The organism is Arthrobacter koreensis, from assembly GCF_009193255.1.
Lineage (GTDB): Bacteria > Actinomycetota > Actinomycetes > Actinomycetales > Micrococcaceae > Arthrobacter_B > Arthrobacter_B koreensis.
In genome coordinates this window covers 1-230686 of sequence record NZ_WACG01000005.1, presented here as the reverse complement: position 1 = coordinate 230686, position 230686 = coordinate 1, and the positions used below count along the sequence as shown (strand labels likewise).

Below are 230686 nucleotides of genomic sequence, written 5' to 3'. Positions count from 1 at the left end.
CACCGCAGGTAACCCGTCCGAGCCCGTGGTCCTGATGGGGCAGGGAAGGGCTCCGGCAGCAGCCACGCGTGAGCACTTCCTGGCAGAAGGCCTTGAACTGGTTCCCGGGTCCGGGGCGCTCGCTGCTGCTGTTCCCGCCGCCGTCGACGCCTGGCTGCTGCTGCTGCGGGACCACGGAAGCTGGGAGCTGGCAGACGTGCTGGACTACGCTGCCGGCTACGCCCGCGACGGGCATCCGGTGCTGGCCCAGGTGGGACGGACCATCGGGCAGGTGTCCCGGCTGTTCCAGGAACACTGGCCCACCTCCGCCCAGCTGTGGATGCCCCAGGGCCGGCCACCGGCAGAAGGTGAGCTCATTAAAAACCCGGCCTACGCGGACGTCCTTCGGCGGCTCGCCGAAGCCGGGGAGGGCGCAGGCACGCGCGAGGAACGCATCGAAGCCGCCCGCCGCGAGTGGAGCACGGGGTTCGTGGCGACGGCGGCCGCAGACTTTGCCGCCAAACCGCACCGGCACTCCTCCGGAACGGACCACGCCGGGGTGATCGCGGAGTCGGACTTCGCTGCTTCCGAGGCCGGCTACGAGCCGGCGGTCACGTTCGACTTCCGCGGCTACACCATCGCAAAGACCGGCGCCTGGGGCCAGGGGCCGGCGCTGCTGCAGACGCTGGCGATTCTGGACGGGTTCCCCGACGAGTACCTTGACCCCTCCACCGAGCTGGGCGTCCACACCATCCTGGAGGCGCAGAAACTCGCCATCGCGGACCGGGAAGCCTATTACGGAGACAGCCACGTTCCGCTGGATTACCTGCTCAGCGAAGAGTACGCAGCTCGGCGCCGCGAAGCCATCACTCCGCTGGCCTCGCATGAATTCCGGCCCGGGCAGGTGCCCGGCCACTCGCCGTTCGTGCCGCCGCTGCGCACGGAGTACGTGCCGCCGGCGCTGGCCGGTGAGGACTCCGCGGGCGGTGACGGAACCGGAGAGCCAACCGTCTCGCCCACCGGCGAAACCCGTGGCGACACGTGCCATGTGGATGTTGTGGACCGCTGGGGCAACATGGTCTCGGTCACCCCGTCCGGCGGGTGGCTGCAGTCTTCGCCCACCATCCCGGAACTCGGTTTTTGCCTGGGCACGCGCCTGCAGATGACCTGGCTGGAAGACGGAGCGCCTTCCACCCTGCAGGCGGGAAAGCGTCCGCGGACCACCCTGACGCCCACTCTTGTCCTGAAGGACGGGCAACCGGTCGCCGCCCTCGGCTCGCCCGGCGGGGACCAGCAGGACCAGTGGCAGCTGCTGTACCTGCTGCGCACGATTGTGGGCGGCTACACGCCGCAGCAGGCCATCGACGCCCCGGCCTTCCACACCACGTCCCTGCCCGGATCGTTCTGGCCTCGGACCTGGACCCCGGGCGGCGCCGTGGTGGAAGACCGGTTGGGCGACGGGATCATCGAGGCCCTGGCAGAGCGCGGACACGTTATCACCCGGGCCGGGGACTGGGCACTGGGACGGCTTTCCGCCGTCGTTCGTGATCCGCGGACCGGCGTGCTCATGGCAGCCGCTAATCCGCGCGGGGCGCAGGGTTATGCCGCAGGCCGCTGAGCTCCCCGGGGAACCGGGGATACGGGATCGAATCCGGCAGGACATCATCCGCGGAGAACTGGCACCGGGGGCCAAGATCACCGAGGCAGCCCTGGCCGCCCGCTATGGATCCTCCCGCGTTCCGGTTCGCGAAGCGCTGCGGACGCTCGCCGCCGAAGGATTCGTTGAATCCCGCCCGTACGCCGGGTCCCGGGTCGCCCGGCTGGACCCGGGCGAAGCCGGGGACCTGTTCGACGTCCGGGAAGCAGTGGAAAGCGCGACGGCGCGGCGGGCCGCGGAGCGTGCGGCCCGGCAGGCAGCTGCGGGCATCCCGGATCCGGACTGGTGGGAAGCCCGGCGCCGGCTCGGGGAAACCCTGGCTGCCGGGGACGCCGCCGCAGCCGAGGGCCGGCTGGAGGTGCTGCCGGAGCTGAACCTTGGATTCCACCGCGGCATCGCCGAACTGGCGGGCAGCGCGTCCCTGCAGGCGTTGCTGGCCCAGCTGGCCGGGAAGATCGAGTGGCTCTACGCCTCCGACGTCGGGTTCCGCGGGCGGGATTCCTGGTCCGAACACCGTCCCATCCTGGCGGCGGTGGACGCCGGCGGTGCCGTCGAAGCGGAGGCACGAATGCGTGCCCACATCCAGTGGTCAAAGCAGTCCTTCCTGAGCCGTTTCGCGGCCTGAGGAAGTCTCCGCGCCGGAAGCCGTTCCGCCGCCGGAGAAGCGAACCTATAGTGCCATGTAGGGGGATCCTCCTACCGTGAGCGGGGCACAAAGCGATGGCCAACATCACCACCAGACCAGTTACCAAGCTTGGAATAGTCGGGGCGGGAAGCGTAGGCACCGCGCTGGCGTACGCGTCCCTGATCCGTGAGGCGGCGAGGGAAATCGTCATCTATGACATCGATGCCACCCGTGCCGAGGCGGAGGCACTGGACCTCTCCCACGGAACGCAGTTCACCGGGGCAAACACCGTAGCCGGGGGCGGCAGGATCGAAGCATTGGCCGGCTCGGACGTCATCGTCGTGACCGCCGGAGCGCGGCAGAAGCCCGGGCAGAGCAGGCTGGACCTCGCGGCCGCCAACGTCCGGATCATGGAGACCCTGATGCCTGCCCTGATGGAGCAGGCCCCGGAGGCCGTCTACATCCTGGTGACCAATCCGTGCGACGTCCTCACCGTCGCGGCCCAGAAGATCACCGGCCTGCCGCCGAACCGGATCTTCTCCTCCGGGACGGTGCTGGACACCTCGCGGCTGCGTCTGCTGGTGGCCCGGCAGGCGCACGTGCTGATGACCAGCGTGCATGCCACCATCATCGGCGAGCACGGGGACAGCGAATTCCCGGTCTGGTCCAGCGCCACCATTGGCCCCGTCCCCATCCGCGAATGGACCATCAGCGGGCGCCAGGTCTTCACTGATGAGGTGCTGGCATCCATTACGGACGACGTCGTCAACGCGGCCTACAAGGTGATCGAAGGCAAGGGTGCCACGAACTACGCGATCGGCCTGGCGGGAGTGCGGATCGTCGAAGCGGTCTTCCAGGCGGAGAACGCCGTCCTGCCAGTTTCAGCGCTGCTGCGCGGCGTCCACGGAATTTCCGGCGTCGCCCTGTCCCTGCCCTCGATCGTGGGCTCGGGCGGGGTGTACAAGATGCTGGAAATGCCCCTGGACGAGCGTGAACAGCAGCAGCTGCAGGACTCCGCGGAGACCCTCAAGCAGAACCTCGCCTCGCTGGGGATCTAGTAGCCCGCTCCGCCCCGGGCCGCCTGGAGCTGCGGACGGGCGTCCTCACCAGCGGAGTCCGGCGTCGGTACTTCGGCCAGCGCGCCGTAGGTGTCCGGGCGGCGGGATTCAAGGAACGGAAAGAGTCCGAGCCAATGCGAACGCTGCTCCAGTTCAAGATCCGCTACAAGGACGGCTGATTCGTCCCGCGGGGCCTGCACCAGGATCCGGCCGTACGGGTCGCAGATGAAGGAAGACCCGTAAAACGTCAGGTTTCCCTCGTTGCCCCACCGGTTCGGCACCACCATGAACAGGCCGTTGGCGATCGCGTTGCCTACAATCACCTTCTCCCACAGCGGCTGGGTGTCGAAGTCCGGGAAATCGGGTTCCGATCCAATCGCGGTGGGATACACCAGCACCTCGGTCCCGCGCAGGGAGTACAGCCGGGCGAGTTCCGGAAACCACTGGTCCCAGCACGTGGGCAGGCCCAGCCGGGCGCCGTCGAGCTCAGCCACGGCATGGACCGGATAAGGATCCCCGGTGGCCGGACCGGGCCGAAAATACCGGTCTTCGTGGTAGCCCTCGGAAGACGGGATGTGCAGCTTCCTGGTCCTGCCCAGCAGCTTCCCTTCGGGGGAGACCAGGATGGCGGTGTTCAGTCCGAGTCCGTCCGGGCCGTCGGCGCGTTCAAAGAGCGAAGCGTGGACGCACACATCGTGCCGGCGGGCGGCCTCGGCGGCGAAGGCGAAGGTTGGCCCGTCGAGCAGGTCCTCCGCGAGTTCCCCCGGCAGCCCGTCGGGGTGGGTGTCCGCCGGGTAGCGGGACAGCGTCAGCTCGGGCAGGAACACGGCTCCGGCCCCCTGGTCCGCTGCCCGGGCAATCCCGTCGTTGAGTTCGGCCCGCAGCGCCGCCGGGTCCGGCTGCCAGCGGTGCTGGACCACCCCCACCCTCAGCGAGGGCCGGGGCTGGTCCGGCACGGCGGCGGCCGGTGAGCGCAATGCACCGGTACGGGTGATTTCAATCATGGGAAACCTCCGGAAATGGGGTGCGGGTGGCGGCGCTTTGGGGTTTAGCGCTCCTTGAAGACCGTGTCCTGCCATTCCTTGTGGGCGGCAGCGTCGCGGCTCATCATCACGTGCTTGACGTTCGTGTACTCCTCGAAGGAGTACACGGACATGTCCTTACCGAATCCGGACGCCTTGTAGCCTCCGTGCGGCATCTCGGACACGATCGGAATGTGGTCGTTCACCCAGACGCAGCCTGCGGCGATTTCCTCGCTGGCCCGCAGGGACCGGTTCAGGTCCCGGGTCCAGGCGGAGGCCGCCAGCCCGTAGGGGGTGTCATTGGCCAGGGCAATGCCCTCGTCATCGGAGTCGAACGGCAGGACGGTGAGCACCGGACCGAAGATCTCGTCCTGCACAATTTCGGAGTCCTGCGCGGCACCGGTCACCAGCGTGGGGCGGTAGAACGCCCCCGCAGCGAGGTCGCCGCCGGGGGCGGCGCCGCCGGCCAGGATCCGGGCACCTGCCTCGCGGGCACGGTCCACGAAACCGGCCACCTTGTCCCGGTGTGCGTGACTGATCAGGGAGCCCAGGTCCGTGTCCGGATCCGTGGGGTCACCCACCACGACGGCGTCCATCAGTTCGGCGACCCGTGCCGTAAACGCTTCGAACAGCGGGGCCTGCACGTAGGCGCGGGTGGCGGCGGTGCAGTCCTGCCCGCCGTTGATGATCGCTCCGGCCACGGCACCGTGGGCCGCTGCCTCGACGTCGGCGTCGTCGAACACCAGGAACGGTGCCTTGCCGCCGAGCTCCAGGTGCACCCGCTTGGCGGTCTGCGCCGCCATGGCCATGATTTTGCGGCCGACGGCGGTGGAACCGGTAAAGGAGGTCATCACCACATCCGGGTGGGTCACCAGGGCCTCACCTGCCACCGGACCCGAACCGGTGACGACGTTAATGACGCCGTCGGGAATTCCCGCCGCGGCAGCGGCCTCGGCGAAAATGAGGGACGTGCCGGGGGTGAGCTCGGATGGCTTGAGCACAATGGTGTTGCCGGCGGCGATGGCGGGCAGGATCTTCCATCCGGCCATCTGCAGCGGGTAGTTCCACGGAGAGATGGACCCGATCACTCCGATCGGTTCACGGCGGATCATGGACGTCCCCCCGGCGCCGTACTCGCCCGCCGCGAGGCCATGCAGCTGGCGGGCAGCGCCGGCGAAGAAGGACACGTTGTCCACGGTTCCGGGTACATCGAATTCGGTGGACATGCGGATGGACTTACCGGTCTGCGCCGTCTCCAGTTCCGCGAGTTCGGCGGAGCGCTTGTCCAGCTCCGCGGCCAGCGCCAGCATGGCCTCGGAGCGCTCGCCCGGCGTGCGGCGGGACCAGCCCGCAAACGCCGCCTTGGCGGCAGCAACGGCGTCGTCCACGTCAGCGGCGTCCGCGTAACGCACCGTCTCGTCTGCGTTGCCGGTGGCAGGATTGATCCGCTTGGCTTCCTCGCCCCGGCCCTGCCGGTAGCTGCCGTTAATAAAGAGGTGTCCCTCGGAAAACTGGTGCATGTCTTACTCCGTGAATCTGGTGTGGGTGCTGGTCGCGGCCGGGAGATCCCTGCCGGACGCTAGGTGGTCAGGTAGACCTTGCGAAGGGTTTTGGTGACGGTCCACCTGGTCCGGGTGCCGGCCGCCAGGCGCATCAGGGTGTGCGGGCCCAGCGCGGCGGTTGCGGTGACGGTGCCGTCTTCGGCGAGGAAATCGACGGTTGCAGCGCCGGAGAGGACCAGGAAGATTTCGTCGGCTTCGGTGTCGAACATGCCGCCTTCGGTCATCTCCCAGACGCCCAGGCCAACTCCGCCGAAGCTCCCCAGCGGGTGCACGCCGGTGGCCGGGGCGCCGGATGCGATGGCCTCGGCGGGGACCGGCTCACGGACAAGTTCCAGGGCTTCGGGCTGTACGGGAACGCCGGCGGGCAGAGAGGTGAGGGTACTCATGAGTCGAACCCCATCCCTACTGCGTCCATGGCCTTCAGCCACGGGCCGCGGCGGCCCTGCCGGCGGTCGGCCCGGACCATAGCCGCGGTGGTGATCTTCACGCCCAGCCAGGCCACCGGTTCGGGCGGGAAGGGGAGCGGTTTGCGCTTGACCATCTGCAGCTCCGTTCGTTCGGTTTCCTTGCCGGAGAGCAGGTCCAGCATGACGTTGGCGCCGAAGCGCGTCGCACCCACTCCGAGGCCGGTGTAGCCGGCGGAGAAGGCGACTTTGCCGCCGAAGGCGGTGGTGAAGAAGGCGAAGAACCGGCTGCAGGTATCAATCGCCCCGCCCCAGGCATGGCTGAAGCTCACATCGGCGAGCTGGGGGAAGGTGGCAGCGAAGTGGGACGCCAGCCGTTCGTAGGTTTCCTCCCGGTGCTCGTACTCGGGCTTCATGCTCCGGCCGTAGTTGTACACGGCGTCGTAGCCGCCGAACAGGATGCGTGCCGCGCCGTCGCGGTCCGTGGTGAGCCGGTAGTAGTGGAACCGGTTGTTGAGGTCGCTCAGGCCCTGCCGGTTGTGCCAGCCAATGGCCGCCAGCTGGTCGGCGGAGAGCGGCTCGGTCATCAGCGCATAGTCATAGACGGGGACGGTGAAGAGCCGGGTGCGCTTGAGCAGGGACGGGAACACATTCGTGGCGAGGGCAACGCGGTCTGCGGTGACGGTCCCGCTGTCGGTCAGCAGCCGGACCTTCGCGCCCGCGTTCCGGATGTTGCGCACCGGGGTGTTCTCGTAGATTTCGACGCCGGCTTCCAACGCCGCCCGCTGCAGCCCCCAGGCGAGCCGGGCCGGGTTGAGCAGCGCCGTGCTGGTACGGTCCCACAGCCCGGCGAGGTACAACGGCGAATCGACTTCCTTCCGCACCTCGTCCCGGTCCAGGAACACCAGGTCCGGGTTGTCCGCGTCTGCTTCTTCCTCCAGCCACTGGACCTGATGGGCTTCGGTGGCCACGGACAGGCTTCCGGTGAGCTCAAAGCCGCAGTCGATTCCGTAGCGCTGAATGGTTTCGGCCATTTCGCGCAGGTTTTCCCGGCCCAGCCGGTCCAGCTGCTCAGCTTCGTCCGGGAGGTGCTTCAAGCCGTTGGACTCACCGTGGGTCAGCGATGCCTCACAGAAACCGCCGTTCCGGCCCGAAGCCGCCCAGGCAATGCGGGACGCCTCCAGCAGCATCACGCGGCGGCCGGGATTGCGCTCCTTGGCCATCAGCGCGGTCCACAGGCCCGTGTACCCGCCGCCGACGACGGCAAGATCCGTCTCCGCGTCTGTGTCCAGGGCGGGCAGGGCATCCGGCCGTTCCGGGTCATCCAGCCAGTAGGGCTCGCGGGCCGCTCCGGCGAGGGCCTTAGCTGCGCGCGGCCTGCCGTACTGGTTCTCGGCGAGGTCGTAGACGGTCATCATGGTGCGGTCCTTTGGAGTAATGCGTCGCCGGAATCGGCGGTGGAACGGATAAAGACGGGTTCGCCGCCCACCAGGACCATGTCGCTCTGCAGTGAGGACAAGCCTGCCGGGTCCAGGTCGAAGGGGTTGGCGGAGTGCACGGCGAGGTCCGCCGGTGCACCCGGGACCAGGGTCCCGCCGGGGGCGCGGTTGAGCCAGGCCGAGCCGGACGTGTAGGCAGCCAGGGCACTGGTGAGGGCCAGCGCCTGGTCCGGGACCAGCGGCGGTGCATCGGAATAATCCGGGTGGGCACGGTTGACGGCCACATGGATTGCCTGCCAGGGATCGGGGCTGGACACGGGCCAGTCGGAGCCCATGGCCAGCCTGGCACCGGCAGCTTCGAGGCCGGCGAACGGGTACTGCCAGCCGGAGCGCTCTCCGCCGAGCAAGGGGACGGTCAGCTCCGTCATCTGGTCATCGTTGCAGGCCCACAGCGCCTGGGCATTAACGGTGACATCCAGCTCGGCGAACCGGCCAATGTCCTGGGGATGGATGACCTGCAGGTGAGCCATGTGGTGCCGGCCGGCCGAACCGGGGTTGGCCGCGCGGGCGGCAGCGACGGCGTCGAGCCCGGTACGGACCGCACGGTCCCCGATCACGTGCAGATGCAGGTCAAACCCGGCACCGTCCAGGGCGATGGACACGGCGGTGAGGACCTCGGGGGAGAGGTAAAGCAGGCCCCGTTCATCCGCCGGGGCGTCGCCGGCGCAGGCACAGGGGCGCAGATAGGGGTCCAGCATGGCTGCGGTGTAGTTTTCCGGCACTCCGTCCACCATGATTTTCGCGCTGGTGGTCCGGAAACCGGCTGCGGCATTTGCCTCCCGGCGTTCCAGGAAAGACTCCACCAGGGCCGGAACTGACTCCACGGTGGTGTCCCGCGGCACCCACAGTGCCCCGGCGGCACGGCCCTTCAGCGCTCCGTCCGCCGCGAGGGAACGGTACGCGGCTGAGGCATCAGGGTAGCCGCCGTAGCTGCCGAGGATCGCTTCCTGCCAGCCGGTCACGCCCACCGAGAAGAGATGTTCCTGGGCATGGCGGATTCCGGCCGCGAGCACCTGGTCCGTCACCGGCGGCAGCACCCGGGCCACCAGGTCCATGGCGCCCTCGTGCAGGGTGCCGGAGGGGAATCCGTTCGAGTCCCGTTCAATGCGCCCGTCCGCGGGGTCCGGGGTGGAAGCGTCAATGCCGGCCAGCTCCAGGGCACGGGTGTTCACCCAGGCGCTGTGGTGGTCCCGGTTGATCAGGTAGACCGGGCGGTGGGGCGCGACGGCGTCGAGAGTGTGCCGGTCCGGATAACCGCCGGGGAAATCGCCTTTGTACCAGCCGCCGCCGGTGACCCAGCCCGCGGGGTTCTCCGGTCCGGCCGGCTGTCCCGCGTGCTCGGCGATGCGATCCAGGCAGGCCTGTGCGCCGCTCAGTTCAGCGAGGTCGCAGCACAGGCGTTCCACGCCCGCGTAGGCGGCGTGGACGTGGGCATCCGTGAACCCCGGGGTGATCAGCCTCCCGGCCAGATCCACCGTTCGGGTGGAAGGCCCGGCCAGGGCCCGGAGCTCTGCGTCCGTTCCGACTGCCGAGACGATTCCTCCGGATACGGCCACGGCACTGGCCCCGGGGACCAGGCGATGGCCGTCGAAGACCGCTCCGGAATGGAAAATCCATTCGAACTGTGGCACAAAAACCTCGTTATTCACTTCGGCCGTCATTTAGTCGTTATTCGGTCCAGCCCAGCACTATTCCGGCCTCCGGCATTTAAATGAATGCCATTCAGGTGGAACGGCTGCTCTTATAAAACGGGAGCCCTGCAGGCTTGTCAACGGTGGGAATGAAGTTGGCGAAACTGTTTACGGGCGTGAAACACCGCGCCTGCGCAGTCCGCCGGTGCGCGTGAATTCTGCATCCCTGCGGACGTCCCGGGCGCACCTGCGATCGTCCAGCGGCGGGACCCGGAAGGATCCCGCCGCTGGACGAATGCCGCGTACCGTTGGATTACTCGGTGTAACCGTCCGCAATCGCCATGACCTCATCGAGGATGCCCAGGCCGGTGCGGGCGTCCTCCTCGGTGATGTTCAGCGGCGGCACCACATGGATGCGGTTGAAGTTCGCGAACGGCAGGAGCCCGCGTTCCTTGCAGGCGGCAATGAGTTCGTTCATTGCGGGGCTGGAGCCGCCGTACGGTGCCAGCGGTTCACGGGTTTCGCGGTTCTTTACGAACTCGATGGCCCAGAACGCGCCCGTTCCGCGGACTTCGCCCACGGAAGCGTGCTTACGGGCGAGTTCCGCCAGGCCCGGCCCGAAGACCGTTTCGCCGAGGTTCGCAGCATTCTCCACCATGCCTTCGTCGCGCATCGCGTTGATGGTGGCTACCGCCGCTGCACAGGCGAGCGGGTGGCCGGAGTAGGTCAGGCCGCCGGGGTAGGGCGAGTTGGCGAAGGTGCCGGCGATCTCGTCGGAGATCGCGACGCCGCCCAGCGGGACGTAACCGGAGTTGACGCCCTTGGCGAAGGTGAGCAGATCCGGTCCCACGCCGTCGGCATGTTCAACCGCGAACCACTTGCCGGACCGTCCGAAGCCGGCCATGACCTCGTCGGCAATGAACACGATTCCGTACTTGCGGGTCAGTTCCCGGACGCCGGCGAGGTAGCCGGGCGGGGGAACCATGATGCCGGCGGTTCCCGGGGTGGACTCAAGGACCAGGGCGGCGAAGGCACCGGGACCTTCCAGGAGAATGAGCTGCTCCAGGTGCTCCAGTGCCCGCTGGACTTCCTCTTCCTGCGTGGCGGCGTGGAACTGGCTGCGGTACAGGAAGGGAATGTGGAAGTGGACGGTTCCGGACGTGCCGTAGTCGTTGGGGATTCGGCGCGGGTCGCCCGTGACGTTCACGGCCAGTGCCGTACCGCCATGGTAGGAGCGGTATGCGGAGAGAACCTTGTAGCGTCCGGTGTGCAGGCGGGCCATGCGGATGGCGTGCTCAATGGCGTCGGCGCCGCCGTTGGTGAAGAACACCGTGTCCAGGTTCCCCGGGGTCAGTTCGGAGACCAGGCGCGCTGCTTCGGACCGTGCGTCGTTGACGTACTGCGGAGCAATGGTGCAGAGCTTGCCTGCCTGCTCCTGGATGGCGGCCACCACCTTGGGGTGCTGGTGGCCAATGTTGGTGTTGACCAGCTGGGAGGAGAAGTCCAGTAGTTTCCGGCCTTCTCCGTCCCAGACGTAGGACCCCTCGGCCCGGGTGATGGTCATCGGGTTGATCTGCTTCTGGGCGGACCAGGAGTGGAACACGTGTTTGCGGTCCAGCTCGTAGGCGCGTCGTCCTGCGGCCAGTTCCTCTTCGGTAACTGCCGTCTCGGCGGTAGTGCTCATTCGCGAATCCTTCCGTGTGCCTAGGCGTTCTGGGGGAAGCCGAGGTTCAGGCCGCCGTGGCTCGGGTCGAGCCAGCGGGTGGTGACAACCTTGCCGCGGGTGAAGAAGTGCACGCCCTCGGTGCCATGTGCGTGGGAATCACCGAAGAGCGAGTTCTTCCAGCCGCCAAACGAGTAGTAGGCCATGGGAACCGGGATCGGCACGTTGATGCCGACCATACCCACCTGGACTTCGTTCTGGAAGCGGCGGGCGGCGCCGCCGTCGTTGGTGAAGATCGCGGTGCCGTTGCCGTACTGGTTGGCGTTGATCAGGGCGAGCGCCTCGTCGTAGCTTTCCGCGCGGACCACGGAGAGCACGGGGCCGAAGATCTCATCGGTGTAGATGGACATCTCGGGGGTGACGTGGTCGAACAGGGTCGGGCCGAGGAAGAAGCCTTCGCCCTCGGCATCGGCTTCCACCTTGCGTCCGTCCAGCACAACGGTGGCTCCGGCGGCTTCTCCCGCGTCGATGTAGCCTGCAACCTTGTCCCGGTGGGCGGAGGTGACCAGCGGGCCCATGTCGGTGCCGCGCAGGCCGTCGCCGATGCGCAGGGTACGGGTGCGCTCGGCGATCTTGGCAACGAGCTCGTCACCGACGGGTCCGACGGCGACGAGGGCGGAGATGGCCATGCAGCGCTCGCCGGCGGAACCGAAGCCGGCGTTGACGGCGGCGTCGGCTGCCAGGTCCAGGTCAGCATCCGGCAGGACGATCATGTGGTTCTTGGCGCCGCCGAGGGCCTGGACGCGCTTGCCGCTGGCAGTGCCCTCGCGGTAGACGTACTGGGCGATCGGGGTGGAGCCCACGAAGGAGACGGACTTGATGTCCGGGTGGTGCAGGAGTGTATCCACGGCAACCTTGTCGCCATGCACCACGTTGAAGACGCCTTCCGGCAGGCCGGCTTCCTTCCACAGTTCCGCGATCCAGTTGACCGCCGTCGGGTCCTTCTCGCTGGGCTTGACCACTACGGTGTTGCCGGTGGCGATGGCGACCGGGAAGAACCACATGGGAACCATGGCCGGGAAGTTGAACGGGCTGATGATGGCGGCGGGGCCAACCGGCTGGCGGATGGAGTGGACGTCAACCTTGGTGGAAGCGTTCTCGGTGAAGCCGCCCTTGAGCAGGTGGGGGATGCCGCAGGCGAATTCGACGACCTCCTGGCCGCGGCTGATTTCACCGAGCGCGTCATCGAGGACCTTGCCGTGTTCGGCGGTGATGATGGCGGCCAGCTCAGGCTTGCGGGCGTTGAGCAGCTCGCGGAAGTTGAAGAGGATCTGCACCCGGCGGGCCAGGGAGGTGTCGCGCCAGGCGGGGAAGGCGGCGGCAGCCGCTGCAACGGCTTCGTTGACGGTTTCCTCGCTGGCCAGGGCAACTTGGGAAGTGGTCTTGCCGGTGGCCGGGTTGGTTACGTCGGCGAGGCGGGTGTCTGCAGGTGCCGTGAAGGCGCCGTTGATCCAGTGCTGCGTGGTCTGCACGTTTGCTCCTTGAGGCGTAGAAAGTGGGGCTGGACACCATCTAAGCCGAGCTCTGCGGTGACGGACATTGCCAAGGTGTCAGGAAATAATCGGAAATCTTTACGCTTTGTCGGACACGGTGGGGGGTGGCGTGCCTAGACTCCCAGCATGAGCCTGCAGCTGAGTACGGTCCTGGACTTCGACGTCGTCCGGGCCGGGGAGCCGGAAGTTCTCGCCGGCCAGGACGCCCTGGACGTGCCGGTCCGCTGGGTGCATGTTGCCGAACTGCGGAGTCTTGCGGACCTCCTGGAGGGCGGGGAACTGGTGCTGACCACGGGCCTGGCCTTCGGGGAATCGGCGGACCAGGCCGCCGAGTACCTGACCGGGTTGCAGGCCGCGGGGGTTGCCGGCGTCGTCGTCGAGATTCCCGCGGACCGCCCGGAAGCTGCCGCGGCGCTGGCTTCCGGTGCCCGGCGGGTGCTGGCTGAAGGCCGGCAGGCCCTGCCGGTGATCCGCCTGCGCCGGACGGTGCGGTTCGTGGAGGTGACCGAGGTAGTGCACCGCAGGATCGTTGCCGGGCAGCTTGAGCAGGTTGAAAAGGCCCGGCAGGTTCATGAAGTCTTCACCATGCTGAGCCTTGAAAGCGCCGGAGTGCAGGAGATTGTGGACCGAACCGCGGAGCTGCTGGGGGCGCCGGTAGTGCTGGAGGACAGTTCGCACCTGGTGGTGGCGTTCGCCGCAGCCGGGCGGCCGGCCCAGGAACTCCTGCGGGACTGGCAGCGGCGCTCGCGGGCGGTCCATGCCTATCCGGAAACCAAGGTGGCCGGTGACGAGCACTGGCTGCAGACGCCCGTGGGGCTGGGCGGCTCGCAGTGGGGCAGGCTGGTCCTTCCCGGAGTCCCGGACGGACCGGCAGCTGCCTCCGAGGCGTCCATGGTCCTTGAGCGTGCGGGGCAGGCGCTGTCCATCAACCGCCTCGCCGAACGGGACCAGGCCGGGCTGGCCCAGCAGGCGCAGGCCGGACTCATCCACGAACTGCGCGGCACCCGGACCCAGGACGAGGAGGAGGCCCTCACCCGCGCTTCGGCACTGGGGCTGAAGCCTTCACCGGCCTACCTGCCGCTGGTGCTGCACCTCGACTCCGGATCCGGCAAGGATCCCATGTCGATGCAGCGCAAGGAACGCGCACTGCTGGAGATGCTGGAGGCCGTGCTGGCGGCCACACGGAACAGTGCGCTCGCCGCTGCCCTGCAGACCGGTCAGGTGGCGGTGCTGCTGGCGCTTCCGGCCCGGATGCTGGAAGACGGCCTGCTGGAGCGGATCTGCGGGGACCTCGCGGCGCGAACCTCCGCCGGCGCGGGTGAACTGCGCTGGACCGCCGGCGTGGGCAGGGCCAGGTCCCGGTTGTCCGACGCCGCTGCCGGCCTGGACGAGGCAGCGCACGTGGCGCAGACTGCAGGTACGCTCTCTGCCGGAGCCAACCGGTATTTCCGGTCAACCGACGTACGGCTCCGCGGACTCCTGGCACTGCTGCGGGAAGACCCAAGGGCTGTTTCCTTCGCCGAGGCGGAGCTGCGCGGGATCGATGCCCCGGACCTGGCGCTCCTGGAGCGCTTCCTTGAATGTGGGGGCAACAAGACGGCGCTGGCACGCAGCGGCTACCTCAGCCGCCCAACGCTATACGCCCGGCTGCAGAAGCTCGAGTCCAGGCTGGGGGTATCCCTCGACGACCCGGAGTCCCGGACCTCGCTGCACGTGGCGGTTTTGCTGCGCCAGCTGCAGTCGCTTTCACCCGCGGGCTGACGGACGGTAACAAACGCCCGCCTGGTCCGGGGAGCCGATCATGCCACGGTAGGTTCAACCCATGAACTCATCATCGCTTGACTACGGGCAGGCCGTTGTAGCCGTACAGATCGACAATGACCGGGTCCGGGTCACGGAATGGCGTTTCCCTCCCGGCACCCAGACCGGCTGGCACCGGCACGAGCTGGACTACGTGGTGGTTCCCACCGCGGCCGGGCACATGAGCTATGAGACGGCCGACGGCGGCCAGGCCACCCTGGACCTGGTGGTGGGGGAGTCCTACGCACGGGAAGCCGGCAGTGAGCACAACGTCATCAACAAGACGGACACCGAGTTCGCGTTCGTGGAGATCGAGCTCAAGACCACCCAGAACTCGTAGCCGTCCGGTCGGGCCTGCTGTGGTTTCGGGTGGCCCGGTTTCCCAGCCGTTGTTGCGGCTGTGACGGTTGGGACCTCAGGAGTGCACAGGTGTTACGGTGCTTGGGAATCCGCCGGCGCCCCTCCCGGCGACGGCCCGGCCCGGCGGCCCCTGCTGGCGACGGCCTGAGCGGCACGGTTTCCCAGCCGTCGTTGCCGCTGTGACGGCTGGGACCCGAGGAGTGCACAGGTGTCACGGTGCGTGGGAACGCCGGCGGCCAGCCCCGTCCGGCCCAAGCCCCGGCGGACCCCGCGCGGCGGACCTCTCGGCGGACATCCCCAGTCCGGGCGGCACAGTTTCCCCGCCGTTGTTGTGGCTGTGACGGATGGGACCCCAGGAGTGCACAGGTGTCACGGTGCGTGGGAATCCAGCCGGCGGCCCCCTGCCGGCCCAAGCCCCGGCGGACCCCGCGCGGCGGACCTCCCGGAGGACATCCCCCCGTCCGGGCGGCACGGTTTCCCAGCCGTCGTTGCGGCTGTGACGGTTGGGACCCCAGAAGCGCACAGGTGTCACAGCGCGTGGGAATCCCGCCGGCGGCCCGACCCGGCGGCCCCCTGCCGGCGACGCCCGGGCTGCACGGTTTCCCAGCCGTCGTTGCGGCTGTGACGGCTGGGACCCCAGAAGCGCACAGGTGTCACAGCGCGTGGGAATCCGGCCTGCGGACGCCTCCGGGCGACGCCCGGGCTGCACGGTTTCCCAGCCGTCGTTGCGGCTGTGACGGCTGGGACCCCAGAAGCGCACAGGTGTCACAGCGCGTGGGAACCCAGCCGACCTCAGCCCCGCCAGCCCAGCCCCGCCCGCCGGCCTCAGCCCGCCAGCCCAGCCCTAGCGCCCGCCCGGCTACCGCCCGGACACGAGGTTCGCGGCCTTGGCGATGGGCGACGTCGTGCTCCGGCCGTTGCGTTCGGCGCGGTCGGCGGCGTAGTACGCCGCATACATGGCCTTGACGGCAATCCAGCGCAGCGGCTCTGGTTCCCACCTCCGGACCTTCCGGTTCACCCAAGGCATCCGGGTGAGTTCGCTGCCGGGGTCCAGAATGAGGTCGCGCAGGGTACGGGCGGCAAGGTTGGTGGCGGTTACCCCGGTTCCCACGTAGCCGCCTGCCCAGCCCAGTCCGGTCTTCGGATCCAGGCCAACGGTGGCCTTCCAGTCCCGCGGAACCCCCAGGACGCCGGCCCAGGCATGCTCGATCCGCGCTTCCGCAGCCGCCGGGAACATGTCCTGCAGCAACGCCGTAAGGCTGGCGATCGTCTCCGGCTGCGTGGCGCCGTCGGTATCCGTGCGGGAGCCGAACCGGTACGGCACTCCGCGTCCGCCCAGCGCAATGCGTCCGTCGGCGGTGCGCTGCGCATACATATAGGCGTGGGCCATGTCCGCGACCGTCTCCCGGCCATGCCAGCCGATCTGCTGCCAGACGGATTCCGGGAGCGGTTCCGTGGCGATCATGGAGGAGTTCATGGGCAGCCATTCGCGGGAATGGCCGCGCAGGTTCGCGGTGAAGCCCTCGGTGGCGCGCAGGACGTACTTCGCGCTTACGGTGCCGCGGTCGGTTACGGCGCGGCCGGGCCGGATGTCAGTGACGGTAGTGCCCTCGTAAATGGGAACGCCAAGGCGCTCGACGGCGGCGGCCAGCCCGCGCACCAGCCGCGCCGGGTGGATGCGGGCACAGTGGGGGTGGTGGACGCTGCCCAGCGCACCGGCAACCTGGATTCGCTCGGCCGTTTCAGCGGCGTCGAGCAGGCGGGTTCCAGCCTCAGGCCAGGCAGCTTCGTCCTCGGCCCAGGCCAGCAGCCGGCCCAGCTGCGCCTCATTGCGGGCAACGTTGAGTTCTCCGCCCTTGGCCACTGCGGCGTCGATGCCCTCGGCACCGGCAACCGCAATGACCTCGTCCACGGTTTCGTTGAGCAGTTCCTGGAACCGTCCCACAACGGCGCGGCCGTGGGATTTCACGTACTGGCTGCGGCCCCCGGTGATCGAGTTGGTCAGCCAGCCGCCGTTGCGTCCGGAGGCGCCGAACCCGGCGAACCGGGATTCGAGCACTACAACGGACAGGTCCGGGCGGGCCTTCTTCAGGTAATAGGCAGTCCACAGCCCCGTATAACCGGCGCCGACGACGGCGACGTCCGCCTCGCGGTTTCCGTCCAGGCCGGGACGCTGATCCGGAAGGCCGGATTCCGCGTACCAGAAGGAGACGCTGCCGTTTACCGGGGCTGTGGAGATGCTCATCAGAGGTGGTTGAGTCCTTCCGTGAGAACGGACCGGAGGATCGACTCGATCTGGTCGAACTCGGGCTGGCCGATCGTCAGCGGCGGTGCGAGCTGGATGACGGGGTCGCCGCGGTCGTCGGCACGGCAGTACAGGCCGGCGTCGTACAGCGCGGTTGAAACGTAGCCGCGCAGCAGGCGTTCGGACTCGTCCGCGGAGAAGGTCTCCTTGGTGGCCTTGTCCTTCACCAGCTCGATTCCGTAGAAGTAACCCTCGCCGCGGACATCGCCCACGATCGGCAGGTCCTTCAGCTTCTCCAGCGTGGCGCGGAAGGCCGGGGCGTTGGTCTTCACCCGGTTGTTGAGGTCCTCGGCATCGAAAATGTCCAGGTTGGCCATGGCGACGGCGGCGGAGACAGGGTGCCCGCCGAAGGTGTAGCCGTGGTAGAACGTGGTGTCGCCCTTGGCGAACGGTTCGAACAGGCGGTCCGAGGCGATCATCGCGCCCAGGGGAGCGTAGCCGCTGGTGATGCCCTTGGCACAGGTGATGATGTCCGGAACGTAGTCGAAGTCGGTGGAGGCGAACATCGAACCGACCCGGCCAAAGGCGCAGATGGTTTCGTCCGAAACAAGCAGGACGTCGTACTGGTCGCAGATTTCACGCACCCGCTTGAAGTAGCCGGGAGGCGGCGGGAAGCAGCCGCCGGAGTTCTGCACCGGTTCGAGGAATACGGCCGCCACCGTGTCCGGACCTTCGAATTCGATCGCTTCGCCGATCCGGTCTGCGGCCCAGCGGCCGAAGGCCTCCGGATCCTCCAGCCCCTCAGGCGCACGGTACTGGTTGGTATTCGGTACGCGGAAGGCGCCGGGAACGAGCGGTTCGAAGGCGGACTTCATGTCCGGGATGCCGGTGATGGACAGGGCGCCCTGCGGTGTGCCGTGGTAGGCGACGGCACGGGAGATCACCTTGTGCTTGGTGGGCCTGCCGGTGAGCTTGAAGTACTGCTTCGCCAGCTTCCATGCCGACTCGACGGAGTCACCGCCGCCGGAAGTGAAGAACACCCGGTTCAGGTCGCCCGGCGCTCCGGCGGCGAGGCGCTCGGCCAGGTCGATGGCGGGCGGATGGGCGTAGGACCACAGCGGCATGAAGCTCAGTTCGCGCATCTGGCGGGCAGCGGCCTCGGCCAGTTCTTCGCGGCCGTGGCCAACCTGCACCGTGAAGAGCCCGGCCAGGCCGTCAATGAGTTCGTGGCCGCGGTCGTCGTAGATGTGGTGGCCCTGGCCGCGCGTAATAATCGGAACATTTCCACCGGCAACCGGTCCCGAGTGGCGGGCCATGTGCATCCACAGGTGGTCGCGTGCCGCCTGCTGGCGGTCCGTTCCGCGGGGTGTGGTTGAGGAAGGCTGGACAGTTGTTTCGGTCATCTGGTGCCCCAGTTGTAGGCCTGCTTGCGCAGGGAGAGGTACATAAAGGTTTCGGTGGACGAAACTCCGGGAATGCTGCGGAACCGGTTGACCAGGAGCATCAGGTCCTGGTCGTTTTCGCACACCACTTCGGCCAGCAGATCGAACGAGCCGGCCGTGACGACGCAATAGTCCACCTGGTCAATTGCCGAGATACGGTCGGCCACGGCCAGGACGTCGTCGTTGACCCGGATCCCCAGCATTGCCTGCCGGGGGAAGCCCAGCTGCAGGGGATCGGTTACGGCGACTATTTGGACGATTCCGCTGTCTGTCAGTTTCTGGACGCGCTGCCGGACAGCCGCTTCGGAGAGGCCAACGGCCTTTCCGATCGCAGCGTAGGAGCGGCGTCCGTCCTCCTGCAGCTGTTCGATGATCGCCTTGGAGATGTCGTCGACGGAGTGGTTTCCGGGCGCGGAATCCATGGTTAGCGCCACCTCCAGGTGCGGATTCGATTGCTGAGACTGCGTGAGTGGTAGCAATTGAATCTTTTATTTCATGCGAAATCAAGGCTTTTGAGAACCGAAAGCGTACTGACTTAGCTCATATTGATTTGGAAACCGTCGTGTAACAAAACTTTTACAACGAAAACCTTGTCGCGACGGAATTCGGTCTGGCACTATCAATCATCAACACCCGTCCGCAGTGCAGTAGTGCCAGCAAGGAGTTCCTATGTCGAAGCGCCCCGTGAACGATCCGATGCTACGGAGTATCGTCAACGCCCAGCTCTCCCGGCGGAAGCTGCTCATGGGAGCCGGAGGCCTTTCCCTGGCCGGCATGCTGGCAGCCTGCGGCACTGGCGGCGGCACCGGCGGCAGCGCTTCCTCCAAGCCCAGCCCCGCAACCGACGTGTCGGACACGGACAAGATCGTCAACTGGGCCAACTGGACCCTTTACCTGGACTACGACGACTCAACCCGCACCTACCCCTCACTGGAGGCGTTCTCCGAAGCCACCGGAATCACGGCAAATTACTCGGAGGATGTGGACGGCAACGACACGTACTTCGGCAAGGTCCAGGGCCAGCTTTCCTCCGGCCAGGACATTGGGCAGGACATCGTCACGCTGACCGACTGGATGGCGGCACGCCTGATCCGCCTGGGCTACACCCAGGAACTGGACCTGGCCAATATTCCCAATTCCAAGAACCTGCTCCAGTCCCTCCAGAATGTGGACTTCGACCCGGGGCGCAAGCACTCCCTCACCTGGCAGACCGGTTTCGCCGGAATCGCCTGGAACAAGGAAGCGTTCCCGCAGGGGCTCAAGACTGTTTCCGATCTCTGGCAGCCCGAACTCAAGGGACGCGTGGAAGTGCTGGACGAAATGCGGGACACCATGGGCCTGCTCATGCTGGATCAGGGTGTGGACATCACCGGCGAGTGGGGCGAGGACGAGTTCGAAAACGCCTTGGACATCCTGTCCAAGCAGATTGCCGACGGACAGATCCGCCAGGTCAAGGGCAACTCCTACAAGGAGGACCTCATCTCCGGCGACGCCCTGGCCGTCATCGGCTGGTCCGGCGACATCACCCAGCTGAACTTCGAGGAAGGGGACAAGTGGGAGTTTGCCATCCCGGACGCCGGCGGCACCCTCTGGTCCGACAACCTGCTGGTACCTATCGGCGCCACCCACAAGACCAACGCCGAGAAGCTCATGGACTACTACTACGACCCCGTGAATGCAGCCACGGTCGCCGCCTACGTGAACTACGTCTGCCCCGTTGAAGGGGCGCGGGAAGCGATGGAAGCCATCGATCCCGAACTCGTCGAGAACCCGCTGATCTTCCCGACCGATGAATTCCTCGCCAACACCCACGTGGTGCGGACCCTCACGCCGGACGAAGAGACCGACTTCAGCGACCGCTTCCAGACCGCGATCGGAAACTGATAGATGAGCACCACCGAACTTTCCCGGGAGCCCGGCGCAGCCACCGGGACGGGCGCAGACCTGGTCCTCTCCGGAATCACCAAGCGCTTCACCGAATTCACCGCCGTGGATAACCTGGACCTGGTTATTCCGTCCGGCTCCTTCTTCGCCCTGCTGGGACCTTCCGGCTGCGGCAAGACCACCACCCTGCGGATGATTGCCGGCCTGGAACAGCCCACGGCCGGAACCATTTCCATCGGCGGCAAGGACATCACCGGCACCAGCCCGTACCAGCGTCCGGTCAACACCGTGTTCCAGAACTACGCACTGTTCCCGCACATGAGCGTGCTGGACAACGTTGCCTTCGGGCTCAAGCGCCGCAAGATCCGCGACGCCGAAGCCCAGGCCAAGGCTGCGCTTGAACTGGTGGAACTGGCACATCTTGGCTCGCGCCGTCCGGCGCAGCTGTCCGGTGGGCAGCAGCAGCGCGTGGCCCTGGCCCGCGCCGTCGTCAACCGGCCCGCCGTGCTGCTCCTTGACGAGCCGCTCGGCGCGCTGGACATGAAACTTCGCCGCCAGATGCAGGTTGAGTTGAAGAAGATCCAGACCGAAGTCGGCCTGACCTTCGTCCACGTCACCCACGACCAGGAAGAGGCCATGACCATGGCGGACACCGTGGCCGTGATGAACCACGGCCAAGTTGAGCAGATGGGCCCGCCGCAGGAACTGTACGAACTTCCGCGAACAGCTTTTGTCGCGAACTTCCTGGGCAAGTCCAACCTCATGCCTGCCACGGTCACCGGGAACACGGGGGAGTACCTCCAGATCGACGTCGCCGGTAATTCCCTGACCCTGCTCAAGGAGCGGGCCACGGACCACGCCGGGAAGATCCTGGTGGGCATCCGCCCCGAGAAACTGCGGATGGAAGCAGACACCGCTGCCGCCGCACCCGGCTCGATCCGCGGAGTGGTGCTCGATGCCTCCTTTACGGGTGCCAGCACCGAGTACCTTGTCGACGCCGAGGGAATCGGCACCGTCGGTGTCTTCGCCCAGAACCATGGCGGGGCCCTGTTCAATGACGGGGACCGGGTGCGCCTGGCCTGGGACCCCGAACACGCCTTTGGCCTCAGCGGCAGCGAGGACCGGGAGGCCGGCGCCGGAGAGGACGGCCTCTAATGGCGCTCCTCACTGCAGGCAAGGCCGCCGGTACCGGGCCCAGTGCTGCGGAGGAGGAAGCCAGCAAGCGCCGCGGACGGATTGGCTACCTGCTGATCCTGCCCGGGTTCATCTTCCTGCTGCTCTTCTTTGCCATGCCGGTGCTCTCGCTGCTGGCGACCTCGCTGTACATCAAGCCTGAAGGCGCCGACGTCGGGCAGTTCGTTCCGGCCCTTGAGTTCAACAACTACGTGGTGGTGCTGCAGAACTACTGGCCTGCGGTGCTCCGTTCCTTCGGTTTCGCGCTGATCGCCACGGTTGCCGCGCTGGCCATCGGTTATCCCATGGCCTACCTGGTTGCGGTGCGGCTGCGGGACCGGAAGCTGCTCAAGGGCATCCTCTTGGTTCTGATCATCGCCCCGTTCTTTACCAGCTTCATCCTGCGTACCCAGGCCTGGAAGCAGATCCTGGCGGACGAGGGCCCGGTGGTCTCAGTGCTGCGGGCGGTGTCCCTGCTGCCGGAGGACGGCCGGCTTACTGCCACGGCCTTCGCCGTGATCTGCGGCCTGACGTACAACTTCCTGCCGTTCATGACACTGCCCATTTACGCCAACCTTGAACGTCTTGACACCCGGCTGATCGAGGCCGGCGGGGACCTGTACGCGAACGGTTTCACCACGTTCCGCAAGATCACGTTCCCGCTTTCGCTTCCGGGCGTCATGGCCGGGACCCTGCTGACGTTCATCCCCGCCACGGGCGACTACGTGAACGCGGCCCTGCTGGGCAACAACCAGAACACCACCATGATCGGCCAGGTCATCGACTCCCGGTTCTTCCGGGTGGTCGACTACCCGGGCGCTTCGGCGCTTTCCTTCCTGCTGATGCTGGCGATCCTGTTCCTGGTGATCCTGTACGTCCGGCGCTTCGGCACCAAAGAACTGATGTAAGGAACCAAACATGAAACAAAAACTAGGCCGCTGGCTCGTGCCTGTGTTCGGGGGACTGGCCTTCCTGTTCCTCCTGGTTCCGATCGTTTACGTTTTTGCCTTCTCCTTTAACGACGCCGGACGCACCAACCTTTCCTGGCGCGGCTTCACGCTGGACAACTGGAAGAACCCCTGCGGTGCGCCCGGGGTCTGCGAAGCGCTGGGCAACAGCCTGCAGGTGGGGCTGGCGGCAACGCTGATTTCGACGGCGCTGGGCACGGCGATCGCCGTCGGGCTTGTCCGCTACCGCTTCAAGTTCAATGCGACGGCGAACATGCTGATCTTCCTGCCGCTGGCCACTCCCGAGGTGGTGCTGGGAGCCTCGCTGCTGGCGCAGTTCCTGAACATCGGCGCTGAGCTCGGCATGGGTACCGTGATCATCGCCCACTCCATCTTCTGCATCTCCTTCGTGGTGGTAACAGTCAAGGCCCGCGTAGCGAGCCTCGACCCGAAGCTGGAGGAAGCCGCCGGGGATCTCTACGCCTCTCCGATCCAGGCGTTCTGGCGGGTTACGTTCCCGCTGCTGCTGCCGGGCATCGTGGCGGCCGCGCTGCTTGCCTTCGCTATGAGCTTCGATGACTTCATCATCACCAACTTCAACTCAGGAAACCTGGACACGTTCCCGAAGTTCATTTACGTGGCCGCGACCAGGGGCATCCCTGCGCAGGCTAACGTGATTGGCTCGGCTATGTTCATTATTTCGCTGCTCGTAGTGATCGGCGGACAGGTCCTGGCACACCGCCGGGCCAAGATGCTGGCGGCCCGCTAGCGTCCGGTACGTACGGAGCATCGAAAAGGCGCCGTGGACAGACCGCGGCGCCTTTTCGTTCGTGCCGGCAGCCGCTTAGGCCAGCAGCTCCCGAAGGCGCCGCGCGTTATCAACCGCGGCGCCTCCGCCGTCGTTATTGAAGTAGGCATAGACATCCCGGCCGCCTGCCTGCCAGTCACGGATCCGCTCCGCCCACCACTGGAGGTCCTGCTCCGGATAGGAACCTGCATAGAGCGTGTGCTGGTCCGGGCCGTGCAGGCGCACGTAGACAAAATCCGCGGTGGCTTCGAGGATGCACGGCAGCTGTGCGCCGCTCATCACGCAGTATGCCGCGTTGTGCCGGGCCAGCAGGGCATACACCTCGGGGCTGTTCCAGCTGGGATGCCGGAACTCGACGGACACCCGGATCGATTCCGGCAGGGCGGTCAGAACCGAGTCCAACCGGGTGTCGTCGCGTTCAAAATCAGGCGGCAGCTGGAACAGCAGCACACCGGCCCGGGAACCCAGCTGCTCCCAGCAGCGGTGTATCCGGCCAATCCAAACCTCCGGGTCCCGCAGTTTGCGGGCGCGCGTCAGCCCCCGCGGTGCCTTGACTGAAAACTCGAATCCCTCGGGCAGCCGGTCCCGGTAGCGAGCAAAGGCTCCCTCACGCGGCCACCGGTAGAAACTGCCGTTGAATTCCACGGTGCTGAACTGCCCGGCGTAGTACTCCAGCCACTTGGCGGCCGGCACGCCCCTGGGATACAGCACCCCGCGCCAGTCCCCGTACGTCCAGCCGGAGGTTCCAATCTGCACCTGCCCCATCGGTGATCCCTCCTGTCCGGTGCAACCAAGGTACTCCCACACCCGGCCAAAACTTCCCGGCGGCGTACCCACGGCAGTGCCTGAACGGCAGACTGGAAGAGGAGCCCCAGACGGACCGCGCTGCCCGGGAAAGGATCCGCCATGAATTCGCCGAAACAACCGGAGTACCCGGAACCGCCGGAAAGACCCGCCAGACGGGGGGTCTACCTGCAGATGGTCCGCGATCTTCGGGCACAGCCGGACGCCGTGTACGGCGCTTGGACAGACCTCACCCACGTCACGGACTGGTGGGGACCGGAAGGATTTATTGTCCCCGCCGACCGCGTGCACATGGAGAACAGGGAGGGCGGGACCTACCGGGCCTGCATGGTGAATACCATCACCGGGGATGAGTTGTGGTGGGGCGGCATTTTTGAACGGCTTGATCCGCCCGAACACCTGTCCATGACCCAGCGGTGGGAACAGCCGGACGGCACTCCGGCCAGCAGCACCACGCTGATGACCGTCGACCTGGAACCGCACGACGGCGGCACGCAGATGTCTTTCGCGCAGGGGCCGTTCCCCTCCGCGAAGGAGAGGGACAGCCATGAAACCGGCTGGAATTCATCCTTTTCCCGGCTGGCCGCGTTCCTGGCCCGACGGTCCTGAAATAACCGCGGGGGTCCTTCGGTTGTACTGCTAAGCCCATCAAGTGCAACGAAAGGCCAGCTGTCCCATGACGTACCCGCTTTCAATCCTCGACTTCGCCTCCATTGAAGAGGGCGGGACTGCAGCCGAATCCTTCCAGGACAGCCTTGCCCTGGCCCGGCATGCCGAAAAGCTTGGCTATCGCCGCGTCTGGTACGCCGAGCACCACAACATGCCCACCATTGCTTCCTCGGCAACGAGCGTGCTGATCTCCTTCATTGGTGCCAATACCTCCACCATCCGGCTCGGCGCCGGCGGCATCATGCTGCCCAACCATGCGCCGCTGACCATCGCAGAGCAGTTTGGTACCCTCGAGTCGCTCTATCCGGGACGGATCGATCTGGGCCTCGGCCGCGCCCCGGGCAGCGACCAAAAAACCATGCGCGCCCTCCGCCGGGATCCCATGTCCGCGGACAGTTTCCCCCGTGACGTCCAGGAGCTGCAGGGCTACCTCACCGGAAACAGCCTGATTCCCGGCATCGATGCCATCCCGGGCAAGGGCACCAACGTGCCGCTGTACATCCTCGGCTCCTCGTTGTTCGGCGCGCGCCTCGCCGCCGCGCTGGGTCTGCCGTACTCCTTCGCCTCCCACTTCGCTCCGCAGGCACTGCAGGACGCCGTCGCGCTGTACCGGAGGGAGTTCCAGCCCTCTGAACAGCTTGCCGAGCCGTACGTGATTGCTGGCGTCAACGCCCTCGCCGCGCCCACCACGGAAGAAGCGGAAGAGATCTTCAAGCAGTCCCAGCGGCGCCGGGTCACCCAGCTGCTCGGTAAGGACCGCACGTACACGGATGAGGAAGCTGACCTGGTGCTTGAATCCCCGGCCGGCCAGCACATCAAGATGATGGGCCACTACTCCGGCGTCGGCACCCCGTCCGAGGTCCGCTCCTACCTGGACTGGTTCGCCGAGCATGCCTCCGCTGACGAGCTCATCGTGGCCACGCACGCGCAGACCCTGGAGCAGCGCCTGCGTTCGTTCACCCTGCTGGCGGAAGCGGCGGAGCTCATCCCCGCCTAACCCACCTTCATCGAGATGGCAGAAACTGCCCGTTTGAAGCTTCAAACGGGCAGTTTCTGCCATCTCGTTATGGAGGCAGCGGTTCCCGACGGAAGGTACGACGGCGGCTGCCGGGCTGCGCGCTGTGCCAGAATCGAGGCATGGAAACATCCGCCCACGTCATCCGGGTACGAGTGCCCATGCGCTGGTCCGACATGGACGCCTACGGCCATATCAACAACGTTGAAGTCATCCGGATGCTTGAGGAAGCCAGGATCCTGGCTTTCGGCCCGCCCGGAGGCACCGGCGCTCCCGGGACGGAGCCTCCGGTTCCGCTTTTCAACACAGTTCCGCCCAACACACAGTCCCTCGTCTCAGAGCACAGGGTCAAGTACCTCGCCCCGCTTGAATACCGGAACGTACCGGCCGACGTCGACATCTGGTTCAGCTCCGTAAAGGGAGCCAGCCTGGCAATTTCGTACCTGGTATTGGACCCGGTGACGAACAAGCCCTGCGTCAAGGCTGAAACCACGCTCGCCTTCGTGGATGGCACCTCGGGAGCGCTGCAGCGGGTCTCTGCGGCGCAGCGGGAGCTGCTGGGACGGTACACGGGCCCGTCCGTCTTCGCCTGACGGGTCCCGGGAGCAGCCCCGGCGGTCTACCATCAAAAGACAGCTGCCTGCCTGAGGAACCGGGGAACCGTTCACTGCTGGAGGAGGCCCTGCCGTGTCCAACGATCCGTGGTACAGCCTTGGCATAACCCCCGTCGAAGCCCTCTGGGTAGTGGTCTCGGCCATCGGCATCTATGCCGTGTTCTTCCTGCTGATCAGGAGTTTCGGCCAGAGATCGCTGGCCAGCTGGTCCACCCTGGACAAGGCGATCGTCATTGCTCTCGGCGGCGTCGTAGGCCGGGTCATCCTTGGCTATACGCCCACCCTGGCCGCCGGGATCATCGGACTCCTGACCCTGTTCACCATGATGCGGCTGGAAGAGTACCTCCGCCGCACCAAACGGGGTGTCTATCTGAGCAGCAGGCCGGTACTGCTGATGGCCGGCCGCGAAATCCTGGCGGACAACCTCAGGAGAGCCCGCATCCAGAATGACGAGCTCTACTTCAAACTGCGCCAGGCCGGGATCCACAACTTCTCCGAGGTCTCGTTAGTGCTGCTTGAACCCACCGGGGACGTGAGCGTGCTGCGCAGGGGAGTGCCGGTGGAACGGGAGCTGCTGCGGCGCGTGGCTGACAAAGACCGGATCCCCCGTGAGCTGCTGCTGCCGGAGGACGGTTCCTAGCCCGGGATTCCGGGTGGCCGGTTCTACAAGGGGACGCGATTAGGAGTTCGGGGCGACCCCGTGTAGAGTCTTTCTCAGTTGTTGTGTTGCGCATTTTGTATTTCAAGCGGCGAAACCCAAACGGGCTAGCCGCTTTTCTGTAAAAGCGGTAAAGGAACACCGCGACTGAAACCTCCCGAAAGTCGGGAAGTGTTTCAATCCAGAAGGAATATTAAAATGGCTACAGGTACCGTGAAGTGGTTCAACTCCGAAAAGGGCTTCGGCTTCATTGAGCCGGACGACGGCAGCGCCGACGTCTTCGCTCACTACTCCGCTATCAACTCCAGCGGCTACAAGTCCCTCGAAGAGAACCAGAAGGTCTCCTTCGACACCGAGCAGGGCCCCAAGGGTCCGCAGGCTACGAACATTCAGGGCCTCTAATTTCAGAAGCCTAGACGCCGCCGCTGAGGCAGGCATCTAAAAAGAAGAGCAGGACGGGCAACCGTCCTGCTCTTCTTTTTTAACCGCTCCACCATCGAGAAGCCAGTTACGGCTCGTCTGAGCGCTCAGACGAGCCGTAACTGGCCTTTCGGTGGGGTTTCCGGGAGCGGACAGCCTAGTCCTGCACGCGCACAGCGGTTTCCCGCAGGTACTGCTCCACCCGGGTATAGGCATCCTGAGTCAGCGCACGCCAGAACTGCGTGGCCAGGCGCGGTTCGTTTTCCTCCAGGTCCGCAATCTCTTCTGCCGGAAGGCGCCAGACTTCCACCGCGCCGTCGGCCTTGACCGTGGTTTCCTGCCGCCTGTCCTCGCCCAGGGCCATCTCGCCGAAGGTCATGCCGGCACCCAGGCGGTTCAGTTTCACGCGGTGCCCGTCCGGTCCCGGCATCAGGGTCTGCACGTGCCCGGAGGCAATAAAGTACACACCGCTAAACCGCTGTCCGATGCGGCGGATCACCTCGCCGTCGTCATAGGTGAGCTTTTCCATCCGCGCAGCCAGGTTCTTTGCCAGCTCCTCACCCATGGGCGCGAGGGCGGGGGAGTCGTCCGGCAGGATGCGCGCGGGCTGGACCAGTCCGGCGGCATGGCGTTCAAGCAGCTCTTCCTCGCACCATTCCACGGCAGCCGAGCGGGTGGCGAAGGCCTGGACATCGTGGCCGTCCTCCATCAGGCTTTCGGCCACCGCGCCTTCCGCATCGACCACGGCGAGGCTCCGTCCAGCCTCGGTGAGCATGTGGGCGGCCTCGGCGAACATCCGCATCGCCACTCCGGAGACCTCGTCGACGCTGCGAAGGTCCAGGACCACCAGTTCGACGTCGTCATCCAGGGAGGCGAGCTCGCGCACCATGGCCTCAGCGCCCGCAAACAGCAGGTCGCCGTTCAGCTCCAGGATCCGTGCCCGGGCGAGGTTCGCTCGCAGGACGTTGGCGGCTTCCTCGCTGCGGCGGATGCCGGACGGTGTTGTTCCAATGTCGTAGGAGCCGCGGAGCGCCGAACGGCCGGTACGCCCGGCCCGGACGAAGTGCAGTTCGAGGTCGCTGGAAAGGCGCTGTGCGACGGCGACTCCGCGCACGCTGCTTCCATGCGCATCCAGCGGCGGAGAATAGACCGCCAGGCCGATCTGGCCGGGAAGCACGGCTATGGTGCCGCCCGCCACGCCGGACTTCGCCGGCATGCCGACGCTGCTCATCCAGGCTCCGGCGTCGTCATACATGCCGCAGGTGGCCATGACGGAGAGCACCCGTTCCACCGGGGCGATATCGAGCACCTGATCGTTGGTCAGGGGGTGCCGGCCGCTGTTGGCCAGTGTCGCAGCCATCATTGCCAGGTCCAGGGTGGTGACCATTACCGAACACTGCCGGAAGTAGTCCTCAATCACCGGAGTCGGATCCGATTCAATAATGTCGAAACTGCGCAGCAGGTAGGCCAGCGCGTGGTTGCGGTGGCCCGATTTGAGCTCGGACTGGTAGATCCGTTCGCTCACGGAAAGCTGGCGGCCCGCAAATGCCGAATAGATATTGAGGATCCGCTTGAACCTCGAATTGCCGCCGGACCCGCGGACCAGCGACGTAGCGGTGAGGGCACCCGCATTGATCATTGCGTTGGCCGGCCGTCCGGTCCCTTCGGCCAGTGAAATCTCGTTGAACGAATCTCCGGACGGTTCAACGTCCACCTTGGCGTCGACGTCGTCCATTCCCCGGTCCGCCAGCGCCAGGCCGTAGGTGAACGGCTTGGAAATCGACTGGATACTGAACTCTTCGCGCGTGTCCCCAATCTCGTAGACATACCCATCCGCGGTAGCCAGGACTATGCCGAAATTGTCCGGGTCCACGTTCGCCATCGCCGGAATCGAGCTGTACGGTTTGCCGTCTTTCAGGTCCGCAATTTCGGTGTGGATTCGCTGCAGGTAGTGATCGATGGGGGAGTCCATCCAACCAGCCTACGGGGCCTCGGAAACCCCGTGACCTGACCGTTACCTGTGTGTATACTGGCCGCAGTTGTTGTGTTGAGCGTTGGGACTTGAAGCGGCGAACCCCGAATCCTGGGACAGCCGCTTTTTTTGTCCACCGCTGCATGGGACACTTCAGCTGGAAACTCCTCGACGGTCGGGGATGTTTCGCCTCAGAAGGATGATTAAAAATGGCAACAGGCACCGTGAAATGGTTCAACTCCGAAAAGGGCTTCGGCTTCATCGAGCCCGATGACGGCAGCGCCGATGTTTTCGCCCACTACTCCGCCATCAACGCGAGCGGCTACCGCTCCCTCGAAGAGAACCAGAAGGTTAGCTTCGATACCGAACAGGGACCCAAGGGACCCCAGGCGGTAAACATCCAGGCTGTCTAACCACAGACTTCCGGCCCTTTCACGGGCCAGCTGGACACAGATGCAGGACGGTCCCCGTCCTGCATCTGTGTGTTTAAAGGGCCCTGTAGGTTTTGGGCCTTTTGCGCCTGGATTTGGAGTCCGGTGCTGTGTGGCCGGAGGCAGCGGGGGTAGTTTGAACGCCATGGCCAGCACGAAGATGACTCCCGGTGACCTTGGAATCGACCTGAGTTCCGGTGCGCCGGACCAGCTCTACCGCTGGCTCCTCGCGAGCATCCTGTTCGGCAAACGCATCCAGCAGGAGATCGCGGCCCGTACCTGGCACGTCTTGATCAACCACGGCCTTACCAGCCCGGAAAAGCTTGCCGCTGCCAGCAGGGATGAGCTGATGAGGCTGCTCACGGAGGGCGGCTACGTCCACTACCGCTGGAAGGAAGACGACGAGCTCCACGCCGTCATGGCACGGATCCTCAAGGACTACGGTTCAGTGGAGGAACTGGTTTCCGGCGCGGACTCGCCGCAGGAGCTTAGGCGCCGGTTGGAGGAGTTTCCCGGCATAGGTCCGGTCACGGCGGAGATCTTCCAGGAGTGGGTGCCGGTCCGGTTCAACGGAACCTATTCGGGCTAGGCGCCGCGGACATTCGGGTTCATCGGAGCGCCGGGCGCGTAATGCGGCACACAAATCCGGCGCCGTTCTGTCTATACTCCTAAACAGCTTCAAGAACTGCGGCCGCCAAGCTCCGACTTGGCCGCATACCAACCCCACGCTCGTTGGGTGGTTCGGATGAAGAAGCGGCCTGCACTCGCCCTCCGGGGCAACCGGTGCCAGGCAAGAGCACGCCGAAAGGACCGGCGCACGGCGCCGCACCCATGGACATTTCAGCATCCCCTTGTGACCGCGGCCTGAATGCCGTCAGCCTCCAGGACTATGAATCCCTGGTCAGTACCCGGGAAGCCTTCGTGGACTTCCTGCTGGGCGAACCGGCCGCCGCGGCATGAGCGGTCCCTCGGGGCTGCTTCTGGACACCCCAGTCGTCGCGGAGGTCCGCAGCGAATCCCCGAACCGCGCAGTCGTCGAGTTTCTCCGCAGGCGCAGCCACCTGCGCGTCTTCGTATCTGCGCTGACTATAGGAGAGCTTGAAGCCACCACGCCCGGCTGGCTGCGCGAACTGTCTTCCCGCTTCTCCGAGAACATTCTTCCGGTGGACCATGAGGTCGCCCTCCTGTGGCGCACGCTGCCGCCGCCTGCTCCGGAAGACGTCCGCGGCGGAGTGAAAACGTGGCTCGCTGCAACTGCCATGACGCGCAATCTCACGGTAGTAAGTCCTGAACCTGAGGCCTTCGTGGCCTGTGGTGCCCATGCGGTTAGCCCTTTCACGGAATTCGGCTGAGTGCAACCCCTTGTGAGAGAATTCATTGTCCCGGGTGAGGCCGGGCACACTTCCGCGTGCTGTCTTGGCGCCGCGGACACTCGCACGTAAGGAATTCCTGGCCGATGGCTGAAAACACTCCCCGGACGGATGCGGTTCCGCATTCGGAACGGATTGACGATGACGGCGGCAAGGCTGCCAAATGGAAAATTGTTGGCCCCGGACTCGTGGTCGCGGCCACGGGCGTTGGCGCAGCAGACATGGTGGCCACGCTGGTGGCCGGTTCCCGCTACGGCTACGGCCTGTTGTGGGCGGTCATCCTCGGCGTCATCCTGAAAATCATCCTGGTTGAAGGCGCAGGCCGCTTTACGCTTGCCACCGGCAAGACCATCTTCGAAGGCTGGCGCTCCCTGGGCCGGTGGACCACCTGGTACTTCGGTCCGTACATCATGATCTGGGGTTTCGTTTACGGAGCCACGGCCATGTCCTCGGCCGCCCTTCCACTGGCGGCAGTCTTCCCGTTCCTGCCGCTCTGGGCGTGGGCCATCCTCATGGGCCTGGCCGGCTTCGTCATGGTGTGGTTCGGCAAGTACGCCACCTTCGAGAAGATCACCGCCGTCCTGGTTGGCCTGATGTTCGTTACCGTGGTGGGCCTGGCCGTCATTGCGCTGCCAAATATCCCGGAGATGTTCAAGGGCCTGGTCCCGATGATTCCGGAAGGCGGAGTGGTTTACACCCTCGCCCTGGCAGGCGGCGTCGGCGGCACCATCACCTTGGCTGCCTACGGCTACTGGCTGCGTGAAAAGGGCTGGTACACGCCGAAGTGGATGAAGGTCATGCGCATCGACAACTCGATGGCCTACGTCATGACAGGCATCTTCGTCATCGCCATGCTCATTGTCGGTGCAGAGGTTGTACGCACCGCGGGCATCACCCTCAGCGCCGGGGACAAGGGTCTCCTGGACCTCTATGACGTTCTGAAGCTCGAATACGGCGACTTCGTCGGCACCGGTTTCCTCGTCGGATTCTGGGCCGCGTCCTTCTCCTCCATCATCGGCGTCTGGAACGGCGTCTCCCTGATGTTCGCCGATTTCTGGGGCAACATGCGCGGCAAGGAATCCGGACATCCGGATACCCGCGTGGGCGGCAAGTACTTCAAGTTCTACGTCCTGTGGCTGACCTTCCCGCCCATGATCCTGTTCGCACTGGGCCAGCCCATTGGACTAATCCTGGCCTACGGCGTGCTTGGCTCCCTGTTCATGCCGTTCCTCGCTGTAACCCTCCTGGGGCTGCTCAACGGCAAGCGGATTCCCAAGGAATGGGCCAACCGCCTGCACACGAACATCGCTCTGGGCATCACCGCCCTGCTGTTCATCATTCTTGGCCTGCAGCAGGCCTGGAAGGCCCTCGCGCCGGTCTTCGGCGGGGAGTAGGCGCGGGCCGGCTTCGCCGCCGGATCCGATGTGCCGGATCGATGCACCCCTGAACTGCCCTGCCGCGCGTCATCGCGGCAGGGCAGTTTAGCTTATTGCGCCGTCATCTTCGAGGGAAAAACACAGTTCGAAAATTTGTAGGCAGACCCCAGGTACGCGCTGAGAACCCTCCGTTACGCTGTAATGGCGAGAGAAGGTTGCAGCATGGAAATCAGCGCAGCGGGTGGCCTGAATCGTCTGATTGCGGGCCGATACCGACTCATCGAACCAATAGGCCACGGTGGCATGGCCACCGTCTATCGAGGACTGGACGAAGCTCTCGGCCGCGACATTGCCGTGAAGCTCTTCCGGGCCAGTGCTGTTGATCCCGACGACGTTGGGCGGCAGGAAACTGAGATGCGGCTTCTTGCATCCCTCTCCCATCCCGGGCTGGTCACCCTGTATGACGCAGGCAAGGACGATGCTGGCCGCGACGACGGTCCCGACGGCGAACCGCGGGCTTTCCTGGTCATGGAGCTGGTGGATGGTCCGGACCTGCGCAAGCGCCTGCGGGACAGTCCGGTACCCGCAGCCAACGTAGCCTACGTGGGGGCGGAACTCGCCGGCGCGCTGGCCTACATCCATACCCGGGGCGTCATCCACCGGGACGTGAAGCCGGCCAACATCCTTCTGCCTCCGCCTATCGCCGGCACGGCACCGCGCGCGAAGCTCACCGATTTCGGCATCGCCCGGATGATCGACGGCGCCCGGTACACCGCCACCGGAGCTACGCTGGGCACCGCTAACTACCTCAGCCCGGAACAGGCATCCGGGCAGTCCGCGTCCGCGGCATCTGACGTCTACTCCCTGGGCCTGGTGCTGCTTGAATGCCTGACCGGAAGAATCGAGTTTGGCGGCACCCCGCTGGAAGCCGCGGTCTCAAGATTGAGCCGGGATCCGGAGGTTCCTCCGTCCCTGGGCCCGGAGTGGTCTTCGCTGCTGACGGGCATGACTGACCGGGATCCGGACTGCCGGCCAACTGCGGCAGAGGTCTCGGCGGCCCTACTGGACTACCGCTGGGCGGCTCCGGCTGTTCCCTCAGAACGCGCACGGGGAATCCGGCCGGCCCCTGAGGCCGCCGCCACCGGCGACACAACGGCCGACGGCGATGCAGCAGTCCCTCCGCCGTCAGCCGGTCCGGACGAGGCCGCGATCAACCCGCCCGACGCCCGCACTCCGGCGATGGAACGGGCCGCGGCGGCCTACCTCGCCAGGGACGAATCCGACCACCCGGACATCCACACTCCTGCCGCACCTCCCACTCCGCCCTCGATCGGCAGGGTGGTCCCCGCCGGATCCGCGGGGACGGCGGAAGCCGGCAGCGGACACCGGAACGGTTCCAGGGCGGCCTTCGCCCCCGCAGCCGCTCTTCCACTGCAGCCGGGAAGGGCAGTGCTCGCTGGGCGAGCCCTGCTGGCAGTCCTGGCGATGACCGTCCTGACCGTCGCCGTCGTGCTGGCGGCAGGCAGGGTTGGCGCTGACGACTCGGTGAACCGGCAGCCGGTGCCCGGGCAGGTAGGCGGAACCAGCACCGGCGGTCCTCCGTAGGTCCCGGCTCCGGGAAACCAACGCACAGCGGGGTTAGGTTTGCCCGACTGTCTTCTCGCATACTGGAAAGATGAGTTTTCCGGCGTTATCCGAGACTGACCGCTGCCCGTGCCTGAGCGGTGAGACCTACCAGCATTGCTGCCGGCGCTTCCACGCGGGTACGTCCCCCGCACCCACCGCGGAGGCACTGATGCGTTCGCGCTACACGGCCTTCGTCACCGGGGATACGGACTACCTTGTCCGCACCTGGCATCCCAGCTCCCGGCCCGCACACGTGGACCTGGATCCGGAGACGAATTGGCGGCGCCTGGACATTGTGTCCAGTGTGGCCGGATCCCCGCTCGATTCCACCGGCACCGTCACGTTCGAGGCCCACTACCGCCAGGATGGAGCCCTTGGCATCCAGCGCGAACGCAGCACTTTTGTCCGCGAAGAAGGCAGATGGCTCTACGTGGCCGGCGAGTAGGAGCCGCCGCCTTCCCCCTGCCGGAGCGTGAGCCTAGGCTTAACTAGCGTCCGACGGTGGGCCCGGCATTCCGGGCCTCGACAGGGAAGTCTCCCGAACAGGCGAATGCGCCTGCCAGTGGTCGGACCCCAGCAGAACGAGGACACCATGAAAGCACTCGTTTACGAAGGACCCGGCCAGAAAGCCTGGAAGGACGTCCCGGATCCCACAATCCAGGACCCGCGGGACGTGATAGTCAAGATCGACACCACAACCATCTGCGGCACGGACCTGCACATCCTGAAGGGCGACGTTCCTGCCGTGACCCCGGGACGCATCCTGGGCCATGAAGGGGTAGGCACCGTGACCGAGACGGGATCCGGCGTCACGAACTTCAAGGCGGGAGACAAAGTGATCCTCGCCTGCGTTTCCGCGGACGGTTCCTGCAGCTTCTGCAAGGAGGGCCTGTACTCACACTGCACCGGCTCCGAGGGGCAGTCAGGGATCGGGTGGATCTTCGGGCATCTCATTGACGGCACCCAGGCCGAATATGTCCGGGTCCCGTATGCGGACACTTCCATGTACATCCTGCCGGAGGGCGTTAGCGCCGAACACGGCGTCCTGCTGAGCGACATCTTCCCCACCGGATTCGAGATGGGCGTGCAGTACGGCCGGACCAAGCCGGGCGACGTCGTTGCGGTCATCGGTGCGGGTCCTGTTGGCCTGGCGGTCATCTCCACCGCAGGCCTGTACGGCGCGGCCAAGATCATCGCGGTGGACCTGGACCAGAACCGGGTGGACCAGGCCCGGCGGTTCGGTGCCACCCACGGGGTCAACTCGGGAGACTCCGACTGGAAAGAGCAGATCATGTCCCAGACGGACGGCTGGGGCGTGGATGTCGCCGTGGAAGCCGTAGGCATTCCGCGGACCTTCGAAATGTGCACGGAGATTGTCCGTCCCGGCGGCAACGTGGCGAACGTAGGCGTCCACGGCAAGCCGGTCAGCCTGGCACTTGAGCGTCTTTGGATCGAGAACATCGACATCAGCATGGGCCTGGTCAATACGGACACCCTGTCCATGCTGCTGAAGCTCATGGCTGAGGGGAAGCTCCCGGCCGAGGAATTCATCAGCCACCGGTATCCGCTCGATGACGTGATGACGGCGTACGACACCTTCTCGCGTGCCGCGGAGACCAACGCGCTGAAGGTGATTCTTAGCGCCTCCTAGGCCCGCTTCGCAGGGTTTTGGCCGGCTGGCGCACGAGGAGAATACTGGGAAGTGCGGTGCTCGGCTGCGTACCGCACTTTTCTCAGTGCTGAGGTGGTAATCAATGTCCGAAGATTCGTCCCGCACCATGATCGCCGGCCGTCTGAATGTCGAGACCGGCACGTTTGCGCTCAAGGAAATTCCGGTTCCGGATCCCGGCCCCGGTTTCGTTCGCGTGAAAGTCGAAGCCGCCGGCGTCTGCCTCTCCGACGTGCACCTGATCCAGGGACTGCTGCGCCCCAAGTTCCTCACGGGGAACGAAGTCACGCTCGGGCACGAAGTTGCCGGCACCGTTGACCTCCCCGGTCCCGGCGTCGCCTCCCTGGCTCCCGGGGACCGTGTGGTGGTCCAGGCAGGGTATGAGCACAACGGCGTGACCCTCACCATGGGCGTTGACTACGACGGCGGATGGGCCGAATACCTGGTGGTGCCGGCAGGTGTCTGCGTGCCGCTGGGCGAGGATATCCCGTTTGACCAGGCAGCAATCATTCCAGACGCTGTTTCCACGCCCTGGGCCGCCATCGCCTCGACCGCCGAGGTGCGTCCCGGGGAAGCCGTGGGTGTGTGGGGGATCGGCGGCCTGGGTGCCCATGGAGTGCAGCTGCTGAGGATGGTGGGAGCTGCGCCGATCATCGCCGTCGACCCGATCCCGGAAGCACGTGCTCGGGCTCTTGAACTCGGCGCGGATGCAGCGCTGGATCCGCTGGCCGAGGATTTCGCTTCCGCGATGAAGGCCGCCACCGGCGGCCGCGGGCTCGACGCCGCCCTGGACTTTGCCGGCGTCGACGCCGTCCGGAACCAGGCGCTGGCCTCCCTGGGCCTGCGCGGCCGGCTCGTGCTGGTGGGGCTGAGCGGCAAGCCGGTGACTATTGGTGACAGCACCGGCTTCTCCTTCTCCCGTCAGCAGGTGCTGGGGCATTACGGTTCCGAGGCGCACCACGTTCCGCAGCTCGTTTCGCTGACCCGGCTGGGACGCCTGGACTTCGCCGGGTCCATCAGCGCCCGCCTGCCGCTCTCGGAAGCGGAGCGGGCGGTGAAATCCCTGGATGCCAAGGAGGGCAACCCCATCCGGATCGTGCTCATCCCGTAGCGGCCACTCCGGCGTCACCGGAGCCCTCCGCCAGCCCGGAGGGCTCCCGTGATGTGAGTTAGTCATGCCGGATGCGCAGGCGGCCTCCGAAGGAGCCCGGGAAAACCCGAAGAGACAGGCCCTGAGGAGGGACAGCCGGTCTCTGGCGCCGGCCGCCCCTGGCTCCTAGTCCTTCTTGTTCTTTGACTTGGAGTCCTTGGACTCCTTGAGGTCCTTCGCGGCCTTCACCGCAGCGGCTGCAGCAGTCGCCTTTACCGGCGTCGGCACTTTCACGACCTTGGTCTTTGTCTTCGTTTTGCTCTTGGTGTCCAGAATCAGGGCCGCGGCAATTCCCAGCATCCAGATGTCCTTGGCGAACGGCACGCCGTCCGCGCTGGGCCGGATGCCGTCGTCCTCGGTGAAATCCGGGGTCTTGAGGTACATCCTCATCATCCCTCCGGAGAAGGCACCGAGGACCAGGCCGGCGAGGCGGCTGGGCACGAACGGAGTCAGCAGCGTCAGCCCGACGCCGATCTCGGCGGCGCAGAGCAGTTTGCCGAAGCGTGCCGGTTCAAGGTCCAGTACCTGCGGGAACGCGTTGCCGGCCAGGTGCTGCAGCCCGGCGGCGGACTCGTCATCCAGATTGCGCTTGTTCAGGCCCGAATTCAGGATGTATGCGCCGGTGGTGAGCCGCAGCGGGATGTGGCTGAGTTTCATGGTGGGTCCTCACTCCAGTGGGCAGTTTCCACGCAAGAGCCTACGGCTGCACCCGAACGGGCGGAAGAGGCTGCGGGGTATGCGGACGGAAGAATTCCCATGCGGCCCCGGACGTGGGCTAACGGTCCAAGGCCGAAAGATGTACATTCGGCGCTGAGGATCAACATGCCGACGCAAACTGCCCCGGGAGGCACGATTTCTGCTTTTATTAAGGAGGTACTGGGAAACCCGTAATCGACACGAGAAGGTCACCAATGGATTACCTCCCGGCCGAGCACCCCCGGCCGCGACATTTCATCCTTCACCTGAGCGACACCCACCTCCTGGCCGGACCGGATCCGCTGTATGGAGCGGTGGACAGCCGAGCCAAGCTAATAGCCCTCTTCGAACGTCTGGCAGAGGCAGAGCGCAAACCCGAAGCCATCGTATTCACCGGCGACCTGACGGACAAAGGTGAGCCGGAAGCCTACGACGAACTCCGCTCAATCGTTGAGCCGGCTGCGGAACAGATGGGCGCCAAGGTCATCTGGGTCATGGGGAACCATGACAAGCGCCAGCACTTCAAGGAACGGCTCCTGGACGAAGCACCGGACATGGCACCCATGGACCGTGTCTATGAGGTCAACGGGCTGCGGATCGTGACCCTGGATTCGACGGTGCCGGGATACCACCACGGTGAACTCAGCGACGCTCAGCTTTCCTGGCTGCGCTCGGTCCTGAGCACTCCGGCGCCGGAGGGCACGATCCTTGCCCTGCACCACCCGCCCGTTCCCAGCGTCCAGGATCTGACGGTCCTGGTGGAGCTGCGCCACCAGCGTGACCTGGCGGCTGCCCTGGAAGGGTCCGACGTCCGTGCGGTGATCGCCGGGCACCTGCACTATTCAACCTTCACCACCTTTGCCGGAATTCCGGTCTCCGTGGCGTCGGCAACCTGTTACACGCAGGATCTGGCAACGCCCGGAACCCGGGGCCAAGACGCCGGCCAGGGCTTCAACATGATCCACGTGTATGAGGACTCGGTGGTCCACTCCGTGGTGCCGCTGGAGGAAAGCAGCACGGTGGGAGAACGGGTGGACGAAACGGAGACCCGCCGCCGGCTGGAAGCAGCGGGACGGCGGATCCTGGATGCCCGGACGCTCAGCAACGCCTAGCTACACCATCGAGATGACAGAAACTGCCCGTTTCAGCCTTCAAAAGAGCAGTTTCTGCCATCTCGATTAGAGTTCGTCAGGGTCCGGTTCCGGGCCGAGGTTGAAGAACCGTCCACTGATCGACGTCGGAGTCAGTTCCACGTACCGGTACTTGGGCGTACGGACCCACGGCTTCAGCGGAAGTTTCTCCGCCTCTTCGATCTCCGCGCTGTGGTCCAGTTCGCGGCAGGTTCCCTTGATGATGACGGACCAGGCTTCGTCGCTCAGAATTCCGTCGGTCTCGAACGCCACGTGGGAGTTGATGGTCACGCCCGCCAGCTTGGTGCCGGGCGCAGTGCGGAACAGCAGGACGCCGTCGTGCGCGTAGTAGTTGATGGGGAAAATGTCAGGCTGGTTGCCCACACTGAAGGCGAGTCGCCCGTGGAAGGTCTTCTCGACGTACTTCCAGGCTTCTTCTTCCGTCAGCTCAACAACCGGAGGCCGTTCGTCAGTAGTCATGGCACCAGTCTGCCAACCCGGGCCCCGGGCCGCCAGCCACCCGTTCCCGTAGCGCCTTGACTCTCCCAACCTGCGCCGGGACCGTGGAAACGGTAAGCTTACTGACCTAATCGGCACGACCTCGACTGAGAGAGAGCATGATGACGGACGACAAGCAGTATTCGCCCCAGGAACACCTGACCACCCGGCAGGGCCATCCGGTCTCGGACAACCAGAACACCCGCACCGTGGGTTCGCGCGGACCGGCGACCCTGGAGAACTACCAGTTCCTCGAGAAAATCAGCCACTTTGACCGGGAGCGGATCCCGGAGCGCGTGGTCCACGCCCGCGGGTTCGTGGCATACGGCGAGTTCGAGGCAACGGGCAAGTGGGGCGATGAACCCATTTCCAAATACACCCGTGCCAAGCTTTTCTCGGAGCCGGGCAAGAAGACCGACGTCGCTATCCGGTTCTCCACGGTGATCGGCGGACGCGACTCGTCCGAGGCCGCACGTGACCCGCGCGGGTTCGCGGTGAAGTTCTACACCGAAGACGGCAACTGGGACATGGTCGGCAACAACCTCGGCGTCTTCTTCATCCGTGATGCGATCAAGTTCCCGGACGTCATCCACTCCCTGAAGCCGGACCCCGTTACCTTCCGCCAGGAACCGGCGCGGATCTTCGACTTCATGTCCCAGACGCCGGAGTCCATGCACATGCTGGTGAACCTGTTCAGCCCGCGCGGCATCCCCGCGGACTACCGGCACATGCAGGGCTTCGGCGTGAACACCTACCGCTGGGTTAATGCCGACGGCGAGTCGAAGCTGGTGAAGTACCACTGGCAGCCGCGGCAGGGCGTGAAGTCCCTGACTGAAGAAGACGCCGCGAACATCCAGGCGGGGGACCTCGGCCACGCATCGAAGGACCTCTACGAGGCCATTGAGCGCGGCGACTACCCGCAGTGGGACCTGTACGTGCAGATGATGGATGACAACGACCATCCGGAACTGGACTTCGACCCGCTCGATGACACCAAGACGTGGCCTGAAGAGGTCTTCGTGCCGCAGCTGGTGGGCACCATGACACTGAACCGCAACGTGTCAGACCACCACAACGAGAACGAGCAGATTTCCTTCGGCACCGGTGTGCTGGTGGACGGCCTCGAGTTCTCCGATGACAAGATGCTGGTGGGACGCACGTTCAGCTACTCGGACACCCAACGCTACCGCGTGGGTCCGAACTACCTGCAGCTTCCGGTCAACTCTGCGAAGAACGCGAAGGTCGCCACGAACCAGCGCGGCGGGCAGATGTCCTACGGCACCGACCTGGCGCCGGGACAGAACCCGCATGTGAACTATGAGCCGAGCATCACCGGCGGCGTGCAGGAGGCTCCGAAGCAGGGGCCCTCCGCCGTGGGACCGGAGCTGGAGGGGCGCCTCACCCGGGAACGGATCGAGCGGACAAACGACTACCTGCAGGCCGGCCAGCGCTTCCAGCTGATGGAACAGTGGGAGAAGGATGACCTGGTCAAGAACTTCGTGGACAACATCTCTCAGGCCGCCCGCCCGGTACAGGAGCGCATGCTCTGGCACTTCTACATGTGCGACGACGAACTGGGCTCGCGCGTAGGCGAGGGCCTGGGCATCGGGCTGGCTGAGATCAAGGACCTCGGACCGCTTCCCACGCAGACCCTGACCGAAGAGGAACAGGAACGGGTCAAGAACCTGGGCAGCAACGGCCCGCGGAACGTGGAGGGCCTGACCATGACCCACTGTGTCCCGAACGAGCACGTGGTGGTATCCCGCTAGTTCCTGCGCAGCACCCGTTTTCCACCAGCGGCGGCCGGTCCAACCGGCCGCCGCTGGTGCGTCCAGCCCGTTTCGGGGTCCCGGGCAGTTCCTGCCACGAGGGCATTTTCCTCTTCGGCGGACGGGACGGCTGCGGTCACCGTTCCGAAGATCCGGCAGCGGCAACGAACCCCCGGAGCAGCCGGAGGTCTTCCGGGTTCTGCTCGGGATGGAACTGCACCCCGAGGACCCAGCTGCCGGCGTCGGGCAGTTCCACGGCCTCGATGGTTCCCTCCGGCGCCTCCGCCGTGACCACCAGGCCGTGGCCGAGTTCGCCGATGCCCTGGTGGTGGTAGCACGGGGCACTCGCCTGCGGGCCGAGCAGGGACCCGATCAGGGAGCCCGCAGTGGTGGTGAAGCCGACTTCCCCGAAGACTCCGGGGGACGGCTGGTAGCTGGCCTCCGGGCGGACGTCGGGCAGGTGCTGGATCAGCGTTCCGCCCAGGGCGACGTCCAGGATCTGGGCGCCCCGGCAGATGGCCAGCAGCGGCAGGCCCCGGTTCAGGGCGGCGCGGGTCAGCGTCAGATCATGCGTGTCCCGCTGTGGCTGGCTGACCGTGAGCTGGTGCCGTTCGTGCCCGTACAGTGCCGGATCCACGTCTGCGCCACCGGCCGTGATGAGTCCGTCCAACCGATCCAGGACGTGTTCGCCCGTCGCTGCCGGCGGCAGGAGCACCGGAACGCCGCCCGCAGCGGCCATCGCCTCGACGTAGGTGCCGGGGACCAGTGCTGCGGGTCCTTTCCAGACTCCCCACGCGGCTTCCTGGTAATAGGTGGTGATGCCGATCAGCGGCCGCATGCCGGGTAGCCGATCCCGGAATTCAGCCATGCCGGTTTCCCCCTCGCGTTCCCCGATCACCGCAAATGGCTGGTGGATGAGCAATCCATGTAAAGCCGAGCTGTTGGAGAAGTCTGCGGTTGCAGATGAAGGCGCGTCAAGGGCACCACGGTCCGGCGCTGCAAACAAACGCGGCTGCAAACAAACGACGGCGGCACCGGGGGTTCGCTCGAAAACCCGGGTGCCGCCGTCGTACTTTGTGCCCTAGTTTTCCCAGGGCGCCTTGATGGGGAAGTACTTCTCCAGGAAGTCCGTGACCCGGTTGGTGCGTTCTTCCGTGGAGACTTCGGGGAAGGACCCGTCGTTGAGGCAGAAGAGGTCCTTGTTCCGCTTCGCCAGGAGCCGGTCCATGTCCTTCAGTCCGCGGTAGGAGGTGGTGTCCACGTACTTCACCTTGGCGGTTTCCTGCGTGACGGCACGGCCGGTGAGCAGGGCGTAGTAGTGGTAGAGCGAGTTGGTGACGGAAATGTTGTCCTTCGCCCGAAACTTGCTCGCTGCCGTTGCCGCGAACTCCTCCGGGAACACCGCTTCCATTTCCACCAGCACGCTTTTGCGCAGCGGTGCCGCCGTGTGTTCAAGGTGGCGCGTGGTGATCCGCCCGAAGCGTTCCCAGAGCAGCCGGCGGTTCACGCGGGCGGCGTTCTCGAATCCGCTGCGTTCCGGATCATTGGCTCCGAGTCCGATGCGGGTGCTGGCTTCGATGAACTTGGTGATCCCGCCGGGGGAGAAGAACAGGTCCGGTCCGACGGGGCGGCCGAAGAACATGTCGTCATTGGAATAGAGGAAGTGCTCGGATAGTCCGGGGATGTGCTGCAGCTGGGATTCGACTGCCTGCGAGTTGAACGTCGGCAGCACGGACGGGTCGCGGAAGTGCTCCGTTGCCGGCACGAACGTGACGGACGGGTGGTCTGCCAGCCAGTCCGGGCGAGGGGAATCGGAGGCGATGAAGATGCGGCGGATCCAGGGCGCGAACATGTATACCGAGCGCAGGGCGTACTTCAGCTCATTGATCTGGCGGTAGCGGGCTTCGTGGTCGTCACCTTCGCCGACTACGGCGTCCTGCATCAGGGCGGCACGGCGGGCGCGGTATTCCGGTGAGCTTCCGTCCACCCAGGAGAAGACCAGGTCCACGTCGAACCGGATGTCCGTGGCGTGGTCTGCGAACATGTTCTCGATGGTGGGCCAGGTCAGGCCGTGCTTGTCAACGCTGCCGCGGACAACTTCGGAGGCCGGCAGGGTGCGGCGGGTCAGGGAGTTCTCGACGGGGAGGGTGATCTCCTTCTCTCCGAGTTCCCACAGCTCCACCTGGACGCCTGCGGAGGGGCCGAACACGAGGTTGGTTCCGCTGGTTCCGCGCGGGCGGAAGAGGCGGATGATGCGTGTGCGCTCATGCGGTGAGAGCTCGCCGTCGGCCACCAGGAGGGTGCGTGACTTTTCGGTGTCCACGCTGCGGGAGTAGAACGGTTCGTCGCTGCAGGCTTCCACGAAGGCGCGGCGGAGCTCTTCGCGCAGTTTGAGGTCTATTGCGATGACGGGGCGCTGGTCGTTGCCGCGGACCAGCAGGTAGTCGATTCCGGCGTCGTCCAGTACCCGGCGGACGAACAGCAGGTCTTCCACCATGGCCTGGTGCGGGGTCAGGCCGGTGTCCATGAGGGTCAGCCTGCCCTTGATTTTGCTGACGTTCGGGCGGTGTTCAACCCGTTCGACGACGGCCAGGGATGCCGTCTGGAGGTCTTCTGCCTCTGCGCCTTCTTCCGGTGTGCCGAAGTAGACGTCGTGTTCTGCAGTGATGTCGGTAATTGGAGCCTCCAAGGGGGTCGGGCCGGTTAGGGCATGTGACATGAGTGGGGAAGCGTGCGACGCTGCACGGTAGCTGGACCGCTGAAACTCACCTGTCGGTTTTTGGTGCCGTGCCGGTGCGTGGAAACCGCGGATGCTATGGGCGGCGCTGGCGGGGCTGCGTAGCATTGATGCTTAGCACGCGGAAACCTCCGGGAGCCGATGTGAGATACCGTAACACCCTGTTGTGTGCCGCCGTGACGGCGGGCCTTGCTGCGGCCTCGTGTGCTGCGCCACAGCCTTCCGATCCGGCAGGTCAGGCATGGTCTTCCTATGCGGTTTCGGAGAGCTCGCTGGAGTTTGAATACCGTTCTGACTGGCAGGTTGAGCAGGTTCCTGCGCTGGCCAATGATCCTTCCGGCGGTGTTTCCCTGCGGGTTCACGACGCCGACGGCGAGGTGATTGCCTGGCTGGACACCGGAATTATTACGGACCAGGTCTGCATGGGTATGCAGGAGCCGGTGGCCTATACCGAATACGATTCCCAGCCCATGCCGGAACTTGAGTCCGGGCAGGGCACTTCGCAGCGGTTTGTCTACCGTTCTGTAGCTCCGGCTTCCGGCGAGGCCCTGGTGACCTATGCGGTGGTCAGTGCTCCACCTCCGTCAAAGGAAGACGCGGCCTGCGGTCTTTTCGATTTCTTCACCCTGACTGAGTCCAGCGGGGCCCGGTTTGCCGGTGTTGTCCGTCCTGACAAGGGAATGGACTCTGCTGCCCACTTGGACAAGGCCTCAGCGTATGTGGATTCTGATGAGTACCGCGATGTGAGGCGCATGCTGGTTTCCCTGCACAATTCCGATTGAGTTTTCTGGGCTTCTTTGCACTTTTGCTGTGGCGTGCTGTGGATAAGTACGTATGCTATGCGGCAGTTTCAGTAGCATCTACCGCACGCTGCCTTCTCTATCACGGGGGTCTTAATGTCCAGTCTTGGTGTTCGACGCCAGTTTGCTGCGGTTTCCCTGGCTCTGGCTGGTGCTCTTGTCCTTGGGGCCTGTTCCGGTTCTGATGATCCCGATGCTGATGCGGCCCAGTCGCCGAGCAGTTCTGTTTCGCCCAGTACTTCTTCCACGCCCTCTCCTACGCCGACTGCGACGTACAAGCCTGCGTCTGCTGAGGGTCCTGCGGAGAATGTTCCGCTGCCTGAGATGCCGGAGGAAGCGAAGGTCGAGTCGAAGGAGGGGCTCGTTGCCTTTGCGCGGTATTGGTATGAGGCTGCTGCCTACGGATACGAAACCGGAGAAGTGGGTCCCTTGAAAGAAATCAGCGGCCCGGACTGTACCGCTTGCAACGGCGCCTATTCGACGCTCGCGACTTGGTTCGAAGACGGTGGGTGGACGGTTGGCGGTCAGATTGAGGTGACGTCCGCCGCCTCAGAATACGCACTAACCGAATCGGGAAATCGGCAGGCGTTGGTTATGTTCAAGCAGGTGCCTATCGATGTCTACGGCCCAGAGGGTCTCATTCGGACGGTGGGCCAAGGAGATGCGTATATCCAGCTAATAGACGCTAGTTTTCGGGACGGGTCCTGGATCGCAATGGACGTTGTAACCATGAAGCAAATGCCATGACGTTGTCTCCAATAGGCGGGCAAGTGATCAGTTTGTCCTTAATCCTCGGCATGTTGGCTGGAAGTGGGGAGGGGGCTGGAGACCTTGGTTCCGAAGGCACCGTGCAAGGCAACGCAACCTTCTACCAGGATCCAATCAGCGGCGCATGGGCGACATTCCAGGTTGGGCTCCCCGACGACCCTATGCAGTACAAATACGAAGCGGCCTGCTTCGACGAGAACAATGGGGATATCGATTGTTTTGTGCGGTATGGGCTTGAATGCAACGCGGGTCCGAACGGTCGACTTGTGTGGTGGTCGTCTGCCTTGAAAGGCGATGATAATCCGGTCTGGGAAAGGTTGAGTGAAGCCCCAACCTGCATCTATTCAGAAGACCCGGCTGCGTTCGAGGAGCGCTTGCGCGGAGAGATCCTCAGAGCCTTCCAGGAAGCCCCGATCGCTCCGGGCTCCGTAACCCTGCAGCCCAGCCCTCACACACTGATCGGCGCGCACACGAACGTCTATGTAGAAGCGCGGCCCCAGGTCTTCGAGATGGAGCTGCTTGGACAATCGATCCGCATTGAAGTGGAGCCCACGGAGTACACGTTCAACTACGGCGACGGAACCGTGTATGGGCCTGTTTCCACTCCGGGAGGTCCGGTGCCGGAGGCACGCTGGGGAGAGCAGACAGCCACCAGCCACGTGTATTCGCAGACCGGTGACGTTCCGGTAAGCACCACGACGTTCTTTTCAGGTCAATACTCTGTGAACGGCGGCCCGATGATTCCCATCGACGGGCGCGCCGAAATCGCCTCCCCCTCCCAGATACTGAGCGTGTGGCGGTCGGAGTCCCGCAACGTGGCGGACAACTGCCTGGTGAACCCCAGTGGGGTCGGCTGCTGATCGTCCGAAATCCGCCCTGTGGATAAGCCAAATCACCCGCAGAGATAGGCATAGCCTCGATCCACAACGTCCGGCGGACTTACGGAGATGGCCATGCAGAAGAAACGGATTCCCTCGGGACCAGGAAGACCCGAACGAGCCGTCTTCCGAGTGCTCGTGGCTGCCCTGCTCACCCTCCTGTTGAGTAGCTGCTCGATGGTCAGCTTCAAACCGGCGGTAAACACATCCCGGGAGGAACCCGCAGAGACGGGTTCCTCCGCCCCCGCATCTGTGGAACCGCCGACGCCGGCACCCACCCCTTCCTACAGCCAGGCTTCCGGCGCGGGGCCGGCTGCCAATGTGGAGCTGCCGGTACTGCCCGAGGCGGCACGCCAGGAGACAAGGGACGGACTGCTGGCATTCGCCGAGCATTGGTTTGAGCTTGTCGACTACACGTACCAAACCGGAGACACCGCACCGCTCAAAGCGGTGACAACGCCGGAGTGCGACGTCTGCGGAGGCATGTACGGGAGGATCCCGGAGACCTATGCGAATGGGGGATGGGTGGAAGGCGGACTGGTTGAGGTGGACAAGCTTGAGTCGGCTTTTGTCCTAACGCCGGAAAACCGGCGGCAGGCAACGATGTCGGTGAGGCAGAAAGTGATGGTCTTTCGAGACAACTCGGGCAAGTCAGTCGACGTGGTTGCCGGTAACCTCCACTCCAGTCACATGCTCCTGGAGGCAACGTTCACCGGAGACGGCTGGTACGTGGATACAGCAGTGCTTTCGGGATGGCCGGGCTAATGTCCCGGTCTAGCGGCCGGGTTTCGGCACTGAAAAGAGCACCCGGGGATCTTGCAGCAGGGCTGGGTAAGAAAACTCGGACCGGAGCACAGTGCCGGAGACCTGGACAGGACGGACGGCACTGTCATTCGTCAGGGTCACTTCCCCCACGGTGGCCAGCTGTAGAACAGCTCGGTCCGGTCCCAGCAGGACGACCTCGTCGCCGTCGTTCATTTCCTCCAGGAAGCGTTCCAGCTGGCGCGCTTTCTTTCCCGTCACGGGTGCACCGCGAGCGGACAGCTTCGGCAGTTCGATCACGGGCCTGTCGCCCCCGGGAACAGGCCGAGCAGCCCACAGCGAGTCCGGTCCGGGTTCCTCCGGCAGGACCAGCTTTTCCGGTTCCGGCCACACATAAGGCAGATCCGGGGGAGTGCCGGGGAACAGGTCCGCGTAGAACACGGGATCTTTGGCGAGCAGGTTCGACCGGTGGCTCTCGTGAACCTCCGCCTCGCCGAGCCACGGGGGCAGACGCACCTTCCCGCCGTCGGCCTCTGGCGCGAACTCGACCAGCTGTTCCCGCACCGTGTCGGCAAATCCCCGGCCGGTCCACCCATCGGTCATGGCCAGGCCGTAGGAAACCAATGCGGGCACGTAACCCATCCACATCCGGGTGGCGGGGTGATTTTGCCAGCCGTAGTCGGGAAGGACCAGCGCCCGCAGGATCTGCAGGGTTTCAACCCTTTGCTTCCCCAGACGCGGAGAGTCGAGCACCTCAGCGCTTTGCCGGAAGTCCTCGTAGGGAACGAATGTCTGCATGCCGGTCTCAGGACCTAGTACTCGGCATACAGTTCCCCTGCGAGCACGGGTTCCGCCACCCGGTTATCAGGCCCCGGCAGGGGGCAGGCCCAGCGCTCGTCGTAGGCGCACGACGGGTTGTAGAGGAAGTTGAAATCCAGAACCAGGGAATCGTCTGCCCCTTCGCCGAGGTGCGCACCCTTAATCGTGTCCAGCAGGTAGCGGCCGCCGCCGTACGTTCCGTTGGGCTTACCGGCCAATCCATCCCGCAGTGGGAGGAACAAACCGCCCCCGTACGTGGCCAGACGCCACAGTGCCAGCCTGCCAATCGGCGTCGTAACGGTTCCGAGCCGTTCGAAGTAGACGGTTCCGTCTGTTCCGGTGGGCACTTCGAGCTGTTGTCCGGCGCCGTCGTCGTCTATTGGCGCCTCGCAGCGCAGTTCGGGATTATAGGGCGCGACGGCGAGTCCCGTGAAGCACTGTTTGGCCCCCTCACTGAGGGGCGACGCAGGGTGGGACGCGAACAGCTCGTCCCGTTCGCGGCGCCACAGGTCGTGTGCGGACGACGGAGAACCGGCGCTCGCAGCGTGCCGCACCTGGGCGTATATGTCGAACATGCGACGGCGCCAGTCAGCCGTCCGGAGTGCCGAATCGGGAGAAACCATATCCCCAGCGTAGTGTGTTCGGGTGACTACGGGACTGTTGATTGTTGTGCTGGCTTCGATCTTTGTCGGGGCGCTGGCCCAGCGGATCGCCGGTCTGGGGTTTGCGCTGCTGATTTCGCCGTTCCTGGTGATTATCCTCGGCGCCCATGCCGGAGTGCTGATGGTGAATGTGTGCGGGCTGGTTTCCTCGCTCCTGATTATGTTCCGCGTCTGGAAGGACGTGGACTGGAGCATGTATCGGTGGCTGACACTTCCCGCCGTGATCGGAAGCATTCCCGCATCGATCGCTGCCGTGTACTTGCCGGCAGCTCCGATGGCCGTGATTGTGGGTGCGATCGTTCTCGTCGCCCTGGGCGCTTCCCTGATCCTGGCCCGGAACTCAGTCGTCGTGACCGGGAACCCGGCCAAGGCGGTCGCCGGTTTCGCCTCCGGAGTGACCAACGCTGTCGCCGGTGTTGGCGGTCCGGCCGTCAGTGCCTACGCCGTGATGGCCCGGTGGCCGCAACGCCCGTTTGCAGCGACCCTTCAGCCGTTTTTCGTCACCATCGCCATCGTGACGCTCAGCGTAAAGCTCTCGATGGATCCAGGGCAGATGCCTCCGTTCAGTGTCCTTGCCTGGGTGTTGATCGGTGTCATGATCATTGGCGGCATCTATGCGGGAGAGGTGCTGCAGAAGCACATCCGTGACGACCACGTGCGCTTCGCAGTCATCGTGATCGCCTTCCTCGGAGCCGGTACGGCCATGGCTAAGGGCATCGTCGACCTGATGGCGTAACCGCCGGTGGGGATCGACGTCACTGGCGGTTTCCGGTGCTGGCCTCAATGGTGCCGGGTACTCGGCGACGGACACGATTCCGGTGGTCGCGTCGACGGGCGCGTTGCCGGGGTTGGCGGTTGCGTGCGTGATGCCCGACGGCGAAGCCCGGTTCTGCGGTTTGGCCCGGTTCGGCGGGGCTTGGGGTAGCTTCCGTGGCGCTGATCGAGCTGCTTGAAGCAGTGCGGGTTGAAAGGCTGGCCGCAACGCCCGTGAGACGTCCGATTGCTGCGCCGATGCGCCCCCGATGCAGCTCACCGAGACCCGCACAACCTAGCCTTAAGTGATCGGCTGCTATTTTCGTTGGGTGCCCGTAGACCTAGCCTTGGTGCGGACGAAATGCGGGTAATTTACCGGTAATCCTGTGGTCTGCAAAGGGCCGATTTTGGCCTCGGAATGTCAGTGGCAGCTGAGAGCCTTGGGGTATGAACCGTTCCTCGGGCACCCCGTTTTCCCGGTCAGCTGACCGGGAGCAGGAGGGTGCCCCGGGTGCGGAACCAGGACGAGATTCTGCCGGTTCCTTTTCCCCTCCCTGTCCCGGACGTGCGGCTGGTCCCGGCGGCAAGGGTGACTCGGCTGGGTCGGGCGGTTCGGATGGGCCGTGCGGATCGGGCGGCCCTGCTGGTTCGGATGGTCCGTGCGGATCGGGCGGCTCGGGTGGCGGGGCCGGGCCGGGAGGCCCGGGCAGCTCCACCAGCCTGGGCGACGTCGGCAGCCCCGGAGGCCCGGGTGGCTCGGGAGGCCCTGCTGGAAGGGACTCTTCACAGCCGCACCGCGGCGCTGTGCTCCCCACGGTGGCTGTCTTCCATGCCGAGCCCGGGCAGGCAGACACAACCGATCCCGATCCGCTGCCTGAGGGATTCACCGGACAGCTATCCCTCCGCGGACCCGAAACCCTCGGCTATGACGAAACCGTGTCCACGCTGCAGCGCCTGGGCATACTCATCTCCTGGGCCCAGGCCCAGCAGGCCCGCGTAGCCGCCCGCCTGGAAGTACTCTTCGCCAGGGACATTACCGAGGCATCCGGACGCGAAGAACCAGCACTGGCCATGAGCCTCGCAGCGGCCGAAGCCTCCACCGCCCTGAACATCCCCCACATGACCGCTATGCAGCTCATCAGCGAATCCACCCGGCTCTGCACCGACGTACCCCAGACTCTCGCCCGTCTGGCCGAAGGGAAAATCGCCCTCCAGCACGCCCGCATCATCCTGGACGAAACCCACAACCTCCCCATCGATATCCTCGAAGAACCAGCCGCCGGCACCGCCCCCGGTCGCACAGCACCAGCAGCAGGCCCCGGCGCACCGGATGATGCGGAAGCCGGCCAACTGGACCTCGGACTCGAAAACCCTGATACGCAACCCGGACCTCCCAGCGACCACGGATCGAACGAACAGGCTGACGGGGACGGCCCCCGCGATCCCGCGCCCGGAGCCGGGCTCACCGTCCGGGGTGCGTTCGAACGCGACCTGCTCGCGGCAGCCGAGGGAAGGACCGCTGCCGGATTCGGCCGCCGTGCCCGGCGGCTGCGGGAATCACGGTTCCCGGACCTGATCCCCGTCCGGCACCGCCAGGCCAAAAACCAACGACGCGTCAGCTTCCAACCCCTGCCAGATGGCATGTCCTGCCTCAGCGCGATCATCGCCGCAGAAAAAGGCCAGGCCATGTTCGCCGCCCTGACCGGTGCAGCGAAAGCCGGCAAACATGCCGGGGACCCCCGCACCATGGACCAGCTCCGCGCGGACGTCCTCACCGAACTGCTCCTCGAAAACCAGCCACCAACCGGCATGCGGGAAGCCCAGGCCGCGACACCACCCACCGAGGTTTCAAGGACCGCGGCTCCGCCTGCCCAAGGAACACCCGGTGCCAAAGACATGAAAGGAGCACCACTCGTTCCCGGACCGGCAATGCCGGGCACCCGTCCCGGGTCGGATATCACCGCGAACGAACCAGATCCCGATCCCGTCCCGGCTCCCACCCCTACCGCCGCCCCGGCTCCCGGTGCGAACGGCAACCCGAACGGCAACCCGGACAACGGCACGGCGGGCGACCCGGACGGCAACCCTAGTAGCGGCCCAGCGGGCAACACCCAACCGGGCAGAAGACCCCGCCGCGCAGAGCGGCACCGCACCCAGAACCGGAACCGGTCAACGGTCCGCACCGAGGTCATGGTCCTCATCAACGCCGACACCCTCGCCGGACTCGACGAGAACCCCGCGGAGCTCAACGGCTACGGACCGATCAGTGCAGAAACAGCGCGGGCCATGATTCTCGACGCCCTGCACTGGACACCCCTGATCCAGGACCCCGCCACCGGGCACATCCTCACCGTCGGACGAACACGGCGGATCCCGTCAGGACTCAAACGCTGGCTCCAGGCACGGGACGGCACCTGCAGGTTCCCCGGCTGCTCCGTGAGCGTCACGCACGCGGAGATCGATCACACCAAGCCCTTCTCCCGCGGCGGGCCCACGGATCACGCGAACCTGGAACACCTCTGCCCTAAGCACCACCGGTTCAAAACCCTCGGCCACTGGACAGCACGCCAACCCGAACCCGGAACCATCGAATGGCACTCACCCACCGGACGAACCTACGCAACCGACCCAGCACTGGACTACCAGCCGAACCCGCCAACGCGCACGCTTCCGGAGCTGCCTCCCCGACCCGGGCCCCAGACCCAGCATTCGGACGATGAGCCCCCTCCGTTCTAGCCCCGTACATCCAGCCCTTCTGCGCGACCATAGAGCGGCACCTTTAAGTCCTCTACTTTGGAAAACCTGGTGCCACCCGCCCCCGCACTCCAATTCGCGGGCCACACAGTTGGGGGAGCCTCACACTCATAGAGACGCGCAACTGAGGCCCAGCCGCCGGGATGGATCAGGCGCCACCGCGATAACTGAGGCACGACTGACGACCCTCGGCCGAAGATCCGCTCCTGCCAGGGGGTACCCCCTGACGGGTCTCCCCCTGACGGGCACCCCCTTCGTCGGCTGCCCTCCGGCAAACACCCCTCCCAACGGACACCCCTCCGAGGGGCCCCTCCAACGTTCCTCCGACGGACACCCCCTCCAACACCCCCCCGGCAAACACCCCTCTGTCCGTGGGCTAACCGCATGCGTCGCCCCTCCACAACAAACCCAAACCTCGACTCACACCCGCACCCTCAACAGCTCGGACGCGTCAGAATGGCACGATAGAGAGCGATGAAACTCTTTAAACGCCCGAAGAAACCGGGTGTGTTGCCCATGCCACTCTGGCTGCAGGGAATGTTCGAACTCGGCCAGGCAGCCGTTCTGTCAGCCCTGGTCGTAATCCTGCCGTTGACCGGAGTGTGGGCAGCAAACGGGTTCTCAGACCGGGACTACGCCTCACTGGCACGGCTAAGCGGGCAAGCCTGGCTACTGCTGCACGGGGTGCCGCTCTCACTGACTTTCCCGGCAGGAACAGTGGGACCGGAAGAATCGGGAGGACTGCTGTCCCTGATTCCACTGGGCCTGACACTCATACCCTTCTTCCTCTGCTGGAGGGCAGGACGCAGGCTCGCACGGGCGTGCTACACAGACCAGCTCTGGCAGGCACTGCTCGGAGCACTTGGAACTTACGCCCTGCTGGGAACAGCAGCGGCATACTTCTCCGCAAACGAGGACGTAAGCATCTCGCTCGTGGCCGGAGGCCTGATACCCCTCATCCCCGCAGGACTCGGAGTCATCATCGGAGCGCGGATGGAAGCGGGCTCCTGGGTACGGCTCATAGGAGTGGACCTCACAGATTGGATAGCAAGAACCAGCCAGCACTCACGCTGGGCCGGTTCCTACCTGTGGGCAGCAATACGGGCCGGAGTCGTGGGAATCACGGCAGCAATCGGACTCGCAGCAGTCCTGCTGGTAGTGGCTCTGGCGCTGAGCTGGGCAGAGATAGCAACCGTCTACCAGAAGCTCGACGCCGGAATCATCGGAGGCATCGTTGTCACCGTTGCACAGCTGGGACTGCTACCCAACCTGGTGGTCTGGACCCTGGCCTGGGCATCCGGAGCAGGATTCAGCATCGGAACGGGAAGCATCATCAGCCCACTCGAAACGACAGTAGGCCCACTGCCTGCTGTCCCGATACTGGCGGCCCTGCCCAGCGGACAGTCCGAATACGCCTACGCAGCACTGCTAATCCCCGTCGCGGCAGGAGTGCTGGCAGGATGGTGGTTCCTGCGCGAGGGCGAGAACCACTTCGACGAGTGGATCTCCATCAAGATCAACGCCAGATGGTTCACAGCCTCCGTTTCGACAGTCTGCCTTGGCGCCGTCATTGGGCTGGTGTCAGGACTCCTGGCAGCCGCAGCTGCACTCATCGCACGCGGTTCACTGGGCATCGGCAGATTCGTCGAGATTGGACCAGACCCGCTCTGGACCGGAATCTGGATCGCCGCGGAAGTCGCCGTCGGCGTCGTTATTGGTTACGCAGCGGGCCCATGGCTCGAACGTGAACGCTCACGGCGCCCGGAAGCGGCCTCAAAGGTGTAGCTGCCCGCTGCGGAAATCCCAGGAAACCAGCTCAGCGACGAAAGACCGCTACGGCTGGGGAAGCATTCCGCCGAAAGTCAGGTAATCCTCGGTGCAGGCCTCAGTGGCCTGGACAGTCAGAGCGGACTGCATACAGGTCTCGTACTTGGCGGTAAGCGGCCAGAGAGCCACCTGGGCAGCCAGCCCGAGGGTCATGAAGGCAGTCGCGGCCAGGCCCATCGAGACCACAATCCGCATAAACGCGCCCAGACCGAACCGGATGACCTTCACCAGGGTGATGATCCCAACCACGACGGACGCAATACCCAGCATCAGCGGAAGCAGCTTCCAGGGCAGCATCAGGTCCGAGCTGAGCAGCATTCCCAACAGCAGGGCAATGAACACCCACATGTAGGAACGGGCTTCCTTCGACTGTGCCTCAGTGGGCTCCGGTTTGCGGGTAGCCGGCGGAAACGGCGGTCGCGGGCGTACGTCAGGGCCGTCGTTAGTCATGGTTTAAGCCTAGGTGACGCTTCGACCTAAGGTTGACACATGCGAATTGTTGCTCTGGTTTCCGGCACCGGCTCCAACCTCCAGGCGGTCCTTGACGCCGTCGCCGCGGGGGAGCTCGACGTCGAAATCGCCGCCGTCGGTGCCGACAGGACCGGAACCTACGGCGTGGAACGTGCTGCCGCCGCCGGACACGAAACGTTCGTGGTGAACTTCAAGGATTACCCGATCCGTGCGGACTGGAACCGTGCGCTGACGGAGAAAGTTGGATCCTACAATCCCGACGTCGTCCTTTCCTCCGGATTCATGCGCATTGTGGATGAGCACTTTATCGACACGTTCGAGGGACGCTACGTCAACACCCATCCGGCACTGCTTCCGTCTTTCCCCGGTGCGCACGGAGTGCGGGATGCACTCGCCTACGGAGTGAAGGTCACCGGCTGCACGGTCCACATCGCCGACGCCGGTGTGGACACGGGCCCGATCCTGGCGCAGGCAGCGGTGGAGGTGCTCGACGGCGATACCGAGGAGACGCTGCACGAGCGCATCAAGGTGCAGGAACGGCGGCTGCTGATCGAGACCCTCCGGAAGATCAGCAAAGAGGGACTCCCGGCGCTCTGAGCCAGCCGCACGCGAGGCTGGCGCACTGCGCGCTGCCCAGCCACCCGCCGGCGCCCCTGGTCACGGCAACCCTAGTCCAGCGCAGCGCCCCGGGTCTCGGGCGAGAACTTGGCCATCCACAGCACCGCAGCCAGCACGAGCAATCCGGCGACGGCGAAGGACAGCGGCAGCCCAAGGTACGGCCACAGCACGGAAACGAACAACAGGGGGCCAAACCCGGCACCAACCCGGGAGGCCGTGGACGCCCAGCCAAACCCGCTGGCACGCAGCCGGGTGGGGTAGAGCTCGGACACATAGGTGTAGAGCACCGGAATGGCCACCTGCACCACAAAGCCGTAGACGAGCAGCCAGGTTGTCGCAGCCGCAGGAACATCAACAACCAGGGCCACCACAACCAGTGAAGCTGCAGCCGCCGGACCAGTGATTCCGAGCAGCCACTTCCGGCCGACGCGCTCCACCAGCAGCGCGGCAGCCACTACACCCAGCAGACCCACCGCAGCCATGCCGGACGTCGTCAGGAACGCCTTGTACTCGGCATAACCCGCATCCACGAGGATCTTCGGCATCCACTGAAGCGCCAGGTAGTAGACCAGCAGGACCGTCACAAATAGGGACCACGCAGTCACCGTGGACTTCGGATTGCTCCTCCAAAGTTCGGCTAGCTGAGCGCCGGTGGTCTTCAGGGAGAACTTCTGCACAGGCTCCGGCTCCGGAAGCCTCCACTCGGTCTGGGTTCCTCCGGTACGCCTGATCAGGTCATTGATGACGGCGCTGGCTTCCTCGGTGCGGCCCTTGCGGACCAGGAACAGCGGAGACTCCGGCACTGAGCGGCGGACCCAAAAGACCAGCAGCGCGGGTATAACCATGATCAGCATGGTCCAGCGCCAGTCCGCAACGGTCGCCATGATGACGGCGGAAGTGACACCGCACAGCGCGGCACCCACCGGCCACCAGCCGTCCATGGCGGTAAGTACCCGGCCACGCTGCTTCCGCGGAGTGAACTCACCCACCAGGGCGTAGTCCACGGGAACGCAACCGCCAAGCCCCACTCCAGCGAGGAACCTAAACACACAGAACCAGGCGATGTCCGGTGCGAAAGCCCCTGCCACGGTAAAGATCGAGAAGATCAGCAGAGTGGCGGTGAAAGCCTGCTTGCGGCCAATCGCGTCTGCAATCGAACCCCACAGAAACGCACCTATGGCCATACCCAGGAGGTTCGCTGTCCCGATCCACGCGGCCTGCGCCGGTACAAGGTTCCATTCCTGCGAGAGCAGCGGAATCAGGACGCCGTTGAGCGTCACATCCCAGGCATCGAACATAAAGCCCAGCCCGCCGATCAGGAAGATCTTTCCCTGGACGCGCCAGCGCCAGGGCAGGTTCTGGACTACTTCGTCGCCCGCAGGCAGGGCGTGGGTGGTGGTCATGTGGGGGAGGGCCTTCCGCCGGCACTTATAGTCATTCATGCACTAACTGGGGAGAACTCTACAACGCCGGAGGCCGTAAGGCAGCCGACGCCCGTAACGTTCACGCTTCGTGTGCCGCGGACCCCGTAATGCGCCTGCGTCAAACGGGTGACGGCCGAGCCGGGAACTATTACCCCTTCGGCCTGCCCCAGAAGCGTCCAAGGCATAAACTCATCCTTGGGCCGCCCGCGGGCGGCGCGTGCATCGTTCGCCGATACCCAGTTGGAGTGACTTCCCCGTGAGCAACACCCCCCTTGACCGTGTACCCATCCGCCGGGCCCTCATCTCGGTCTACGACAAGACCGGCCTGACGGAACTGGCCCAGGGCCTCGCCGCAGCCGGGGTCAGCATCGTCTCCACCGGATCCACCGCCAAGCAGATCGCCGCAGCCGGCATCGAGGTCACCGAGGTTGCCGAGGTGACCGGTTTCTCCGAATGCCTGGATGGCCGCGTCAAGACCCTCCACCCGCGTGTGCACGCCGGCATCCTCGCCGACCGCCGGCGCCAGGACCACAGGGACCAGCTGGAGGAGCTGGGCATCGAGGCCTTCGACCTGGTGGTCGTGAACCTGTACCCGTTCGTTGAGACGGTGAAGTCCGGCGCCGCGCAGGACGACGTCGTCGAGCAGATCGACATCGGCGGGCCCTCGATGGTCCGTGCCGCTGCCAAGAACCACCCTTCCGTTGCAGTCGTGGTGGACCCGGCCAAGTACTCGGCTGTCACCGCAGCTGCCGCCGAAGGCGGCTTTGACCTGAACGCCCGACGCCGGCTGGCCGCCGAAGCGTTCGCCCACACCGCCGCCTATGACACGGCTGTGGCCAAGTGGACTGCCGCGCAGTTCGGCGACGGCACCGAGGAAGGGTCGGCCTGGCCTGCCTACACCGGCATGGCGCTGGAGCGCTCCGAGGTGCTGCGCTACGGCGAGAACCCGCACCAGGCAGCGGCACTCTACGCGGACCAGGATTCGCTGCCCGGGGTCGCACAGGCAGACCAGCTGCACGGCAAGGCGATGTCCTACAACAACTATGTCGACGCCGACGCCGCCCTGCGCGCCGCCTTCGACTTCGAGGAACCTGCAGTCGCCGTCGTCAAGCACGCCAACCCGTGCGGTGTGGCTGTTGCCTCGCCCGGTGCTGCGGACCCGATCGCCAATGCCCACCTGAAGGCGCACGCCTGCGATCCGGTCTCAGCCTATGGCGGAGTGATCGCCGCGAACCGTACGGTCACGGCCGGCATGGCGGAGACGGTCAAGGACATCTTCACCGAGGTTGTCATCGCGCCGGACTTTGAGCCCGAGGCAGTCGAGATCCTCTCCCGCAAGAAGAACATCCGCCTGCTCACCCTTCCGGACGGCTACGGCCGCAACCCGCTGGAGTTCCGCCAGGTCTCCGGCGGCGTCCTGATGCAGCAGCCGGACACCGTCGAAGCGGAAGGCGACAACCCCGACAACTGGACGCTCGCAGCCGGCGAACCCGCTGACGAGAAGACCCTCGCCGACCTCGTCTTCGCCTGGCGCGCAGTCCGCGCTGCCAAGTCGAACGCGATCCTGCTCGCCCGCGACGGCGCGTCCGTCGGTGTGGGCATGGGACAGGTGAACCGCGTTGACTCCTGCAAGCTCGCCGTCGAGCGCGCGAACACGCTGGCAGGCGACGATGACGAGCGCGCCCGCGGTGCCGTAGCGGCGTCGGACGCGTTCTTCCCTTTCGCCGACGGACTCGAAATCCTGCTGAACGCCGGCGTCCGCGCCGTTGTGCAGCCGGGCGGCTCCGTCCGCGACGAGGAGGTCATTGCTGCGGCGAACGCAGCAGGCGTGCCGATGTACTTCACCGGCGCCCGCCACTTCTTCCACTAGCAACGCTCCAGCCACGCCAGGCCGCGGGCCGCATGGATCATGTCCGCATGCGGCCCGCGGTTTAGGGGGCGCATCCGCGCTGTGGCATAGTTGGAGCAGAAACCAGACCCAAAAGCCGGGTCCCCGCATGTCTAAAGCCATGTCCGGACCCCCATTCCACAAGGAGACCGTGTGGCTGACAAAATCAAGGTTGTGGGCTCTGTCGTAGAGCTCGACGGCGACGAGATGACGCGGATCATCTGGCAGTTCATCAAGGACCGCCTGATCAACCCGTACCTGGACGTAGACCTGAAGTACTACGACCTCTCGATCCAGAACCGTGACGCCACGGATGACCAGGTCACCATCGACGCCGCCAACGCCATTAAGGAACACGGCGTGGGCGTCAAGTGCGCAACCATCACCCCTGATGAGGCACGCGTTGAAGAATTCGGTCTGAAGAAGATGTGGGTTTCCCCCAACGGAACCATCCGTAACATCCTTGGCGGCGTCGTCTTCCGCGAACCGATCATCATCTCCAACATCCCGCGCCTGGTCCCGGGCTGGAACAAGCCGATCATCATCGGCCGCCACGCACACGGCGACCAGTACAAGGCCACCAACTTCAAGGTTCCGGGTGCCGGCACCCTGACCCTGACCTACACCCCGGCTGACGGCGGCGAAGAGATCAAGACCCAGGTTGTCACCTACCCCGAAGAGGGCGGCGTGGCCATGGGTATGTACAACTTCAACGAGTCCATCAAGGACTTCGCCCGCGCATCCTTCGCCTACGGCCTGCAGCGCAACTACCCGGTGTACCTCTCCACCAAGAACACGATCCTGAAGGCCTACGACGGCCAGTTCAAGGACCTGTTCCAGGAAGTCTTCGACGCCGAGTTCAAGGACCAGTTCGAAGCAGCCGGCCTCACCTACGAGCACCGCCTGATCGATGACATGGTTGCCTCCGCTATGAAGTGGGAAGGCGGCTACGTCTGGGCCTGCAAGAACTACGACGGCGACGTCCAGTCGGACACGGTTGCCCAGGGCTTCGGCTCGCTGGGCCTCATGACCTCCGTGCTCATGACCCCGGACGGAAAGACCGTTGAGGCTGAAGCTGCACACGGCACCGTGACCCGTCACTACCGCCAGCACCAGCAGGGCAAGCCCACCTCCACCAACCCGATCGCTTCGATCTTCGCGTGGACCCGTGGCCTGATGCACCGCGGCAAGCTGGACAACACCCCGGAGGTCATCAACTTCGCCGAGACCCTTGAAGACGTAGTCGTCAAGACGGTCGAATCCGGCAAGATGACCAAGGACCTGGCACTGCTGGTCGGACCCGACCAGCCGTACCTGACCACCGAAGAGTTCCTCGCCGCACTGGACGAGAACCTCAAGGTGCGCCTGGGCTAAGACCCAAGCTTCACAGCACAAAACAGCCAGCCCCGGTCCGGAAGGACTGGGGCTGGCTGTTTGTTTTCGGGCTGTCCGGTTCGCCCGGGGGTCCGGTGGCCCGTTCGACCGGTTCGCCCGGTGGTCCGGTTCGCCCGCCGGGCGGGCCGGAACGGCGGCAACGAAACTCCGTCGCTCGCAGAGCTCGCTTTGGAGTATTAAAGCCGCCTAACCCGGCCCGTCCGGCGGGCTGGCCTGGCACCTTGCGGACTCGTGGCGGGCGTCGGAGAGGGCCGCTGCGAGAACGCATGTGCGCGGTGACCCGGAGCCCCGGTGCCACGAAGACTCGGTGCCCCGGTGACCCGGTGCCCCGGTGACCCGGCGACCCGGTGACCCGGTGACCCGGTGACCCGGTGGCCCGGTGGCCCGGTGGCCCGGTGCCCGGTGGCCCGGTGCCCGGTGCCACGAAGAGTTTGTGCCCCGAAGAGCCGTTTACCCGGTGCCCGGCGACCCGGAGCCACGAAGACCCGGTGCCCGGTGACCCGGTGCCCGGTGACCCGGTGGCCCGAAGAGCCGTTGAGCAACTTGAGGGCTTATGAGCCGGCGGAACCCGAGCCAGACCCGGAACCGAATCCGCCTGAGCTGCTGCCGCCGCTCCCGGAGCCGCTGGATCCGGAGCCCATGCCGCCCGAGGAGGCGCCGCCGGAGGAACCGGAGGAGCTGGAACCAGACGAGCCGCTGGAGCCGCTCGAACCGGAGACGGATGAGATCAGTGGTTCGGAACTGGATTCACCGCTGATCACGTCGCCGCTGCTGCCGCTGTACGAGGAGGAAACCTCGATCTTGCGCGGCTTGGCACGTTCGCTCACCGGAATGAAGACGCTCAGCACACCGTTCTCATACTTGGCTGAGATGCCCTCGATATTGATGCCCTGGCCGAGGTTCAGCTGACGCAGGAACGTGCCGGATTCGCGTTCACGGTTCAGCCAGGTGGCGCCCTCAGGCACGTGGATGGTTCGTTCAGCCCGGATGGTCAGCAGCTGGCCATCAACATCCACATCGACCGATCCCGGATCTATACCGGGCAGGTCTGCGTTCAAGATGTAATGGTCGCCCTCTCGGTACAGATCAATTGGCATCAGCCGCAGCCGCTGCCGGGGATCCAAAAGGGCACCTGCCATGCGGTCCAGTTCGCGGAAAGGATCGAATTTCATGGCCATTCTCATCAACTCCTTTCACCCGTCCCGATCAGACGGGTGGATGTGTTCTTCACTGACAGGAATAACGAAGGGTCGACTACTTGAGCGGCTGAATCAGGTTGAGTCAGGTCCACTCAAGAATGGAATTAGATTAGCACTCACCAATATCGAGTGCTAGGGGTCCGTGAAGAAATCAGTACCGGAGGAGTCAATTCAGCGGCCAGAGATGCACGGGTTCGTTGCTGTGCATGTGGTGCCAGTAGCGGCGGGTCATTTCCGCCAGAGCCGACGTCCGGTCGTAGCCCTCCGACTCCAGGTTCGACAGAACCGAAACCTGCCAGGACGCACCGTTCTGCTCCGTCCGCGCACGTTCCCGGATCACCGTCAGGTAGCGTTCGACCAGCTCGTCATCTACCCCCAGCTCGCGCAGCCCGTCCGCAGCCATGGGAATCAGGTGCCGGACCACCAGCTCGGTGACCGGTATGTCCCCAATGCCGGGCCAGTAGACCGTGGCGTCCAGTCCCAGCCGTGAGCAGGCCAGGAAATTATCCGCCGCCGTCTTGAACGCGGTACGGGTCCACAGGGGACGGTCCGCGGTACGCAGGGTCTGGACGAGGCCGTAGAAGAAGGCCGCGTTGGCGCTCACGTCCAGGACGGTGGGTCCGGCAGGCAGCACACGGTTTTCAAGCCGCAGATTGGGCGTGTGGGTACCCGGATCATAGATGGGCCTGTTCCACCGGTACACGGTGCCGTTGTGCAGCCGCAGCTCCGGCAGCAGGGGAGCGCCGGCATCCGTGGAACCGGAGCTGGTGGACGAGAGCTCGGGAAGCAGCGCGGGAAAATACCGCACGTTTTCTTCAAAGAGGTCAAAGATGGAGGTGATCCAGCGTTCGCCGAACCATACCCGGGGCCGCACACCCTGGTTGCGCATTTCCGGCGGCCGGGTGTCGATCGCCTGCTTGAAGAGTTCTATCCGGGTTTCCTGCCACAGCACATGTTCCAGGAAGATCGGCGAGTTCGCCGCCAGGGCAACCTGCGGTCCGGCAATCAGCTGGGCCGCGTTCCATGCCGGAGCGAAGTCTGCGGGGCTGACCTCGAGATGGAGCTGCAGGGAGGTGCAGGCTGCCTCCGGTGCAATGTTCTTCGCGTACCGGGTGAGGGATTCCGAACCGGTCAGTGAGAGGTATACGTCCTCGCCGCGCGCCTGGAGCACTGATGTGTTGAGCGCTTCATAGCGTGCTCCGGAACTGATCCAGGCATCGCCGTCGAGCACGTCATTGGTGAGCGTGGGGAGGATTCCCACCATCAGGATGTTCGCGTCAGCCTTGGCCGCAAGCTCGTCAGCACGGTTCAGCTGGCCGCGCAGGCTGTCCTCCAGGTCCTTCAGACCCTGTCCCTTGATGGACAGCGCGGGATGGTTCATCTCAATGTTGAAAGCGCCCATCTCCGTCTGGAACGCCGGATCAGCGATCTCCTCCAGCACGGACGAGTTCCGCAGCGCGGGAGTGAAGTCGTCATTGGTCAGATTCAATTCAAGTTCGACGCCGATGCTCGCGGTATCCGCGAACTGCGCTGTCCCGAGGAAGCCGGCAAACCGGTCCAGGTTCTCCAGCAGCCGGCGTCGGTAGCGGGTCCGCTCTTCGCGGCTGAAAGACCTGGCGTTGACCTCTGTTCCCATGGATGAACATAACCACGCCGGCGAAGCGATGTATAGCGTTGCACAGGGCCTCGTTTTGCCGTCTCCGGCAGCGGACGCGGAAGAGCCGTCCTCTCGGAACTTACGGTTTCCGGAAGGACGGCATGCGGCGGTCTTTACTCTTCCGTCAACGTCCCTCTGGCGAGGCGCAGCCTGCGGTCTGTCTTCGCCGCCAGCGCCTGGTCATGGGTCACGACGAGGATGGTGGTGTTCTCCTGCTGCGCGAGGTTCCGAAGCAGCTCAATAATGAGCTCGCCCGTTTCCTCATCCAGGTTGCCCGTTGGCTCATCGGCGAGGACGAGCCTTGGCCTGTTGGCCAGCGCACGGGCAATGGAGACCCGCTGCTGCTGGCCCCCGGAGAGCCGGTTGGCGGGGCGTTGGTGCAGTTCCTCCGTCAATTCCACCTCATTGAGCAGCGCAGCGGCACGTGCCATCCGCTCTGCTTTGCCGACGCCGGCGAACTCCATGGGAAGCATGACGTTCTCCATCGCACTGAGGTTCGGAATCAGGTTGTACTGCTGGAAGACGAAGCCGATGTCCCTGCGGCGGTATTCGGTGAGCCGTCCCGGCGGCAGCTGGGAAATGTTCGTTCCATCCATGACCACATCCCCGCTGGTGGCGGTATCCAGCGCCCCCAGAATGGAGAGAAGCGTGGACTTGCCGCTGCCGCTTCGGCCCAGAATGGCTGCGAATGTGCCCTGCGGCAGGGAAAACGTCACCCCATTGACTGGCCGGATCACGCCGTCGCCGGACGGGAACTCCTTCACTACGTTGCGGACTTCAAGCATTGTTACTCTCCTCGGAGGACTTCGATCGGACGGACGCGCGCGGTCATCAGGGCTGGTACCAGCGCACCGAAGGCCGCGATGAACAGCACGCCGCCGGCGCCCAGGGCAATGGTTCCGGGACCCACGGATGTTGTGACCGTGCCGATCAGTTCCGCGGTCTGGTCAAAGGAACCAAAGGGTCCGCCGGAACCAAAGGGCCCGCTGCCGGGGCCACCGGCCGGAGCACCGTCCGGCGCCGTGCCCTGAGCCTGGCCATCAGTGGATTGGCCGTCAGTGGACTGCCCGTCGGACGGCCCGTCGGACTGCCCGTCGGACGGTTGGCCGTCGGTGCCCGGTGGCGCCTGGAGGGCTTCGCCGCCCATGGCACCCGGACCCATGGAACCAGCCTCGATGCTGCTGCTGCTTCCGGTGCTGCTGTCCACCAGGGCACTGGCTATCGGACCACTCGCGCCCACAGCAATAACAGACCCCAAGACAGCGCCGATCGCCACCAGAACCACTGCCTCAAGCACGAACTGCAGGCCGATCGTGCGGTTCGAGGCACCGATGGCTTTGAGAACACCGATCTCCCGGCGCCGCTCACGAACCACCATGATCATGATCAGCAGCACGATGAGTGCCGCCGCTGCCAGCGCAGCGATGAAGCCGACGAGGGAAATGGACTGCACGCCAGCCAGAGAGTTGATGGCCTCACTGAGCCCTGCCGTCCCGGCAGAAACATCAGCCCTGTCGGATCCGAGAGCGTCGGTTAGCGCAGTCTGGGTTGAATCAACGTTCTCCATGCTGTCAACGGTCACCAGGATCGAGGAAAGCTCCCCGGTCTGGCCGCTGAGTTCCTGGGCTGCGGCGAGCGGCAGGTACAGGGCATTGTTGTCGAAGACAGTTCCTGCGTCGAACACTCCGGCGACGGTGAAGGTGCGGCCCAGGGCCTCGAATGTTGAGCCGGCGGCCAGACCGTTTTCCTCGGCGAGAGAGGCACCCAAAAGTACTTCGGTCGAGTTCGCCGAGTAATCGGTGATGGCCGTTCCGTCTGTCAGCGTCAGCTCGCTGCCATCAGCGGCTGCGGCCGTGCTGATGCCGGTCGCGGTGAGGGGCATCGCCGGCGGCGCCTGGGCTGCAGTGCTGCCGGAGGTGCCGTCCGAGGTGCCGCTGTTACGGGCACCGAGCGTCCCGGCGTCGACGGCGGACCGCAGGCTGGTGGATCCGGCCGTTGCCATGCTGCCGGGCCCGCGGGAGCCTGCCTGCGCGGGCTCGGACTGGGCGGTGCCGGACTGCGCGGGGTCTGACTGGGCGGTGTCGGACTGGGCAGCGCCGGAGTCGCCACCGCCGGAGCCCTCCTGCGCGGCCGAATCGTCAGACGCCGAATCGTCAGACCCCGAATCCTCAGCAGACGCCGCGTCAGACGTGCTGAGCCGCAGCGAGAGGCTTCCCTCCGCGGCGGACACGTGCTCCACGGACCGGACGGTGTCGAGGTCCGAATTGGTCAGGGGCTCGCCGCCGCCTTCGAAGCCGCGGGATCCGGCAGGGTTGACCGTCAGCTGCGTTCCAATCTGGCTTTTCAGCTCCGCCACCTTGGCGCCGACTGCCTGGTGGGCCACCAGCATTGACAGGGCAAGGCCTATAGCCACAGCCAGGATGAGGATGACGGCGCCGCTCCGCACTTTGTTGCGGAACGCGTTGCCCATGCTCCGGGCCAGAATATTCATCTTTCCTCCGTTGTTCAGTCACAGCGTTAAACCTGCGCGTTCCCAGCATCGGTGGTGATGCTGTGCGGCGCGCAGGCCTAACCTGTGACTGGACTAAGCGGAGTCGTGCAGTTTGCCGGCTCCCTGCAGAGACGCGGCCGGCCGCTCGTCGTTCGGGTACCGGACGCCGATCTGTGCGCGTACCTCATCAAAGAACTGCATTGTCTGCAGCGAGTCGGACAGCGGCATGGTCGGGCTCTCGGCCAGCCCTTCCTGGATGCAGCGCGTGACCTCCCGCAGTTCATAGGTGTAGCCGTTGCCAACCTGCTGGAAACGCTCCGTGCGGGACGGACCCATGTGCTGGTGGATGTGCAGTTCCACCGGGTTGTGCAGGGGAGCCCCGGTGCGGACCCACCCTTCGCTGCCGCAGATCGTTGCGGTGCGGGGACCGGATGCGAGCAGCGAGGAAGTTAGCTGAGCCTGCGCACCGGAGTCGTAGCTCAGGTTCAGCGCGTTCTGGGTGTCCACGCCGTCGGCGTTCAGCGTGCCGGAGGCCTGGACCCGCTGGGGGAAGCCAAGCGCACCTACCGCGAGGGTCAGCGGATAGACCGTGAGGTCCAGCAGCGCCCCGCCGCCGGCGGCAGGATCCCAGAGCCGGCTGGCCGGGTCGTACGGGGCAGGGAAGCCAAGGTCCGCCTGGACCCACTGGATCTCACCCAGCTCACCGCTGGAGATGATTTCCCACAGCCGGTTGATGCAGGGAAGGAACCGGGTCCACACAGCTTCCATCAGGAAGACGCCCCGGCGGCCGGCGATCTCGATCAGGTCTGCCAGCTCCGCGGCGTTGATGGTGATCGATTTTTCGCATAGTACGTGCTTGCCGGCCTCAAGTGCCTCGCGGGCCAGCTCATAGTGCTGGGCGTGCGGGGAAGCGATATAGACGACGTCGACTTCCGGGTCTGCGAACAGCTGGCGGTAGCCCTTGCCGCGCGCCTCGTCGTCGTAATAGCTCGATGCAAAACCGAAGCGGTCAGCGAAGTCGACGGCGGTGGCCTCGGAACGTGAACTCACTGCCTGCAGGACGGCGTCCTCGAGCCTGGCGATGTCTTCGGTGACCCGGCCGGCGATCCTGCCGGTGGCAACTACGCCCCATCGAAGGGTGCGGCCGGTGGCCTGCACCGGGCTGGGCGCCCCCTGGAGGACGCACGGCGGTGTGCGGATAAACTGCGGGGCGTTCATATTCCTCGGCTCTCAATCTGTGGCGTGGCTGGCTGGTGTCTCGGTATGAGGACTACCCTATGGTCCTCGGCCTGCGGCTGCCCAGTCCCGACGCCGGGACGGGGCAGCCGCAGGCCGGGACCGGTACTGAAAAAGCCCGGGCTGCCTCCCGCGAGGAAGGCAGCCCGGGCCGCATGTGTCAGCGCTGTGGACTACTTGACCAGTTCGGCCAGCGTCGGATCGTTGGCGTAAGCCTCTGCAGCGTTGTCCTTGGTGACGATCTGCGGTTCCAGCAGGTAAGCCGGAACAACCTTCACGCCGTTGTCGTAGGACTCGTCGTCGTTGATTTCCAGCTCTTCGCCGGCGCCGAGGCCCTTGACCATGTCAATGGTGTGGTTAACCAGGGCACGGGTGTCCTTGTTGATGGTGGAGTACTGGACGCCTTCCATGATGGACTTCACGGACTCAACTTCGGAATCCTGGCCGGTCACGACCGGAACCGGCTTGCCGGCAGCGGAGACGGAGGTCAGGATGGCGCGGGCCAGGGTGTCGTTGGGGGACAGGACGCCGTCCAGTTCCTCCGAACCGTAGGAACCCGAGAGCAGGGTATCCATGCGCTTCTGGGCGTTCTCGGCCTTCCAGCCCTGGGTGACAGCCTGGTTGAACTCGGTCTGGCCGGAAACAACGTTCAGGTTGCCGGCTTCGATTTCCGGCTTCAGGACGTCCATGGCGCCGTCGAAGAAGACCTGTGCGTTGGCATCATCGGGGGAGCCGGCGAACAGTTCGATGTTCCACGGGCCTTCGGGCTTGTTGGCCTTCATTCCGTCCAGCAGGGCCTGGCCCTGGAGCTGGCCGACCTGGAAGTTGTCATAGGCGACGTAGTAGTCGACGTTCTCGGTGTTGGTCAGGAGGCGGTCGTAGGCGATGACGGTGATGCCGGCATCCTTGGCTTCCTGCAGCTGCGAGCCGAGCTGGGCGCCGTCGATGGCACCGACAACCAGGACCTTGACACCGTTGGTGATCATGGAGCTGATCTGGTTCTGCTGCTCGGAGACGCCGCCGTTGGCGAACTGGACCTGCGGCTCGTAGCCGGCTTCCTTCAGGCCGTCGTTGAACAGGCCTTCTGCCAGGACCCAGTTTTCCGAGGTCTTCTGGGGCAGGGCTACGCCGATTGCCGATCCCTCTTCGAAGCCGGCAGCATCGCCGGTGGAAGCTTCGTCGGCACGGCCGCAGGCGGACAGCGACAGCGCTGCAACCGTGGCGACTACGGCAAATGACTTTGCGAACTTGCGCATGGTGTTCCTTTTCTTGATGGGTGGTGCGGTGGTTTTTTGTCGTGCGGATCGAGGGGCCCGGTGGGGCCTAGGCATCCGTTCCGATGGTGGACTTGGTGCCGGTGGGCATTTCAGGCTTCGGATTCACCGGGGCGGGGACAGTGAGCTTGTCCTTGGACCCGAAGTTCTTCATCATCAGGCCGATGATGGAGGGCCTGCCCTGGGTCTTGTTGTAGACATCCAGTGCAACGGCGATCAGCAGGACCAGGCCCTTGATGATGGAGGTCAGGTCCGCGCCGATGCCCAGCAGCTGCAGGCCGTTGTTCAGCACGGCCATGACCAGGCCGCCGACGATCGAGCCGACCACGGTGCCGACACCGCCGGAAACGGCCGCGCCGCCAATGAAGACTGCCGCAATGGCATCCAGCTCCCAGCCGGTGCCGTCGAACGGGCCGGAGGCAGTGGAGCGGGCAACGAAGATCATGCCGGCGAGGGACGCCAGGATGGACATGTTCATCATGACCAGGAAGTTGACCTTCTTGCTCCGAACGCCGGAGAGCTCGGCAGCGTGGAGATTGCCGCCCACGGCGTAGACGTGGCGGCCGACCACGGTCTTGGTGGAGATGAACACGTACAGGACCACCAGGGCAGCCAGGATAATGCCGGATACCGGGAAGGAGGTGCCCGGACGGCCCGTGGAGAAGAGGTACGTGGCGTACAGGATGGCAGCTACCAGCAGGCCGGTCTTCGTGGCGGAAACCCAGGCCGGGGGATTGACGGAACCAATCTTGACGGTCTTCGCACGGCGGCGCATTTCACCGATGATCACGACGGCGGCGAGAACCAGGCCCAGGAGCAGGGTGAGGTTGTTGTAGCCGGTGTCCGGGCCGATCTCCGGCAGGTAGCCTGCGCCGATGAACTGGAATTCCTGCGGTACTGGAACGGTGTTGGACTTGCCGATGTACTGGTTGGCACCGCGGAAGATCAGCATGCCGGCGAGCGTGACAATGAACGCCGGGATGCCGACGTACGCCACCCAGAGCCCCTGCCAGGCGCCGATGGCGGCACCGATCAGCAGGCCGAGCAGGATGCCTGCCCACCACGGAATGCCCCAGTCCCGCATGGCCATGGCCACGATGATTCCCGTGACGGCGGCGACGGAGCCAACCGAGAGGTCAATGTGCCCGGCAATGATCACAAAGACCATGCCGACGGCCAGGATCAGGATGTAGGAGTTGCCGTTGAACAGGTTGATCATGTTCGTGGGCGTGAGGGTCTTGCCTCCGGTCAGCCACTGGAAGAGGCCGATCAGGACGACGAGGGCAAAGATCATGCCGAACTGGCGGCCGTTGCCGCTCAGCAGCTGTTTGATGGCTTTCATGAAAGGGGTCCTTGGGTGGCGAGGTCGGGGGTGTGCTTGCCGGCGGAGGTCATGAGCCTCATGAGGTTTTCCTGGCTGGCATCAGCCTTGGAAACCTCACCGGTGATAGCGCCTTCGAAGATGGTGTAGATGCGGTCGGAGAGACCAAGGAGCTCGGGAAGCTCCGAGGAGATCACGATCACGCCCTTGCCCTGGTTGGCCAGCTGCTGGATGATCCCGTAGATCTCGTACTTGGCACCGACGTCGATGCCGCGGGTTGGCTCATCGAGGATCAGCAGGTCCGGGTCGGTGAACATCCACTTGGCCAGGACAACCTTCTGCTGGTTGCCGCCGGACAGCTTGGAGACACCTTCATCCACGGTGGGTGCCTTGGTCCGCAGGCTTTTGCGGTAGTCCTCCGCGTAGCGGTATTCCTCGTCTTTGTCGACGACCAGGCCCTTGGTGATCTTCTTCAGGTTCGAGGCCACGGTGGTGGCCTTGATGTCATCAAGCAGGTTCAGGCCGAGGGTCTTACGGTCCTCGGTGACGTAGGCGAGGCCATGGCTGATGGCCTGCGGAACGTTCCGGAAGCTGACTTCCCGGCCGTCCTTGATGATCGTGCCGCTGATGTAGTTGCCGTAGGAGCGTCCGAAGATGGACCGGGCCAATTCAGTGCGTCCGGCGCCCATCAGGCCGGCGAAGCCGACAATCTCGCCGCGGCGGACGTGGAAGTTCGATCCCTTGCAGACCATGCGGTCCGGCACGGTGGGGTGGCCAACGGTCCAGTCCCGGACTTCAAAGAACACTTCGCCGATGTTCGGGGTGTGGTCCGGGAAGCGTGACTCGAGCGATCGGCCCACCATGCCTTTGATGATGCGGTCTTCGTTCGCGCCGTCGACTGCGACGTCGATGGTTTCGATGGACTTGCCGTCACGGATGATGGTGATTGAATCGGCGATCTGCTCGATCTCATTGAGCTTGTGGGAGATCATGATGCAGCTGATGCCCTTGGAACGCAGTCCGGCCATCAGGTCCAGCAGGTGCTGGGAATCGGTTTCGTTCAGGGCCGCGGTGGGTTCGTCCAGGATCAGAAGCTTCACCCGCTTGCTCAGCGCCTTGGCGATTTCCACCAGCTGCTGCTTGCCGACGCCGATGTCCTTGATGGGCGTGGTGGGATCCTCTTCGAGTCCCACCCGGGCCATCAGCTCGGAGGCTTCGAGGTTCGCGCGGTCCCAGTCGATGAAACCGAAGCGGCGCGGCTCGTTGCCCAGGAAGATGTTCTCCGCGATGGAGAGTTCCGGGATCAGGGCGAGTTCCTGGTGGATGATGACGATTCCGGCCGCTTCGGAGGAACGGATGTCCTTGAACTGGACAACCTCTCCCTGGAAGACGATTTCGCCCGTGTAGGTCCCGTACGGGTAAACCCCGGAGAGAACCTTCATGAGGGTGGACTTTCCGGCTCCGTTTTCGCCGCAAATGGCGTGGATCTCACCGGCTTTTACGCTGATGGAGACGTCAGAAAGTGCCTTGACGCCGGGAAATTCCTTGGTGATGGAACGCATTTCCAGAATGGTGTGGTTATGCGGCATCTGCATGTTCCCCGCTGTAGGGGCACTGGACGCTGAGCGCTCCAGTTGCCCGAGCTGCAACTGCTGCTCGCATACGTGCCTCCCGTTGTGACTTCTTTGTCTAGCTACTGACCCGTAACAGTGGGTCGATAGAGAAGTAAACTCTTATTCCTTGCTTGTCGTCAAGTCTTGAACACAAGGTGGAAACAAGATGAAAAAACATAGATTCTAAATAAATGGATGTTCCGAAGAAACGGCTCAGGTCAGAGCACTGCGTCGGCCATGGCCAGAACCAGCGCGGCCGCGCCGAGCGCTTCGGCGCGGTCGCCCAGGGATGACATCGTAACGGTGGTGGTTTCCCCGATCAGCGGCACCGCGTGGCGCAGCAGCCCGCGCTCGATCGGATTCAGGAATGCGTCGCCCAGCTCGGTCAGGGAACCGCCGACGACGATCACCTCCGGATTCAGTGCGTTGGCAATGCCTGCCACGGCCCGTCCCACGGCCATACCGGCGTCGTCCACCACCCGCAGGGTTGCCGGGTCCCCTGCCGCTGCCTGGCGGATGATGTCCATTGTGGTCACCGGTTCGGCTGCTGCCCGGCTGAGCAGGTCGATCATCGTGGCCGTTGAAGCCACGGTTTCGAGGCAGCCGCGGTTGCCGCACCGGCAGATGAGCCCCTGGTCGGAAATGGTGGCGTGCCCTATTTCGCCGGTGATTCCCACATGCCCGTAGAACAGGGACCCGTTGATCACCAGCCCGGCACCGATGCCCGTGGCCACCTTGACGAAGATGAGGTTCTCGCAGCCGCCGTGCGGGCCCCAGGTGACCTGGGCCAGGGCACCCAGGTTCGCATCGTTGTCGATGTGGACCGGGACCCGGAGGCGAACGGCAAGGTCTTCGCGCATGTTGATCCCGACCCATTCGGGAAGGATGGCCCCGCGCACCACGGTGCCGCTGCGCCGGTCGATGGGGCCGGGGATGCCGACGCCGGCGCCCAGCACGCGGTCCCGGCCGACGTCCGCAGCGGCAAGGACGGAGTCGAACAGTTCCGCGGCGGCGTCCATGCCTTCGTCGGCGCTGTGGCCGGCGGGAAGGGAGATCGAGTCTTCTCCGATGATCCGGTAGCCAAGCGTGGCCAGCACTACCCGGACGTGGCGCCGGCCGATGTCGATGCCGGCTGCCACCGCGCCGGTGTCATTCAGCCGCACCGACAGGGCACGGCGGCCTGAACTGGTGGTGGGCTCCGTCTTGACCAGGCCCGATTCCGACATGTGCCGCACAATGTTTGACACGGTGGCGCTGGAAAGGCCCGTGGCCCGGGAGAGTTCGGCCTGGGTCTGGGGCCCGGCGGCAAGCAGCGCATCCTGGATGCGCTGCTGATTTCGGGCCCGCAGTGCGGTCTGGGAACCAGGTTTTGTTCGCCGGCCGGCGGCAGGAAGTGCCCTCATCGTCGAGGGTGATTCGGCAGACATAGAGTTCAGCGTCCTATACAGGGGGCTTGTCGTCAAGAATTGAACGCAACGTGTTTTGCACGGTGGGAAGTTACTTGTCCGGCCGGGAGCCGGGAAACCGGCGGAGGGCAGGGGAGCGGGAAGGCCGGGACCGGAGCGGGCCTAGCTTCCGGCCAGCGCCTCGCGGTGCTCCGCCGCCATCTCCAGGTAATGCGCCGCATTGCGCTGGACCGCCTCGAATTCCTCATCGCTCAGTGTGCGCCGGACCTTGGCCGGAACGCCGGCAACGAGCGACCGCGGCGGAACCTGGGTGCCCTCGAGTACCAGGGCTCCTGCAGCGACGAGCGAGCCGGCACCAATCACCGCTCCGTTCATGATGGTTGCGCTCATGCCCACCAGGCAGTCGTCCTCAACCGTGCATCCGTGGACGACGGCGCTGTGGCCCACGCTGACCCGGTCGCCTACCGTGGTGGGAAACCCGGGATCCGCGTGCAGCACCACGTTGTCCTGCAGGTTTGTTCCCGTGCCCACCCGGATCGAGCTGGAGTCTCCGCGCACGCAGACACCGTAGAAGGCGCTGGCACCCGGACCCAGTTCGACGTCGCCGATCACGGACGCCGTGGGTGCCAGGAAAACGGACGGGTCGATGACGGGAGTCTTGCCGCGGAGGGTAACGATGTGAGCCATGTGACAACTCTAGCGGGCGGCGGCCATGGGGATCGAGGCACCGCTGCCGCCGTCAGACGGCGAAGGCACGGGCCTAGTTGAAGACGATGGTCCGGCGGCCGTCAAGCAGAACGCGGTGTTCGGCGTGCCACTGCACGGCCTTCGAGAGGGTGCGGCCCTCCACTCCGGCGCCCAGGGCCGCGAGGCGCTGGGCGGTCCGGGAATGGTCCACCCGGATGACCTCCTGCTCGATGATCGGTCCCTCGTCCAGGTCCGACGTGACGTAGTGGGCAGTGGCTCCGATCAGCTTCACGCCGCGGGCATGCGCCTGGTGATACGGACGGGCGCCCTTGAAGGAGGGCAGGAAGGAGTGGTGGATGTTGATCGCCCGGCCGGAGAGTTCCTGGCAGAGTTCGTTGCTGAGGATCTGCATGTACCGGGCCAGCACTACCAGCTCGATGTCCAGCTCCGCCATGAGTGTACGGAGCTGGTCCTCCGCTTCCTGCTTGGTGTCCGCGGTGACCGGGATGTGGTGGAAGGGAATGCCGTAGAACTCGGCGAGGCCGGCGAGGTCACGGTGGTTGGAGACGATTGCGGGGATCTCGATGGGCAGGTTGCCGGCCCGCTGCTGGAAGAGCAGGTCATTGAGGCAGTGCCCGTCCTTGGACGCCATGATCAGCGTGCGCACCGGTACGCCTGCGCGGTGCAGTTCCCAGTCCATGCCGAACTGGCCTGCCACCGGGGCAAGAAGGGAGCGGACGCCGTCGTAGGTTCCCGGAGCTGTGAAGTCCACGCGCATGAAGAACGTGCCGGAGTCCGGGCTGCCGTACTGCTGAGACTCCGTGATGTTCCCGCCTGCCCCGGCCAGGGCGCCGGAGACGGCGTGGACGATTCCAGGCCGGTCGGCACAGGACAGCGTCAGGGTGTAGGCACCGGAGCCTGCAGCGGCGCCGTCGTCGAAGGACGGGGAAACGGGGGAAGCCGGCAGCCCGGCAGTGGCATCTTCTCTCACCTTCCCAAGGTTACCGCCCGGGGCGCCACGGCCTAGGCTGGGTGAATGGACGTTACTTTCGCCCCGCTCATGGATAAGGACGAAGAGGAGCTGGTCAGGTTCCTGACCACCAACAGTTTTCCGTTCCACCGCATTACCGCGCCCTCCGAGGAACTGGTGCGCCGGCTGCTGCTGGAGGGCAGGTTCGAGTCCGACGGCGTGTGCACCTTCTGGGTCTTCGGCGACAACCACCGGATGGGCCTGGTCATCCTCGAAAACCTCAACGAGGACACTGCGTATTTTGATCTGCGGCTGGTGGAGGAGCACCGGGGCGGGGGCAAGGGTGTCCCCGTGCTGAAGGCCCTGACGGACAAGGTATTCACGGACCACCCGCACCTGCGCCGTTTCGCGGGCAGGATGCGGGAAGACAACATTGCCATGCGCAAGACGCTGCTGCGCTCCGGTTTTGTGAAGGAAGGCCACCTGCGCCAGGAGTGGCCGCTGCCGGACGGGCAGCGGGTGGCGGAAGTTGCCTACGGCCGGCTGCGGTCTGACTGGGAAGCCGGAACCGTTACCGGTTTCGAGTGGGAGGATCTGGACGCACGGTAGGATGAAACCGTCGCGACTGGCGTTGGGTGGGTAACCACCAGGAAGCGGCACAGCAGGAAGATACCGCGGATCGCACGCCTGGGCCTTCGGTCAAGTTGTCATCTGTTTGTCATGCCCGGACCCCGGGGGTGCCCGGCAGGTAGCCTGACCTATAGAACACCCTTCCCCAGGAGATCCACGTGAGACTATCCACCCAGCCCGTCACCAACGCCCCTCTCTCCGAGGTTGACCCGGAGATCGCCGCAGTCCTGGACGGGGAACTGGCCCGCCAGCGCAACACGCTGGAAATGATCGCTTCCGAAAACTTCGCACCGCGTGCGGTCCTGGAAGCCCAGGGTTCCGTCCTGACCAACAAATATGCCGAGGGCTACCCCGGACGCCGCTACTACGGCGGCTGCGAGCAGGTGGACGTAGCCGAGAACCTCGCCATCGAGCGGGTCAAGGCCCTCTTCGGCGCCGAGTTCGCCAACGTGCAGCCGCACTCCGGCGCGCAGGCCAATGCAGCTGCCCTGGCAGCACTGATCAAGCCCGGAGACAAGATCATGGGCCTGAACCTGGCCCACGGCGGGCACCTGACCCACGGCATGAAGCTGAACTTCTCCGGCAAGCTCTACGAAGTTGCCGCCTACGGCGTGGACGAGAAAACCTGCCGCGTGGACATGGACAAGGTCCGGGAACAGGCGCTCGCCGAGAAGCCGCAGGTCATCATTGCCGGCTGGTCCGCCTACCCGCGCCAGCTTGACTTCGAGGCGTTCCGTTCCATTGCTGACGAAGTCGGTGCCTACCTCTGGACCGACATGGCGCACTTCGCGGGACTGGTGGCGGCGGGGCTGCACCCGAGCCCGGTGCCGTACTCCGACGTCGTGACCTCCACGGTGCACAAGACCCTCGCCGGTCCCCGCTCCGGCATGATCCTGGCCAGGGAAGAGTTCGGCAAGAAGATCAACTCCAGCGTTTTCCCGGGCCAGCAGGGCGGCCCGCTGATGCACGTCATCGCAGCCAAGGCCGTGGCCTTCAAGGTGGCCGGTTCGGAAGAGTTCCGCGAGCGGCAGGAACGCGTCCTGGAAGGCGCCCGCATCATCGCTGACCGGCTAACCGCGGCTGACGTGGCGGAACACGGCGTTTCGGTACTGACCGGCGGCACGGACGTGCACCTGATCCTGGTGGACCTGCGCAACTCCGAACTGGACGGCAAGCAGGCCGAAGACCTGCTGCACTCGGTGGGCATCACCGTGAACCGCAATTCGATTCCGTTCGATCCGCGCCCGCCGATGGTCACCTCCGGGCTGCGTATCGGCACCCCGGCCCTGGCCACGCGCGGCTTCGGAGCGAAGGAATTCACCGAGGTGGCTGAGATCATTGCCGCCGCGCTGAAGCCCGCCCCGGACACGGAGGCACTGCGCCGCCGGGTCACCGCACTCGCCGAGGACTTCCCGCTCTACCCGGGCCAGGAGGAATGGTAAACGTGGAAAAAGGCACGAACATGGAAGGCTCCGTGGAAACCGCAGAGGAAACCGCCCCCGCCACCGCCCAGCTGCTTGACGGCATCCAGGCGGCCAAGGACATCAAGGCAGAGCTCGCCGAGCGCATCCAGGTCCTCAAGGACGATCACGGCATCACTCCGGGCCTGGCCACCGTACTGGTAGGCGATGACCCGGCAAGCCACTCCTACGTGGGCGGCAAGCACAAGGACTGCGCCCAGGTTGGCATTAACTCCATCCGCCGCGACCTTCCTGCCGACATCAGCCAGGAGGAGCTGGAGAAGGTCATCGACGAGCTGAATGAGGACCCGGCTGTCACCGGCTACATCGTCCAGCTCCCGCTGCCCAAGCACCTGGACACCAACGCGATTCTGGAGCGGATTGCCCCGGAGAAGGACGCCGACGGCCTGCATCCGGTCAACCTGGGCCGCCTGGTGCTCAACGTCTCGGATCCGATGACCTCGCCGCTGCCGTGCACCCCGCACGGCATTGTGCAGCTGCTGGTGCGCAACGGGCTGGTCCTGACCGGCAAGAACGTCCTGGTGATCGGCCGCGGAGTCACCGTGGGCCGGCCGCTGGGACTGCTCCTGACCCGCCGGCAGATCAACGCCACGGTGACCCTGGCGCACACCGGCACGGTCAACCTGCCCGAACTGCTGGCTGAGGCCGACGTCGTTGTTGCGGCCGCAGGCTTCCCCGGCATGATCAAGGCCGCCGAGCTCAAGCCGGGCGCCATCGTCCTGGACGTGGGCGTCACCCGGGTTACCGACCCGGAGACCGGCAAGACAACCCTGAGCGGCGACGTCGATAAGGACGCGGCGTCCGTCGCGTCCTGGATGTCGCCGAACCCCGGCGGCGTGGGCCCGATGACCCGGGCCATGCTGCTGGCCAACGTGGTTGAAGCCGCGGAGCGCAGCGTGGGAATCCTCCCCGGCGCTTAGGCCACCGGTACAACAAACAGGCCCGTCCTCCACGCAGGAGGGCGGGCCTGCGTGTTTCCCCCGCGCCCTGCACTATGATTGCCGGGTGCCGCAGATCACAACTTCCAAGACTTCCGCTGTCAGCGGCTTCCAGGGCCCGGTTATCGCCGCGTCGAACCTCACCAAGTCCTACGGGGACTTCACTGCCGTAGACGGAATCAGCTTCGCGGTTCCGGCAGGGGAGGCCTTCGGGCTCCTTGGCCCGAACGGCGCCGGCAAATCCACCACCATGAAGATGATTGGCGGAGTCTCCCGCCGCACCTCCGGTGAGCTGGCGATCATGGGCCTTGATCCCAACACGAACGGACCGGAGGTCCGGGCCCACCTCGGCGTGGTTCCGCAGCAGGACAACCTGGATGAGGAACTGCGCGTCCGGGACAACCTGCTTGCCTACGGCCGCTACTTCGGACTGCCCAAAAGCTACCTGCAGCCCAAAGCGGACGAACTGCTGGAGTTCGCCCAGCTCACGGACAAGGCCAAGGCGCGGGTGGATGACCTCTCCGGCGGCATGAAGCGCCGGCTGACCATCGCGCGCTCACTCATCAACGATCCCAGGATCCTGCTGCTGGACGAGCCCACCACCGGGCTGGATCCGCAGGCCCGCCACATCCTCTGGGACCGGCTCTTCCGGCTGAAGGAAGCCGGCGTCACGCTGATCCTCACCACCCACTACATGGACGAAGCCGAGCAGCTCTGCGATCGGCTGATCGTGGTGGACAAGGGCACCATCATGGCTGAAGGATCTCCCGCAGCCCTGATCCGCACCCACTCCTCCCGAGAAGTGGTGGAGCTGCGCTTCGGATCCGAACGCAACACAACGGTTGCCGCGGAACTGGACGGAATCGGGGAACGGCTCGAGACGCTGCCGGACAGGGTGCTGATTTACGCGAACGACGGCGAGGCGGCGCTGGAGGCGGTCAGTGCCCGCGGCCTGCGGCCCATCACCTCGCTGGTCCGGCGTTCCTCGCTGGAGGACGTCTTCCTCCGCCTCACCGGCAGGAGCCTCGTTGACTGAGCAGCGCACCCACGCCGTCCTGGGACTCCGGTCCCCGCTTACTCCCGAGGAAACCGCCCGCAGGGCCAGGCGCTTCGGTGCCTTCTACTATGCGGAGCACTGGCTGCGCCGGATGCGCGGCTACGGAATTACCGTGCTGGTCACGGCCGTCGGAACTCCGCTCGTCTACCTCTTCGGCATGGGAATCGGACTCGCCTCGCTGGTGGACACCGGGACCAACGCGGCATTCGAAGCGGGAAACGGCAGCTCGGTCTCCTACCTGATGTTCGTGGCGCCGGCCCTGCTGGCGACGGCGGCGATCATGGTCTCCAGCGAGGAAAACACCTACACGGTGATGTCCGGCTTCAAATGGCGGCGGACCTACTACGGGCCGAACGCATCGCCGCTGTCCAGCGGTCAGCTGGTGGACGGGCACGTGCTGGGGCTCGGTGTGCGGCTGCTGATCACCTGTGGCGCCTACTTCGGGTTCCTCCTGTTGTTCGGCGCGGCCGGCCAGCCCGCCACAGCCTGGCTGATGATTTTCTCGGCCATCCTGGGCGGGCTCGCCTTTGGGCTGCCGCTGATGGCGTACAGCGCGTCGATCACCGAGGACCGCGGACAGTTCGCCATGGTGCAGCGGTTCATCGTCATGCCGCTGTTCCTGTTCTCCGGCACCTTCTTCCCGCTGGATACCCTGCCCCTGGTGATCCGCTGGATTGGCTGGATCTCCCCGCTGTGGCACGCCACCGAACTGGGCCGGCTGTTCAGCTACGGCCTGGCCGAGCCACTCCTGCTGACAGTTGTCCACGTTGCCTACCTCCTGGCACTTGCAACAGGCGGCTGGGTCCTGGCACGGCGCACTTTCACCCGGAGGCTTGGCAAATGAGTACTGGACCCCAGACCGGCGCAGCGGAGTTCCTTGCGCCCACGTCACCGGGAGTGGCAGGGAACCGCTTCCTGGGTTCCCTGTACGCCCGGAATATCCGCGCGGTGTTTGCCCGCGGGCTCAAGGCCACCTGGGGAACCAACTGGTCCATCATGATCAGCGGCTTCGTCGAACCCGTGCTGTATCTGCTCGCCATGGGAATCGGACTGGGCGCGCTCATTGGCACGGTCACGGGTCCGGGCGGGGAACAGATCAGCTACGCGGCGTACATCGCCCCGGCGCTGCTGGCCGTATCCGCCATGAACGGCGCGGTGTACGACTCCACCATGAACGTTTTCTTCAAGCTGAACTACGCCCGGCTCTATGAGGGCATGCTGGCCACGTCGCTGGGTCCGCTGGACGTAGCACTGGGGGAGATCCTGCTGGCGCTGCTCCGCGGAGCCATGTATGCCACCGGCTTCACCGCCGTCATGGCAGCGATGGGCCTGGTGACCTCACCAACCGCGCTGCTGATGATTCCGGCGGCGGTAGTCGTGGCTTTTGGATTCGCGTCCTTCGGGATGGCGATCACCAGCTACATGAAGACCTTCCAGCAGCTGGACTGGGTGAGCTTCGTGATGCTTCCGATGTTCCTGTTCTCAGCCACCTTCTATCCGCTGAGTGTCTACCCGCAGGCCGTGCAGTGGCTGATCCAGGCACTGCCCCTGTGGCACGGCGTGGAGATGCTGCGCCAGATCAGCGCCGGAGCGTTCAGCCTGGCAACGGCCGGCCACCTGCTCTATTTCGTAGTGATGATCGCGATCGGCCTGATGGTCACTACCCGCCGGCTCGAAGCACTGTTCCAGAAGTAGCGGCAGCGGAACCGGGCCGGGCACCCGCGGGTGCATCCCGCTGCCCGCGCGTGAATCCCCTGGATCCCGTCCGCGCCGCCCGCCCCTCGGATCCCGCCCGCGCCGCCCGCTCCTCGGCAGCGGATGCAGCTGGGTTAGGGCGTCCGGACCCGGGCGGCCAGGGCTGCCTGCAGACGGGATTCGACGCCGAGCTTGGCCAGCACCCTTGAAACGTGGGTTTTGACCGTGGTTTCGGAGATGCCCAGTTTGCGCGCGATGCGGACATTGCTCAGGCCCTCGGCCAGGCAGTGAAGGACTTCCTCCTCACGGGCCGTCAGCTCCGTCTCGGGAGCCGGCTGCGCGGATGCCGGGTTCCCGTCCGTGCCTGACGGCGTATCCGCGCTGGAGGCGGCGCGCCCGGAGACGAAAGCGTCCACCAGGCGTCCGGTGACTTCCGGCGCAATGACGGTGCCGCCGTCGTGAACCCGGCGCAGCGCCGCGGTAATTTCCGAGGGTTCGGCCGTCTTGAGCAGGAACCCGGACGCACCGGCGGAGAGCACCCCAAAAAGGTAGGAGTCGTGGTCGAAGGTGGTCAGTGCGACGACCTTCGCCAGACCGGCCGCAGCAATCTGGTCCGTGGCCTGAACGCCGTCCACCACGGGCATCCGCAGGTCCATCAGCACAACATCCGGACCCAGCGCACGGGCCATGCGCACCGCGGTGGCGCCGTCGGCAGCTTCGCCGACTACCTCGAACCCCGGCTCGGTCTCGAGAACCATGCGCATGCCCAGGCGGATGGCTGCGTGGTCGTCCGCCAGCAGCACCCGTATGTTCGTGCTCATCCTGCGGTTCCTCCTGCATTGATCGTTGCTGCGTCCGGACGCGGTGTAGTGCTGAAGGGCAGTTCGGCCTCGACTTTCCAGCCGCTGCCCGCAGGGTCCGGACCGGCCCACGCCCTGCCGCCCAGCTGCTCGGCGCGTGCCAGCATGCTGGGTATGCCGGTGCCCGTGCCCGACTGGGGGGAGGCTGCTGCGGCCGGCAAGCCGCCGTCGTCCTCCACCAGCAGCCGGAGCCCTGAAGCCGTCTGGTCCAGCAGCACGCGAACCCGCGCGCCGTTTGAGTGCCGGGCAGCGTTCACCAGCGCCTCCACGGCAATCCGGTAGACGGCTGCCTGCACCGGTGACGGGATGCCGCTGCCCGCCAGGTTCGTCCAGTCAATGCGCATTCCGGCCGCCCGGTGTCCGGCTACCACCGCATCGAGGTCCTGGATGCTGCCGGCAAGGGGACGCGGCACACCAGTGCTGAGGGTGCGGATCATCCCGTTCAGTTCCTCAAGTCCCTTCACGGACTCGTGGCGCACGTGCGCCAGTACCTCGGCAGGAAGGGTGCTGCCCTGCGGGCTGCGCAGGGCAGCACCTGACTGAAGGGCGATGGCGGAGAGCCTGGAAGAAAGCACGTCATGCAGTTCCCTGGCCATGTCCTGCCGTTCGGCTGCCAGGGCCAGTTCGTGTTCGCGCGCGGCCAGGCGTTCCTGGTCGCGGGCAGCGGCGCGGATGGCGGCTGCCCGTGCGGACTCGCTCTCCGCCAGCTGGCCGGCCTTGCGCAGGTTGGATGCCCACTCGGCCGGGAGCAGCAGCACCATGCCGGTCAGCAGGACCACCGTGACGCCGTCGCTCAGGTCTCCCGTCAGGGACCACACCGCCACGCCTGAAGCGCCGCACAGCACCAGGACGCTCACCTCCGCGACCCGGGCGGCGCGGGCAGAGCCGAAGAGCACCAGGGAGAACACCGCTTCGAACGCCAGGAAAAGTCCCACCGTGCTGTTTCCCAGCACCAGGAGTACGCCAGTGGTGAAGCAGGCAGTCACCATCACCGCCGTGTGCCGGCGGCGAAGCACGACGGCGACGCAGCCTACCAGCGTGAGGACCGGCCACCAGGGGGCCAGCGCCGGGAACGCGGCCCTGCCGGTGGCAGTGAGGTCCAGGGAGTGCAGCAGCCAGGCCAGGGCGGCGTACCCGAGCGCCAGCAGCGCGTCTTCGCGGCGGATCCGGCGGGCCGGCGGAGCCTGGTCCCCAAAGGAGTTCATGGTTCCATCCTGACGTGGGCGTTGCTTCCCGCCAAGCAGGTTCCACCGGCATTGCACTAAAGGATGATGCCCGCTACTTCCTAGGCCGGATTCCGGCAGGCAGGAACGGCGGAAAGGTAGGGGACATGACTCCGGAGACTTTTGTGCAGCTGGGCGTGCTTGCCCTGATCGACAGCACCAGCATCGGCACGCTGGTTATTCCCGTGTGGCTGCTGATGCGGCGGGACGCGGGACGGACTACGGGGAAGGTCGCCACGTACCTCGGTGCGGTGGGTGTGTTTTATTTCGCAATTGGGTTGCTGCTGCTCTCCGGTGCCGCAGGACTGGGCCGTGTCCTGGGCGGCGGAGCGGCCTCCGTGTTCGAGCTGCCGGCGGTCCAGGTGCTGATGGTTGCGGCCGGAGCCGGAATGCTCATCTGGTCCTTCAAGGACACCTCGCTTAAGGGCGGCAAGCCTGTTCCGGCACAATCCGGTCCGGCACAGGCAGGGGAGGACGCCGGAGTGGCTGGTGCTGCGGCGGCCGGCGCCGGCGCAACGGCGTCGGCTACCGGCGCCGGTGCTGGCGCTGGTGCTGGCGGCGCGGGGACGGCTACCGGCACCGGTGCAACGGCGTCGGTGCAGCGCTCGCAGGCCACCGAACACCGCTGGCAGCGCCGTATTGGCAAGGCACTGCACTCACGCGGGGGACTGCTGGGACTGGCACTGCTGGCAGGGGTCCTTGAGCTTCCCACGATGCTGCCCTACCTGGCTGCGGTGGGGCTGCTCACCTCGTCAGGGATCGGCTGGAGCGCTTCGGCAGGGATGCTGGTGCTTTACTGCCTGGTGATGCTGCTTCCCGCCGCGGTGCTGGTGCTTGCCCGCGGGCTGCTGGGCAAACGCCTTGACGGGCCGCTTGAACGGCTGCGGGCCTGGCTGACCAAGGCCTCGGGGGAGGCTGTGCTGTGGATCGTGGGAATTGTGGGGTTCCTGCTGCTCCGCGCCGGACTGGCCGGGCTGTTCCCGGACGCGTCCTGGAACCCGTTTGGGGGCTGACGGACACTCGCCCCCGGCCGGAGAGCCTTCTTTTTTGGGGGGTGGTGCTTAGTCGCCGGACTCGGCCAGCGCCGCCCGGAAAGCCTGGAGCACCCGTTCGCTGAAGAGCACGAATTCCACCCGTTCGATTCCGGTGCCCCGGTGGTCGCGGACTGCCTGCACAGCGGTACGGGCCACGTCCCCGGCGTCCCAGCCATAGACTCCGGCGCTGATCGCGGGGAATGCTACCGTCGCGGCTCCGAGTTCCTCCGCCACCGCCAGGCTGTTGGCAAAAGCACGGCGCAGCAGCTCAGGATCCGTCTGCCCGGCCGCCGCGTTGGGACCCACGGTGTGGATCACCCACTGCGCCGGAAGATTGAACGCCCCAGTCGCAACTGCTTCGCCTACCGGCAGCCCGTCCCGGTACTCGCCCTGCCTCAGGGCCCGGCACGCCTCCAGCAGCTCTCGGCCGGCAGCCCGGTGAATGGCGCCGTCCACTCCGCCGCCGCTCAGCAAAGACGAGTTCGCGGCATTGACCACCGCATCGACGTCGCGCGTTGTGATGTCTCCCTGCACCAGCTCAATCTCCATGGGCCCAGCCTTCCAGCCGCGGCAGCACACCGGCAACCCAAACCCCGTCCCTAACCCAACTCCCGTCATCGAGATGGCAGATAAGGCTCGTTTGGCGCCTCAAAAGAGCCGTATCTGCCATCTCGTTTCGCCGAGGGGGAAGTCGGAAGGAGCCACCCCGAAAATTTGAGAGAATAAGAATATGCAGTCCATCCGTAACGGCAAGACGCCGTCCGCAAGCAATCCCGGCCGGGGTATCAGCCGCCAGATGGCCACGATCGGCACCGCCGTCATGGTCTTCGTGTTCATCGTTGCCGTGCTCTTCGCCGCCAATGAGAACGACGTCGTTGGCTGGCTGGTGGTGATCATCTCCCTGGGCTGGCTGCTGCTCTTCGCCTTCGTGGTCTTCAGCATCCGCGGGGCAGCCCGGAAGGCCGGGGCAAAACTCGCCCAGGCCCAGGATTCACTGAACCGTGCCTCAGGTGCGGCGCCTTCCGTGGAAGTCATGGATGAGGCAACGCTCATCCGCGACCAGAAGCTGGACCACAGCTTCAAGATCATCCAGGTCCAGTCAAAGGTGATTCGCGACAACCTCGGCACCGACGCCGACCAGGTTGCCCGCGCCATCGAAACGATTGAGATCACGGCGCACAATGCCCGCGGAATGATGAAGAAGGACGACGGCGGACCGGTAGAAGGCACCGTAGTCGACTAGGCAGCAGGGAAGACGGCGCAACGTTACGCGCCCGCCGGCACCGCCGGAAACGAAAGCTACTGAGGGGTAAGGTATTTGGCGTGAGCATGGAATCGACTGGGGACTCCAGCCCTGAAAACGGATCCCCGGCACTGAGGATCGCAACCGTCAATGTGAACGGCATCCGCGCTGCGTACAAGCGGGGCATGGCAGACTGGCTCGCCGAGCGCGGCGTCGACATCCTGTGCCTCCAGGAAGTGCGTGCTCCCGACGCCATTGTCCGTGACCTGCTGGGCAGCGACTGGCACATCCTGCACGCCGAGGCGGAAGCCAAGGGCCGTGCCGGTGTGGCGATCGTGTCCCGCATGGAGCCGGTAGCCGTGCGCGAACACATTGGCGAAGACTACTTCGCCCTTTCCGGCCGCTGGGTCGAAGCAGACTTCAAGGTCCCGGTGGATGGAGAAGAAAAGCTGCTCACGGTGGTCAGCGCCTACGTGCACTCCGGTGAAGCAGGCACCCCCAAACAGGATGACAAATACCGTTTCCTGGACGTCATGGCAGCCAGGCTGCCGGTGCTCGCCGCCACCAGCGACTACGCCCTGATCGTAGGTGACCTGAACGTAGGCCACACCACCCTGGACATCAAGAACTGGAAGGGCAACGTGAAGCGGGCAGGGTTCCTGCCTGAAGAACGCGCCTACTTCGACCGCTTCTTCAGCGACGAGATCGGTTACGTGGATGTTGCCCGCAAGCTTGCCGGGGACGTGCCGGGTCCGTACACCTGGTGGTCCTGGCGCGGCCAGGCCTTCGACAACGACGCCGGCTGGCGCATCGATTACCACATGGCCACTCCCGCCCTCGCCGACCGCGCCGTCAGCGCCGTCGTCGACCGTGCAGCTACCTACGACGCCCGATTCTCCGACCACGCGCCCGTGGTTGTCGACTATAAGTTCTGAGGCAAAGACATGACGCAGACCCCCGCCCGCCAGCGCATCCTCTCCGGAATGCAGCCCTCCGCGGATTCACTCCACCTGGGCAACTACCTGGGTGCCCTGGTGAACTGGGTACGGCTGCAGGAGCAGTACGACGCGTATTTCTTCATCCCTGACCTGCACGCGATCACTGTCCCGCAGGACCCCGCGGACCTCCGGCAGCGCACCCGCGTCACGGCCGCGCAGTACATTGCCGGCGGCGTGGACGTGGACAACGCCACACTGTTCGTCCAGTCACAGGTTCCCGAACACGCGCAGCTGGCCTGGGTGCTGAACTGCCTGACCGGTTTCGGCGAAGCGTCCCGGATGACCCAGTTCAAGGATAAGCAGCAGCGTTTCGGCGCGGACGCCGCCAGCGTCGGCCTGTTCACCTACCCGATCCTGCAGGTGGCGGACATCCTGCTGTACCACCCCCACGGCGTCCCCGTGGGCGAGGACCAGCGCCAGCACGTTGAACTGAGCCGGGACCTCGCGAAGCGCTTCAACAGCCGCTATGGCGAGACGTTCACGGTTCCTGAAGCCTTCATCCAGAAGGAATCCGCGAAGATCTATGACCTCCAGAACCCGGCCGCCAAGATGTCGAAGTCAGCAGAATCACCGGCCGGCCTGATCAACCTCCTGGACCCGGACAAAGTCATTGCCAAGCGGATCAAATCAGCCGTGACGGATGACGGCACGGAGATCCGCTTCGACCGGGAAACCAAGCCAGGCATCTCCAACCTGCTCTCCATCTACTCCCTGATCACCGGCCGCAGCGTCGACACCCTGGTCAAGGAATACGAGGGAAAGATGTACGGACACCTGAAAGTGGACCTGGCGGAAACAGTCACGGAACACATCCGGCCGATCCGGGAGCGTGCACTGGCACTCCTGGACGATCCCGCCGAACTGGACCGGCTGCTGGCCAAGGGCGCAATGAAAGCCAGGGAAACGGCGTCGGCTACACTTGCCGATGTGTACGAGAAGATCGGTTTCCTCCCACTGGGTTCAACCGCCCGCTAAGCGCTCATGGGCTACACGAACTCCACCGTCCAGACCTCATCCGGCGCAGCACGCGGCGGCAGCGGCCGGATGCCCGAAAGCCCGTGCTGGGTGGGGATCGTGATCCCCGTGCCCGAGCCCATGGCCACCGAACTCCGGCGTGCGCGGGCCTCCTTCGGGGACCCGATGGCATCGGTCATCCCGGCTCACATCACCCTGGTGACCACGACGCCGGCACCGGACTGGGATTCGGCCCTCGAGCATGTGCGTGCCGTGACAGCCGCCCAGGCGCCCTTCACAGTGACCCTGCGCGGTGCGGCCTCCTTCCGCCCGGTCACCCCGGTGGTCTACGTACAGGTGGAAGACGGCTTCTCCGAATGCTCGCAGCTGCACAAGGAGCTGCAGTCGGGCCCGCTGGACCATGAAAACACGTACCCGTACCACCCGCATGTCACCGTTGCGCACGATGTATCCGAGGCCAGCATGGATAACGCCGTCGAGACGCTGAGCGACTACAGCGCGAGCTTCACCGTGGACCGGATCGGCGTGTTCGAACATGATCCGCACGGTCTGTGGGTCCTGCGCGAGGAAATGCGCCTGCGGGGTTAGGAACCCTCTGCCCGGGCCTGCTGCAGATAGATCCCTGCCCAGGCAGCAATGATGGCGGCCGCTCGCGTGGTCTGGTCCTTCTCCGGCATCAGGTGGCCGGACCCCTCGAGGGACACGAAGCTGCGCGGGTGCCGCGCCGCATTGAAGATTTCAGAGGCATTCTCGATCCCCACGGTCTCATCGGTGGGGGAGTGCATGATGAGCAGCGGCAGGTCCAGCGATTCGATGCAGTCCCGCAGGTCGTGGCTGTGCAGGTCCTCGACCAATTCCTGGCGGATGGTCAGCGTGCGTCCGCCGAGCTCGACGTCGGCCTGTCCCTGCGCGGCTATGGTCTCCAGCTCATCAGCGAACAGGTGGGCCACGTGGGAGGGCCGGAACGGCGCGCCGATGGTTACCAGGGCCGCCAGGGATTCCTCGCTCGCGGCAGCGGCCAGCGCGGCTGCCCCGCCGAGCGAGTGGCCAATCAGCAGGGTAGGGGGACGGCCTGAGGAGCGCAGGAAGCCAATCGCGTTGTGCAGGTCGGAAACCTTGGTAGTGAACGAACCATCCTCCCAGGAGCCGGTCGAACGTCCCAGCCCGGCGGCGTCGTAGCGGAGCACTCCGATGCCCTGCTCCGCCAGCGCCTTGGAGATGCGTGAGGCGGCGGCGCTGTTCTTCCCGAGGGCGAAGCCATGGCAGAAGACCGCCCAGCCGAGCGGATCACCGTCCGGAACATCCAGCGCCCCGGCCAGGGTGGTGCCGTTGACGCCGGGAAAGGAAACAGATTCAAACTCTGGCATACTCCCCACCCTATCCGGCAGCAGCGGGGCGGCCGGGTACGCAAAAGGCGGAGGAGCCGGATAGGGATCCGGTTCCTCCGCCTTTGAAAGCAGCGGGCCTGAACTAGATGGAGCGGTTCAGGATGGCCTGCTTGACCTCGGAGATGGCCTTGGTGACCTGGATGCCGCGGGGGCATGCTTCCGAGCAGTTGAAGGTGGTGCGGCAGCGCCACACGCCTTCCTTGTCGTTCAGGATCTCCAGGCGCATGTCTCCGGCGTCGTCACGCGAATCGAAGATGAAACGGTGTGCGTTGACGATGGCTGCCGGGCCGAAGTACTGTCCGTCGGTCCAGAAGACGGGGCAGGAGGACGTGCAGGCGGCGCAGAGGATGCACTTGGTGGTGTCGTCGAAACGCTCGCGGTCTTCGGCAGACTGCAGGCGTTCCTTGGTGGGCTCGTGGCCCTTGGACACCAGGAACGGCATGATCTCGCGGTAGGACTGGAAGAACGGTTCCATGTCCACGATCAGGTCCTTCTCCACGGGCAGGCCCTTGATGGGCTCCACGAGGATGGGCTTGGACGTGTCCAGGTCCTTCAGCAGGGTCTTGCACGCCAGGCGGTTGCGGCCGTTGATGCGCATTGCATCGGAACCGCAGACGCCGTGGGCGCAGGAACGGCGGAACGAAACGGTGCCGTCGTGCTCCCACTTGACCTTGTGAAGGGCATCCAGCACACGGTCCGTGCCGTACATGGTCAGGGTCCACTCGTCCCAGTGGGCCTCGTCAGAGATTTCCGGGTTGTAGCGGCGCACCTTCAGCGTGATGTCGAAGGAGGGGATTTCACTGGCCGAGGATTCGGCAAGGTCAATCTTCGAGGCCGGCTCAGCGACTTCCGTTGTCATTAGTACTTCCTCACCATCGGCTCGTAGCGCGTAAAGATAACCGGCTTGGTATCGAGCCGGATGCCGGCCGTGTGCTCGGCGTTGTCTGCTTCGTCAACCTTGTAGGCCATGGAGTGCAGCATGAACTTCTCGTCATCGCGGTCCGGGAAGTCCTCACGGAAGTGGCCGCCGCGCGATTCTTCGCGGTGCAGGGCTGCCACGGACATGACCTTGGCCAGTTCCAGGAGGAACCCGAGCTCCACGGCTTCCAGCAGGTCAAGGTTGAAGCGCTTGCCCTTGTCCTGGACGTTGATCTTCTTGTAGCGCTCTTCGAGGTCTGCGATGTCGGAGAGCGTCTTGTTGATCGTCTCGGCCGTACGGAACACCTGCATGTTGGCATCCATGGTGTTCTGCAGGTCGCGGCGGATCTCGGAAACACGCTCGGTGCCTTCGGAGTTGCGCACAACATCCAGCAGGGCGATCGTGTCTGCTTCCGGGTCTTCCGGCAGGTCAACGAAGTCGGCCTGCAGCGCGTATTCGGCAGCGTAGATGCCGGCGCGCTTACCGAAGACGTTGATGTCCAGCAGGGAGTTGGTGCCCAGGCGGTTTGACCCGTGGACGGATACGCAGGCAACCTCGCCGGCTGCGTAGAGGCCCGGAATCACGGTGTCGTTGTCCTGGAGGACCTCGGCCTTGATGTTGGTGGGGATGCCGCCCATGACGTAGTGCGCCGTCGGGAACACGGGAACCGGCTCGGTGTACGGCTCCACGCCCAGGTAGGTGCGTGCGAACTCGGTGATGTCCGGGAGCTTGGCGTCGATGTGCGCCGGCTCCAGGTGCGTCAGGTCCAGGAGGACGTAGTCCTTGTTGGGGCCGCAGCCGCGGCCCTCACGGACTTCGTTGGCCATTGAACGCGCAACGATGTCACGCGGGGCAAGGTCCTTGATGGTGGGGGCGTAGCGCTCCATGAAGCGCTCACCCTCGGAGTTGCGCAGGATGGCGCCTTCGCCGCGGGCTGCTTCGGAGAGCAGGATGCCCAGGCCGGCCAGGCCGGTCGGGTGGAACTGGATGAACTCCATGTCTTCCAGCGGGATGCCCTTGCGGAACGCGATGCCCATGCCGTCACCGGTCAGGGTGTGGGCGTTGGAGGTGGTCTTGAAGACCTTGCCCGCGCCGCCGGAGGCGAAGACCACGGACTTGGCCTGGAAGACGTGCAGTTCGCCGGTGGCGAGGTCATAGGAGACGACGCCGGCAACGCGCTTCTGGCCGAAGCTGTCCTCCACGGTCAGCAGGTCAAGGACGTAGTACTCGTTGTAGAACTCAACGTTGTGCTTGACGCAGTTTTGGTACAGGGTCTGCAGGATCATGTGTCCGGTGCGGTCTGCTGCGTAGCAGGCGCGGCGGACGGGAGCCTTGCCGTGGTCACGGGTGTGGCCGCCGAAACGGCGCTGGTCGATCCGGCCTTCAGGCGTGCGGTTGAACGGCAGGCCCATCTTTTCCAGGTCCAGCACGGCGTCGATGGCTTCCTTGGCCATGACCTCGGCGGCGTCCTGGTCTACCAGGTAGTCGCCGCCCTTGACCGTGTCAAAGGTGTGCCATTCCCAGTTGTCTTCTTCTACGTTTGCCAGTGCTGCGCACATGCCGCCCTGCGCCGCTCCGGTGTGGGAACGCGTGGGGTACAGCTTGGTCAGTACCGCCGTCCGAGCGCGCTGTCCGGATTCGATGGCGGCACGCATACCGGCGCCGCCGGCGCCGACAATGACGACGTCGTACTTGTGGACCTGCATACCAGATGCTCTTTCTGTTGAAACTGTGTGTAGCTCTAAGGGAGTTGCTGCGGTGCCTGCCGGGCTAGGGAGCGGGGCAGAAGGACGGCAGCTGGTCCAGGGTCGCGTTGGCGGGGCACGGATCGAAGGTGAAGATCACGAGGGTGCCAAGGACGATGATGACGACGGTCGCGGAGTACAGCACCGTCTTGAGCCACATGCGGGTGGAGTTCTTCTCGGCGTAGTCATTGATGATGGTGCGCACGCCGTTGGTGCCGTGCAGCATGGCGAGCCACAGCATGACCAGGTCCCAGATCTGCCAGAGCGGAGACGCCCACTTACCGGCTACGAAACCGAAGTCGATGGCCTTGATGCCGTCGCCGACCATCAGGTTGATGAAGAGGTGGGTGAAGATCAGGATGACGAGCAGTGCGCCGGAGATGCGCATGAACAGCCAGGCGATCATCTCGAAGTTGCCCTTGCCGGACCCGTTGCGGGTGTACCGCGGGGAGATGCGGCCGGCCCGGGGAGCGTCAATTGAAGGAGTGCTCATGGCTTAGTGACCCCCGAAAACGATGGGAAGGTGGCGGATGGAGAAGCCGATCATGGTCACGGCCCACAGACCGACGACCCCCCACAGCATCTGGCGCTGGTACTTGGGGCCCTTCTTCCAGAAGTCGATAAGAATCACCCGAAGGCCGTTGAAGGCGTGGAAAACGATGGCGGCAACGAGGCCGAGCTCACCGAGGCCCATGATGGGGTTCTTGTACGCTCCGATGACCACGTTGTAGGCCTCGGGCGACACGCGCACCAGCGAGGTATCCAGAACATGGACCAAAAGGAAGAAGAAGATCACCACGCCAGTAATTCGATGGGCCACCCATGACCACTGGCCTTCGCGGCCGCGGTAAAGCGTGCCTGCTGGTAACTTCGACACTGAATATTCCTCCCTGCATCGCAGCGGCGCTAGCGCGTCTTCCACGCAGTGATGACGCCGGTGCGAGAGCACTTATAAGCTCAAGCATAATCTAGGTCCCACTCGGAGCGGGATCAATTTAGGTTCCCCTTCCGTGTGACCTGGCTTACACTCCGCGCTGTGCCGGCTTCAGTGCCTGCTCGTGTCTGCGGACCTGGCCATGGGGACTCTCAGCTAACCTTGGCACTGATGAGTACTGAAATGACAAATGTGAACCCGGAATCGGCCGGCGCCGACGTCTTCGACCGCTTCTACGGCGTGATTCCGGCCGGGGGAGTAGGAACACGGCTGTGGCCGCTCTCCCGGGCTGCCGCACCGAAGTTCCTTCATGACCTCACCGGCTCCGGCTCCACCCTGATCCGGGCGACCTATGACCGCCTGGCACCCCTGAGCGATGACCGGGTGATGGTGGTCACCGGGCTGCTCCACCGCTCCGCCGTGCTGGCGCAGCTGCCGGAGATCCAGCAGGAGAACTTCGTGCTGGAAAACGAGCCCAAGGACTCAGCGGCAGCGATCGGGCTAGCCGCGGCAATCCTGTACCAGCGGGACCCGTCGATCATCATGGGATCCTTCGCTGCGGACCAGGTCATCACTCCGGTGGAGGTCTTCCAGGAGACGGTCCGGGAGGCCATCCACACAGCCGCGCAGGGTTACATCGTCACCATTGGCATCCATCCCACCCATCCCTCCACGGGATTCGGCTACATCAAGGCCGGTGAACCGCTGGAGATCGAGGGCGCACCGAGCGCCCACGCCGTCGTCGAGTTCGTCGAGAAGCCTTCCGAGGACACCGCCCGAAGCTACCTGCGCAGCGGAAACTACAGCTGGAACGCCGGAATGTTCGTGGCTCCGGTGGCACTGATGCTCAAGCACCTGCTGGAAAACGAACCCGAGCTGCATGCCGGGCTGATGGAAATTGCCGAGGCCTGGGACACCGAGAACCGCCGTGAAGTGGTGCTGCGGGTCTGGCCCACCCTGCCCAAGACGGCGATTGACTACGCCGTGGCCGAGCCCGCCGCCGCGGCAGGGGACGTAGCCATGATTCCGGGAATCTTCAGCTGGGACGACGTTGGGGATTTCGCCGCCATCGGGCGGCTGAACCCGGCCGCAGAGAACAGCGAACTGACCGTGATGGGCGACGGCGCGCGCGTCTATTCGGAGGATGCCTCCGGGATTGTCGTGTCCGACACCAAACGCGTTATTGCGCTGATTGGAATCGAGGACGTGGTGATCGTGGACACTCCGGATGCCCTGCTGGTCACCACCAAGGACCATGCGCAGGAAGTCAAGAAGGCAGTGGAGCACCTCAAGGCCAGCGGAGATACGGACGTCCTGTAGGCGGATCCCTGTATAAGGGTGAAGCGGGGAAAGGCTGGGTGGCGCTCCCACGTTCTGGCGCTGCGGGAAGTCTTAAAGTCATCCGGTTCCCGCAGACCAGCGCAGGTTGGCTAACCTTGAATACGTGCAGACAACCCCACTTAGCAGTTCACCCGTTCCGTCTATCCGGGGCAGTGTTGCCCCGATCCTGGGTGAGCTGATCGATTTCCGGCGGGACCTGCATTCGCATCCCGAGCTCTCGCACAAGGAGTTCCGGACCACTGACCGGATCGTCGAGACCCTGGAAGCGGCGGGACTGCAGCCCAAGCGGCTTGAAAACACCGGAGCCTACGTGGACATTGGCGACGGGCCGATCGGCCTGGCGCTGCGTGCGGACATCGACGCCCTGCCGGTCCTGGAGGAGACGTCCCTGCCATATGCCTCGGTGAACACCGGAATTGCGCACGCCTGCGGCCACGACATCCACACCACCGTCATGATGGGCGCGGTCCGGGTGCTGGCCAAGCTCGACGCCGAGGGGTCACTCGGCGGGCGGATCCGCGTGATCTTCCAGCCGGCCGAGGAGGTCATGCCCGGTGGTGCCCTGTCCGTCATTGAACAGGGAGTACTTTCCGGCGTGCCGCGGATCCTGGCGCTGCACTGCGATCCCCGGGTCGACGTCGGGCAGGTCGGCACGCGGATTGGTGCCATCACGTCCGCCTCTGACACCATCCGCATCGAGCTTTCCGGACAGGGCGGGCACACGTCGCGGCCGCACCTGACCCAGGACCTGGTCTTCGCGCTGAGCCAGATAGCCGTCAGCGTGCCGGCCATCCTTTCACGGCGGATCGATGTCCGCAGCGGAGTTTCCGTGGTGTGGGGCCAGATCCACGCGGGCTCGGCGCCGAACGCGATTCCCGGCCACGGCTTCATGGCCGGGACTATGCGCTGCCTCGACGCCGAGGCGTGGCACGCTGCCGGAGAGCTGCTGGACGACGTCGTGCGTGAAGTTGCGGCGCCCTACGGAGTCGAAGTGGCGCTGGAGCACACCCGCGGCGTTCCGCCGGTCATCAACTCTGAGGCGGAAACGGGCCTGATCGAGGCCTCGGCCCGGGCGGAGCTCGGAGAGGACTCAGTCGTCCTGACTCCGCAGTCCATGGGCGGCGAGGACTTCGCCTGGATGACCCAGGCGATCCCAGGAGCCATGATGCGCCTGGGCACCCGCACCCCGGGCGGGGAAACCTTCGACCTGCACCGCGGAGACTACAACCCGGACGAACTGGCGATCAGCTGCGGCGTCTCCGTCATGGCTGCCGCGGCAGTCCGCGCAGCCCGCGGCCTGCGGCACTGATTCGGCCGCCAAAGCCTTCGATTGATAACAACATGTAAACAATGTTGTCCAGACCACCGCTTCGCTTAGTGCTGCGGAACACATGCACTATGGTTAGGTCTTGCTGCGCTCCATGAGGGAAGGAGCGCGCACCACACGCCCCCTGCGAAGGCCCTTCCGTCCGTTGGTCCAGGCCGCAGGCAGGGCGGTGGAACACTTTTCTTTTCTGGAGGAACATTGAAGAATTTCCCGCGCGGCTTCAAGCGCAATGCCGGTGTATCCGCCGCCATGCTGGGCGCATCGGCGCTTCTGCTGGCCGGCTGCGGTGCCGCCCCGGAAGAAGACTCCGCATCCAGCGGTGAGGCAAGCGCCAACGGCGACTTCCTGGCCTGCATGGTTTCGGACTCCGGCGGTTTCGATGACCGCTCGTTCAACCAGTCCGGCTACGAAGGCCTGAAGGCTGCCGAGACGGACCTGGGCATCGAGATCAAGACTGCTGAGTCGCAGTCAGAGACCGACTTCGGCCCGAACCTGGATTCAATGGTGGTCCAGAACGGCTGCAACATCACCGTCACCGTCGGCTTCCTCCTGGCTGACGCAACGAAGGAAGTGGCCGAGGCAAACCCGGACAGCCACTTCGCCATCATCGATGACAACTCCATCGAGGCGGACAACGTCAAGCCCATCATCTACGACACCGCCCAGGCAGCGTTCCTGGCCGGCTACGTAGCTGCCGGCACGTCGGAGACCGGCAAGGTTGCCACCTACGGCGGCATCAACATCCCCACCGTGACCATCTTCATGGACGGCTTCGCTGACGGCGTTGCCTACTACAACGAAGAGAACGGCACCGACGTCGAGGTCCTGGGCTGGAACAAGGCAGACCAGACCGGCTCCTTCATCGGCAACTTCACCGACACCGGCGCAGGCAAGACCACCACCGAGAACTTCATCAACGAAGGCGCGGACATCATCATGCCGGTGGCCGGCCCGGTTGGCACCGGTACGCTCGACGCCGTTGTCGAAGCCAATGCAGGCGGCGCCACCAACAAGGTGGTCTGGGTGGATTCCGACGGTTACGAGACCGCCGGCACCGGCAAGGAATACATCCTCACCTCAGTCATGAAGCTCATGGGCGAGGCCGTTGAAGAGGTCATCACCCAGGACGTCGAGGGCAACTTCGACGCTTCCCCGTACATCGGCACCCTTGAAAACGGCGGCGTCACCCTGGCTCCGTACCACGACCAGGAAGACGCTGTTCCGGCAGACGTCAAGAGCGCCGTGGACGAGATCAAGGCCAAGATCATCTCCGGTGAAATCACCGTAGAATCCGCAGCCAGCCCCAAGTAGGGGCAAGGCCGCGCCAAACGGACCGCTGTTCGTCCAGCCGGACGAACAGCGGTCCGTTCTGTTCCGGGTAATCTTCCTTTGGGAGTACCCAAACACTCAGACACAAACAGATTGGTTGGGGTTGTGAAACTCGAACTCAAAGGCATCACCAAGCGCTTCGGCACCCTGGTTGCCAACGACCACATAGACCTGGTGATCGAGCCGGGGCAGGTCCACAGCCTGCTCGGTGAGAACGGGGCGGGCAAGTCAACGCTGATGAACGTCCTCTACGGCCTCTACGAACCCACAGAGGGCGAAATCCTGGTCAACGGCAAACCCGTTGTCTTTTCAGGTCCCGGTGATGCCATGGCAGCAGGAATCGGCATGGTGCACCAGCACTTCATGCTGGTTCCCGTCTTCACCGTGGCGGAGAACGTGGCACTCGGTAACGAGACGACCCGCGCCGGCGGCTCGCTGAACCTTGAAACCACCCGGGCACGCATCCGCCAGATCTCCGAACAGTACGGGTTCGACGTTGATCCCGACGCCGTCGTGGAGGATCTGCCGGTTGGCGTGCAGCAGCGCGTGGAAATCATCAAGGCCCTGATCCGGGACGCTGAAGTCCTGATCCTTGACGAACCCACGGCCGTGCTCACCCCGCGGGAGACCGACGAACTGCTGGCGATCATGCGCCAGCTGTGCGACGACGGCAAATCCGTCGTCTTCATCTCTCACAAGCTGCGCGAGGTAAAGGCCGTCTCCGACGTCATCACCGTGATCCGCCGCGGCAAGGTGGTGGGCGACGCCCCGCCGAGCGCTTCAACCACGGAGCTCGCCTCCATGATGGTTGGCCGTTCGGTGAGCCTGAACCTCCAGAAGGAACCTGCCCAGCCCGGAGCCGCCACCTTCCAGGTCCGGGACCTGGTAGTGCTTTCGGACACCGGCCAGGCCGTGGTCGACCACATCAGCTTCGAGATCGCCAAGGGCGAGATCCTCGCCGTCGCCGGTGTCCAGGGCAACGGCCAGACGGAACTGACCGAGGCAATCATGGGCCTCCAGGAGCACGTCGCCGGTTCCATCACGCTCGACGGCGAAGAGCTGGTTGGCAAACGCGTGTCCCAGATCATCGATGCCGGAGTGGGCTTCGTGCCCGAGGACCGGAACGTGGACGGCCTGGTGGGAACGTTCACGGTTGCCGAGAACCTGGTCCTGAACCGCTACAACAAGGCGCCGTTCGCGAAGGGCCTGTCCATGCGTCCGGCAACCGTGGCGAAGAACGCAGCGGAAAAGATCGACGAGTTCGACATCCGCACGCAGTCTGCCGAGGCCGCAGCCGGCACCCTGTCCGGCGGCAACCAGCAGAAGGTGGTCATGGCCCGGGAACTGTCCCGGCCCCTGTCCCTGTTCATTGCCTCGCAGCCCACCCGCGGCGTCGACGTCGGATCCATTGAATTCCTGCACAAGCGGATCGTCGCGGAGCGCGACGGCGGAACCCCGGTGATGATCGTGTCCACGGAACTGGACGAGGTCCTGGAACTGGCAGACCGCATCGCTGTGCTGTACAGCGGCAGGGTGATGGGCATTGTCCCGGGTAACACCTCGCGCGACGTGCTCGGCCTGATGATGGCCGGCATGAGCGCGGAAGACGCACTTTCGCACCAGAGCGAGAACGAGGGAGGGGCGCAGTGAGCCCGGAGGAAGCAAGCAGGCAGCAGGGCGATTCCGCCCCCCGCAAGGAGGAAGCTGCCGCTGACGAAACACGGCTGCTGCAAGCTGCCGAAACCGCAGGCGGGGCGCTGCCCCCGCCCGCCGTACCGGTGCCCGAGACCGAGCTCCATCCGGAAACGGGCAGCGAATCGGTTCTCCGCCGCATTGTCACCGGCAATGCGCTGGTCTCAGTGCTGTCCGTCCTAATGGCACTGATTGTCGGCGGGCTGCTCATCGCCCTCACCGACGAAGAGGTCGCGGAATCGGCAGGCTACTTCTTCAGCCGTCCGGGCGACATGCTGGGCGCAGCGTGGTCTGCGGCTTCGGGCGCCTACATCGCGCTCTTCCAGGGCTCGGTCTTCAATTTCGAGGCCGACACCTTCTCCCGCATGATCTACCCGCTGACCCAGACACTGACAGTGGCAACCCCGCTGATCTGTGCCGGGCTCGGCGTCGCCCTTGCTTTCCGCGCCGGCCTGTTCAACATCGGTGCCCAGGGGCAGATCCTGATCGGCGCCACGCTCGCCGCGTGGGTCGGCTTCAGCTGGCACCTGCCCGTTGGCCTGCACCTGCTGATCGTGATCCTCGCCGGTGCACTCGGCGGCGCCCTCTGGGGCGGAATCGCCGGCCTGCTCAAGGCCCGGACCGGAGCCCACGAGGTGATCGTGACGATCATGCTCAACTACATCGCGATCCAGCTGGTGCTCTTCCTGCTCACCACTCCCGGATTCCAGCGTCCCGGCTCCACCAACCCGATCAGCCCCCAGCTGGACTCCACCGCAATGTTCCCGCCGCTGTTCGGCTCCGGGTTCCGCCTGCACTGGGGCTTCATCATGGCGATTGCCGCCACGGTGTTCATCTGGTGGCTGCTGAACCGTTCGACGGTCGGCTTTGAACTGCGCGCCGTCGGCGCCAACCCCGCAGCCGCCCGCAACGCCGGCATCAACACCACCAAGGGCTACGTCATCGTGATGCTCATTGCCGGTGCGCTGGCCGGCCTGGCCGGTGTGGCACAGGTATCGGGCACCGAGAAGGTGCTCACCTCCGGTGTTGCAGCCAGCTTCGGCTTCGACGCGATCACCGTTGCGCTGCTGGGCCGGTCCTCGCCCTGGGGAACCTTTGCAGCCGGCCTGCTCTTCGGCGCGTTCCGTGCAGGCGGCGTCACCATGCAGACCAGCACCGGAACCAACATCGACATTGTGCTGGTGGTGCAGTCGCTCATTGTCCTGTTCATTGCAGCACCTCCGCTGGTCCGGTCCCTGTTCCGGATCCCGCCGCCCGGGGCCTTCAAGACCTCCGGCAAGCGCATGTCCAAAAAAGCCGATGCAGCGCAAGGAGCAGCATGAGCACCGCAACAACTCTCGCCTCCAAGGGCCAGCCGGCGGACGTGAAACCGATCCGCAGCTGGAAGACCCCGGTCATCCTGGGCGTCCTGGCAATTCTCGGATTGATCATGTTCGGGCTGGGCTCGCCGGCCAGCGAAGTGACGTTCCGCCTGACGGACGCCAACGCAGCCATCCAGCTGCCGGACATCGTCGTGTCAGCACCCGTCTTGGGCTGGATCGCCACGGTGGTCCTTCTGGCCTCGGCCGCGTACGCCTTCGTCCTGGTCAGCCGCTACCAGCACATCCCCGGCTGGCTGATCGCGGTGTTCGCCGTGTTCTTCATTGCCGCATTCCTGACCTGGGCCGTGGGCAGTGCCCGCAGCCCCAGCGTGGCGCTCTACGGACTGCTTGCCGGTTCCTTCACCCTGGCGTTCCCGCTGATTTTCGGTTCGCTCTCCGGCGTGCTGTGTGAACGTTCCGGCGTGGTGAACATTGCCATCGAGGGCCAGCTGCTGTTCGGCGCCTTTGCCGCTGCCGTGGCGGGCTCGCTGTCGGGCAACGCCTTCGTGGGCCTGTTCGCGGCGGCCATCGCCGGCGTCCTGGTTTCCCTGGTGCTCGCGGTGTTCAGCATCAAGTACATCGTGAACCAGGTGATCGTCGGCGTCGTGCTGAATGTTCTGGTTTCCGGCCTGACCGGGTTCCTCTTCTCCACCGTGCTCAGCGCGGACTCGGCCAAGTGGAACTCACCCCCTCGACTGGACAAGATCGCGATCCCGCTGCTCTCGGATATTCCGATCCTGGGCCCGATCCTGTTCGACCAGTCCGTCATCGGCTACCTGATGTACATTGCCGTGGCGGCAATCTACTTCGGCCTCTTCCACACCAAGTGGGGGCTGCGGACCCGTGCCGTGGGCGAGCACCCCAAGGCCGCGGACACCGTGGGCATCAACGTCAACCGCATGCGGTTCTGGAACGTCCTGCTCGCAGGTGCGGTAGCCGGCGTCGGCGGTGCATTCTTCACCCTCGTATCGGTATCCTCCTTCAACCGGGACATGACCTCCGGCCAGGGCTACATTGCCCTCGCTGCGCTGATCCTCGGCCGCTGGAACCCCATTGGTGCGCTGTTCGCCGCGCTGCTGTTCGGGTTCGCCTCCAACCTGCAGTCAGTGCTCAGCCTGCTCGGCACCCCAGTGCCGAACCAGTTCCTGGCCATGCTGCCCTACGTGGTGACCATCTTCGCCGTCGCCGGCGTGGTCGGTAAGTCCAGGGCGCCGGCAGCCAGCGGCATTCCCTACATCAAGAGCTGATCCCCACCCCACAAGGACAAGAGGACACATAGATGAACGCAGTTACCCCTGCGCCTGAAATCGACTGGGACGTCCTGCAGGACGCGGCCCGCCAGGCCATGTCCCACGCTTACGTTCCCTACTCCCGCTATCCCGTGGGGGCAGCGGCGCTGACGGATGACGGCCGGATTGTTTCCGGCTGCAATATCGAAAACGCCAGCTACGGCCTGACCCTGTGCGCCGAATGCTCCATGATCAGCCAGCTGAACATGACCGGCGGCGGACGCCTGGTTGCCTTCACCTGCGTAGACGGCGAGGGCGAAATCCTCATGCCGTGCGGACGCTGCCGCCAGCTGCTGTACGAATTCAGGGCACCGGGCATGAAGCTGCTGACCGTCAGCGGCATCCGGACCATGGACGAAGTGCTGCCCGATGCTTTCGGGCCGCAGCACCTTGAAGGGCAGGCAGGCAAATGAGCGAGCGTTTTGACACCGTTGACATCATCCGCGTGAAGCGGGACCGGGGCACGCTGAGCCCGGAACAGATCGACTGGACGATCGACGCGTACACCCGCGGCGTGATCGCCGACGAGCAGATGGCCGCCCTGAACATGGCGATCCTCCTCAACGGCATGAACCGGGAGGAGATTTCCCGCTGGACCGCAGCGATGATCGCCTCGGGCGAGCGGATGGACTTCTCCTCGCTGGGAAAGCCGACGTCGGACAAGCACTCGACAGGCGGCGTGGGGGACAAGATCACCCTGCCGCTGGCCCCGCTGGTGGCGGTCTTCGGCGTCGCCGTGCCGCAGCTCTCCGGCCGGGGCCTGGGACACACCGGCGGAACGCTGGACAAGCTTGAAGCCATTCCCGGCTGGCGTGCAGCGCTCAGCAACGACGAGATGATGGCCCAGCTCGCCGACGTAGGGGCCGTCATCTGCGCTGCCGGTGCGGGACTGGCTCCTGCAGACAAGAAGCTCTATGCCCTGCGCGACGTCACGGCCACGGTGGAAGCCATTCCACTGATTGCCTCCTCGATCATGAGCAAGAAGATCGCCGAGGGAACCGGTTCGCTGGTCCTGGACGTCAAGGTGGGCTCGGGTGCGTTCATGAAGAATGCCGACGACGCCCGGGAGCTTGCCCAGACCATGGTCACACTGGGTAAAGACGCCGGAGTAAACACTGTGGCGTTGCTCACGAATATGTCCACGCCCCTCGGCCTGACCGCGGGCAACGCGATCGAGGTCCAGGAGTCCGTGGAGGTGCTCGCCGGCGGCGGCCCGTCCGACGTCGTGGAGCTGACAGTGGCACTGGCGAAGGAGATGCTCGCAGCGGCAGGCCAGCCCGATGCCGATCCCGCAGCAGCGCTGAAGGACGGCCGCGCCATGGACGTGTGGCGCCGCATGATCTCGGCCCAGGGCGGGGATCCGGACGCTGAACTGCCCGTCGCGAAGGAATCGGAAACCATTACGGCCTCAGCTGACGGTGTGCTCACCGAGCTGGACGCCCTCTCCGTGGGTGTTGCGGCCTGGCGTCTCGGGGCCGGACGCGCGCGGAAGGAAGACGCTGTGCAGGCCGGAGCAGGCGTGCGCCTCCACGCCAAGCCCGGAGCCACGGTCCGGGCCGGCCAGCCGCTCATGACGCTGCTGACGGATACCCCGGAGAAGTTCGAGCGGGCAAAGGAAGCCCTTGAGGGAGCAGCAGTGATTGCTCCGCAGGCTTCCGGCGTCCAGCCCCTGATCATCGATCGGATCAGCTAGCACCCTCACCCCGCCTCCATCGAGATGACAGAAACTGCCCGTATGAGCGTTCATACGGGCAGTTTCTGTCATCTCGATGGGAAGGGAATACCCACCGGGGCAAGCGCCGGACTCAGGGTTGAGGCAGGGATGCTCAGGGTGTTTTAGGGGACATGCCCGGTGACGGGCACTGATTCGGAAGTGGCATCGTTGTAGATACTGATACCGACTCAAGGAGTGCCGCCCATTGGACGTGCTAAACGCCGTAATGGACACCATCAACGACTTCGTCCTGACGTACTCAGGCGCCCCCTGGGTATACCTGGTGCTTTTCGCCTGCTGCCTGCTGGACGGTTTCTTCCCCCCGATCCCGAGTGAGTCGCTCGTCGTTGGGCTGTCCGCACTGGTTTTCCTGGCCGACGGCCCCAACGCCTGGCTGATCGCCCTCTCGGCCGCGGCAGGTGCCTTCGTCGGTGACAACATCGCCTACGCCCTGGGCCGGACCCTCCGGACTGACAGATACAGGTGGATGCGGGGACCACGGATGCAGCGCGGGTTCGTCTGGGCCGGCCGCGAGCTGGAAAAGCGTGCCGTCTCCCTGATCCTGATCGCCCGGTTCATTCCGGTAGGCCGGGTGGTGGTCAACCTGACCGCAGGTGCCACCCGCTACCCCCGGCGCATGTTCGTGGCCCTGACGGGAATGTCCGCAGTCCTCTGGGCTGCGTACTCCGTAGCCATCGGCGCCCTCGCCGGGGCCTGGTTCAAGGAAAACCACCTGCTCGCCGTCGTCGTTGCCATTGCCGTCGCCCTGGTACTTGGCCTCATCATTGACCGGATCATCGCCAAGCTGCGCGGACCAACCCCCATCCGTACCAGCCAGCCGCTGGAAGAGGGCGTCAACTCCGAGCCTTAAGCGCTCCGGGTGCCCCTCACGTAGAGTTGGCATGTGACTGAGCCCATTACGAATCCCGCTGCCCTTTCCAGCTTCGACATCCGTGTCCTGCCCAAGGTTTCGCTGCACGACCACCTCGACGGCGGGCTGCGCCCGGCCACCATCGTGGAGCTGGCCGAAGCCGTTGGACACACGCTGCCGTCCACAGACCCCGTTGCCCTGGGGGAGTGGTTCCGCGAATCCGCCAACTCCGGTTCGCTGGTGCGCTACCTCGAGACCTTTGACCACACCATCGCCGTCATGCAGACCCGTGACGGCCTGGCCCGTGTTGCCCGCGAGTTCGTTGAGGACCTCGTCGAAGACGGCGTGGTGTACGCCGAAGTCCGCTGGGCTCCGGAGCAGCACCTTGCCGGCGGCCTGAGCCTGGATGAAGCCGTTGAAGCCGTGCAGGAAGGCCTCGAAGCCGGAGTGGAGGCCGCGGAGGCCGCCGGCACCCTGATCCAGGTAGGCCAGCTGATCACCGCCATGCGCCATGGCGACCGCGGCATGGAGATCGCCGAACTGGCCGTCCGCCACCGGGACCGCGGAGCCGTGGGCTTCGACATTGCAGGGGCCGAAGACGGCTTCCCGCCCTCCCGTTTCAAGGACGCCTTCACCTACCTGTCCGAGCAGATGTTCCCGGTCACTGTCCACGCAGGCGAGGCCGCCGGCGTCGAAAGCATCACCGACGCCCTGGTCCACGGACGCGCGCTGCGCCTGGGCCACGGCGTGCGGATCGCCGAGGACATCGAAGTGGACTTCGAAGACGAGGAAGCGCCCGACGCCGGCGAGGATACTTCGGTGGGCATGGTCACCCTGGGGGACGTGGCCGCCTGGGTCCGTGACCGGGGGATCCCCCTGGAGATCTGCCCGTCCTCCAACCTGCAGACCGGCGCCGTCGAGTCCTTCGGACCGGACATCGAATCCCACCCGATCGACCTGCTGTTCCAGACCGGCTTCGTTGTCACCGTCAACACGGACAACCGGCTCATGAGCGGAGTCAGCCTGACCGACGAGTTCGAACTGCTGGCAACCACCTTCGGCTACGACCTGGACGATCTGCTGGAGCTGACCCTGAACGCAGCCAACGCCGCGTTCCTCCCGCTGGAAGAGCGCGCGGTGCTGGCCGAGTACATCACCGAAGGCTTCAGCAACGCACGTGACTGATTCCCCGACCGGCGGCAACAACCTGGGCCGGGAGTTTTCCCGCCTGGCCCAGGTTGTGTCCCAGCTGCGCGAACGCTGTCCCTGGACCGGTGCCCTGACCCACGAATCCCTCCTCGAGTACCTGCTCGAAGAGAGCTACGAGGTCATCGAAGCAGTGGATGCCGGGCATACCCGGGCCGAGGACGCGGACGAACTCAGCGGGGAACTGGGGGACCTCCTCTTCCAGGTGCTGCTGCACGCGCGCCTCCAGGAGGAGGCGGGCAGCTTCTCGATTTCCGACGTCGTCACCGGGCTCACGGACAAAATGATCCGCCGCAACCCGCATGTTTTCCGCGCCGACGGATCCCTCCAGGACTCCACCACGGAAGACACGGCGGAAATCGAGCGGGCCTGGGACGCCGTAAAGAAAACCGAAAAGCACCGCAGCAGCCCGTTCGAAGGAATTCCTGCGGCCCTTCCTGCCCTGGCACTGGCAGCCAAGACCCAGGAACGCGCACGCCGTGCGGGGCTCCGGGTGCCGGACAAAGCCTCCGGGGTACCGGACTTCGAGGGCGAAGAAGAGCTGGGTGAGATCCTGTTCGAAACCGTCCGCCGCGCCGCCGAACATGGCCTCGATCCCGAAGCCGCCCTGCGCCGGGCCGTGCGCCGTTTTACGGCTCAAGGCCCCGGCACCGCCGATTGAGCCCCCGAACCCTTACTCCCAAGCCGGATTCAACTAGGCTTGGACCAGACAGCGTGGTCCCCGTCATAGGCCTGGCTGTAATACCAACCCAAGTTCCAATGAACAGGAGCATTCCCATGGCCATCATTGATGCCATTCACGCACGCGAGATCCTTGATTCCCGCGGAAACCCGACCGTAGAGGTCGAGGTGCTGCTCGACGACGACACCTTCGGCCGCGCAGCAGTGCCCTCCGGTGCTTCCACCGGTGCCTTTGAAGCGAACGAGCGCCGTGACGGGGAGAAGGACCGCTACCAGGGCAAGGGCGTGCTCCAGGCCGTCGAAGCCGTGATCGACCAGATCCAGCCGGCACTGCTGGGCTTTGACGCTGCAGACCAGCGGGCCATCGACCAGGCCATGATCGACCTGGACGGAACCGAGAACAAGTCCGGCCTGGGCGCCAACGCCATCCTTGGTGTCTCCCTCGCCGTCGCACGCGCAGCAGCCGAGTCCGCTGCGCTGCCGCTCTACCGCTACCTGGGCGGCCCCAACGCGCACATCCTGCCCGTGCCGCTGATGAACATCCTCAACGGCGGATCCCACGCGGATTCCGACGTCGACATCCAGGAATTCATGATCGTTCCGCTGGGCGCCGACACCTACTCCGAGGGACTCCGCTGGGGCGTAGAGGTCTACCACAACCTCAAGTCCGTGCTGAAGGAGCAGGGCCTCTCCACCGGCCTGGGCGACGAGGGCGGCTTTGCGCCGAACCTGCCGTCCAACCGCGCAGCCCTGGACCTGATCCTGGAAGCCATCAAGCGCGCCGGCTACGAACCCGGCCGTGACATTGCCCTGGCCCTGGACGTTGCCTCCTCCGAATTCTTCAAGGACGGATCCTACGTCTTCGAAGGCCAGAACCGCACCGCCGCCGAAATGTCCGCGTACTACGAGGAACTGGTCCGGGACTACCCGCTCGTCTCCATCGAAGACCCGCTGGATGAGAACGACTGGGACGGCTGGAAGGCCCTCACGGCCAGCATCGGGGACAAGGTGCAGCTGGTTGGCGACGACCTGTTCGTCACCAACCCGGCCCGCCTGGAGACCGGCATCAAGGAAAACGCTGCCAACTCGCTGCTGGTGAAGGTCAACCAGATCGGCACCCTGTCCGAGACCCTGGACGCCATCACCATGGCCCAGCGCGCCGGTTACACCACCATTACCTCGCACCGCTCCGGCGAGACGGAAGACACCACGATTGCGGACATCTGCGTTGCCACCAACGCAGGCCAGATCAAGACGGGCGCCCCGGCCCGCTCCGAGCGCGTAGCGAAGTACAACCAGCTGCTGCGCATCGAAGAAGAGCTCGACGACGCCGCCCGCTACGCAGGACGCAGCGCGTTCCCGCGTTTCACGGCCTAGCAACACCGCCTCCGGTGGGTACCCTCGATAGTGGGGGTGCCCACCGGTGCTGTTTTCGGGCCTGTATGGTCCTTCGCTGCACTGGTCCTTGCCGGGACAGGCCCTTGCCGGGACTGACTTTTACCGGGACTGAGGGCCCCGCCGGCAGGCAGGAATTCGGAAAAGCCCGCACACGACAGGAGCAGCATGTCCACCCGACGCCCGAAGGTACCCAGGCCCGCCGGCCAGTCCGGCGCAGCTCCGCGGCGCTCCGGTTCCTTGGGAGGCCAGCGCGCCGCCGGTTCCCCGAAACCCGCGCAGGCAAAGGAAAACCGGACAGAAGAGGTCCAGGGGACTGCACCCTCCGCGGCACGCCCGCTGAAGACCGGCACAGCCGGCAACCGGGCTGAAGCCGCCGGCGCTTCCGGACGCAAACCTTCCCAGCCCAAGCCCTCCCAGCCCAAGCCCTCCCGGCCCGGCAAACCGGCAAAAGCGGCAAAGACCAAGCCCGCGAATCCATCGGAGGCCCGCGCTGCCGCACGCCAGGAACTGGCTGCGGAAATCCGCCGGGACGTGCCCGCCGCCGACACCACACCCGCGTTGACCCGGGACGAACCTACCCTGAAGCCGGTCCCCGCGAAGTCCTTTTCCGGGCGGCTGCTGGCGCTGGGCATCGTCATGGTCGTCATCACCGTGCTGCTGGCGCCGTCGGTCCGTACCTTCCTGCAGCAGCGTTCGGAGATCGCGGCGCTGGAGGCTGAAATCGCCCGCGAGCAGGAGACCGGAGAGGAACTGCAGGAAGCGCTGTCCCGCTGGGAAGACCCCGCCTTCATCAAGGCACAGGCCCGGGAACGCATCTTCCTGGTGATGCCAGGGGAGACGCGCTACCTCGTCAAGGGCGAGCACAGCGTGGAGGACGTTGAAGAGGCGGCAGCGCAGGCTCCGCAGGACCTTCAGTGGGTTGACGCCCTCTGGGATTCGGTGGTCCGCTCCGCCACCGCGCCCTGACCCGTCCGCCGGGCACAGTAGGCTGGTGCATTGGAACATCATCATTTTGGGTCCGGTGCGGACCCCCAGGAAGGACCTTCCGGCATGACCCCAGAGCAGCTCACACCGACCCGGGAAGACCTGGAGACCCTGAGCCGTCAGCTTGGACGTCCGGTCCGCGACGTCGTCGAAATCGGGGCCCGCTGCGTCTGCGGGAACCCGCTGGTGGCTACCACCGCCCCGCGCCTGAGCAACGGAATTCCCTTCCCCACCACGTACTACCTGACCCATCCGGTCATCACCGCGGCGGTTTCCCGGCTCGAGGCCGCAGGCCTCATGACGGAAATGACCGAGCGGCTTGAACAGGACCCGGAACTTGCCGAACGGTACCGCCAGGCACACGAGGCTTACCTGGAAGTCCGCAGCGAGATCGGCGAACGGACCGGAACGGGGCCGGTCCCGGAGATCGACGGCGTCTCCGCCGGCGGCATGCCCACACGCGTGAAGTGCCTGCACGTTCTCGTGGGACACTCGCTGGCCGCAGGGCCGGGAGTCAACCCGCTGGGTGATGAGGCGCTCGACGCCATCTCCGAATGGTGGACCCGGGACCGCTGCTATTGCGTTGGCGCCTGGGACACCAGCAGCCCTGCACCGTCGCGGGACCTGAGCCGCCACACCAAGACCCAGGGCCTCTCCGCCCAGGAACTTGACCGGAAGCGGGCAGCCCGGCGTGCCGCCCTGCAGGCTGAACGGGAAGCCGCGGGTGAACAGGAGGACAGCATGGAAAACCCGGAAGAAGCAGGTTCGCCAAGCGGTGCCACCCGGGTAGCGGCCGTGGACTGCGGCACCAACTCGATCCGCCTCCTGATCGCCGACGCACGGACAGAGAACGGTGTTACCCGGCTCACCGACGTCGTGCGCCTGATGCGCATTGTCCGCCTCGGGGAAGGCGTTGACGCCACCGGACGCCTCTCCGACGCCGCACTTGAACGCACCTTCGCAGCCGCAGACGAATACGCCGCGCTGATCCGCGAGCACGGTGCGCAGAAAGTCCGCTTCGTAGCTACTTCGGCCACCCGCGACGCCGAGAACCGGACTGAATTCACCGACGGCATCCGCGCCCGGCTGGGCGTTGAACCCGAAGTCATCTCAGGTGACGAAGAAGCAGCCCTGTCCTTCGCCGGAGCCGCAAGCGTGCTGGCCGGAGAATCAGGAGTCCGCACCGTCGTCGTCGATCTGGGCGGCGGCTCCACCGAATTTGTGCTGGGCGTGAACGGGAAGGTGCTCGCCGCCAAGAGCACGGACATGGGCTGCGTCCGGTTCACCGAACGCCACCTCGTGTCCGACCCGCCCACCGAAGCGGAGATCGCCCTGGCGCGCGGCGACGTCCTGGACATGATCGCCCAGGTCCTCCAAACCGTGCCCCTGGCCACGGCAGACCGGCTCATCGGCGTAGCGGGAACCGTCACCACGGTGACCGCGCATGCCCTGAGGCTGCCGGAGTATTCCCCGGAAGCAATCCACGGCACGGAGCTCAGCAGCCAGGCCGTGGAACAGGCAGCCTCCTCACTGCTGCACCTCAGCCGTGCCGAACGCGAAGCCCTGCCGTACATGCACCCGGGGCGGGTGGATGTTATCGGTGCCGGCGCGCTGATCTGGCAGACGATCGTGGACCGGATGGAAGAACTGACTGACGGCCGCGTGGACTCCGCGATCACCTCGGAGCACGACATCCTTGACGGCATAGCCCGGAGCGCGGTGCGGTGAGCGGGAAAACAGGACGGCGCCGGACTCCGGGCGCCGCATTCAAGCGTGCTGCCGGTGCAGGGGCCTTCTCCCTTACCGCGGTGATCCTCTTCCAGCTCGCCCTTCCGCAGGCCGCACATGCGGACGAGTGGCGGGACAAGCAGTATTGGCTCGCCGACTATGGAATCACCGAAGCCTGGAAGACGTCGCAGGGCGAAGGCGTCAAGGTAGCGGTCATCGACACCGGAATCGACACCAGCCATCCCGACCTCGCCGGCGCGGTCACCGGGGGAGCGGACGTCTCCGGTGCCGGTGATCCTGCCGGCGCGCGGGGCCTGGGAGTCAATCCCGAGCACGGCACCCTGGTTGCCACCCTCCTGGCCGGCCGCGGGCACACCGCGGAGGCCGACAAAGGCGGCGACAAGGAAGAAGACAAGGAAAAGGACAAGGACAAAGAGGCCGAGGAATATTCAGGTCCCGGAAATGGGCCGGACGGCATCATGGGAGTGGCTCCCAAAGCGGAAGTCCTCTCCGTGTCCGCCTGGATTGGCGGTTCCAACCCCGGCGGCATTCCGATTGACGATCAGCTGCCGAACGCCGTCCGCTGGGCCGTGGACAGCGGCGCGAAGGTCATCAACATGTCCCTGGGGTCGTCGTCGACCTCATGGCCGGAGAGCTGGGACGAGGCCTTCCTTTACGCCGAGCAAAACGACGTCGTCATTGTGGCGGCTGCCGGAAACCGCGGCATCGGCATGACCCAGGTCGGCGCGCCCGCAACCATTCCGGGTGTCCTCACGGTTGCCGGACTTGACCGGCAGGGACGGGCCAGCTGGGATTCGTCCTCCGAAGGCATCAGCATTGGCGTAGCCGCACCGGCGGAGAATCTTGTGGGCGGACTGCCCGGCGGGCCTTCACGGTATGCCGAGTGGTCCGGCACCTCAGCCGCTGCACCGCTGGTATCCGGTGTTGCCGCCCTGATCCGCTCCGCCTACCCGGAGCTCACCGCCGCGCAGGTAATCAACCGCATCATTACTACCGCCAAGGACAGCGGGGCTCCCGGCCGGGACACGCTGTACGGGTACGGAATCGTAGACGCAGCCGCCGCGCTCAACGCGGACGTACCGGCTGTGGCGGGCAACCCGCTGGGGACGATCGAAGAGTGGATCCGCATCCACCGACGCGGCGAAGCACCGGCCGCGGAAGCCCCTGCGCCGGCACCGGGCCAGAGCCTGCCGGATATTCCGGAACCAAAGGTCCCCGAGGCAGCGGACCCCCGGGCGGGGAACGACCCGCTGCCCGCAGGCCTGGTCCTCGGTTTCGGCGGCCTGATTCTTCTGGTGGGTGCCGGTGGCGCGGTCGCCGTCCTCCGGGTGAAACGCTCCGGGCGCGCCGGGACACCGGACGCTGGACCGGCGGCGGAGAACGAGGCCCGGGAAGATGACCTTGACCACCCGGCGACCCCTGCTTCGCAGCGCTAGCGGCACGGCGGCGGCGCTCCCGGCGCAGCGCTAGCGGCACGGCGGCGGCGCTCCCGGCGCCGCGTCAGTGAAGGCCGTAAACGGCTGCGTTGAAAGGTAAGGAAATCTATTCGTGCGACTTAGTGAAGACTTTCACAAGTCGGGTAGGATGTTGCCCATGGCATCGCAAACACAATTTTCTGATCGTCCCCGCGTTCTGGTGGTTGGCGGTGGCTACGTCGGTCTGTACGTAGCCAAGAACCTCCAAAAGAAGGTCAAGGCCAACGGCGGGATCGTCACGGTAGTGGATCCGCTGCCGTACATGACCTACCAGCCCTTCCTTCCCGAGGTTGCTGCGGGCACCATCAATGCGCGCAACGCGGTTGTTTCCCACCGCATGCACCTCAAGGACACCGAGCTGATCTCCGGCAAGGTCGTGGCCATCAACCACGCCACGCACACCGCAACGGTTGAGCCCGCCGACGGCGGCGCTCCGTTCGAACTCAGCTACCGCGACGTCGTCATGGCTGCCGGTTCCGTGACGCGCACCTTCCCGATCCCGGGCCTCGCCGAGGCCGGCATCGGCATGAAGACCATCGAAGAAGCCGTCGAAATGCGGAACAAGGTGCTCGAACGCATCGAAACCGCTTCCCTGATGACCGACCAGGCGGCCCGCGCCCGCGCACTGACCTTCGTCGTCGTCGGCGGTGGCTTCGCAGGCATCGAGACCATCACCGAAATCGAAGACATGGCACGCGGAGCCGTTCGCGAGAACAACCGCCTCAAGCGTGAAGACCTGCGCTTCGTCATGATCGAGGCCATGGGCCGGGTCATGCCCGAGGTCAAGCCGGACCAGGCCGAATGGGTTGTCTCCTCGATGCGTGAGCGAGGCATCGAAGTACTGCTCAACACCTCGCTGGCCAGTGCCGAAGGCGGCCTGCTGAAGCTCATCAACATGGCGGACAAGTCCCCGGCCGGTGAATTCGAAGCAGACACCCTCATCTGGACGGCCGGCGTACAGGCCAACCCGATGGTCCGCGCCACCGATTTCCCGATCGACGACCGCGGCCGCGTCCGCGCCAACGCCGAACTGCGGATCACTGGCGACGACGGACCCCTGGAAGGCGCCTGGGCAGCCGGCGACGTTTCCGCTGTTCCGGACCTCACCGGCGGCGGTGTAGGCGGCTTCTGCGTTCCGAACGCGCAGCATGCGGTTCGCCAGGCGAAGCGCCTGGCCAAGAACCTGCTTGCCGACCGCTACGGCGAGGGCCAGGTTGTTGAATACCGCCACAAGAACCTCGGCGCAGTCGCAGGCATGGGCCAGTACAAGGGCGTCGCCAACATCATGGGCTTCGGCATGAAGGGCCTCCCGGCCTGGCTGGCGCACCGCGGCTACCACGGCATGGCCATGCCGATGTTCGAGCGGAAGTTCCGCGTTGTCTCCGGATGGGTATCCAACTTCGTCTGGGGCCGCGACTTCACCCAGCTGCTGAACCTGAAGAACCCTCGCAAGGCATTCGTGGAGGCGGCGACGCCGGCCAAGAAGCCCGCAGCCAAGTAACACCAGCGAAACTGCCATACAGCGGCGGCCGACCGGAGCGATCCGGGCGGCCGCCGCTGGCGGTTAAGCAGAGTGCAACCGCTTGGAAGGGGACGGTTTCTGTGCTCCAGCGGGGCTAAAGTAGGCTGGTTTATGCGCCTGGGCCCGGCACGCGGCCGGGAACCTGGCGTGCGGGCGCCCCAGTAGCCCAATGGCAGAGGCAGAGGACTTAAAATCCTTGTGTTGTGGGTTCGAGTCCCACCTGGGGTACAAAGTGAACTATCTTAAACCACGCGTTTGAGCATCGTGCAACATGCCGGCCACGAGTGTGATGAGTGTTACAAGGCTGTAACCGGAAGCTCTTATCTTCGTCACATTATTCCATTAGCTTTTTCTCTTATCAGGAACACCTGATGACAGCATCAAAGGCACCCGCCTTTCGATCGGGGAGAAAAACTACATGACTGCACTTCGCAAGACCGGGCCGCTTGGCCTCGGGGATGGGTACGGCCGCGCAGCAAAGATGGCAGCACTGGGCTTGGGCGTAGCCCTGTTCGCTTCAGCCTGCGGCAGCGGCGGCGACTCCGGAACCGACTCCTCACCGTCCGAGGATTCTTCGTCAGCAGCAAACAGTTCGGTCCTTTCCTGCCCGGAGAGCCAGGGGGGAACCGGCGAGGATCCCGGAGAGAAGGGCGATCCCTCAGCCGTCCCCGCCTCCACAGGAACCACGGATACCCCGCTCAAACTCGGGACCCTGCTGCCCACGACAGGCGCCCTCGCCTTCCTCGGCCCGCCGGAAATCGCCGGCGTTGACCTCGCCGTTGAGGAAATCAATGCCGCCGGCGGCGTCCTGGGCAAGCCGGTTGAGGTAGTCCACCGCGATTCCGGCGACACCACCACGGACATCGCCACCCAGTCCGTGACAGACCTGCTGGGGCAGGATGTCAGCGCCATCATCGGTGCCGCTTCGTCCGGTGTTTCCAAGACTGTCATCAACCAGATCACCGGGGCTGGCGTCATTCAGTTCTCGCCGGCCAACACTTCCCCGGACTTCACTGACTGGGACGACAACGGCCTGTACTGGCGCACCGCTCCCTCAGACGTTCTCCAGGGCCGCACCCTGGGCAACTACATCATGGAGTGCGGCGCCCAGACCGTGGGCATGATCGTCCTGAACGACGCGTACGGCACCGGCCTGCAGTCCAACATCAAGGGCTCGGTCGAGGCCGCAGGCGGCCAGGTGGTCGCAGAGTCGATGTTCAACGAAGGCGACTCGCAGTTCAGCAGCCAGGTGGATACCGTCACCGCAGCGAACCCGGACGCAATCGTGGTCATCAGCTTCGACCAGGCCAAGAGCATTGCACCGCTGCTCACGGGCAAGGGCGTTGACCCGTCGCAGATCTTCTTCGTTGACGGCAACACCTCCGACTACAGTGCGGACCTCGAAGCAGGAACGCTGGAAGGCGCCCAGGGCACCATCCCGGGACCGTTCGCGTCAGACAACTTCAAGGACGCCCTGCTGGAAGTCGACCCTGCCCTGAAGGACTGGGCGTACGCCGGTGAAAGCTACGACGCCGTGACCCTCCTGGCCCTGGCCTCAGAAGCAGCCGGCAGCACCGACGGACAGGCAATCGCCGCTGAACTGCAGGGTGTCTCCTCCGAAGGCGAGAAGTGCTTCGACTTCGCAGGCTGCGTCACCATCCTGCGCGGCGGCGGAGATATCGACTACGACGGCTACTCCGGACCCATCAGCTTCGACGAGAACGGTGACCCGACCGAGGCGTACATCGGCATCTACCAGTTCGACGCCGACAACAAGCCGGTTCCGAGCCGCTCCGAGGTTGGCAAGCTCTAGACAGGCCGGTTACACCACTATCACTACCGCACCACTCAAAGGGCCCCTGCTCCGGCGGGGGCCCTTTGCCGTTCGCCTGCGGGACGCTGGCCCGCCGCCACCGCCCGTGAAGTGAGCGCTTAAACGAAGGGGCCCGTCCGGAGCCGAAGCTCCGGACGGGCCCCTTTCGCGACCGGGACTACGCCGTATCGGCGAGGGTCCCCAGGTACAGCTGGATAACCTTGGGATCCTTCATCAGCTCACGGCCGGTACCGGTGTACGCGTCCCTGCCCTGGTCCAGCACGTAGGCACGGTCGCAGATCTGCAGGCAGCGACGGGCGTTCTGCTCCACCATGATCACGGAGACGCCGGCACGGTTGATCTCATGAACCCGCAGGAAGGTTTCATCCTGCTTGACGGGGGAGAGGCCTGCCGACGGCTCATCCAGCAGCAGCACGGCCGGTTCCATCATGAGCGCCCGCCCCATGGCAACCATCTGCCGCTCACCGCCGGAAAGGGAACCCGCCCGCTGGCTGCGCCGCTTCTTCAGCTCCGGGAACAGCTCAGCCACGAATTCGAAGCGTTCCTTGAAGTTCTTCGGCTGCTGGTACAGGCCCATCTGCAGGTTCTCCTCGATGGTGAGTGAGGCGAACACATTGTTGTTCTGCGGAACGAACCCCACTCCCCGGCTGACCAGCCTGTTGGCCTTCAGCCCGGTCAGGTCCTGGCCGCGCACCATGACGGTGCCGGAATGGACCTTCACCAGGCCGAACATGGCCTTGAGGAGAGTGGACTTGCCGGCGCCGTTTGGCCCGATGATCCCGATCAGCTCGCCGCGGCGGGCTTCGATGGAGCACCCGTTGAGGATGTTCACTCCGGGAAGGTAGCCGGCCACCAGGTCGGTGACCTTGACGACCGAGTCGCCCTCGAAATTCTCAGCGCTCATGCCATGTCCTTACGTTCCTGGATGGTCACGGGGGCCAGTCCCTCACCGCCCTGTATGTCTGAACCGGGGTCCTTCTCGAGGACCGCTTCCAGCTTCTCGAAGCCTTCGGAGTCGCCAAGGTCCACGTCGTGGTGCGCACCAAGGTAGGCGTCGATCACAGCCTGGTCCTTCATGACCTCCGACGGCGGCCCTTCGGCTACTACCTTGCCCTCGGCCATCACGATCACCCAGTCCGCAATGTGCCGGACCATATGCATGTCGTGTTCCACGAAGAGAACGCTCATGCCTTCGGCCTTCAGGTTTTTGATATGGTCCAGCAGCGACTGCGTCAGTGCCGGGTTCACACCTGCCATGGGTTCATCCAGCATCACCAGCTTGGGATTGACCATGAGCGCGCGTGCCATTTCGAGCAGCTTGCGCTGGCCGCCGGAAAGCGAAGCGGCATAGTCGCTGCGCTTGGTGTCCAGCTTGAACTTCGCCAGCAGGGCGTCCGCCTGCTCCGTGATTTCGTTCTCCCGCTTCTTCCACAGCGGACGGAACAATGCCCGCCGCAGGGCTTCGCCGGGCTGTTCGCTCGCGCCCAGGCGCATGTTCTCCAGCACCGTCAGCTTGCCCATGACCTTGGTCAGCTGGAAGGTGCGGACCATGCCCAGCCTGGCCACCTTGTAGGCGGAGACGCCTGCCAGGTCCCGGTCTTCGAACTTCCATTCCCCGGACTGCGGGGTGTCGAAGCCGGTGAGCAGGTTGAACAGGGTGGTCTTGCCGGCGCCGTTCGGGCCAATCAGGGCGGTGATCTTGTTCCGCGGCACCTCAACGTGTTCAACGTCGACGGCGTTGATGCCGCCGTAGGTCCGTGTCACGTTGGAGGCCACCAGAATGGGGTCCCGCTTGCGGCACCCCGGGCCTACTTCACCGGCCGCAATCGGACGGTCATCGTTCATGTACTTGTTGCCGGCCCACCCGGGGTGCTGGTCAGGCTCAGCCGGCGCCGTGTCCAGCGGGGCTGCCTCTGCCGGTGCTGCCCCGGCAGGGACGGTTTCCGCCGCGGGCTCGGCAGCGTGGGCGCCCGAACGGCGCGGCGGCTGCGGACTTTCTGCTTGATGGCTCATGCGAATGACAGCTCCTTCTTGTTGCCCAGCACGCCCTGCGGCCGGAAGATCATCAGCAGCATGAGGGCTACACCTACAAGGATGTAACGCAGCTGGCCGGCCTGGGTAGTGTTCAGGAAGGTGATGGCCCCGGACTCGATTGCCCCGTAGAGCAGGCCTTGGGTCAGGGACAGCACGGCCCAGAAAATCATGGCGCCGATCACCGGACCGAGCACGGTGGACATGCCTCCGAGCAGCAGCGCCGTGTACAGGAAGAACGTCAGCTCTGTGCCGTAGTTCGCCGGCTGCACGGCTCCGCGGGGAAGCGTGAAGATGATGCCTGCGAGCGAACCGAGCATGCCGCCGATGATCAGGGCCTGCATCTTGTAGGCGTAAACGTTCTTGCCCAGCGAGCGGACGGCGTTCTCATCCTCGCGGATGCCCTTGACCACACGGCCCCAGGGGCTGCGCACCAGCAGCCAGATCACCAGGCAGGCCAGCGCGACGACGGTCCAGGCAACCACGCGGATCCAAAGGTCACGTTCGTTCAGGCTGAACGGACCCAGGTTGTATTGCCCGGGGGCGAAGGGGTTGAGCGAGTAGAAGCCGCCCTCGAAAGCGGCCAGTCCGTTGGCAGAACCGGTAACTTCCGTGAGGCCGTTGGTGGTCACCACATAGCGGATGATTTCCGCGGCGGCGATCGTCACAATTGCTAGGTAGTCCGCACGGAGGCGCAGCGTTGGCAGGCCGAGCAGCACCGCGAACGCGACGGAGGCAAGCATCGCGATCAGCAGGGCCACCGGGAGGGGAGCATTGAAGCTCAGGGTGGGGATGGCGAACCCGTAGGCTCCGATTGCCATGAAGCCGGCCTGGCCGAAGTTCAGCAGGCCGGTGTAGCCGAAGTGCACGGCCAGCCCGAGGGCTGCCAGCGCATAGGCCGCGGTGGTGGGTGTGAAGAATTCGTTGACTGCACCCAGCAGGATGTTTCCAAAGTCCATGTCGAGGCCCCTAACCTATGCGCTCTCGGCGGCCGAGGATACCCTGCGGCCGAACCAGGAGGACGAGAATCATGATGAGCAGCGCGCCGACGTACTTCAGGTCCGCCTCGAGCCAGAGGGTGGAGATCTCCACGAAGAGACCCACGATGATCGAGCCGATCAGGGCACCGAAAACGGTGCCCAGACCGCCGAGCGTCACGGACGCGAAGATCAACAGGAGGATCTGCTGGCCCATGTTGAAGGAGACACCGGGGCGGTAATACGCCCAGAGGATGCCGCCGAGTGCGGCCAGCGCGCCGCCTGCCATCCAGACAATGCGGATAACGCGGTCGACGTCGATGCCCGAGGCGGCGGCCAGCGGCGGGTTATCGGCGACGGCGCGGGTGGCCTTGCCGATCCGGGTGCGCAGCAGCAGGGCAGCAACGATCAGGATCACGACCAGCGAGACCACGAGCGAGACAAGATTGTTCCGTGAGATGGAGACCGGTCCCAGTTCCAGCATCGGGCTCTGGGAGTCCGGAAGCTGCTGGGTTGCTCCGCCGAAGAAGAAGAGGATGGTGTAGCGCAGGGCCAGAGCCAGCCCGATGCTCACGATCATCATGGGGACGAGGCCGGTGCCGCGCCTGCGCAGCGGCCTCCACAGCCCGGCGTCCTGCACGTAGCCCAGCCCGGCGCCGCCGACCACCGCCAGGACCAGGGCCAGCCAGAGCGGCAGGCCGAGTGCCGAGAAGCCGAAGGCCAGGACTGCGCCAAAGGTGACCATCTCGCCGTGGGCGAAGTTCGTGAGCCCGGTGGTGCCGAAGATGAGGGACAGGCCGACGGCGCTCAGCGCCAGCAGCAGTCCGAAGCTGAGCCCGGCGACCGCCCGCTCGATGAGCTTGGTGCCGAAGGTGTCGCCCTGGAGGACGATCCCTTCGCCCAGGAGGAAGAGCGTGGTGATGTTCGATGTTCCGGCGAAAGTGACGGTGCGCGGGTTCTGCTGGCCCTCGGCCAGCGCTACGCCCTCGGGGAGGGTGGATTCATCGAGCTCCACTTCATATGCACCCTGCTCGGGTACTCCGATAGACCAGGAGCCATTCTCCGCGGTTTCGGTTTCAGCTTCATAGCCGTTGCCGCTCGCCTTGATGGTCACCCCGGCAACCGGTGCGCCGGCGTTCCGCAGGACGCCGCTGATGCGGTCCTGGTACTCGGCGCCATTGGATGTTTCGTCCCCTCCGGAGTCTTCGGAGTCCTGCGCTGTTGCTTCGGTACTGCTCTCCGGCGCCGTTGATTCAGATGCCGGGGGTGGAGCTGTCGTTGCATGCACGGCTGGGGCGGCAAGCAGCAGGCCGGCAAATACGCCGACCACCGCTGCTAGCATCCCCATATACCGGGCGAGTGCCGATATTCTTCCCAAAGTGAATTACCTCCGCCGGGGGTATATATGCGCCGTTTGTCGGCGCAATTTACATGTGACCTTGTGATGTGTGTCACGAGTGGTGATCATGCTACCCGGCGATTGTTTCGGTCGGGTGACCGATTGAGCGACCTTGTGTCGCGATCAGGTAACGACTGCGCCGGGGGTGATTCATTATGGAAGTCCCGGGAAGGTTTTGAACCCGCCGCGTACCAAACCGTTACCAAACGCACCGGCCGGGGCCGGAATCATCCTCCCCGCCCGTTCGTTCCCATTGGTAGGCTGAACGTTAACCAAGCCCCCCAAGACGGAGGACACTTTCATGGCATTAGGCGGCAACCCGGTTTTCAACGGAAAGAATTTCCGTTCCCAAACCCGCGGCGGAGCGCCCACCGTTCCTGCAGGCGGCCCCTTCGCGGGCCAGGATCCTATGAGCTCACAGGACCTGCAGAACCTTTACTCAGCACCTGCGGCCGGTCCGCGGGAGACAGGGCGGATGACGTACGACGACGTCATCATGAAGACCCTCGGCTGCCTGGCGGTTGTCCTGCTGGGTGCTGCGATCCCGGTCTTCGTGCTGCCCGGTGCTGCCGGCCTGCTGATGATCGTCGGTGCGCTGGGCGGTTTCGTCCTCGGCCTGGTCAACGCCTTCAAGCGTGAGCCGGTTCCCGCGCTGATCCTCGGCTACGCGCTTCTCGAAGGCATGTTCCTCGGTGCCCTGACCGCGGTGCTGGACGCAATGTACCCGGGAATCGGTCTGCAGGCCGTCGTCGGGACCCTGGCAGTCTTCGCCGTGACCCTGTTCCTGTTCAAGAGCGGCAAGGTGCGGGCAACCCCTAAGGCCGTGCGCTTCTTCATGATTGCGATCATCGGCTACGCAGTCTTCTCACTGGTGAACGTCGGCCTGATGATCTTCGGCGTCGTCGATGATCCGTGGGGCGTCCGCGGCGTGGAGATTGCGGGCATTCCGCTGGGCATCATCATTGGCCTGCTTGCCGTGGGCCTGGCTGCTTTCTCCCTCATCATGGATTTCACCTCCATTGAACAGGGCGTCAAGGCCGGTGCGCCGCAGCGCTACTCCTGGACCGCCGCCTTCGGTCTGACCGTAACCCTGGTTTGGCTGTACGTGGAAATCATCCGCATCCTGGCGATCCTGCGCGGCGACGACTAGCGCGCTGACAGGCCGGGCAACGCCACCGGCAACGTGAACACTGGCGGGACCGCAGCACGGAAGCTGCGGTCCCGCCGCTGTTTAACCCGGTTTCACTTCTGCGGGCCCTGCTGGGTACGTACCATCTGGAGTCAGTGATCGAGGGGGAATCGTGACTGAGGTGAATCCTGTGCCGGCTGCCGCCTTCCAGGAGCTGCTGCTGGGGGCCGAGGAACTGCAGGCCTATATGTCCGAGGCAGCGGTACTGTCCCTGGCGATACTCGGAAGCCAGGTGCTGGGATGCTCACTGCTGATCGACCGTCCGCGGCGGACGCGGGCCGAAGGACACAGCGACGACCGCACGGCCCGGATGTCAGTGCCGGCCTGTGCCGAACCAGGACCGGTGGCAGAGGCCGCCGTCACCGGTATGCCTGTTGTGGTTACGGATGCCTGGACCGAACGCCGGTGGCGCGGCTTCCCCGGCAGCAGCGCGGAGGAAGGCGTACGCAGCCTGGCCGCGGTTCCGCTGGCGCTTGAAGGCAGCGCGCGCGGTGTCCTGTGCGCGTTTTCTCCCCGGCCTCACCTCTTCCAGCCCCGAACGCTGAGGGCGGTGGAACGCACGGCCGCCGAGGCATCCCGGAGCCTGCGGCTCGCGCTGCGGATCGACGGCCACCTGAACCGGGCAAGAAACCTCCAGGCTGCCCTGGAGTCCCGGACAGTCGTGGATATAGCTGTGGGCATCATCATGGCCCAGAACAGCTGCAGCCAGGAAACTGCCGTGGAGATCCTGCGCAGCGTCTCCAACACCCGCAACATCAAGATCCGCAACGTCGCTGCATCGGTGGTGGCAGCCGTGACGGACCGGGTTCGGACACACTTCGAGGAATGAGGTGCACGCTGGCGGTGCCGGGCGGTGCCGGGTCTAGGCTTAGAAGATGACTTTTGGGACCACGGATGCAGCATTGCCGGCTACGGGAACTCAGTACCTCCTTGAACGCGGGGACGCGGCCGCCGTCGTCGCTTCCCTGGGCGGGGGGCTGCGCAGCTATACCGTAGCGGGGACGCAGCTGGTTGAAACCTACGCGGACGGGAGCATTCCGCCGTCGGCCGCAGGCATTCTCCTGGCACCGTGGGCGAACCGCATCGCCGGAGCGCGCTGGCAGCTGGACGGGGAAGAACAGCAGCTGGACATCACGGAACCCAAGCTGCAGAACGCCATCCACGGCCTCCTGCGGAACACCGGATACAGCCTCGCGGAGAGCACAGCGGACTCGGTGCTGCTCAGCGCCGAAATCTTCCCCCAGCACGGCTATCCCTTCCACCTCATCCACGAGGTCCGCTACGGGCTCGACGCCGACGGCGGACTGAGGGTCCGCCAGGGGCTGCGGAACCTGGGCACGCGCAGCGCCCCGTTCGGGCTTGGCGCCCATCCCTTCCTCCGGCTGGGCGAGGTGCCCAGCGAGGACCTCGTGCTGCGCGTAGACGCCGGTACCCGGCTCAGCACGGATGCCGCCCTGATTCCCAACGGGCAGGTGCCTGCGGAAGGCATCGACGACCTGCGCTCCGGCAAACGGGTAGGCGATCTTGACCTGGATGCCGCGTTCGCGGACCTCACGCTGCGCGACGGGCTCTACCGCCACCGCCTCAGCGCTCCCGACGGACGCAGCGTCCAGCTCTGGGCGGATCCGGAGTTTGGCTATGTCCACGTTTTCGTCACGGACAAGTTCCCGGGGCGGGACTGCGCGGTTGCCCTGGAACCCATGACGGCCCCGGCCAACTGTTTCAATTCCGGCGAAGGACTGCGCTGGCTGGAACCCGGGGCAGGGTTCAGTGCCGAGTGGGGAATCCAGGCTGACCTCTGATCCAGGGGTGCCGTAAAGGTCAGGGAATGACCAGTTGACTATGGAAAGATGAGCCCATGAGACCACATGCGCGCAGGGTTGCCGCGCCCAAGGCCGTTCAGGCCGCCGCGGTGCGCGCCAACCGTGCAGGCGACGACGTCCCCTACGCACTGCGCGTCAGTGCATCCTGGGCCTGGCGGCTTGGTGTAGTACTGATCGTCAGTGCCGGGCTGGTGTGGCTGCTCGGACACTTCTCCCTGCTGATTATCCCGCTGATGATCGCAGCCCTCCTTGCCGGGCTGCTTGCTCCGATCAGCTCATGGCTGCGCCGGAACAAGGTTCCCTCGGGCCTTGCCGTTGCCGTCACGATCGTCTCTTTCCTCGGCCTCATTGTTGCGGCGTTGACCCTAGTGGGCCGGCAGCTCGCCCTGGGTTTCCGTAATCTCTGGGACGAGGTGAGCGCAGGTTTCGACCAGGTCCAGGGCTGGCTGGTAGACGGCCCGCTCAGGGTCACCTCAACCCAAATCGACGAGCTGATCAACGAGGCGACGTCCGCCCTGCAGGACAACACCGGCAGCATCCTCTCCGGGGCCGTGAGCGTTGGCGCCAGTGCCGGGCACTTTGCGGCCGGAATCCTCCTGACACTGTTCGCACTGGTCTTCTTCCTGCTCGACGGGCGCAAGATCTGGCGGTTCACCGTAGGACTGATGCCGCGGCGGGCCCGGCCTGCAGCGTTCGGCGCAGGAATGCGCGGCTGGGAATCCATGACCAACTACGTCCGCGTCCAGCTGGTGGTGGCGTTCATCGACGCCGTCGGCATCGGCGGAGGTGCGGCGCTGATTGGCGTGCCGCTGGCGCTTCCCCTGGCGGTCCTGGTATTCCTGGGCTCCTTCATCCCGCTCATCGGTGCATTCGTCACCGGTGGTATTGCCGTGCTCCTGGCGCTGGTCGCCAACGGCTGGCCAAACGCCGTCGTAATGCTGATCATCGTGCTGGTGGTCCAGCAGATCGAATCCCACATCCTCCAGCCGCTGATCATGGGCAAGGCAGTCTCCCTGCATCCCCTGGCAGTTATCCTTGCCGTTACCGGCGGCAGCCTCGTTGCAGGCATCCCCGGCGCACTCTTCGCCGTTCCCCTGATGGCTATCCTGAACGCCACCGTGCGCTACATCGCCGGCCGGCAGTGGGAACAGGACCCGCTGCTCCAGCGGGACGCCGAGTTCGGGCCGCCGGGCTCGGCACCTCCGGAGCCCGGGGGAGAAGAGGAAGAGGAGGACCTTGCCCTCCTCCGTCCCGGCTCAGACCAGGACAAAGAACCAACCGCAACCACAGAAGAGAACCCACGTTGACCGATTCACCCCAGCTGCCGGTAACCCTTGACGACATCCACGCGGCCGCAAAGCTGCTGGACGGGGTTATTGCCCACACTCCCATTGAGCAGTCCCGGGCGCTGGGACGGCTCACCGGGTCCGAGGTCTACCTCAAGTGCGAGAACCTCCAGCGGGCCGGGTCCTTTAAGGTGCGCGGTGCCTACGTACGGATGGCAAAGCTCAGCGAGGAACAGAAGGCGCGCGGGGTCGTGGCCGCTTCGGCAGGCAACCACGCCCAGGGCGTCGCCGTTGCCGCAGCACGGCTGGGTATCAAGGCCCGGATTTTCATGCCCCTGGGAGTTGCCCTTCCCAAGCTCGCGGCCACGCAGGGCCACGGCGCCGAGGTGGTGCTGCACGGCCACAACGTGGACGAAGCACTCGCTGAGGCCCAGCGCTACGCCGACGAAACCGGTGCCGTGTTTGTCCACCCCTTCGACAACGTGGACATCGTGGCGGGACAGGGAACCCTCGGCCTGGAACTGCTGGAGCAGATCCCCAACCTGGACACCGTGCTGATGGGTGTCGGCGGCGGCGGCCTGCTGGCCGGCGTCGCCGTCGCCATCAAGGAACGTGCCAGGGAGCTGGGCCGCGAAGTGCGGATCATCGGCGTCCAGGCGGAGAACGCCGCAGCCTACCCGCCCTCCCTCGCGGCGGATGCCCTGGTGCCGCTGAGTAAGGTCTCCACCATCGCCGACGGCATCGCCGTGGGCCGGCCGGGACAGCTCCCCTTCTCGATCATCAAGGAACTGGTCGACGACGTCGTTACGGTCAGCGAGGATTCGCTGGCACGTGCCCTGATCTTCCTGCTGGAACGCGCCAAGCTGGTGGTCGAACCCGCCGGTGCGGTTGGTGTCGCAGCGCTGCTCGACGGAAAAATCCAGAACCCCGGCAACACTGCAGTGATCCTCTCGGGCGGAAACATCGATCCGATGCTTATGCTGAAAGTGATCCAGCGCGGCCTCGCGGCCGCCGGCCGCTACCTGGTTGTGCGGATGCTGCTGGATGACCGTCCGGGCTCGCTGGCCACGATTTCACGGATCATCGCGGAATCGGACGCCAACGTCACCGGAGTGGACCACACCAGGGTTGGAGGATCGATCAGCATGGGCGACGTGGCAATCACCATCAACATGGAAACCAAGGGCCATGAGCACTGTGAGAAGGTTCTGCAGAACCTGCGGGCCGAAGGCTTCCACCCCGTAGTCCTCCACGGATAGCCATGAAGCAGCGGGCGAAGAGCGCACTGGTCCTTGCCGCCTGCCTTACCGCGGGCCTGTGGATCATCTATTTCCTGACCCTGCCCTTCCAGTCCACGCTGCTGCCCGGCCTGGGAATCCTGCCCCGGCAGCTCCAGGGCCTGGACGGGATCCTGTTTGCCCCGCTGCTGCACGCCGGGACCGGGCACCTCATCAGCAACTCCCTGCCGCTGCTGGCGTTCGCTTTCCTCGTGCTGCTGGAAGGCCTGCGCCGTTTCGGGGCGGTGCTGGCGATCTGCTGGCTCGCGTCCGGGATCGGGGTGTGGCTCTTTGGCGGGGGACTGACCATCGGCGTCTCCGGCGTCGTGTTCGGCCTGTTCGCCTATCTGATGGTCCGCGGCTTCTACAACCGGGACCTCATGCAGATCCTGCTGGGCGGGGCGCTCTTCCTGATCTACGGCTCGCTGCTGTGGGGCGTGCTGCCGACGGCCGCCGGAGTGTCCTGGCAGTCCCACCTTTTCGGCGCGGCCGGGGGAGTGGTAGCCGCAATCCTTCTGCGGCGGCCAAGGACGGGACCGCAAACCGGCCCGGAAAACAGGAACGGGCCCGCCGGCTGGCGGACCCGTTCCTGAGAAACCGTCGTCTGGCTTAGCCGGTGTACGGAGTGGCGGACACGATCTCCACGGAGATGCTCTTGCCGTTGGGTGCAGTGTAGGCCGTTGATTCGCCGGCGCGCAGGCCGTTGATGGCGGCGCCCAGGGGTGACTTCTCGCTGTAGACATCGATGTCACTGTCACCGGCGATTTCACGGCTGCCAAGCAGGAACCGCTCAACGTCTCCGGCGATCCTGGCTTCCACCAGCATGCCGGGTTCCACCACGCCGTCGTCTGCCGGAGCCTCGCCGACGTGCGCATTCTCGAGCAGCTGCGTCAGCTGGCGGATGCGGGCTTCAGCCTTGCCCTGCTCCTCCTTCGCTGCATGGTAGCCGCCGTTCTCCTTCAGGTCGCCTTCAGAGCGCGCCTGCTCGATGCGGGCTACGATCTCAGTCCGGCCCGGGCCGGAAAGGTGGTCCAGCTCCGCCTTCAGGCGGTCGTAAGACTCTTGGGTGAGCCAGGCGACAGATGCGCTGTTGGTAGACACGGGTCTCTCCTTATATGACATCCGAACCCGGGAAGAGGGTTCGGCTTGGCTGAAATTGCGCGAAGGCTGGATGGCCTTACAAGCAAAGACCCCGCCGGACGGTGACCGGTTTGCTCGGATTTGATCCGGCGATCACCTGGGCGGGGCATAACGTAGCCTCCATACTAGTCAGCGGGAGGCATAAACCCAAGACATGCGGACCGGCATTCTCCCCGGCGCGTAACCGGCTGCGGAAAACGGCTAGGAATCCTGCTCCACGATCCAACACGCGTTGACTCCGCCGGTGACGCCCAGGGAATCAGTCCTGACCGAGGTACTCAGGGACACCGTGGGGTCTTCCGACGGCGGGATACGCACAGTCTTCCATCCGACCACCGCGTAGCTGTCGCTCAGAACCTGGACAGCGCAGTCCACCGTGGCCTCCGCGGGCTTGGTGACATTGAAGTCGACGACGGCGGACGTCGCATCCGGGATGGTGAAACCGACATCCTTGGAGGTCAGGGTTCCCGCTCCGGAAGGAATGGCCATGAAAACCACGGCACCGATGGCCGCGGCGCCTGCCAGCGAGCCCAGGACAATCTTGGTGCGGGCACTCAGCCCCGGCTTGGGTGCGCCATACCGATTGGCTAATCTTGATTCGGACGACAGACCGTCCGCTGGGCGCTCGGAAGCCGGTACACCGGCAGTGCTATCCCCAGTATGATCCGGAATGCTGTCCTTAGTGCTCACTGTTTCATTTTATCGAACATTCTTGTCGGCGCGATCCGCCGGCTGTCAGGAGTAACCGCGTTGTCCAGCGAAACCAATTCACTGCCCGGAGAACTGCGCCTGCTGGCGGTTCACGCCCACCCCGATGACGAGGCCAGCAAGGGCGCGGCCACCATGGCGTCCTACGCGGCCCAGGGTGCGCGCGTCATGGTTGCCACCTGCACGGGCGGGGAGCGCGGCGACGTGCTCAATCCTGCCGCCGCAGACGTCCCCGCTGCCAAGCGGGACCTCGCCGGACTGCGGCGCACCGAAATGGCAGCATCCCAGGCTGCCCTGGGCATTGAACACCGCTGGCTCGGCTTCATGGACTCGGGGCTCCCGGAAGGGGACCCGCTGCCCGAGCTTCCCGCCGGCTGCTTCGCGCTGCGACCGCTTGAAACGGCGGCTGCTCCGCTGGTGAAGCTGGTCCGTGAGTTCCGCCCCCATGTGATCATCAGCTACGACGAAAATGGCGGTTACCCCCATCCGGACCACATCATGGCGCACAAGGTTGCGGTGGAAGCCTTCCACGCTGCCGGCGACGCCGCGAAGTACCCCGGCACCGGTGCCCCGTGGGAACCGCTGAAGCTTTACTACGACCGCGGCTTCAATCCGGAACGCTTCCGTGCCCTCCATGATGCGCTGACGAAGGCCGGCCTTGAATCTCCCTACGCGGAACGGCTTGCCGCCTGGCTCGAAGCCGACAGCGAGGGCCACCAGCCTCCGGCACCGCTGCATCCCACCACCACGCAGATTGACTGCGGAGAGTACTTCCCCGTGCGTGACGAGGCGCTGAAGGCACACCGTACCCAGGTTGACCCGGAGGGATTCTTCTTCGCCGTGAGCACTGACCTGCAGCGGCAGGTGTGGCCGTGGGAAGACTATTCGCTGATCGAATCCCGGGTCCCGTCACAGGTGCCTGAAACAGACCTCTTTGCTGGCATACGATAGAGGGTAGATCCGGCGCCCGGTGCGCCGCCTTCTGCCAAGAGAGAGAAACCCCGTGAACCTGCTGTACAGCCTCACCCTCACCGTCACCTCCCCGATCGAGGGAGACCTGAAACCCGGCCTCGAGGAGGGGGACATCACGCCCGGCCTGCTGGGTTTCCTGGCGACGCTGTTCCTGGCCCTGTGCGTAGTGTTCCTGATCCGGGACATGGTCAAGCGGATCCGCCGGGTCCGGTACCGTGCCCAGGTCACCGGTGAAGGCGAGGAGGCGGCCGACGGCGGTCCTGTGGACGGTGCGCCCGAAACGGCCCCGGACACGGTTCCGGCCGACGGAACTGAGCCGCGGCGACCGAGCTCCAACCCGGCAGGATAATCCCCATGGCGGAGCGGCTGAAGAACCAGGCCTCCGCCTACCTGCGCCAGCATGCCGGAAACCCGGTTGACTGGTGGCCGTTCGGCGACGAAGCCTTCGAGGAGGCCCGCCGGAGGGACGTGCCTGTCTTCATCTCCATCGGATACGCTGCCTGCCACTGGTGCCACGTGATGGCGCACGAATCCTTCGAGGACCCTGGGATCGCGCGGATCCTGAACCGGGACTTCGTCAGCATCAAGGTGGACCGGGAAGAACGCCCCGACGTCGACTCCGCCTACATGGCGGCCACGCAGGCACTGACCGGCCAGGGCGGCTGGCCGATGAGTGTTTTCACCCTCCCGGACGGGAGGACCTATTATGCCGGGACCTATTTCCCTCCCCGGCAGCTGCAGGGCACGCCCTCATTCGGCCAGGTGCTTGAGGCAGTGTCCGGGGCCTGGCAGGACCGCCGCAGTGAGGTTGAACGAAGTGCGGAACAGATAGCGGCTCATCTCGCCTCAAACCAGGCAGTCAACCGTAACCTGCTGGGAAACCTCTCTGCCGCGGTGCCGCCTGCGGACGCGGGTGCTGGCTCTGCCGGGGCACTGGACGCTGCCGTCGAGGCACTGGCGGCCGCGGAGGACTCCGAGTACGGCGGATTCGGCGGAGCACCAAAATTCCCGCCCTCACCGCTGCTGCGGTTTCTGCTTGCCCACGCCTCCAGTGGCTCCCTGACGGCCGGCACCGCTGCAGCGCTTGCCGAACGCACCCTCACGGCCATGGCGCTTGGCGGCATCTATGACCACGTAGGCGGCGGGTTTGCCCGGTATGCAGTTGACCGCCGGTGGCAGGTTCCGCATTTCGAAAAGATGCTCTATGACAACGCCCAGCTGCTCCGGATCTACGCGCTCTACTCCCGCCAGGCCGCTACGGCTGACCTGAAGTCGCTGGCGCTGCGGGTGACCAGCGGGACCGCCCGCTGGATGGCAGCAGAGCTGGGAGTGGCCGGAGGAGCCTTCGCGTCCTCCCTTGACGCTGACACCCTGGTGGACGGACAGCGGGTGGAGGGCGCAACCTACGTCTTCACCCGGGCGCAGCTCGAGGCAGTCCTGGGGGCCGGGTCCGCAGCGCTGGACCTGCTGGAGCTCGACGCCGACGACGGCGCGTCGCACCGCCTTCCGGGCAGCACACTCAGGCTCAGGGCTGTACCCGATGAGGCCCAGGCCCGGATCTGGGACGACGCGCGGACGGCGCTGGCGGAGGTACGCTCCCAGCGCCCGCAGCCCGAACGCGACGGAAAGGTGGTGGCGGGATGGAACGGCCTGGCCATCGCCGGGCTGGCAGACGCGGCACTGGCACTGGCCGACGCCGGCCTGGCTGAAGGCTGGATGCTGCCGGCGGCCGAGGCCGCCGCCGGATACCTCCTGGACGTGCACTGGGACGGCAGGACACTGCGCCGGGTTTCAAGCGACGGGCAGGCGCAGGGCATTGAAGGCCTGCTGGAGGACTATGCCGGGGCGGCGGAAGGCCTGTTCGCGCTGTATGCCGCGACGGGCAACACCCGCTGGCACAATGCTGCGCAGGACCTGGCGGCCGCCGCCGTCGAACGTTTCCTGGGACCCGAAGGACTCTCAGACACCGCGCAGGAGCCGGAGCAGATCCGGCAGGCACAGGGCGGATACACCGCCGCCAACCCGCTCGACGACGCGGTTCCCAGCGGAACCGCCCTGCTGGCCGGAGTGCTGCTGAGCTCTTCCTCCTACGGCGGGCCGGGGCGGCACCGTGAACTTGCGGAAGGTCTCACGGCCCACGTGCGGAGGGCAGGTCCGGCCATTCCGCAGGCCGTGGGATGGTCCATGGCCGTGCAGCGGTTCATCCTGGATGGCCCGAAGGAACTGGCGGTCACGGGCACGGATCCCGACGCCGTTGCGCGGCTGCTTGCCGCAGGCCGCGGCGCGGGCGGTCCGGGACTGGTCATCGCGCACGGGGAAGCGGACGGCGTCGGGCTCCTGCAGGGACGGGAAACACAGGCCCCGGCCCTGGCTTACGTCTGCCGGGGGATGGTGTGCCGCCGCCCGGTGGACACGGTTCCGGAACTCGAGGCAGAGCTGGCCGCAGGCCGCTGATCCGCGAACTGACGCTGCTTATCCCTGGACGGACGTCACGGCCATCAGAATGGCAATGAAATGGCAGGAGAAGCCGGCCAGAGTGAACGCATGGAAGATCTCGTGGAAGCCGAACCAGTTGATGGACGGGTTGGGGCGCTTCATCGCGTAGATCACGGCGCCGGCAATGTAGGCAACCCCGCCGGCGATCACCAGGATGGCGGCGGGCGTATTCACGGCCCAGAAATCAGGAATGTAGAAGACGGCAGCGCAGCCCAGGGCAATGTAGACCGGTGTGTACAGCCACCGCGGAGCATGCAGCCACAGCAGCCGGAACGCGATCCCCGCCAGGGCGCCGCTCCAGATGACGATCAGCAGCACCACGGCTGTGTCCCGCGGCAGAAGTGACCAGGCCAGGGGCGTGTAGGACCCGGCAATCACCAGCATGATGTTCGTGTGGTCCAGCCGCTTCAGGACCGTCTTCACCTTCGGGCTCCAGTTGCCGCGGTGGTAGACGGCCGAGACGCCGAAGAGCAGGATGCCGGTGAGGGCGTACACCGCGGAGGCGATCCGCGTGCCGGGGGTCGGGGCAAGGGCAACCAGGACTATGCCCGCGGCGAGGGCTAGGGGCGCTGCGCCGGCGTGCAGCCAGCCTCGCAGGCGCGGTTTGATCTCAAGGGCATCAGCCACGGTTTCCACTGCCGATTCCAGCGGCCCCGGCGCTTGGCGGGACTCCGGATACTGCTGCACGGGTACTCGTTCCGGGAATGAACTCATGCGCCAATCCTAACTTACGATCCGGTAGGTTACCTGACGGTAGCCGCGGCTCGGCTGCTGCCTGCACGGCAGGGGAGCCGGTGCGCGGTAGCCTTAAGCAGAGAAGCCCCCGCGCTCCGCAGAACCCCGATCAGACTGATAGGCAGGTGAGTCACCCGTGCGCTTTCCCGGTGTGGTTTACGCCTATTATGAGCGGCGCCTGCGCCGCAGCCTGGTCAAGGACCGCATTCCTGAACACATCGGCGTCATGGTTGACGGCAACCGCCGCTGGGCGAAGCTTGCCGGGGCTCCGACGTCGGACGGCCACCAGGCCGGGGCGGACAAGATCCTTGAGTTCCTGGGCTGGTGCGAGGAACTCGGTGTGCGGGTCGTGACCCTGTACATGCTCTCCACGGACAACCTTAACCGTGATCCGGATGAGTTGGAGCCGCTGCTGGGGATTATCGCCAACACCCTGGACCGGCTGGGGGAGAAGGGCGACCTCCGCGTCCAGCCCGTGGGCGCCCTGGATATCCTTCCCCATGAACTCACATGCCAGCTCGAGCGTCTCGGCGAGTCGACGGCGGCGGCAACCGGTCTGCACGTAAACGTCGCGATCGGCTACGGCGGCCGGCGGGAAATCGTGGACGCGGTCAAGGAACTGCTGCGGGACGCACAGGCCCAGGGCAAACCGATCGAGGCAATCACCGCCGAGCTGAGCGACGCACAGATCTCCGAATACCTGTACACCCGCGGCCAGCCGGACCCGGAACTGGTGATCCGCACCTCCGGCGAACAGCGCCTCTCCGGCTTCCTGATGTGGCAGAGCGCCTACAGCGAGTTCTACTTCTGCGAGGCCCTCTGGCCGGATTTCCGCCGGGTCGACTTCCTGCGCGCCCTGCGGGACTACGCCAGCCGCCAGCGACGTTTCGGGTCCTAACCGGTACAACCCGCGATGCTGACGCACACCCGCTCGGAAATTGCCCTGGCCTCCGGCCTGGCCTGGACAGCCGGCTACGTCGACGCCGTCGGCTTCCTCCATCTGGGCGGATACTTCGTCTCCTTCATGACCGGCAATTCAACGCGGGCAGGCGCTTCCGTGGCTGACCTGTCGCTCAGCGGGTTCCTGCAGGCCTTCGGCCTCATTGCCGCATTCTTCCTTGGCGTAGTAGCGGCTTCCTCCCTGCGCCGGATCCTGCACCGGCACCGCCGTCCGGCCATCTGCAGCGTGTCCGCCGCTGTCCTCGGAGCCGCGTGGGCCAGCACGGCAGTGCCGGGGGCGGAATGGATGCTGGCACCGGCGCTGGCAGGTTCAATGGGACTGCTCAATGCGGTTTTCGAGCGGGGCGGAGAAGTCTCGATCGGCATTACCTACATGACGGGCACCCTGGTCAAGTTGGGACAAAAGGTAACGGCTGTGCTCTTCGGGGAACGCGGAAACGGCTGGCACCGTTACCTGCTGCTCTGGTCCGCGCTGACGCTTGGTTCACTCTGCGGAGGTGCCGGATACCTGCTGCTGGGACTCACCGCCCTCGGGCCGGCAATCGTTGCCCTCACCGCGGCAGCAGCGGCGTCGTGGGGGCATCCCGGGCACCTCCACGGCTAGCCCGGACGGCAGAAGAGTCAGGACCGTAAACAGGCAGTGAACAACTCGAACTCCTTCGTGTCCCTGTGCCGCGTGGCACGCGTGGGGGCGTAGCTTGTACGTATCGATCAGCCCCATGCTGATGGAACCGGAGGCCGGATGCTCACACGCTGTGTGTTCGCACAGGAGGCCGCAGCCCGGCGTCCCGTGCCGGCCTGCGGAGAAGACACTTCTAGCGATCCGGGGCCTGCGGTCCCTGACTGGAGTTCTACGTGGCCGTAAACAGAACATCCCTGCACGAAGCAGCCGCTGCCGGCGGTCCCCAGGGATTCGTGCTTGACACATCTGTCCTGCTGTCAGACCCGAAGGCAATCCTGCGCTTTGCCGAACACGAGGTCATCCTGCCGCTGGTGGTCATCAGCGAACTGGAGGGAAAACGCAACGATCCCGAACTCGGCTATTTTGCCCGGACCGCCCTGCGCCTGCTTGATGACCTGCGGGTACGGCACGGCGGGCTGGACAGGCCGGTGCCGATCGGCGACGCCGGTGGAACCCTGCGGGTGGAACTGAACCACGTTTCCCTGGAAGTACTGCCCCTGGGCATCCGGGGATCGGAGAATGACAACCGGATCCTCGCCGTGGCGCGGAACCTCGCCGACGAAGGCCGCACCATCACGGTGGTTTCAAAGGACCTGCCGCTGCGTGTGAAAGCCGCTGCCGTGGGGCTGACAGCTGACGAGTACCGCAACGAACTGGTCCGGGACACCGGCTGGACGGGTATGGCAGAAATCGAAACCGGCGACTCGGAGGTCAGCGCCCTCTACGACCAGCAGTCCGTGTTCATCCCCGAAGCAGCGGACCTGCCGGTCAATACCGGGCTGGTGCTGCTTTCCGGCAGGTCATCCGCGCTTGGCCGGCTGGGCGCGGACAAGCAGGTGAGGCTGGTCCGCGGAGACAGGGACGTCTTTGGCCTGCACGGCCGGTCAGCCGAACAGCGGCTGGCCATCGACATGCTCATGGACCCGGAAGTCGGCATCGTTTCGCTGGGCGGACGGGCCGGCACCGGTAAATCCGCGCTGGCACTGTGTGCCGGGCTGGAGGCCGTCCTGGAACGCCGGGAACACCGCAAAGTGGTGGTCTTCCGGCCGCTGTACGCGGTTGGGGGCCAGGAGCTCGGGTACCTGCCCGGAAGCGAAGCGGACAAGATGGGCCCCTGGGGCCAGGCGGTCTTCGACACCCTGGAAGCCCTGGTTTCCCGGGAAGTAGTGGAAGAGATCCTGGACCGGGGCATGCTGGAAGTCCTGCCGCTAACCCACATCCGCGGGCGCTCGCTGCATGACAGCTTCGTGATCGTTGATGAGGCACAGTCGCTGGAGAAGAACGTGCTGCTGACCGTGCTGTCGCGTATTGGCCAGAACTCGAAGGTAGTCCTGACTCACGACGTCGCGCAGCGGGACAACCTCCGGGTGGGCCGCCACGACGGCGTCGCCGCAGTAGTGGAAACGCTCAAGGGCCACCCGCTCTTTGGCCACATGACGCTCACCCGCTCAGAAAGGTCGCCAATCGCCGCCCTCGTGACGGACCTGCTGGAAGAGGGGGCGATCGGCTAGCCCGTCCACAGGTGCACCGCCCTGCGGTACGCCGGCCGGCGCCGTCGCGTACCGTAGGGCGCATGTGGGGGATCCTGGGGGAGTACTGGAGCGGTCCGCGGCTGTCCTGGCTGCTGCTGGCGGTGGCGCTCGGCTATCTGGTGGCACTGGCATGGAAGCTGACCGTCGCGGACCTTCGGACACGCCGCCTGCCGGACCGGCTGGTGTTGCCGGCCTATCCGGTTTCCGCGCTGTTCCTGGGTGCGGCTGCGTTGGTCGCCGGAGATCCGGGGCGACTGGTGGGCATGGCACTCGGCGGGGTGCTGCTGCTGGGCGGGTATTTCCTGCTGCGGATAGCTTCGCCGTCCGGCCTGGGACTGGGCGATGTGAAGCTGGCGGGCGTGCTGGGACTGTACCTGGGGTTTGCCGGGTGGGGCGCGCTGCTCGCGGGAGCCGCGGCAGGGTTCGTGCTCGGCGGCCTGTGGGGCCTGGGACTGGTGCTCTCCCGCCGCGGCACGGGCAAGTCCCGGATTGCGTTTGGCCCGTTTATGCTCGCCGGTGCTTTGCTGGCGCTCGCAGTGCCTGGCCTACAGTAGAACCATGCCCACACCGGACTTCATCCTTTCCCTGCGCGAAAAAGTGGGCCATGACCTGCTGTGGCTTCCCGGGGTGGCCGCCGTCGTCTTCAACCCGGCAGGAGAAGTGCTTCTTTGCCGCCGGACGGACAACGGCCGCTGGACCCTCATCACTGGCATCCTGGAGCCCGGCGAAGAACCCGGCCCCGGGCTCCTGCGGGAAGTGGAAGAAGAGACCGGCGTGCAGGCCCGGCTCGAGCACCTCATCCACGTTGGCACCACGGACCCGATCATGTTCCCCAACCAGGACCGCTGCCAGTTCCTGAACCTGGTGTTCCGGTGCGCCTGGGTTGCGGGAAGCGCCCGGGTGAACGACGACGAGTCCACCGACGTGGGCTGGTTCGCCGTCGATGAGCTCCCGGACCTCAACCCCCGGCACCGGATGCTTGTTGACTTGGCGCGAAGCTCCACCGGGGTGCCGGTCTTCGAGGTCTAGGAACCCGCAAACCCAGCCACGACAGGGAAAGGCCCCGGGATAATTCCCGGGGCCTTTCCCTGATGCTGGGATCTTTTCCAAATGCGGGGGTCTTTCCCTGATGCTGGGGCTAGCGCTGGTGTGGTGCCTGCTCCGAGGGACTGTCAGCCGGTTCCGTGTCCGGTGCAGGGGGAGTGGCCGGGGACGAGCCCGTGCCTGACGCCGCGCCCGCGCCTGCCGCGCCTGCCGCGCCCGCGCCTCCCGCGCCCGCACCTGACTCCGCGCCCGTACCTGACGCGGCGGCGAGCCGCTCAGCCTCGAGCCGGTCCGCTTCGGCTCCGCCCACGGCTTCACCACGCGCCACCATGCCCGCGACATCTGAGAGCGGAATCTCCTTCAGGAAGAAGGCGAGGATGAGTGCCAGTGCCAGGAACGGCACCAGGTACCAGAAGACCGGGGCGAGGGACTCAGCATAGGCGTTAACGATTCCGTCCCGGATGGGTTCGGGCAGGGCAGCCATTGCAGCCGGCTGGAGGGTTGCCGTCGCCTCGCCGGCGGCAGCGGCGTCGAACCCGGCGCCCTCGAAGACACCCATGAGGTTTTCCGAGAGACGGGTGGTGAACATTGCACCGAAGATGGCCACGCCGAGGGAGGCGCCAACCTCGCGGAAGTAGTTGTTGGAGGACGTCGCGGTGCCGATCTGGTCCACCGGTACGGAGTTCTGCACGACCAGGACCACCACCTGCATGATCAGGCCTAGTCCGGCACCGAACACGAACAGCTGGGTGCAGATCACCCAGACGGGCGTCTGCGCGGTCAGCATGGTCATCCACAGAAGGGCTGCCAGGACCAGGACGGCGCCGGAGATCGGGTACTTTTTGTACCGGCCGGTCTTGGTGATGGCCAGGCCGGACCAGATGGAGGTACCCATCATGCCCACCATCATGGGCAGCATGAGCAGGCCGGATGCCGCGGCGGAGGTGCCGGTGGACATCTGCAGGAAGGTCGGGACGAAGGCCAGCGCCGCGAACATGCCCATGCCCAGGGTGAAACCGATTGCGGTGCTGTTCACGAAGATCGGGTTCTTGAACAGGCTCAGCGGAATGATCGGATCCTCGGCCCGGCGCTCGGCCATCACAAAGGCGAAGGCTGCCGCCAGCAGTCCGGCGCCGAAGGCGAGCGTCAGCGGATCGGTCCAGCCGCGGTCTGCGTCGCCGCCGAAGTCGGTGAAGAAGATCAGGCAGGCCGTGGCGATGGACAGCAGGACTACCCCGGGGAGGTCGATGCGTTTCTGGGCCTTCTTGCTGGGCAGGGTGAGGGTGAAGAACGCGATCAGGAACGCGGCGATGCCAATGGGAATGTTGATGTAGAACGCCCACTGCCAGGTCATGTGGTCAACAAAGAAGCCGCCCAGCAGGGGGCCGGCAACGGCGGAAAGGCCGAAGATGCCGCCCAGGGGACCCATGTACTTGCCGCGTTCGTTGGCCGGAACAATGTCCGCAATGATCGCCTGGGAGAGGATCATCAGGCCGCCGCCGCCCAGGCCCTGGATGGCGCGGAACAGGACGAACATCCAGAAGTCCGTGGCGAAGGCAGCGCCCACGGATGCCAGGGTGAACAGGGCAATGGCAAAGAGGAACAGGTTGCGCCGGCCCAGGACGTCGCCGAACTTGCCATAGATCGGCATCACGATGGTGGTGGCCAGCAGGTAGGCGGTGGTAATCCAGGTCTGGTGCTCCACGCCGCCTAGCTCGCCCACGATTGTGGGCATGGCAGTGGAGACAATCGTCTGGTCCAGGGATGAAAGGAGCATGCCCGCAATAAGGGCGGAGAAGATGATCCAGATCCGTTTCTGGGTCAGCAGCAGCGGTCCGGAGGATCGCGCGGCAGTGGTGGTCATGGCAGGTCCTTGCTGGAAGTGAGGGGAGTAAAGGAAGAAAAAGCGGCCCGGGCCGGTTCGACGGCGGAGGTGAGGACCGCGCGGTAACTGCGGGAGTTGCCGGGATCGAAGAATTCGGGGACGGCCCGCTGGAGCAGGGCCGAGAAGACCGTGGCAACGGCCGTTACCTCCGGGTCCGTGGGGTCACGGTGTTCCCGCAGGGCGATGAGGCGGCATAGGCGTTCGTCCGCTTCCCGGTTCCCCTGCATCAGTTTGAAGACCAGCCGGGGTTCCGTGTTCAGGGCATCCTTGAACTGGGCGAGCTCTGCGCGGGAAACCGCCATCGACTCCATGTGGGCCACGGCGAGGTCCACCAGGTCCCTGAGCAGTGTTGGCGAAAGCCCCGGCCCGGCTGAGCCCGCCGCGATGAACGGTTCGGTGAGCTCCTCCGGCAGGGCAGCGGGGGCGCCGAGGACGGCGTCTTCCTTGGCAGGGAAGTAGTTGAAGAAGGTGCGCCGCGAAATGCCCACCTGCTCACAGAGTTCCTCCACCGTGAACCCTGCCAAGCCGTGTTCGGCGGTGAGGGCCCGCGCCGCGCTGGTGATGGCGCTGTGCGTTGCTGCCCGCTTGCGCTCACGGAGGCCGCCGTCTGAACTTGCACTATTTGTCACGAAGTAAACTTTTGCACGATTAGCACATAAGTGCAAAACAGTTGGGTTTCAGCGCCTGTTTGTGTGCTCACCCGTTGCTGGTGGGGTGCTGCCGGAACGGGCCCTCCCACGCCGTGGTGCTCCTGTTGCCGGTATGGTCCGGCGGGAACGGGCGTTCCCAGGTCTTGGTGCTCATGTTGCTGGTGGGGTGCTGGTGGAACCGGGGCTCCCACGCCTTGGTGCTCCTGTTACTGGTGTTCCTTGTTGCATCCGGCGTTCCCGCTCATCGTTGCTCCTGTTGCTGGTGGGGTGCTGGTGGAACCGGGGCTCCCACGCCTTGGTGCTCCTGTTACTGGTGTTCCTTGTTGCATCCGGCGTTCCCGCTCATCGTTGCTCCTGTTGCTGGTGTTCCTCCTTGCATCCGGCATTCTCACTCGTCGTTACTGCTGGCAATTAGTGGGACCTCAGATGTGCACGCGTGTAACAGGGACTGGGAACGGCGGGTTGCCCGGCTTTCTCACGCGTAGGCGATCCCTGTCATTGAGGCCTCCGCTGGTATCGACGTTCGCTCAACCTGGGGCCCGTGTTGCCGGCGGGGTCTGGCCGGACCCGGCATTCCCAGGTCCTGATGCTCGTGTTGCTGGTGGGGTGCTGGTGGAACCCGCGTTCCCACCCATCGTTGCTCCTGATGCTGGTGTGCCTCTTTACATTCGGCATTCCCACTCGTCGATACTGCTGGCAATTAGTGTGACCCCAGTAGTCCACGCGTGTAACAGGGACTGGGAACGGCGGGTTGCCCGGCTTTTCGCACGCGTAGGCGATCCCTGTCGTTGGGGCCTCCGCTGGAACCGGCGTTCGCTCAACCTGGCGCCCGTGTTGCCAGCGAAGTCTGGCCGGACCCGGCGTTCCCACGCTTTGATGCCCGTGTTGCTGGTGGGGTCTGGCTGGAACCGGGGCTCCCACGCCTTGGTGCTCCTGTTGCTGGTGTTCCTTGGTGCATCCGGCATTCCCACTCGTCGATACTGCTGGCAATTAGTGTGACCCCAGGAGTGCACGCGTGTAACAGTGACTGGGAAACGGCGGCCACGGACCCGCGGCGGCAACGGACCCGCGGCCGCGGCGGACACGGACCCACGGCGGAAACAGCGGCCTCGGACCCTGAGCCGGACGTAAAGGGCCTTTCCAGACCGGATCTCCTGACACCGGAGATGCCCCGGGCATGCAAAAGGGGGCCGCCCGCCGGGCAGCCCCCTGAATGCAGCGGAAGACTAGGCCTGCGGCGGCTTGGTCATGGAGAGGACGTCCAGTGCGGCGTCGAGCTGCTCTTCGGTGACTTCGCCGCGCTCGACGAAGCCGAGCTCGGTGACGGCCTGGCGGATGGTCTTGCCTTCCTTGACCGCGAACTTCGCGATCTTGGCAGCGTTCTCATAGCCGATGTACTTGTTCAGCGGCGTGACGATCGAGGGGGAGGCCTCGGCGAGGTAGCGTGCACGCTCCACGTTGGCTTCGATGCCGTCAATCATCTTGTCCGCCATGATGACGGAGGAGTTGGCCAGCAGGCGGATGGACTCCAGGAGGTTCGACGCGATGACGGGGATGCCCACGTTGAGTTCGAAGTAGCCGAAGGTGCCTGCCCACGCGATCGCGGCGTCATTGCCGACAACCTGGGCGGCAACCTGCATTACGGCCTCGGAGATGACCGGGTTGACCTTGCCCGGCATGATCGAGGAGCCCGGCTGCAGGTCGGGGATGGCGATTTCGCCCAGACCGGTGTTGGGGCCGGAGCCCATCCAGCGCAGGTCGTTGGCGATCTTCGAGAAGGATACTGCGATGGTGCGCAGCATGCCGGATACCTCAACGAGGGCGTCGCGGTTAGCCTGGGACTCGAAGTGGTCCCGGGCTTCGGTCAGCGGCAGGCCGGTATCCGCGGCGAGCAGCTCGATCACGCGCTGCGGGAAGCCGGCCGGGGTGTTGATGCCGGTTCCAACAGCGGTGCCGCCCAGCGGAACCTCGGCGACGCGGGGCAGGGAAGCCTGGACGCGCTCGATGCCGTAGCGGACCTGTGCGGCGTAGCCGCCGAATTCCTGGCCCAGGGTCACAGGGGTGGCATCCATGAGGTGCGTGCGGCCGGACTTGACGACGTCCTTGAACTCCTCGGCTTTGCGCTCCAGCGAAACTGCCAGGTGTTCCAGCGCGGGGATCAGGTTGTTGATCAGGGCGGAAGTGGCGGCAACGTGGACGGAGGTCGGGAAGACGTCGTTCGAGGACTGGGATGCGTTGACGTGGTCATTCGGGTGAACCGTGGTCTCGCTGCCGGCAGCCTTGAGGGCGCGGGTGGCGATCTCGGCCAGGACCTCGTTGGTGTTCATGTTCGAGGACGTGCCGGATCCGGTCTGGAACACGTCGATCGGGAACTGCCCGTAGTGCTGGCCGGCAGCAACTTCGTCAGCCGCAGCGGCAATTGCCTTGGCGCGCTCGTCGTCGAGCACCCCCAGTTCGGCGTTGGCGGTGGCGGCAGCCTTCTTGATGCGGGCAAGTGCCTCAATGTGGGCGTCGTCCAGCGGCTTCCCGGAAATGGGGAAGTTCTCCACGGCACGCTGGGTCTGGGCCCGGTAGAGGGCGTTTACCGGGACCCGGACCTCACCCATCGTGTCATGTTCAATGCGGTATTCAGCGGAGTTGGAAGTCATGGCTACCAGCCTAGTCGGCGCGCCCGCCGGCGCTGAAAACGCGTGTCGGAATGGGGCAGGATTCCTGCCCGCTAGCCGGCCGCTAGATCAGTGGTTTCAGGCTCAAGGCTGCCGATGCTGGACACCAGGTCCGCGCGGCCTTCAGCCAGCCGGTAGGAAAGGCCGACGACGGCGGTTTCCCCGGAAGCAACGGCGTCGGAAATCAGGCGGGAGCTTTCAACCAGCCGCTCGGCGGTCTGCCGGGTGTGCTCGACGACCATGTCATTGACGTCCTCCAGGCCATTCCGGCGTGCGGCCAGCACCGAGGGGGTGATGCGTTCGACCAGGTTCCGGACGTAGCCGGCGGGCATGGAGCCGGTGTCAACAGTGTGCTTGGCAGCGGTGACGGCGCCGCAGCTGTCATGGCCCAGGACGACGATCAGCGGGACGCCCAGTACACCCACGCTGTACTCGAGTGAGCCGAGAACGGCGTCGTCGGTGACCTGTCCGGCCGTGCGGACGACGAAAACGTCGCCCAGGCCAAGGTCGAAGATGATTTCGGCGGCGAGCCGGGAGTCCGAGCAGCCGAAGATCACCGCGAACGGATTCTGCTCGTTGACCAGGGAGCTGCGCCGCGGCGCATCCTGGTTGGGATGGCGTGAGGTGCCGGCAACAAATCGCTCGTTGCCTTCGCGCAGGCGCTGCCAGGCCTGGGCGGGAGTGGTGGGAGCAGTAAGGGGGCTGTTGAATTCGGTCACCGTACAAGAATACGGCGCTTCGGGACCGCTTCGCTGATCTGTTACCGCGGGAAGTCGCGCGCTACGGACAGCGCGGGCGCTGAGGTGCTACTGGCCGGAAGCTGCGAGGTCCGCAAGCACTGCTTCGGCCAGGACGTCTACCGAGGACAGATCGCCTTCGGAGCTGAGCACTACGGTCATTCCATCCACCTCGGTGACAAGGTGCGCTTCACCGTTGGCGCTGTCCCGCAGCTGCCAGGTGGCGCCCCCTGCGTTTCGTTCACCGGCAACCAGGGAGTCGCGGGTGGTCTGGGAAACCCAGGTGGGGTTGCCCGCATTGGTCTGGGTGAGCCGGATGAACTCGGTATCCGGAGTGAGATATCCCACTTCCCAGGCCGGAACACCGGAGTTGACGCCCGAATCCCAGCGCGCGTAGTTTGCGGTCCAGCCTTCGGGCAGGTCCGGGGCGAGCGGATCGTACCCGGCGTCGTCCGCTGCTTCGGCAGCGATCGCCTGGACGTCCACATTGCGCGGCTGGGCCTTCTGGTACGGATTCAGCAGCACCGGAACCAGCACGATCGCCAGCGTGATTCCGGTAGCGATGAGCATTCCAATGACCGTTGCGTTGGCACGCTTGGCCTGCTTGGCGGTCAGGGTGGGGGTTACGGGCTCTTCGGGCTGCTGCTGCTCACTCACACCTCCATGATCCCCTATCCGGGGCGGCAAGTCCTATTCCTGCGCCGCCGCGCTGGGTGGCTTCCGGTGCTCCGGCGGCGTCAAATGCCGGGTGCCAGCGGTGGTACGGACCACTTGGCGACTATGATCGGAGCAAGGAACAGCAGGCGGGCCCGCTGTTGGGGACTGATTCCGGACAGTGCGGCCCGAATTTCAAAGATGAGGTTAGACGTGTCCCAAGGTGCCCAGTACTCAACTCTTTCACCCGCGCTGGCAGTCGGCGACGACGAGCCGGACAGGAACCTCGCGCTCGAACTGGTCCGCGTCACGGAAGCCGCGGCCATCGCAGGCGGCCACTGGGTCGGGTTCGGCGACAAAAACGCGGCCGACGGCGCTGCCGTCGATGCCATGCGCTCCCTGATCTCCACCGTCCACTTCAACGGCGTCGTGGTCATCGGTGAAGGCGAGAAGGACGAAGCCCCCATGCTCTACAACGGTGAGCACGTGGGCGACGGCACGGGGGCCCTCTGCGATGTTGCCGTGGATCCGATCGACGGCACCCGGCTGACCGCCCTGGGCATCAACAACGCCCTGGCCGTGCTGGCAGTTGCCGAGCGCGGAACCATGTTCGACCCCTCTGCCGTGTTCTACATGGAGAAGCTGGTCACCGGTCCCGAAGCTGCGGACATGGTGGACCTGCGCCTGCCGGTCAAGCAGAACCTGCACCTGATCGCCAAAGCCAAGGGCAAGAAGATCAACCAGCTCAACGTGATGATCCTCGAGCGGGACCGGCACAAGCCGCTGGTCCAGGAAATCCGCGACGCCGGTGCACGCACCCGCATGCTGATGGACGGCGACGTCGCCGGCGGCATTGCGGCAGCCCGTGAAGGGACCGACGTAGATGCGCTGATGGGTATTGGCGGCACCCCGGAAGGCATCATCACCGCCTGTGCCGTGAAGACCCTCGGCGGGGTCATCCAGGGCCGCCTGTGGCCCACCTCGGACGAGGAAAAGCAGAAGGCCATCGACGCCGGCCACGACCTGGACCGTGTGCTCTCCACCAACGACCTGGTTACCAGCGACAACTGCTACTTCGCGGCGACCGGCATCACTGACGGCGACCTGGTGCGCGGTGTGCGCTACAAGAAGGACCGGGTCCTCACCCAGTCAATCGTGATGCGCTCAAAGTCCGGGACCATCCGTGTGGTGGACGGCGAGCACCAGTCCCACAAGTGGGAGTCCTACGCCCGCCTGCGCTAGGCGCCCGCGAAACCGCAAAGGGGAGGGCCCGGACAATGTCCGGGCCCTCCCCTTTGCCATGGGGTGGTCTTTGCTACGCGGGCTGATGCCGGCGGATCTCCGCCACCCGGGCGCCAACCGTCGCAACCACGATCACGGCGGCGGCAGCAGCAGCCATAACCGCGGTTGGCGTCGAGAGCAGTTCTCCGTTCACCCGTGACACCGCAATCCAGGACAGCCCCCAGGCCAGTGCAGCAGCGGGAGCCAGGCGGCCCCGGCCATACAACGCCAAACCCACGCCGACGGCGGCAGCAGCGGCCAGCACGATGCCCGCCCACACCACGGGGTCCAGCCCGAAGCCGTCAAATCCGCCGTCGGTCAGGGCTGAGGCGATGTTGGCGCAGACGGCCACGCAGACCCAGCCCAGATACAGGCCAAGCGTTCCGTCCACGACGACGGCGCCGAGCAGGCTGTCCGGCCGGCTGCGGGCGTAGCGGGCGAAGATCAGTGCCAGTACCACCAGCAGGGCGGCAATGACGACGGCGGAGAGCGGTACGGAACCGGCCTGCACGCTGAGGATCCAGGCGGCGTTCAAAACCAGTGAGGCGGACACCAGCCAGCCGAGCCGGCGCTGACGGCTGGAAGCGCGCTGCGAAGGCAGCCACTGGTAGATGGTGTAGGCGCCGAGGCCGGTGTAGATGACGGACCAGATGGAGAAGGCCGGGCTTGCCGGGGCAAGATAGGTGGCGTCTGCGCTCAGGGCCCCGCCCGCGGCTTCCGCGATGGGGGTGCCGCCGAAGACTCCCACGCCGATGACTGACCCGGCGATACAGATGATGAAGGATGCGGTGACCGTGAGCTGCCGGGCCAGGTCCCTGCCCGAGTAGCCCTGCGATCCCATACCTGCCGCACTTGGTGGTTCGGATGGACTGGATGTTCTGGGGGTCGAGGTAGCCATATTCGAGCCTAACAAAGCATGCTTATGATTTTCCGGCGTTTTGGAGCGCCCTCGATTTCAGCTCCATAACAACGGCGCGTTCGAGGCCGGTGCCGGCAGCGAAGTAGGCTAGTTGGCATGACATTGAGCGTTACTCCCTGCACCGATCCGTCCCGCTGGAACAGCCTCGTCAACCAGTACGACGGACACCCGCAGCAATTGTGGGGGTGGGGGAAGACCAAGGCAGAGCACGGATGGCAGGCCGAACGGCTCCTGCTTTCGGACGGCACCGGCGTGGTGGGCACTGCCCAGCTGCTGCTGCGCAGGCTGCCGTTTCCCTTCCGCGCCCTTGCCTACATTCCCCGTGGCCCGCAGGGTGTCCCCGGCCGGGAAACGGAACTGCTTGCCGCCGTCGCCGGTTATGCCAGGCAGAAGCACCACGCCGTGGCGCTGACCATCGAACCTGACTGGGACGCGGACTCGCCGGCGGCTGCGGCGCTGCCGGGTGCCGGTTTCCGCCCCAGCACCAACACCATCCTGATTCCGCGCACACTGATCCTGGACCTCAGGAAGGACGAAGAGGACCTGCTGGCCGCCATGGGCAAGAAGCACCGGCAGTACATCCGCAAGTCCGGCAGGGAAGAGCTGGACTACCGTGCCGTAAAGCGCGACGAACTCCAGCAGTGCCTGGACGTGTACAAGCAGACTGCCGAGCGTGCGGGCTTCGGCATCCACGAAGACTCCTACTACTTCGACATCTTCGACAATCTCGGGGACGACTCGCCGGTGTACGCCGCGTTCAAGGGCGGCGACGTGGTGGCTTTCCTCTGGCTGTCAGCTAGCGGTTACACCGCCTTCGAACTCTACGGCGGCATGAGCGACGAAGGGGAACGGCGGCGGGCCAACTACGCCCTGAAGTGGCTTGCAATCCAGGAAATGAAAGCCCGCGGCATCACCCGCTACGACTTCAACGGGCTGCTGAACGACGGCGTCTCCAAGTTCAAGATGGGCTGGGCGAAGCACGAGAACATGCTGGCCGGAACCTGGGACAAGCCTCTTTCCCCGCTCTACCCGGTCTTCACCGGTGCCCTGCCGCTGGCCAAGACGGCGCTGCGGAAGCTCCTCGGCGGGGTTGGCGCGGTCCGGAGCCGCCTGGGCCGGTAGGACGGGACGGCGGTCCGGGTTAGATCCGCAGGGTGGGGGCGTCCGGGTCTGCGGCGGGTGCCGGGGACCCGGTGGTCACCGCGAAAGCCAGCGCGCCGTCGTCGTGCTGTGCTGAATGGGATGCAAGCTTCGCGATCACCGGTGCTTCATCGGCGCCGATAAAAGCGCAGTCGCCCGGGTTGAGGATGAGGTCCTGCTTCGGCGAATCCAGGACCAGGGAGCCGCGCAGTGCGATGACCAGCGTGGGACCGTTCTGCAGCAGCGGAACGTCCGCCGCGGACATGCTGCCCTCACCCGCGCTCTGCGCCAGTTCAAGCCGCTGCAGGGAGAATTCAGAGAACGGGGGCCGGTAGAGTTCCTGGCCCAGTCCGGTGTGTTCCGCTTCGACGCGGGGAATGCCCAGTGCCTGGAAATCGATGGTCTTCAGCAGTTCCTGCAGGTCCACATGCTTGGGCGTGAGGCCGCCGCGGAGAACGTTGTCCGAGGACGCCATCACCTCCACTCCAAGGCCGCGCAGGTACGCATGGACGTTACCCGCCGGGAGATAGATTGCTTCGCCGGGGGAGAGCGAGACCCGGTTCAGGAGCAGGGATATCAGCACGCCCGGATCTCCGGGGTAGTAGCCGTCCAGTGACCCAAGTTCAGCGACGGCCGGATCAAGGTCGGCTCGTTCAGCGTCGTCCAGGGACCGGACGGCACCAGCCGCGGCGGCAACAGCCTCACGGACTTCTTCGCCGCCGGTGATGAGGCGGCGGAAGACGCTTTCGAGCCGTTCGGTTTCCGGCCGTCCGGACTCAAGGTCCGACGCGGTCTGGACCAGCAGTTCCGGTGCCGGGATGCCGGTTGCCTCGACCAGCCTGGAGACCGAGCGGAACAGCGTGCCGGCGTCCTGAGGCCGGCGGAAGCCGCAGAGGGCTTCAAAATCCGTCAGCGCGAAGATCATCTCCGGCTTGTGGTTGGTGTCCTTGTAGTTCCGGTCTGCCGCTGCGCGGTCAACCCCGGCGGCTTCTTCGGCGGCGAAACCCGCCTGCGCCTGTTCCCGGGTGGGATGGACCTGCAGTGACAGCGGTGATCCGGCAGCAAGCACCTTCGCAAGGAACGGCAGGGCCGGTCCGTGCACGGCAACGGTCTCCCGGCCCAGAAGCTGTTCCGGGTCCCGGGAAATGAGTTCGTCCAGCGTGGCAGGTTCCCCGCCCAGGACGCGGGAAGGCGCTCCGGGATGGGCGCCGAACCACAGTTCTGCTTCGGGTTCCCCGCTCGGGTCACGGCCGAAGAGCTCAGCCATGGCCGTCAGGGAGCCCCAGGCATAGGGGCGGAGGGTGCCTGAAAGCAGATACATGTCTCTCTCTTCGGTTAGTGGTGGCCGCGGACCGGAAAGGACCGGTACACGGCGGGGGAGCCTGGCCGGCGGATTAGCCGACGCTGCAGGACCCGTTGTTGTCCAGCAGCATGGCCAGCGTATCGGTGTCCCCGATCTGCGCCAGTTCCTGGAGATACGCTTCGGTGATTTCCGGTCCCGAAGGCTGGGCGGGAGCGGGGGCTTCCACTGGCGCCGGTGCCGCCGGCGCCTCGGGCTCGGCAGGATCCGACGAGCCGATCGCGCCGTCTTCCACCGGTTCCGGGGCAGGCTCTTCAGCGGTCCCCGCCGCGGCAGCAGCGGATGTGGCCAGCTTCTCCTGCACCCGGGAATGGATGAGGTCAAAGTCCGGGTAGGTTGCGAAGTTATCCGCTGCCGTGCCGAAGTCCGGCGGGCCGATGGTCATCCGCTGGACCTCGTGGTTCTTGGATTTCAGGGCGAGGTCCACGAAGCTGCCCAGCTGGTCCTGCGGAATGTCCGTATGGACCACTTCTTCACCGGCTGAGGCAATTGCCTGGAAGCGGGTCAGCAGGGTCGCCGGATCAAGCTGGGCCACCATTGCCTGCTGGACGCACTGCTGGCGGGCAATGCGGTGGAAGTCGGTCACGAATTCGCGTGAACGGGCGTACCAGAGGGCCGTATAACCGTCCATGGTCTGGACTCCGGGAGCGATCCAGCCGTCCGGCGGGTAGTGGCGGTTGGTGCCGGGGATCTCTCCGGCGGTGATGGGAACCCAGCCTCCGACGTCGATCTTCACGCCGCCCATGGCGTCGATCAGGCTGGAGAAGCCCTCCATGTCAACGATGACGTAGGACTGGATTTCCAGGCCCAGGATTCCGCTGGCAGCGTCCATCATTGCCTCTGCCCCCGGGTCTTCGGACTCCGGGTAGAGCTCGGGATACTGCTCGGTGACAACGGGGTACAGGCTGTTCAGAATGCACTCGTCACCGCAGCTGTAGCCCTCGGGGAAGACCTGCCACAGCGGGGAGTCCGCACTGAACTGGGCGTTCTGGAAGTTGCGGGGGAGGCTGAGGGTGACGATTTGGCCGGTGTCCGCATCGACGCTGAAGACGGACATGCTGTCCGGCCGCAGGCCCGTGCGGTCCGCCCCTGCGTCTCCGCCCAGGAGCAGGAAGTTGTAGCGTCCGTCCACCGGGTCGAAAGCGGGCCCGGAGGCGAAGATGTTGTCGAAGGTCTGTCGGCTGACATTGAGCAGCCAGGCGCCGTAAGCCAGCGAGCCGCTCGTGAGGACCATGAGCAGGACCATGGCTCCGGCAACGGCAGGGCGTACGTTCCGCTTCAGCAGCGGCGGACGGATGATGCGGAAAGTGTTGATGAACAGCAGTGCCCAGCCCACGGCCAGTGCGGCCAGCAGCGCCATGATGAGGAAAGACGCCCAGCTGTTGGTGAAGATGTTCACCAGCAGGACCCGGTTGGTGAGCGCTACCACGGCAACCGCGATCAGGGCTGCCCAGACGAGGAACGTGATGCGAAGGGCCATGCGGCCCAGCCTGCGGTCTCCCGCGACGATCTGCGCCGAACCGGGCAGCACAAGGGTCAGGAACAGGAGCAGGAAGGCCCGTTTGCTGCGCAGGCGCGGCGACGCCGACTGGGGATAGCGGACCGGGTCAGTGTAGACGGCTCCGGATGAACCTGGCGCTGTACTGGCCATGCGCCTGGCCTAGGCGCTTTCCGAAACGGAAGCGCGCAGCCGGGCGCCCTTGGCCATGGCGGTCTGGCGCAGCTCTCCGGCGAAATCGACCAGCTTCTCCTGCAGACTGGCGGCGAGCGGGTCAGTTCCTGCAGCCAGCATGCGCACTGCCAGGAGGCCGGCGTTGCGGGCGCCGCCGATGGATACCGTTGCCACGGGAACGCCGGCAGGCATCTGGACGATGGACAGCAGGGAGTCCATGCCGTCCAGGTACTTCAGCGGAACGGGGACACCAATGACCGGCAGCGGCGTCACGGAGGCGAGCATTCCCGGCAGGTGGGCTGCGCCCCCGGCACCGGCGATGATGACGCGCAGCCCGCGGCGGTGTGCTTCCTGGCCGTAAGCGATCATTTCTGCCGGCATACGGTGGGCGGAAACGACGTCGGCTTCGTAGGGAATCCCGAATTCGGCCAGTGCTGCTGCGGCTGCCTCCATGACGGGCCAGTCCGAATCGGACCCCATGACCAGGCCGACCAGCGGCTTGTTGGCGGTGCTCATGCGTTCTCCTCATTCGGTTCGCGGCCGTCGCGGATGATTGCGGCGGCCCTCTCGGCGCTGCGCCGGACGGCCGGCAGGTCCGCAGCGGACGCTCCGACTACATTAACGTGGCCGACCTTGCGCCCGGGACGCACGGCCTTGCCGTAATTGTGGACCTTGGCAGCGGGTTCGGCCGCGAGGGCCAGCCGGGTACCAAGGTACAGGTCCGGGTTCCCGGCACCGAGGAAGTTCTTCATCACGGCCACGCCGCCCAGCAGTTCGGTGCTGCCCAGCGGCAGTCCCAGCACGGCACGCAGGTGCTGCTCGAACTGGCCTGTGACCGACCCGTCCATGGTCCAGTGTCCGGAATTATGCGGTCGCATGGCCAATTCGTTGATCAGGAAGCCCGGTCCGCGGCCGGGCGTTTCGAAGAGCTCGGCGGCCATGACTCCGGTAACACCAAGTTCGGCAGCGATTCGCAGTGCAGCTTCGGACGCGGCTGCAGCCGTCTCCGGAGCGAGGTCCTGTGCCGGCGCGATGACTTCATCACAGACACCGTTGACCTGGATTGAGTGGACCACGGGCCAGGCAACGGACTCGCCGTCCGGCGTCCTCGCCACCAGCGCCGAGAGCTCGCGGGTGAAAGGGACCTTTTCCTCGGCCAGCAGTGCGGCTCCGGTGAACCAGTCCGCCGCGGCCTCGGCAGCTGCGGTGTCGTCGATAATCCGTACGCCCTTGCCGTCGTAGCCTCCGCGGGGAGTTTTCAGCACTACCGGCCACCCCGTGGCCTTGCCGAAATCAATGAGGTCAGCAACCGAGGAGACAGCGGCCCAGGCGGGATTCGGCAGACCGAGGCGGTCCACGGCTGCGCGCATCACCAGCTTGTCCTGGGCGTGTACCAGGGCATCGGGCCCGGGCTGGACGTTGATGCCCTCCCCGGCCAGGGCACGCAGATGGTCTCCGGGAACGTGCTCGTGGTCGAACGTCAGGACGTCGACGCCGCGGGCGAAGGAGAGCAGGGTGTCATAGTCCGTGTAGTCGCCGACGACGGCGTTTGCCACGGCGGGAACAGCGGATACATCTGGGCCTTCTGCCAGGACGCGCAGTTCAAACCCGAGTTCTGTGGCCGCCGGGGCCATCATCCGGGCCAGCTGGCCGCCGCCGACAACGCCGATAATAGGAAATCTCACGTGTACAGGTTACCGAAGCTGCAGGTACTTCCTGCCGTGTGTCATCGCCCGGACGACTTCCTTCAGGGCCAATTCCCAAGAACTGAAGGTAAAGTGGGTTTCTTACTGCCGTGCCATAGCGCGGCAGTTCCTTCGTCCGGCGGGGATCCCCGTGCGTACACGATTGGCCGCGGAGGGTCATGATTCGATCATTTATTTCCTGGCTCAGGTCACTGGCGTCTGCCTTTTGGCGCGAAGTGGCAAAGTTCGGGACCGTTGGCGCGGTCGCCTTCGTGGTGGACAACGGGCTGACCTGGATCTTCATGCACTCGGTGATGGAAGGCAGCCCGGCTAAGGCACGCTTCGCCGGTGCCACCATCGCCACCATCTTCTCCTGGGTGGCCAACCGCTGGTGGACCTTCCGCCACCGCCGCCAGTCCAACGTCGCCCGCGAATTCGGTCAGTTCATCCTCATCAACGGCGTCGGGATCTTCATTTCCACCGGATTCACCTGGATAGCCCGCTACCCGATGGGCATCACGGATAACGGCACCCTGTTCATGGCAGGGGTCATAGGAATCGGCGTTGCCACTGTGGTGCGCTTCTTCGCCTACCGGTACTGGGTTTTCAACAGCTCAGCCAGCGATGCTGAGGCCGACGAGCTGGCCATGGAACTGACCGTGGACCCGGCCCACTCGGTGCCGCAGGAGCCTGCGGCAGAGACGGCCAAGCCGCTCAGGCCCCAAGCCGAGCAGTAACCTTCTCCGCCGCCAGCATCCGCTCGGTGGCATCGACGCCGGCCCCGGTGAGCACGAGTGTTCCTCCTGCGGACCAAACGGCCAGTGCCGTGCCCAGGATCCTGGCCAGTCCGGCTTCGGCGGGGGCCAGCAGGGTCACCGCCCCCGCTGCTTCCCGGTCCTCGAGCCCGGGCAGGGAAGTGAACGGGGTTGCCTCCGCCCCCGGACCGCCGGCAAGCGCCGCCCCAGGCTCGTCGCCGTATTCAGGCCCCGCCCAGGTGTCGGCAAAGGAACGGACCTCGGCCGCGTAGTCGCTGGTTCCGGCCGGAAGCGCTCCCGGCCAGGACATGGCCAGTGCGGGAAGGGCAACCGCCGCGACGATTTCTCCGGAGCTGCGTGGCTCAGGATGATCCGCGGTGGCCCTTACCGGCGCACCCGAGTCTGCCGATAAGGCTAGTTGGCAGCCGGCCTGCCAGGCTCCCAGGGCCCAGACCAGGGTTTTCCAGTGGGCTGGCAGATCCAGCTCCACGGTCGATCCGGGTTCGGCATCAAGTTCTTCCGCGAGGTAGTTGGAGGTCTTGGCGGCCCAGTTGTCCAGGACCCTGCCGGAAAGCTCCACCCGTTCCGAATCCGGTCCGTACCAGACCAGGGCGGGGGAGGTTGCCTGCTCTGACCTGAGCGTGTTCAGGATGCGGGGGACTGGGTTGGTTGTCATATGCTTTTCGCTTTCGCTTCGAGTGGCGCCGGGCTGCGGGAGCCCCGCCGGGCAAATTCTCGGCGTGGCGCGCCGCCGTCAGAGGGTTCCGACTCTATAGGATGCCGAAACAGCTTGACGTGACCGTATTACACGCGTGTAATTAGGGAACGGATTTGTTCCAGCAAACCATGAACTACATGCGTTCACAGCAGGCTGATTGTCGCCTGTGTGAATCCAGATATCCGCTGCTGGAGCATTTACACCGGGAGGACTCCATGGGGCAAGCAGAGAAGATTCAGGGCCGGCCGGACATCGAGGCGCAGGCTTCCACGAGTTACGGCTCACGCGGCGTGCCCGGCGACTGGTACGTCGATCCCGCTGATCCCGAAGCTGCCGACCGCTACCGCGAGGGAGCAGGCGCCAGCCTGGAAGATGCGGCCACCGCCTTCCTAGCCGCGCATGAGGCCCTCGACGGGGGCGAGACGAAGGGTGCGGAGGATCTTCTGGATCCGCCGGTATCCCTGTTCTCCGCTCCGGCAGAGACCGAGCAGCGCCCGGTATGGATTGGGCTGCCCGGAATCGGCGACGGCTACGCCGACGAGAGTGAACTGGGATGGCAGGCCGACGCGCTCTGTGCCCAGACCGATCCCGAAGCATTCTTCCCGGAAAAGGGCGGCTCAACACGGGATGCGAAAAAGGTCTGCGCTGCCTGCACGGTGCGCTCACAGTGCCTTGAGTACGCTCTGGCCAACGATGAACGCTTCGGCATTTGGGGCGGTCTCTCCGAGCGGGAACGCCGCCGGCTACGAAAGCAGGCAGTCTAATTCTTTCGCACGTCCGCGTATGTGCCGTTGTAGTTGCCCACAACGGTGCCGAGTACCTCCCCGAAACACTCTCCGCACTGGCGGCCCAGACCCGGCCGGCAGATTTCTGCATCGGCGTTGACGCCGGATCGACTGATGCCTCCGCGTCCCAGCTGCAGCTGGGACTGCCGGTAGGAAGCCCCGTGATTGGCGCCCCCGCACGGTCCGGTTTTGGCGCAGCCGTCAAGGCCGGGCTCGAGCAGCTGCCCCGGCGTACCGAGGCAGGGGACCCCACCCAGGAATGGCTGTGGCTTCTCCACGACGATTCGGCGCCCGATCCCGGTGCGCTGGCCCAGCTGCTGCGTGCCGTTGAACTGGCCCCCTCGGTGACCATTGCCGGCACCAAGCAGGTTGAATGGGAAAACCCCCGCAAGCTCCTCGACGTCGGCGTCTCGATCAGCCGCTGGGCTGAACGCCTGACCATGATCGACGTCGATGAACTGGACCAGGGGCAGTACGACTCCCGCAGCGACGTCTTTGCGGTGAACTCCGCAGGAATGCTGATCCGCCGCGACGCCTGGGACGCCCTTGGCGGATTCGACCCGGCACTGCCGGGCACCGGTGACGACATTGACCTCTGCTGGCGGAACCGGCTCGCCGGCAACCGCGTGGTGGTGGTTCCTTCCGCGCGTGTCCGGCACGCCGGCAGCCGGCCAAACCCGGCAGCGTCCGCGAGGGCTGCCCGCAAGGCTGAGGTCTTCCTCCGCCTGAAACACGCTCCCGGCTGGCAGGTTCCCTTCCTGGCACTGGGCGCCGTCCTGGGCGGTTTCGGCCGGTTCTTCCTGGGCATGCTTGCCAAGGACCCCGGTTATGCCGCCGGCTCCCTGGTCTCGAGCATCGCCGCCGTGCTGCGGCCGGTGGATCTCTACCGGTCCCGGCGCAAGGCAGCCGCTACCCGCAGACGCCCCCGGAGCGCCGTGCGGGCCCTGGTCACGACACCGCGGGAAGTGCGCGAGCACCGGCGGTCCGTCCACGAATCCGAGGCCGCCGCGAACGCCTACCGGTCCGAGGAGACCGGCGCAGCGCCTGCGCCGCACGCCTATGAACCCAGCGGCGACTCACACGACGACTTTGCGGCCCTGGCCACCCGTGGGCGGGCCTGGTCCGGGGCGGGTGCGCTGGCCGCCGTCCTGCTCCTGGCCGCCGCGTCGCTGGCCGGCCTGCACCGCCTGGTTGGTGCCCCTGCACTGACCGGCGGCGCCCTGCTGCCTGTATCCGATTCCCTCGCCGTCATCTGGGCCAACGCCAGCGGCTGGTGGAGTGAAGTGGGAGCGGGATACCAGGGGCACGGAGATCCCTTCGATTACGTGCTGTGGCTGCTCGGGGTGGCAGGGCTGGGGAACGCCAGCGCCGCCGTCGTAGTCCTTGTCCTGCTGGCCATGCCCCTGTCCGGGCTCGCTGCCTGGATCGCGTCCGGGGCCCTTACCCGGCGCCCCGGCGCACGCTTCTGGGCCGCCATGGTGTGGGGTTCGCTGCCTGCGCTGCAGGCATCACTCGGCGAAGGCCGGCTTGGTGCCCTCGTGGCCCACATTGTTCTGCCGCTGACCGTCCTGGCGATGGCGCGCGCCGTCGGTGCCGGAACCGCCGCCCCGGATACGCGCGGTGCCGCCGATGCCGATTCCGCGGCTCCCCGGAAGCCCGGCATCCATGGTGCACCCAGCTGGACGGCCGCGGCCGCTGCAGGTCTCCTGCTGTCAATCCTGACCGCCAGCGCCCCGCTGCTGTTCGTCCTCGGCGTCCTGCTGGTCCTGGTGCTCTCACTGCGGCTTCGTTCCCGCGCACGGACCCTCTGGTGGTCCCTGCTTGCACCGGCAGCGCTCCTGCTGCCCGTAGTCCTCTCCCTTTCGGATAATCTCCGGGCGGCCGCGGCAGACCCGGGAGTTCCGCTGGCCTTTGCACCGGCCGCGCTGTGGCAGCAGCTGCTCGGCTATCCGGAAGCGTTCGGCATCTCTGATCCGCTGGCCGGACTCGGCTTCCTGCCGGAGGGTCCCTGGGCCCTGGTGCTCGCCCTGATGGTGGGCGGACCGCTGGTGGCACTGTCCGCCGCGGCGCTCTTCCTTCCCGGCCGCGCCGCGACCGCCCGGCTCGGGTGGGTCATGGCGGTCCTCGCCCTTGCGCTGTCCGGTGCCGCGGCCTATCTCGTCACCGGAAGTGCGGCCGCGGCGCTGGTGACTCCCTACCCCGGTCCGCTGGTATCCGCCGCGGTGTTTGCCCTGCTGTGCGCCGCGCTGCCGGCACTGGACAGACTGCTGGCCGCCCGCAGGACGGAAACCGGCCAAACCCGCCGTCCCGCTGCCGCCGCAGTAGTTCTCCTTACCGTCCTCCTGGGAGCCGGTCCGGCCGCCAGCCTGGCTGCGTGGACCGTGCCCCAGGCCGCCGGCGAGGCAACCCCGGCCGGAGCCGGTGGAGTCCAGCCCGGCACCCGGCTGGACCTCCGGGAGACCGGGACGCGGGTGCTGCCCGCAACCGCGGCGGACCGCGGGAACAGTGCCGACCAGACCCGGTCCCTGGTGCTGTCCCTGGGACCCGGCGACGACGTCACCGCCACGCTGATGCGCTCGGGCGGAAGCACCCTGGACGGACTCAGTGCGGGCTACGCCGCACGCGCCGTCGAAGGCATGCCGGGCAGTGAAACGCTCGGTGAAGACGACGGCGCAAGCGCCGCCCTTCGCAGCACTGTCGCCGTCATCACGGCCGGAACGGGCGTGGACCCGCGCGAGGAGCTCAGCCGGCTGGGAGTGGGCTATGTGGTGCTGCAGGCATCCGATACCGCCGCCGAACTGCTGGCCGACCGTTTGGACGCCGTGCCGGGCCTGGCATCCGTAGGCCAGACCGGATCCGGCTGGCTCTGGCGCGTAACCGGAGCGCTGGATGAACAGGGCACTGAGACGCTCGCAGGGCAGACCGCACGGCTCCGCATTATTGATGCCCAGGGCCAGACCCTCTCCCTGGTGCCATCCGGCAGGGTCACGGCAGATGCAGCAATCCCGGCGGGTCCGGAAGGGCGCCGCCTGGTCCTGGCTGAACGAGCCGACACCGGCTGGCAGGCAACGCTGAACGGCAAAGCGCTCGAACCCTCCACGGACGGCTGGGCCCAGGCCTTTGACCTGCCGGAAGAGGGAGGCGACTTCAGCCTCAGGTATTCAAGTCCCTGGGAACCGTGGACCTCGATTGTGCAGGTCATCGTCTTCGGTTTGACCGTGCTGCTCGCGGTGCCCACACCCTCCCGCTCCGGTGCCATCCGGCTGCCCGGCAAGCAGGGGCCCGTGCGTTCCGCTGCCGCGGCTCCCAAGGAGGAGGCCGACGCCGACGCGGCGGGCGGGGAGCCTGGTCCTCGGGAGCTGGCCAAGGAACCGGCGCTGGCCCGGGATCGCAAGGCCGGGCGTGCCCGACGGGGCAAGCCGGCCGGAGGGAAGGCCCCCGGCCGGAGCCGCGGAAGCGGCGCAGCCCGCCAGCGTGCGTCCGACGCAGGAGCGCCGGCCGCCAAGAGTTCGTCTGAAGGAGTGCACTGATGGCCGAGTTGACCGGGTCAACCGACGCGGGGGCATCGCGTGCTCAAACCCGGGAGCGCCGCGCTGCGGGCCGGAGGACGGCGTACGCAGCAGTCTCAGGGACCGTCCTGGTAGTGACCGCAGGCGCGCTCATCACGGCATCGGCCATCGCGGCGCCGCCGCGCTCCGAGCTGGACGTGCCGCCTCCGGCCACCAGCGTTCCCGCCGGAATACTCACGGGTGTGTGCCCTGAGCCGCTCCGGCTGCTTGCCGGCAACGCCGCCTCGACCGACGCGGAGTTCAGCCCGGTTTCCGAGTCCGCGGCCACCGCGGTGACCACTGCGGTTATCTCTGCAGCGGGTGCTTCCCTGCCTCCGGCCCAGCTCTCAGCACTGGACAGCGGAGACGCCGTGGCCTCCCTCAAGGACAACCCGGAGGTCCCCCTGGCCGGCACCAGGCTGGCCGGTGTGCTGGCGAAACAGCAGGTCACGTCTGTTACCGCCTTCGAAGCTGAACCCAGCGGGGACCAGCCGGCTACCGCCAATGCGGTCATGGGCTACACCGCCACGGACGGAGACCTTGCCGGACTCGCCGCGGCGAACTGCCAGACGCCTTCGAATGACATGTGGCTCCTGGGTGCCCGGACGACGGTCGGGGCCACGGCCGTGCTCAAGCTGAACAACCCCTCCGCGACGGCCGCCACGGTTGACCTGGAGATCATCGGCTCGGAGGGGCGGGTAGAGGCCGGAGGCAGCCGCGGGATCGTGGTGGCACCGGGCCAGACCCGTTCAATCGTCCTTGCCGGCCTGGCATCGGGGCAGGAATCGGCAGCGGTGCGGGTGCGCAGCTCCGGGGGACCGGTCAGCGCCTTCATAGAACAGAGCATCCTGCGCGGACTCACCGCAGGCGGGGTTGAAATCATAGAGCCCACTGCGGCTCCTGCGCCGCGCCAGGTGGTCACGGGGGTTGCGCTGCAGTCCCCGCAGGCCACCCGCGAACTGATGGAGCAGGAAGGCTACGATTCAGTCCAGCCCGTCCTTAACGTCGCCGTTCCGGGGACAACGGACGCATCCGTCCACCTCCGCGTTTTCGGCGAGCGGGGCGAAGTGGAGATTCCCGGCGGCGGTGTTTTCAGCGTTCCTGCCGGCACGGTGGGAAAGATTCCGCTGTCGGAACTGCCAGCCGGGACCTACTCCCTGGATTTGTCTTCGGACGTCGCCGTAGCCGCTTCAGCTGTGTTCAGCCGCGGTACCAAGCCCGAAGAACCGGTGGAGCTGGCAATAGCCCCTGCGGACACGAGGCTGGGCAGTGAACACCTCGCCGTGGCAGCGCCGGGCGGCAGTTCCACCCTGGTGCTCACCGCGCCTGACGGCGACGCCGAGGTACGGGTCCGGGCTGTGGGAGCAGACGGAACCCTGCAGGAGGAGAAGGTAATCCAGGTTCCCGGCGGCAGGACACTGTCACTGAAACCCGGAGACCTCGGAAGCGGCGAACTGCCCGCCGTCCTGGTCAGCGCACTCGGCGACGCCGTCTACGGAGCGCAGCTCGTGACGGGGGAGGGCCCCGGGATATCGGTGCTGCCGCTGCCGGAGGGAACCTCGGGAAGCCAGTCCATTCAGGTGGGAATCGGCTACTGACTCACGGCCGTTACCCGCGGGCCGCTAGAGCGGCCGAAAGCGGCCGTATGTTGGATCGATCGACTCCGGATCCATCCCCTTCAGGGACGCCAGCTGTTCCACCACGACGTCGTGGATCAGTTCGTTGACAGGTACCAGTCCGCGGGCTGTCGACTCCACGGGACGGCGGTAGATGGTGATTACCGGCGGCCGGGGGCCACTCCCCGCGCTGGAGGAAGCCAGTGGCACGGCGCCTCCGCGGCGGACCAGTTCCTCCAATCCGTCCGGAATTTCCTGGACGATGAACTGGTAGGTCTGGATGTCTTCGCCCCAGAGCCGCTCCAGCCGCTGGGCGGATTCCATCACCCAGTCATCGAAGCGTTCGGCGCGGGTCCTGGACCCGGCCAGGTGTGCCGGGAGCAGCTCCCCGCGCAGGCCCCGTCCGTGCCTGTTCCGGCGACGGCGGCGGAACGGGCGTGCGGCGGGCCCCGGCTCACCTCCGCCGGATCCGCCGTTGGTGCTGGGGGAAGATCCTGGAACCATGGCACCTACTCTAGCCCGCACACTGCCCGCCGGGGAGACCATGTCCGGGGCCTCCCGGGCTCCGGCGTGGCTGCCCAGGGCAAGAGGCGCCTGGGGGTACAGTTATGACCCGTGGGATCCTTACGTCTTTGTTCACGTTCAGCGTGCCGGCAGGCCGCCGTCGCAACTTTGACGTACGTGTACGCAGATTCAACCGCAGTGCTTGGACCCCTGGCCACCTACGCCGAGCCGCACTGCTATGACCTGTGCGAGCTCCACGCCGAGCGCCTCACCGCTCCCCGCGGCTGGCAGGTTCTCCGCCTGGATCTCGGCGCACTGCCGCGGACACCGGGTCCGGATGAACTTTCTGCCCTGGTGGATGCTGTGCGTGAGCCGGAGGAAGCTCCCGCCGCGGAAGAGCCCGTCCGCCGCAGCGGCAAGCATGCCCTGGAACCGCCGGCGGATCTCCCCGCTACCCGCCGTTCGCACCTGCGTGTGCTGCGCGAAGAAGTCAGCGAACCAAGCTGAGCTGAGCCGTGGGGCTTCGCACGCTATAGGCTGGGGGAATCAGCCGGGGATGAACCGCGGCCGTGACCAGTCAACCGTTTCGCAAGGAAGTGCCGCAGCATGGCTAACCTGACCGCTGATCTCCTGGATGTCCTGCGTTGCCCGCAGACCCACTCACGCCTGGTGCAGGAGGGGGACGAACTCGTTTCCACCGCGCCCGGACCGGACGGCAAGCCGCTGCGCTACGCCATCGCGGAAGGCATTCCGGTGCTGCTCCCGGCATCCGCCGCGCCGGCCGACGACTCCGAGAACTGAGGATCCTGAACCTGTGAGCATCGATTTTAAAGTAGCTGACCTCTCCCTGGCCGAAGCCGGCCGCCACCAGATCCGCCTGGCCGAGCATGAAATGCCCGGCCTCATGGCACTGCGGCGCGAGTACGGCCCAAGCCAGCCCCTGGCGGGAGCCCGGATTGCCGGGTCGCTGCACATGACCGTCCAGACCGCCGTGCTGATCGAAACCCTGACCGCACTGGGTGCCGAGGTCCGGTGGGCCTCCTGCAACATCTTCTCCACCCAGGACGAAGCCGCCGCCGCAGTGGTGGTTGGCACCGGAACACCGGAGGATCCCCAAGGCGTCCCGGTCTTCGCCTGGAAGAACGAAACCCTCGAGGAATACTGGTGGACGGCCGAGCAGATCCTCACCTGGCCCGAGGGCTCCGGCGGCCCGAACATGATCCTGGACGACGGCGGAGACGCCACGCTCCTGCTGCACAAGGGTGTTGAGTTCGAAGCCGCAGGCTCCGTCCCGGCCAACCCGGCCGAAGATGATCCGGACTACTCCTACGAGTACACGGTCATCCTGGACACCCTGCGCCGTTCGCTGGCCGAGGCACCGGGTAAATGGACCGAAATCGCCAAGGGCATCCGCGGCGTCACCGAAGAGACCACCACCGGCGTCCTCCGGCTCTACCAGCTGGCAGCAGACGGACAGCTGCTGTTCCCCGCGATCAACGTGAACGACTCGGTCACCAAGTCCAAGTTCGACAACAAGTACGGCATCCGCCACTCGCTGCCGGACGGCCTGAACCGTGCCACGGACACCCTGATCGGCGGCAAGGTCGCCGTTGTCTGCGGCTACGGCGACGTCGGCAAGGGCGCCGCGGAAGCACTGCGCGGCCAGGGCGCCCGGGTGATTGTTACGGAAATTGACCCGATCTGCGCGCTGCAGGCGGCCATGGACGGCTACCAGGTGGCACGCCTGGAATCCGTGGTGGGCCAGGGCGACATTTTCATCACCACCACCGGAAACAAGGACATCATCATGGCCTCCCACATGGCCCGGATGAAGCACCAGGCGATCGTGGGCAACGTTGGCCACTTCGACAACGAAATCGACATGGCCGGACTGGCCCGCGTCCCCGGAATCCGCAAGGTGGAGATCAAGCCGCAGGTCCACGAATGGATCTTCGACGAAGGCACCGAGGACCAGCGCAGCATCATCGTGCTCTCCGAAGGCCGCCTGCTGAACCTGGGCAACGCCACCGGACACCCGTCCTTCGTCATGTCCAACTCCTTCGCGAACCAGACGATTGCCCAGATTGAACTGTTCACCAAGTACGGACAGGACAAGGAAGACGGCACCCCCGAATACGCCAACCAGGTGTACGTGCTGCCCAAGATTCTCGATGAGAAGGTCGCCCGGCTGCACCTCGACGCCCTTGGCGTAGAGCTCAGCGAACTGACCAAGCCGCAGGCCGAATACCTGGGCGTGGACGTGGCCGGTCCCTACAAGCCGGACCACTACCGGTACTAGGCCCTCACGCCGGAATCCAAAGCCGCGCCGCTCCCAACGGAGCGGCGCGGGTTTGTTGCGGGATTGCTGGTGCGCGGTCTAGGGGTCCGTAAACGGGAGGCGGTGCAGCCGGCGGCCCAGCTGTTCGGACCGGTCGTGTTGTGCGCTCAGGCGGGCGAAATCACGCTCCCGGCGCTGGGCAACGACGGCGCGGAGGTAGGACTCCGGATAGGTGCCTGCGGGCGGCGGCGGAGAGACGAAGGCGGACACCTCTGTTGCCAGCGAAGCGGCCATGGAGGCGCGGGCCGGAGGCGCCATCCGCTCCGACTGGGCCAGGAACCGGGACACGCGCCGGGAAAGGGGGTCCGGCAGCCGGCCAATGTCCGCCAGCTCCGCCCAGGGTGCGAGTTCCTGAGGCATGGCCACGGCGGCCGGCGGGGGAGCCTTGACCCGCTCCCGCATCGAGTACGTCCCGGCAAGCATGTCCCCGAGGCGCTTGGACTTCTCGTTGAAGACCGCGGTGACGAAAGCCAGCGAACCGGCCAGCATGTAGATCTCCAGGACGGCCAGGAGTCCGCGGGTGAATGCCTGGCGGAAACGCACCGCACCGCCGTCGTCACGCACGATGCGCAGGCCCATGACCAGCCGTCCCAGCGACTTGCCGCGGGTCAGCGTTTCGACTGCCACCGGAATCACCACGATCACCAGGACAACACAGGCCAGCAGCAGGGCCCGGGTCAGTGCCGGATCGAGTGCCCCGTCCAGGGTATTGCCGATCAGGAAAAACAGCAGGAGCAGCAGGAGCAGCTGCGAGACGACGTCGATCAGGACGCTGAGCCCCCGGGCCGCGAAAGAGGCCGGGCGCAGTTCAAGGACAACGGCTTCACCCGTGACCACCGTGCTCATGCCAGCCCCCTGCTTCAGCTTTCAACGTCAGGGTTCCCACTTTACCCATCCGTGCCGCGGAGATGGGCGGTCCACGCGGCCGCGCCCGCTAGGGTGGAGGCGTGGACCTGGATGCCTTCGCCGCCGTACACAGCCCGGACTGGAAGCGGCTTGATGAACTGATCGCCCGCCGCCGCCTGAGCGGGGCTGAGGCGGACGAACTGCTGCAGCTGTACCAGCGCGCCTCCACGCACCTCTCCGTGATCCGTTCGGTGGCGCCTGAAGGCGCGCTGTCCGCAGCCCTGTCAATGCGGCTCTCCCGCGCCAGAACCCGGTTTACCGGCGCCCGGTCGAATTTCTTCGAGGACCTGGCCGGTTTTTTCGTGTACTCCCTGCCCGCGGCGTTCTACCGGGTCCGGATACTGACCGTGGTCATTGGAGCACTCTTTGTCCTGGTCTCGGCGCTGACCGCCTACTGGGTGGTGAACACGCCAGGTGTCCTCGCAGCCATGGGAACGGATGCCGAGCTCCGCCGCTACGTGGAGTCGGATTTCGCTGCCTACTATTCGGAGAATCCCGCGGCGTCCTTCGCCGGCATGGTCTGGACGAACAACGCCTGGATCGCGCTGCAGGCAGTGGCTTTCGGCGTCACCGGGATATGGGTGCCCTACATCCTGTACCAGAACGCAATCGGTGTGGGCACGGCGGCAGGCACCATGGCGTCCTTCGGCGAGCTTGACACCTTCTTCACGTACATCCTTCCCCACGGGCTCATGGAACTCACGGCAATCTTCATCGCGGCGGCGGCCGGACTCCAGATCTTCTGGGCCCTGGTTGCGCCCGGACCGCGTCCCAGGGTAGCGGCGCTGGCTCAGGAAGGCCGGTCCCTGATGACGGTGGCGCTGGGGCTCGTGGTGGTCCTGTTCATCTCCGGGCTGGTGGAAGGTTTCGTCACCCCCAGCGGGCTTCCGGCCTGGCTGCGCATTACCATCGGTGCGCTGGTGCTCGCCGCCTACTGGGCGTACACCCTGATCCTGGGCAAGCGTGCCTACGAGGCCGGATTCCGCGGTGACCTGCTGGCACGTGATGCGGGCGAGGCCGTGGTCCGCTCGGCCTAGGGCCCGGAACCTCCGACGGAAACGCTGTCCGGACTCGCCGTGAGCCCCTTCGGTTCAGGGACCAGTGGCCGGTAGTGTCTATGAAGGACGAAACCGGACCCCCCACCACCCCGGTGACTTCAAACAGGATTGGGATGAGAGACGAAGCAGTGGCAAGCCAGGACCAAGACCCCACTACGGAAGGCGTCCCCTCAGGCAAGACGCCGGACGGGCACGGCGAGAACCCGTCCGACGCAAGCGAGACCATAGTCAGCGGAACCCACGCGGCCGCTACGGGCAAGGCCCAGGACAACGCTGCTCCGGCTGAACACGATGCCTGGGATGCGGAGTTCGCCGGGCTGGCCGGAACGGGGCCCGACGCCGGAACCGCCCATGAGCGCAAGGAGGCTTCCGCTGGAACGGCTTCCGAGACCGGAGACGCCCCCGCGCCTGTGGCGGATGCGCCGTCCGCTGACGTTAACGAAACCTCCCGTTCCGGCGCTGCGGCTCCGGACGATGCGGGCGGCGCGGCAGCCCCTGCGCGGACCCCTGAGGAAGTGCCGGGAGGACACCCGTCCCTGGCCCAGCGGAGCACACTGCCCATGCGCGCTGCCAGCACGATGCCCGACCTGAGCCGGTACGGCACCGAAGACTCCGCCGGAAATGACGTCTCCGCTGGAACAGGAGACTCCACCGGAACTGGAGACTCCACCGGAACAAAGGGCACGGCCGCCACGGACGAGACTGCTTCAGCAGTTACCGGCACTGCGGACAAACAGGCATCCGGGCAGGATCCAGCGGTGTCCGAACCGCATCCCACTACCGCCGAAGGCGGTCCGTGGTACGGGCCGGGCACGGGAGAGCGGCAGGTGTCCGGCGAGGACAGCGCCGCGAACGCTGCCGTGCCGGAAACCGCAGCCATGCCGGCCGCCGATCCCGCCGTCCCGGCAGAGGATGCTGAGCGGCGGAACGCGGAGCGGGAACGCGCCGCCAGCGCCAAGCCCGTCCTCGGCCGGGTCATCCAGGTTGCCATCGCGGTGTTCTTCCCCGTCATGCTGCTGGCCGCCGCGATCCGCGCGGTGGCAACGCCGCTGTTCCTGTGGATCGAGTACAACCGGCCCGGCTTCCCGGCGGACAGCTTCGGTTTCAGCACAGATGACCGCATGACCTACGGTTCCTACGCCGTGGACTACCTGTTGAACTTTGCTTCTCCGCGGTATCTGGGGGACCTGGTGACGCCGGACGGCGATTCCCTGTACCTGGCCACCGAGGTGTCGCACATGGCCGACGTCAAGATGGTCCTGAGCCTCGCGTTCGTAACGGCGCTGGGCCTGGCGCTGCTCAGCATCGCCGGCGGGATCTACCTCGCCCGGCGCTGCCCGGGCGGGATCCGGCGCGCGCTGTTTGCCGGTGCCGTAGCAACCCTGGCACTTATTGCCGGACTGCTGGTAGCCGCCGTCCTGGCCTGGGAAGAGTTCTTCACCATGGTGCACACCATCTTCTTCGCCCAGGGCAATTGGACATTCCGCCTTGACGACACCCTGATCCGCCTGTTCCCCGCCCAGTTCTGGATGGACGCCGGCGGAGCCATTGCGGCCATCGTCCTGATCGTCTGCGTGCTGGTCATGGTGTTCACCTGGCCAACGAAGAAGCGCCGCGAACGCTCCCGCCTCGCCCGCGAGGAAAGCCGCCGCCGCTACCTCGAGTCGCTCGAAGCGCTCTAGCCGAGCAGGCTGAAGAAGACACAAGCCGGGGCCCGTGAATCGGGCCCCGGCTTGTGTCTTCTCCGGCAGATCGGCAGGACTAGTTCGCGTACAGCTTCTCCACCTCAGCGGTGAAGTCCGCGATCACGGCCTGGCGGCGGAGCTTCAGCGTCGCCGTCACATGGCCGCCGTCCAGGGAAAAGTCCTTCGGGAGCACCGTGAACCGGCGGATCTGCTCGGCCCGGGACACTGAGGCGTTCGCAGCATCCACTGCTTCCTGCACCTGGGCGAGGACCCGGGGATGCTCAGGAAGCGTCTGACCGCCCGCGTCGATGCCGTTCTCGCGGGCCCACGCAGCCAATGCCTCGTCGTCGAGCGTTACCAGGGCACCCACGAAGGGGCGGCCTTCGCCGACCACCACCACCTGGGAGACCAGGCGGTGTTCCCGGACCTTTTCCTCCAGCGGACCCGGGGCGACGTTCTTACCGCCGGCGGTGACCAGCAGGTCCTTCTTGCGGCCGGTGATTCGCAGGAAACCGTCCTCATCCAGCGCTCCGAGATCGCCGGTATGGAACCATTCGCCGGTGAACGCTTCCGCCGTTGCCTCGGGGTTGCGGTGGTAGCCGGAGAAGACACCGACACCGCTCACCAGCACCTCGCCGTCCTCGGCAATCCGGATGGAGTTGCCCGGCATCGGCAGCCCGACCGATCCCACCCGGGTGAGCGGAATGGTGTTCACCGACGCCGGAGCGGTGGTTTCCGTGAGGCCGTAGCCTTCCTGGACCGCAATTCCGGCTCCCCGGAAGAAATGTGCGAGCTGCGGGCTCAGCGGACTCGCGCCGGAGATGGCAATGTCCATCTCCCCGCCAAACGCGGCCCGGACCTTCGGATACAGCAGCCGGTCGAAGGCAGCATGGCGCAGCCGCAGTGCCAGGGACGGGCCGGACCCGCCGCGAGCCTCGCTGTCCCGCGCTTCAGAGTAGGCGACGGCGGTGGAGGCAGCGGCGTCGAACAGCTTGCCTTTGCCGGCGGCAGCAGCCTTCTCCTCGGCACCGGCGTAGATCTTTTCGAAAATCCGGGGCACGGCCAGGAGGAAGGTGGGACGGAACGTCCGCAGGTCCTCAACCAGGGCAGCGGCGCTGGAACTGTGGCCCACCGTGACCCCGGCGGCCAGGCAGCCAACCTGCACGGCGCGGGCCAGGACATGGGCCAGTGGCAGGAACATCAGTGTCCTGGCGCCCGGGCGCTTCAGCATCTCCGGGAGGAGCTCAATCACGTTCACGGCGAACAGGGCAAAATTGCCGTGGCTGATAGTGCATCCCTTGGGCCGTCCCGTGGTTCCGGAGGTGTACACCAGGGACGCCGCATCGGAGAGCGCCGCGGAGGAACGGGCGGACTCAAGTTCCTCGTCCGCCACCTCCGTTCCGGAGACGGCGAGCGCGGCCAGCGTGTCCGGCCCCTCGCTGCCGCTCAGTTTCCAGATCCGGACCGGGGATTCGGCCGCAGCAGCCCCGGTTTCAATGACCCTGGCCTTGGCATCGTCACCGGCGAAGACGAGCCGCGCACCGGAATCGGCGAGGATCCACTGGACCTGGCTGGGGGAGGAGGTCTCATAGATAGGAACAGTGACCGCGCCGGCAAACCAGATGGCAAGGTCTACGACGGTCCATTCGTACCGCGTTGCGGACATGACAGCGACCGTATCGCCTGGACGGACCCCCTGCGCCAACAGGCCCTTGGCTGCCGCCCGGACCTCGGCAAGGAACCCGCCGGCACTCACATCCGTCCAGCCGGTACCAGTCCGGCGTGAGTACAGGGGCTTCTCAGGAGACCGTTTTGCCGTAGCCAGCAGGAGATCGGTGATGTTGGAGTCTTCCGGGAGTTCCACGAACAATCCGGTGGAGGATTCGCGCACGGGACCTCCCTTTCTGTGCGAGTTCATAGCGTTGAGACCTAGATCCAGCTCGGCATCCAGATGCGGAGCCGCCAATCAGAGTAGGGAATGATTTCAGCCGTCCAGACCGGATAGAAGAAGGCGGAGACCAGGACAACAGCGATCAGGAAGCACGCTGTGACGGTTGCTCCGCGGCGTCTGCGCAACGGCGGATCTGCTGCCCGCCCCAGGACGAGTCCCAGTACGTAGGTCAAGGCCAGCACCAGGAACGGCACAAAGGAGACGGCATAGAAGTAGAACATGGTCCGGTCCGGAAAAGCGAACCAGGGCAGGTAGCCGGCGGCGATGCCGGAGAGCACTGCTCCGGCCCGCCAGTCCCGGCGTCCGAGCCAGAAGGCGAGGACGGCGACCAGGCTCAGCAGTGCAGCCCACCAGATCAGCGGGTTGCCCACGGATGTGATGGCGGAGGTGCATGAATCCGCCCCGCATGCTGCCTGCTGCGGATCCAGGCTCTCGTAGAAGAACGAGGTGGGGCGGCCCAGGAAAAGCCAGGTCCAGGCGCTGGCTTCATAGGAATGTTCAGAGGACAGGCCGTTATGGAAGCTGTAGGCACTTCGGTGGTATTCGGCGAGGGACCGGAGCGGACCGGGAACCCATTCGAGTCCCGCAGGGGCGGGATTGGTCTGTGCCCACTGGCGCCCGTACGCCCCGTTGGAGAGGAGCCAGCCGGTCCATGTGGCCAGATATGTAACGGCCGCTGCCGGAATGATGGTGAGGAAAGCCGGAATGCCGTCCTTGAGCAGGCCCGCCGGCCAGGCGCGGATTCCTGCCACCCGCCGTGCGCTGACATCCCACAGGACGGTCATGATGCCGAAGACGGCAACGAAGGCCAGTGCCGACCACTTGGTGCCGACGGCCAGGCCGAGGCACACGGCGGCCGCAAGCCGCCACGGACGCCACAGTACCCATGGCCCGGTCTTTAAGGCAGCGGGATCCGGCAGGCTTCCCGCGGGCCGGTGCAGCTTCCGTGCCAGCCGCCGCCGTCCGTCGTCGCGGTCCAGCAGCAGCGCGCCAAAGGCCGCAACAATCCAGAAGGTGAGGAAGATATCCAGCAGTGAGGTCCGGGACAGGACCAGGTGATGTCCGTCGACGGCCAGCAGCAGGCCCGCAACTCCGCCCAGGAGGGGAGACCTGAACAGGCGCCACGCGATCAGTGCCAGGAGCAGCACGGTCAGTGTGCCGGCTGCGGCGGCGGAGAAGCGCCAGCCGAAGCTTGAACCTGGCCCGAACAGTGCCATGCCGAAGGCAATCATCCATTTGCCCACCGGCGGGTGGACCACATACTCCGCGCCCTCCAGCAGGCCATCCGGCTGGCCGGCTGCGAACGAATCGTTGGCGTCTTCCGGCCAGGCGCGTTCGTAGCCGGAGACAAGATAGGAGTAGGCGTCCTTGACGTAATACGTTTCGTCGAAGACCAGGGACCCGGGCTCATCCAGCCGGATGAAGCGAAGCAGTCCGGCAAGAACTGCGGTACCCAGGGCAGCCGCCCATGCCCAGGAGCGGTAGGGAAGCGCGGCTCCCAGCAGCCTCTGGCGCAGCGACTGCTCCGTAAAGGCCCGGTCCGCCGGCTGCACCAGGGGTGCGGTGTCCCGGGCCGGGGCGGTGGGCAGGGGCAGGGTCACGGGCTCAACTCTATAGCCTGTCGCGTAGGGTTGAAGGGTGAACTCCAGCAGCAGCGACACCCAGCAGCCCAAGAGCGTTGAACGCGCAGAGAAGCGTGCGGCCGCAGGCGCCGGCCAGATCGTGCTGGCAGCCACGCCCATCGGAAACATGGGCGACGCGACGGTCCGCCTGATCGACCTGCTGCAGCACGCTGACGTCATTGCGGCCGAGGATACCCGCCGGCTGCACCGCCTGGTCAGCGCCCTGGATATCAGCACCAGCGGCCGCATCATGAGCTACCACGAGCACAACGAGCAGTCGCGAACCCCCGAACTGCTCGAACTGGTGCGCGGCGGAGCCACCCTGCTGATGGTGACCGACGCCGGCATGCCTTCCGTCTCCGACCCCGGGTACCGGCTCGTGGAAGCCGCCGCGGCGGAAGGAATTGCCGTTACCGCGGCGCCCGGGCCGTCTGCTGTCCTGACCGCACTGGCGCTCTCCGGCCTGCCCACCGACAGGTTCTGCTTCGAGGGTTTCCTTCCGCGGAAGCCCGGTGAGCGTGCTGCCCGGCTCTCCGAGCTGGCCCGCGAGGAACGCACCATGGTTTTTTTCGAAGCTCCGCACCGCCTCGAGCCCATGCTGCGGGCACTGGACACTGCATTCGGTCCCGAACGTCCCGCCGCCGTGGCCCGGGAACTGACGAAGCTGCATGAGCAGGTACTGCGCGGTCCGCTGCGTGAGCTTTTGGAGTGGGCTGAGTCCAGCGAAGTCCGCGGCGAGATTGCCGTCGTCGTCGGGGGAGCGCCCGACGCCGAGCCGGAGGCACCGGAAGACCACGTCGGGGCCGTGAATGACCTGATCTCCCAGGGATCCCGGTTGAAGGACGCCGTTGCCACCGTGGCCTCCGACGCCCGGATCAGCAAGCGCGAACTCTACTCGGCGGTGCTGGCGGCGCGGGGAACCAGCTCCTAAGTCTCCTCTGGCCAACTGCACAGGGTCGCTGGAATTTCCTTGTGCAGGGGTGCATTTACACTGGTCGGCGGCGGGCTCTACGGTGAAAACAGCACCGGGCAGATTGTGATCCGGAAAACCCGCATACTTTGGAGGCTCACTCATGGCTGTAACCGCTGAACGCGAGGCCGCACTGCTGGCCCAGGTTCCCACCGGCCTGCTGATTGACGGAGAGTGGCGCGAAGCCACCGGCGGAAAGACCTTCGAAGTCGAGGACCCGGCAACCGGAAAGGTGCTGCTGAACATCGCAGATGCGAGCACCGAAGACGGCGCCGCAGCCATGGACGCAGCCGCAGCCGCGCAGGAATCCTGGGCCGCAACCGCTCCCCGGGTCCGCGGCGAAATCCTTCGCCGCGCCTTTGAACTCGTTACTGCCCGCGCGGAGGACTTCGCGCTGCTCATGACGCTCGAAATGGGCAAGCCCCTAGCCGAGGCCCGCGGTGAAGTTGCCTACGGCGCCGAGTTCCTGCGCTGGTTCTCCGAAGAGGCAGTCCGCGTCACCGGCCGCTACGGCACCGCACCGGACGGCAAGTCCCGCATCATGGTCACCAAGAAGCCGGTTGGGCCCTGCCTGCTGATCACGCCGTGGAACTTCCCGCTGGCGATGGCCACCCGAAAGATCGCTCCCGCGGTTGCTGCCGGCTGCACCATGGTGCTCAAGCCTGCCAAGCTCACCCCGCTGACCTCCCAGCTGTTCGCCGCCGTGATGATGGAAGCCGGCCTGCCCGCCGGCGTCCTGAACGTGGTCTCCACCACGAAGGCCGGGGAAGTTACCGGTCCGATCATGAAGGATGACCGGCTCCGCAAGGTGTCCTTCACCGGCTCCACCCCGGTGGGCCAGGGCCTGATCCGCGATGCCGCGGACAAGGTGCTGCGCACCTCCATGGAACTGGGCGGCAACGCGCCGTTCGTGGTGTTCGAGGATGCCGATATCGACAAGGCGGTTGAAGGCGCCATGGCGGCCAAGCTGCGGAACATGGGCGAAGCCTGCACCGCCGCCAACCGGTTCATTGTGCACGAGGACATTGCCGACGAGTTCTCCGAGAAGTTCGCGGCCAAGGTCGGCGCCATGACCACCGCCCGCGGAACCGAGGACGAGTCCAAGGTTGGCCCGCTGATCGATGCAAAGTCCCGCGACAAGGTCCACTCCCTGGTGGAAGACGCGATCGACGGCGGCGCCACTGCGGTAGTCGGCGGTGCGCCCGTGGACGGACCGGGCTACTTCTACGCACCAACCGTGCTGAAAAACGTTCCCGCCGGCGCCCGGATCCTGCAGGAGGAGATCTTCGGCCCGGTGGCTCCGGTGATCACCTTCTCCACCGAAGCCGAAGCCGTGAAGCTGGCCAACGCCTCCGAGTACGGCCTGATCGCCTACGTCTTCACCGAGGACCTGAACCGCGGCCTGCGGATCGGCGAGAAGCTGGAGACCGGCATGCTCGGCCTCAACGCCGGCGTCGTGTCCAACGCCGCCGCCCCCTTCGGCGGCGTCAAGCAGTCCGGCCTGGGCCGCGAAGGCGGCGACGAAGGCATCGAGGAATACCTGTACACGCAGTACATCGGAATCGCTGACCCCACGGCATAGTTCCCGGCCGCTGAGCGGCGTTCGCAGGCCCCGCACCGGAGAACCCCCGGTGCGGGGCCTGCGGCGTTAACGCCGGGAAGACGGTTTCGCCGGTTCCCGGGACGCGGCCGGCGTGGGCCCGGTGCGTTGGGCCGGAAACAACGACGCCGGAACGAAGACAGCCCGGAGCCGCGCCGGAACGGTCACGGACCCGCGCAGCGCGGTGCGAACGGTCTCCACGTCCTGCCAGTCCGCGGGCGGCTTCCCGGCGGGGCCAGGCCCCGCCGGGTCGGCGTAGGCCTCGGCTTCGTAAGCGGCGCGCAGCCGGGCCAGCGCGTTCGCCGCCGGCTGCGGCAGCCCCGCCTGCGAGCTAAGGCGCTCCGCGTAGGACCGCGGACTGTCAGCGGTCCTGGCACGGTAACCGAAATCCTGTGCCAGGTCCGTGGCCTCGGACCAGACCGGAGCCGCACGGCCCGACCCGGCATGTTCGCTCCTGCGCAGCCCGGTCCTTCTCCGGCGCAGGGCCCACGGCGTGAGTACCGCTGCCCCGGCCACCAACAGGCCTATTCCAACGCCGGCCCACGGAGCCGCGGCAGTTTCCCCCGGCTCGAGGGGCTGGGACTGGGCATCGGGCTCGGGAGCGGCTGAGGGAAGCGCCGGCGGTGCCGGGTTCCGCATATCCCGCGGATCGGCGTCGGCCTGCGCGGCGGACGCGGCGTTCTGCTGCCGCTGGACGGCGTAGGAGGGCACGACGCCGCGGGACGGCGTGGGCTCGAAACGCACCCATCCGGCACCTTCGAAGTAGAGTTCGGGCCAGGCATGCGCATCGCGCGCGTCAACCGCGTACTCATCCAGCTCCGTGCCGTCCGGACCGGGGAGGGTATTGCCCGTCGCCCGTCCGGGAGCGTAGCCCAGGCCCATCCGGCTGGGGATGCCAACCTCGCGGGCCATGACGGCCATGGCGGAGGCGAAATGGATGCAGTAGCCGGACTTCTGTTCGAGGAACCTGGACAGCACGCCCATACCGTTGCCGTCATAACCGCCCTCGACGGGGGCCTCCAGCGAGTAGTCGAACTGCGGACCGCGGAGGTAGGACTGAAGGGCCAGCGCCTGGGCATAGGGGCCGTCGGCGCCCGCCACTGCTTCCCGGGCCGTGTCCCGGATGATTTGCGGGAGGTCGCCCGGGAGGTCCGTGAACCTGGGTTCCACCGCATCCGCGGGAGCAGCCCGGAGCCCGGAGAGGGCCTCGCTGGTCACCACGGGAGACTCACTGACGACTTCATACCCGGAACGCGGTTCCGAACTGCCGCTGCCGGACAGGATGGTCATGGTGGTGGGATCCCAGGTCCAGGCGCCGTCCAGCCCGGACACGGAGGATGGCGCGTAGGGAGCCAGCAGCCAGGGGCTGGCGTAACTCGGAGAGCTGATCAGGGTGCGCACGGTCTCCGTGGGGATGGCGGGATCCGCGGAACCTGCCGGGGCCATTTCTCCTGCCAGCGACTTCCGCTCGTTTTCCCGGGTATCCGGAGCCCAGCGGGTGCCGGAGAAGTCTTCCAGGGTGGTTGAACGGAGGTAGACCGGCCGGGTTGAGTCCGTGGCGTAGGTGATCCGTCCGGTTGCGGTTGGCTGGCGCAGGTCATTGCCCAGGGACACCACGGGGTTCAGCCCGGTGGAACCGTTCAGGAAGTTGAACCGTGCGCCCTGGGGAAAGGCGCCTGCATTGAAACCCGGAATGGCGAGGGAAACCAGCAGGGCTGCCACCACGGCCGCCGCACCGATTCCCGCGGCACCTGCGGCCTGGGCGCCGCTGGGGCGGGTTGGGACGTCCGGTGCCGCATGCGCCGCAGACCGTTCCCGCCGCTCCTGCCAGGTTCCGGCAGCCAGGATCAGGAGGTAGCCGGCCGCTGCCGCCGTGAAGCCTGCCACTCCCACGCTCTGCGGCTTGATGATTGCGGGAACCAGCAGGACGGTGAACAGGCCAAATCCGCTGGCTGCGGGCATCCGAAGGGTGACTGCCAGCGTATCCACCAGGACGGCGATCAGTCCCACCGCAAGACAGGCGACGAACACCACGCCGGCGTCCGGGTTGACGGGGATGACCTGGGTAATCACCGTGGTTTGGGCGGCCGAGAGCAGTGCCTGTGCCCGGCCGAGCGTGGCACCCGTGGGAAGGATCCCCAGGAACGCGGCGTCAGCTGAGAACATCACCGTGAGGATGAGGGCCAGCGCAGCCATCCCTGCTGCCGGTACCAGCGCAGTGGGCAGCCTGAACCACCGGGCGAGCGCCGTTCCTGCTGCGACCGCAGCGAGCGCAGTCCCAAGCGGCCACACCCAGGCGAACCCGTCGAGCACCCCGTGGATACTCAGCGCGCACAGCAGCACGGCCGCAGCGCAAACCGCTCCGCCCACCCACTGGGCATCTCCCGTCCGGCGTCGGCGCGGGCGTGGCTCCGACTGCCGGGGCTCCGGCGGAGCGAGCGTCGCCGTCATGGCCTAAGCCCCTGCTGCGCGAGTGCTGCCGCGTGTTCCGCTGCACCGGACCACGCGGCGGCCACCGGCTGGGAGGGGGCTGCGGCTTCGGCAGTCCAGCCCGCTGACCGGAGGAGCGCCAGCTGCGCTGCGGCGGCTGCCGGCCGTTCGGTAACCAGCAGGACAAGGGCGGACGGCACCGCGTCTGCGGCCGGTGCGAGCCTGCGGGCATCTTCTTCGCTGAGCGCGCCGGTGATGACCACAAGCGGTCCCCGGTGGCGGGCGTCCAGCAGGGCTTCGAGCAGGGCGTCGCCGAAAGGCTGGTGCTGTCCGGGGTGTGTGCTCCGATCCGGGCGCGGGCTGGCGCCGGATGGAGCCGGCCTGCCGGGCCTGCGGAGGGTTCGCCGTGTACGGGAACCGTGCCGGGGACGGGGCCCGGATGCTGCCGCTGCCTCTTCCAGCCCGAGGGCGGCCAGCCCCTCGCCGAGGTCTCCGGCAGCCGCCGCTCCGCTGAAGACCGCTGCCCGCGGATCGGCGCTGGAGGGTGAACGCTGCAGGCCGGGACGGGCCTGGGCGTCCAGGAGCCGCACGGCAAACCCGCGCTCCAAAAGATCAGCGCCGATGGACATGACGGCAGCGACCGCCCATTCGAACGATTCTGAGCTGGCAGGAGCGGCGTCGTCTGCGGTTTCGGCCCAAAAGGGTGAAAGAAATCCCTGATCATAACTGGATTCCCGCTGGTCCAGCACGAGGGTTGCGCGGGGCGTTGCCACCGTTTCCTCCTGGCGGACCATCAGCTCGCCGTGGCGGGCCGTGGCGGACCAATGCACCCTGCGCATCGGATCTCCGTGCCGGTATTCGCGGGTTGTCACATCGTCCTGGCTGGGGACTCCCTGGACCCTCGTGGCAACCGATCCGTCGCTGCCGCGCAGTCCGTCCAGCACCGCGGCAGGGAGTTCCACCGGCACTGGCTTCACAATGAGGTCATCCGTGCCCCCAATGGTGTGCCGTGCCAGTGCGAGTCCGAAGGGATCCAGGAAACCTGCGCTGACCGGGCCAATGCGGTAGAGGCCCCGCCGGGAGGAGACCAGCCGGTACTCGTACCGGCTGGCCAGGCCGTCCGCCCGCGCGGCAGGGAACAGGAACTCGGGGCTGGTGCCGAAACGGGCCGGCAGTTCCTCCGTCATGCGGGCCGTTCCGCCGAAGGGTTTCACCGGCCGCACCGTTAGTCCCACGCTTACCGGTATCCCGGTCTTTGCGGTGGACGGACGAAAGGACCGCTGCACGCTGAACTGCGGCTTCAGCAGCCGAAGTGCCAGTGCAGAGGCCAGCGGCGTCAGGATCAGGAACACTCCCAGCAGCAGCAGGTCACGCCGGCCCAATACCTGCGCGCCGAGCAGCGACACGACTCCGGCTGCTACCAGTCCCCAGCCGCGTCCGGTGAGCACGGGCCTGCTGGCTGCGGGCTGTCCGGGTTTCCTCACCGGCTACGGCCGCGTCATTCCGGCCCGGGCACCCGGAGGCCGCGGAACGGGCACCTTGGAGAGAACAGCCGCCAACAGCGAGGCAGGGGTTTCACCGGCGCCCAGCGCCTGCCGCTCGAGGATCAGCCGGTGCGGCAGCACCGATCCGGCCAGGCGCGCGACGTCGTCGGGCAGGACGAAATCCCGGCCCTCCAGCGCGGCGCGGGCCTTGGAGGCGCGGAGCAGCTGCAGCAGCGCCCGGGGGCTGGCACCGAGCCGGATGAACGGGTGCTCACGCGTCACCGCTCCGATGGCTACGGTGTACTCCTTGACCGCAGCGGACACGTAGACGTCCCGCACCTTAGCCGTCATGGCAGCGATGTCCCGCACTGAAGCCACCGGAACTATCGACTCCAGGGGAGAGACGGACTGGTGGGTTTCGAGCATTTCGATCTCTGAGGCGGTGTCCGGGTAGCCCAGGGAAATACGTGCCATGAACCGGTCCCGCTGGGCCTCCGGAAGTGCGTAGGTCCCTTCCATCTCCAGGGGATTCTGGGTGGCGACCACCATAAAGGGCTCCGCGAGCCGGTAAGTGCCGCCGTCGACCGTGACCTGCCGTTCCTCCATGCACTCCAGGAGGGCGGACTGCGTCTTGGCCGAGGCGCGGTTGATCTCGTCGCCGATCACGATGTTGGCGAAGACCGGGCCCTGCCTGAATTCGAACCGGTGGGCGTCCTGGTTGTAGATCGACACCCCCGTCACATCCGAGGGGAGAAGGTCCGGGGTGAACTGGATGCGCGTTACTGAGCAGTCCACAGCACGTGCAAGGGTCTTGGCCAGCATGGTCTTCCCGACACCCGGTACGTCCTCCAGCAGCACATGTCCCTCCGCCAGGAGGACCGTGAGCACCAGGCGGGCTGCCTCGTCCTTGCCGTCAATCACCGTGTTGATTGCATCGAGGATCCGCGTGCTGACGGAAAGGAACGAATCCGCCTCCCCGGCCGCGCTCCCGGCGAACGGCGCCACGGCGCCCGGCGCATCGAATCCTGCGGTGGCAGCAGATGTGTTGCGGGTGTCCATGGATACCCTCCAGGGCTCGGCTCGTGGGCCGGGGAAGAGCCCAGTCCCGGCCGGCGGTTGAGTGCCCCATGGGCTGCCGGGCCTGCGGCGCGCGGGGCCGCACCGGCACCGCCAACACCGTTCCCGGCAGCCGCCGGGGCACTTAGTACGTACAGGGTACAAGCTCACTTAGGCTTAAAGACATGACTATCGACGGCGCATACGTTCCGGGTGAAATACCGCAGACCTACCTTGCCCGCGGACACAGCCAGCGAGAGGAAGGCCGCAGCGCCGAAAGGGCGTTCGCCCCCGCGCCGGAGCCGCTGCCCGTTCCGGTCATGGACAACCACACACACCTGGACTTCGGCGTTCCGGGTGCCCGGACGGCCTCCGCAGCGCTCGACGCCGCAGCCGCCGCGGGCGTGCAGGGCGCCGTCCAGGTGGGAACGGACCTCGAATCGTCCCGGGAAGCCGCGCGGCTTGCCGAAGAGGACCCGCGGCTCCTGGCGGCCGTTGCCATCCATCCCAACGATGCGCCGGAGCTTGCCCGGGACGGAACTCTGGACGCGGCCCTCGAAGAGATAGGAGCGCTCGCGGCCCGTCCCCGGGTCAGGGCGGTGGGGGAGACGGGGCTGGACTACTTCCGCACCGGCCCCGAAGGCGTGGATGCCCAGAAGTATTCATTCCGCCGGCACATCGGCATTGCGCGGCAGGCGGGGATTGCCGTACAGATCCACGACCGCGACGCGCATGAGGACGTTGTGCGCATCCTCGGGAAAGAACAGCTTCCGCCGGCCGTCGTTTTCCACTGCTTCTCCGGCGACGCTGGCCTGGCCCGCATTTGTAACGAACACGGGTGGTACATGTCCTTTGCCGGAACCGTGACCTTCCGCAACGCAGAAGGGATCCGGGACGCCCTGGCAGTGGCGGATCCGTCCTTGATACTGGTTGAAACCGACGCCCCGTTCCTCACCCCGCACCCCTTCCGCGGACGGAACAACGCAAGCTACATGGTTCCCTATACGGTGCGGGCCATGGCCGAAATCCGGGGTGCGGACCTGGCTGATTTCTGCTCCTCGATAGCAGCAAACACCACCGCCGTTTACGGGTCCTGGGACTAGCTGTCAATGCTTCGGGCCGAAACCGGAGTTTGCCCGGAGATCACGGTTCGGTTACGGTAGGGACCTATTAGCCGGGGTCGGGGAAGGCTTCCGGACTAATAACTACCGCCTTAGAGAACCATGCCCTGCCTCGGCAGCCGGTGTAGCCACGACGGCGATGGTCCCTGCCTGCGCGCGCCGGCACTCCGTGAGACCCGGAGCCCTGCCCGGGGTGCGCCCAAGTCCCCGTGCCCGGAAGCTCAAAAAGTTTGGAATTCCGTGGCAACTTCACTCATGAGGCGCGGGCTGAAGCTCGGAGGCCAGGCCGCCGTCATGGTGGCCCTCATCCTGGGACTCGTGGCCTTCGTCGGCACCAACAAGTCCGTCGTCCTGAACGTGGACGGTGAGACAAGCGACATCATGACCTTCGGCGGCACCGTTGAGGATGTCCTCGCGAAGGCCGACGTGCAGCTTGCAGCAGCAGACCGTGTGGTTCCCGCCCCGGACACCGAGGTCCGGGACGGCACCACGATTGAAGTGACCACGGCCAAGACGGTCAACGTCAACGTTGACGGCACCGGCCACACCGTCCAGACCACCGGCTCCACGGTGGCAGACCTGATTTCCGAACTGCGGGTCTCCGCGAAGTCTTCGGTCTCCGCCTCGCTGGACGCCTCCCTGGTCTCCGTCCGCGGACTCTCAATCTCCACTCCCAAGACCGTTACCCTGCTCGCAGACGGCAAGACCACGCAGCTGGAGACCACCGCGTCGAGTGTCGAGGAACTCCTGGCTGAGGCCGGAGTGACCCTCGGAGCGTCGGACCGGATTTCAGTCCCGGCCCGGGCGGCGATTGCTGACGGCATGACGCTGAAGGTGACACGGGTGGCCGCAGACACCCAGGACACCGTGACCGAGCCAGTGCCGTTCGAAACCCGCACGGTGGATGACGCGGAGCTCTTCGAGGGCGAAAAGAAGGTCACCGAGCCCGGCGTGGCCGGCGAGCGCACCCGGATCTTCAACACCGTGGTGGTGGACGGCCGCGAAGTCAGCCGTGTCCTGGCCAGCGAAAGCGTTACGCGTGAACCGGTTGCCGAGACGGTCGCCGTCGGTACCAAGAAGCGTCCCGCAGCAGCAGCTGCGTCCAGTGCCGCATCCGGTTCGGCACCCGCCGGGGGTGCCTGGGCGGCGCTTGCCCAGTGCGAGTCCGGCGGCAACTGGCACATCAATACCGGCAACGGCTACTACGGCGGCCTGCAGTTCAGCACCCAAAGCTGGCTTGGTGCCGGCGGCGGCGCCTACGCCCCGGTGGCAAGCGAGGCTACCCCTGAGCAGCAGATTGCCGTCGCCGAAAACCTGCGTGCCAACGGTGGATGGGGCCACTGGCCCTCCTGCGCCAGCAAGCTGGGACTGCTCTAGCCCAGCCAGCACACAGATGGAAAAAGCCGGTCCCTGTGGCCGGCTTTTTCCATGCCTGGCGCAGATGCGGTGTCAGCGAGCCGGACCGGGATGCTCCGCCAGCGCATCCGCCAGGGTCCGAACGTGTCCCGAACGGTCAGGTGCGCCGGCCAGGCGGAACAACGACTCGCTTTCCTCCAGGTGACGCCTGGAGGCCTCTGCCTGGCCCAGGCGCCCGAGGCTGAGGCCGAGCTGGAGGGCCACTTCTGCTGCCGTTTGGGGAGAGAGCAGGCCCCGCGCGTCCCAGACTTCCGAAAGCAGGTCCACGGCACGTGCGTAGTTGCCGTTCAGATGCTGCCAGCGCCCGTGGGCGTGGATGATGTCCAGCGCATCACCGGGGGACGCGCCGACGACGGCGAGGGCGGCTTCCGCCCTGCGGATACAGGTGAACGTCTGCTCATCGTGCAGTCCGGAGGCAAGTCGCATGCTCGCCGAGGCCTTGTTGAACGAAGCCCACAGCCCGACGTCGAGCCGAGGGCTGAGCAGCGCCGCCGCACGCTGGTGGTACCGGACACCCGCGGCGGCATCCCCGCGCCGGAAGGCCACGTTCCCCACGGCCCAGAAGGCCTTGCCGGCCAGCAGCGTGTCCGGCACTGCCTCCGCCAGCGGAAGCAGCATGACCCGGCAGTACTCCCAGGCCTGGGAAACCCTGCCGCTCTCGGTCAGCGCTGCGGCCAGGCTTAGGCAGGCGGCAAGGCTCACCTCTGCCGGCACAGGTCCCTCCTGCGCCGAATCGACCGCCTCCCGGCCGTGGCGGACCGCTGCGGGCAGCCGGCCCGCCCCCTGGCAAGCCCGGGCGAGCAGCTCCAGGGCCCTGGCCCTCAACTCCGCGCGGCCGCGGGCCTGCGGATGCCGTGCGAGCGCAGAAGCCTGCCGGATGCAGAAGCGGTAGTGGCCGAGCTTCAACCGCGCGTTTCCTGCCAGCAGGGACAGCTCGAACCAGTCTTCGCCGTCGCCCTCCGCCCGAGCCGCGGCCGCAGCAGCCACCGCGGTCTCAAGGCACTCAAAGTAGCTTCTCTCATCCCAGGCCTGGCTCGCGCAGAGGCCCAGGTAGAGGGCGCCGTTCGGGCCGCCCGGGCGTGGCGGGCACCCCGGCGCAGACGCGAGCCGGGCTGCGAGGTGGCTGAGCATCTGCTGTCCCGGCTCCCGCCTCCCGCTTTCAAGCAGTGAGACCTCCCGCTCAGCCAGCCCGGGTTCCCCGAGGTCCCTGCGGCTGAGCAGCCTCTCCTGCCGGTTTGTTCGAAGCCTTTTCCCAAAGGTTTTGCCCATGACCGTTACCGCCGTTCTCCCGGTGCGCCAAACTTGGATCAGCCGCGGTAAGGGACGCTACAGTCCCGCTCGCGGCTGCGGCAGAGCAATTGCGAAAGCGTGGAGGGAATCCGATGAGTCTTTTCAAGACACCTTTCCACCCGGCTCCCAAGCCCTGCGTGGGGGACTGGCCTGACTAGCGGCTACACCGGCCGACACGGTCCGGGACGGCTGCGGGCGCTAGTATGAGGCAGTGACTGAATCCGTTTCTGCGCCCGTTCCGCGGCCCAAACCGCTCCTTGGTGCCTCCGATATCCGCGCGCTGGCAGATGAACTTGGCGTACGTCCAACCAAGACCCTTGGACAGAACTTCGTCATTGACGGAAACACGATCCGCCGGATCGTCGCCGCCGCGTCGCTGGATCCCTCGGAGACCGTGCTGGAAGTTGGTCCCGGCCTCGGCTCGCTCACCCTGGGACTGCTCGACGCTGCCCGGGAAGTAGTGGCAGTGGAGATCGACCCGGTCCTGGCCGCACGCCTGCCGCAGACCGTGCAGACGTGGCGTCCGGAACAAGCGGAGAACCTGCACGTAGTCCTCGCGGACGCCATGCGCGTCACCGAGCTGCCGGCCCAGCCCACCGCCCTGGTGGCGAACCTGCCCTACAACGTTGCCGTTCCCGTGGTACTGCATCTGCTTGAAACGTTCCCCAGCCTGCGCCACGGCCTGGTCATGGTCCAGGACGAGGTGGCTGACCGGCTCGCCGCGCGCCCTGGGTCCAAGACGTACGGAGTGCCGTCCGTCAAGGCCGCCTGGTACGGCACCATGCGCAAGGCCGGGGTCATTGGCATGAACGTCTTCTGGCCGGCCCCTAAGATCGCCTCCGGCCTGGTTGGGTTCGAACGCCACGAGCCGCCTGCCACAACGGCCACCCGCGAGGAAGTCTTCGCGGTCATCGATGCAGCTTTCGCCCAGCGCCGCAAGACGCTGCGCGCTGCGCTCGCCGGCTGGGCCGGGAGCCCAGCCGCTGCGGAAACCGCGCTCCGCGCCGCCGGAGTGGACCCCAGCGCCCGCGGCGAGGTTCTGGATATTGCCGCCTACACCCGGATCGCCGAGGCGAAGACTGCCCCGTGAGCACCACCGCCCAGACCCCGGCCTCCGTGACGGTCAGCGCGCCGGGGAAGATCAATGTTTCCCTCCAGGTGGGCCCGCTGCGCCCGGACGGCTACCATGCCGTGGCCAGCGTCTACCTGGCCCTCAGCCTTCGCGAAGACGTAACGGCCACGGCCGCCCCGAAGCCGGGCATCGCCGTGTCCGTGACGGGAGGCGGCCCGCTGCGGATTCCCGTGGCCGGCATTCCCCTGGGACCGGACAACCTGGTGGCCCGTGCCGCCGCGGCGCTGGCCGAACACGCCGGCATAGCCGATCCGGCGGTGGAACTGACCATCACCAAACGCGTTCCGGTCGCCGGAGGCATGGGCGGCGGCTCGGCCGACGCCGCGGCCGCACTGCTGGCCTGTAACCTGCTCTGGGGATCCGGATTGGACGCCGCCGAACTCAGAACGCTGGCAGCCGGGCTCGGTGCGGATGTTCCGTTTGCGCTGGAAGGCGGTGCCGCCGTCGGGCTCGGGGTAGGGGACCTGCTCACCGAAGCACCCGCGGGAACCCCGCTGCACTGGGTCCTCGTGGCCTCCTCCGGCGCTGGCCTGTCCACCCCCGCGGTCTACGGCCGGTTGGACGCGCTGCGCTCAGAGGCCGAATCCGGGGGTGCAGACCCGGCGCCCGAGCCCTACGCGGCCGACCCTCGTGTGCTCGAGGCACTGCGCACCGGGAACGCTGCGGCACTGGCGGACGTTATCTCCAATGACCTCCAGCCAGCGGCCCTGTCCCTCGCCCCGGAGCTTGTTCCTGTCCTGGACCGGGGACGCGCCCTCGGCGCTTTGGCCGGAATCGTTTCCGGATCCGGTCCCACCCTCGCTTTCCTGGCCGCGGACGCCGCGTCCGCCGCGCATCTCGAAGCCGCCCTGCGGTCCGAGGGGCACAATGCCCTCGCCGTCCACGGCCCTGTTGCCGGGGCGCAGCGCACGGCCAGCAAAACCTGAACCACCGACGAAAGTAGCTCCGATTGGCACACCTGCTTGGCGCTGAGAACCTCAGCATCGCCTTTGGCACCCGCACTATCCTCGATTCCGTTTCCCTTGGGCTCGACGAGGGGGACCGGATTGGCATGGTGGGCCGCAACGGCGACGGCAAGTCCACGCTCATGCGGCTGCTGGCTGAGCGGCAGAGCGCGGACAGCGGACGTGTCACCCGCCGCCGAGACGTAACGGTGGGCTACCTGGACCAGTCAGACGTGCTCGACGGTGACCTTACCGTGGGACAGGCGATCGTGGGTGACGCCGCGGACTACGAGTGGGCCTCGGACCCGAAGATCCGCGACGTGATGAGCGGCCTCGTGCAGGAAGTCGACTGGAACGCCCGGGTCTCCTCCCTCTCCGGCGGCCAGCGCCGCCGCGTGGCCCTGGCCAAGCTGCTGATGGGCGACGACGACGTCATCATGCTTGACGAGCCCACCAACCACCTCGACGTCGAAGGCGTCGCCTGGCTGGCCCGGCACCTGAAGCAGCGCTGGCGGGCCACCGACGGGGCACTGCTGGTGGTCACCCACGACCGCTGGTTCCTGGACGAAGTCTGCACCCGGACCTGGGAAGTGCACGACGCCGTCGTCGAGCCCTTTGACGGCGGGTACGCCGCCTACGTGCTGGCCCGCGCCGAACGCGACCGGATGGCCGCCGTCGTCGAGAACAAGCGCCAGCAGCTGATCAAGAAGGAACTGGCCTGGCTGCGCCGCGGCGCCCCGGCACGGACCTCCAAGCCCAAGTTCCGCATCGAGGCCGCGAACACCCTGATTGCCGACGTGCCCGAGCCCCGCGACACGCTGTCCCTGAACAAGATGGCGACGGCGCGGCTGGGCAAGGACGTCCTGGACCTGGAAAACGTGTCCCTGGAACTGGGGGACACCCAGCTCTTCCGGAACATCACCCTGCGGCTGGCTCCCGGCCAGCGGCTGGGCATCGTGGGCGTGAACGGCGCCGGCAAGACCACCCTGCTGCGGCTGCTCAACGGCACTGTTGAGCCGACGTCGGGCCGGCTGAAGCGCGGCAAGACCGTGCAGACCGCCGTGCTGACCCAGGAAGTCCGTGAACTGGATGACGTCGCGGACCTGCGGGTCATCGAGGTGATCGAGAAGGAGAAGCGCGTCTTCAACGTAGGCGGGCGCGAGCTGTCCGCCGGGCAGCTGGTGGAGCAGCTGGGCTTCAGCTCCCAGCGGCAGTGGACCCCGGTGCGTGAGCTCTCCGGCGGCGAGCGCAGGCGGCTTCAGCTGCTGCGCCTGCTGGTGGGGGAGCCGAACGTGCTGATGCTCGACGAACCAACCAACGACCTCGATACCGACACCCTGGCCGCGGTTGAAGACGTGCTGGACGGCTGGCCCGGAACCCTCGTGGTGGTCTCGCACGACCGTTACCTGCTGGAGCGGGTCACTGATACCCAGATGGCACTGCTCGGTGACGGGAAGCTGCGGGACCTGCCCGGCGGCGTCGACCAGTACCTTGAGCTGCGGGAAGCCGCGCTGGCCTCGGGTGCCGGCGGTGGAAGCTCCTCGCAGGCGAGCCGTGCCGCGCAGGCAGGTGCCTCCCGTCCCGACGCCGCGCCGGGCGCCGTCGCCACTGCGGTTGCCGGGTCCGCGCATTCGGAAGCGGATAAGCGCAACGCCCGCAAGGACCTCACCCGGATCGAGCGCCAGCTGACCAAGCTGTCAGGCCAGTCGGAGAAGATCCACGAGCAGATGAACCGGGAGACGGCCGGCGGCAGCCCCGATTTCGAGGTGCTGGCGGACCTCAACGCGAAACTGCAGGCCGTGGCAGCGGAGCAGGAAGAACTCGAGATGCAGTGGCTCGAAGCCTCGGAGATCCTCGAGTAATCCCATCCAGATGACAGAAACTGCCCGTATCAGCGCTGGTACGGGCAGTTTCTGTGATTTCGATGGCTGGGAGCTGGGGAACTAGCCGTCGACGCCGGCCGCCGGGCTTTCGGTGGCCAGCAGCTCGGGCAGCACATGGTCGCGCAGCAGCGGCGAAATGTCGTTGCGGGCGAACGCTTCGGCCGGGGTGAGCCAGAGCGTTTCCTCGATCTCCGCCGCGGCCTGCGGGACGACGGCCCTGCCGGTTCCACGGGGTCCCTCGAGGTTGAGGGAGAACAGTCCTGCGTCGATGTAGGTGTTGGCCTCATTTGCTGCAGGCCCGTACCAGCGGCCAATGTCCGCGAGATCCCCGGGGGCCACGGCCAGCCCGAGTTCCTCGTTCACTTCGCGGGCGGCAGCGGTGCGGAAGTCCTCGCCGGCCTCCAGCTTGCCGCCGGGCTGCATGAACTTCCGGGTGCCGCGCTTGCGGACCAGCAGGATGCGTCCGTCCGAGTCACGGACCAGGACTGCGGAGAGGGTCAGCACCAGCGGCGCTCCGCCGCCGGGAATGTACCCCAGGGCCGGTTCCTTCTGCAGTCCGGTCAGACCGTTCCAGGACAGGTTGACCAGGTGGGCGGCCACGGTGGCCTTGTCCGGGGTGCGGGCATCGAGCCACCACTGGCCGGTCATGGCAACCATGCCCACCAGCATCTGGGCGTACATGCCGCCTACCTCCGCGCTCAGGCCGCGGCTGCCGAATTCCTTGGAGAGGATGTGCTCAACGTCCGCGGCAATGCGGGAAAGCAGGGTTGAGAAGGTGCCTTCGGGCTGCGACGGCGGAGCGTCGCGGACCAGGATCCGGAAACCGTCCGTGTGGTTCTCAATGTAGTCGAGCAGTGAATAGGCGGCCCGTTCCAGCAGCACCCGGGGGCCCGCGTCGGCGCCCAGCGCCTGCGTAATGGCTGCCAGCAGCCGGTCGAACTCCGTATCCACTACCTCGGTATACAGCGCTTCCTTGGAACCGAAGTGTTCGTAGACCACCGGCTTGGACACTCCGGCCCCGGCCGCGATGTCCTCGATGGTCGCGCCTTCAAGTCCCCGCAGGGCGAAAAGGGAGCGGGCGACTCCGATCAGCTGGGCCCGCCGCTGGACTCCTGTCATACGCGGCCGTGACCGCGCAGTTGTTATTCTCGCCACCGTCCCAGTCTACGCACTGGCACGCGCCGGCCCGCGGGCCGCCCGGACACCGAGTCGCGGAGCGGGGTTCGGGCATGGCAAACTGGACTCTTGTGTGCGGCATCAGCCACACATTTTCCGCCCTGGTGTAACGGCAGCACCCCGGCCTTTGGAGCCGTGGAGTATAGGTTCGAATCCTATGGGCGGAACGCTGGGATGCAGCCGCGCCGCAAGCTTGGAACTGCCCCGCTGCCGTGGCCGGACAACGTGTAGGAGCGCCTTTTCGTGAGCATGCAGGATACGCAGGGAACCGGACCAAACGAAGGCACCGCACCAGCTGCGGTCATCGTCCTCGCAGCCGGAGCAGGTACCCGAATGAAGTCCCGCACGCCAAAGATCCTCCATCCCGTGGGCGGCATCTCCATGGTGGGACACGCCCTGAACGCAGCGGAAGCCCTGCGCCCGCGCACCCTCGCCGTCGTCGTCCGCCACGAACGCGAAACGGTCGCGGACCACATTGCCTCGTTGATGCCCGGCGCCATGATCGTGGACCAGGACGAGGTTCCCGGTACCGGCCGCGCCGTCCAGTCCGCCGTCGAGGCCATTGACGCCCTGACCCCGCTCGAGGGGACGGTCGTGGTGACCTATGGCGACGTTCCGCTGCTGGAAGCGGGCACCCTGCGCGAGCTGGTGGCCGTCCACAACGTGGACTCCAACGCTGTCACCGTGCTCACCGCCCGGGTTGTGGACCCCACCGGCTACGGCCGGGTGCTGCGCGCCGGGGACGGAACGGTCACCGGCATCGTGGAGCAGAAGGATGCCACTGCCGAGCAGCTGGCCGTGAACGAAATCAACTCCGGCATCTATGCCTTCGACGCCGCCGTGCTCCGTTCTGCCCTGTCCCGGGTCAGCACGGACAACGCACAGGGCGAGATGTACCTGACCGATGTCCTGGCCATCGCCCGGGCAGCCGGCGGGCGCGTGGCGGCAGTGGAGACAACCGACCAGTGGCAGGTCGAAGGCGCCAATGACCGGGTTCAGCTCGCAGCACTGAACGCCGAGCACAACCGCCGCACCCTGGTCAGCTGGATGCGCGCCGGCGTCACCATCGTCGACCCGGCGACGACCTGGATCGACTCGACCGTCACCCTCGACGAAGACGTCACCATCCTGCCGGGCACCCAGCTCCACGGCACCACCACGGTGGCGCGCGACGCCGTCGTCGGCCCGGATACGACCCTCACCAACGTGGTCATCGGCGAGGGCGCCAAGGTGATCCGCACCCACGGATCCGACGCCGTGATCGGCGCGGGTGCCGACGTCGGACCCTTTGCCTACCTGCGCCCGGGCACCCACCTCGGTGAGCGCGGGAAGATCGGCACGTTCGTGGAAACGAAGAACGCGCAGATCGGCACCGGCTCCAAGGTTCCGCATCTTTCCTATGTGGGGGATGCCACCATCGGCGAGCACTCGAACATCGGCGCCGCCTCCGTTTTCGTCAATTACGACGGCGAAAAGAAGCACCACACCACGGTTGGATCGCACGTTCGCATGGGCAGCGACAACATGTACGTGGCGCCCGTCACGGTAGGGGACGGGGCGTACAGTGGAGCTGGAACGGTGATCCGCAAGGACGTTCCGGCGGGCTCGCTGGCCATCAACGTGGCGCCCCAGCGCAACCTCGAAAACTGGGTGGCGGCCAACCGCCCCGGTTCCGCTGCAGCGGAGGCCGCCGGGCGCGCCCAGACACAGACTTCCCTCTCCGGTACTGATAACCCCACGCGAGAAAGCGAACAGTCATGAGCAGCGTAATCACCGCACAAGGTGAAAAAAGGCTTGTCCTAGCCACGGGACGGGCACACCCTGAGCTGGCGGAGGAAGTGGCCAAGTGCCTCGACACCGAACTGCTGCCGCTCGCTGCCTATGACTTCGCCAACGGCGAGATCTACGTGCGTCCCGGAGAGAGCGTCCGCGGCAAGGACGTCTTCGTCATCCAGGCACACCCGGCACCGCTGAACAACTGGCTGATGGAACAGCTCATCATGATCGATGCGCTCAAGCGTGCCTCGGCCCAGCGCATCACCGTGGTCTCCCCGTTCTACCCGTACGCGCGACAGGACAAGAAGGGACGCGGACGCGAGCCGATCTCCGCCCGCCTGGTGGCAGACCTGTACAAGACCGCCGGAGCGGACCGCATCATGAGCGTGGACCTGCACACCTCGCAGATCCAGGGCTTCTTCGACGGCCCCGTTGACCACCTGATGGCGATCCCGCTGCTTGCCGACTACATCCGGACCCGGGTGGACGTTTCGAACGTCACCGTCGTTTCCCCGGACACCGGCCGCGTCCGCGTTGCCGAACAGTGGGCCGAGCGCCTGGGTGGCGCTCCGCTGGCCTTCGTGCACAAGAGCCGCGACCTGACAGTGCCCAACCAGGCTGTTTCCAAGCAGGTTGTAGGCCAGATCGAAGGCCGCACCTGCGTGCTGATCGATGACATGATCGACACCGGCGGAACCATTGCCGGCGCCGTGCGCGTCCTCAAGGAAGCCGGGGCAAAGGACGTCATCATCGCCGCGACGCACGCCGTGTTCTCCGACCCGGCTGCCCGCACCCTGGCCGAGTCCGGTGCCCGCGAAGTCGTAGTGACGAACACGCTGCCGATCCCGGTCAACAAGCGCTTCGAGCAGCTCACTGTGCTCTCTATCGCTCCGCTGATCGCCCGCGCCATCCGCGAGGTCTTCGAAGACGGTTCCGTGACGAGCCTCTTCGACGGCAAGGCTTAGTCCTCAACCCCCGCTTTCATCACTCCTACCTGTCACCGAGAGGCCAGTTACGGCCGGTTTGAATGCTCAAACCAGCCGTAACTGGCCTCTCGGTGGTTGAGGGGCGGGGAGGAGAGTGGAAAGCCCGACGCCGTGTTGCTGGTAGCATTGTTTCCGATGCCTAGGCGAGGGAGGCCCCGGAATTTTCCGGAGGACCTCCGTTATCGACGGTGGCTGGCAACTTCTCAACTGCACCCGCTCCTGATCAGTTTCTGCTGACCGAAGCGGATGATGCAGCTGGTTCGTTCCGATACCGGCGCCGAATAGGCAACTGAAATCCCGGAAGAACCATCACAGGAGTTAGCAATGTCTGAGCAGAAGCTCGCAGCAACCACCCGCACCGAATTCGGCAAGGGCGCAGCCCGCAAGGCCCGCGTCGCCGGCAAGATCCCCGCTGTCATCTACGGCCACGGCGCCGATGTTCTGCACATCCTGCTGCCCGCCAAGGCCACTACCCTGGCTGTCCGTACCCCCAACGCCCTGCTGGAGATCGACGTCGACGGCGAAGCGCACCTGGCCCTGGCCAAGGACATCCAGCGTGACCCGATCAAGCAGATCATCGAGCACATCGACCTCCTGACCGTCCGCAAGGGCGAAAAGGTTGAGGTTGAGGTCAACGTCCACGTTGAAGGCGAACTCGCGCCGGGCGCCAACGTGTTCAACCAGGAAGCCAACACCGTGCTGGTCTCCGCTGACGCCACCAACCTGCCGGAAACCATCACCGTGAGCATCGAAGGCCGCAAGGCCGGCGAGCACATCCACGCCGGTGACCTCGAACTGCCGGCCGGCGTTGAGCTGCTGCTCGATCCCGAGACCATGGTCATCAACATCTCTGAATCGACCGCACCGGTCGAAGACGATGCCGCTGAGGCTGCTCCGGCTGCCGAAGAGGCGTAGTCCTTCTTGACCAGCAACACCTGGCTAGTAGCCGGGCTCGGGAATCCCGGGCCCGGCTACAGCCGTAACCGGCACAATGTTGGCCAGATGGTCCTCGATGAACTCGCATCGCGCACAGGCGGCAGCTTCAAGTCGCACAAGTCCCGGGCACAGGTCGCCGAAGGCCGGATTGGCATCGGCGGGCCGCGCGTCATCCTGGCCAAGCCGCTCACCTACATGAACCTCTCCGGCGGGCCGGTTTCGGCGCTGGCACGCTTCTACGGGATCGAACCGGAAAACATCGTGGCCGTGCACGACGAGATCGACATCCCGTTCAACACCGTGAAGCTCAAACGCGGCGGGGGAGAAGGCGGACACAACGGGCTCCGGGACATCAGCAAGGCCCTGGGCACCAAGGACTACCTCCGGGTCCGCGTGGGCGTGGGCCGGCCGCCGGGCCGGATGGACACGGCGGACTGGGTCCTGAAAAACTTCGGGACCGCGGAGTCCAAGGAGCTGCCATTCCTTGTATCCGACGGCGCAGACGCCGTCGAGTTACTGGTCACTGAGGGGCTCCTGGCCGCTCAGCAGAAGTTCCACAGCGGAGCCTGAGCGGCCGCTGCCTCGATGCTGCGGACATAACCGCAGGTCACCGGCACCGAGTAGCGCCTGCGGAATATTTAGGTATGGAACCCGTGTCCACAGCACGGCAGGCGAGCATTGTTTGGCCCCGGAGGCGGGCCTACACTGGCGGTAGCCTTCGGGCTCCTGAAGCGGGGCCGGCGTCGGGAGGCCTCCGAGACTGGGCCACCCCCATCCCGGCGCCGGTCCCTTATCAATCCTCCAATTCCCTACAGGCTTCGGCAGTTCGCTTCGCGGCACAGGTCCGCCCCCAATCCAAGACGCTCCGGGAAGCCGTTCCACAGCTCCGGCAAAACAACCGCGCCCTTAAATAGCTTCCTATGGACGCCGTTGGAGCGTACTCTTTCCGCAGTGGTTTGATCTGTCGCAACGGTGCAAACGAACCGAGTCAGACAGTGAATCGGGGATCTGGGGGAGAATTATGGGAGGGCCTGATTCATACGGTCCTGTCAGCGGTCCGCGCCTGCGGCCTGCTGACACAACATGAGGCTGCCCAGGCCATTGGCGGGACTTGTGGGCCGGGACGCTCTCCTTGGACGCATGGAATCTGCCTTGGCGGAAGGGCGGGGGGCCCTCATCGCCGGGCCACAGGGAATTGGCAAGAGCGCCCTGGTGCAGGCCCTGGCCGACCGCGCCCGGGGACACCGGATCGAAGCCTTGTACGGCACAAGGGTTTCGCGGCGCACCCCCTACGGCGCTTTGGCGCCGCTGTTGAGCGAGCTGCCTCTGGCCGGAGGACTGAATCCTGTGACCGCGCTCCACGAAGTACGCCGGCTCCTGCGCGCACGGGCCGCCGGCCTGCCGCTGCTGCTGGTGATTGACGACGTCGATGAACTCGACGAGCTTTCGGTGCAGGTCATCGCCCAGCTGGTGCGGGGTGGGGAAGCCACGGTTGCTGCCACGGCCACGGACCTGGTGCAGGCTGAACCGGAAGTCTTGTCGCTCTGGGCGGAGGGGCACCTGGTGAGGGTCGACGTCGAGCCCCTCGGCCAAGCCGAAACCCGGACACTGATGGAGGGGTTCCTCAGCGGGGCGGTCTCTGAACCTGCGGCGCGGAGCATGTGGGCGGAGACCCGCGGCAATCCGCACTTTACCCTGTTGATGACAGCTGAGCAGGTGCGGCAGGGCCGGCTGGTCCTCTCCGACCATACCTGGGTCCGCGCCGGGGCCTATGTGCACACCGGGGCCGTTGCGGAGCTTTTTGATACGCAGCTGGCCAGGTTACCCGCAGAGCATCGCAAACTGGTCGAAGTCCTCTCCCGGGTTAGTCCGCTGCCGCTGGCCACGGCTCTGCAGCTGGTGCCTGCGGAAACAGTGGATGCGTTGGAAGAAAACGGCACGGTGATGCTGGAACGCGGTACACAGCCGGCCGTGATGCTGTCGAACTCGCTCTTTGCCTCGGTGGTGGCTGCCAACATGCGGCTGGGCCGCAGCCATGAGCTGTGGAAGGAACTGACGGAGGTTCTTCAGGACCCGGGAAGCCTGGCCCCCGCCGCGCTGGCCGGATTCGTCACATGGTCGCTGGACTGCCAAACGGATCCTGGCCCCGGGCTTCTCCGCAGGGCCGCTGCGTATGCCAATGATTCCGGCAAGCAGTCCCTGGCACTGGAGATTGTTGGTTCGGCCGTGCCCGGGAGCCGTGAGGACGGTCTGGTCCTCGAGGAGATCCGGGCACTTATGGCACTGGGGGAGAACCAGAAAGCCCTTAGCGTCCTGACGGCCGCCGAAGCCGGACTGGATCCGGACAACCGGGACACCTGGGTTGCCGTCATGATCCAGAAGGCTGCGCTGCTGCGCAGCATTTCGAAGTCGGATGACCCGGCCCGGGTCCTGGACAGCCTGGACCTTCCTTCCGGCGTTGCCGACACCCCCCACATCTCTGCTGAAATCGACTACGCCAGGGCCGAACTCCAGCTCGCTGAAGGAAACTGCGCTGGAGCCGTTCAGCCCCTGGCAGCACTGGCCCGCCGCCGGGACATAGCGGTCAGGACACGCGCCCTGGCGGCAGCGGCCGCAGCTGAAGCCCTTGCGGTGACCGGTGACGCCAGGGCAGCACTGCGCCTGGTGGAAGAACACCGGGAAGTGCTGCGTGCTCCGCTGCCGGCACCGGACCAGGGTGTTATCCTCAACCGCCTCGTTTACACTTTCTACGCTGCCGGCGACCTGGAGCGCGCACTCCGCTTTATCCGCGACAACACCGACGGCACTGATGGTGCCTACCGCGGGACCGCCGGCGAGCTGGTCTGGGGCGTGGTCCGTGCGGCAGCCGGAGAATCCGACGCCGCCGTCGAGGCACTCGAACCGGCAGTGAGCCAGCTGCGGTACCGGGATCCCCAGGACCTGCTTCCCCTTGCCGCAGCACTGTTGTCCTACGCCCACGGGCTGAGCGGAAACGCCGCCCGAGCCGGCATTTACCAGAAGCTCGCGCCGCGGTTCCGCAACCGTCCGTTCTGGCATGCCGCACGAGTCACGGAGTTCTTCCGGATACTTGCCCGGCAGGGCCGGGAGAGGGAAACCGCAGCACGCAGCCTGGTGCAGATGGCGGAGGACGCAGAAGCCCTTGGAAACGTTTCCTTCGCCCTGGGCTGCTACGAAGCTGCTGCCACGAGGGGAGACCTGGCCGCAGCAGCGCACCTGGGGCGCTTGGCATCCACCGCGACGGGACGATGGGCCGAGGCCCTGGGCTCTTACGCCAAGGGATTGCTCAGCAGCGACCCCTGGGTCCTGCTGGAAGCTGCCGAAGGGGCTGCACAGCTGGGCCACCATCTGCTGGCCCACCACGCCGCGGGCATGGTCCGCACCATGACTGCGGCCGGCGGCGGCAGCATAGCCCGCCGCGCCGCCGCTGTGGAGAATGCTGCGTACCGCAGGCTCCTGCGGGAAAACACCATGGAGAACCTGCTGGCAGGACTCAGCGACTTCGACGCGCGGTTGGTGCGGCTAGCAGCCGGGACAGCGTCCAGGAACCACATTGCGGAGGAGCTGCGCCTCTCGCCGCGCACCGTTGACTGGCACCTGAACAAACTGTTTCGGAAGCTGCACGTGTCGGGAAGAACTGAGTTGCGGGATGCTTTCCGCTCCGCAGAGTGAGGTTTGGGGAGAAAATGCAGGGTTTTGCAACACAGCAGCTCGTTGGCCGCGAGGCCGACCTCCAGGCGGTCCTGACCGACCTGCGCTCGGGGGAACTGTGCGGCGCCCTGCTGGTGGCAGAGGCAGGGATGGGCAAGAGCGCACTCGCTAACGCCGTCGTCCGTGAACTCGAACGTGAGCTGCCGGTATTCCGTATACATGCCAGCTCAGCGCTGACCGGTATTCCGTTCGGTGCCCTCGCGCCGCTGCTGCCCGTGCTCTCCGCAGATGAGACTGACTCTCCGCTGGCGGTCATGCGTGCACTGCTGGGAAGAGTGCGCCCCGCAGGGGGACAGGACGCCAGTCCCGCGCCGCTGCTGGTGGTTGACGACGCACACGCCCTGGACGAAGCCAGTGCCGACCTGCTGTCCCAGCTGATGGCGTCGGGACGGGTGCGGATGCTGCTGCTGACCAGGAGCATCACTGACATCCCGGCAGGCATCCCGGCCCAGGTATGGAGCGGCGCCATCTCACGGCACCAGCTTCAGCCGTGGACCGAAACGCAGGTCCAGGAACTCTGCACCAAGGTGCTCGGCGGGCCGGTGCTCAGCACCACCAGCGCCGAGCTTGCGAGCCGCAGCGGCGGGAACCCCATGTTCGTGCTGGCGCTGGTCGCTGAGGCGCGCAAGGGCGGGGCGCTGACCGAACGCCACGGCGTGTGGCTCATGGAAAACAACGCCGGTCCGCCCGAAGGGCGGTTGGCAGACCTGCTGAAGGCGCACCTCTCGGGGCTTTCCAGCGCAGAGCGGGAGGCAATGGAGATCATTGCGCTCGCGGAACCGTTACCGGTGGCGGTCGCCTTCAAACTCGGTCTTCACCGCTCGGTTGACGCCCTGACCGCGGCAAACCTGGTCAGCGTTGAGGACGAAGGCAACAGGCTGCTGCGGCCGCGGCACCCGCTGTACGGCCAGCTGGTGCGGCACATGGTTCCAGCAGCGCGAAGCGCCCGGCTGCGTCAGCGGGTCCAGGAAGTCATGCCCGATGACATGGAATCGATGGACGGGCTGCTGCGAAGCGTCGGCTGGTCCCTGGACTGCGGAGCCGCGGTTCCGGAGGCCCAGCTGCTGCGGGCGGCCTATATGGCAAACAACTTCTTCGACAGTGATTTCGCGCTCCGCGCCGCCGGCGAAGTGAAGGATCCGGCCCTGCTGCCAGCCGCGAGGATCCAGAAGGCCCGTGCCCACTACAACCGCGCCAACTTCAATGCCGCCTGGGAACTGGTGAGCGGAACAGTCGAAACCGCCGCGGACCTGACGACGGCGAAACTGGGCACGCTGCTGCGCGTGCAGCTGCTGCAGCGGTTCACGGGCGAGGTGGACGGGCTGCAGGAAGCACGTGCGGCCTGGGAAGCCGCGATCCGGCGGATTGAGACGGCAGCGGAGTCTTCCGGAACACTGGACGGAGAGCTGAGGGCTGACCTCGACTCATCATGGCGCGGAGCATTACTCCTGGAAGCATTGATTGAAGTGTCCGCGGGTAACCACCGCGGCATGGAGGCGCCGGTCCGGGACCTGCTGGCCCAGGCCCGGCAGGCGGGGGATGCTGAAGCGGTGATGGTGTCCCTGGCGATCCTGGGGGAAATCCACTCCTGCAGCGGACGAGCGGAAATCGCAGTGACACTCACCCGGGAGGCGCTGGGGATAGTAGCCCACAGCGAGCACCGGTTCCTTATGTACTACCAGTTCGTCCTGCATCGTCATCTGTCGGCCCTGTTGTGGGCCGGCTACTGGGACGAGGTCCTCAGCACCGTCCACCAGGACCTGCTGGCGGTGTCGCGGAGTTCACTGCGGGTAGGCGGCACCGTGGATATGTGCCTAGCCGTCATGGAGCTGCGCCGCGGGAACATGGAGGCGGCGCTGCCCAAGCTGATGGCTGCGATCGAGGGAATGCGTACCCATGACCCGGACGGCAACCTGCCCGTGGCCCTCACCATCGCAGCCCAGCTGGATGCGGGCGCAGGAGACCTGGACCGGGCGGACGAGCTGCTGGCCGACTGTGACAGGGTTCCTCCGCGCGGAACCCTCAGCACCAGGTTCATAGCAAGGGGCAACCGGCTGGCGGCAGGATATGCCAGGACCGGAGATCCAAAGGTGCTGGCTGCACTGCGCGAGGTCGGAGAGCAGGCTGAAGAGCATGGCCTTCCCACGGCTGAATTCGAGTTGCGCTGCCTGAGCATGAGGGCCGGTGATCCGACTGTCATGAATCGCCTGCTCAAGCTTTCCGAGGATATCCAGGGCCCGCGGGGACGGGCCGTGAACGTGTTCGCCAGGTCGGTCCTGGACCAGGACGTATCGGCCCTCGTAAGGTTCGCGTCAGAGCCGGCGGATGCCGATGCCGGTGCCCTTGGGCCCCTTGCCCTGCAGGAGGCCCTCCGAATCGCCAAGACGGCGGGCGACCGGGCCCAGCTCCAGCGGGTCCAGCGGATGATCGGCAAATCAGCCGCGGAGCCTGGACGCAGCCCTGCCGCGCCTGCCCTGACCCGCCGGGAGAAGGACGTCGCGGGGCTGGTTGCCAGGGGGTACCGCAACGCGGAGATAGCCGGTCAGCTCTTCCTCTCCGTGCGAACCGTCGAGGGCCATATCTATCGAATCTTCGAAAAACTCGGCATCAGCAGGCGTGAGGAACTCACCGCTGAACTGATGGGGGAGTAATCCCCGCGAGTCACATGGGCAGGCTTTCCTCCGTGCGGCGGGGCGTGTATCCGGCGTGCACACCCCGTCCGGTAGCTGCACCCGCGGGACGGGTAGGTACTCTCCGTCCCCAAGTAGTCGCGGTGTTCGGTGTGCCCGGCAGCCGGCGGCAAGTGGTCCAAAGCCAGTAACGACTACGTGTTGGCGGAGGGACTGCCTCTCTTTACGCTCGGTTCCAGGCTCAATACCTTGAGGCGGGAATCCCATGCGCTCTGCACCACCCCTACCCCTATACCGAGACCGGGCGGACCCCGGGGCACAGACCCGGCTGGTCGGACGGTCGGAGGAACTTCGCTGGGCAGTCTCCGCCATCGAGTCCAACGGCGGCGCCGTAATTGTCGGCCCGGAGGGAATTGGCAAGACAACACTGGCCAATGCTGCAGCCCGAGCGGCCCGGCAGGACTTTCACGTAGTGCACGTGCGGGGCAGCAGGGTCTCTGCCGGAACGGCCTACGGGGCGCTGGCCTGGGTGCTCAGCGAAATGCCGGAGACATCTCTTGAAAATCCGGGGCACGTCCTGCGTGCGCTCAAGGAACACCTGGCGGCACAGGCCAGCGGGCGGCGGACCCTGCTGCTCGTAGATAACGTCCATGAGCTCGATGCGCTGAGCCAGACCGCATTGGTCCAGCTGACGCGTCAGACCTCGGCCGCACTGCTCGCCACTACACCGGATCTGCTGCGCTGCGGTGAGGAACTGGTGCGGCTGTGGTCCGAGGGAATGATTCGCAGGATCGACTTGGGGCCGCTGGATTCCGCAGCTTCATTAGCGCTCATTGAAGGGATTACCGGCGGCAAACTGTCTGCCTTGGCGGCACATGCCTTGTGGCGCCAGGCACGGGGAAACCCGCTGTTTACCTCATTGCTGTGCCGTGACCAGATGGACGGCGGGCGGCTGAAGGAACGCAGCGGAATTTGGACCCTCGAGGGTCCGCTGACTTTCCGAGGCGAGATTTCGGACTGGATTGAAGCGTGGTATCAGGAGTTGGACATCTGCGAGCAGCGAATCGTGGACTTCGTGTCGCTGTGTCCCGGGATGCCGCTGCGCGCCCTGCTGGACGTGGCAGATGCCCTATCCGTTGAAGCGCTCGAAGAACGGGGCGTGCTGACTGTAAGCCACGGCGAAGGATCGGTATATCTCCTCAACCCGCTCTACACTCAGCTGGTTGCTGAGCGGGTACCCATGGGCCACTTCTTCGAACTCTGGCAGGAGCTGCAGTCAGCAGGGTTGGATCCCGAGACCTGGCCGGACGCAGCGGCCAAGGCATACGCTTTGTGGGCTGCGGACGCAGGTAGTCCCATCAGCGCCGAGCTGGCAGCCCGTGCCTGTGCATCGGCGAACAGGGAGGCAGACCCAGCCGGCGCGCTGCGGATAGCCGGCGCCGTTCAGGCTTCTGGAACGCATCCACGGCTCCGACTCGAACGCGCGCGTGCACTGCACGCCCTCCAGGAGTTGAAACAAGCCGCAGCAGAGCTGGAGCAGCTCCTGGATTCTGGCGATTCCGCAAACGCTGTACCGGCGCTACTGGAGCTGGCCATGGTGGCACGGAGGGTGTCCTCACCGCGGCTGTCGCCGCAGGCAGCACTGGCCCGCGCGGAGACTGCTGCGCAGTCCCTGCCGGAACCACTGCGGACCCAATCACAGCAGCAAGTGACTGCTGCACGGGCCGCACTCGCCGCGCTCGAGTCGGACCCGGCGTTGGCGCCGGCAGAACTCGGGGCGCTCTGCCTGGACTGGACAGTTCCCGCCGTTGTGCTGCTGCCGGCGAGGGCCAGCCGCTGCCAGCTCCTGGCATTGGAGGGCAGGGCGGGGGAAGCCCTGCTGGAGGCCGCGGAGCTCTGGGAGAACTTAAAACACGCCCGCGGACTGCCACTCACCGTCGGGGCCGAGACCGTGAACGGGATCCTGTGCACTTACATCCTGTGCGCTGAGCCGCTGCAGGCACTTGCGCTGCTGGACCAGGCCGGAAAAGTCCGTTACCTGGAAACCCATCTGAGCGCATGGTCGGAGCTGCCGGCGGGAGTGATCCATGCTTTGTGCGGCAGAACCGATGCGGCCCTGGAATGCCTCGTTCCGGCATGCCGGCAGCTGGAGGTGGAGGACAGGGGCGGGTTGCTGCCGCTGGCACTCGCGGCCATGGGCTACTGCCACGCGGAGCGGGGGGACTGGGACCGGATGGCCGAGTGCCTCGCCGCGGTCCCGGGTTTCAAGGCTGCACCCGCATCGCATGTGCTGACTGCAACCCGTTATTTCCAGCGGGCCGCCGCCCTTCGCTTTAGTGCCGAAGGACAGCCAGGCGCTGAGCTTGCGACAGCGGGTCGACGGGCGGCCCGCCGGGGTAATTATCCGGCGGCGATTCTGTGCCTCTCGGCCGCCGCACTCTCCGGCGACACATCGTCCGCTGCGATGCTGCAAACTACGGCGGCTACCGGCGAGGGCGAGTCCGTCCGGATGTGGCAGGCACTCGGCGACGGCCTCGTCGGAAATTCGCCGCAGGATCTGTATGATGCCGCCGGTGCTTTTTTGGACCGGGGGTTCTACCTGCACGGATACCGGGCTGCCGTCGCTGCGCGGGAAGCTGCTGAACACGCCAGCCGGCGGGAGCTGAGCCGGCAGGCCCGGATGGTGGCGAACGAGTGCTACCGCATGCTGGCTGACGCCAACAGCCTGGAAAGCCGTTTGAAGAAGCTGTCGGATTTTGAGCGGGACCTGGCACGCCGGGCTGCTTCCGGAGCAAGCAGTGCCCGGCTGGGAAGTGCACTTCACCTATCGCCGAGGACCGTGGACTGGCACCTCGGCCGGATCTTCCTAAAACTGCACGTCTCTGGACGCGCTGAGCTTAGGCGCCTGCTCGGTGACGGGAAAGACAGCCGGAAGGGGGAACCGGGACAGTACTCCAAGTAGCGCATGTGCCGTTGAAGCGGGCGAACCAAGTAGCGATCCCAAATCACACTGGTGTAACCCGAGTAGGTGCTGATGATTACTGGTGGTTGCTACTCAGGCTGGTTCCCCACCTCCTACCTAGTGTGTTGAACGCCTGCTGCCGCGGGCACAGACGGTTTGCTAGGAAGAGGTCTCGCAGTGGAGAAGCATCATTCGTCAGACGCCTACTCACTTGTGGCGCGTACCGCCGGTGGCGTGCCCGCTCCCATCCGGCAAGGACACGATTCGCCCTTCCTGGGCCGGACCGCCCTTGTCCAGGCCATGGCCGGGTGCCTGACCCCGGATTCGACTGCTTCCGGGTCCCTGATCATTGGGGAAGCCGGCAGCGGTAAGAGCGCCCTCATGCGGCATGTACTGGCGCTGTACGGGCAGGATGCCTACACGGTCAACGTCCGCGGTTCAGCATTTGCCGGCAGGACTGCTTTCGGTGCCCTGACTTTCCTGCTCTCCGAGCTCGATCCGGAATCCGCTTCGCACCCGGTGCTGATACTGCGGGGTCTGACCGAGCTGATCCGTGAACGGGCGCAGGGACGGCAGGTCATCCTGGCAGTTGACAATGCGGAAGAGCTCGACGAGTTCTCTGCCATGGTGCTCAGCCAGATGGTGGCGAACCGGTCAGCCCACATGTTCGCAGCCTTCCGGGATTTCAGCGCCGCGCCGGCCGAGTTCATGGGGCTTTGGCGCGAGGGCCTCCTTGCCCGTCTGGATCTTGAGCCGCTGCTTCCCCCTGAATGTTCCCATCTCCTGGAATCGGAACTTCGCGGACCGGTAAGCCGGGCCGCTGCGGAAGAACTGACCGGGATCAGCGGCGGCAATCCCAGCCTGCTGCTCGCCGCCGCCGAGGACTACCGCGAAAGCGGCCGGGTCCGTTCTTGGGACGGTGTCTGGGTGTTGGACCGGGCTCGGCAGTGCGCTTTCCCTCGGCTCGCTTCCGCGATGGGCACGAAGCTGGCGGGGCTCCTTGACGGCCAGCGCGAGCTGCTGGACGTGCTCGCTCTCGCCGGTGCACTGCCGCTCAGCCAGGTCCTGGAGCGGGTGGACAGCCGACAAGTAGATGCCCTTCAGGAGGCGGGGCTGTTGCAGCTGGAGCACAGGACAGTTCCGGCGCTTTCGCTGGTTGATCCCGGCCTCGGGATGGTTCTGCGGGGGCGGATTGATCCCGGCCGGCGACGGGAACTGTTAGAGAAGCTTCCGCCGGATCCGGTGGTTTCATGTCCGGTACACGCAGCACGGTGGCTGCTCTCCTCGGGTGCCAAAGTACCGGCGGAGCTCGCGCTCGCAGCCGCCCGGGCTGCGAACGCGGAAGGTGATCCGTTGTCAGCCGCGGCGTTCATCGCAGCAGATCCAAACCATCTGTCTTCGCCGGCGGCTGTGCTTGAGCTGGCCCGAGCGGTACTGGCAGGAGGAGATGCGGCCGGCACATCCGACGTCGTCACCCGGCACCGTGCCTTCGGTGCGTCAGGTGTCCGTTCTCCCGAGACCGTGCGCCTGCTCATTGTCGAAGCCGAAGCCGGCTGCCGCGCGATGGCGGAGCAGCAGTTCGAGGCCGGCTCATCGTCCAAAGCGCACAGTACCCGCCTTGAGGAAGCCGAACAGGTCCTTGCCGTGCTCGCCGCCGACGGACTCGCTCGCGGCGAGTCTGCCCAGCTGGAACGGGAACTCATCCTGGCGCGGGCCCGGTGCCTGACACAGCACGGCGAGTACGGGCAGGCGGCCGATTTCCTCTCCGGGGTCTATGCCCGAGGGGATGAAAACGGCAGGGGATTCAGGGCCCTGGTGGGTTCGTGGCTCTGCGTTGCCTGGGGCATGACGGACCGTCAGTCCGATGCTCTTGAACTCGCCGCGGCGCTCTGGCCCTTGTTGTCAGATGCCCAAGAGCCGGATCTGGATGCCCGGGAAGCGTCCCGGGCGCAGGCCAGAATACTCCACGTCCTGATGATTTCCGGCGCCCTCGACTCTGCTGCCGAGTTCCTTGCCCGAGCAACGGGAAAGGAAGGCGCCGGTAGCTTCGGCGGAACACTCCACGAAATCTGCGAAGGTGTCCTGCATGCCTTCGCAGGCCGCGGAGCCGCTGCTACCGCGCGATTGCTCCCGGCCGCCCGCCAGCTTGCAATCTCTGATCCCGGAGGCCTCCTCCACACGGTCAGCGCCGTCGCCGCATATGCTGCTGCGCTGCAGGGCCAGAATCAAAGGGCAGAAGAGCATCTTCGCACTGCCGGTTCAGTTCCTGCCACGCCTTCGTGGGCGCTGCAGCGCACCGCAGCACACTTCGCCGTCCTTGCCGGGAACGTGCTGGGCTCAGTCGATTCGGCCGAAGCGCTGAGCGAAATGGCAGCCAAGGATGAGGAACGCGGCGCCGGGGCGTACGCCGTGCTGAGCCTGCTCGGCGCCGTCCGGCTGGGGGACCTGTCCCAGGCGCAGCAGCTGCTCGACACAGCATCCGGTCTGCAGGGACGCTTCGCCCGGCTGTGCGAGGACTACGCGAAGGGTGCAGCAAGCTGCGACCCACAGCTGCTGCTGCTGGCAGCCGACGCCGCTGCGGCCCTAGGACACGAATTGCTGTCCCGTGAGACCGGGGAACGTGCCCTGCAAATCGCCGCCGGAGCAGGGGACCGCGCAACGGTGCGGTTCATCCATCGCACACGGCGGCTCCAGTCCGGAGAATCGGAGAACGACGCCGAAATCGAGGACTGCCTGCGCGGCCTCACTGGGCGGGAGCGGGTGATCGCCAGACAGGCAGCGGCCGGAACCAGTAACAAGATGATCGCAACCGAACTCTCGATTTCGGTGCGCACCGTTGAAGGGCACCTTTACCAGATCTACTCGAAGCTCCACGTGGGCAGCCGAAGGGAATTGGCAAAACTGCTAACCGCCGGCCATGCGGACAGCAGCATCCGGCCGAACGCAGTACAGGGGGTTCGGTGATGAACCACCAAGCGTCAGCTGCACCGGAGATGCTGCGCAGTGCCGAAGCTGAACAGGTTTCGAACCATCTCCTGGATCCAATGCTCAGGGGGGCGATTGTCATGGCTCCGGAAGGGATGGGCAAGAGCGCACTCGCCGAGGAAGTACTGCGCCGGCTCGAAGGAATCGTAACGCCGTACCGGATCCACAGCAGCCCGGTGCTGGCCCGTATTCCCTATGGAGCACTGACACCGTTCATGGAACGGGCACTGGCTGGAGACATGGACTCCCCGCTGATGGTCCTCCGGAACATCCGCCGGTTCTTCCGTGTTCGCGCAGAGGCCGGGGACGCCCCGGCACTGCTCGTGGTGGAGGACGCCCACCATCTGGACGAAGCGTCGAGCCACGTACTGGTCCAGCTGGCGATGTCAGGGGAACTGCGCCTGCTGGTCCTCTCCCGTGCCCGCAGCACGAACCTCCAGGAGCTCCTTTCCCTGGCACGGGACGGCCTGCTGTCACGGCTGGACCTCCAACCGCTGACCCAGCAAGCGATCCACCGCCTGTGCGTTCGGGAACTGGGCGGCACGGTGTTACGGGCCTCCAGTGGGGTGCTGGCACGGGTATCGGGTGGAAACCCGCTGTACGCGAAGGCACTTCTGGAAGGCGCACGCAGGCGCGGCGAACTGCTTGAGAGCAACGGCTCCTGGTACCTCCGCGCCCTCTCCCCAGGGCTGGAGCCTACGGTCCAAGACCTTGCCAAGCGGCTCCTCATGAGCCGGACAGATGCGGAGCGCGCGGTACTGGAGGCAGTCGCGCTGGCCACGGCCATTCCCCGTCCCATCCTGACGGCCTTTGGGGATCCGGCGTCCGTGCAGGCACTGATCGACGATGGATACCTCGCTCCGGTTCCGGAAGCTGCCGACCAGCTTCAGCTCGCCCAGCCACTCCATACCCATGCCATCCGCTCCCTGGTGCCGCCGGTGCGCAGTATGGAAATCCGCCGGCAGCTCATGCATTCCGGTGGGCCCGCGGGCGGGCCTTACCGGGATACTCTCCACGCCGCGTGGGCACTGGACTGCGGGGAAGCGCCCAAAGATACGGACCTCCTGCAAGCGGCTAGGACGGCAAACGCCGACGGCGACAGCGAACTGGCCCTCCGTCTCGCCCAGGCGGTCCAGCCCGGTCCTCTGGGAGGAAGGTCGCGCATCGAGGCGGCAGTTGCCCAGCTGATGCTTGGAAACATAGCTGACGCCAGGGCGGGGCTGGAAGACGCACTTGCGGCAGCCGCGGACGCAGAGACCCTGGACCTTGCAGTACTCGCTTCGGCGCAGCTTGCCGCCTGTTCGGAATCTGCGGGCAAGCGGCTCCGCAACCTGGCTCGGAAATGGGCTGAGCGGGAGTCCCTGCTTCAGGACCACGGAAGCCCGCGTACCGATTGGGTTGCGGCGGGACAGAGCGTTCTGGCTCTTTGGGCGCGGATAGCCGACGGAGACCTGCTGGTTCCGGGAGAAAGCCAAGCCACTACCCGGGACCTGCTGCATGCGGACACCGCGAACCCGGGACGGACAGCTGGGCAGCATGAGCTTCGGGCACTGGGCTATTCCCTGGTATGCGAGGCGTACACCGCTGCCGGTGCCATTCAGGACGCCCTGCAGGCTGCCGGCAAGGCACAGAGGGAACTCGAGCTTGACCCCAATTCACAAAGCGGAGTACGGGCAGCCGTGTGGGTCCGTCGTGCCTTCGCGTTGCTGCACGGCGGAAACTTCGCGGAACTTGAAGAACTGCTCGCCGGACAGCTGAGGGCGGAACCCGCCAGCCTGCTGGCTTACGGCGGCAGTATCGGCGTGCTTGAAGGTGCCCTGGAGATTCACCAGGGCCGGTTCCGTAAAGGCCTTCGCCGGTTGAAGCCGGCTATCGGCGCCCTTCGATCCAAGGACCCGGAGAGGCTGCTGCCGTATGCGATGTCCGTTGCAGGGTATGCCGCAGTTGTTGTGGATGACGATTCCCCGGCGGCTAGGTTCGCGGCTGAGCTGAGGGGGTTAGGTTACTCGGGACCGAAGGGGCTTCAACTGGCAGCCCGTGCGTTTGCGGCGGCAGCGCTGGCTCCCCAGAGCAGTGAGGAACCACCACCGGCGCAGGTACGGTCGCTGGCTGAGGAGGCTCGTGCTTTGGGACAGTTCGCAGCTGAGAAGGACATCCTGGAATTGGCGCTCGCCGTCGGTGACCTGAAGCAGTCAAAACGCCTCATGGACCTTACCGGCTTTTTCGAAGGCGGTGAAGCTGCGGCCCTTCACGCATATGCTGCCGCTGTCGCGGCAGACAATCCCGAACGGATGGTCGCTGCAGCGGACGAGGCAGTGCGCCGCAGGAAGTACCTGGTTGCTGTCGAGTGCATGGGCCATGCCATTCGCTACTACGGTGCCCACAACAACCTGCGCCGCCAGCGGGCTCTGATCCAGCAGCTGAGGCGGCGACGGGAAGAACTCGCAGGGGTCACCGTCGCATACCTCAGCCCGAGCGTGCACCAGGTCAGGCTGACCAGGCGCGAGCACGAAATCGTCGAGCTTCTGCTCGAAGGTGCCGGGTCCAAGGACATTGCCACGAAGTTCACGTTGTCGCAGCGCACTGTGGAAGGCCATGTCTACCGTATCTACGTGAAGCTGGGTATCAGCAAGAGAACCGAGCTGGAAGCCGTATACCGGGCGCTCGAGGCAGAGCCCAAGGCTGCAGCGGTGCCGTAACCGCCATTGCGGCCCGGTCTTGCCAGCTATGGGCACAAGTAGAAGCCGCGGTCCGTAGGGTACGGAAACATGCGGATTAAGTGACCCGCACGCTTTTTGAAGTGCGAACTACTGGTGTGGCGGGGACAATCCTGCCGTTGACTGGGGTTGTCAGTACGGCGGAGCTGCGAAGGTCAAGAGCCAGGCACATCAACCCTGGTTCTGCTAAGCGCAGGTGCTCTCCACTGACCGTCAGGACCGCACCTCGTGTGTGCGCGGGCCTCCCGAAGCGGAGCCGGCGGCGTCGAAGTCTGCTGAGACCCAGACTTCCCCCCAGCCGTCGCCGGCTCCCCCTCTTCGCTGTCCTGTCTTCCACGGACCCGGGTGGCGTTTTCTCCCTTCTGAAACCGCGTCCATTCCGCCCTGACCAGCAGTCTCCGGGGTTTCGCCGCGGGATTAATGAGGTGCCGAATCTTAAGCGGGTAGCCGTGCGAGTAGGTGCATCCATGGGAGCGAGATTGGTCCAGTGAGGCGAGTACCGGGTACTCGTGCCGGTGGACTCCCGTGATCCTAGGTTAGTGGCCGTTGGAAGGCGAGCTACGAAGGATGACGGACTCTCTATGAGCGCAAATACACATCGGCTGCCGGGCAAGGTCCTGGAGGGGGAAGCAAGACGTGTTGCCGAACAGGCCCCGGCGCCTCCCGGAATCCGGCGTCATACTCAGTCCCCGAGGCACGGAGGCGGCGAGGCACTTTTCCAGGCGCAGGCCTCCGGCAGCACACTGCAGGCCCAGTATGCGTTCTCACCCGCGGCAGCCCCCGCCACTTCGGCCGGCACGGCAGAAACCGCCGGGGCAGCATCTGCAGCGCTGCCGACACAGCCCTTTGTCTTCCCGCCATTCATTACGCGTTCCCCCAGCGCATCACGTGTTCCGAGGAGCACTGCAGCGTTTTGGAACCGCCGCTATGAACGGATTCTCATCCTCACTGACGCCCTGGTTGTTGCTCTGGCTCTGCTGGCCGGAACCGTGGCCAGGTTTGGTACCCAGGCAGCCGAACTCCGCGTAGGCAACCTGGCCACCACCTACTGGGTTTTCTCCATGTTGCTTGGGGCGGGCTGGATGCTGGCGCTGCACGCGTACCGAAGCCGGGATCCCCGAATCACGGGAATGGGAACAGACGAATATAAGCGGCTAGTCAACGCAGCGTTTGCCGTGACCGCCGGAATGGTGTTTGTTTCCTTCGTCCTGCAGTTCGACGTCGCACGGGGCTATTTCGCGTTTGTGCTCCCAGCAGGAACAGTCGGCCTCATCTGCTCGCGCTGGACGGTGCGCCAGTGGCTTAAGAGGCAACGCCAACGCGGAAGGTTTCTCTCCCGCGTGGTGGTGCTCGGTCGTCCTAAGGACGTGCGCTACGTCGTTCACCAGATCGCAGCCAAGGCGGGCGCGGCCTACAAGGTGGTGGGCGTGGCGGTCAGCGGCAAGCCACGCTCCAGCCTGGACGTGGACGGGGTCAGCCTGCCGGTGGTGTCGGATGCCGAGCACGTAGTTGATGCAGTCACCACCCATGGTGCCGACGCCGTCATCGTCGCCGGCCCTACCAAGGGCGGCAGTGGTTACGTCCAGGAGCTGGGCTGGAAACTCGAGGAATCGGCGGTCCAGCTGATCCTGACGACTGGCCTGACCAACGTCGCCGGACCCCGCATCCATTCCCGACCGGTTGAAGGCCTGCCGCTCATGCACGTTGAGCTGCCGCAGTATGCAGGAGGAAAACACCTGCTCAAACGCGCGTTGGATGTGGTCCTGTCCGGACTCGCGCTCCTGGCCTTGACCCCCGTGTTCCTCGTACTCGCCCTGCTGGTTCGCCGTGACAGCCCCGGTCCCATCCTGTTCCGCCAGGAACGGGTGGGTCGCGGCGGGGAAGTCTTTGAAATGCTCAAATTCCGGTCCATGGTTCAGACCGCGGAAGACGACCTCGCCGGTCTGCTGGATCGTAACGAAGGTGCAGGACTGCTCTTCAAAATGCAGCACGATCCTCGCGTAACCGACGTCGGCCGCTGGATGCGCAGGTACTCCCTGGACGAGCTGCCCCAGCTCTGGAATATCTTCCTGGGACACATGTCCCTGGTTGGTCCCAGGCCTCCGCTGCCGCGTGAGGTGGCGCAGTACGGCGATCGGGTCCATCGCCGCCTCTACATCAAGCCCGGACTCACCGGTATGTGGCAGACCAACGGCCGGTCCGAACTTAACTGGAAAGACGGAGTGCGGCTGGACCTCTACTACGTGGAGAACTGGTCCCTCGCCGGCGACATCATTATCCTCTGGCGGACCGTGGCGCAGATGTTCCGTCCATCTGGCGCCTATTAGAGCCGTCCTGCGGAGGCCAGCCGTCTCCTGAATCCAGGACACAAGTAAATCGAATCCAAAACCAAGTGATTCACCGCGGCGGTGCGGAGTCGGAAACAGATAAGGCAGTAGGCGGTACTCAAGCGCTGATCGCCCCGGGAAAGATACGTTTCTCCAACTTCTACACATCAGTTATTTCAAAAGATAAGCGACCTCGTTATGGGCAATAGAACAACGGCAGGGGCACATCCCGGCCATAACCTCCGCAAGTATCGGGGAGTGCTGGTGGGCATAACCGCGCTGCTGCTGGCGGGCTGTTCCGGCAATTCCACCGACGCCGTGCAGGCGCCCGGACCCGCGGCCTCCGCACAAGCCCTCACTGCGGATCCGCGGCCTACACCTGAACCGGACGAGAGTTCTGGACCAGTGGGCGGGCCCGCATTCGAGCCGGAGAACGCACAGTCTGCCGATGGTGCCCCCGCGGTTCTTCGCAGTGATGCCGCCGCGAATCCGGTGCTGGTGGAGCCCTCCTCCTTCGACGGGGAGGCCGTCTACGAGGACGGAGTTGTCGCGGCAACATCGAACATTCGGCGGGGGACTGTCGACGAAGAAGGAATCGGCGTGGTGGCAGGAGCCGAATACATCGTGTTTACGGTCTCCGTGCGCAATGGCTCCTCCGACACCCTGGACTTGACCGCCGTCGTACCGACACTGACCTACGGCGAAGACCGAGTGTCGGCAGCGCCCCTATACAGGGGCGTTGAGGCATTCGACCTGACCGGAAAGTTGGAACCGGGGGCGGTAACTGAGGCCGAGTACGCCTTTCAATTGCCGGCTGGTGCCACGGACCCCGTTCTGTATATCGATCTGAACGGTTCCCACGCGCCTTTGGTGTTCAGTGGTGACTTGCCGTGACCCGCAGGGCCGTCCTTTCCCACCGCGCCACCCGTTATGGCGCCATGGTCGGGGCCGTGGGGGCCCAGGCCAGCCAGGCCCTCGGCAGTTTTCTGATTCTCGCTGTCGCCGCCCGCTCACTGGACCTGGGCAGCCTTGGCCTGTTGAGCGTGCTCTATGGACTGCTTGTCCTCTCGGCAGCAACTACCAGCGGATTCGTCGGTGATTCACTGACGGTGCTGAACCGCCAGTCGAACGCGGTTCGCGCGGGGCTGCAGGTGTGGCTGTTCCTGTTGTCTGCAGGGTGTGCCGTCGCCGTCCCGCTGGTGGTATGGGCCCTGGGCCTGGTCGACCCTATGCAGGCTTTCCTGCTGGGTCTGGCCATTGCCGCCTACTTGATCGAGGACGTGGTGCGGCGCGTGCATATGGCCTGCCTGCTCTTCCAACGAATCGTGCTGATGGATCTGACAGTCATAGCAGCGGCCCTGCTTCTCCTGCTGGTGCTGGGAGAGCGGACGGAGCTGACCGTGACATCATTCCTGGCTGCCATCGCCGTCGGCCAGGCCGCCGGCGCGGTCGCCGGAGTCGTAGCGCTTCCCGTCGTCGAACGGGTCCTGGTCAGCCTGCGGGGCGCGCAGTGGCGAACAGTCGCAGCCTATGGCAGCTGGCGCGCGGCACAGCAGGCTCTCCGACCGGCCCTGCTGACCGCCCTGCGGAGTGCAGTGGTGCTGCTGGTTGCCTTCGAGGCCAGCGGGGCACTGGAGCTGGCGCGGGTGTACGCTGCGCCCGCGATGCTTGTGGTGGGAGGCATTTCCTCATACCTTTTTGCGTCCTTTGCCCGTGCCCGCACAGTTCCCCTCGGCCAGTTGCTCCGTCGGGCGGACCGCGGTGTGCTGGCCCTGTTGTGCATGACAGCGGTTTGTACCGCGGTGGCTTTGGCGGCTTTGCCAGTTGCCGGGCCGCTCCTGCTCGGCAGCCTGCCTGAACTGACCGCGGTGGCCGGCTGGCTGGCCTACACTGCGGCGGTTTCGGCCGCCACCCCGTACGGGGTCCTAGCCGCAGTCAGATCCAGTCCATCGCGGATCTTCCTCATCCGATCCGCCGACACGGTGGTGTCCCTGGGCGCCGTCGTCCTCGTCGTACATTTCACCGCAAATGCTGCTCTCGCTCCTTTGGCTGCAGCCTTCGGGGCGGCATTGGGAGGGGTTGCCATCCGGCAAATCCTCTTGGTCCCGCTGCGAACCACAGAAACAAAAAACACTATCGTCAGCACGCCGCTTGAAAGAAAGCTGGAAAAGAATGCGTAAGGGAAAATCGGCGGAGTCTTTTCGGGGGGAAGAAGCCGGCAGGAAAAAGTTCGTCAAAATTCTGGCAGTCCTGGGGTCGGCGTCACTGCTGACGGGCCTCGTGGTGCCTCCGGCCCAAGCCGCCCCCGCTCCGGCGACGGTTGTGCAGCCGGGAGTCACTGACGCCGGTCTACAGGAGGGGTCCCCGGAGCGGGAGCTTCCCGAGACACTCAGCGCCGACCTTCTCACCACTCCGCAGATCAACGGCGTTGTCTGGAGTACCGCGGTCAATGGCAACGTGGCCTACGCCGTGGGCAGCTTTACCCGGGCGCGTCCGTCGGGCGTTGCTGCGGGGGGTGCCGGGGAAGTCGTACGCAATAACGCTATGGCTTTCGAAATCTCCACCGGGAAAATCCTTCCCTGGAATCCGAACCTCAATGCGCAGGCATTGGAGGTGGAAATGAGCCCGGACAACTCCCAGGTCATTGTTGGCGGCAGTTTCACTACGGTGGGGGGTCAGCCGCGCAGCAAGCTGGCGATCTTTGACGCATCATCGGGAGCGCTCCAGCCCTTCAGCGTCAGCATCGCCGGCAGCGTCCAAACCGTCTACACCACCGCAACCACACTCTACGTGGGCGGATCCTTTACGCAGGCCGGTAACCAGCCACGCAGCAACGCCGCTGCCTTCAACCGGTCCACCGGAGCCTTGCTCCCCTGGGCGCCCCAGACCGACGACATCGTGCACGGCATCATCGCGTCTGCGGACAACAGCCGGGTTGTGCTGGGGGGCCGCTTCCAAACACTCAACGGGTCGTTGAAGATCGGTATCGGCGCGGTGGACGGTACATCCGGCGCCAGCCAGCCGTGGATTAGCACACCCATCCCGCAGACGCAGATGCAGGGCGCGACCAAGAACACGTCCTGGGTAACGCAGATGATTGAGAAGGACGGCGTCATCTACGCGTCGGCCAACGGCATGGGCGGTCACTGGTTCGACGGCCGCTTTGCCGCGAACTTCTGGACCGGAGACCTGGTTTGGCTGGACAACTGCTACGGGGCCTCCACGGACGTAGCCGTCATGGGTGAAGTGCTTTACAGCGTTTCGCACGCGCATGACTGCTCGTCCCTGGGGGAATTCCCGGAAACAAGTCCACAAACCTGGCGTAGGAGCCTGGCGGAAACCATTTATGCCACCGGCACGGACCAGGCACCGCCGGGCAGCAACAGCAAGTACTCCGGACAGCCGGTACCCTCGCTGCTGCACTGGTACCCCTCGATCAACACCGGCTTCTTCACCGGCCAGTACCAGGGCGGGTGGGCGCTGGACAACAACGAGGATTACCTGGTCGAGGGCGGCGAGTTCACCACGGTGAACGGCAAAGCCCAGCAGGGACTCGCTGTCTTCGCCAAGAGGTCCATCGCCCCCAACAAGGTGGCGCCGGTCTACTCGACGGCGCTCAAGCCTTCACCCCTCTCCACAAGCGCAGGCAATGTCCGTGTGGCGTGGCCCAACACCTGGGACTACGACGACGCTGTCCTCACCTACGAAGTCCTACGGGACAACAGCCTCACGGCCATAGGGTCAGTCGACGCGCGCTCCGTGTGGTGGAAGGGCCAGGCACTGGGCTTTACCGATACGGGCCGCACTCCTGGGGCCACGCACACGTACCGCATCCGGGTTAAGGACCCTTCAGGAAATGAGTACATCGGCCCACGGTCCGATCCTGTGACGGTATCCAACTCCACACCTTCGGCCTATTCACGAATGGTCAAGGAAGACGGCGCACTTCTGTACTATCCCCTGGACGAGCAGGCGGGCACCGTCGCCTACAACCACGTGGGCTACGACGACGGCGACCTGGGGGCCGGCATTACCCGCGGCGCCGCGGGTGCACTCACCAATAACGCAGCTTCGCGCTTTGACGGCAGCGCCACTGCGTCCATAGCAAACCGCACACTCACCCGGGGCACGGATACCTTCACCGCAGAGGCCTGGTTCCAGACAACCACCACCACGGGTGGAAAAATCCTGGGCTTCGGCAACCAGAGGACGGGCAATTCGTCTTCATACGACCGCATGATCTACATGGATAACGGGGGCAGGATTTGGTTTGGTGCCTACCCCGGCCGGACGGTGACGGTCAACTCCGCCAAGTCCTACAACGACGGCGAATGGCACCATGTCACCGCCACCATGAGTGCCGCCGGCATGGCTCTGTACGTGGACGGCGTCCGCACTGCCTTCAGGACTGACAACACTCAGGGACAGGCATACGACGGGTACTGGCGGATCGGCGGCGACAACATGGGTGGATGGCCCGGCCAGCCCGCCACAAGCAGCTTCAACGGCAACATCGATGAGGTTGCCGTCTACCCGACCGCACTGACCGCACAGCGGGTGGCTGACCATTACACCGCTAGTGGCCGCACCCCGAAAATCCCTGCGGTCCCCACGGACAACTACGGAAAATCCGTTTACAGCGACTCGCCTGAGATTTTTTGGCGGCTCAATGACAGCGGCACGACAACAGCCCTGGACACCAGTTTGTCCATGAACGACGCACTGGTTTCCGGGGGAGTCACGAGGAACACCTCCGGTGGAGTCGGTGGAAGCGGGAACTTCACCTTCAACGGCTCGGATGGCATCGCCGCGGCCGGAGCTTCGGCCAGCAACCCGTCGGTGTACAGCACCGAGGCCTGGTTCAAGACCGACACGAGGGCGGGCGGAAAAATCATCGGATTCGGCAACTCCAATACCGGGTTGTCCGGTAGCTACGACCGCCACGTGTACATGCGCGATGACGGAAGACTGACGTTCGGCACCTACACCGGATCCGAAAACACCATCACCACGTCCGACTCCTACAACAACAACCGGTGGCACCACGTGGTGGCTACTCAGTCAGCAGCAGGAATGAAGCTTTACGTCGACGGCGTGCTGACGGGCACCAACCCGCAGACTGCAGCGGAACCGTACACCGGCTTCTGGCGTATTGGTGGCGACCGCACCTGGGGAGGCGCCTCGAGCCCCTTCTTCCGCGGAACCATTGACGAGGCAGCCGTGTACGGCACCGCCCTCACCGAAGAACGCATCCGTGCCCACTACAACGCCAGCGAGCTGGCCAACGCAGCCCCGGTTGCGAAGATCACCTCCACCGTTGACGGATCCAACGTGGTGCTCTCCGGAGAAGGAAGCACCGACTCCGACGGCCGGATCGTTTCCTATCAGTGGGACTTGGGCAACGGTGTTACTGCCGAAGGAGAACGGGTCCAGCATGTCTTCGCAGAACCTGGTGAGTACGTCGTCACCCTCACCGTTACCGACGACGCCGGCGCCAAGGCCACTGCTTCGGCAACCATCGTCACCAGCGGGCCGAATGCCCTTCCCGAGGCATCGTTCACGGCCACGGCCCAGGGACTGGCAGTGGGCTTTGATGCCGGAGCCTCTGCCGACAGCGATGGAGAAGTCACGGACTATCGATGGGACTTTGGCGACGGCACCACCGGCACCGGAGTCACGGCAGCCCACACTTACGCGGCAGCGGGTGCTTACACCGTCCGCTTGGTAGTAACCGATAACAGGGACGGTGAAGCCACCGCCACGGAAACTGTCACAGTGGACAACGCCGCTCCCACAGCGCAGTTTGAAAGTTCGGCCTCAGGACTGGATGCGACGTTTGATGCTGCAGCTTCCCGGGACGTTGACGGAACTATCAGCTCATACGCCTGGGACTTCGGGGACGGGGCCACCGGCACCGGCGCCACCTCGGGCCACACTTATCAGGCGCCGGGAACCTATACGGTCACGTTGACCGTCACGGACAATCTGGGGGCCAAAGCCACAGCTCAGGCCGAGCTGAAGGTTGACCGCACCAATGTGACACCAACCGCAGCTTTCTCCACCCAGGTGCGGGACCTGACGGTCGTCTTTGATGCGGCAGACTCCACCGATCCGGACGGGACTATCGGCTCGTATGCCTGGGACTTCGGTGACGGAGCCACCGGCACCGGAGTTAATCCATCGCACACCTACGCGGTGCCGGGAGACTACCTCGTCACGTTGACTGTTGTGGACAACCGCGGGGCAGCTAGCACAACTACGGCCACAGCCAGTCCGCACGCCCCGGCGCCGGCCGGGCCCACTGCGGCATTCACCTCGTCAGTCAACGCGCTTCGGGCCAGTTTCGACGCTGCGACGACGAGTGCCGGCACAGGAACAATAACCACCTACGCCTGGGACTTCGGGGACGGCTCTACAGGCGTCGGCCGCAACCCGGTCCACGACTATGCCGCGGGCGGGCAATACATCGTCACGCTGACAGTAACGGACAGCGGGGGCTTGTCCGATTCCGTCTCACAGACCATTTCGGTCAGCAACCCTGCGCCTGCGGCTGCGTTTACCTCCAGTATCAACGGACGGTCCGCGGGATTCTCGGCAGAGGATGCGGGAGCTGGTGCCACCTATTCCTGGAACTTCGGGGACGGAACCAGCGGGACGGGGCTAACACCCACGCGGTTGTACGCCGTTGACGGCGATTACGCCGTGCAGCTCACGGTCACCGCGGCCAACGGCGCCACGGCAACCGTGACCCAGAACATTCGGGTTGCCAATGCCGCGCCTGTTGCTGCATTCACCTCCGTGGTTTCGGAGCTTTCGGTGGCCTTCGACGCCTCCGGTTCAACGGATGTGGAGGCCGCGCCGGCAGGCTACACGTGGTCGTTCGGCGACGGTACGTCCGGCACCGGCAAGACCGCGGCGCACACGTATCCCCGTGCCGGGACGTACACCGTGACCTTGACCGTGACGGATTCTGACGGCGCTACTGCCCAGCAGACCGGCCAGGTCCGAATCGACAGCACTGTCCCCAGGATCTATGCCCAGGACGCGTTTGGCCGAACTTCGACCAGCGGTTGGCTGACCGCGGACCAGGGCGGTGCTTATACCCTCGTCGGTTCGGCTGCGAATTTCACGGTGTCAGACGGAGTCGGGCGCCTTCGCCTCGCCACCGCCGGGGCCGGGCTCACCACGTATCTGTCAAGCGTCAACGCGGTGGACACGGAAGTGCAGGTGGACCTGGGACTCGACAAAGCAGCCACAGGCGGCGGCGTCTACCAGTCGGTCTATGCGCGTGACATCGCTGGAAAGGGCAACTACTCGGCAAAGATCCGGTACATGTCCAACGGCACGGTGGGAGTGAGCCTAAACCGGGGCGATGCCTACCTGGTCCCGCAAACGACGATCACCGGGCTGACCTACCGTCCCGGCGACCGGCTCACGGTCCGTGTCCAGGCCACCGGCACCTCACCCACAACCCTCCGGGCCAAGGTCTGGAAGACAGGTGAGACCGAGCCGGTGCAGTGGCAGCTCTCGGCGACCGACTCCACGGAGGCTCTGCAGTCTCCCGGCCGCATCGGCCTGGGCGGCTACCTGTCCGGATCGGCTACGAACGCTCCGGTCACCGCGTTCTCGGACAACCTTTGGGCCGGCCAACCACGCCCTTGATTCCGGTTCGTCCGCTCCTCACTCACCTGCCTCTCCGAAAGAAGGAACAGCAATATGAGCACCCATCACAGCCCGCTCCGAGTGGCCATGGTCGGCACACGCGGCGTGCCGGCACACTACGGAGGGTTTGAGACGGCCATTGAAGAAATCGGATCCCGGCTGGTGGAACGGGGGGTGGACGTCACCGTCTACTGCCGTCCACACGATGACGAACGACCTCCCCGCCACCTCGGCATGAAACTGGTGCATCTGCCGGCGCTCCGGCTGAAAGCCGGTGAAACGCTCAGCCACACGGCCCTGTCAGCCATGCACATGCTCCGCGGGCCAAAGTTCGATGCGGCGTTCCTGTTCAACGCTGCCAACGCACCGTTCCTGCCGCTGCTGCGTCGTTCTGCAACGGGGGTGGCCGTTCACGTGGACGGGCTGGAGTGGAAGCGCTCTAAATGGGGCGGCAAAGGTCGTAGCTACTACCGCTGGGCGGAACAGGCTTCCGTCCGCGGAGCGGACGCGCTCATCGCAGATGCAGCAGGTATTGCCAGCTATTACCGCAGCGAGTTCGACGCCGACACCCGGCTTCTGGTCTACGGGGCACCGGAGAAAGGCAACCTGGCCACAGACAAGCTGGGCGCCGCGGGACTGGTCCCGGACGGCTTCCACCTGGTCGTGGCGCGGTTCGAACCGGAGAACCATGTTGAACAGATCCTGGAGGGCTACAGAAACAGCAAGGCACAGCTGCCCCTGGCAGTCGTGGGATCCGCGCCGTACGCCGCTGCGTACACCGAACGGATCAAAACACTGGCCGCAGGGGACAACCGCATCCGGCTGATGGGCGGGGTCTGGGACCAGGAACTGCTGAGCCAGCTCTATTCTCACGCCCGGTCCTATCTCCATGGCCACTCGGTTGGTGGAACCAATCCTTCCCTGCTGCGCTCCATGGGATCTGGGACCGCGGTCCTTGCATACGACGTCGTCTTCAACCGCGAGGTGCTCGGTCCGGATGCAGGACGGTACTTCGACGGCGCGGCGCAACTGACCGGGCTGATTGAAGAGCTGGACCTGGATAAGGGGCTCGCACGAGCCATGGGCGCCGCCGCCCGTGAGCGGGCGCAAGCCGCCTACCGCTGGGACGACGTCGCCGAAGGATACCTGCGGCTCGCCAAGGACCTGGCCAGTGGAAGCAGCACCCGGAACGCCCGGGCCAGGCGCAATCCGGATTCCCGGTGGAAGGTACACGGTCCTGAACGCCCGGCAACGCTCCGCGGCGCCATGCCGGAGTCAGCACCCGCTTTCGCACACCCACCCACTGCACCAGAACCACGACCGGCGGCTCATGCCGCCCAAACAAGAACGAGGTAGTACATGACACTGCGAACTGGGGCGCAGCCAACTTTCCGAGAAGCACTGGACGGACTATCAACTGCCCAAAAGAGCGCCAAAGGCGCACCTGCATACTCCCGCTACGTCAACCGGCGCCTAGGACGGTACCTCGCTGCAGGTGCCTGTACCGCAGGATTGAGCCCAAACCAGGTGACGGCACTCAGCGCCCTCGCCACCTTCACCGGCATTGGAGTGATCGTTGCCGTTCAGCCAACCTTCCTGTCTTCCCTCGCAGTCTCTCTACTGCTGGTGCTGGGGTACGCCCTTGATTCGGCGGACGGACAGCTTTCCCGGCTGACGGGCAGGGGGTCGATGGCGGGGGAGTGGCTGGACCACACGGTCGACGCCTTCAAGGTCGGTTCCATTCACCTTGCCTTCCTGGTCTGCTGGTGGCGGTTCTATGACCTGGATGCGAGATGGCTACTCTTGCCTCTGCTGTTCCAGGTACTCGCCACAGTCCACTTCTTCTCCACCCTTCTGATGGACCAGCTGCGGCGCAGCCTCCGCGCCTCCGGGAAAGCACCGCTGGATGAAAGCCGTTCTTCCTCACTGCTGTATTCGCTGGCAGTGCTGCCTACGGACTTCGGGGTTATCTGCGTATTGGCACTTCTGCTCTTTGTTCCCTGGCTGTTTACCGGCCTGTATGTGTTCCTCTTCACCTGCACCGCCGGGTTCCTCGTCCTGGCTCTGGGCAAGTGGTACCGGGAGGTGAAGTCGTGGAACTAAGCGAATACCTGCTGCTCTTCCGCCGCCGGCTGCTGCTGATCCTGTTCATTGTGTTCCTTGCTGTGGACGCCGCGATCCTGGTGAGCTGGGTGAGTCCGAAATCCTACGAGGCCCGGGCGGATCTTTTCGTCAAGGCGCAATCCTCCAGCAGCTCCTCCTACGAGGACTCGCAGTTCACCCTTCAAAGGGTGAAAAACTACCCGGACCTGGTCAGGAGTCCGCAGGTTCTTGCGCCCGTCGCCGAAAAACTTGGCAATGGCATGACTGCGTCCGACCTCGCCCGGCGCGTCAGTGCCGAAAACCCCAAGGACACTGTGTATGTCCGGGTTACGGCCTCTGCCGCATCGGGCAAGGAAGCGTCAACCACCGCGAATCTTGTCGCTGAAAGTCTTGCTGACCAGATCCGACTCCTGGAAAACGATGAGGACTCGCGGGCTGCCGTAGTTGATCCCCAAATCACCGTGCCCGCTGCACCCCCTGCCCACCCGGCGTCACCGGACATCGTCACGAACCTCGTGCTTGGCGCCTTTGGAGGTCTCTTTCTCGGCCTGATTGCAGCCATTGCTGTGGACCGCAGGGGTGCAGCCCTTCATTCCGCAGAAGACGTGGTCACCGCCTCCGGAGTGGAACTCATCGGGCGGATGCCGGTGCTGGGCCGAAGCACCCGTTTTGCACGGCGCAAACAGGAGGGTGCTGACACTGAGCTGCGTTCCTTGCTGACACGCATTCTGCTTCGCACCGGTGGACAGCTGCCCCGTATCGTGCTGGCCACGGGATCATGCCAGCGCTCGACGGTGTCCGGAGAGATGATGCTCGAGGAATGGGGCCGTTTCATCGCCGACAGTGGCCGGCGTGTGTGTGTCCTTCAGGGAAATGGTGCCGTCAGCGCTCCCTTTGGGCTGGCACAGGACAGCCAGGGGTTCACGGAGCTGGTCACCGGGGCAGCGGATGCAGGTGAAGTGGTTCGCCAAGTGGGCACAGGCTCACTGTTCGCTGTGGCAGCCGGGGCGGGTCCTTTCCGCCCGGCAGCTGACACCGGCAGGAACGCCGGAACCCTGATCAAGGAGCTCGCGGAAGATTTCGATGTACTTCTCACGCTCACCGCCGCTGCCTCGGAACCGCTCAATACGGACATAGTGGGGGCTGTCTCGGAGTGTGCGCTGGTCTTGGTCTCTTATGGATCAACAACTGACGCCCAGTTGGATGCAGCGGTCATGGAAATGCGTTCCCAGGGTATTGAACCTCTGGGAATCGTCATGCTCGACGTTCCTGCCGGCGTGCTCAAGGGAGTGCTGCGGCCCCGGCTGACCGCGCCGCTTGCCGCTTCGGAGGAACGCCAGTGAATGCGTGGATCCTCAGGGCTGCCCCGTACGCGATATGGCTCTTGCTACTGGGCAGCACAGTGGCCTGGCGGAAAGGGTTCTATTACGACGGCGGAGCGGATGGAGTGGTCCTGGCAAAGGCCGCCTGCCAGGCCCTGGCCTGCCTCCTTGCCTTCGCCCTTGCGGCCAGGGCGCCGCAGCGCCGGAAGATCCCGGGGCGGCCCTTCCTGCTCTTGTTTCTTTTCGTTTCGGTGTCGCTGCTCGGTGCTGTTGCTGTTGGAGACATAGGAGCCTCGGTTGTCCTGGCTGCGCGGCTGCTCCTGGTCGCAGCGACAGTGGGATTCCTGCTGGCCGCTTCTCCCACCCCGTCCGCGCTCAAGCCGCTGCTCGTGGCGATGGCGATCGTAGGCCTGGTGAGCGCCGCCACTGGCTTGCCGGGGCTGTTGGCGGGCCAACGGCTTTCAGGTGTCATTCCACCGCTTCGGCCCAATGCGATCGCCATGCTGTGTGGAGTTCCTGCCATTGCCTTGGCACACAGCATCCTGCGGGGCAAAGGGACCTTCGCCCGGGTCACTTTCCTCGGAATACTGCTGGGCGCAGTGCTTGCCACTGAATCGAGGACGGCTCTGCTGGGCCTTGCGCTGGCGGTGGCCCTGATTGTCCTCGCCCTCCGAAGGATGCGGCGTGTGGTAGCTGTTGGACTACTTGGGCTCGGGACGGTCATGCTCCCCGCGCTCCTCTATACCCCTGCACTGATGAACATGGTCATGCGGCCGGGGAGCGCATCCCTGCTGACGCTGAATTCCCGTACCCTCGCGTGGGAGACCGTGCTGGATACGCCTGCCCGCACCTGGGAGCGATGGGTCGGCGGGGGATTGTCAATCAAGACGGTGGCCGTCGAGGGCCAATACTGGGATTCCCAGGTCTTGGACTCAAGCTGGATCTCGGCTCTCGCCCAAGCCGGTGTCCTGGGCACGCTTGTCCTTGCAGTCTGGGCTTTGTCCCTCCTGTCACGCAGCCTGAGGAGGGCGCCGGACTCATTCCTGCCGGCCATGCTGGTGTTTCTGCTGCTGCGGAGTTTCCTGGAGAACGGCCTGACCGAGGTCAGTACCTCTTTCCTTCTGTTCTTTGCCATGTCCCTAGTGGTTTGGGAACCCCGGGCGGAGGCAGCAGATACTGCTCCCGCCCGGGGTTATACGGCAGTCAACAGGCCGCCGATTCCCGTCATGCCTCAGTTGGTAAAGGCACCGAGATGACGTGCTCCCGTAGGCTGACCGGCCAAGCCGGCTATAGGAGCCGGCAGCGGAACGGCAACTGCGCCGGCCTGGTCCTGCACCGTGCGGTTGGCGATGAGGGTGCCTGGAGCCAGGGGGCTGGGCCCGGTGATCTCCAGATGCGTTTTCTCCTGGCCAGTGGCCGCGCGGAATGCCGCGATACCGGTGTACACACGGGCGTTGGACTTACCTCCGGACCACACCACGGCCCATCCGGGTTGCTGGGCATTGACCCGGTGATACACATTGCCCTGGGCCGTGACGCGGAGCTGCTCAGCGGTGAACTCCCTCGAATAGTCCTCCACACACAGCAGGCAGTTTCCGGCAGCGGAGGTGGAAGCGATGATGTTGTTTCGGACGGTTACCGGTCCGTTAACCCACGTCATCGTCCTGTCAGGGAACGGTTGGCGGGGGTCATGCCCGGGAGTCGACTGGTTACTGGCTCGCCGCTTGTCCTGGACAACGTTTATTTGCCGACCATTGCCACTGAAGGTGTTGTTCCAAATCTCCACCTCACTGGTGTTGTTGACCTTGACTCCGAAGTTCCGGTTGTCGGCGATGACGTTATCCACCAACCGCACTTTGGCGGAAATCTCGGCCGAGACGCCGTGACTCGCATTGCCGGTCATGGCGTTGCCGGACAGGTCGGCGTTGTACACCGACTCATCGAGCCACAGCCCGGTACCCGCATTGTTGCGGAACGTGCTTTGCTTGACGCTGACGCCGCGCGTTCGTCCGACTTTCATGCCGCCGGCTACCGGTGCGGTCTTGAAACGCTCCACGTTGTTGCCGCTGGCATCCAGCCCGGTCACCGTCAATCCATCGGCGTACACCACGCTGACACCCATCAGCCCGTTCCGGGCCGAGGTGACATTGCGCAGGGTGACCCGTCCGGCACCTACGGCAATCCCGGTAGTGGAATTGTCGGTGATCGACACGTTCTCAAAGACGACGCCGGTTTTTTCAACGGTGACAGCGCCCATGTGGGGCACCGACGTGGCAAATCTCCGAATGCCGATTCCCCGAACCACGGAGTTCTCGGCGCGGACGCTCATAGCCTTGGCCAGGGCGCTGGCACGGACGGTTTTTCCTGCCGGGTTTGTCCCCAGGTAGAGCTTCTTGGCAGCGTAATCCACGTAGAAGGTCCCGGCTGTAACCTCAGCCAGGGAACCCACCTGCTTCTGCGCCGCATTGTCGATCCATACCTGATCAGGATGCGAGGCCATGGGGTAGGCCGGGTCTACGAAGGAACCTCCGTGCTCGGTTCCCGGCTTTCCCCACTGGTACGTAGGGCTGGAGTCGAACGTGGGAGTCCAACCGGCGGCTGCATAGACCTTGCCGGACGGTACGAAATTACTGACCTGGCGGCTTCCATCCAGCCACACAGCCTCGTTGGGGTAAGCCTGGACAGTCAACGGCTTGTTAACCGGGATGGTTACTTCCTCGTGGTAGGTGCCGCCGCGGAGAACGACTGTGCCGCCCTGGGATGCGCGGGCAATAGCCGCCCCGATGGTACGCAGCGGAGCAGCGAGCGTACCGGCAGCGGAGTCCGAGCCGCCCGGCGATGCGAAAACCGCCCGTGCAGGTACCGAGTACGCGGTGCTTCCGACGGGCGCGGAACCTGCCGTGTTCCGGGAGCCTGGTTCTGCCGGTGGCGCCGGTTTAATAGGCGGCTCCGGCACAGTGGGCGGTGCGGGACTGACCGGTGGTTCCACTGGGGGAACAGGTGGAGCCGGCGGCGGAGCGACGGGGACCGTTTCTTTCCTCAGCGTCTGCGCGGACAAATCGTCATAGGCCACCGTCGCTGGTTGGCTGGTCGCGGAGACATAGGTGGTGATCCGGAGCGTACCCGCAGCGGTTATCCGGGCAGTCCCGGAGTCCGAGGCGGTTTGCTGCCATTCGCCCGGTGTTGTGCCGGCCGGCCATGCACGAGCCTTCACCTCCACGGGCGAACTGCCGGTCGCCTGCAGCTCCATGTTCACCTTCTGCCGCGCGCCAACGCGGAAAGGCAGGGCAACGGAGCGGGCCAGCGCGGATTTGGTTTCCGGCCCGCCGTTGGTGCGGGAAATATCCAGGAAAGCCTCACCGCCCGGCAGGACCCGGAGCGTGGCTTGGTAGAAGGATCCACTTTTATAGCGCACCTGGAGCCCGCTGTGGACTCCACCACCGCTCGCTGGGAGTTCGGACACCGAAACGCCGTAGGACGCCGAGAGGTCTGCGGCGGGGGAAACGCCTGCTTCAACGGTGCGCGACGTCCCCGGCTCCGGCATCTTCACAGTGCCCGTGCCGCCGGACACCGCGAGGGACGGCAGCCAGGTGGTGGTGTAGGGGGTTCCATTCTCGGACTTCCCCCAGCCGTCCTGGACCGAACGGGACATGCTGTCGCGCAGGAGGGGGACATCCGGAATGTATTCGGGGGGATCGGCTGCGGAGGCAGGCGCCGGAAAGGCGACAAGGCTCAAGAGCACAGCCGTGAGAACGGGAAGGTGTCCACGTTTTCGAACGCGTTGAAGGGAACGGGATGAAGGGGGATTCATAGAGGTCTCTCATGTAGGCCTGCCGCCCAGCTACAGACAAACGAGCAAAGTGATCAATCGAGACCTGCTGAAGTCAACCACAAAACGGCTTCGTTGCCAACATGTTATTGAGAGGGATGCTGTGAAAAAGTTTGCCGTCGGCTACGCAGCCGGAGCATTTGACCTGTTCCATATTGGACACCTAAATATCCTCAGGCACGCAAAAAGCTATTGCGATTACCTGATCGCAGGTGTGGTTTCAGATGAATTGTGTGAAAGCACCAAAGGCACCCGGCCGATTGTGCCCCTGGCCGAACGCCTGGAGATTGTCGGAAACATCAAGTGCGTGGACAGGGCCTACGCAGAGGTTGAATCCGACCGGCTAAGCACGTGGGAAGAGCTGCGGTTTGACGTTTTCTTCAAGGGGGACGACTGGCGCGGGACGGCCAAGGGGCGTGACCTGGAAAGGCGCTTCGCCGCCGTCGGCACGGAGGTTGTCTACTTCCCCTATACGGTTCACACCTCCAGCACGGCCCTCCGGCGCGCGCTGGCTGCCATGAGCGCCGCCCGGCCCCTTGAGGCCTCCGCAGGGGACATGGGATGAATGCCGTAGCCGGGCGGCAGGACACCGTGCTGGTCGCGCATCCGTCCGCAGAGCTGTACGGATCCGACCGCGTGCTGCTTGAGAGCGTCCGAGGTCTGCAGGAAGGCGGCGCCCGGGTAGTGGTGACCGTTCCGGCCGAAGGTCCCCTCATTTCCGAGCTGCTGGAATGCGGTGCCGAAGTCGTGCTGTGCCGGACGGTGGTTCTGCGCAAGGCACTGCTGTCCCCGCGCTCCCTGCCCATGCTGCTGCCCACGAGCGTGGCAGCAACCTGGCGAATGCTGTTGCTTCTGCGGAGACTGAAACCGCAAAGCGTGTACGTCAGTACGCTCACCCTGCCGTTGTGGTCGGTTCTGCCGCGCCTGCTTGGACTCAGGGTGGTTGCGCACGTTCATGAGGGGGAAGAATCTGCCCGGCCCTTCATCAAGCGGGCCTTGGCTGCCCCGTTGCTGTTTGCCAGCCGGATCCTGGTCAACAGCCGGTTCAGCGAAGCTGTCCTGCATGCGGCCCAGCCGCGCCTGAGACGCCGCACCACAGTTGTGGACAATGCTGTTCCCGGGCCCCCGACCCCGCTGGCGCTTCGGCGGGAAGTGCACGGCGACGCCCGGATCACCTACGTGGGCCGTCTAGCGCATCGTAAGGGCGTGGATGTGGCCGTGGAGGCGTTCGCAGAACTCACGGCCTCCGGCAGCGCAGCACGCCTGGACATAGTGGGGGCCGTCTATCCCGGTAACGAGGGGTATGAGGAACAGCTCCGCCAGACCATCCGGGACTTAGGTCTACAGGACCGCGTCCATCTGCACGGTTTCCAACCTGACGTCTGGCCGTACTTGGCCGAGGCGGACATTGTGCTGGTGCCGTCCCGAGCCGACGAACCGTTTGGCAATACAGCCGTCGAAGCAATCCTTGCGGGCCGTCCGGCAGTGGTCAGCGATACATCAGGGTTGCGGGAAGCGGCCGGTAACTACAGCAGCGTGCGGCTGGTGCCGCCGTCTGACCCGGGAGCCATCGCTGAGGCTGTGGAAAAAATGCTCGCTCAGTGGAGCTGGTACTGCGACCTTGCTGCTGCTGATGCGGTGACCGCGGCCGGGCGCCACAGCCCGGAGTTGTACCGGAACAGAATCGCCGCACACTTGCTGCCGTCCCGCGGGTCCTACGTGAAAGGGAAAGCATGAACAGCCATGCACTGTCCGGAGCGCGCAAATCGCCAGAGGGCAACCCCGCGACGCCTGGTCCTGCTGGGACTCACCGTGTGTCGCGGCAACGGCGGGACATCCAGGGCCTGCGTGCCCTGGCTGTTGTAGCCGTGATCCTCAATCACCTTTTCGAGCGGCCTGCGGGCGGTTTTGTCGGGGTGGACGTTTTCTTTGTCATCTCAGGCTTCCTCATTTCGGGACTGCTGGTCCGCGAGGTGGCGGCGAGCGGAAGAATCGATTTTGGTGCCTTTTATGCCAGGCGGGCCCGCAGAATCCTGCCCATGGCGCTCCTGGTAGTGGTAGTCACGGTGGCCGCCACATACCTGCTCTACAACTCGGCCAGGGGTGCCTCCGTCCGGACGGACGGCATTTTCGCGGCGCTGTTCGCCGCTAACTGGCACTTCGCAGCCGTCGGTACGGACTACTGGCAGACCGACGGAGTGGTATCCCCGCTGCAGCATTACTGGTCACTGGCAGTCGAGGAGCAGTTCTACCTCTTTTGGCCTTGGCTGATCATAGCCGCCGCATTTATTGGAATGAGGACAGGACGCCGTTCCCCGACTGCCGTCACCGCAGGGCTGATGGCCCTCGTGGCAGCAGCCTCGTTTGGTTATGCGCTATGGCAGGTGACGGCCGCGCCGACATGGGCCTACTTCTCAACGTTTACCCGCACCTGGGAACTCGCCGCCGGGGCTCTGGCCGCTCTGGCGCTGCCGCTTTTCGGGCGGCTGGACGCACGGCTGCGCAGCGCTATGGCGGTCACAGGCCTGATGATGATCCTGGCCAGCCTGTTCGTAGTCCATCCGGACAGCGGGATTCCGGCTCCCGGAACTGCGCTTCCTGTCTTCGGAGCCGTCCTGGTGATCGCGGGTGGAACAGGACACACTCCACGAAGCATGCTGCTCCTGACTAACCCCGTGTCCCAATACCTCGGCCAGATATCCTACTCGCTGTATCTCTGGCACTTTCCCGCCATCATTCTGCTGCGCGTTTTCTTCCCCGAGTCCGGGACGGCCTACGCGCTTGCCGTATTGTCCTTGACCACCGTTCTCTCCGTCCTTTCCTTCCATCTGGTGGAAGATCCCATGAGGCGTTCCCGCCTGTTTGGCCGGGCTGGGACAACCCGGGACCCCGGAGGCCGGCAGGCTCTGTCCAACTGGGCGCCGCCTCGTTGGAAACCCGTGGCGCTTGCCGGGCAGGGCGTGTTCACCGCAGTGCTAGCCGTAGTCCTGCTCCTCAACCCCGCCGGCCCCGGGGGCGGCAGCACCTCCGGTGCGTCATTGGCAACAGCGGCGGGCACGTCAACCGAAGACACCGAAGAAGGTACACCCGCAGGCGCCGGTTCGGCTGCCAAGCCGGAGCCTGCGGAGGAGGTGGCAGGAGCCGTTTCAGCCGCACTGGCCGCCAGGGAGTTCCCCGAGTTTTCGCCATCGGTCGAGTCCCTGGGCACCTCAGCATGGATCAAGGAAGTAAACAGCGACGGGTGTGCCGAGATCACTGCCAGCAATTTCGACGGCTGCGCCCAGGGCCCTCCCATGCCGGTCAAGACCGTAGCTGTACTGGGGGATTCCTATGCCATCGCCTGGATGCCTGGCATCCGTGCCGCCGCCGAGAGCGCGAACTTCCGGGTGATACCCCTGACCAAAGGTCAGTGCCCGGCAGCATCGGTCCAAGTGACGCGGGACGGCGGCACGGACTATCCGGAATGCGCGGAGCATCGGGAATGGGCCCTTGCCCAGATCAGGGACATCAAGCCGGACCTTCTTATTCTTGCGGATGCTGACAACACACTGTCCCGCCTCGCCTCCGGAACGGGCGGGGACGGCACTCCCTCTGCAGTAGATGAGGTGCAGGGAGGGTTGTCTGACACCATTGCAGCAGTTCAGGACAGTGTCGGCGAGGTGCTGCTGCTCGCACCGCCACCCGCCGGCCGGAACCTCCAGGACTGCGTAACGCGGGTCGGATCGCCGACAGACTGTGTGAGCGCGGTCTCTCAACAGTGGCGCCAGATGCAGCAGGCACAGGAAGGTGCAGCGGGATCCACGGGTGCACGTTACGTCGCCACCGACAGGTGGTTCTGTGACGCGTCCGGTGCCTGCCCGGGATTCGTGGGAAGCACCCCGGTCCGTGTGGATACTTCCCACATCACACCGGCATATGCCCGGTTCCTGGCGCCTGTGCTCCTCGGTGTCATGTAGGTCTTCGGGGCCACAACAACCTTTCGGACTCCCGAAGTCCTCTCGCCTGTGAGGGAGGAGGAGGGCTGGACCGGTGGAACACTTCCCGTGCGGGATCTACCGGTTCAGCCCTGCATTCGGGGAGCCGGCGGCCTTTGCGCGGCTGTCATCCTCCTTGGGCTTGCGTGCTCCTACAAGGAAGGAGGGTGCGTCAAGGAGCCATGGGAAGGGCGAGCGTTTGATCAGCGATCCGGCGCTCAGGCAGAGCAGGATGACCGGCAGAGCCAGCAGGGGCGGAACGACTGCTGCCGCCATTCCCGGTGAGCTTTGCAGCAGGGGCATGAGACCAGTCAACTTGACTACCGCGCTCAGTGCGGAAATCAGGACGATGTGGAAGATGTAGACGGGCAATGTCTGGGATCCAATCCGACGTAGGCCGCGGCCCGCCCGCGAATCCATGTTAATCCGGGATACAAGCTGCGCCGTGACGAACAGGGCCAGGCCGGAGAGCACGGTCTCCAGCAGCAGCTCCAGGCGGAATGCCGTCATGACCGCATAGATGGCGACGTAGAGGGCCGCGGACAGTCCGAGGACGCCATAGCTTCGACGGCGGCTGAAGCTCGCCCACAGCGCCGCGCCGTGCACTCCCAGATAGAACCAGAGGAAGTTCGCCAGGACGGAGGGTATTTTTGCGGCATCAAACGGTTCGGTCAGCAGTCCCTGGGTGTACGGCTGCACCAGGGGTGACAACGCACTCATCACGGCGAGCGGGATAAGGGCGTATGCGCTGCGGTTCCCCAACATCCGCAGCAAAAACTTCGTGGCGAGGAAGAAAACCGGCAGGGCGTACAGGTACCAGAATGATGTGGGAAGCACCAGGCTGAGGAGCAGCTGCCCCACCTCAGGTTCGGCGTCGGCCGACAGGAACGGGAGCCACCGGCGCAGCAGGAACAGCGCAGTCCACAAGACATAGACGTAGTACAACCCGAGCGTGCGTGATCGGGAGCTGCCCAGCGGGCGGCGCAGCGCCGAGACGCTCAAATACCCCGAGATGAAAAAGAACAGCGGCATCCTGAGGGGATTGAGCGCGTCGCTGATAACCCACCACAACCCGGGGCCGCTGTGGACCTCCGTCTCCATCCACAGGGACAGGTGATACAGGACCACCAAGACCATGCAAAGACCTTTTGAAAAATCGATCCAGGACAGCCGTTCTTTTACTGCGCTGCCGGAATTGTCCCCAGTTGACACGCGTCCTCCTCTAATGGGCGTCATAGTGGCATATCCGCAGCGATTACGTAACCGAAATTTCCGAACCATTCACCGCCCTGCAGGGTCTCCTGCGCGACGGACACCGGAACTAAGGCACGGCTCAGGTGCGCTCGCGGTCCTGCAGTGGGATGATTAGCACAGACTTGTGTTGCGTAATGGTGCCGGTCACCCGTGCGCATCCCCAACGGCCAGCCAAGGAGTTTTCCCGTGCCTGTGGTTTCAACCCCAGAGACCCTCAAGCCCGCTGCCGGGCCGATCGACAACGCCGAGGTGCTTCGCATCCGCAATGACTTCCCCATCCTGGACCAGCACGTCAACGGCCGGCCGCTGGTGTACCTGGATTCGGGTGCCACGTCGCAGAACCCGCTGAGCGTGATCGAAGCCGAGCAGGAGTTCTACGAACAGCGCAACTCGGCCGTGCACCGCGGTGCGCACACCCTGGCCGTCGCGGCAACGGACGTGTTCGAGGACGCCCGCACCGCAATCACCGGTTTTGTGAACGCTGCTCCCGACGAGATTGTCTGGACCTCCAACGCCACCGAGGCGCTGAACCTGCTCACCTACTCCTTCTCCAACGCTTCCGCCGGCCGCGGCGGGGCAGCGGCCCGCCGCTTCACGCTGGGCGAGGGGGACGAGATTGTGGTCACCGAGATGGAACACCACGCCAACCTGATTCCCTGGCAGGAACTTGCTGCCCGCACCGGAGCAACGCTGCGCTGGATTCCGGTGGATGACGCCGGTGCGCTCCGGCTTGACGAGGCCGAGCAAATCATCGGCCCGCGTACCAAGGTGCTGTCCTTCACCCATGCCTCCAACGTGCTGGGCACCATCAACCCGGTGTCCGAACTGGTGACGATGGCCCGCCTGCACGGTGCGCTGGTGGTGCTGGATGCGTGCCAGTCCGTGCCGCACCTGCCCGTGGACGTGAAGGCGCTGGATGTGGACTTCGCGGCGTTCTCCGGGCATAAGATGCTGGGCCCCACCGGCATCGGCGTGCTGTACGGCAAGTCGGAACTGCTCAACGCTCTGCCCCCGTTCCTGACCGGCGGTTCCATGATCACCACCGTCACCATGGACAAGGCCGAGTACCTGCCCGCCCCGCAGCGCTTTGAAGCCGGCACCCAGCGTATTTCCCAGGCGATGGCCCTGGGCACGGCGGCCAACTACCTGCAGGAAACCGGCATGGACCGGATCCATGCGTGGGAGATGGAACTGGGCCAGCGCCTGGTCTCCGGGCTGGAAGCCATTGAGGGTATCCACGTGGTGGGTCCGCCGTCGGGCGTTGAGCGCATTGGGCTGGCCGCGTTCGACGTCGCCGGCGTCCATTCGCACGACGTGGGCCAGTTCCTGGATGACAAGGGAATCGCAGTGCGGGTGGGCCACCATTGCGCACAGCCGCTGCACCGCCGGCTGGGGCTGGTGTCCACCACCCGGGCCAGCACCTATCTGTATAACACCACTGACGACGTCGACGCGTTCCTGGACGCGGTAGCCGGCGTGCGTCCGTTCTTTGGAGTGAAGTAGCCATGAGCTCGGATTTGGAACAGCTGTACCAGCAGATCATCCTGGACCACGCCAAGACCAGGCACGGCGAAGGCCTGCAGGATGCGCCGGCCGGTGCGGCGGCGGGGGAGTCCCACCAGCTGAACCCCACCTGCGGGGATGAGATCACCCTGCGTGCAGTGCTCGGCGGGGAAACCCTGGAGGGAGTCAGCTGGGAAGGGCAGGGCTGTTCCATCTCCATGGCGTCTGCCTCGGTGCTGACGGACCTGATGGCCGGGATGCCCCGGAACGAGGCGCTGAGCCTGGTGGAGAACTTCCGTGAGGTGATGCGTTCGCGCGGCACCGTGGAAGCTGACGAGGAAGTGCTTGGCGACGCCGCTGCCTTCTCCGGCGTCTCGCGCTATCCGGCACGGGTCAAGTGCGCCATGCTCGCGTGGGTTGCGTTGGAAGAAGCGGTTCTCGCCGCGCAGTAGCGGCGGCAGTTGATGCGGGGCCCTGCCTCGTCACAGGCTGGCCGGCCCCGACCTGAGCGGCAGCTCCACCCGGAACACGGTTCCGCGCCCCACCTTGGACGCTACGGAGATCCGTCCGCCGTGGGCGTCGACGATGTCCCGGGTAATGCCCAGGCCAAGTCCGACGCCGGGAATTGCCGCTTTCTTCACCGCGGCCGAGCGGAAGAACCGGTTGAACGCTTCGGCCTGTTCCGCCTCGGTCATGCCCATGCCCTGATCCTGGACTTCCAGGACGGCAATGCTGCTTTCGGCGCGCACCCGGATGGTGACCGTGCCGCCGCCGGGGGAGTATTTGATGGCGTTTGAAAGCAGGTTGTCCAGCACCTGCTGGACCCGGACGGGATCAAAGAAACCGCGCACATCTTCAGGGATGTCCAGTGCCAGCTCCACGCCGGCAGCATCGGCGCGTGGCTGGGCGGACCAGGCGGAGGAGGCAGCCAGCTCCCGGAGGGACAGCTCTACGGGCTCGAGGTGCACCGAGCCCGCTGCCGTCGTCAGCAGGTCAGCGACCAGGACCAGCAGCCGCTCAGCGTTGCGTATGGCCACGGTAAGTGACGCCGTCAGCGCGGCGGAGTCACTGCGTTCCTCCGCTTCGCCGATGGCCAGATCCAGGTAGCCGATGATGGAGGTCAGCGGCGTGCGCAGTTCGTGGGAGACGCTGGCCACGAAATCCTCCTTGGCCCTCAGCGCCTGCAGCATTTCGGTGACGTCACCGAACGCGATGACAGACCCGTTGAAATCCCCGTTCTCGTCCGTGAGCGGACGGGCGGACACAGTCATTGCCCGCTGTTCCGCACCGCGGCCCACCGAAACCAGGACGTCCGAATAAGCTTCGCGGCGCATGGCCCGGGCAACGGGGCGTTCTTCCGCCGGCATCGGAGTAACGCCGTCGGGCAGGTAGAGGTGCATGTCTTCCTCGGACCAGTTCCCGGTGTGCGAGGGAAGCGCCAGCTCGTGAGTGGTCAGCTGTCGGTTGTTCATCAGCATCACGTGGCCGTCCTTGGCCAGGACCACCACTCCCACATCGATCGTGTCCAGTACGGCGTCCAGGAGCCGCGCCCGCCGGCGGCTGTCCTGCAGGCTGCGCTTGAGCTCCCGGTCCTTCTCTTCCAGGGCGTGCTGCTGCCTCGAGGCATCCTGCGTCATGACCGTGGCCGACTTGTGAACCAGCAGCATGATGACGGGGACAAGCAGGGACCGGGCAAAATCCCGAAGGTCCGGGCTCGTGCCGATTAACGGACTCCAGACCACCAGCAAGGATCCCGCGATGGTGAGGACTGACGCCGCCCGGGGGGCAAAGCCGGACCAGGCGAGCCAGAACACCGGGAACACCGTGAGCAGTAGCATGCCGGTGACATCAGGCTGGACCGCGCGGAAAAGCAGCGCAATGGCTACGAAATCCAGGATTGGAATTACCCAGTAGGCCGCGTCGAAGAACTTTTCCCACGGGAGCCCGGCCGAAAGCAGCGTTAGCAGGACCATGAGCCCCAGGCCCCATAGGTAGACCGGGTCCTGTAACGCGGAGGGTTTGTTCAGCAGAACGATGGGAACCGAAACAAGCATTGCCAGGAACAGCGGCAACTGGCTGAGGCCGACTCGGGTGCGCAGGCTCAGTTCGTGGAAATCCCTGCGAATTCCAAGCACGGACAGGGCATTGCCCCGAAAGCTGGACATCTGCCCGGTACCTCGCATTTTCGCCGTGAATGGAATCCATAGTTTATGCGCTGAGGCTGTAGGATGCCGAATAAGGGGAGCGGGTACAGCAGGTCTCGCAGGACAGGAAAAACCAAGAAGCTATGGAAACTCAGCGCGTCGCCGTCATTATCGAGGACGACAAGGACATTCGCGATCTTCTTCACGCAGTACTCCAGCAGTCTGGTTTTGAAGTCCACGCCAGCCCCACCGGGCTGGAGGGAGTCGAGGCGGTACGCCTGCACAATCCTGCCGTTGTCACCCTGGACCTGGGCCTGCCGGACATCGACGGCTTCGAAGTCATCCGGCAGCTGCGTCTCTTCAGCGACGCCTACATTGTGATGCTGACGGCCCGCGCAGAAGAGCTTGACACCCTGATGGGTCTCGAGGCCGGCGCGGACGACTACATTACCAAGCCGTTCCGCCCGCGGGAACTGCGTGCCCGGATCTCGGCGATGATGCGCCGCCCCCGCAAGGACTCGGTCCCGGCCGCCCCGGAAACAGCAGCCGTCCCCGCGCCGCAGCCCCCGGTAGCCGAGACACCTGCCGGGCACCATGATGACGTCTTTAGCCACAACGGCCTGGTGCTCGACGCCGGGACGCGCACCACGGTGCTGTCCGGCAAGGACGTTGAACTGACGCGCACAGAGTTCGATCTGCTGCACGCCCTCCTGGAGAGCGGGCGCCGGGTACGGAGCAAGACGGACCTCGTGCGCCGGCTGCGCGGCGAGGACTACGACACGGGCTCCTACATCAGCGAATCGGATGAACGCACCATTGAAGTCCACGTGGGCAACCTCCGGCGCAAGCTGGGCGACGATTCCAGGTCCCCGCGCTGGCTGGAGACGGTTCGCGGCGTAGGCTACCGGCTGGCACCGGCCAGTTAGCCTGCCACCCCACCAAGCGGCAGGCCGGGTTGCGCCACAGGCGCTGTCCGGGAGAGGGCGCGGCTAGATAGCGTCCAGCATTTCCCGCAGCGACACCAGGGTGGCCGCACCGCACTCCTGCATGGGTTCCAGCAGGGACAGAAGTCCCTGGATATCTGTTCGGCCCACCATTTCCTGGGCTATTCCTGCGTAGCCGGCGAGGCGCTTCGCTCCGGCCATGTGGCTGGAAATTTTGATGCTGAGCACCACGTCCATGGCGCCGGGGTAGTCTTCGCCGTCGAGCGAATTCACCAGCCGCCGGTATCGGCCTTCCCACATGTCTATGTAATTGCCGACGAACTGGCGGCAAATCTCCGGGCCCATCTGCCTGCTCAGCTCACGCAGCGAAGCGCTCGAGACCAGGACGTGGGAAACCGGGCTGTCAATCACGGCGGTCATGCCGGATAACGGGCGGAAGCAGCGGCACGGGCGCGGGTTGCGCGGCCCGGAGGCGCGGTGCTTGGGCGGGGAGACATGGGGGTCCTCCTGGAGGGCAGCCGTCCCCTTCTGGGGGAGGGCAGGTGGATCAGTACCGCCAACGGTTCCATGCCAAGCTCAGGAACTGTCCCCGGCGAGGCTCAAGATCTCAGAAAGTTTGCTGAGGATTCCTGCAGGCCCACGAAAACGACGGCGCCTGCTCCGCAGAGGAGCATGCGCCGTCGCGGTCGCTGTAACGCCTAGTCGGCGATGTAGAAGAGCCTCTTGTTCACGAACTCATCCATGCCCAGCGGGCCGAGTTCCCGGCCGTAGCCTGAACGCTTGACGCCGCCGAAGGGAATGTCCGCTCCCTCGCCGACACCGTTGACGTTGGCCATGCCAACCTGGAGCTGCTGGGCAACCCTGCGGGCGCGCTCCTCATCCGTGGAAAAGACTGCGCCGCCCAGCCCGTAATCGGAGTCATTGGCAAGGCGGACGGCTTCCTCATCGCTGCCCACCTTGTAGACCACTGCCACCGGACCGAACAGCTCTTCGCGGTAGGCACGCATTTCCGGGGTGATGCCGGTCAGGACTGCGGGAGCCAGGTAGGCGGAGGGGCCGTCCTGCAGGGTTCCGCCGGCGTGCAGGGTGGCTCCCTTGTCCACGGCGTCCTGGATCTGCTCGGCGAGCCCCTCGGCGGCTGCGCGGGAGGACAGCGGAGCGTACGTACCGTCGGCAGCCTCGGCGGGGTCACCGGGCTTGAGGTCCTTGGCAAGGTCCGTCAGTTCAGCCACGAAATCGTCGAAGATGTCCTCCGCCACGATCATGCGCTTGTTGGAGTTGCAGGCCTGCCCGGTGTTCTCAATCCGGGTAGCCCAGGCATTGGCCGCCGATTCCTTGACGTCCTCGGTGTCCAGTACCACGTACGGGTCCGAGCCGCCGAGTTCCAGCACTACCTTCTTGAGGTTCTTGCCGGCGAGCTCGCCGATGATGGCACCGGCACGCTCGGAGCCGGTGAGGGATACACCCTGGACGCGGGGATCCGCGATGATGTCCGCGATCTGGTCATGGCTGGCGAAGACATTCTGGTAAACACCGGCCGGAACTCCGGCGTCGTCCATGATCTTCTGGATCGCCAGGGCGGACTTGGGGCAGGACTCAGCGTGTTTGAGGACGATCGTGTTGCCCAGCATCAGGTTTGGCGCCGCGAAGCGTGCCACCTGGTAGTACGGGTAATTCCACGGCATGATGCCGAGCAGCGGGCCAACCGGCAGCTTCTGGATCATGGCGCGGCCGCCGCCGATTGCCTTGATTTCCTGATCCGCCGCAAGCGCAGGGCCTTCAGTGGCGAAGTAGTTGAAGATGTCCGTGCAGTACTCAGCCTCGCCGGCGGACTCCGGAAGCGGCTTGCCCATTTCTTCGGTGATGATTGCCGCGAGCTCATCCTTGCGCTCGGTAAACAGCTCACCGATGCGGGCAACGATCCGTCCGCGTTCCTCGATGGGAACCTCCCGCCAGGACTCGTAGGCTGCCTGCGACGCTGCAAGGGCATCCTGGATCTCGGCGTCGGTTGCCAGCGGGAATTCTTCCCCGGGTTCACCGGTGGCGGGGTTCACTACCCGGTAGGACCTGGCCGTTGTCTTGGAAGTGGTGCTCACGTCCGTACTCCTTACGCATTTATGTGGGTTATGTCATCATGCCGCGAAACTCCCTCCCGGGTAAACAAAATGCCTGATGGTGACACGAATCAGGAACCCGCGGCCGCTTTCCGCGGTGGCTGGCGGCGCGACGGGCGGCGCTTCGTGCCGCGGGAGCGCCAGGCATAGACCGCGATGGTGCCCAGCGCAGCCCCCAGCCCGTTGGCCATGACGTCGTGCGGGGTGGCGTACCGCCCGGGAAGCAGCAGAGCCTGGGCCGCTTCTATGCCCGCTGAAACGCAGAGGCCGACGACGGCGGCAAGCCAGCACCAGCGCGGAGTCAGCCTGGCGGCGAGCAGCAGGCCGGCCGGGAAGAACAGTGCCACGTTGGCTACCGCTTCAACCAGCGTGTAATCGACCCACCCCGGTGCGCCGAGGGAGTGGAACAGTTCAAGCGCCTGGTCCAGGTAGCCGCGCAGGCCCCGGTCCACGGGCTGCGGCCAGAAAACGACGCCGGCCAGCAGAACCGCATAGGCCGCCAGGCCCAGCGCCAGAAGATGGCGGCGGGACCTGCGGGCCGCAGGAACTGGCTGCATATCCATCGGTTCCTCGCTGCCTGGCGGCCCTTCCGGGGGCTGGATGTGGTCAAAGGTGCGGCTGCACGGGCCGGATTGCGCAGATTTTGCGGCCTTGTTGCGGACCTCTTGAGCATTGTCGCAAGGTTTTCCAAACCCTGTGCCGGGACGGCCCGGTTTCTTGAGAATTGGATAGCAGATTAGTCATGTCGGCGGGAAGAGTTCCCGCCGGGCACTCAACTCTTAGGGGATACGAATGAACAAGATGGCTAAAGGCGCACTGGCAACCGGCGTAGGCGTGGCACTGCTTCTCGGCGGCGGCGGAACGCTGGCGATCTGGAACGACTCCGCCAACGCCACCACCGGTTCGATCGTGGCCGGCAACCTGGACCTCGAGTCAGGTGCCGCCGTCTGGAAGAAGTCGGATGGAACCGTCATTCCCAACATCTCCAACTACAAGGTGGTCCCGGGGGAGGTGCTGAAGTTCGAGCAGCCCCTGACCATCGAGCTCAGCGGTGACCAGCTCAAGGCCACACTGGCACCGGACTTCGGCGCAACGTCGAACGGCTTCTCCAGCCAGCTGAGCTACGACTACAAGATCACGCAGGCCGGCACCGAGCTCAAGGGCCGTGACCTGACCTCCGCCAACTCCGGTGCCGCACTGGTCACCGCTACCGTCACCTTCAACAAGGCCGCCGGCAACGACACGCGGAAGGCAACCCAGGACCTCTCCAAGATCACGTACAAGCTGGACCAGGTCATCCGCTAGAACCTGCTTCATCTGTTCATTCGTGCCGTGCGCGGCATCCGCCGCGCACGGCACCCCCCCCCCCCAAAAACAGGAGGCACGGCGGGAACGGGGGGCGGGCAATGCAAGCAGCAC

At 65.6% G+C, this 230686-nt stretch carries 190 protein-coding genes, 2 tRNA genes, 2 pseudogenes and 2 riboswitches (1 of these 196 cut by a window edge); of the genes and pseudogenes, 122 read left to right on the top strand and 72 right to left on the bottom strand.

The features are described 5' to 3' along the window. From GD628_RS11790 to GD628_RS11780, 3 genes are all read left to right on the top strand, one after another. Positions 1 to 1597: the 3' portion of a gamma-glutamyltransferase family protein gene (locus GD628_RS11790; protein WP_152274823.1), read on the top strand. Its footprint begins 218 nt before the window's first position; 1597 of the gene's 1815 nt are visible here — the last part of the coding sequence; its start codon lies off the left edge, out of view; it ends in the stop codon at positions 1595 to 1597. Beyond that, a complete protein-coding gene (locus GD628_RS11785) occupies positions 1581 to 2261 on the top strand; it encodes a GntR family transcriptional regulator (RefSeq protein WP_226802508.1) in 681 nt (226 codons plus the stop codon). Before GD628_RS11790 ends, GD628_RS11785 begins: the two co-directional genes overlap by 17 nt. Before the next feature lie 95 nt (positions 2262 to 2356). Further along, positions 2357 to 3319 (top strand): L-lactate dehydrogenase, encoded by a 963-nt coding sequence (locus GD628_RS11780; RefSeq protein ID WP_152274822.1) that lies wholly within the window; start codon positions 2357 to 2359, stop codon positions 3317 to 3319. On the opposite strand, the gene GD628_RS11775 is transcribed toward GD628_RS11780, so the two are convergent. The 7 genes from GD628_RS11775 to GD628_RS11745 form a co-directional block, all read right to left on the bottom strand. After that, positions 3316 to 4323, bottom strand: coding sequence for a nitrilase-related carbon-nitrogen hydrolase (locus GD628_RS11775; RefSeq protein WP_152274821.1), 1008 nt, complete (start codon positions 4321 to 4323; stop codon positions 3316 to 3318). The two genes, GD628_RS11780 and GD628_RS11775, sit on opposite strands and share 4 nt — an antisense overlap. A gap of 44 nt (positions 4324 to 4367) precedes the next feature. Next, on the bottom strand, positions 4368 to 5861 hold the full coding sequence (locus GD628_RS11770; protein WP_091607116.1) for a gamma-aminobutyraldehyde dehydrogenase: 1494 nt from the start codon (positions 5859 to 5861) through the stop codon (positions 4368 to 4370). Positions 5862 to 5920: 59 nt separating this feature from the next. Beyond that, positions 5921 to 6289 (bottom strand): cupin domain-containing protein, encoded by a 369-nt coding sequence (locus tag GD628_RS11765; RefSeq protein WP_091607113.1) that lies wholly within the window; start codon positions 6287 to 6289, stop codon positions 5921 to 5923. Next, a complete protein-coding gene (locus tag GD628_RS11760) occupies positions 6286 to 7725 on the bottom strand; it encodes an NAD(P)/FAD-dependent oxidoreductase (protein WP_377956105.1) in 1440 nt (479 codons plus the stop codon). The genes GD628_RS11765 and GD628_RS11760 overlap by 4 nt, the downstream gene beginning before the upstream one ends. Beyond that, the gene (locus tag GD628_RS11755; RefSeq protein WP_152274820.1) at positions 7722 to 9467 is read right to left on the bottom strand and encodes an amidohydrolase; all 1746 of its coding nucleotides are present in this window, start codon (positions 9465 to 9467) and stop codon (positions 7722 to 7724) included. The genes GD628_RS11760 and GD628_RS11755 overlap by 4 nt, the downstream gene beginning before the upstream one ends. 283 nt (positions 9468 to 9750) lie before the next feature. Then, positions 9751 to 11121, bottom strand: coding sequence for an aspartate aminotransferase family protein (locus GD628_RS11750; RefSeq protein WP_152274819.1), 1371 nt, complete (start codon positions 11119 to 11121; stop codon positions 9751 to 9753). A 20-nt stretch (positions 11122 to 11141) separates the two neighbouring features. After that, the gene (locus GD628_RS11745) at positions 11142 to 12632 is read right to left on the bottom strand and encodes a CoA-acylating methylmalonate-semialdehyde dehydrogenase (RefSeq protein ID WP_152274818.1); all 1491 of its coding nucleotides are present in this window, start codon (positions 12630 to 12632) and stop codon (positions 11142 to 11144) included. 147 nt (positions 12633 to 12779) lie between these two features. Here GD628_RS11745 and GD628_RS11740 point away from each other — a divergent pair, with 147 nt between their 5' ends. Next, the gene (locus tag GD628_RS11740; protein WP_152274817.1) at positions 12780 to 14414 is read left to right on the top strand and encodes a PucR family transcriptional regulator; all 1635 of its coding nucleotides are present in this window, start codon (positions 12780 to 12782) and stop codon (positions 14412 to 14414) included. A gap of 61 nt (positions 14415 to 14475) precedes the next feature. Continuing rightward, positions 14476 to 14793: a cupin domain-containing protein gene (locus GD628_RS11735; RefSeq protein ID WP_152274816.1), complete on the top strand. Its 318-nt coding sequence runs from the start codon at positions 14476 to 14478 to the stop codon at positions 14791 to 14793. An 879-nt stretch (positions 14794 to 15672) separates the two neighbouring features. On the opposite strand, the gene GD628_RS11730 is transcribed toward GD628_RS11735, so the two are convergent. Genes GD628_RS11730 through GD628_RS11720 form a run of 3 tightly spaced genes read right to left on the bottom strand, consistent with a single transcriptional unit; the run spans position 15673 to position 18922 of the window. Further along, positions 15673 to 17058, bottom strand: a complete 1386-nt coding sequence (locus tag GD628_RS11730; RefSeq protein ID WP_152274815.1) for an NAD(P)/FAD-dependent oxidoreductase — start codon at positions 17056 to 17058, stop codon at positions 15673 to 15675. Then, positions 17058 to 18461 (bottom strand): aspartate aminotransferase family protein, encoded by a 1404-nt coding sequence (locus GD628_RS11725; RefSeq protein WP_091607095.1) that lies wholly within the window; start codon positions 18459 to 18461, stop codon positions 17058 to 17060. The genes GD628_RS11730 and GD628_RS11725 overlap by 1 nt, the downstream gene beginning before the upstream one ends. Further along, positions 18458 to 18922, bottom strand: coding sequence for an Lrp/AsnC family transcriptional regulator (locus GD628_RS11720; protein ID WP_091607092.1), 465 nt, complete (start codon positions 18920 to 18922; stop codon positions 18458 to 18460). Before GD628_RS11720 ends, GD628_RS11725 begins: the two co-directional genes overlap by 4 nt. Before the next feature lie 247 nt (positions 18923 to 19169). Between GD628_RS11720 and GD628_RS11715 the strand changes: the two genes are divergently transcribed. The 4 genes from GD628_RS11715 to GD628_RS11700 are packed head-to-tail and all read left to right on the top strand — an operon-like array spanning position 19170 to position 23273. Further along, positions 19170 to 20384 (top strand): ABC transporter substrate-binding protein, encoded by a 1215-nt coding sequence (locus GD628_RS11715; RefSeq protein WP_152274814.1) that lies wholly within the window; start codon positions 19170 to 19172, stop codon positions 20382 to 20384. Between the two features lie 3 nt (positions 20385 to 20387). Then, positions 20388 to 21539 (top strand): ABC transporter ATP-binding protein, encoded by a 1152-nt coding sequence (locus GD628_RS11710; protein WP_091607087.1) that lies wholly within the window; start codon positions 20388 to 20390, stop codon positions 21537 to 21539. After that, positions 21539 to 22465 (top strand): ABC transporter permease, encoded by a 927-nt coding sequence (locus tag GD628_RS11705; RefSeq protein ID WP_091607084.1) that lies wholly within the window; start codon positions 21539 to 21541, stop codon positions 22463 to 22465. Before GD628_RS11710 ends, GD628_RS11705 begins: the two co-directional genes overlap by 1 nt. 10 nt (positions 22466 to 22475) lie before the next feature. Next, on the top strand, positions 22476 to 23273 hold the full coding sequence (locus GD628_RS11700; protein ID WP_091607081.1) for an ABC transporter permease: 798 nt from the start codon (positions 22476 to 22478) through the stop codon (positions 23271 to 23273). A gap of 75 nt (positions 23274 to 23348) precedes the next feature. Here the strand turns inward: GD628_RS11700 and GD628_RS11695 are convergent, their stop codons facing one another. After that, positions 23349 to 24077 carry a DUF72 domain-containing protein gene (locus GD628_RS11695; protein ID WP_152274813.1) on the bottom strand — a complete coding sequence of 243 codons (729 nt, stop codon included), beginning with the start codon at positions 24075 to 24077 and terminating at the stop codon, positions 23349 to 23351. A gap of 141 nt (positions 24078 to 24218) precedes the next feature. Between GD628_RS11695 and GD628_RS11690 the strand changes: the two genes are divergently transcribed. From GD628_RS11690 to GD628_RS11670, 5 genes are all read left to right on the top strand, one after another. Beyond that, positions 24219 to 24725: an SRPBCC family protein gene (locus tag GD628_RS11690; protein ID WP_152274812.1), complete on the top strand. Its 507-nt coding sequence runs from the start codon at positions 24219 to 24221 to the stop codon at positions 24723 to 24725. Positions 24726 to 24792: 67 nt separating this feature from the next. Continuing rightward, the gene (locus GD628_RS11685; protein ID WP_091607073.1) at positions 24793 to 25782 is read left to right on the top strand and encodes an LLM class flavin-dependent oxidoreductase; all 990 of its coding nucleotides are present in this window, start codon (positions 24793 to 24795) and stop codon (positions 25780 to 25782) included. 140 nt (positions 25783 to 25922) lie between these two features. Further along, positions 25923 to 26393: an acyl-CoA thioesterase gene (locus GD628_RS11680; RefSeq protein WP_226802507.1), complete on the top strand. Its 471-nt coding sequence runs from the start codon at positions 25923 to 25925 to the stop codon at positions 26391 to 26393. A 94-nt stretch (positions 26394 to 26487) separates the two neighbouring features. Beyond that, positions 26488 to 27054 (top strand): DUF421 domain-containing protein, encoded by a 567-nt coding sequence (locus GD628_RS11675; RefSeq protein WP_091607067.1) that lies wholly within the window; start codon positions 26488 to 26490, stop codon positions 27052 to 27054. Between the two features lie 216 nt (positions 27055 to 27270). After that, positions 27271 to 27474, top strand: coding sequence for a cold-shock protein (locus GD628_RS11670; RefSeq protein ID WP_055240158.1), 204 nt, complete (start codon positions 27271 to 27273; stop codon positions 27472 to 27474). Positions 27475 to 27649: 175 nt separating this feature from the next. On the opposite strand, the gene glsA is transcribed toward GD628_RS11670, so the two are convergent. Beyond that, entirely contained in the window at positions 27650 to 29464 is a 1815-nt protein-coding gene (glsA, locus tag GD628_RS11665) for a glutaminase A (RefSeq protein ID WP_152274811.1), read from the bottom strand. A gap of 209 nt (positions 29465 to 29673) precedes the next feature. Here glsA and GD628_RS11660 point away from each other — a divergent pair, with 209 nt between their 5' ends. The 9 genes from GD628_RS11660 (at position 29674) to GD628_RS11625 (ending at position 37047) form a co-directional block, all read left to right on the top strand. Further along, the gene (locus GD628_RS11660) at positions 29674 to 29877 is read left to right on the top strand and encodes a cold-shock protein (RefSeq protein WP_066298618.1); all 204 of its coding nucleotides are present in this window, start codon (positions 29674 to 29676) and stop codon (positions 29875 to 29877) included. Positions 29878 to 30040: 163 nt separating this feature from the next. Continuing rightward, positions 30041 to 30484 carry an HhH-GDP family DNA glycosylase gene (locus GD628_RS11655; protein ID WP_091607062.1) on the top strand — a complete coding sequence of 148 codons (444 nt, stop codon included), beginning with the start codon at positions 30041 to 30043 and terminating at the stop codon, positions 30482 to 30484. Between the two features lie 87 nt (positions 30485 to 30571). Continuing rightward, positions 30572 to 30698, top strand: a riboswitch (SAM riboswitch). A gap of 28 nt (positions 30699 to 30726) precedes the next feature. Beyond that, the gene (locus tag GD628_RS16850) at positions 30727 to 30855 is read left to right on the top strand and encodes a hypothetical protein (RefSeq protein ID WP_255300580.1); all 129 of its coding nucleotides are present in this window, start codon (positions 30727 to 30729) and stop codon (positions 30853 to 30855) included. Beyond that, the gene (locus GD628_RS11650; RefSeq protein WP_091607059.1) at positions 30852 to 31247 is read left to right on the top strand and encodes a PIN domain-containing protein; all 396 of its coding nucleotides are present in this window, start codon (positions 30852 to 30854) and stop codon (positions 31245 to 31247) included. Before GD628_RS16850 ends, GD628_RS11650 begins: the two co-directional genes overlap by 4 nt. 104 nt (positions 31248 to 31351) lie before the next feature. Next, the gene (locus tag GD628_RS11645) at positions 31352 to 32659 is read left to right on the top strand and encodes an Nramp family divalent metal transporter (RefSeq protein ID WP_091607057.1); all 1308 of its coding nucleotides are present in this window, start codon (positions 31352 to 31354) and stop codon (positions 32657 to 32659) included. Positions 32660 to 32842: 183 nt separating this feature from the next. After that, on the top strand, positions 32843 to 34246 hold the full coding sequence (locus tag GD628_RS11640; RefSeq protein WP_338083420.1) for a serine/threonine-protein kinase: 1404 nt from the start codon (positions 32843 to 32845) through the stop codon (positions 34244 to 34246). Positions 34247 to 34316: 70 nt separating this feature from the next. Further along, positions 34317 to 34712 carry a YchJ family protein gene (locus GD628_RS11635; protein ID WP_091607055.1) on the top strand — a complete coding sequence of 132 codons (396 nt, stop codon included), beginning with the start codon at positions 34317 to 34319 and terminating at the stop codon, positions 34710 to 34712. A gap of 147 nt (positions 34713 to 34859) precedes the next feature. Next, entirely contained in the window at positions 34860 to 35918 is a 1059-nt protein-coding gene (locus GD628_RS11630; RefSeq protein WP_091607530.1) for a zinc-dependent alcohol dehydrogenase family protein, read from the top strand. A 103-nt stretch (positions 35919 to 36021) separates the two neighbouring features. Beyond that, the gene (locus tag GD628_RS11625; protein ID WP_226802505.1) at positions 36022 to 37047 is read left to right on the top strand and encodes a zinc-binding dehydrogenase; all 1026 of its coding nucleotides are present in this window, start codon (positions 36022 to 36024) and stop codon (positions 37045 to 37047) included. Between the two features lie 165 nt (positions 37048 to 37212). Here the strand turns inward: GD628_RS11625 and GD628_RS11620 are convergent, their stop codons facing one another. Continuing rightward, positions 37213 to 37743: a hypothetical protein gene (locus tag GD628_RS11620; RefSeq protein ID WP_338083419.1), complete on the bottom strand. Its 531-nt coding sequence runs from the start codon at positions 37741 to 37743 to the stop codon at positions 37213 to 37215. Positions 37744 to 37997: 254 nt separating this feature from the next. On the opposite strand from GD628_RS11620, the gene GD628_RS11615 reads away from it, so the two are divergent. Continuing rightward, entirely contained in the window at positions 37998 to 38894 is an 897-nt protein-coding gene (locus GD628_RS11615; RefSeq protein WP_152274810.1) for a phosphodiesterase, read from the top strand. A gap of 66 nt (positions 38895 to 38960) precedes the next feature. Here the strand turns inward: GD628_RS11615 and GD628_RS11610 are convergent, their stop codons facing one another. Beyond that, positions 38961 to 39392 (bottom strand): pyridoxamine 5'-phosphate oxidase family protein, encoded by a 432-nt coding sequence (locus tag GD628_RS11610; protein WP_091607048.1) that lies wholly within the window; start codon positions 39390 to 39392, stop codon positions 38961 to 38963. Positions 39393 to 39532: 140 nt separating this feature from the next. Between GD628_RS11610 and GD628_RS11605 the strand changes: the two genes are divergently transcribed. Further along, the gene (locus GD628_RS11605; RefSeq protein WP_091607525.1) at positions 39533 to 41179 is read left to right on the top strand and encodes a catalase; all 1647 of its coding nucleotides are present in this window, start codon (positions 39533 to 39535) and stop codon (positions 41177 to 41179) included. A 136-nt stretch (positions 41180 to 41315) separates the two neighbouring features. Here the strand turns inward: GD628_RS11605 and GD628_RS11600 are convergent, their stop codons facing one another. Both GD628_RS11600 and GD628_RS11595 read right to left on the bottom strand, forming a co-directional pair. Then, positions 41316 to 42047 carry a gamma-glutamyl-gamma-aminobutyrate hydrolase family protein gene (locus GD628_RS11600; protein WP_152274809.1) on the bottom strand — a complete coding sequence of 244 codons (732 nt, stop codon included), beginning with the start codon at positions 42045 to 42047 and terminating at the stop codon, positions 41316 to 41318. Between the two features lie 213 nt (positions 42048 to 42260). Continuing rightward, entirely contained in the window at positions 42261 to 43898 is a 1638-nt protein-coding gene (locus tag GD628_RS11595; RefSeq protein WP_091607045.1) for a stealth family protein, read from the bottom strand. 161 nt (positions 43899 to 44059) lie between these two features. On the opposite strand from GD628_RS11595, the gene GD628_RS11590 reads away from it, so the two are divergent. The 4 genes from GD628_RS11590 to GD628_RS11580 all read left to right on the top strand — a co-directional run bounded on the left by GD628_RS11590 (position 44060) and on the right by GD628_RS11580 (position 47127). Further along, positions 44060 to 44698, top strand: coding sequence for a hypothetical protein (locus tag GD628_RS11590; protein WP_141653688.1), 639 nt, complete (start codon positions 44060 to 44062; stop codon positions 44696 to 44698). A gap of 114 nt (positions 44699 to 44812) precedes the next feature. Continuing rightward, positions 44813 to 45463, top strand: coding sequence for a DUF6318 family protein (locus GD628_RS16725; RefSeq protein ID WP_226802504.1), 651 nt, complete (start codon positions 44813 to 44815; stop codon positions 45461 to 45463). Between the two features lie 23 nt (positions 45464 to 45486). Next, positions 45487 to 46344, top strand: a complete 858-nt coding sequence (locus GD628_RS16720) for a hypothetical protein (RefSeq protein ID WP_226802503.1) — start codon at positions 45487 to 45489, stop codon at positions 46342 to 46344. Between the two features lie 195 nt (positions 46345 to 46539). Next, positions 46540 to 47127 (top strand): DUF6318 family protein, encoded by a 588-nt coding sequence (locus GD628_RS11580; protein ID WP_152274808.1) that lies wholly within the window; start codon positions 46540 to 46542, stop codon positions 47125 to 47127. A 9-nt stretch (positions 47128 to 47136) separates the two neighbouring features. On the opposite strand, the gene GD628_RS11575 is transcribed toward GD628_RS11580, so the two are convergent. Continuing rightward, positions 47137 to 47922, bottom strand: coding sequence for an MSMEG_6728 family protein (locus GD628_RS11575; RefSeq protein WP_152274807.1), 786 nt, complete (start codon positions 47920 to 47922; stop codon positions 47137 to 47139). A 14-nt stretch (positions 47923 to 47936) separates the two neighbouring features. After that, positions 47937 to 48518: a DUF1684 domain-containing protein gene (locus tag GD628_RS11570; protein WP_226802502.1), complete on the bottom strand. Its 582-nt coding sequence runs from the start codon at positions 48516 to 48518 to the stop codon at positions 47937 to 47939. A 70-nt stretch (positions 48519 to 48588) separates the two neighbouring features. Here GD628_RS11570 and GD628_RS11565 point away from each other — a divergent pair, with 70 nt between their 5' ends. From GD628_RS11565 to GD628_RS11555, 3 genes are all read left to right on the top strand, one after another. Then, positions 48589 to 49341: a sulfite exporter TauE/SafE family protein gene (locus GD628_RS11565; RefSeq protein ID WP_152274806.1), complete on the top strand. Its 753-nt coding sequence runs from the start codon at positions 48589 to 48591 to the stop codon at positions 49339 to 49341. A gap of 833 nt (positions 49342 to 50174) precedes the next feature. After that, the gene (locus GD628_RS11560) at positions 50175 to 52094 is read left to right on the top strand and encodes an HNH endonuclease signature motif containing protein (RefSeq protein ID WP_152274805.1); all 1920 of its coding nucleotides are present in this window, start codon (positions 50175 to 50177) and stop codon (positions 52092 to 52094) included. Between the two features lie 534 nt (positions 52095 to 52628). Continuing rightward, entirely contained in the window at positions 52629 to 53897 is a 1269-nt protein-coding gene (locus tag GD628_RS11555) for a cell division protein PerM (protein WP_226802501.1), read from the top strand. Between the two features lie 48 nt (positions 53898 to 53945). Here the strand turns inward: GD628_RS11555 and GD628_RS11550 are convergent, their stop codons facing one another. Continuing rightward, on the bottom strand, positions 53946 to 54389 hold the full coding sequence (locus tag GD628_RS11550; RefSeq protein ID WP_152274803.1) for a hypothetical protein: 444 nt from the start codon (positions 54387 to 54389) through the stop codon (positions 53946 to 53948). A gap of 39 nt (positions 54390 to 54428) precedes the next feature. Here GD628_RS11550 and purN point away from each other — a divergent pair, with 39 nt between their 5' ends. Next, the gene (gene purN / locus GD628_RS11545; RefSeq protein WP_091607013.1) at positions 54429 to 55007 is read left to right on the top strand and encodes a phosphoribosylglycinamide formyltransferase; all 579 of its coding nucleotides are present in this window, start codon (positions 54429 to 54431) and stop codon (positions 55005 to 55007) included. A 71-nt stretch (positions 55008 to 55078) separates the two neighbouring features. On the opposite strand, the gene GD628_RS11540 is transcribed toward purN, so the two are convergent. Beyond that, positions 55079 to 56431 carry an MFS transporter gene (locus GD628_RS11540; protein WP_152274802.1) on the bottom strand — a complete coding sequence of 451 codons (1353 nt, stop codon included), beginning with the start codon at positions 56429 to 56431 and terminating at the stop codon, positions 55079 to 55081. 277 nt (positions 56432 to 56708) lie between these two features. Here GD628_RS11540 and purH point away from each other — a divergent pair, with 277 nt between their 5' ends. Further along, on the top strand, positions 56709 to 58322 hold the full coding sequence (gene purH, locus GD628_RS11535; RefSeq protein ID WP_152274801.1) for a bifunctional phosphoribosylaminoimidazolecarboxamide formyltransferase/IMP cyclohydrolase: 1614 nt from the start codon (positions 56709 to 56711) through the stop codon (positions 58320 to 58322). A 171-nt stretch (positions 58323 to 58493) separates the two neighbouring features. Further along, positions 58494 to 59714, top strand: coding sequence for an NADP-dependent isocitrate dehydrogenase (locus GD628_RS11530; RefSeq protein ID WP_091607004.1), 1221 nt, complete (start codon positions 58494 to 58496; stop codon positions 59712 to 59714). A gap of 755 nt (positions 59715 to 60469) precedes the next feature. Here GD628_RS11530 and GD628_RS11525 read toward each other — a convergent pair. From GD628_RS11525 to purU, 11 genes and pseudogenes are all read right to left on the bottom strand, one after another. Then, positions 60470 to 60913: pseudogene (locus GD628_RS11525) on the bottom strand (Hsp20/alpha crystallin family protein); the annotation flags it as partial. A gap of 187 nt (positions 60914 to 61100) precedes the next feature. After that, the gene (locus GD628_RS11520) at positions 61101 to 62570 is read right to left on the bottom strand and encodes a glutamate-cysteine ligase family protein (RefSeq protein ID WP_152274800.1); all 1470 of its coding nucleotides are present in this window, start codon (positions 62568 to 62570) and stop codon (positions 61101 to 61103) included. 134 nt (positions 62571 to 62704) lie between these two features. Further along, a complete protein-coding gene (locus GD628_RS11515; protein ID WP_152274799.1) occupies positions 62705 to 63376 on the bottom strand; it encodes an ABC transporter ATP-binding protein in 672 nt (223 codons plus the stop codon). Between the two features lie 2 nt (positions 63377 to 63378). Further along, on the bottom strand, positions 63379 to 65082 hold the full coding sequence (locus GD628_RS11510; protein WP_152274798.1) for an ABC transporter permease: 1704 nt from the start codon (positions 65080 to 65082) through the stop codon (positions 63379 to 63381). 93 nt (positions 65083 to 65175) lie between these two features. Beyond that, on the bottom strand, positions 65176 to 66300 hold the full coding sequence (locus GD628_RS11505) for a Gfo/Idh/MocA family protein (protein WP_152274797.1): 1125 nt from the start codon (positions 66298 to 66300) through the stop codon (positions 65176 to 65178). Between the two features lie 191 nt (positions 66301 to 66491). Beyond that, positions 66492 to 67574, bottom strand: coding sequence for a substrate-binding domain-containing protein (locus GD628_RS11500; RefSeq protein ID WP_091606893.1), 1083 nt, complete (start codon positions 67572 to 67574; stop codon positions 66492 to 66494). 67 nt (positions 67575 to 67641) lie between these two features. Further along, positions 67642 to 68934, bottom strand: a complete 1293-nt coding sequence (mmsB, locus tag GD628_RS11495; protein ID WP_152274796.1) for a multiple monosaccharide ABC transporter permease — start codon at positions 68932 to 68934, stop codon at positions 67642 to 67644. Continuing rightward, entirely contained in the window at positions 68931 to 70508 is a 1578-nt protein-coding gene (gene mmsA, locus GD628_RS11490) for a multiple monosaccharide ABC transporter ATP-binding protein (RefSeq protein ID WP_386886551.1), read from the bottom strand. Before mmsA ends, mmsB begins: the two co-directional genes overlap by 4 nt. Positions 70509 to 70744: 236 nt before the next feature. Beyond that, complete coding sequence (locus GD628_RS11485) at positions 70745 to 71953, bottom strand: ROK family transcriptional regulator (protein WP_152274795.1); 1209 nt, start codon at positions 71951 to 71953, stop codon at positions 70745 to 70747. A gap of 141 nt (positions 71954 to 72094) precedes the next feature. Then, positions 72095 to 72619 carry a gamma carbonic anhydrase family protein gene (locus tag GD628_RS11480; protein WP_152274794.1) on the bottom strand — a complete coding sequence of 175 codons (525 nt, stop codon included), beginning with the start codon at positions 72617 to 72619 and terminating at the stop codon, positions 72095 to 72097. A 73-nt stretch (positions 72620 to 72692) separates the two neighbouring features. Further along, the gene (gene purU / locus GD628_RS11475) at positions 72693 to 73586 is read right to left on the bottom strand and encodes a formyltetrahydrofolate deformylase (RefSeq protein WP_091606993.1); all 894 of its coding nucleotides are present in this window, start codon (positions 73584 to 73586) and stop codon (positions 72693 to 72695) included. A 69-nt stretch (positions 73587 to 73655) separates the two neighbouring features. Here purU and GD628_RS11470 point away from each other — a divergent pair, with 69 nt between their 5' ends. The 6 genes from GD628_RS11470 (at position 73656) to GD628_RS11445 (ending at position 79390) form a co-directional block, all read left to right on the top strand. Beyond that, complete coding sequence (locus GD628_RS11470) at positions 73656 to 74198, top strand: GNAT family N-acetyltransferase (protein WP_091606882.1); 543 nt, start codon at positions 73656 to 73658, stop codon at positions 74196 to 74198. A 2-nt stretch (positions 74199 to 74200) separates the two neighbouring features. Beyond that, positions 74201 to 74289: riboswitch (ZMP/ZTP riboswitch) on the top strand. An 88-nt stretch (positions 74290 to 74377) separates the two neighbouring features. Further along, on the top strand, positions 74378 to 75661 hold the full coding sequence (gene glyA / locus GD628_RS11465; RefSeq protein WP_377955953.1) for a serine hydroxymethyltransferase: 1284 nt from the start codon (positions 74378 to 74380) through the stop codon (positions 75659 to 75661). Positions 75662 to 75681: 20 nt separating this feature from the next. After that, positions 75682 to 76620: a bifunctional methylenetetrahydrofolate dehydrogenase/methenyltetrahydrofolate cyclohydrolase gene (locus GD628_RS11460; RefSeq protein ID WP_152274953.1), complete on the top strand. Its 939-nt coding sequence runs from the start codon at positions 75682 to 75684 to the stop codon at positions 76618 to 76620. A gap of 94 nt (positions 76621 to 76714) precedes the next feature. Continuing rightward, the gene (locus tag GD628_RS11455; protein ID WP_420837575.1) at positions 76715 to 77674 is read left to right on the top strand and encodes an ABC transporter ATP-binding protein; all 960 of its coding nucleotides are present in this window, start codon (positions 76715 to 76717) and stop codon (positions 77672 to 77674) included. Next, complete coding sequence (locus tag GD628_RS11450) at positions 77667 to 78539, top strand: ABC transporter permease (RefSeq protein WP_226802500.1); 873 nt, start codon at positions 77667 to 77669, stop codon at positions 78537 to 78539. The genes GD628_RS11455 and GD628_RS11450 overlap by 8 nt, the downstream gene beginning before the upstream one ends. Beyond that, a complete protein-coding gene (locus GD628_RS11445) occupies positions 78536 to 79390 on the top strand; it encodes an ABC transporter permease (RefSeq protein WP_091606874.1) in 855 nt (284 codons plus the stop codon). Before GD628_RS11450 ends, GD628_RS11445 begins: the two co-directional genes overlap by 4 nt. Positions 79391 to 79524: 134 nt before the next feature. Here GD628_RS11445 and GD628_RS11440 read toward each other — a convergent pair whose 3' ends face one another. Next, complete coding sequence (locus GD628_RS11440) at positions 79525 to 80211, bottom strand: response regulator (RefSeq protein ID WP_152274791.1); 687 nt, start codon at positions 80209 to 80211, stop codon at positions 79525 to 79527. Continuing rightward, the gene (locus tag GD628_RS11435) at positions 80208 to 81455 is read right to left on the bottom strand and encodes a sensor histidine kinase (RefSeq protein ID WP_152274790.1); all 1248 of its coding nucleotides are present in this window, start codon (positions 81453 to 81455) and stop codon (positions 80208 to 80210) included. Before GD628_RS11435 ends, GD628_RS11440 begins: the two co-directional genes overlap by 4 nt. A 125-nt stretch (positions 81456 to 81580) precedes the next feature. Here GD628_RS11435 and GD628_RS11430 point away from each other — a divergent pair, with 125 nt between their 5' ends. Beyond that, on the top strand, positions 81581 to 82486 hold the full coding sequence (locus GD628_RS11430) for a GAP family protein (RefSeq protein WP_152274789.1): 906 nt from the start codon (positions 81581 to 81583) through the stop codon (positions 82484 to 82486). Positions 82487 to 82534: 48 nt separating this feature from the next. Here the strand turns inward: GD628_RS11430 and GD628_RS11425 are convergent, their stop codons facing one another. After that, positions 82535 to 83056: an O-acetyl-ADP-ribose deacetylase gene (locus GD628_RS11425; protein WP_152274788.1), complete on the bottom strand. Its 522-nt coding sequence runs from the start codon at positions 83054 to 83056 to the stop codon at positions 82535 to 82537. Positions 83057 to 83237: 181 nt separating this feature from the next. Here GD628_RS11425 and GD628_RS11420 point away from each other — a divergent pair, with 181 nt between their 5' ends. From GD628_RS11420 to GD628_RS11405, 4 genes are all read left to right on the top strand, one after another. Next, a complete protein-coding gene (locus GD628_RS11420) occupies positions 83238 to 83750 on the top strand; it encodes a hypothetical protein (protein WP_091606864.1) in 513 nt (170 codons plus the stop codon). An 86-nt stretch (positions 83751 to 83836) separates the two neighbouring features. Then, positions 83837 to 84685, top strand: coding sequence for an exodeoxyribonuclease III (locus tag GD628_RS11415; RefSeq protein ID WP_091606983.1), 849 nt, complete (start codon positions 83837 to 83839; stop codon positions 84683 to 84685). A 9-nt stretch (positions 84686 to 84694) separates the two neighbouring features. Then, entirely contained in the window at positions 84695 to 85723 is a 1029-nt protein-coding gene (trpS, locus tag GD628_RS11410; protein ID WP_091606861.1) for a tryptophan--tRNA ligase, read from the top strand. A gap of 6 nt (positions 85724 to 85729) precedes the next feature. Continuing rightward, positions 85730 to 86311 carry a 2'-5' RNA ligase family protein gene (locus GD628_RS11405; protein ID WP_091606858.1) on the top strand — a complete coding sequence of 194 codons (582 nt, stop codon included), beginning with the start codon at positions 85730 to 85732 and terminating at the stop codon, positions 86309 to 86311. Here GD628_RS11405 and GD628_RS11400 read toward each other — a convergent pair. The 5 genes from GD628_RS11400 to sdhC all read right to left on the bottom strand — a co-directional run bounded on the left by GD628_RS11400 (position 86308) and on the right by sdhC (position 90652). Further along, positions 86308 to 87090, bottom strand: a complete 783-nt coding sequence (locus GD628_RS11400; protein ID WP_152274787.1) for an alpha/beta hydrolase — start codon at positions 87088 to 87090, stop codon at positions 86308 to 86310. The genes GD628_RS11405 and GD628_RS11400 overlap by 4 nt on opposite strands. Positions 87091 to 87193: 103 nt before the next feature. Continuing rightward, positions 87194 to 87970, bottom strand: a complete 777-nt coding sequence (locus tag GD628_RS11395; RefSeq protein WP_091606851.1) for a succinate dehydrogenase iron-sulfur subunit — start codon at positions 87968 to 87970, stop codon at positions 87194 to 87196. Continuing rightward, positions 87970 to 89736 (bottom strand): succinate dehydrogenase flavoprotein subunit, encoded by a 1767-nt coding sequence (gene sdhA, locus GD628_RS11390; RefSeq protein WP_091606849.1) that lies wholly within the window; start codon positions 89734 to 89736, stop codon positions 87970 to 87972. Before sdhA ends, GD628_RS11395 begins: the two co-directional genes overlap by 1 nt. Positions 89737 to 89800: 64 nt before the next feature. Continuing rightward, a complete protein-coding gene (locus GD628_RS11385) occupies positions 89801 to 90268 on the bottom strand; it encodes a succinate dehydrogenase hydrophobic membrane anchor subunit (protein WP_091606846.1) in 468 nt (155 codons plus the stop codon). A gap of 3 nt (positions 90269 to 90271) precedes the next feature. Beyond that, positions 90272 to 90652 (bottom strand): succinate dehydrogenase, cytochrome b556 subunit, encoded by a 381-nt coding sequence (gene sdhC, locus GD628_RS11380; RefSeq protein WP_091606843.1) that lies wholly within the window; start codon positions 90650 to 90652, stop codon positions 90272 to 90274. Positions 90653 to 90880: 228 nt separating this feature from the next. Between sdhC and GD628_RS11375 the strand changes: the two genes are divergently transcribed. From GD628_RS11375 to GD628_RS11290, 19 genes and pseudogenes are all read left to right on the top strand, one after another. Next, a complete protein-coding gene (locus GD628_RS11375) occupies positions 90881 to 92029 on the top strand; it encodes a mannose-1-phosphate guanylyltransferase (RefSeq protein ID WP_226802499.1) in 1149 nt (382 codons plus the stop codon). Between the two features lie 124 nt (positions 92030 to 92153). Further along, positions 92154 to 93359, top strand: a complete 1206-nt coding sequence (locus tag GD628_RS11370) for an amidohydrolase (protein WP_152274786.1) — start codon at positions 92154 to 92156, stop codon at positions 93357 to 93359. A gap of 216 nt (positions 93360 to 93575) precedes the next feature. Next, a complete protein-coding gene (locus tag GD628_RS11365) occupies positions 93576 to 94688 on the top strand; it encodes a BMP family lipoprotein (RefSeq protein WP_377955945.1) in 1113 nt (370 codons plus the stop codon). Between the two features lie 123 nt (positions 94689 to 94811). Then, entirely contained in the window at positions 94812 to 96356 is a 1545-nt protein-coding gene (locus tag GD628_RS11360; protein ID WP_091606835.1) for an ABC transporter ATP-binding protein, read from the top strand. Beyond that, positions 96353 to 97720 carry an ABC transporter permease gene (locus GD628_RS11355; RefSeq protein WP_152274785.1) on the top strand — a complete coding sequence of 456 codons (1368 nt, stop codon included), beginning with the start codon at positions 96353 to 96355 and terminating at the stop codon, positions 97718 to 97720. The genes GD628_RS11360 and GD628_RS11355 overlap by 4 nt, the downstream gene beginning before the upstream one ends. Continuing rightward, the gene (locus GD628_RS11350) at positions 97717 to 99006 is read left to right on the top strand and encodes an ABC transporter permease (RefSeq protein WP_152274784.1); all 1290 of its coding nucleotides are present in this window, start codon (positions 97717 to 97719) and stop codon (positions 99004 to 99006) included. The genes GD628_RS11355 and GD628_RS11350 overlap by 4 nt, the downstream gene beginning before the upstream one ends. A gap of 32 nt (positions 99007 to 99038) precedes the next feature. Beyond that, a complete protein-coding gene (locus GD628_RS11345; protein ID WP_152274783.1) occupies positions 99039 to 99461 on the top strand; it encodes a cytidine deaminase in 423 nt (140 codons plus the stop codon). Further along, on the top strand, positions 99458 to 100741 hold the full coding sequence (locus GD628_RS11340; RefSeq protein ID WP_152274782.1) for a thymidine phosphorylase: 1284 nt from the start codon (positions 99458 to 99460) through the stop codon (positions 100739 to 100741). The genes GD628_RS11345 and GD628_RS11340 overlap by 4 nt, the downstream gene beginning before the upstream one ends. A gap of 247 nt (positions 100742 to 100988) precedes the next feature. Continuing rightward, the gene (locus tag GD628_RS11335) at positions 100989 to 101633 is read left to right on the top strand and encodes a DedA family protein (protein WP_091606822.1); all 645 of its coding nucleotides are present in this window, start codon (positions 100989 to 100991) and stop codon (positions 101631 to 101633) included. A gap of 33 nt (positions 101634 to 101666) precedes the next feature. Further along, entirely contained in the window at positions 101667 to 102818 is a 1152-nt protein-coding gene (locus GD628_RS11330) for an adenosine deaminase (protein ID WP_152274781.1), read from the top strand. Further along, positions 102811 to 103500 carry a MazG nucleotide pyrophosphohydrolase domain-containing protein gene (locus tag GD628_RS11325; RefSeq protein ID WP_226802498.1) on the top strand — a complete coding sequence of 230 codons (690 nt, stop codon included), beginning with the start codon at positions 102811 to 102813 and terminating at the stop codon, positions 103498 to 103500. The genes GD628_RS11330 and GD628_RS11325 overlap by 8 nt, the downstream gene beginning before the upstream one ends. 116 nt (positions 103501 to 103616) lie before the next feature. After that, positions 103617 to 104897: a phosphopyruvate hydratase gene (gene eno, locus GD628_RS11320; RefSeq protein ID WP_091606817.1), complete on the top strand. Its 1281-nt coding sequence runs from the start codon at positions 103617 to 103619 to the stop codon at positions 104895 to 104897. A 186-nt stretch (positions 104898 to 105083) separates the two neighbouring features. Continuing rightward, positions 105084 to 105884 (top strand): FtsB family cell division protein, encoded by an 801-nt coding sequence (locus GD628_RS16715; RefSeq protein WP_226802497.1) that lies wholly within the window; start codon positions 105084 to 105086, stop codon positions 105882 to 105884. Between the two features lie 84 nt (positions 105885 to 105968). Continuing rightward, positions 105969 to 106646: pseudogene (locus GD628_RS16920) on the top strand (DUF501 domain-containing protein); the annotation flags it as partial. Then, on the top strand, positions 106644 to 107630 hold the full coding sequence (locus tag GD628_RS16915; RefSeq protein ID WP_226802534.1) for a Ppx/GppA phosphatase family protein: 987 nt from the start codon (positions 106644 to 106646) through the stop codon (positions 107628 to 107630). The pseudogene GD628_RS16920 and the gene GD628_RS16915, both read left to right, overlap by 3 nt. Beyond that, positions 107627 to 109087: a S8 family serine peptidase gene (locus GD628_RS11305; protein WP_387005311.1), complete on the top strand. Its 1461-nt coding sequence runs from the start codon at positions 107627 to 107629 to the stop codon at positions 109085 to 109087. Before GD628_RS16915 ends, GD628_RS11305 begins: the two co-directional genes overlap by 4 nt. Before the next feature lie 157 nt (positions 109088 to 109244). Then, positions 109245 to 110627 carry an NAD(P)/FAD-dependent oxidoreductase gene (locus GD628_RS11300; RefSeq protein WP_091606812.1) on the top strand — a complete coding sequence of 461 codons (1383 nt, stop codon included), beginning with the start codon at positions 109245 to 109247 and terminating at the stop codon, positions 110625 to 110627. Between the two features lie 176 nt (positions 110628 to 110803). After that, positions 110804 to 110876: transfer RNA gene (locus GD628_RS11295), tRNA-Leu, on the top strand. Between the two features lie 190 nt (positions 110877 to 111066). After that, positions 111067 to 112461 (top strand): ABC transporter substrate-binding protein, encoded by a 1395-nt coding sequence (locus GD628_RS11290; protein WP_091606809.1) that lies wholly within the window; start codon positions 111067 to 111069, stop codon positions 112459 to 112461. Positions 112462 to 112639: 178 nt separating this feature from the next. Here the strand turns inward: GD628_RS11290 and GD628_RS11285 are convergent, their stop codons facing one another. The 4 genes from GD628_RS11285 to GD628_RS11270 form a co-directional block, all read right to left on the bottom strand. After that, positions 112640 to 113386: an ABC transporter ATP-binding protein gene (locus tag GD628_RS11285; protein ID WP_152274779.1), complete on the bottom strand. Its 747-nt coding sequence runs from the start codon at positions 113384 to 113386 to the stop codon at positions 112640 to 112642. Then, complete coding sequence (locus GD628_RS11280; RefSeq protein ID WP_091606971.1) at positions 113383 to 114327, bottom strand: ABC transporter ATP-binding protein; 945 nt, start codon at positions 114325 to 114327, stop codon at positions 113383 to 113385. The genes GD628_RS11285 and GD628_RS11280 overlap by 4 nt, the downstream gene beginning before the upstream one ends. A 164-nt stretch (positions 114328 to 114491) precedes the next feature. After that, entirely contained in the window at positions 114492 to 115472 is a 981-nt protein-coding gene (locus tag GD628_RS11275) for a branched-chain amino acid ABC transporter permease (protein ID WP_091606804.1), read from the bottom strand. A 10-nt stretch (positions 115473 to 115482) separates the two neighbouring features. Then, positions 115483 to 116838 (bottom strand): branched-chain amino acid ABC transporter permease, encoded by a 1356-nt coding sequence (locus GD628_RS11270; RefSeq protein ID WP_152274778.1) that lies wholly within the window; start codon positions 116836 to 116838, stop codon positions 115483 to 115485. A gap of 352 nt (positions 116839 to 117190) precedes the next feature. Here GD628_RS11270 and GD628_RS11265 point away from each other — a divergent pair, with 352 nt between their 5' ends. From GD628_RS11265 to GD628_RS11240, 6 genes are all read left to right on the top strand, one after another. Then, on the top strand, positions 117191 to 118039 hold the full coding sequence (locus GD628_RS11265) for a Bax inhibitor-1/YccA family protein (protein WP_091606800.1): 849 nt from the start codon (positions 117191 to 117193) through the stop codon (positions 118037 to 118039). A gap of 151 nt (positions 118040 to 118190) precedes the next feature. After that, positions 118191 to 118907 (top strand): GAF and ANTAR domain-containing protein, encoded by a 717-nt coding sequence (locus tag GD628_RS11260; protein WP_091606798.1) that lies wholly within the window; start codon positions 118191 to 118193, stop codon positions 118905 to 118907. A 46-nt stretch (positions 118908 to 118953) separates the two neighbouring features. Beyond that, on the top strand, positions 118954 to 119880 hold the full coding sequence (locus GD628_RS11255) for an aldose 1-epimerase family protein (RefSeq protein WP_152274777.1): 927 nt from the start codon (positions 118954 to 118956) through the stop codon (positions 119878 to 119880). A gap of 56 nt (positions 119881 to 119936) precedes the next feature. Beyond that, a complete protein-coding gene (locus GD628_RS11250) occupies positions 119937 to 121208 on the top strand; it encodes an AI-2E family transporter (RefSeq protein ID WP_152274776.1) in 1272 nt (423 codons plus the stop codon). Further along, the gene (gene ilvA / locus GD628_RS11245) at positions 121205 to 122446 is read left to right on the top strand and encodes a threonine ammonia-lyase (protein ID WP_091606790.1); all 1242 of its coding nucleotides are present in this window, start codon (positions 121205 to 121207) and stop codon (positions 122444 to 122446) included. The genes GD628_RS11250 and ilvA overlap by 4 nt, the downstream gene beginning before the upstream one ends. Positions 122447 to 122448: 2 nt before the next feature. Next, complete coding sequence (locus GD628_RS11240) at positions 122449 to 123057, top strand: rhomboid family intramembrane serine protease (protein ID WP_091606787.1); 609 nt, start codon at positions 122449 to 122451, stop codon at positions 123055 to 123057. A 16-nt stretch (positions 123058 to 123073) separates the two neighbouring features. Here the strand turns inward: GD628_RS11240 and greA are convergent, their stop codons facing one another. Both greA and GD628_RS11230 read right to left on the bottom strand, forming a co-directional pair. Beyond that, on the bottom strand, positions 123074 to 123586 hold the full coding sequence (gene greA / locus GD628_RS11235; RefSeq protein WP_152274775.1) for a transcription elongation factor GreA: 513 nt from the start codon (positions 123584 to 123586) through the stop codon (positions 123074 to 123076). 219 nt (positions 123587 to 123805) lie between these two features. Beyond that, positions 123806 to 124294 carry a DUF4307 domain-containing protein gene (locus GD628_RS11230; RefSeq protein ID WP_226802496.1) on the bottom strand — a complete coding sequence of 163 codons (489 nt, stop codon included), beginning with the start codon at positions 124292 to 124294 and terminating at the stop codon, positions 123806 to 123808. Between the two features lie 60 nt (positions 124295 to 124354). On the opposite strand from GD628_RS11230, the gene mca reads away from it, so the two are divergent. From mca to GD628_RS11215, 3 genes are read left to right on the top strand one after another with little or no spacing between them, the layout of a single operon-like run. Further along, complete coding sequence (gene mca, locus GD628_RS11225; RefSeq protein WP_226802495.1) at positions 124355 to 125263, top strand: mycothiol conjugate amidase Mca; 909 nt, start codon at positions 124355 to 124357, stop codon at positions 125261 to 125263. A gap of 52 nt (positions 125264 to 125315) precedes the next feature. Then, on the top strand, positions 125316 to 125633 hold the full coding sequence (locus GD628_RS11220; RefSeq protein WP_091606778.1) for a hypothetical protein: 318 nt from the start codon (positions 125316 to 125318) through the stop codon (positions 125631 to 125633). Between the two features lie 5 nt (positions 125634 to 125638). Further along, the gene (locus GD628_RS11215; protein ID WP_152274773.1) at positions 125639 to 127738 is read left to right on the top strand and encodes a thioredoxin domain-containing protein; all 2100 of its coding nucleotides are present in this window, start codon (positions 125639 to 125641) and stop codon (positions 127736 to 127738) included. 18 nt (positions 127739 to 127756) lie between these two features. On the opposite strand, the gene trhA is transcribed toward GD628_RS11215, so the two are convergent. After that, the gene (gene trhA, locus GD628_RS11210) at positions 127757 to 128407 is read right to left on the bottom strand and encodes a PAQR family membrane homeostasis protein TrhA (protein WP_152274948.1); all 651 of its coding nucleotides are present in this window, start codon (positions 128405 to 128407) and stop codon (positions 127757 to 127759) included. Between the two features lie 244 nt (positions 128408 to 128651). Between trhA and GD628_RS11205 the strand changes: the two genes are divergently transcribed. The 5 genes from GD628_RS11205 to GD628_RS11185 all read left to right on the top strand — a co-directional run bounded on the left by GD628_RS11205 (position 128652) and on the right by GD628_RS11185 (position 132718). Continuing rightward, complete coding sequence (locus GD628_RS11205) at positions 128652 to 129413, top strand: isoprenyl transferase (protein WP_091606773.1); 762 nt, start codon at positions 128652 to 128654, stop codon at positions 129411 to 129413. Positions 129414 to 129428: 15 nt separating this feature from the next. Beyond that, complete coding sequence (locus GD628_RS11200) at positions 129429 to 130079, top strand: YoaK family protein (RefSeq protein WP_152274772.1); 651 nt, start codon at positions 129429 to 129431, stop codon at positions 130077 to 130079. Positions 130080 to 130330: 251 nt separating this feature from the next. After that, positions 130331 to 131668 (top strand): PhoH family protein, encoded by a 1338-nt coding sequence (locus GD628_RS11195; RefSeq protein WP_226802494.1) that lies wholly within the window; start codon positions 130331 to 130333, stop codon positions 131666 to 131668. A gap of 62 nt (positions 131669 to 131730) precedes the next feature. Further along, positions 131731 to 132243, top strand: coding sequence for a prepilin peptidase (locus GD628_RS11190; protein WP_152274770.1), 513 nt, complete (start codon positions 131731 to 131733; stop codon positions 132241 to 132243). A 4-nt stretch (positions 132244 to 132247) separates the two neighbouring features. Beyond that, positions 132248 to 132718, top strand: coding sequence for an NUDIX hydrolase (locus GD628_RS11185; protein WP_152274769.1), 471 nt, complete (start codon positions 132248 to 132250; stop codon positions 132716 to 132718). A 109-nt stretch (positions 132719 to 132827) separates the two neighbouring features. Here GD628_RS11185 and GD628_RS11180 read toward each other — a convergent pair whose 3' ends face one another. The 5 genes from GD628_RS11180 to GD628_RS11160 form a co-directional block, all read right to left on the bottom strand. Further along, positions 132828 to 134597, bottom strand: a complete 1770-nt coding sequence (locus GD628_RS11180; protein WP_152274768.1) for an MDR family MFS transporter — start codon at positions 134595 to 134597, stop codon at positions 132828 to 132830. Further along, entirely contained in the window at positions 134594 to 135247 is a 654-nt protein-coding gene (locus tag GD628_RS11175) for a TetR/AcrR family transcriptional regulator (RefSeq protein WP_176697626.1), read from the bottom strand. Before GD628_RS11175 ends, GD628_RS11180 begins: the two co-directional genes overlap by 4 nt. Before the next feature lie 1247 nt (positions 135248 to 136494). Further along, the gene (locus GD628_RS11170; RefSeq protein WP_091606751.1) at positions 136495 to 137916 is read right to left on the bottom strand and encodes a class II fumarate hydratase; all 1422 of its coding nucleotides are present in this window, start codon (positions 137914 to 137916) and stop codon (positions 136495 to 136497) included. 71 nt (positions 137917 to 137987) lie between these two features. Then, entirely contained in the window at positions 137988 to 138653 is a 666-nt protein-coding gene (locus GD628_RS11165) for a carbonic anhydrase (protein ID WP_091606750.1), read from the bottom strand. An 87-nt stretch (positions 138654 to 138740) separates the two neighbouring features. Next, positions 138741 to 139328 (bottom strand): DUF4245 domain-containing protein, encoded by a 588-nt coding sequence (locus GD628_RS11160; protein WP_226802493.1) that lies wholly within the window; start codon positions 139326 to 139328, stop codon positions 138741 to 138743. Positions 139329 to 139526: 198 nt separating this feature from the next. Between GD628_RS11160 and glpX the strand changes: the two genes are divergently transcribed. Further along, a complete protein-coding gene (gene glpX / locus GD628_RS11155; RefSeq protein WP_091606747.1) occupies positions 139527 to 140567 on the top strand; it encodes a class II fructose-bisphosphatase in 1041 nt (346 codons plus the stop codon). A 73-nt stretch (positions 140568 to 140640) separates the two neighbouring features. Here glpX and GD628_RS11150 read toward each other — a convergent pair whose 3' ends face one another. Further along, positions 140641 to 141447 (bottom strand): TspO/MBR family protein, encoded by an 807-nt coding sequence (locus GD628_RS11150; RefSeq protein WP_152274767.1) that lies wholly within the window; start codon positions 141445 to 141447, stop codon positions 140641 to 140643. Between the two features lie 174 nt (positions 141448 to 141621). Between GD628_RS11150 and GD628_RS11145 the strand changes: the two genes are divergently transcribed. Continuing rightward, positions 141622 to 142647: a lipid II:glycine glycyltransferase FemX gene (locus GD628_RS11145; protein ID WP_152274766.1), complete on the top strand. Its 1026-nt coding sequence runs from the start codon at positions 141622 to 141624 to the stop codon at positions 142645 to 142647. A gap of 19 nt (positions 142648 to 142666) precedes the next feature. Here the strand turns inward: GD628_RS11145 and manA are convergent, their stop codons facing one another. The 4 genes from manA to GD628_RS11125 form a co-directional block, all read right to left on the bottom strand. Further along, positions 142667 to 143986, bottom strand: coding sequence for a mannose-6-phosphate isomerase, class I (gene manA, locus GD628_RS11140; RefSeq protein WP_152274765.1), 1320 nt, complete (start codon positions 143984 to 143986; stop codon positions 142667 to 142669). A gap of 73 nt (positions 143987 to 144059) precedes the next feature. After that, positions 144060 to 145676: an LCP family protein gene (locus GD628_RS11135; RefSeq protein ID WP_152274764.1), complete on the bottom strand. Its 1617-nt coding sequence runs from the start codon at positions 145674 to 145676 to the stop codon at positions 144060 to 144062. Between the two features lie 9 nt (positions 145677 to 145685). Beyond that, positions 145686 to 146213 (bottom strand): 5-(carboxyamino)imidazole ribonucleotide mutase, encoded by a 528-nt coding sequence (gene purE / locus GD628_RS11130; RefSeq protein ID WP_091606732.1) that lies wholly within the window; start codon positions 146211 to 146213, stop codon positions 145686 to 145688. Beyond that, positions 146210 to 147382, bottom strand: a complete 1173-nt coding sequence (locus GD628_RS11125; protein WP_152274763.1) for a 5-(carboxyamino)imidazole ribonucleotide synthase — start codon at positions 147380 to 147382, stop codon at positions 146210 to 146212. Before GD628_RS11125 ends, purE begins: the two co-directional genes overlap by 4 nt. 179 nt (positions 147383 to 147561) lie before the next feature. Here GD628_RS11125 and GD628_RS11120 point away from each other — a divergent pair, with 179 nt between their 5' ends. After that, a complete protein-coding gene (locus tag GD628_RS11120; RefSeq protein WP_091606726.1) occupies positions 147562 to 148119 on the top strand; it encodes a GtrA family protein in 558 nt (185 codons plus the stop codon). Here the strand turns inward: GD628_RS11120 and GD628_RS11115 are convergent. After that, positions 148097 to 148813 (bottom strand): TIGR03089 family protein, encoded by a 717-nt coding sequence (locus GD628_RS11115; protein WP_091606723.1) that lies wholly within the window; start codon positions 148811 to 148813, stop codon positions 148097 to 148099. The two genes, GD628_RS11120 and GD628_RS11115, sit on opposite strands and share 23 nt — an antisense overlap. 257 nt (positions 148814 to 149070) lie before the next feature. Between GD628_RS11115 and GD628_RS16845 the strand changes: the two genes are divergently transcribed. From GD628_RS16845 to GD628_RS11100, 3 genes are read left to right on the top strand one after another with little or no spacing between them, the layout of a single operon-like run. Then, positions 149071 to 149619, top strand: a complete 549-nt coding sequence (locus tag GD628_RS16845; protein ID WP_091606721.1) for a WhiB family transcriptional regulator — start codon at positions 149071 to 149073, stop codon at positions 149617 to 149619. After that, positions 149565 to 153170 (top strand): glycosyltransferase family 2 protein, encoded by a 3606-nt coding sequence (locus tag GD628_RS11105; protein ID WP_152274762.1) that lies wholly within the window; start codon positions 149565 to 149567, stop codon positions 153168 to 153170. The genes GD628_RS16845 and GD628_RS11105 overlap by 55 nt, the downstream gene beginning before the upstream one ends. Next, a complete protein-coding gene (locus tag GD628_RS11100; RefSeq protein WP_152274761.1) occupies positions 153170 to 154786 on the top strand; it encodes a DUF5719 family protein in 1617 nt (538 codons plus the stop codon). The genes GD628_RS11105 and GD628_RS11100 overlap by 1 nt, the downstream gene beginning before the upstream one ends. Positions 154787 to 154810: 24 nt before the next feature. Here the strand turns inward: GD628_RS11100 and GD628_RS11095 are convergent, their stop codons facing one another. Then, complete coding sequence (locus GD628_RS11095; RefSeq protein WP_091606713.1) at positions 154811 to 155308, bottom strand: metallopeptidase family protein; 498 nt, start codon at positions 155306 to 155308, stop codon at positions 154811 to 154813. 111 nt (positions 155309 to 155419) lie between these two features. On the opposite strand from GD628_RS11095, the gene GD628_RS11090 reads away from it, so the two are divergent. The 3 genes from GD628_RS11090 (at position 155420) to ahcY (ending at position 157607) form a co-directional block, all read left to right on the top strand. After that, positions 155420 to 155815 (top strand): DUF3499 domain-containing protein, encoded by a 396-nt coding sequence (locus tag GD628_RS11090; RefSeq protein ID WP_091606710.1) that lies wholly within the window; start codon positions 155420 to 155422, stop codon positions 155813 to 155815. 99 nt (positions 155816 to 155914) lie between these two features. Beyond that, a complete protein-coding gene (locus GD628_RS11085; RefSeq protein ID WP_091606708.1) occupies positions 155915 to 156109 on the top strand; it encodes a Trm112 family protein in 195 nt (64 codons plus the stop codon). A gap of 13 nt (positions 156110 to 156122) precedes the next feature. After that, positions 156123 to 157607, top strand: coding sequence for an adenosylhomocysteinase (gene ahcY, locus GD628_RS11080; protein ID WP_091606706.1), 1485 nt, complete (start codon positions 156123 to 156125; stop codon positions 157605 to 157607). A 78-nt stretch (positions 157608 to 157685) separates the two neighbouring features. Here the strand turns inward: ahcY and GD628_RS11075 are convergent, their stop codons facing one another. Next, the gene (locus GD628_RS11075; RefSeq protein ID WP_091606703.1) at positions 157686 to 158492 is read right to left on the bottom strand and encodes an RDD family protein; all 807 of its coding nucleotides are present in this window, start codon (positions 158490 to 158492) and stop codon (positions 157686 to 157688) included. A gap of 101 nt (positions 158493 to 158593) precedes the next feature. Here GD628_RS11075 and GD628_RS11070 point away from each other — a divergent pair, with 101 nt between their 5' ends. Further along, the gene (locus GD628_RS11070) at positions 158594 to 159589 is read left to right on the top strand and encodes a stage II sporulation protein M (protein ID WP_193313256.1); all 996 of its coding nucleotides are present in this window, start codon (positions 158594 to 158596) and stop codon (positions 159587 to 159589) included. 134 nt (positions 159590 to 159723) lie between these two features. Then, positions 159724 to 161292 (top strand): lipoprotein intramolecular transacylase Lit, encoded by a 1569-nt coding sequence (locus GD628_RS16910; protein WP_338083418.1) that lies wholly within the window; start codon positions 159724 to 159726, stop codon positions 161290 to 161292. 79 nt (positions 161293 to 161371) lie between these two features. On the opposite strand, the gene GD628_RS11060 is transcribed toward GD628_RS16910, so the two are convergent. Further along, a complete protein-coding gene (locus GD628_RS11060; protein WP_152274760.1) occupies positions 161372 to 163186 on the bottom strand; it encodes an AMP-dependent synthetase/ligase in 1815 nt (604 codons plus the stop codon). Between the two features lie 38 nt (positions 163187 to 163224). Next, positions 163225 to 164847 carry a dolichyl-phosphate-mannose--protein mannosyltransferase gene (locus GD628_RS11055; protein WP_226802492.1) on the bottom strand — a complete coding sequence of 541 codons (1623 nt, stop codon included), beginning with the start codon at positions 164845 to 164847 and terminating at the stop codon, positions 163225 to 163227. A gap of 118 nt (positions 164848 to 164965) precedes the next feature. On the opposite strand from GD628_RS11055, the gene rsmI reads away from it, so the two are divergent. Continuing rightward, positions 164966 to 165799 carry a 16S rRNA (cytidine(1402)-2'-O)-methyltransferase gene (gene rsmI, locus GD628_RS11050; RefSeq protein ID WP_264372051.1) on the top strand — a complete coding sequence of 278 codons (834 nt, stop codon included), beginning with the start codon at positions 164966 to 164968 and terminating at the stop codon, positions 165797 to 165799. A gap of 142 nt (positions 165800 to 165941) precedes the next feature. Beyond that, positions 165942 to 167420 carry an NAD-dependent succinate-semialdehyde dehydrogenase gene (locus GD628_RS11045; RefSeq protein ID WP_091606695.1) on the top strand — a complete coding sequence of 493 codons (1479 nt, stop codon included), beginning with the start codon at positions 165942 to 165944 and terminating at the stop codon, positions 167418 to 167420. Positions 167421 to 167486: 66 nt separating this feature from the next. Here the strand turns inward: GD628_RS11045 and GD628_RS11040 are convergent, their stop codons facing one another. From GD628_RS11040 to GD628_RS11030, 3 genes are read right to left on the bottom strand one after another with little or no spacing between them, the layout of a single operon-like run. Continuing rightward, positions 167487 to 169889, bottom strand: a complete 2403-nt coding sequence (locus GD628_RS11040) for a transglutaminase TgpA family protein (RefSeq protein WP_152274757.1) — start codon at positions 169887 to 169889, stop codon at positions 167487 to 167489. After that, on the bottom strand, positions 169886 to 171316 hold the full coding sequence (locus GD628_RS11035; protein ID WP_152274756.1) for a DUF58 domain-containing protein: 1431 nt from the start codon (positions 171314 to 171316) through the stop codon (positions 169886 to 169888). Before GD628_RS11035 ends, GD628_RS11040 begins: the two co-directional genes overlap by 4 nt. 39 nt (positions 171317 to 171355) lie before the next feature. Beyond that, entirely contained in the window at positions 171356 to 172411 is a 1056-nt protein-coding gene (locus GD628_RS11030) for an AAA family ATPase (protein ID WP_152274755.1), read from the bottom strand. A gap of 182 nt (positions 172412 to 172593) precedes the next feature. On the opposite strand from GD628_RS11030, the gene GD628_RS11025 reads away from it, so the two are divergent. Next, the gene (locus GD628_RS11025; protein ID WP_152274754.1) at positions 172594 to 173511 is read left to right on the top strand and encodes a TatD family hydrolase; all 918 of its coding nucleotides are present in this window, start codon (positions 172594 to 172596) and stop codon (positions 173509 to 173511) included. A gap of 258 nt (positions 173512 to 173769) precedes the next feature. Continuing rightward, positions 173770 to 174906, top strand: coding sequence for a resuscitation-promoting factor (locus GD628_RS11020; protein WP_276529355.1), 1137 nt, complete (start codon positions 173770 to 173772; stop codon positions 174904 to 174906). A 72-nt stretch (positions 174907 to 174978) separates the two neighbouring features. Here the strand turns inward: GD628_RS11020 and GD628_RS11015 are convergent, their stop codons facing one another. Next, entirely contained in the window at positions 174979 to 176214 is a 1236-nt protein-coding gene (locus GD628_RS11015; protein WP_141653685.1) for a helix-turn-helix domain-containing protein, read from the bottom strand. 232 nt (positions 176215 to 176446) lie between these two features. Between GD628_RS11015 and rsmA the strand changes: the two genes are divergently transcribed. The 3 genes from rsmA to GD628_RS11000 are packed head-to-tail and all read left to right on the top strand — an operon-like array spanning position 176447 to position 180173. Next, positions 176447 to 177325: a 16S rRNA (adenine(1518)-N(6)/adenine(1519)-N(6))-dimethyltransferase RsmA gene (rsmA, locus tag GD628_RS11010; protein ID WP_152274753.1), complete on the top strand. Its 879-nt coding sequence runs from the start codon at positions 176447 to 176449 to the stop codon at positions 177323 to 177325. Beyond that, positions 177322 to 178293: a 4-(cytidine 5'-diphospho)-2-C-methyl-D-erythritol kinase gene (locus GD628_RS11005; RefSeq protein WP_152274752.1), complete on the top strand. Its 972-nt coding sequence runs from the start codon at positions 177322 to 177324 to the stop codon at positions 178291 to 178293. The genes rsmA and GD628_RS11005 overlap by 4 nt, the downstream gene beginning before the upstream one ends. A 23-nt stretch (positions 178294 to 178316) precedes the next feature. Continuing rightward, positions 178317 to 180173, top strand: a complete 1857-nt coding sequence (locus GD628_RS11000; protein ID WP_152274751.1) for an ABC-F family ATP-binding cassette domain-containing protein — start codon at positions 178317 to 178319, stop codon at positions 180171 to 180173. Between the two features lie 81 nt (positions 180174 to 180254). Here GD628_RS11000 and GD628_RS16905 read toward each other — a convergent pair whose 3' ends face one another. Then, positions 180255 to 181313: a TetR family transcriptional regulator gene (locus GD628_RS16905; protein WP_193313255.1), complete on the bottom strand. Its 1059-nt coding sequence runs from the start codon at positions 181311 to 181313 to the stop codon at positions 180255 to 180257. Between the two features lie 152 nt (positions 181314 to 181465). Between GD628_RS16905 and GD628_RS10990 the strand changes: the two genes are divergently transcribed. From GD628_RS10990 to GD628_RS10910, 18 genes are all read left to right on the top strand, one after another. Continuing rightward, positions 181466 to 181537: transfer RNA gene (locus GD628_RS10990), tRNA-Gln, on the top strand. Between the two features lie 82 nt (positions 181538 to 181619). Further along, positions 181620 to 183131, top strand: coding sequence for a bifunctional UDP-N-acetylglucosamine diphosphorylase/glucosamine-1-phosphate N-acetyltransferase GlmU (gene glmU / locus GD628_RS10985; protein ID WP_152274944.1), 1512 nt, complete (start codon positions 181620 to 181622; stop codon positions 183129 to 183131). Continuing rightward, positions 183128 to 184111: a ribose-phosphate diphosphokinase gene (locus GD628_RS10980; protein WP_091606667.1), complete on the top strand. Its 984-nt coding sequence runs from the start codon at positions 183128 to 183130 to the stop codon at positions 184109 to 184111. The genes glmU and GD628_RS10980 overlap by 4 nt, the downstream gene beginning before the upstream one ends. Before the next feature lie 345 nt (positions 184112 to 184456). Then, on the top strand, positions 184457 to 185047 hold the full coding sequence (locus tag GD628_RS10975; protein ID WP_152274750.1) for a 50S ribosomal protein L25/general stress protein Ctc: 591 nt from the start codon (positions 184457 to 184459) through the stop codon (positions 185045 to 185047). A 6-nt stretch (positions 185048 to 185053) separates the two neighbouring features. Beyond that, on the top strand, positions 185054 to 185638 hold the full coding sequence (gene pth, locus GD628_RS10970; protein ID WP_091606663.1) for an aminoacyl-tRNA hydrolase: 585 nt from the start codon (positions 185054 to 185056) through the stop codon (positions 185636 to 185638). 513 nt (positions 185639 to 186151) lie between these two features. Beyond that, positions 186152 to 188758, top strand: coding sequence for an AAA family ATPase (locus GD628_RS10965; protein WP_152274749.1), 2607 nt, complete (start codon positions 186152 to 186154; stop codon positions 188756 to 188758). 14 nt (positions 188759 to 188772) lie between these two features. After that, positions 188773 to 191448, top strand: coding sequence for a helix-turn-helix transcriptional regulator (locus GD628_RS16880; RefSeq protein WP_152274748.1), 2676 nt, complete (start codon positions 188773 to 188775; stop codon positions 191446 to 191448). A 244-nt stretch (positions 191449 to 191692) separates the two neighbouring features. After that, a complete protein-coding gene (locus GD628_RS10955) occupies positions 191693 to 194389 on the top strand; it encodes a helix-turn-helix transcriptional regulator (RefSeq protein WP_152274747.1) in 2697 nt (898 codons plus the stop codon). A 177-nt stretch (positions 194390 to 194566) separates the two neighbouring features. Further along, on the top strand, positions 194567 to 197353 hold the full coding sequence (locus GD628_RS10950) for a helix-turn-helix transcriptional regulator (RefSeq protein WP_152274746.1): 2787 nt from the start codon (positions 194567 to 194569) through the stop codon (positions 197351 to 197353). After that, positions 197353 to 200073 carry a helix-turn-helix transcriptional regulator gene (locus GD628_RS10945; RefSeq protein WP_152274745.1) on the top strand — a complete coding sequence of 907 codons (2721 nt, stop codon included), beginning with the start codon at positions 197353 to 197355 and terminating at the stop codon, positions 200071 to 200073. The genes GD628_RS10950 and GD628_RS10945 overlap by 1 nt, the downstream gene beginning before the upstream one ends. A 599-nt stretch (positions 200074 to 200672) precedes the next feature. Beyond that, a complete protein-coding gene (locus tag GD628_RS10940; protein WP_091606646.1) occupies positions 200673 to 202418 on the top strand; it encodes a sugar transferase in 1746 nt (581 codons plus the stop codon). Positions 202419 to 202616: 198 nt separating this feature from the next. Further along, complete coding sequence (locus tag GD628_RS10935) at positions 202617 to 203312, top strand: flagellar basal body L-ring protein FlgH (RefSeq protein ID WP_141653684.1); 696 nt, start codon at positions 202617 to 202619, stop codon at positions 203310 to 203312. Further along, entirely contained in the window at positions 203309 to 204598 is a 1290-nt protein-coding gene (locus GD628_RS16515) for a hypothetical protein (protein ID WP_176697622.1), read from the top strand. The genes GD628_RS10935 and GD628_RS16515 overlap by 4 nt, the downstream gene beginning before the upstream one ends. After that, positions 204591 to 210080 carry a PKD domain-containing protein gene (locus GD628_RS10930; protein WP_193313253.1) on the top strand — a complete coding sequence of 1830 codons (5490 nt, stop codon included), beginning with the start codon at positions 204591 to 204593 and terminating at the stop codon, positions 210078 to 210080. Before GD628_RS16515 ends, GD628_RS10930 begins: the two co-directional genes overlap by 8 nt. A 54-nt stretch (positions 210081 to 210134) precedes the next feature. After that, positions 210135 to 211436 carry a DUF1972 domain-containing protein gene (locus GD628_RS10925; protein ID WP_152274743.1) on the top strand — a complete coding sequence of 434 codons (1302 nt, stop codon included), beginning with the start codon at positions 210135 to 210137 and terminating at the stop codon, positions 211434 to 211436. Positions 211437 to 211592: 156 nt separating this feature from the next. Next, positions 211593 to 212183, top strand: coding sequence for a CDP-alcohol phosphatidyltransferase family protein (locus GD628_RS10920; protein WP_226802490.1), 591 nt, complete (start codon positions 211593 to 211595; stop codon positions 212181 to 212183). Further along, positions 212174 to 213526 carry a Wzz/FepE/Etk N-terminal domain-containing protein gene (locus GD628_RS10915; RefSeq protein WP_193313252.1) on the top strand — a complete coding sequence of 451 codons (1353 nt, stop codon included), beginning with the start codon at positions 212174 to 212176 and terminating at the stop codon, positions 213524 to 213526. The genes GD628_RS10920 and GD628_RS10915 overlap by 10 nt, the downstream gene beginning before the upstream one ends. Then, a complete protein-coding gene (locus GD628_RS10910; RefSeq protein WP_152274740.1) occupies positions 213523 to 214761 on the top strand; it encodes an O-antigen ligase family protein in 1239 nt (412 codons plus the stop codon). Before GD628_RS10915 ends, GD628_RS10910 begins: the two co-directional genes overlap by 4 nt. On the opposite strand, the gene GD628_RS16510 is transcribed toward GD628_RS10910, so the two are convergent. Next, on the bottom strand, positions 214737 to 217241 hold the full coding sequence (locus tag GD628_RS16510; protein WP_193313251.1) for a right-handed parallel beta-helix repeat-containing protein: 2505 nt from the start codon (positions 217239 to 217241) through the stop codon (positions 214737 to 214739). The two genes, GD628_RS10910 and GD628_RS16510, sit on opposite strands and share 25 nt — an antisense overlap. Before the next feature lie 196 nt (positions 217242 to 217437). Between GD628_RS16510 and GD628_RS10895 the strand changes: the two genes are divergently transcribed. The 3 genes from GD628_RS10895 to GD628_RS10885 all read left to right on the top strand — a co-directional run bounded on the left by GD628_RS10895 (position 217438) and on the right by GD628_RS10885 (position 221290). After that, positions 217438 to 217899, top strand: coding sequence for an FAD synthase family protein (locus tag GD628_RS10895; protein ID WP_152274737.1), 462 nt, complete (start codon positions 217438 to 217440; stop codon positions 217897 to 217899). Next, positions 217896 to 219071 (top strand): glycosyltransferase, encoded by a 1176-nt coding sequence (locus tag GD628_RS10890; protein ID WP_152274736.1) that lies wholly within the window; start codon positions 217896 to 217898, stop codon positions 219069 to 219071. The genes GD628_RS10895 and GD628_RS10890 overlap by 4 nt, the downstream gene beginning before the upstream one ends. Positions 219072 to 219148: 77 nt before the next feature. Further along, entirely contained in the window at positions 219149 to 221290 is a 2142-nt protein-coding gene (locus tag GD628_RS10885; RefSeq protein ID WP_193313250.1) for an acyltransferase family protein, read from the top strand. Positions 221291 to 221386: 96 nt separating this feature from the next. Here the strand turns inward: GD628_RS10885 and GD628_RS10880 are convergent, their stop codons facing one another. Further along, positions 221387 to 222544, bottom strand: a complete 1158-nt coding sequence (locus tag GD628_RS10880) for an acyltransferase family protein (RefSeq protein WP_226802532.1) — start codon at positions 222542 to 222544, stop codon at positions 221387 to 221389. A gap of 204 nt (positions 222545 to 222748) precedes the next feature. On the opposite strand from GD628_RS10880, the gene GD628_RS10875 reads away from it, so the two are divergent. Further along, positions 222749 to 224065: an aminotransferase class V-fold PLP-dependent enzyme gene (locus tag GD628_RS10875; protein ID WP_152274734.1), complete on the top strand. Its 1317-nt coding sequence runs from the start codon at positions 222749 to 222751 to the stop codon at positions 224063 to 224065. A 2-nt stretch (positions 224066 to 224067) separates the two neighbouring features. Further along, positions 224068 to 224517, top strand: a complete 450-nt coding sequence (gene sufU, locus GD628_RS10870) for a Fe-S cluster assembly sulfur transfer protein SufU (protein ID WP_152274733.1) — start codon at positions 224068 to 224070, stop codon at positions 224515 to 224517. A 30-nt stretch (positions 224518 to 224547) separates the two neighbouring features. Here the strand turns inward: sufU and GD628_RS10865 are convergent, their stop codons facing one another. Beyond that, entirely contained in the window at positions 224548 to 226230 is a 1683-nt protein-coding gene (locus GD628_RS10865; RefSeq protein WP_193313249.1) for a sensor histidine kinase, read from the bottom strand. 122 nt (positions 226231 to 226352) lie between these two features. On the opposite strand from GD628_RS10865, the gene GD628_RS10860 reads away from it, so the two are divergent. Next, positions 226353 to 227135 carry a response regulator transcription factor gene (locus GD628_RS10860; protein WP_091606603.1) on the top strand — a complete coding sequence of 261 codons (783 nt, stop codon included), beginning with the start codon at positions 226353 to 226355 and terminating at the stop codon, positions 227133 to 227135. Between the two features lie 63 nt (positions 227136 to 227198). Here the strand turns inward: GD628_RS10860 and GD628_RS10855 are convergent, their stop codons facing one another. The 3 genes from GD628_RS10855 to GD628_RS10845 form a co-directional block, all read right to left on the bottom strand. After that, on the bottom strand, positions 227199 to 227573 hold the full coding sequence (locus tag GD628_RS10855) for a hypothetical protein (RefSeq protein ID WP_141653683.1): 375 nt from the start codon (positions 227571 to 227573) through the stop codon (positions 227199 to 227201). A 278-nt stretch (positions 227574 to 227851) separates the two neighbouring features. After that, the gene (locus tag GD628_RS10850; RefSeq protein WP_091606598.1) at positions 227852 to 229249 is read right to left on the bottom strand and encodes an NAD-dependent succinate-semialdehyde dehydrogenase; all 1398 of its coding nucleotides are present in this window, start codon (positions 229247 to 229249) and stop codon (positions 227852 to 227854) included. Between the two features lie 89 nt (positions 229250 to 229338). Next, positions 229339 to 229830 (bottom strand): VanZ family protein, encoded by a 492-nt coding sequence (locus GD628_RS10845; RefSeq protein ID WP_152274731.1) that lies wholly within the window; start codon positions 229828 to 229830, stop codon positions 229339 to 229341. Positions 229831 to 230059: 229 nt separating this feature from the next. On the opposite strand from GD628_RS10845, the gene GD628_RS10840 reads away from it, so the two are divergent. Beyond that, positions 230060 to 230572, top strand: coding sequence for an alternate-type signal peptide domain-containing protein (locus tag GD628_RS10840; protein ID WP_152274730.1), 513 nt, complete (start codon positions 230060 to 230062; stop codon positions 230570 to 230572). Positions 230573 to 230686 lie beyond the last annotated feature (114 nt).

Excerpts from the sequence above, each read along its gene's own strand:
- GD628_RS11135 (WP_152274764.1), bottom strand. The coding sequence starts at position 145,676 with ATGGCCAGTACAGCGCCAGGTTCATCCGGAGCCGTCTACACTGACCCG.
- GD628_RS11615 (WP_152274810.1), top strand. The coding sequence starts at position 37,998 with ATGGATTACCTCCCGGCCGAGCACCCCCGGCCGCGACATTTCATCCTT.
- GD628_RS11180 (WP_152274768.1), bottom strand. The coding sequence starts at position 134,597 with ATGACCACCACTGCCGCGCGATCCTCCGGACCGCTGCTGCTGACCCAG.
- GD628_RS10935 (WP_141653684.1), top strand. The coding sequence starts at position 202,617 with ATGGGCAATAGAACAACGGCAGGGGCACATCCCGGCCATAACCTCCGC.
- GD628_RS11595 (WP_091607045.1), bottom strand. The coding sequence starts at position 43,898 with ATGTCACATGCCCTAACCGGCCCGACCCCCTTGGAGGCTCCAATTACC.
- GD628_RS10930 (WP_193313253.1), top strand. The coding sequence starts at position 204,591 with ATGCGTAAGGGAAAATCGGCGGAGTCTTTTCGGGGGGAAGAAGCCGGC.
- GD628_RS11505 (WP_152274797.1), bottom strand. The coding sequence starts at position 66,300 with ATGAACGCCCCGCAGTTTATCCGCACACCGCCGTGCGTCCTCCAGGGG.
- GD628_RS16725 (WP_226802504.1), top strand. The coding sequence starts at position 44,813 with ATGTCCAGTCTTGGTGTTCGACGCCAGTTTGCTGCGGTTTCCCTGGCT.
- GD628_RS11400 (WP_152274787.1), bottom strand. The coding sequence starts at position 87,090 with ATGCCAGAGTTTGAATCTGTTTCCTTTCCCGGCGTCAACGGCACCACC.
- GD628_RS16915 (WP_226802534.1), top strand. The coding sequence starts at position 106,644 with ATGGAAAACCCGGAAGAAGCAGGTTCGCCAAGCGGTGCCACCCGGGTA.
- GD628_RS11265 (WP_091606800.1), top strand. The coding sequence starts at position 117,191 with ATGGCATTAGGCGGCAACCCGGTTTTCAACGGAAAGAATTTCCGTTCC.
- GD628_RS11435 (WP_152274790.1), bottom strand. The coding sequence starts at position 81,455 with ATGAACTCCTTTGGGGACCAGGCTCCGCCGGCCCGCCGGATCCGCCGC.
- GD628_RS11660 (WP_066298618.1), top strand. The coding sequence starts at position 29,674 with ATGGCAACAGGCACCGTGAAATGGTTCAACTCCGAAAAGGGCTTCGGC.
- GD628_RS11670 (WP_055240158.1), top strand. The coding sequence starts at position 27,271 with ATGGCTACAGGTACCGTGAAGTGGTTCAACTCCGAAAAGGGCTTCGGC.
- GD628_RS16905 (WP_193313255.1), bottom strand. The coding sequence starts at position 181,313 with ATGACAGGAGTCCAGCGGCGGGCCCAGCTGATCGGAGTCGCCCGCTCC.
- GD628_RS11075 (WP_091606703.1), bottom strand. The coding sequence starts at position 158,492 with ATGAGCACGGTGGTCACGGGTGAAGCCGTTGTCCTTGAACTGCGCCCG.
- GD628_RS11610 (WP_091607048.1), bottom strand. The coding sequence starts at position 39,392 with ATGACTACTGACGAACGGCCTCCGGTTGTTGAGCTGACGGAAGAAGAA.
- GD628_RS11085 (WP_091606708.1), top strand. The coding sequence starts at position 155,915 with ATGGCTAACCTGACCGCTGATCTCCTGGATGTCCTGCGTTGCCCGCAG.
- GD628_RS11275 (WP_091606804.1), bottom strand. The coding sequence starts at position 115,472 with ATGGACTTTGGAAACATCCTGCTGGGTGCAGTCAACGAATTCTTCACA.
- GD628_RS11620 (WP_338083419.1), bottom strand. The coding sequence starts at position 37,743 with ATGAAACTCAGCCACATCCCGCTGCGGCTCACCACCGGCGCATACATC.
- GD628_RS10855 (WP_141653683.1), bottom strand. The coding sequence starts at position 227,573 with ATGACCGCCGTGATTGACAGCCCGGTTTCCCACGTCCTGGTCTCGAGC.
- GD628_RS11640 (WP_338083420.1), top strand. The coding sequence starts at position 32,843 with ATGGCGAGAGAAGGTTGCAGCATGGAAATCAGCGCAGCGGGTGGCCTG.
- GD628_RS11300 (WP_091606812.1), top strand. The coding sequence starts at position 109,245 with ATGGCATCGCAAACACAATTTTCTGATCGTCCCCGCGTTCTGGTGGTT.
- GD628_RS11645 (WP_091607057.1), top strand. The coding sequence starts at position 31,352 with ATGGCTGAAAACACTCCCCGGACGGATGCGGTTCCGCATTCGGAACGG.
- GD628_RS11550 (WP_152274803.1), bottom strand. The coding sequence starts at position 54,389 with ATGACTAACGACGGCCCTGACGTACGCCCGCGACCGCCGTTTCCGCCG.
- GD628_RS11755 (WP_152274820.1), bottom strand. The coding sequence starts at position 9,467 with ATGACGGCCGAAGTGAATAACGAGGTTTTTGTGCCACAGTTCGAATGG.
- GD628_RS10955 (WP_152274747.1), top strand. The coding sequence starts at position 191,693 with ATGCGCTCTGCACCACCCCTACCCCTATACCGAGACCGGGCGGACCCC.
- GD628_RS11580 (WP_152274808.1), top strand. The coding sequence starts at position 46,540 with ATGGTCAGCTTCAAACCGGCGGTAAACACATCCCGGGAGGAACCCGCA.
- GD628_RS11605 (WP_091607525.1), top strand. The coding sequence starts at position 39,533 with ATGACGGACGACAAGCAGTATTCGCCCCAGGAACACCTGACCACCCGG.
- GD628_RS11555 (WP_226802501.1), top strand. The coding sequence starts at position 52,629 with ATGCCACTCTGGCTGCAGGGAATGTTCGAACTCGGCCAGGCAGCCGTT.
- GD628_RS11440 (WP_152274791.1), bottom strand. The coding sequence starts at position 80,211 with ATGAGCACGAACATACGGGTGCTGCTGGCGGACGACCACGCAGCCATC.
- GD628_RS11120 (WP_091606726.1), top strand. The coding sequence starts at position 147,562 with ATGATTCGATCATTTATTTCCTGGCTCAGGTCACTGGCGTCTGCCTTT.
- GD628_RS11345 (WP_152274783.1), top strand. The coding sequence starts at position 99,039 with ATGAACGCAGTTACCCCTGCGCCTGAAATCGACTGGGACGTCCTGCAG.
- GD628_RS11700 (WP_091607081.1), top strand. The coding sequence starts at position 22,476 with ATGAAACAAAAACTAGGCCGCTGGCTCGTGCCTGTGTTCGGGGGACTG.
- GD628_RS11280 (WP_091606971.1), bottom strand. The coding sequence starts at position 114,327 with ATGAACGATGACCGTCCGATTGCGGCCGGTGAAGTAGGCCCGGGGTGC.
- glpX (WP_091606747.1), top strand. The coding sequence starts at position 139,527 with ATGAGGTTAGACGTGTCCCAAGGTGCCCAGTACTCAACTCTTTCACCC.
- GD628_RS11290 (WP_091606809.1), top strand. The coding sequence starts at position 111,067 with ATGACTGCACTTCGCAAGACCGGGCCGCTTGGCCTCGGGGATGGGTAC.
- GD628_RS11785 (WP_226802508.1), top strand. The coding sequence starts at position 1,581 with ATGCCGCAGGCCGCTGAGCTCCCCGGGGAACCGGGGATACGGGATCGA.
- GD628_RS10945 (WP_152274745.1), top strand. The coding sequence starts at position 197,353 with ATGAACCACCAAGCGTCAGCTGCACCGGAGATGCTGCGCAGTGCCGAA.
- GD628_RS11045 (WP_091606695.1), top strand. The coding sequence starts at position 165,942 with ATGGCTGTAACCGCTGAACGCGAGGCCGCACTGCTGGCCCAGGTTCCC.
- eno (WP_091606817.1), top strand. The coding sequence starts at position 103,617 with ATGGCCATCATTGATGCCATTCACGCACGCGAGATCCTTGATTCCCGC.
- GD628_RS11510 (WP_152274798.1), bottom strand. The coding sequence starts at position 65,082 with ATGAATATTCTGGCCCGGAGCATGGGCAACGCGTTCCGCAACAAAGTG.
- GD628_RS11710 (WP_091607087.1), top strand. The coding sequence starts at position 20,388 with ATGAGCACCACCGAACTTTCCCGGGAGCCCGGCGCAGCCACCGGGACG.
- GD628_RS11630 (WP_091607530.1), top strand. The coding sequence starts at position 34,860 with ATGAAAGCACTCGTTTACGAAGGACCCGGCCAGAAAGCCTGGAAGGAC.
- GD628_RS11650 (WP_091607059.1), top strand. The coding sequence starts at position 30,852 with ATGAGCGGTCCCTCGGGGCTGCTTCTGGACACCCCAGTCGTCGCGGAG.
- GD628_RS11430 (WP_152274789.1), top strand. The coding sequence starts at position 81,581 with ATGACTCCGGAGACTTTTGTGCAGCTGGGCGTGCTTGCCCTGATCGAC.
- GD628_RS11375 (WP_226802499.1), top strand. The coding sequence starts at position 90,881 with ATGAGTACTGAAATGACAAATGTGAACCCGGAATCGGCCGGCGCCGAC.
- GD628_RS11340 (WP_152274782.1), top strand. The coding sequence starts at position 99,458 with ATGAGCGAGCGTTTTGACACCGTTGACATCATCCGCGTGAAGCGGGAC.
- GD628_RS10890 (WP_152274736.1), top strand. The coding sequence starts at position 217,896 with ATGAATGCCGTAGCCGGGCGGCAGGACACCGTGCTGGTCGCGCATCCG.
- GD628_RS11040 (WP_152274757.1), bottom strand. The coding sequence starts at position 169,889 with ATGACGGCGACGCTCGCTCCGCCGGAGCCCCGGCAGTCGGAGCCACGC.
- GD628_RS10925 (WP_152274743.1), top strand. The coding sequence starts at position 210,135 with ATGAGCACCCATCACAGCCCGCTCCGAGTGGCCATGGTCGGCACACGC.
- mmsB (WP_152274796.1), bottom strand. The coding sequence starts at position 68,934 with ATGAAAGCCATCAAACAGCTGCTGAGCGGCAACGGCCGCCAGTTCGGC.
- GD628_RS11715 (WP_152274814.1), top strand. The coding sequence starts at position 19,170 with ATGTCGAAGCGCCCCGTGAACGATCCGATGCTACGGAGTATCGTCAAC.
- GD628_RS11770 (WP_091607116.1), bottom strand. The coding sequence starts at position 5,861 with ATGCACCAGTTTTCCGAGGGACACCTCTTTATTAACGGCAGCTACCGG.
- GD628_RS16715 (WP_226802497.1), top strand. The coding sequence starts at position 105,084 with ATGTCCACCCGACGCCCGAAGGTACCCAGGCCCGCCGGCCAGTCCGGC.
- GD628_RS11740 (WP_152274817.1), top strand. The coding sequence starts at position 12,780 with ATGAGCCTGCAGCTGAGTACGGTCCTGGACTTCGACGTCGTCCGGGCC.
- GD628_RS11240 (WP_091606787.1), top strand. The coding sequence starts at position 122,449 with ATGAAGCAGCGGGCGAAGAGCGCACTGGTCCTTGCCGCCTGCCTTACC.
- GD628_RS11100 (WP_152274761.1), top strand. The coding sequence starts at position 153,170 with ATGGCCGAGTTGACCGGGTCAACCGACGCGGGGGCATCGCGTGCTCAA.
- sufU (WP_152274733.1), top strand. The coding sequence starts at position 224,068 with ATGAGCTCGGATTTGGAACAGCTGTACCAGCAGATCATCCTGGACCAC.
- GD628_RS11145 (WP_152274766.1), top strand. The coding sequence starts at position 141,622 with ATGACATTGAGCGTTACTCCCTGCACCGATCCGTCCCGCTGGAACAGC.
- trpS (WP_091606861.1), top strand. The coding sequence starts at position 84,695 with ATGACGCAGACCCCCGCCCGCCAGCGCATCCTCTCCGGAATGCAGCCC.
- GD628_RS10860 (WP_091606603.1), top strand. The coding sequence starts at position 226,353 with ATGGAAACTCAGCGCGTCGCCGTCATTATCGAGGACGACAAGGACATT.
- mmsA (WP_386886551.1), bottom strand. The coding sequence starts at position 70,508 with ATGCAGATGCCGCATAACCACACCATTCTGGAAATGCGTTCCATCACC.
- glmU (WP_152274944.1), top strand. The coding sequence starts at position 181,620 with ATGCAGGATACGCAGGGAACCGGACCAAACGAAGGCACCGCACCAGCT.
- GD628_RS11445 (WP_091606874.1), top strand. The coding sequence starts at position 78,536 with ATGAGTACTGGACCCCAGACCGGCGCAGCGGAGTTCCTTGCGCCCACG.
- GD628_RS10840 (WP_152274730.1), top strand. The coding sequence starts at position 230,060 with ATGAACAAGATGGCTAAAGGCGCACTGGCAACCGGCGTAGGCGTGGCA.
- GD628_RS16910 (WP_338083418.1), top strand. The coding sequence starts at position 159,724 with ATGAGAGACGAAGCAGTGGCAAGCCAGGACCAAGACCCCACTACGGAA.
- GD628_RS11460 (WP_152274953.1), top strand. The coding sequence starts at position 75,682 with ATGGAAGGCTCCGTGGAAACCGCAGAGGAAACCGCCCCCGCCACCGCC.
- GD628_RS10845 (WP_152274731.1), bottom strand. The coding sequence starts at position 229,830 with ATGGATATGCAGCCAGTTCCTGCGGCCCGCAGGTCCCGCCGCCATCTT.
- GD628_RS11570 (WP_226802502.1), bottom strand. The coding sequence starts at position 48,518 with ATGTTCGACATATACGCCCAGGTGCGGCACGCTGCGAGCGCCGGTTCT.
- GD628_RS11500 (WP_091606893.1), bottom strand. The coding sequence starts at position 67,574 with ATGCGCAAGTTCGCAAAGTCATTTGCCGTAGTCGCCACGGTTGCAGCG.
- GD628_RS11760 (WP_377956105.1), bottom strand. The coding sequence starts at position 7,725 with ATGATGACCGTCTACGACCTCGCCGAGAACCAGTACGGCAGGCCGCGC.
- GD628_RS10865 (WP_193313249.1), bottom strand. The coding sequence starts at position 226,230 with ATGTCCAGCTTTCGGGGCAATGCCCTGTCCGTGCTTGGAATTCGCAGG.
- GD628_RS11185 (WP_152274769.1), top strand. The coding sequence starts at position 132,248 with ATGCCCACACCGGACTTCATCCTTTCCCTGCGCGAAAAAGTGGGCCAT.
- GD628_RS11425 (WP_152274788.1), bottom strand. The coding sequence starts at position 83,056 with ATGGAGATTGAGCTGGTGCAGGGAGACATCACAACGCGCGACGTCGAT.
- GD628_RS11150 (WP_152274767.1), bottom strand. The coding sequence starts at position 141,447 with ATGGGATCGCAGGGCTACTCGGGCAGGGACCTGGCCCGGCAGCTCACG.
- GD628_RS11775 (WP_152274821.1), bottom strand. The coding sequence starts at position 4,323 with ATGATTGAAATCACCCGTACCGGTGCATTGCGCTCACCGGCCGCCGCC.
- GD628_RS11200 (WP_152274772.1), top strand. The coding sequence starts at position 129,429 with ATGCTGACGCACACCCGCTCGGAAATTGCCCTGGCCTCCGGCCTGGCC.
- GD628_RS11285 (WP_152274779.1), bottom strand. The coding sequence starts at position 113,386 with ATGAGCGCTGAGAATTTCGAGGGCGACTCGGTCGTCAAGGTCACCGAC.
- GD628_RS11385 (WP_091606846.1), bottom strand. The coding sequence starts at position 90,268 with ATGAGCACTCCTTCAATTGACGCTCCCCGGGCCGGCCGCATCTCCCCG.
- GD628_RS10880 (WP_226802532.1), bottom strand. The coding sequence starts at position 222,544 with ATGACGCCCATTAGAGGAGGACGCGTGTCAACTGGGGACAATTCCGGC.
- GD628_RS11735 (WP_152274816.1), top strand. The coding sequence starts at position 14,476 with ATGAACTCATCATCGCTTGACTACGGGCAGGCCGTTGTAGCCGTACAG.
- GD628_RS11480 (WP_152274794.1), bottom strand. The coding sequence starts at position 72,619 with ATGGCTCACATCGTTACCCTCCGCGGCAAGACTCCCGTCATCGACCCG.
- GD628_RS11750 (WP_152274819.1), bottom strand. The coding sequence starts at position 11,121 with ATGAGCACTACCGCCGAGACGGCAGTTACCGAAGAGGAACTGGCCGCA.
- GD628_RS11350 (WP_152274784.1), top strand. The coding sequence starts at position 97,717 with ATGAGCACCGCAACAACTCTCGCCTCCAAGGGCCAGCCGGCGGACGTG.
- GD628_RS11540 (WP_152274802.1), bottom strand. The coding sequence starts at position 56,431 with ATGACCACCACCCACGCCCTGCCTGCGGGCGACGAAGTAGTCCAGAAC.
- GD628_RS11395 (WP_091606851.1), bottom strand. The coding sequence starts at position 87,970 with ATGACAACGGAAGTCGCTGAGCCGGCCTCGAAGATTGACCTTGCCGAA.
- purE (WP_091606732.1), bottom strand. The coding sequence starts at position 146,213 with ATGAGCACCGCCAACAAGCCGCTGGTCGGCCTGGTCATGGGGTCCGAT.
- GD628_RS11270 (WP_152274778.1), bottom strand. The coding sequence starts at position 116,838 with ATGGGGATGCTAGCAGCGGTGGTCGGCGTATTTGCCGGCCTGCTGCTT.
- GD628_RS11625 (WP_226802505.1), top strand. The coding sequence starts at position 36,022 with ATGTCCGAAGATTCGTCCCGCACCATGATCGCCGGCCGTCTGAATGTC.
- GD628_RS11730 (WP_152274815.1), bottom strand. The coding sequence starts at position 17,058 with ATGAGCATCTCCACAGCCCCGGTAAACGGCAGCGTCTCCTTCTGGTAC.
- GD628_RS11015 (WP_141653685.1), bottom strand. The coding sequence starts at position 176,214 with ATGGGCAAAACCTTTGGGAAAAGGCTTCGAACAAACCGGCAGGAGAGG.
- GD628_RS11405 (WP_091606858.1), top strand. The coding sequence starts at position 85,730 with ATGGGCTACACGAACTCCACCGTCCAGACCTCATCCGGCGCAGCACGC.
- GD628_RS11030 (WP_152274755.1), bottom strand. The coding sequence starts at position 172,411 with ATGGACACCCGCAACACATCTGCTGCCACCGCAGGATTCGATGCGCCG.
- GD628_RS11415 (WP_091606983.1), top strand. The coding sequence starts at position 83,837 with ATGGAATCGACTGGGGACTCCAGCCCTGAAAACGGATCCCCGGCACTG.
- GD628_RS11780 (WP_152274822.1), top strand. The coding sequence starts at position 2,357 with ATGGCCAACATCACCACCAGACCAGTTACCAAGCTTGGAATAGTCGGG.
- GD628_RS11690 (WP_152274812.1), top strand. The coding sequence starts at position 24,219 with ATGAATTCGCCGAAACAACCGGAGTACCCGGAACCGCCGGAAAGACCC.
- GD628_RS11575 (WP_152274807.1), bottom strand. The coding sequence starts at position 47,922 with ATGCAGACATTCGTTCCCTACGAGGACTTCCGGCAAAGCGCTGAGGTG.
- GD628_RS11095 (WP_091606713.1), bottom strand. The coding sequence starts at position 155,308 with ATGGTTCCAGGATCTTCCCCCAGCACCAACGGCGGATCCGGCGGAGGT.
- GD628_RS11765 (WP_091607113.1), bottom strand. The coding sequence starts at position 6,289 with ATGAGTACCCTCACCTCTCTGCCCGCCGGCGTTCCCGTACAGCCCGAA.
- GD628_RS10975 (WP_152274750.1), top strand. The coding sequence starts at position 184,457 with ATGTCTGAGCAGAAGCTCGCAGCAACCACCCGCACCGAATTCGGCAAG.
- sdhA (WP_091606849.1), bottom strand. The coding sequence starts at position 89,736 with ATGCAGGTCCACAAGTACGACGTCGTCATTGTCGGCGCCGGCGGCGCC.
- GD628_RS11025 (WP_152274754.1), top strand. The coding sequence starts at position 172,594 with ATGACTATCGACGGCGCATACGTTCCGGGTGAAATACCGCAGACCTAC.
- GD628_RS11255 (WP_152274777.1), top strand. The coding sequence starts at position 118,954 with ATGACTTTTGGGACCACGGATGCAGCATTGCCGGCTACGGGAACTCAG.
- GD628_RS11115 (WP_091606723.1), bottom strand. The coding sequence starts at position 148,813 with ATGACAACCAACCCAGTCCCCCGCATCCTGAACACGCTCAGGTCAGAG.
- GD628_RS16850 (WP_255300580.1), top strand. The coding sequence starts at position 30,727 with ATGGACATTTCAGCATCCCCTTGTGACCGCGGCCTGAATGCCGTCAGC.
- GD628_RS11470 (WP_091606882.1), top strand. The coding sequence starts at position 73,656 with ATGGACGTTACTTTCGCCCCGCTCATGGATAAGGACGAAGAGGAGCTG.
- GD628_RS16880 (WP_152274748.1), top strand. The coding sequence starts at position 188,773 with ATGCAGGGTTTTGCAACACAGCAGCTCGTTGGCCGCGAGGCCGACCTC.
- GD628_RS10980 (WP_091606667.1), top strand. The coding sequence starts at position 183,128 with ATGAGCAGCGTAATCACCGCACAAGGTGAAAAAAGGCTTGTCCTAGCC.
- GD628_RS11705 (WP_091607084.1), top strand. The coding sequence starts at position 21,539 with ATGGCGCTCCTCACTGCAGGCAAGGCCGCCGGTACCGGGCCCAGTGCT.
- GD628_RS11335 (WP_091606822.1), top strand. The coding sequence starts at position 100,989 with ATGGACACCATCAACGACTTCGTCCTGACGTACTCAGGCGCCCCCTGG.
- GD628_RS11720 (WP_091607092.1), bottom strand. The coding sequence starts at position 18,922 with ATGGATTCCGCGCCCGGAAACCACTCCGTCGACGACATCTCCAAGGCG.
- GD628_RS11695 (WP_152274813.1), bottom strand. The coding sequence starts at position 24,077 with ATGGGGCAGGTGCAGATTGGAACCTCCGGCTGGACGTACGGGGACTGG.
- GD628_RS11215 (WP_152274773.1), top strand. The coding sequence starts at position 125,639 with ATGGCGGAGCGGCTGAAGAACCAGGCCTCCGCCTACCTGCGCCAGCAT.
- GD628_RS10940 (WP_091606646.1), top strand. The coding sequence starts at position 200,673 with ATGAGCGCAAATACACATCGGCTGCCGGGCAAGGTCCTGGAGGGGGAA.
- purN (WP_091607013.1), top strand. The coding sequence starts at position 54,429 with ATGCGAATTGTTGCTCTGGTTTCCGGCACCGGCTCCAACCTCCAGGCG.
- GD628_RS11170 (WP_091606751.1), bottom strand. The coding sequence starts at position 137,916 with ATGACTTCCAACTCCGCTGAATACCGCATTGAACATGACACGATGGGT.
- GD628_RS11655 (WP_091607062.1), top strand. The coding sequence starts at position 30,041 with ATGGCCAGCACGAAGATGACTCCCGGTGACCTTGGAATCGACCTGAGT.
- GD628_RS11250 (WP_152274776.1), top strand. The coding sequence starts at position 119,937 with ATGAGACCACATGCGCGCAGGGTTGCCGCGCCCAAGGCCGTTCAGGCC.
- GD628_RS11485 (WP_152274795.1), bottom strand. The coding sequence starts at position 71,953 with ATGTCTGCCGAATCACCCTCGACGATGAGGGCACTTCCTGCCGCCGGC.
- GD628_RS11725 (WP_091607095.1), bottom strand. The coding sequence starts at position 18,461 with ATGACCGAAACAACTGTCCAGCCTTCCTCAACCACACCCCGCGGAACG.
- greA (WP_152274775.1), bottom strand. The coding sequence starts at position 123,586 with ATGTCATATAAGGAGAGACCCGTGTCTACCAACAGCGCATCTGTCGCC.
- GD628_RS11635 (WP_091607055.1), top strand. The coding sequence starts at position 34,317 with ATGAGTTTTCCGGCGTTATCCGAGACTGACCGCTGCCCGTGCCTGAGC.
- GD628_RS11600 (WP_152274809.1), bottom strand. The coding sequence starts at position 42,047 with ATGGCTGAATTCCGGGATCGGCTACCCGGCATGCGGCCGCTGATCGGC.
- manA (WP_152274765.1), bottom strand. The coding sequence starts at position 143,986 with ATGTATCTGCTTTCAGGCACCCTCCGCCCCTATGCCTGGGGCTCCCTG.
- GD628_RS11420 (WP_091606864.1), top strand. The coding sequence starts at position 83,238 with ATGCAGTCCATCCGTAACGGCAAGACGCCGTCCGCAAGCAATCCCGGC.
- glsA (WP_152274811.1), bottom strand. The coding sequence starts at position 29,464 with ATGGACTCCCCCATCGATCACTACCTGCAGCGAATCCACACCGAAATT.
- GD628_RS11680 (WP_226802507.1), top strand. The coding sequence starts at position 25,923 with ATGGAAACATCCGCCCACGTCATCCGGGTACGAGTGCCCATGCGCTGG.
- GD628_RS11520 (WP_152274800.1), bottom strand. The coding sequence starts at position 62,570 with ATGGGAACAGAGGTCAACGCCAGGTCTTTCAGCCGCGAAGAGCGGACC.
- GD628_RS11685 (WP_091607073.1), top strand. The coding sequence starts at position 24,793 with ATGACGTACCCGCTTTCAATCCTCGACTTCGCCTCCATTGAAGAGGGC.
- GD628_RS11515 (WP_152274799.1), bottom strand. The coding sequence starts at position 63,376 with ATGCTTGAAGTCCGCAACGTAGTGAAGGAGTTCCCGTCCGGCGACGGC.
- GD628_RS11190 (WP_152274770.1), top strand. The coding sequence starts at position 131,731 with ATGTGGGGGATCCTGGGGGAGTACTGGAGCGGTCCGCGGCTGTCCTGG.
- GD628_RS10965 (WP_152274749.1), top strand. The coding sequence starts at position 186,152 with ATGAGGCTGCCCAGGCCATTGGCGGGACTTGTGGGCCGGGACGCTCTC.
- GD628_RS16845 (WP_091606721.1), top strand. The coding sequence starts at position 149,071 with ATGGGGCAAGCAGAGAAGATTCAGGGCCGGCCGGACATCGAGGCGCAG.